The following is a 230,686-nucleotide window of genomic DNA, read 5'->3' on the forward strand; positions in this document are numbered from 1 at the left end:
ACCGCCAGGCCGGCGGCGACCAGGAAGGCCACGTGGTACGCGTGCAGGTTCGGGCTCGGGGCGCCGCCGGAGTGGGTCGTCATCGTGCCGATTCCCGCGAGCACGCTGGCCAGGAGCGCGACGCCCAGGGCCGAGCCGAGTTGGCGCTGCACGTTGAAGATGGTCGAGGCACGGCCGTTGTCGGCCGGCGCGGTCCGCGCGAACGCGGCCGCCTGCATCGGGATCATCACGTGTGCCATCGAGGCGCCGGTGCAGAACATCAGCACCACGATCAGCACGGGCGCGGTGTTGCCGTCGACCAGGGCCAGCAGCGCCGCGCATGCGCCGATGCCGAGCAGGCCACCCGCCATCAGCCGGCGCGGTCCGACCACCGGGTACAGGCGCGAGACCCACTGGGTGGCGATCACCACGCCGAACGCCTCCGGGAAGGTGAGCAGACCGGTCTCCAGGGCCGACTTGCCGAACGCCTGCTGCTGCATCAGCGGGAAGACGTACAGCACGCCCAGGAACGCGGCGGAGTTGACCATCGACACCACGTTGGTGCTGACGAACAACCGGTCGCGAAGCAGCCGCAGGTGCAGCATCGGCTCCTTGACCCGCAGCTCGACGAAGATCATCGCGATGCACAGGATCAGGCCGGCGATCCCGGTGGACAGGATGATCGGCGAGCCCCAACCCTTGGTCGCGCCCTCGCTCAGTGCGTACATCAGCAGCGCGAAGCCGGCCCCGGACAGGACGAACCCGGGCAGGTCGAAGCGACCCGCCTTGGGGTTCTTGTACTCCTCCAGGAAGACCAGGCCGAACACGAACGCGGCCACACCCACCGGCAGGTTGATGTAGAAGACCCAGTGCCAGGACGCCTTGTCCACGAGCAGGCCGCCGAGCACCGGGCCCAGCGCGGGGGCCAGTGCGGTGGGGACCATCAGGATGCGGGACGCGCGCACCCGCTCCTCGGGCGGGAAGACCCGGAACATCATCGCCATGCCGACCGGCGTCAGCATGCCGCCGCCCGCGCCCTGGAGGATCCGGAAGAGCACCAGTTGATCGATGCTCTGCGCCAGTCCGCACAGTGCGGACGCGCCGGTGAACAGGGCCAGTGCGATCAGGAAGATCCGCTTGGTGCCGAAGCGGTCGCCGAGCCAGCCGGACGCGGGGATGAACACCGCGAGGCTGACCAGATAGCCGACCGCGACCGTGGCCAGGCTCGCCTGGGACGCGCCCAGGTCCTTGCCGATCGCGGGGAGCGCGACGTTGATGATGGTGACGTCGAGGATGTTGACGAACATCGCGGCGACGAAGACGGCGCCGACCACGACCTTCTGACTGAGGCGGGACGCGGATATGGGCGGCATACGGCAGACGGCCTTCGTGTTGTCGGGGGAGCGGGGCGGAGCCTGGGCCGAACCGAGTCGGGGACCGACCCGAGTGGGGGATCGAGCGGAGTCCGGCACACGGGGTGGAGCCTGATACTGAGCGAAGCTCACTATATCTTTTTGTACACGTGCAGCCGACAGGTTATTTTTCCCGGCGCCCGCATGGCCGCACACACATCGGATGAACAACGCCGACGGCCCGGAAGGAAGTCCTCCCGGGCCGTCGGCGTGATGCTTGTTACAGATGGTCGGGTCCGTCGAACGGTCGGCCCGTCAGGTGGTCGGCCAGGCCCGCCCGTCGGTTCCCCGCGCGTCGCCCCGGCTCAGTGCTCGCCCTCGCCGCGGGCCGGCAGGCCCAGTGCCTTGCAGGCCTCGTTGTACTGCGTGACGACCTCGATCCGCACGTCCCGACGTTCCGTGATCGAGCGGCTCCACGGCACCCGCACCGCGATCGGCTCCCCGGCCACGATCGCCGAGTAGTACGCCGCGTCGCCGTCCAGGCCGGTCATGGTGGCCGAGGTGGCGTCCGGCTGCCCGCCCAGACCACGCGAGATCAGCAGGCAGTCCTCGGGGTGGTCGTCGTTCATGTGCTTGCAGACGGCGGTGATCGCGTCCGCTCCGAACGGGTTGACGGTCGCCTCGCTCATGCGGGTCGCCTCCGGCGGTAGGGGGTGGAGGTGGTCAGGCGCGCGCGGAGTCGCGGCGCCGCCGGGACGCGGCGACCGCGCCCACGCCGACCACCAGCATGCCCGCACCCACGTAGGCGAGCTGCGTGCTCGACGAGCCGGTCCTGGGCAGCTTCGGCTCGCCGGCCTCGGTGGTGGCGCCGGTCTGCGGCGTGGTGGCGGCCGGCGCGGCGGCGCCGAAGCTCACCGGGACCCACACGTCCTGGTCGCGGTTGGCGAGGTCGGTGTGATCGTTGAAGGTCGCCACGAAGCACGCGGTGGTGGCGCAGTCGACCTTCTTCTTGTCCTTGCCCTCGAAGCTCTGCGCGGGCTTGATCTTGACCGAGAAGGTGCCGTCCGGGCCGACCTGCGGGACGTACCCGGCGTTGCCGTACTGGGTCGGCACGCCGCCGGCGGGCTTGGCCACGGTCTGCGCGATGTACACGCCCTTGCCCGGCTTGAAGTTCTTGCCGGTGACGGTGATCTCCTCGCCGCCGGCGGCGAGGCCGCTCGCCTTGGACAGGCTGATCGTCGGTGCGTCGGCCGCCGAGGCGGGGGCGCTCGCGAGGGCGGTGAGGCCGAGACCGGCGATCGCGGTGGCGGCGACGGCGGCGGCGGTACGGGATGTGCGCATGTGCGGACTCCGAGGACTGGGGACGAGCCTGCCGACTCGGCGGCTCGTCGGATGGGGGAGTGACGGATGGAGGGCCGCGGTCAGGCGGTCGGGCGACGGCGCTTGACCAGTACGCCGACGACCACCAGGGCCACCACCACGACGGCGGCGATCAGTCCGAGGATCAGGCCGCCGTTGCCGTCGTCGTCGTCCTTGTCTTGGGTCGCGACGATCGTGCCGTCGGTGTTCGGGGCCGTGGTGGCCTGCGCGCCGGTGGCCGGTGCCGCCGACGTCTTCGGCGCGCCCGCACCCGGCGCCCCGGCCTGCGGCGCGGCGGTGGCCGGCGGCGGGCTCGCGGGCAGGCCCGGGTCCTCGCCCTGGAAGCCGATCGGCAGGTAGACCTCCTGCGTGCGGTCCTTGCCGTTGGCCGAGTTCGAGGTGGCGATCGCGCAGCGGGTCTTGAGGCAGTCGACCGCGCCGAACTTGGCCATGACCTTGACGTCGGTGCTGAACGAGCCGGTCGAGTCCGCCTCGGTGGGGCCGGAGAACGAGCCCATGTCGCACGCGCGGCCCGCGCCTTGGGCGGGGTCGCACGGCAGGATGAACAGCCGCACGCCCGGCGTGAAGCCCTTGCCGACCAGCTTGACCACGTCGCCCGCCGGGTCGAGCCCGGTGGTCTTCGCTGCGGTCAGGGTGGCTTTGCCCGCCGTCGGGGTACCGGCCGCGTGTGCGGGACTCGCCGGGCCGCCGAGCGACCAGGCGAGAAGGAGCGTCGCGACGGCGGCGACGGCGCCGAGGCGTCCGGTGCGGGCTGGGCTCACGTTGTTTCCTCTGGGCCGACCGTACGATCGCGTACGGAATGATTGGAGGTGAGGCTATCCTAAGACCGGCTCGATCCGACGGGACTGCCGGGGTGGCCCCGGAGACGGCCGCGATCGAGCGTTCGGCCGGCTCCGTGAGGCCGGCCCGCGCCGCCCCTCGGGTGGGCCTCGTACCGGTCGGCCGCGCCGATTCCGGCGGATGGAGACCCTGCCGACAACGTGCCGACAAGTTGTCGGTAACTTATTGACGGCACCGCATCGCGCCACACAGACTGCGAGGGCCGGCGGAAACGGGCGGCGACCCGAATCGCTGCCGGCACTGCGCCCTGGGCGAAGTGTCGAATCCGCACGGGCGAAGCCGCCCGACCCATCACAGTTCGCACCGTCCGCACCATCTTGTGCGTGTTCGGTAGATCTTGTCGCACCTAGGGGAAACCTCATGACCACGACCGAGACCGCCGAAACCGCCGGTGCAACCCCGACCTTCGCCGAGTCGCTGCGCAAGCGCTCGTGGGCCTTCCACCAGGAGGCCGAGGGTTCGGGCTTCCTCGAAGCGCTGATGAAGGGCGAACTGACCCGGGACGCGTACACCGCGATGGTGGCCCAGCACTACTGGGCCTACGTCGTGCTCGACGACGCCGCGGACACCATGCGCAACGACCCGATCGGCGCCCCGTTCGCCGATGCGCGCCTGGACCGCCGGGCCGTGCTCGAAGCCGACATGCTCTTCCTGGCCGGCGAGAACTGGAAGCGGGAGTGGCCCGCGAACGAGGCCACCCGGCGCTACGCGGACCGGATGCGGGAGAAGTGCTACGACTGGGCCGGCGGCTTCGTGGCCCACCACTACACCCGCTACCTCGGCGACATGTCCGGCGGCCAGTTCATCGCCAAGCAGATGCGCAAGCACTACGACCTGCCGGGCACCCGAGGCAGCGACTTCTACGTGTTCGACGGGCTCGGCGACCTGACCGTGTGGAAGGACGCCTACCGCGCGGCGATGAACAACGCGCCGTGGGACGCCGAGGAGCAGGAACTGGTGATCCAGGAGGTGCTGTTCGCGTACGACATCAACAGTGCCGTGCTGCGCGAGCTGGGCAAGGACCTGGAGCGGTTCCGCAAGACCGCCTGATCGATCGCGGCGACACCCGATCGACCGCGGAACCGTGCGTTCCGCCACCACCGCACGCCCCGGGGGCCCACCGTCCGATGCGCCGTCCGACAATGGATGGCGCATCGGATCGGCGGGAGAGTGATGACGAACTACCTGGTGCGGCGCGTCCTGGGCGTCGTCGTGGTGATGTTTGCCGTCGTGACCGGCCTGTTCCTGCTGCTGCACGCATCGCCGGTGAGCCCGGTCAACCAGCTCGCGCCGCAGGTCGCGGCCGATCCGGTGGCCCGCGCCGCGGTCGAGCACCGGATGGGTCTGGACCGGCCGCTGGTGACCCAATACCTCGACTACGTCGGCGACGCGCTGCGCGGCGACTTCGGCACCTCGCTCTACGACGGCTCCTCGGTCGCCGACCAGATCGGCCGCGCGCTGCCGATCTCGCTCGAACTCGGGCTGCTCGCAGCCGTGTTCGCAGTGATCCCGGCCACTTTGCTCGGCGCGTGGTCGGTGCTGCGCCGCGGCGGCGTGGTCGACCACGGCACGCGGGTGCTGAGCGTGCTGGCGATGTCCCTGCCGGGCTACTGGCTGGCCGTGCTCGCGCTCGTGCTGGTCGGCGACAGCCATCCGGACCTGCTGCCGAACGCGGGCGGCTTCGTCACCTTCACCGAGGACCCCGCGACCAACCTCAAGGTCCTCGTGTTGCCCGCGATCGTGCTCGCTCTGGCCACGTTCGCGATGCTCACCCGCTCGCTGCGCGGCGGGCTCGCCGACGCGATGGCCTCCGACCATGTGCTGTTCGCGCGGGCGATGGGCGGTTCACGGCTGCTCACGCTGCGCCGGGTGGCGCTGCGCGGGGCGCTCGTGCCGACGCTGACCGTGGCCGGTGTACTGATCGGTGGGCTGTTGTCGGGCACCGTGCTGATCGAGAACGTGTTCCAGATCCCGGGGATCGGCCAACTGATGGTCACCGCCTTCCAGCGGCAGGACTACCCGCTCGCGCTCGGCGCCTGCGTGGCCACCTCGGCGATCTTCCTGCTGTTGAACCTGGTGGTCGACCTGCTCTACCCGCTCGTGGATCCGCGCACCGCGGCCGGCGTCACCCGGGACAAGCTCGGACGGGCCGGGTGAGGCCCCGCCCGCGCCTGGGCGTGGCCGGTTGGATCGGCCTGGCCTGCGTCGTGCTCTACCTCCTGGTCGCCACCGTCGGCCGGCTGCACGGCGATCCCGTCGCGCTGGTCACCCCCGGCCCGGAGGCCCCCTCGCTCGCGCACCCCTTCGGCACCGACCACCTGGGCCGCGACCTGCTGGCCAGAACCGCCGAGGGCGCGTGGACCTCGTTGTGGATCTGCCTGACCTCGATCGGCTTCGCGGTGGCGGTCGGCATGCCGCTGGGCGTACTCGCCGGATACCGGCACGGCGGTCGCCTCGACGGTGTGCTGATGCGCTCGGTGGAGACCCTCCAGGCGCTGCCGCAGTTCGTCTTCGTGATGTTCCTGATCGGCCTGATGGGCACCGCGGACATGCACTTCGGTCCGGTCACCGTCGGCAACGGGCCGCGGGTCGCATTCGCCATCGGGCTGGGCTTCGTGCCCTACTTCGCCCGGGTCGCCCGCGGCGCCACGGTGGTGGAGATGCGCGAGGACTACGTCACCAACCTGCGCGGCCTGGGTGTGCCCACCCGGGAGATCCTCTTCCGCGAGGTGCTGGTCAACGTCTGGCCGCCGGTGCTCGGCCAGGCCCTCCTGGCGATGGCCATCGCGGTCTTCGCCGAAGGCGGCCTGAGCTTCCTCGGCCTGGGCGTGGCGCCGCCGCAGGCCACCCTGGGCAACCTGATCGCCGACGCCGGCGGACAGATCATCGGCGGCGACTGGTGGTACGCGACGCTGCCCGGCACGGTCCTGGTGCTCGGCATCCTGGGCTTCAACCTGCTCGGCGAGACGGCCGGCGGCGGCCGACCGCGCGTCGTCGGCACCGGTTCGGTCCGCCGGCGCGCGCCCGAGCAGACCCCCAAGCTCCGGCGCGCGCCCGAGCGGACCCCCAAGCAGACCCCGACCCACAAGGAGACCCAGTGACCCCGGTGCGCACAGTCGGCCTGAACCGCCGAGGCTTCCTCGGCCTCGCGGCGCTCGCGGCCGCCGCCGGCACGGGCGTGCTCACCGCGTGTTCGAGCTCCTCCGGGAGCAAGCGGGTGGCCGATCGACACCGGGACGGCATCCTGCGGATCGGCGTGGCGTCCGCGCCCAGCAGCCTGAACCCGCTCGACTCCGGCTCGGAGATCACCCGATGGATCGCCGAGCCGATCATGGAGAGCCTGTACGGCTACGACGCCAAGCTCGCCTCGGTGCCGCTGCTCGCCGACGGCGAACCGCGGATCGCCGACGACGGCCTGGCCTGGACGATCCGCCTGCGTCGGGGCGTGCTGTGGCACGACGGCAGCCCGTTCACCGCGGACGACGTGGTGGCCACGCTGGCGCACATGCTCGACCTCGCGGCCGGCAGCGAGTGGATCACGTACATGCTCGGCTACCTCTCCCGCTTCGAGAAGGTCGACGAACACACCGTGCGGATCGTGCTGAGCAAGCCGTACGGCCTGCTGCGCTCGCACCTGACCAACCTGCCGATCACCCACCGCGACTTCGTGGCCCGCAAGGACACGATGATGGGCACCGGGCCGTACCGGTTGGACAAATTCGTGGCCGGCCAGAGCTTCACCCTCTCCCGCTTCGACCGCTACCACGGCGGCCAGTACCCCGGCGGCGCCAAGCCCGCGTTCGCCGGCATGGAGTACACCGTCTTCGCGGACGCGAACACGCGGGTGCTGAGCCTGCGGCAGGGCAAGGTCGACCTGATCACCGCGCCGTCCTTCGCCACCTTCGACACGATCCGCCGGGACACGTCGCTCGCGCTCGTGCTCACCGAGGCGCCACTGGACGTGCTCAGCTACGTGATGATGAAGAAGGAGCCGTTCTCCGACCCCGACTTCCGCAAGGCGGTCGCGCTGTCGATGGACCGCCAGGGTGTGCTGCAACGGGTGTACGGCGGCGAGGGCACCATCGGCCAGGGTCCGATCGGGCCCGCCGAACTCGGTTGGGACGCAACGCTGAAGACGTTCCCGCCCGCACCCGACGTGGCCCAGGCCCGCGCGTTGTTGGCCCGGGCGAAGACGACCAAGCGCTCGTTCACCGTGACCATCGGCACCAACCAGGGCATCCGCGACATCGCCCAGGTGCTGGTGGCGGGCTGGAAGCAGGTCGGCCTCGACGTCACCATCGAGCAACTCGCGGGCGGGCCGTGGTCCAACAAGTGGCTGTCGCGCGACTACGACATGCTGATGAACACGTTCTCGTCCGGCTTCACCTCGGGCCCGGCGAACTACCTGACGCTCGCCCCGGCCGGCTCCGCCAACGTGCTCTCCTGCGGCTACGCCAACCCCGAGGTGGACCGGCTGATCGACACCGTCTGGCAGACCTCGGACCCCGCCGCACGGGAGGCCGCGCTCGGCCGGGTGAACCGGCTGCTCGCCGAGGACGCGGTGATCACCCCGCCGGTGTACCCGAAGCTCGCACTGGCCCAGCGCGCCGAACTGTCCCCGCTCGATCCGACGATGTTGCGGATCAGCCGGCTCGACCCACAACACCTGCGGTTCGTGTGATGGCGCAGGCGCATGCGACCGAGGCGCCACTGCTGCGGGTGCGCGACCTCGACGTCGGCTATCGCGGGCCGTTCGGGCCGGTGCCCGCGGTGCGCGGGGTCTCCTTCGACGTGGCGCCCGGCGAGATCCTGGGCCTGGTCGGCGAATCCGGCAGCGGCAAGAGCAGCGTGTGCACCGCACTGATGGGTCTGCTGCCGGACGGCGCGACGCGTGCGGGCGGCATCGAGTTCCAGGGCGAGGACCTGGCCGCGATGCGCGAACGGGACCTGCGCCGAGTGCGCGGGCGCAGGCTGGCGCTGGTGCCGCAACAGCCGATGACCTCGCTGGCGCCGACCACGCCCGTGCTTCGGCAACTGCGCTGGTACCTGGGCGATCGCCTCGACGACGTCGAGGTGCGCGAGACGCTGACCGGAATCGGCCTGGGCCCCATCCTGGACCGGCCGCGCGACCTGCCCGGCACCTTCTCCGGCGGTCAGCTCCAGCGGGTGGTGATCGCGATCGCCGCGCTTGCCCACGAGCCCGCGCTGCTGCTCGCCGACGAGCCGACCACGACCCTGGACGCGACCGTGCAGGCGCAGGTGTTGCGCCTGTTGTTGACCCTGCGGGACAAGCTCGGGCTCGCCATGGTCTACGTCTCGCACGACCTCGCGGTGATATCGACGATCTGCGACCGGGTCGGGGTGATGTACGGCGGGCGGCTGGTGGAGACCGCGCCGGTGCGCGAACTCTTCGCCGCGCCGCGGCATCCGTACACCCGGGCGCTGATCGCCGCGATGCCCGCGACGACGCCGGCGGACCGGCCGCTGCGGGCGGTCGAGGGCAGCGCGGAGGGTGCGAACCTGCTCTCCGGCTGCCCGTTCGCGCCGCGTTGCCCGCACGTCCTGGACGTGTGCCGCGAACGAATGCCCGCCGCGGCCCGGCACGGCGCGAGCGACGTGCGCTGCCACTGGGTGGATCGAGAGGCCGGCCGGTGAGCGAGTTGTTGACGGTGGACGCGCTGACCCGCCGGTTCACCCTGCCCGGCTCGTTCGGCCGGCGCCGGACCGAGCCGCGGGTCGTGCCCGCCGCCGAGGACGTCTCGTTCACGGTCGCGGCCGGCGAGGTGCTCGCGGTCGTCGGCGAGTCGGGCTCCGGCAAGACCACGATCGCGCGGGTGCTCGCGGGTCTGGACACCGCGACGTCGGGCACCGTCGCGGTGGCCGGCCGGGTGTTGTCCGGCGACCGTACCCCCGCCGATCAGCGGCTGATCCAGCTCGTCACGCAGAATCCGCGTGCCGCCTTCAACCGGCGTCGCACCTTGCGGCACGCGCTGCACCAGCCGCTGCGCGTGCACGGATTGGGTGCGGATCGGGCGGAGCGGGACGAACTGGTGCTCGCGATGGTCGAGCGGGTCGGGTTGAGCGCGGATCACCTGGACCGGCTGCCCGCCGAGGTCAGCGGTGGCGAACTGGCCCGATTGGTGCTCGCGCGCGCCCTGTTGGTGCGTCCGCGGGTGCTGGTCCTGGACGAGCCGACCGCGAGTCTGGACGCGAGCGTCAAGGCGACGGTGGTCAACCTGCTGTTGCGGCTGCGCACCGAGCTGGATCTGGCGATCGTGGTGATCACCCACGAGATCGACATCGCCCGGCGGCTCGCCGATCGTGCGGCGGTGATGTACCTGGGCCGGATCGTCGAGCTGGGCCCGGCCGAGCGGGTGTTGTCCCAACCGCGGCATCCCTATCCGCGGATGTTGCTCGCGAGCGTGCCGGTGCCCGACCCGCGGCGGACCGGCCGGGCGAGCGCGGCGGCGCTCGGCGCGGGCATCGTCGGCGAGGTGCCCTCGGCCGCGGCGCCGCCGCCCGGTTGTGCGTACCACCCGCGCTGCCCGTTCGCGACCGAGGTGTGCGCCGGGCACCGGCCGCCGATCGTGTCGCTCGGCGAGATCGACGTGGCCTGCCACCACCCCCGGTGAACCTCGCGCACACCCGGTCCTCGCGCGGACGTGCGGCTGCGCGCGGCCGGCGCGAGCGGGGGTCGAAGTCGCGGATCGTGGACCGTCGGGGGACCGGGGTCGACCCGGTCTGCGCATTCGGGTATCGATTCGGTGTACGGCGGCGTGTCGGCGCGCACCACTATCCTCCGGGTATTCCGCAAATCCGGAAAGTTGATCAACATTTCGCCGGCCACTCGCTTTATCGACCCCACTTGGTCCATTGCGCACGGATAATCGCCGTACTCCTCATGCGGAAGGCGGAACTCCGCACTACTCCGCAAGGAGGGGATCGGGAGACGAAACCTCCTCAGGTGCCCGGAAACCACCCGGGCACGCCGGACGTCCTGAGTGGTACGGGGATCGGCAACGGCGTGCGAGAGGTTCGCGGTGATAACAAAAGTGTTTCGCGAAGGAAAAGTCCGGGTGAGCTATGACACGCGTGTTCTCGGTGCTTGATCGATCCGACTTCGATCGGGCAAGCTGAACCGTCAGACCGACCGGGACGGCACGAATTCCTGGCCAACTGTAATGTTGGGAATGTTTTCGGGGGCCCAGGGAGAGTTATGGGGAGTGATTCCCGCGGTCTCGAGCGCGCGCCCGGCGCGAGCGGCGACGACACGGCGGGCATCGACGCCGCGGTCATCGACCCGGACGTGGTCATGCGTCAGGCCGGCCACGAGAACTTTCCCGTGGCGATGGGGATCCTGCGCCCCGACCACCGGCGCCACCTGCTCGCCGTCTACGGCTTCGCCCGCCTGGTGGACGACATCGGCGACGAGGCCGAGGGGGACCGGGTCGCCCAGCTCGACGCCTTCGAAGGCGACCTGCGTCGCGTGTTCACCGGCACCCCCGAGCTGGAGGTGCTGCGCCGGCTGCAACCGAGCGTGCGCGAACTCGACCTGCCGATCGAACCGTTCCTGGGCCTGATCGAGGCCAACCGACAGGACCAGGTGGTGCGCCGCTACGCGACGTACGCGGACCTCGCCGCCTACTGCGCGCTGTCCGCGAACCCGGTCGGCCGGCTGGTGCTGCACGTGTTCGGGCGCGCCGACGAGGAGCGCATCGCGCGCTCCGACGAGATCTGCACCGCACTCCAGATCGTCGAACACCTCCAGGACGTGGCCGAAGACCTCGAACGCGACCGGATCTACCTCCCCAAGGAGGACCTGAACCGGTTCGGCGTCACCGAGGCGGACCTGGCCGCGCCCGCCGCCGCACCCGCGGTGCGGCGACTGATCGCCTACGAGACACACCGCGCGACGCAGTTGCTGCGCCTCGGCGCACCGCTCACGCGGACACTGCGAGGGCGCGAGCGCCTCGCGATCGCCGGGTTCGTGGCCGGTGGACGAGCGGCCGTGGCCGCGATCAAGGACGCCGGTTTCGACGTCCTGGCCCATCGGGCGAAGCCCGGCAAGGCCACCCTGCTGCGCGAGCTGTCCGGCGTACTGGTACGAAAGAGGTAAAAGGGGAACCATGGACGTCGACGCTTCGTATGCGTATTGCGAGCGCCTGACCCGCAATCAGGCACGCAACTTCTACTACGGCATCAGGCTGCTGCCCGAGCCCAAGCGCCTCGCGCTCAGCGCCGTGTACGCCTTCGCGCGAGAGATCGACGACATCGGCGACGGCGACCTGCCGGCGGATCGCAAGATCGCGGAGCTGGCCCGGATGCGCAAGCAGCTCAAGGACCTCAGCGCGGATCGCGATCCCGTCGCGGTCGCGCTCGCCGATGCCGCGACCCGGTTCCCGATCCCGCTGGCCGCGCTCGACGAGCTGATCGACGGCGTCGAGATGGACGTGCGCGAGACCGAGTACGAGACCTTCGACGAACTGCGGGTCTACTGCCGCTGCGTCGCGGGCACCGTCGGCCGGCTCTCGCTGGGCATCTTCGGCTCGCGCGACTCGCTGCACGCGCCCGACCTGGCGGACACTCTCGGCATCGCGCTGCAGATCACCAACATCCTCCGCGACATCAAGGAGGACAAGGACAACGGCCGGGTCTACCTGCCGCGTGAGGACCTGGCCAAGTTCGGCCTGGAGGACGCGTGGCACAAGGACGGGCGGTTCACCCGGAGCGCCGCGTTCGAGGACCTGGTCCGGTTCGAGGGCGCGCGCGCCGAGCAACTCTTCGAACGGGGACTGACCCTGCTCCCGCTGCTCGACCGGCGCAGCGCGGCCAGCACCGGCGCGATGGCCGGCATCTACCGCCGACTGCTGACCAGGATCGTGGAGGAGCCCGGCCAGGTGCTGATAGGTCGGCTCTCCCTCCCGAACTGGGAGAAGGCCGAGATCGCCACGCGGGCACTCGCCGGGCTGCCGGTCGGTGCGCACTCGCTGCTCGCGCGCAGGCGGTGAACGTCGTTCGATGACCGGCCCGAGGCCGGAGCGGCAGGCCGGCCGCAGGGGTCGGTACAGGGATTGATCACGTGGGTACGGAGCAAGGCATGAGCGCACGCATGGTGGTGATCGGGGGCGGCCTGGCGGGCATCACCGCCGCGCTGGCCGCCGCCGACACCGGCGTCGAGGTCACCCTCCTGGAGGGCCGGCCCAGGCTGGGTGGTGCGACGTTCTCGCTGCGCCGCGACGACATGTGGCTCGACAACGGGCAACACGTCTTCCTGCGCTGCTGCACCGAGTACATCTCCTTCCTGGAGCGGATCGGCAGCGCCGACAAGGTCTACCTCCAACCCCGGATGGACGTCCCGGTGCGCACCCCCTGGGGCACCCGCACCCGACTGCGCCGATCCGCCCTGCCCGCCCCGCTGCACCTGTCCTCCGCGCTGGCCCGGTACCCGCTGTTGACCATGGCCGGCCGGGCCCGGGTCGGCCTGGCCGCGCTCGCGCTGCGCCGGCTGGACCCGGCCGACCCGGCCCTGGACGACCTCACCTTCGCCGCCTGGCTGGACCGCTTCGGCGTCACCGCCCGCGAGCGCGAGGCGATGTGGGACCTGATCGGGATCGCCACGCTCAACCTGCCCGCGACCGAGGCCTCGCTCGGGATGGCGGTCAAGGTCTTCCGCACCGGCGTGCTCGACCGCAACGACGGCGCCGACATCGGCTGGAGCCTGGTTCCGCTCCAGGAACTGCACGGCGACGCCGCGACCCGCGCGCTGGAGCGGGCGGGTGTGCGGGTGCACCTGCGCACCCGGGTGGACACGCTCGACCTCGGCGCGGGCGTCTTCTCGATACTCGCCGGGGGCGAGCGGATCGAGGCGGATGCGGTGGTGCTGGCCGTGCCGCACTACGACGCGGCCAGGTTGTTGCCCGCGGGCGCCCTGCTCCTGGGCGACATGCCGGCCGATCCGAACCTGTTGGCCGGGCTCGGCACCTCGCCGATCGTGAACCTGCACGTGGTCTACGACCGCCCTGTGCTGGACGTCCCGCTCGCCGCAGGCATCGGCGGCCCGGTCCAGTGGATGTTCGACCGCAGCGCCGGTCACGGTCTGGCCGCCGGTCGCTACGTGGCCGTGTCGTTGTCCGCGGCGGGTCGGGAAATCGACCTGACGAGTGCGCAGCTGCGGGATAGGTTCGTCCCGGAGCTGGCCCGCGTACTGCCCTCGGCCCGGGATGCCCGGGTCGAGCGGTTCGTGGTGACCAAGGAACGCGCCGCGACCTTTCGTCCCGCCCCCGGTTCGGGCCGGCTTCGTCCCGGCCCTCGGACCGCGCTCCCCGGTCTCGCCCTGGCCGGGGCGTGGACCGCCACCGGATGGCCCGCGACGATGGAGGGTGCCGTTCGCAGCGGTCTCTCCGCCGCCCGTGAGGCCCTCCCGCATCTCGGCCGCACCCGTGCCATTCCGGAGAGGACGACGCCGCTATGACGCTCGCCGACGCATCGATCGCCCCCGCCGTGCTCGATCGCGCGCGCGAGGCGAGCCGCCCCGCGCTGCGGGTCGCGACGGCCCGACTCGAACCGCCGCTGGCCCGCGTGGCCGCGTACCACATGGGGTGGGCCGACGAGGCCGGTCGCGAGCTGCCCGGCAACGGCGGCAAGGCACTGCGCCCCGCGCTCGCGCTGCTGTCCGCCGAGGCGGTCGGCGCGCCCACCCACGTGGGCGTGCCCGGCGCCGTCGCGGTCGAACTCGTGCACAACTTCTCGCTGATCCACGACGACCTCATGGACGGCGACGAGGAACGCCGGCATCGGCCCACCGCGTGGAAGGTCTTCGGTCCGGGACTTGCCGTCCTGGCCGGCGACGGTCTGCTCGTGCTGGCCGAACAGGTCCTGATGGACGCCGACGACGCGGACGGCGATCGCGCCGCCCGCCTGCTCACCGAGGCCACCGCCCGGTTGATCGACGGACAGTCCCAGGACCTGTCCTTCGAGGCCCGGCTCGACGTCACCGTCGACGAGTGCCTGACCATGGCCGGCAACAAGACCGGGGCCCTGCTGGCCTGCGCGTCGGCGATCGGGGCGGCCCTCGCGGGCGCCGACGAGCGCACCGTGCAGGCGCTGTACGGCTTCGGGCATCACCTCGGCGTCGCCTTCCAGGCGGTGGACGACCTGCTGGGCATCTGGGGGCGACCCGAGGTGACCGGCAAACCCGCCTGGAACGACCTGCGCCGGCGCAAGAAGTCCGTCCCGGTCGTCGCCGCCCTCTCGAGCGACACGACCGCCGGACGCGAGCTGGCGCGCATCTACACGGACGAAGGACCGCGCAACGAGGAGGGACTCGCCCTGGCCGCCCGCCTGGTCGAGGAGGCGGGCGGACGTGCCCGTACCGAGACCGAGGCGGCACGGCGCCTGGAGCAGGCCATGGCCTGCCTGGATTCCCTGGACGTCCCGCAAGGTACCTATACGGACCTGACCTCACTCGCGGCCTTCACCACCACTCGGGAGTTGTGAAGAGATGACAGTGACCGTCCAGCCGGGAATCGGCGACGTCGACGACGACAGAGTCAAGGGAGCGCTCGACAGGGCCGTCGCCCACCTGATGGAGCTTCAGGACGATGCGGGCTGGTGGAAGGGGGAGCTGGAGACCAACGTCACGATGGACGCGGAGGATCTGCTCTTCCGCGAGTTCCTGGGCATCCGCACCGAGGAGCAGACCCTGGCGAGCGCCCGCTGGATCCGCGCGAACCAGCGCTCGGACGGCACCTGGGCGACCTTCTACGGCGGTCCCGCCGACCTGTCGGTGACCGTCGAGGCCTACGTCGCGCTCAAGCTGGCCGGTGACGACCTCGACGCCAAGCACATGGCCGCCGCGGCGGCCTTCATCCGAGAGGGCGGCGGCATCGCCAACACCCGGGTGTTCACCCGGTTCTGGCTGGCCTTCTTCGGCTGGTGGTCCTGGGACGACCTGCCGGTGCTCCCGCCGGAGATCATCCACCTGCCCAAGTGGTTCCCGCTCAACGTCTACGACTTCGCCTGTTGGGCCCGCCAGACCATCGTTCCGCTGACCATCGTCAGCTCGATGCGCCCGGTGCGGCCCGCGCCGTTCGACCTCGCCGAACTGCGTCCGACCGGCGTGGTCAAGGGCCGGCCGACGGCCGACGACCCGTGGTCCAAGGTGTTCCGCGCGCTCGACGCGGTGCTGCACCAGTACCACAAGGCGCCGTTCAAGCCGTTTCGGCAGGCCGCCCGGCGCAAGGCCGCGCAGTGGATCGTGCAGCGTCAGGAGGCGGACGGCGGCTGGGGCGGGATCCAACCGCCGTGGGTCTACTCGCTGATCGCGCTGCGGCTGATGGGCTATCCGCTCAACCACCCGGTGATGGCCCAGGGCATCAAGGGCCTGGACGGCTTCACCATCGTGGACACCGACGAGGACGGCGAGCTGCGCCGCCGGTTCGAGGCGTGCCAGTCGCCGGTGTGGGACACCGGGTTGACGCTGGTCGCCTTGCGGGACGCGGGAGTTCCGGCGTCCGACCCGCGCGTGGTCAAGGCCGCCGGGTGGCTGATGGACGAGGAGATCCGCGAGGTCGGCGACTGGGCGGTGCAGCGGCCGGACCTGGAACCGGGCGGCTGGGCCTTCGAGTTCGCCAACGACTACTACCCGGACACCGACGACACCGCCGAGATCGTGATGGCCCTGCGCTACACCGACCACCCGGACGGGGCGCGCAAGGCCGCGGTGCTGGACCGGGCCGAGCGGTGGACGGCCGGAATGCGCAGCAAGGACGGCGGTTGGGGGGCGTTCGACGCGGACAACGTCAGCATCCTGCCGCTCAAGCTGCCGTTCTGCGACTTCGGCGCGGTCACCGACCCGCCCTCGGCCGACGTCACCGCGCACATCGTGGAGATGCTCGCCGACGGCGGCGCCCGCTACAGCTCGTATGTCGTGGACGGCGTCAAGTGGCTGATGGATCACCAGGAGAGCGACGGCTCCTGGTTCGGCCGCTGGGGCGCGAACTATATCTACGGCACCGGTGCGGTGGTGCCGGCGCTGGTCACCGCCGGTGTCGATCCGCGGCATGCCGCGATCCGGCGCGCGGTGCGCTGGCTGGAGACCCGACAGAACCCGGACGGCGGCTGGGGCGAGGATCTGCGCAGCTACGACCAGCCCCGGACCTGGTCCGGGCGCGGCGAATCCACCGCGTCGCAGACCGCGTGGGCGCTGCTGGCCCTGCACGCGGCCGGTGAGTTCGGCGCGGTCGCGCAGCGCGGGATCGACTGGCTGACCGACCATCAGAACGCGCTGGGCGGGTGGGACGAGCCGCAGTTCACCGGCACCGGCTTTCCCGGCGACTTCTACATCAAGTACCACATGTACCGGCTCGTCTTCCCCGTGATGGCGCTGGGTCGGTATGCCAAGACGACGGTTGCCGAAACGACGGCCGCCAGGACGACAGGCTGAACGATGCCCCTGATGGTGGTCACCCCGCTGCGGATCGAGATGCGCGCGGTCGAGGCGGGGCTGATGGGCGCGTTCGACGTGCGCGTGGTGCGCGCGGGGATGGGACCGGACAAGGCTCGCGCTCGGGCGCGGGCCTTGTCCGCGCTCCCGGAAGAGGAGTACGGCGCGCTCGTGGTCGCGGGTTTCGCCGCGGGCGTGGGCGCGGGGGTCGGGGTGGGCGACGTGGTGGTCGCCTCCGAGGTGCGCGGTGGAGACGGCACGGTGGTCGAACTACCCACCTCCGAGCTGCTGTTGGAGTGGATGCACCGGGTCTCGCCCAAGCTGAGGCTGCACCACGGTCCGATCGAGACCGTGGACAGGCTCGTCAAGGGCCGGGGGCGGCAGGCGCTGCGCGAGCGCGGTGTGCTGGCGGCCGACATGGAGTCGGCGTACCTGCTCGCGGCGGCGGGTGGTCGGCCGGCCGGGGTGGTCCGGGTGATCACCGACACCCCGGAGCGGGAACTGCTGCGCCCCCGCCTGCTGGTGGACGGCTTCAAGGCGTTCCGTACATTGCGCCACGCGACCCCGGCCCTGCTTGACTGGGCCAACGACGAGCGAACCAAGTCAGGAGGTAGGGCGGGCGATGACGTTCGACCTGGGTGAGACGTACGAGGCGTACGCGGACCGCGGCTTCGAGCTGCACGCGAAGCACCTCAACCCGCAACTCCCGCGCGTGCTGCGGACCATCGGCATGGACCGCAACTACGTCCGGGCCGAGGGGCCGTACCTGTACGACGACAAGGGCGATCGGTACCTGGACTTCCTGTCCGGGTTCGGCACCTACGGTGTGGGCCGGCACCACCCGGTGGTGCGCAAGGCGATGCAGGACGTGATCGCGCTCGATCTGCCGGACATCGTGCACTTCCACACGCCGCCGTTGGCCGCCGCGCTGGCGGACCGGCTGCTCGCCCGGGCGCCCGGGATGGACCGGGTGTACTTCTGCAACAGCGGCACCGAGGCGGTCGAGGCCGCGCTGAAGTTCGCCCGCTTCGCCACCGGGCGGCGCCGGATCGTCTACATCGACCACGCCTTCCACGGGCTGACCACCGGTGCGCTCTCGGTCAACGGCGCGGCCGAGTTCCGCAAGGGCTTCGAGCCGCTGCTGCCGGACGTGGGCATCGCGCTGGGCGATCTGGACGCGCTGGCCCGGGAGTTGAAGCGCGGCGACGTCGCGGCGCTGATCATCGAGCCGATTCTGGGCAAGGGCGTGCTCGCGCCACCGCCGGGCTGGCTGGCCGCCGCGCAGAAGTTGCTGCGCGAGCACGGCGCGTTGTTGATCGCCGACGAGGTGCAGACCGGGATGGGCCGCACCGGGAAGTTCTTCGCGTACCAGTGGGAGGACGGCGTCGAGCCGGACATCGTCACGGTCGCCAAGGCGCTGTCCGGCGGATACGTGCCGATCGGCGCGACGCTGACCCGGGACTGGGTGTTCAAGAAGGTCTATTCGACGATGGACCGCGTGCTCGTGCACGACTGCACGTTCGGCGGCAACAACCAGGCGATGGCGGCGGGTCTGGCCACGCTGGCGGTGCTCGACGACGAGGACCTGATCGGCAACAGCGCGCGGATGGGCGACGCGTTCGTGGCCGGGCTGGCCCCGCTGATCGACAAGTACGAGCTGTTCGCCGAGGTGCGCGGGCGGGGCCTGATGATCGGCCTGGAGTTCGGCAAGCCGCGCTCGCTCAAGCTGCGCGCCGGGTGGACGGCGTTGCAGGCGGCCCGACACGGGCTGTTCGCGCAGATGGTCGTGGTGCCGATGTTCCAGCGGCACCGGGTGCTGACCCAGGTCGCGGGCGACCACATGGACGTGATCAAGCTGCTGCCGCCGTATGTGGTCGGGCCGCAGGACGTGGAGCACTTCGTGGCGGGCTTCGTGGACGTGATGCAGGACGCGCACAAGGGCACCGGGCTGATGTGGGACTTCGGGCGGACGCTGATCAAGCAGGCGATGACCAACCGCTGACGCGCCGATCCGCCGCGCGGGCTGCCGTTCGGCGGCCTCGGTGCCGGCGTGCCGCCTTGGCTATGGCTCGTTCCCCCTGCGGCTGTTAAGTTGATGGAGTCAATCAACTTGATGGTGCAGGGGGTTTGCCATGTCCGCTGTCGGGTCCACGGCCGGGCCGGGGGCGATCGATTTGATGATCGGCTTCCCGAGTGCACAGGCCAAGAGTCACTACGACTTCCTGAAGCCGCAACTGCGCGACGCGGAGAGCGGCGAGATGGAGTTCCCCGCCGAGTACATGTTCAAGGGCGTGCCGAATCGGTTGGACGAGGGTGTCGATCCGGTCCAAGTGACCCTGGGCCGGATGGACGCGTGCGGCGTCGAGATCGGCCTGGTCGGCCTGAGCGAGACCGCGCTGCGGGCGATCGCCGAGCATCCGAAGCGCTTTCGGCCGACGCTGGAGGTGGACCCGAACGACATCACCAGGACGGTCCGGCGCATCCGGCAGGCGTACGAGGAACACCACATCGTCGCGGTGACCACCTTCCCGGCCGGCTGCAATCCGCAGGTGCCGGTGGACGATCGGCGCTACTACCCGATCTACCAGACCTGCATCGACCTGGACCTGCCGATCGTCTCCAACGCCGGCATCGCCGGACCGCGCGTGCCGTCCGCGTGTCAGGACGTCATGCACTTCGACCAAGTCTGTTACGACTTCCCGGAGTTGCGGATCGTGATGCGGCACGGCGCGGAGCCGTGGGAGGACCTCGCGGTCAAGCTGATGCTCAAGTGGCCCGGGCTGTACTACATGACCTCGGCGTTCGCGCCGAAGTACTACCCGAAGGCGATCGTCGACTACGCGAACACGCGTGGTGCGGACAAGGTGATGTACGCGGGCTACTACCCGATGGGTCTGTCCCTGGAGCGGATCTTCCGCGAGCTGCCGGACGTGCCGTTCAAGCCCGAGGTGCGGGCGAAGTTCCTGCGCGAGAACGCGATGCGGGTGTTCAAGCTGGGTGGGGAGGGGTGAAGGCCGTGTCGGATCGCCACACGATCATCTCGGCGGACGGGCACGCCGGTGCCGGGATGGACACCTATCGCGAGTTCCTGGACCCGTCCTGGCGGGCGGAGTTCGACGACTGGCGGGAGCGCTACCGCAATCCGTTCCGGGACCTCCAGGGCGACGGGCGCACCCGCAACTGGGACGACGACCGGCGGGTCGCCGAGTTGGCCGCGGACGGGATCGTCGCGGAGGTGGTGTTCCCCAACACCGTGCCGCCGTTCTTCCCGACCGGGCAACTGCTCGCCCGGCCGCCGTCGGCGCACTCCTATGCCCGTCGGCTGGCCGGGATCCGGGCGCACAACCGCTGGCTGGCCCAGTGGTGCGGCGGGCCGAACGCGGTGCGGCGGGCCGGGCTGGCCCAGGTGTTCCTGAACAACGTCGAGGACGCGGTCGCGGAGGCGGTGTGGGCCAGGGAGCACGGCCTCGCGGGCATCCTCATCCCCACCACACCGCCGGATGTGAGCGGCATCCTGCCGCTGTACGCGCCGGAGTGGGACCGGCTCTGGGAGGTGTGCCAGGACCTGGAGTTGGCGGTGGTCAACCACGGCGGATCGGGCAGCCCGGACTACGGTGCCTACCCGGCGTCGACCTTCCTGTGGATCGCCGAGGCGACGCTGTTCTCCCGCCGACCGCTGACCCACATGTTGTTGTCCGGGGCGTTCGCGCGTTTCCCCCGGCTCAAGTTCGCGATCACCGAGCAGGGCGCGGCCTGGATTCCGCCGGTGCTCCGGCAGTTGGACGGTTACCACGCGCAGATGGCGACCGGCCGGATCGGTGAACTCAAGTACACCGAGGCCGATCGGCTGCCGGAGCCGCCGAGCGCGTACTTCGCCCGGAACTGCTGGGTGGGCGCGAGCTTCCCGTCGCCCACCGAGGCCGCCGCGCGACACGAACTGGGGGTGGACCGGTACATGTGGGGCGCGGACTACCCGCACGACGAGGGGACCTACCCGTACACGCGCGAGGCGCTGCGCCGCTCGTTCCACGACGCGTCGCCGGCCGAACTGCGGGCGATCCTGGCCGGGAACGCGGCGACGTTGTACGGCTTCGACCTGGCCGCACTGGACGCGCTGGCGGCGGAGGTCGGACCGACGCATGCGGAAATCGCGGAGCCACTGGCGGCCGTGCCGACGGACAGCAACAGCCCGGCGTTCACTCGGCCCTGAGGGGTTGTGGCCGCTCACCCGTTCCCGACGGGTGTGCGGCTCGGGCCGGCCGGGGCGCATCCGGATGGGGACGGGTGACGGCTGCGGCGTGGCCCGGCTTCGACGCCGTTCGTCGGCCACGGCCATGGCCACCGGCTCGGTCAGCGGCCCAGGACGTGGCCGCCGCTGACGTTGACGAACTCGCCGGTCATGTAGCCCGCTTCGGGGGAGGCCACGAAGGCGACGGCGGCGGCGATGTCCTCGGGGCGGCCGACCCGCTTGACCAGGGTGGAGTCCGCGCGACGGGCGTGTTCGGCGGCGTCCTGCACCATGTCGAAGGTGAATTCGGTGTCGGCGATGTAGCCCGGGATGACGATGTTGGCGGTGATGCCCTCCGGGCCGACCCGGGCCGCGAGGGTGTGGTTCCAGGCGTGTACGGCGGCCTTCGCGGCGCCGTAGGCGTTGTTGCCGCGCAGGCCGGCCGTCGAGCCGATGGACACGATCCGGCCGCCGGGGCGGGCCAGGCGGGGGAGCAGGGCCTCGGTGAGCAGCACGGTGGGCAACACGATGTGGTCGTACATCCGCCGCCAGTGGTCGGCGACGCCGGCCAGATCGGGTTCGGTGGGTGTGGGCAGCCGCTGACCGGCGTTGTTGACCAGGACGTCGACCCGCTCGGGCAGCAATGCGCGGGCCCGCTCGACCGCATGAGGGTCCGTCAGGTCGACGGCGAGTGCGCTGCCGCCGATCTCCTCGGCGACGGCGGCGATCGGTTCGGGCCGCCGGCCGAGCACGGTCACATGGTCGCCCTGCGCGGCGAACCGACGCGCGACGGCCCGGCCGATCCCGCTGCCGGCTCCACTGACCACCACGAAACGCCGTGCACTCATGGCTGGTTGTCGCCTCCCCGGGTATCTGTCGTCGCCGACCTGGCGTGATCCTACGAGGGGGATCGGCGCGGGCTCGGCCCGCAACGATGTGATCACGGGCACGTGTGCGACCGTCACCGACTGACACGGTGTGTCCCGAAGTCCCTCCGGTCCGGGCTCGGTTCGGAGTCGCTCCCGGCTCGGTCCGGGCTCGGTGCGGAGTCGGTCCATGGGGGAGACATGCGGTTCCTGGCATACCTGTTGAAGACGCTTGCGCTCGCACTGGCCGTGATCGTGGCGGTGACCGCACCGATGGTGTGGGAGGACACCGAGCCCGATGAGCGCACGTTCACCATCGGGTTCTTCGCCGTGCTCGGCCTGGTTGCGGTCGTCCTGGCGGTGTGCGGCTACGCACTGGGGAATCGGGCCGCGCGGAAGGCGCGGGAGGTTCCGGTCCCGCCGGCGATGTCGTTCACGCCCGTCCCGGGAGAGACCTGGCACGACCAGGCGGGGTGGGAGTACCTGCCCGATCCGACGCCGGACGTGCCTCATCCGCGGATCTGGCCCGCGCCCCGGCTGCCGCTTGTCCCGGTGCCGCCGGACGAGATCCTGCGCCGCCTGTGGCTGGCCCGGGCGCACTCGTGGACCTATCGGGCCAACGCCGCCGCGACCGGGGTGACCTTCGCTTCGACGATGATCGGTCTGCTGCTCGCGCCGGTCGGTCTGGGGTTGTGGTTCGGCGTGGACACCTACCTCGGCGATGGGGACGACGCGGACCGGGCGACGGGTCTCGGGGTGATCCTCGGCAGCGCCGTGCTCCTGATCCCGGTGGTGTGCTTCGGCCGGGCCGTGTTCCGCGACCACCGCGGCTCGTTTCGGCGGCACCGTCGGCTCGTCCGCGAGATCGAGGCACTCGAGGCGGCCGATGCGGGACGACCCGGCGGCGGGCTGGACCCGTGGCGAGGCCCACGAGGTTTCGTGCACCCGGGGGCGGTGCTGGAGGAGATGCTGAGTCCGGATTTGGAGCGGGCCGTGGCCGCCTATCCGTGGGTTGCCGCGCCGTGACGCGGCCCACGTTCGGATCGGCGGACGGCCATTGATGGTTGAAGGGGGCCGGACTAGAGTCGCGCAACCGACCTGCCGCACGTGCTCCCTGGAGATCGAACATGGTGGAACAGAAGAACGACGAGTTCATCGAGCCCTCGCCCGAGGAGATCGTTCTCTTCACCAAAGAGCACGTTTCGCAGATGGAGCAGTCGGACGGCGACGACGTCTGGCTCCTGGCGGGCATGAACCACGTGCTGGTCCACACCGTCGGCCGCAAGAGCGGCAAGCTGCACAAGGTCGCGCTTCCGTTCTGGGCGGACGAGAACGGCCACCGCGTCGTGGTCGGCTCCTTCGCGGGCGCGGCGAAGCACCCGTCCTGGTTCGTGAACCTGTCCGACCGCACGGCCAACCCGCAGTTGCTGGTGCGGGTCCAGCACGCCACGTACTGGAGCACCGCCGAGATCCTCGACGGCGACGAGTACACCAAGACCTGGGCCGCACTCACCGCCGATCGCGAGTACTACAACAACTACCAGACCCGCACCGACCGCCGGATCCCCCTGGTCCGCCTCCCGGAAACCAGCCTGATCGCGCGCCGCGACTGACCGTCCCGAACACCGGCGGCCGGTGGACCGGCCCGAACCCCGGCCGCCGCGGCCCCCGTTCGCGTCGGTCGACCGGCGCGCCGCCGGTGTCGTGCGTCGACTCAGTCCGTCAGTAGCTTCTTCTGGACCTTGCCCATTGCGTTGCGGGGCAGGTCGGCGACGAAGAGCACGCGCCTGGGTCGTTTGTGCGCGGACAGGCCGGTCGCGACGTGGTCGATGAGTTGATGCTCCGTCACGTCGCCGGCCGGCACCACGAAGGCGACGATCTCCTGGCCCAGGTCGGGGTGCGCCACGCCGATCACCGCCGCCTCGCGCACCGCCGGGTGCGCCAGCAGGGCACTCTCGACCTCGCCCGCGCCGACCCGGTAGCCGCCGGTCTTGATCAGATCGGTGCTCGCCCGGCCGACGATCCGGTGCCGGCCGTCGGCGTCGATCACCGCGACGTCGCCGGTGCGGAACCAGCCGTCCGGGGTCAGCGTCTCGGCGGTGGCGTCGGGACGGTTCAGGTAGCCCTGGAACAGGGTCGGCGAATCGATCTGCAACTCGCCCACGGTTTCGCCGTCGTGCGCACACGCCGACCCGTCCTCGCCGACCAGTCGGGTGCGCACGCCCGCGATCGGCAGCCCGACGAAGCCGGGTCGGCGCTCGCCGTCCGCGCGGGTGCTGACCGTGATCAGCGTCTCCGTCATGCCGTACCGCTCGATCGGCCGGTGTCCGGTGAGTTCGGCCAACCGCTCGAACACCGGGACGGGCAGCGGCGCGCTCCCGGACACCAGCAACCGCGCGCCGGACAGCGCCTGCGCCGACTCCGGGTCGTGGGCGATCCGCGACCACACCGTGGGCACGCCGAAGTACAGGCTGCCGCCGGCCTGCGCGTACGCCGCCGGCTTGGGCCGGCCGGTGTGCACCACGCGCGAGCCGACCCGCAGCGCGCCGAGTACGCCCAGCACGAGGCCGTGCACGTGGAACAGCGGGAGGCCGTGCACCAGCACGTCGTCCGGCGTCCACGCCCAGGCCTCGGCGACGCCGTCCAGCCCCGCCGCGATCGCCGCGTGCGGCATCAGCACGCCCTTCGGCGCACCCGTGGTGCCGCTCGTGTACAGGATCAGCGCGGTCGTGTCCGGGGCCGGCTCGGGGTGGGTGCTCGTCGAGCGCGCGGTGAGGTCGATCGGCATGGTGGGCAGCCCGGCGTCCGTCCACGGCCCCGGCGCGAGCAGCAGCGCGGCGCCCGAGTCGGACAGGATGTGCGCCCGCTCCAGCGGACCCGAATCCGGCGGGACCGGGACCACCGGGACGCCCGCCACCAGGCCGGCCAGCACGGCCACCACGGTGCCCAGGCTCGCGTCCGCCCGCAGCGCGACGGCCGGAGCACCCGCGATGCGATCCGCCAACGCGGTCGCCGCCCCGAACAACGCCTCGCGCGACATCGCCCCCCCGGCCACCGTGACCGCATCTGGCCGATCCGACACCGGACCGTCAAGCGAGACGAGAGCAGACACGAACCGACCTCCAGCCACGACAACCGACCCACCGATGCTATTGCGCCCCACACCCCACCCGGGCACCATGCCGCGTCTTCGCCACCCCGCCACTTCACTCGGGCCGGTGATGACAGCGGGGGATCGGAACGAGGTGGCCGATGGTGGTCGTATCCGGTACCTCGTGGACACCACTCGGGCCACCTGCCGGATCACGTTCGCAGGTACGGGACACCCCCGTGCCACGGATCGGCGGTGATGGCCGGGGGGCTTCGCTTCGGGTCGGGATTGTGTGTGGGACGGCGGGCCCCTGGCGCCATAGCGTTGGGTGGGGGAACCGGGCGGTGGGGTGGGCCGTCACAGGGGCAGGACAGTCGGGCGAGCGAGGAGTGGTTGTGCGTCGAAATCCCGTGATGGGGAGCAGGGTCGCGGCCGTGGTGGCGGTGTGCGTTTCGCTCGGTGTGCTGACCGCGTGTGGCGACGAGCAGAGTCCGCTGTCCACCATCGAGAAGTCGTCGCCCACCGTGTCGGCGACCTCGAGCGCGGGGTCCGGGCTGGACGAGAACGTCCGCAACGAGGATCTCGACGTCGGTGAACTGGCCCGCCGGGCCAAGCAGTCCGCCGCCCGGATCAAGACCGTGCACGTGGTGGCGGACATCGTCTCCGCCGGCAAGGCGGTCAAGCTCGACCTGCGGGTGGACCGGGGCAGCGAGGACTTCCAGGGCACCATCGAGCAGAACGGCGTCAAGCTGGAGGTGCGCCGGGTGCAGTCCGCGATGTACATCCGGGGCGACGAGCAGGCGTACCGCTCGCTGGTCGGCACCGTGGACGGCGACATGGCCGCCAAGCTGCTCGCCGGGAAGTGGCTCAAGGGCGACGCGAACAGCGAGAAGTTGCGCGGCGTACGCAACATCACCACCGTCGCCGACCCGGGCGCGGCGCTGAAGAACTTCCCCGAGGACGGCGTCAAGCTGCCCACCGAGACGATCAACGGCCGCAAGATGATCCCGCTCACCGGCCCGCCCGGGAGCGACGGCGGCAAGATCTACATCGAGGCCCAGGGCGGCAAGCCCTACCCGGTCCTGATCGTGTCCAAGTCCACCGCCAACAGCGGCTCGGTCAGCTACGGCGACTTCGACGTCCCGGTCGAGGTGAACGCGCCACCGGCCGCCGAGGTGATCGACATCCCCGACCGCTCGACGGCATCGGGCACGCCCCGCCCCGGCAGCACCGCCTGACACCTCCGATCACGCGGTGAAGTGGCTGATGTGCGTCGTGTGATGACGAAGTGGTCGATCTCCCGCAGTGATCCGCTCGCCCTAGGATGCTCTCCATCCACGCGCCGCGTCCGTCGACGGGGCGCGCAATCGGGGAACCACCGCGGAGGGGAGTTGCGATGACGGTCGTTCTCGCACAGGGGGAGCGCGTCACCATCGGCAAGGGCACGGCCGATTCGGCCGCCCGGGTACGGATGGGACTGGGCTGGGACCCGATCAAGCACGAGGGGCTGCGCCCGGGTCTGCAGGCGCTCACCGGCGTCGACCTGGACGCGTCGTGTCTGCTGTTCGACGCCGATCACCGCCTCGTGGACACCGTGTGGCCCAGGCAGTTGGTGTCCAAGGACGGCGCGGTCACGCACACCGGCGACAACACCACCGGTGCCGGCGAGGGTGACGACGAGTCGATCATCGTGGACCTCGCCGCGCTGCCGCTGCGCATCACGGCCCTGGTCTTCACGGTCAGCGCGTTCACCAGCGACGACTTCTCCCGGGTCGCCAACGCGTTCTGCCGGCTGGTGGACGAGAGCGACGGAAGCGAAATCGTGCGCTACGAACTCTCCACCGCCGACTCGCAGGACAACGCGCAGATCATGGTCAAGCTGGCCCGCGGCGCCGACGGCTGGGTGCTCACCGCGATCGGCCAACCGGCCAAGGGCAACACGGTCAACGACCTGCTGCCCGCGGTCCAGAAGTACCTGTAGCAGGTAGCCGGCTACCGGCGGCAGCCACCCGCAGCCGACCCGGCCACAACGCCGCCGCGCCCCGGCCGACACCCACCGGCGCCGGGCGCGGCGGCCCCACCGAGATCCACCGCCGGGCTAGGCCGCGGCCACGAACCCGCGCTCGTGCGCGTACTCCGCCAGTGCCTCGCGCAGCCGCCGCCGGCCCCGGTGCAGCCGCGACATCACCGTGCCGAGCGGCACGTCCATGAACGCGGCGATGTCCTTGTACGGATAGCCCTCCACGTCCGCCAGATACACCGCGATCCGGAACTCCTCGGGCAGCGCGCGCAACGCGGCCACCACCTGCGAGTCCGGCAGGTGCTCCAGCGCCTCGGTCTCCGCCGACCGCAGCCCGGTCGACTCGTGCGACCCGGCCCGGTACAGCTGCCAGTCCTCGATCTCCTGCACACCCGACGCCACCGGCTGCCGCTGTTTCCTGCGGTAGGAGGTGATGAAGGTGTTGGTGAGGATCCGGTACAGCCAGGCCTTCAGATTCGTGCCGTCCCGGAACTGGTGGAAGGACGCGTACGCCTTCGTGAACGTCTCCTGGACCAGATCCTCCGCGTCCGAGGCGTTGCGGGTCATCCGCAGCGCGGCGGGGTAGAGCGGGTCCAGAAACGGCACGGCGTCGCGCTCGAAACGGTCTTGCCGCAGCCCCGGGGTGGTCAGGAGATCACTCAAGTCGTCGCTCCCGTTGCGCAAGGTACGGACCCGCCGGCGCCTGTCCGTCCCCACCGCGCCGGGGGTGTGTAACTCCCCTGCCCATCATGTGCCCGCCGACGCGGGAAACAGCCGGGCCATTGGTCCTTCGTTGTCGGGAATGCCGATTGCGTGCCCACCCCGCACCGCCGGCGCCCGATTCGGGCAGCCGGCAGTTACCGTGCGTCAAGTTCCGTTCACCCTACGGCGATCGTCGGTGTTCCCGGCGTCGACCCGGCGCCCTATCCTCGGGCCATGTCCGGGTCACAGCTTCGCCACCGCCAGCTTGGCCAACGCGACGAGCTGATCCTTGCTCGGCGGCGGATCGCCGCCGCCCGCGTTGAGCGAGAACACCGCCGTCTCCTCGCCTCGACGGGCCGCCACCACCAGGACGCCCCCGATCGTGTCGGGCTGGACGTACACCGCGGCGTCGCCCACACCCGGGACCTTCTCGGTACGGGTGTCGCCCAGGGTGCCCAGATAGGCCTCCAGCGCCTTGTCCACACCGCCCGACGTCTTCGACCGGGTCGCGATCGTGCTGATCACCGGGGCTCCGTCGGCCGCCGCGTAATCGCAGCCCAGCGGGTTCTGCGCGGCCCGCAGCCCGGGCATCGCCAGCGCCTGCGAAACCTGCTCGGCGGTGAGCACCGCGCACGCGTCCACCGCGCGCAGATCGCCGCCCGCCCCGCCGCCGGCGCCGCTCGCGGTCGGGCTCGGGCCCTTGTCGCCGTCCGCCTTCGTACTCCCGCCGTCGCCGTCGTCGCATCCGGCCAGCGGCAGCACGACGGCCGCGACCGCGACCACCACGCCCATCCGAACCCTCACGGTCGCCCCCAATTCCCGGTTCCGCTCCGGGACGTTCCCCGGCTCCCGGCATGATCCGACATTTCCCGGCCCGCGGTGCGGCCCTGCCCAGATCGTCGCGGCTCGCGACCCGCTCGACAATGCCGCCGCGTCTCGCGATGCGGGCTGCGATCAAGCTCACACCACCCCCGGTGAACCCGGAATTCGCAGGTGAGGTCCACATTCGCAGTCGCCCCGACGTGCCCGGCATGTGGACCGGGCCTGCGGGGCACCTGCACACGTGTCCTAAAGTCACGCAGGTTCGACCCCGATGCCGCCGCCCCACCACAGGCACGGCACTCTGTCGTCCCGAGGCACCCGTCCGATTTCCCCCGCACCCGGACACCCCGGGCAAGGAGGTACGTAGCTCGTGATCCGTAAGCTGTTGGTGGCCAACCGAGGCGAAATCGCCGTGCGCGCCCTGCGCGCCGCCACCGAGCTCGACATCACCACGGTCGCCGTCTACGCGTACGAGGACCGGCACTCCCTGCATCGCCAAAAAGCGGACGAGAGCTACGAGATCGGCGAGCGGGGCCATCCGCTGCGTGCCTACCTGGACGTGGACACGATCGTCGGCGCGGCGATCGCGTGTGGTGCCGACGCGATCTACCCCGGCTACGGCTTCCTGTCCGAGAACCCGCTGCTCGCCGAGGCGTGCGAGGCGAACGGGATCACCTTCGTCGGCCCCTCGGCCGACGTGCTCTCGCTCGCGGGCAACAAGGTGCGCGCGCTGGAGGCCGCGAAGGGTGCCGGGTTGCCCACCCTGCAGACCGCGCCGCCGCAGGACGACGTGGACGCACTGGTGGCCGCCGCGGACGCGATCGGCTTCCCGATCTTCGTCAAGGCCGCCGCCGGCGGCGGCGGTCGCGGGTTGCGCAAGGTGGACCGGCGCGAGGACCTGCGCTCCTCGATCGAGACCGCGATGCGCGAGGCGCAGACCGCCTTCGGCGACCCGACGGTCTTCCTGGAGGAGGCGGTGATCCGCCCGCGCCACATCGAGGTGCAGATCCTCGCCGGCGCCGACGGCGGCGTGGTGCACCTGTACGAGCGGGACTGCTCGATGCAGCGGCGGCACCAGAAGGTCGTCGAGATCGCCCCCGCGCCCAACCTGGACCCCGAGCTGCGGGACCGGATCTGCGCGGACGCGGTGCGCTTCGCCGAGGCGGTTGGCTACCGCAACGCGGGCACCGTGGAGTTCCTGCTCGACGAGCGCGGCCGGTACGTGTTCATCGAGATGAACCCGCGCATCCAGGTCGAGCACACGGTCACCGAGGAGATCACCGGCGTCGACCTGGTCCAGGCCCAGCTGCGGGTCGCCGCCGGCGCGAACCTGGCCGACCTGGGCCTGGTGCAGAGCGAGATCCGGATCCAGGGCGCGGCCCTGCAGTGCCGGATCACCACCGAGGACCCCGCGGCCGACTTCCGCCCGGACACCGGCACGGTGTCCGCCTACCGCTCACCGGGCGGCGCGGGCGTGCGCCTGGACGGCGGCACCTACACCGGCGCGGAGGTGCTGCCCTACTTCGACTCGATGCTGGTCAAGCTGACCTGCCGGGGCCGGACCTTCGCCGACGCGGTCAGCCGGGCCCGGCGCGCGGTGGCCGAGTTCCGCATCCGCGGCGTCGCGACCAACATCCCCTTCCTCCAGGCCGTGCTCGACGACCCGGCCTTCCGCGAGGGCCGGATCACCACGTCGTTCATCGACGAGCACCCCGAACTGGTGCGCTCGCGCCCCGGCGCCGACCGCGGCACGCGCCTGCTCGCCTACCTGGCCGACGTCACGGTCAACCGTCCGTACGGCCCGACCCCGAGCATCGCCGTCCCGCGCACCAAGCTGCCCGAACTGCCCACCGGCGACCTGCCCGCGGGCAGCCGGGACCGGCTGCTCGAACTGGGCGCGACCGGCTTCGCCCGGGCGCTGCGCGAGCAGAGCGCGCTGGCGATCACCGACACCACGTTCCGCGACGCGCACCAGTCGCTGCTGGCGACCCGGGTACGCACGTACGACCTCGCCGCGGCGGCGCCCTACGTGGCGCGGATGACGCCCGAACTGCTCAGTGTCGAGGCATGGGGCGGCGCGACCTACGACGTCGCGCTGCGCTTCCTCAAGGAGGACCCGTGGCACCGCCTGGCGGCGCTGCGCGAGGGCATGCCCAACCTCAACATCCAGATGTTGCTGCGCGGTCGCAACACGGTCGGATACACGCCGTACCCGGACAAGGTGTGCGTGAAGTTCGTCGAGGAGGCCGCCCGCACCGGCATCGACGTGTTCCGGATCTTCGACGCGCTCAACGACATCGAGGCGATGCGTCCGGCGATCGAGGCCACCCTGGGCACGCACGCGATCGCCGAGGGCACGCTGTGCTACACCGGCGACCTGTCCAACCCGGCCGAGAAGTTGTACACGCTGGACTACTACCTGCGGCTCGCCGAGCAGCTGGTCGAGGCCGGCGTGCACGTGTTGTGCGTCAAGGACATGGCCGGGCTGCTCCGGGCGCCCGCCGCCCGCACGCTGGTCGGCGCGCTGCGCGAGCGCTTCGACCTCCCGGTGCACCTGCACACCCACGACACCGCGGGTGGCCAGCTGGCCACCTACCTCGCCGCCGTCGAGGCGGGCGTGGACGCGATCGACGGCGCCTCGGCCGCGCTGGCGGGCACCACGAGCCAGCCTCCGTTGTCCGCGATCGTGGCCGCGACCGACTACACCGAGCGTGCCACCGGCCTGTCCCTGGACGCGCTGTGCGCCCTGGAGCCCTACTGGGCGGCGGTGCGCGAGGCGTACGCGCCGTTCGAGTCCGGCCTGCCCGCGCCCACCGGCCGGGTCTACCGGCACGAGATCCCCGGCGGCCAGCTGTCCAACCTGCGCCAGCAGGCGATCGCGCTGGGCCTGGGCCACAAGTTCGAGGACATCGAGGACGCCTACGCGGCCTCGAACCGGATCCTGGGCAACATCGTCAAGGTCACCCCGTCCAGCAAGGTGGTCGGCGACCTGGCCCTGCACCTGAGCGCGGTGGGCGCCGACCCGGCCAAGTTCGAGGCCGACCCGGGCGCGTTCGACGTGCCGGACTCGGTGATCGGCTTCCTCCAGGGCGAGTTGGGCACCCCGCCCGGCGGCTGGCCCGAGCCGTTCCGCACCCGGGCGCTCGCGGGTCGCACCGCGAGCTCGACCCGCACCGTGGAACTGACCGCGGAGCAGGATGCCGCGCTGGACGGCGACGAACTGCGCGACACGCTCAACCGGCTGCTGTTCCCCGGCCCGGCCAAGGACTACGACGAGGCCGAGCGGCTGTACGGCGACGTCTCCGCGGTGCCGACCGTGCCGTTCCTGTACGGCCTGGTCCAGGGCGAGGAACTGGCCATCAAGTTGTCCACGGGGGTCTCGCTCTACCTCGCGGTCGAGGCGGTCGGCGACGCGGACGAGCGCGGCTTCCGCACCGTGTACTGCCGGATGAACGGCCAGCCGCGGGTGCTCTCGGTGCGCGACCGCTCGGTCAAGCCGGCCCGTCCGGAGAGCGAGCGGGCCAACCCGGACAACCCGAAGCACGTGGCCGCGCCGTTCAGCGGGGTGGTCACCCTCCAGGTGGCCGTGGGCGACGAGGTCGAGGCCGGCGGCACGGTGGCGACCATCGAGGCGATGAAGATGGAGGCGTCGATCACGGCGCAGAGCGCGGGCACCGTGGCCCGGCTGGCGATCGGCCCGGTGTCCTCGGTCGAGGCCGGCGACCTGCTGCTCGAACTGGGCTGACCGGTCCGATCCGGGCGCCCGGGATCGAAGTCGATCGATTCCGACGCCAACTCGATCGTTTTCTCGATCGGCCTGCGCCACACGAACCACCACCCGAGCATTCGGGTGGTGGTTCGTGGCGTTTTCCGGACACGTTTGGCAGACGTTTGATTACCCGATGCCTGGTTTCGTTGCGCCGTATGGGCTGCTTTCGTTCGTTTTTTCCGTTTCGTCGGTCCGTCGTTTCCCGAGGTGGGACCGCATGTCGCGATCCTGACGTCAGGACGTACCCCCGGAGGGCTCTTGATCTTCCTGTGCTCCAGGTCACAGACTCGATGTCGCTCGGGGTTATCGGTGTCCATCCATCCGGATTGGGAGACCCTGCATGGCCGTGCGCCTGAGCACCCTCGACACGACCGCGGAACCCCGCGCCGCCGCCCCCCCGCCGCCGCCGACCGTCGATCTCGACGACCTGCTGGCGCACCCGCATCTGGTCACCCGGCTGCCCACGCCGATGGCCCGGGCGGCGGGCGATCTGATGCTCGCCCGGCTCGCCACGCTGGAACCGGGCACCGTGGACCACTCGTACCTGCGCGGGCTGCTGGTCGAGTTGAACCTGCCGATGGTCCGGCACGCCGCCGGGCGCTACCGGCGCCGCGGTGAACCGGTCGAGGACATCGTCCAGGTCGGCACGATCGGCCTGATCAAGGCGATCGACCGCTACGAGGCCGATCGCGGCAGCAGCTTCATGGCGTACGCCATGCCGACCATCATCGGCGAGATCAAGCGCTTCTTCCGGGACACCTCGTGGTCCGTGCGGGTGCCCCGCCGGCTGCGCGAACTGCGCACCGAACTGCTGCGCGCCACCGACGAACTGACCGCGCTGCACGGACGCACACCCACGCCGCGCGAGTTGGCCGAGCGCCTGTGCATCACCGAGGAGGAGGTGCTCGAGGGTCTGGACGCCTGCACGGTGTACACCGCGACCTCGCTGGACGAGACCGCCTACGGCGACGCGGACGGCCAGGAGACGGTCGGCGACCGGCTCGGCTCCGAGGACCACGCGCTCGATCTGGTCGAGTACCGCGAGGCGCTGCGCCCGCTGCTGGCCGAACTGCCGCAGCGCGAGCGCGCCATTTTGGTCATGCGGTTCTACGGAAATCTGACTCAGGCGCAGATCGGTGAGCGGATCGGCATCTCACAGATGCACGTGTCCCGCCTTCTCGCCCGCACTCTGGCGTCGCTGCGCGAGCGGCTGATGATCCCGGGCTGACCACCCGCGCACGCCGTCGATGCGACCGCGCGCGTTCCCCGACTCCCGAGCGGCGCGACGGTCGCCGAGCATTGATCGCCGGCCGGTCGAAGCCGCCGGGCTCACGCCCGCACGGGAAGGGGAACGCGCATCCGCGTTCGGCGCGAGGCCCCGTCGGGTCAGCGGAAGAGCACCTCGAAGGGGCGCCGGAAGTACGCGAGCTTTTCCGGCGGGAGCGGCACCCGGTCGTCCCGGCCCGGCACCAGCGGCGCGATCTGGGAGGCCAGGCACGACAGCGCCCGCTCCTTGCGGGCCTGTTGCACCTCGGTCAGGTCGACCCGCAGCGCCCGGCTCCACGGCACCCGACCGTCGTCCGGGCGGGCCCACTGCCACATGCGCAACGGGAACTCCAGCAGGCCCACACCGGTCTCCCGGCACGCCACGTCGGCCGCGCGACCGGTGCTCTCGTGATCGGCGAAGCCGTCCTCGCGCCAATTGCTCACACACAGCGTGAAGCCCGAGACGAGCGGGATCAGCCGGTCCACCACATCCCGTTCGTGAGTGCTGACCGTGCGGTCCGGGATGCGCAGCCGGATCACCTCGACCGGGGCCACTCCGCCGGGATTGCCGACGATCGTGGCGAACGCCCGGTCGGACTCGCGGACCCGCCGTGCGGCCAGCACCGAACCCGGTAACCGGCTGCCCGGGTGCGACGCGTCGCCGTCGGTGACGCTGACCACCCGCACCGGCGAGCCGGCGGCGACCGCGCGGGAGATGAGTCCGCCCACGCCCAGCAGCGCGTCCTCCGGGTGTGCCGCGACCACCACCAGTCCGCCGGCCAGGCCCGGCCAGTCCTCCGGCAGCGCGACCGGCAACGCCTGGCGCTGCCACTCGGCCTCGGTGGTCCAGGTCGGCCCGGGAGCCGGGTCGGGTGCGGGTGAACGCGATCCACGGAAGGTGGGAAGGCTCATGGTGTCTCCCTGTCGAAGGGTGGGATGGGGGTGGCGATCTCCCAATCGTGAGGTCGGCGCCGGGGTAAGACTTACGAGCATCGGCTACCCGGGTTGGTTTTGGCCATGTGCGACGCGGGAATTGATGCGCCGTCAGGTGGCCGTTCGGACCGCCGGGGAGCCCTCCTTACGGTTTTGCGTCGGGATCTGCGCGGCTTCGACCGGTTTGCGCCCGGGGATGAACAGCGCGACCAGCAGGCCCAGGACGGCCGCTCCGCAGCCCAACCACAGCGCGGTCACGAAGGCGTCGTGGGAGGGGAACTCCCGGCCGCCCGCGCGCATCGTCATGTTCGCGAGCACGACGCCGATCACCGCGCTGGAGGTCGAGGTGCCGATCGAGCGCATCAGCGTGTTCAGACCGGTCGCCGAACCGGTCTCGCCGATCGGCACGGCCTGCATGATCAGCGACGGCATCGCGGCGTACGCCAACGCGACGCCGACCGCCGAAAGGACCGCCATCGCGACGATCTTCCAGACCGCGTCGAGCATGAACACCGAGAGCGCGTAGCCGATCGCGATCACCAGGGTGCCCACCAGCAGCGAGACCTTCGGGCCGCGGGCCGCGGACAGGCGCGCGGACAGCGGCGAGACCAGCATCATCACGATGCCGGACGGCGCCATGCACAGGCCCGCGACGACCATGCTCTTGCCCAGCCCGTAGCCGGTGTTCTCCGGGTTCATCAGCACCTGCGGGAACACCAGCGACTGGGCGAACATCGCGAAGCCGACCACCACCGAGGCGAGGTTGGTGAACAACACCTGCGGCTTCACCGAGATGCGCAGGTCCACGAGTGGTTGTGCGGTGCGCAGTTCGAGCCATCCCCAGCCGGCCAGGACGACCGCCGCGACGGCGAGCAGGACCAGGGTGACCGTGCTGCCCCAGCCCCAGTCCGCGCCCTTGGTGATCACGAGCAGGAGGGCGACCAATCCGACGGACAGCCCGCCCGCACCGGCGAAGTCGAAGCGGCCGGGCAGGCGGACCGGCGACTCGGGCACCAGGAGCAGGACGAGCACGACGTCGAGCGCGCCGATCGCGCCCGCGGCCCAGAACATCATGTGCCAGTCGGCGTTCTGCGCGATCAGCGCGGCCACCGGCAGCCCGATCGCGCCGCCGATGCCCAGCGTCGCGCTCATCAGCGCGATCGAGGAACCCAGCTTCGCGGGCGGGAGTTCGTCCCGCATGATGCTGATGCCCAGCGGGATCACGCCGAACGACGCGCCCTGGAGGAAACGGCCGAGCACCATCGGGAGCAGTGTGTCGGAGAGCGCGCACAACACCGAGCCCGCGACCATCAGGCCGAGGCTGACGATCAGGATCCGGCGTTTGCCGAACATGTCGCCGAGTCGGCCCATCACGGGAGTGCAGACCGCGCCGGAGAGCAGGGTGGCGGTGACCACCCAGGAGGCGTTGGCGGGCGAGGTGTCGAGCAGTTTGGGCAGGTTGGGCAGCAGCGGGACGACCAGGGTCTGCATGAGCGCCACGACCACGCCGCAGAACGCCAGTACCGCCACCACCGACCCGGCCCGGTCCACGGGCTCGGGCGGACGAGCGGGAGCGCCCGCCGGGCTCGGCTCGGGTATGCCGCTCGGACCGGTCACGGACTGCCTCCAGAGGATCGCCGGGTGGTTGCTGCGGTCAACCAATGTGCACGATACACATGGTGTGTATCGTGCACATTGCCTGGGCATGGCGCCAGGTTTCCGGGCAGGCGCATTGGTGTGAAGGCGGGAGCGGACGTGTTGGAAGGCATCGAGCGAGAGTTGATGTTGATCGCTCGGCACCACGTCATGGGCAAGCGGCACGGTGACGGCATGGAGCGGTCGGCCTACCTGCTGCTGACCCGGCTCGAGGTCGAGGGGCCGATGTCGATCGGGCAACTCGCGGAGGCGTTTCGGCTCGACACCTCGACCGTGAACCGCCAGGTGGCCGCGCTGCTGCGGGCCGGCGACGCGGAACGGATCGCGGACCCGGACGGCGGCCTCGCCCGCAAGCTACGGATCACCGCGGGCGGCGCGGAACGGCTCGCGGGGGAGCGCGCCACCCACTGCCACGGCCTGGAACGCGTCCTGGCCTCCTGGGACGAGGGCGAACGACGCGAACTGTTCGAGGTACTGACGCGGTTCAACCGATCGGTCGAGAGCGTCGAGGGCCGCGAATGGCCCCGGAACGAACTGGGCGTCGAGCACTCGGGCGGCGTTGCGCACACGGGCGGCGTTGCGCGCGGGTGAACGTGGGTCGGGTGGGGCGCTCGGGCGGCGTTGCGCGGGTGGGCGCGGGCCGGGTGGTGTGTTCGGCGGTGTTGCGCGCGGGTGGCGCGGGCCGAGTGGTGCGCAGGAGCGGCGTGGTGGGCGCGGGTGGCTCACCCGGGGCGTTGTGCGCGGGGTGACCAAGGCTGTCGGAGGGCGTTGGTGCCGGGTGCCGGGTGCCGGGTGCCGGGTGCCGGGTGCCGGGTGCCGGCACCGGGGCGGTGGGCGGGGCGTTGTCGGGCCGGGTGGGTTGTCCGGGTGGTGAGGTGACGAAGAGTCAGGCGCCGGTGGTCGGGCCGGGTTCCGGCTCGGGATCGGCCGCCGGATCGGGTTCGGCCTTCGTTGCGGAAGCGGGCGCCGACGCCGGAGTGGCGCCGGGGGTGGTCCCGGGCTCGGCCGCCTGCTGCGTCGCGGACTTCGGTTCGGCGCCGGACTCGGCTGTCGGTTCGGGAGCGGACTTCGGCTCCGGGTCGGCGTCATCCCTGGGCTTTGGTGCGGGGTCGGGCACCGGCTCCGATACCGGCTCGGTCACGGGCGCGGGGTCGGGCTCCGGCTTTCGGGCGGCCTTCGAGCGGGGCTCGGGCGCGGAATCCACTTCCGGCTCCGGCTCCGGCTTCGAAGTGGCCGCCCCCGGTGGGTGGTTCGCACCGGGCGCACCGGGCGCACCGGCGGGTTCGGGCGGCGTGGCCGCCGTGTTCGCGACGGTCGTCGGCTCCGCGGCCGGCTCGGTCGGCTTCGATGCGGCCGGTTCCGTTCCGGTGGGGCGCGCCGCGGTCGGTGTCGCGGCGGTGTCCGCGGGGCGTCGTGCCGTCGGTGTGTTCGACGATTCCGTTGCCGGCGCGGGCAGTTGGGCGGAGTTGGCGCCCGGAACGGGCGTCGGCGCCGCGGCCGGTGTGCCGGTGGCGTCGGCGACGTCCTCGTCGTACTCCCCGTCCGGGTCGTCCGCGAAGCGCCGCCGGCCCGCGAGTGCGAGCAGGGCGCCGGCGGCGACCAGGATCAGGCCCGCGACGAAGATCGTGGGTTCGTTCCCGCTCGCGCCTGCGATGTCCGCCACGGTCGGCGCCGTACCTTCGAGCGTGCTCAACGGTGTGATCCGATCCATCGGCGAACAAGTGCGATCGTCTTACTAGCAGACTCGTCGAACTCAGGGAAACCGGCCTCGACCTGAGAGTTTTCCTGGTCGAAACACGAAGGCGCAAGGATCGCCCCGCGAACAAGGGGGCCGCGATGACCGTCATGGCGACACGTACGGGGCTGGGCTGGGAGCACGGGATCGACGATGTACCGTCCGCCGTCGCGTTGTCGGGCGGATCGTGCGTGGTCGCGGGGGTCGCCGGCGGGGTTCGGCTGCTGGACGCGGCGACCGGGCGACTGCAGGCCCGGATCGTGTTGCCGGGCGGGGTGGACCGGGTCGGCTTCTCGCCCGACGGCACGGTGGTCGCCCTCGCGGGCCCCACAGGGTACGCGCTGTGGCGGATCACCGACGGCGCACTGCTGATGCGAACGCCGGGCCTGCCCGCGCGATTTGCCTGGTCCGCGGGCAGTCGGTGCGCGGTGTTCTTCGGCGGCGCCGTGCGGGTCTACGCCGGCGACACCGGCACCGAGTCGTGGCGGGCCGTGGACGGACCGGTCCGGGTGGACGACGTGGTCTGGGTCGACTCGGTCGGCGGGCTCGCCGTCGCGCTCGGCGGCGAGGTGCACATGTACGGGCCGCGTGGGCGGACGAACGTGTGGACGTACCCGATCCCGGTGCGGGTGCTCGCCGGCGCGCCGGACGGCGCGTGGTTGTGCGCGGCGGGCGACGTGCCGAGTGTGCACATACGCGGCGTCGGCGGTACGCACGAGGACCTCGGCGCGGCCGGGACCGAGCCGGTGACCGGGCTCGCGCTCGACGCGGGCGGACGCCGACTGGCCGCCGAGGACCGGGCCGGACTGACCGTGTGGGACCTCGCCGCGCGCGGCGGCCGGGTTCGCCCGCGCCCGCGCCGACTGCCTGCCCAACCGCAGGCGTGCGCGCCGCGTTGGCGGCCGGGCGGTGGCGCACTGATGGCCACGTCGGGCGGCGACGGCATGCTCGTGGTGTGGGACGTGCGCGCCGGCTCGGCCCGTCGGGTGCCGACCCCGTTGGCCCGACGGCACGTCGCGGCGCCGGTGACCGCGCTCGCCTGGCACGGGCGGGACGCGCTGCTGTTCGCGGACCGCACCGGTCGGGTCGGGACGCAGTGGTTCCGCGAGATCGGCACCCGCTGACCGGGTCGACGCCCTGCGGTCGACGCCCTCCGATCGAGGCCGGCGGTGCCGGCGACCCGATCGCTTAGGTTAGCCTCGCCTTACATATGCTGTGTACGGCCGGGAGGGTCCGCCCATGGAACTGCTCGTGGAAGATCTGCACGCCGGATATCCGGGGCATCGTGCCGTGTCGGGCGTGGACCTGTCCGTGGCCGCCGGCAGCGTGGTCGCGATCGTCGGCCCCAACGGTTGCGGCAAGTCCACGCTGCTCCGCTCGATCGCGCGCCTGCACAAACCGGATTCGGGTCGGGTCAGGGTCGGCGGCGACGACATCTGGCGACTGAAGCCCCGTCAGGCCGCGCATCGGGTGGGGCTGTTGCCGCAGAACCCGACCGCACCGGAGGCGGTCACCGTGGCCGGACTGGTCCGCTATGGCCGGCATCCGCACCAGGGGTTGTTCCGCCAGTGGTCGCGCGCGGACGAGCGGGTCTGCCGGGACGCGCTGACCGCGACCGGCGTGCTGGACCTGGCCGATCGACGGCTGGACCGGCTCTCCGGCGGGCAGCGGCAGCGCTGCTGGGTCGCGATGGTGATCGCGCAGGAGGCGCCGGTGATGTTGCTCGACGAGCCGACCTCGGCGCTGGATCTCGGCCACGCGGTCGAGGTGCTGGGCCTGGTCCGGCAGGTCGCCGCGGGCGGGCGCACCGTGGTGATGGTGCTGCACGACCTGGCGTCGGCGGCTCGGTACGCGGATGTGCTGGTCGCGATGCGGGCGGGCGAGGTGATCGCGTCCGGTCCGCCGAAGGAGGTCGTCGACGCGGCCCTGGTGCGGGCGCTGTACGACGTGGATGCGGACATCCTCCGGGCGCCGGGGGACGACACCCCCGTCGTGGTGCCCCGAATGGTCGAGGCGGACGCGGCGGCGGAGGCCGGGGCCGATGTCGCCGCACGGGTGGGCGCCGACCGCGTCGACCACGCCGGGATCGGCCCGTCCGGAGTGTGAGGGCATCGTCGGCCGGCCGCCCGGTCCCCGCCGGCGTCGCTTGTTCGGGTAGGTTGCCCACAGAAATGTGACGATGCGTCAGTTGATGAGGTGGGCAATGTTCGGCAAGAAGAAGGCCGCGGTGGCGGCCGAAGGCCGCGATGTGGCGGCGCTCGTGCTGCGCGCGACGCTCGGTCCGATGCTCTTCGCGCACGGTTACAACAAGGTCGCCGGCCCCGGCGGCCTCGCCGGCACCACCGGCTGGTTCGAGTCGCTCGGCCTCAAGCCCGCCGAGGTGCACGCGCGCCTGGCGGCCGGCACCGAGATGGCGGCCGGTGTCGGCATCGCGCTCGGCGTGGCCAACCCGCTGCCCGCGGCGGCGACGGTGGGCCTGATGAGCGTCGCGGCGGCGACCGACCACAAGGGCAAGGGCTTTTTCGTTTTCAAGGGCGGCTGGGAGTACACCGCCGTGGTCGGCGGTGCCGCGGTCGCGCTCGCCGCGCTCGGCAACGGCAGGTATTCGGTGGACGCGCTGATCGGGCGCAAGAAGTCGGGCCTGCGCCCGGCGCTGTTCGCGGCCGGCGTCGGCGTCGCGAACGCCGCGCTGCTGATGAAGCTCTGCTACAAGCCCGACCCGAAGCCGGACGAGACGCTCGAGGCGTAGCTCCGGCGGGACGTTCGAGGCGGAGCCGGCCGAGGTCCTCGTGGCGCAAGCCGGACGAGACGGTCGAGCCGGAATACTTCGGCCGCCTCGGTCCGCACCGATGCACGCGGTGCGGACCGAGGTGTCCGGGCGAGCCACTACGTTGGATCCCACGTTGATCCATGGGCGTTGCGCCCTCGTGTGGAGGTTCTTGCTGTGCAGACGTTGCCCGAGTCCTGGCAGCCCGTGCTCGCGGAGGAGTTGGCGAAGCCGTACTACGCCGAGCTGACCGCGTACGTGGACGCGGAACGCAAGGAACACCAGATCTTCCCGCCGGAGGACGAGGTGTTCGCGGCCCTGGAGGCGACGCCGTACGACGACGTGCGGGTGTTCGTCGTCGGGCAGGACCCGTACCACGACGACAACCAGGCGCACGGCATGTGCTTCTCGGTGCGGCCCGGCGTCAAGATCCCGCCGTCGCTGCGCAACATCTACAAGGAGATGCACGCGGACATCGGTCTGCCCATCCCCGACAACGGCTACCTGATGCCGTGGGCGCGGCAGGGCGTGCTGCTGATGAACACGGTGCTCACGGTGCGTGCGCACGAGGCCGCGTCGCACAAGGGCCGCGGCTGGGAGAAGTTCACCGACGCGGTGATCAAGGCGGTGAGCGACCGGGACAAGCCGGTGGTGTTCGTGTTGTGGGGCGGCCACGCGAAGAAGAAGGCGGCGTTGATCGACACCGCCAAGCACACCATCGTGCAGGGCGCGCACCCCTCGCCGCTGTCCGCGAAGCTCTTCCACGGCAGCAAGCCGTTCTCGCAGATAGATGCCGCGCTGGCGGCCATGGGGCACGAGCCGATCGACTGGACGATCCCCAACCTCAAGGACTAGCTCGTCGAGGACCGGCGCCGCGAGGACGACGTCTCGAAGACCGGCACGTCGAGAACCGGCGCCGAACCCGCTCCGGCGCGGGCGCAAGAAAAACGACAACCGGCGTTCCGGTTCGGTATCGGCTCGGCCGGTATCGGACCGGAAACGGGCGCCGATCGGGAATGGCCGAAAATCTCCTTGCATTGGTACGGAGCACCTACGGCAAGCCCTTACGGTGTGAGGCTCCCTCTTTCCATGCCTCCGAGGCGGCCCCCGTGTCGACGACCACCGTTTCACCCGTATCCCCCACTCGCACCCCCACTCTCGATCTCACTCCCGGTTATGTCGCGCACCGAGGTCTGCGCGAGGAACTGGCCCGACTGACCGAGGTGACCCGACACCTCGACCCGGTCGACATCCTGCGCGTGCGCGCGGTCGAGGAGCATCTCGCGCTGGTGTTGCGCTTCCTGCGCGCGCATCACCGCGAGGAACACACCGTGCTGTATCCGTGGGTGCGCGCCGGTTCGCCGCGTGCCGCCCGCACCGTGACCGCGTTCCAGGTGGACCACTCGGCCCTGGAGGACGCGATGCGTCGCGCGGCCGACACGAGCGTGCCGCTGCGTGATCGCTCCCCCGCGATCGGGCGGCTGTACGACCAGGTGGCCCGGCACAGTCTGGCCGAGGAGCACCAGTTGTTCCCGCTGATGCGCCGGCACGTGCGCGGCACTCCCGACGGGCGGATGCCGACCCGCACCGTGCGAGTCTGGGGCCGTGACCTGCCCGCGCTCGTCGCCTTCCACCTGCACCACGCCACCGACGCCGAACGACGGCGGGTGTTGCGCTGGATCCCGCCCGGCACGGCCCTGTTGTGGCGGGCCGGGTGGCGGCGGGCCTACGAGCGGCGTCGGCGGGCCGCATACGGGAGTTGACCCGGGTTCGGCACGCGGCCCGGCTCAGGACGTGTGGTCGACCGCGTCGGTCGGGCTGGTCAGTGCGGCCAGCAGGGCACGGACGTGTTCGATCTCCGGCCCGGTGGGTTGCACGTCGCCCAGCGCACGCACCAGCGCGTCCAGGGCGCGCGCCGGCTCCGGCTCGGCGAGTGTGGACAGGTCGTGGATCAGCCGCAGCAACATGATCCGCGGCGCGGCGATCTGCTCGCGGGGCAGCGGCCGTTCGAAGTAGTCCTCGGCCAGATCCAGCCACAGGTTCCACAGGTCGGTCCGGGCGATCCGGGGCACCGCCAGGATCGCGTCGGTCAACTCGCGGGTCTGCCCGGCGGTGATGGTGCGGCGCAGCACCGGCGCGGCCGGCAGCGCGGGCGCGGGCGGGGACACGGGCGCCGGCGGCGGCGAGCCGGCGGCCCCGTCCGTGCGCGGGCCCGGGAACGCCGGTGGATCGGCGGGCCGGGACGGCCCGTGGATCGCCGCCATCAGTTCGGCGTGCGCGTCCTCCTCGGACTTGCCGTACAGCGTCTTGCGCAGCAACGGCCGCAACACGGACGGGATCTCCTCGCGATCCAACTCGTGCACCACGAGCGGGATCAGGCGGCGACCGCTGCCGCGCAGCGCGTCCGACATCGCGGTCCACTCGACCGTGGTCCAGCGCTCCGGTACGAAGTACGCGGGCGAGAACAGCGCGATCATGTGCCCCGCGCCGTCCAGCGCGCGGCTGACCTTGGTGGTCAGGTTCTCGCCCGTCGCCCAGTCCCACGCGTCGAGTTCGACCTCCAGGCCGGCCAGGAGGAGTTGGCCGGCGACCCACTCCGCCCAGGCGGTGTCCGAACCGGCGTGGCTGATGAAGTAGCGCACCGCGTTGCCCCCGTGCTCCCCGTCGTTCGCCATGCGTACCAGCATCGCGCACCGGCCGGCCGGATTCGGCTCCTTCGCCCGATACGGAAGCGGAGCCACCCGTTCAGCCGGGCAGGTTGTCGATCGCCCGGCAGACCTCCTCGACGCCCTGGGTGTTGGGCAGCACGTCGTGCAGCGCGCGGCACAGACACTGCAGCGAGTGGATCGGTTCCGGGCCGTTGACCAGGGTCCGGATCATGTGCAGCAGCATCGACCGCGCGTCGGTCATGTGCCGGTGCAACAACTGGTGTTCGAGGTAGTCCTCGGACAGATCCAGCCAGATCGACCAGGTGTCCGGCGCCCGCAGCCCGCGCACGGCCAGGAACAGGTCGGCGAGATAGACGACCTGGTTCTGCGGGATGGTTCGGGACAGCTTGGCCATGTTCCCGAAGCGCAGCAGTTCGAGCGTCACGTCCGGGGTCACCAGGCCGGACGCGAAGAGTTCGGCGATCCGGGCGATCGCCGCGGGCCGGTCGCCGACGAACGCGGCGATCGCCTCGGCCGTGACCATCTCCAGCTCGAATTCGCGATGCGCGTCGAAGAGCATCAGCACCGACGAACCGCGGTCCAGCGGCGGCAGATCGACCGTGCTGCCCAGGTGGCGGGCGAGCGGATCGGTGCTGGTGATCAGCACGTGGCCGGGGCCGGCCGGGATCATCTCGCCGATCAGACCCGGCCGGTCGACCTCGTCGAAGACCAGCAACCAGCCCTCCCGCGACTGTAGTTCGTGCTTCGGGCCGACCTGTTGGTCGACCCGGTGGCCGAGGTCGGTCAGCTGTTCGAGGATGCGATGCAGGAAGGCCACGCCGCTCTCGGTGGGGCGGGCGGCACAGTCGAACCACCACACCACGTCGTACAGGTGCCGGTGCCGGTAGGCGTACTCCCGGGCCAGGTGGGTGGTGCCCAGGCCGGGCAGGTCGTCCTGCGGGCGCAGCACGACGCGGTGTTCGGCCTGGAGCAGCGTGCGCAGGTCGGCGAGCGTGCCGTCGCGCCCGTAGAAGCGCCCCCTGGTGCCCGGGACGTGCCACACCGGCGGATTGTCCGTGGGCGAGCGCGGCGGGGGCGGAGGCGCCATTCTGGGTGGTTCGGCCGGTCTGGGCGGTTCGGCAGGTCTCGGTGGGCGCGGCGGCGGGGGTATCGGGTCCGACACGGTCAGGCGAACCCCGGATTCCGCGCGGGCAGTGGCGCGAACCGGTGCACCGCGTCGACGAGCAGATCGCGCTGACCGACCGCGTCCGCCTCGGTCAGGTCGACCGGTCGCACGCCGCGGAACATCGACGGCACCTGGGTGCGACCGACCACTATCGGCAACAACCGGCCCCCGGAGTCCGCATCGCCCAGGGCCTCCTCCCATTCGTCCATGGCCAGCCGTCTGGCCTCGAAGTAGTGCTCGGAGAACAGCGCGATCACATGTTCGCCCAACCCGCGCGCCTGGGCCATCGCCTTGCCGAAGCTCACGCCCGCGCTCCAGTCCCAACGACTCAGCGAGACCCGGTAGTCCTCGAAGGTGAGTACCTCGCTGACCCAGTCGGCCCAGGCGAGGTCGTTGCCCACGTAGCTGATCACCAGGTCGGTGCGGGCCGGTGGGACCGGTTCCAGGATGGGCAACCGGCGTGGTGCCTCGGGCAGCGTGCGGGAGCCGGCCTCGTGGCTGCCGAACAGCGGCTCGATCTCGGCCGCCTCGCCGGGGGTCAGCGGCGCGAGCCGATGGCGCAGCGCCGCGGCCACCCGATCGGCGACCGCGCGTACCGCCCGCACGTACCCCAGGTCGCGGATGCCGCCCAGCCGCAGCATGTCGAACACGCTCGGGCCCCCGCTCGGCCCGGCGATCCCGGCGGGCCACTCGATCGCGCCGAGGGCGGCCGGGAGCGGTTGCTCCATCGTGGTCCAGGGCACCGCGATCAGATTCGGCGGCGAGATGCCCACGATCGACTCGTGTCGACGCAATCGGTCGGTGAACACCGCCCAGTCGCGCCCGCAGTCCAGGTCCTCGAAGTAGTCGTCCGAGCACAGCGCGACCATCGCCCGCGCCTGTGCGGGCGGGTCGCCGTCCGGCACCTGGATCGGCCCGAAGGTGGGCTGCAACCGGATCGCCGCGCGCACCCCGTCGCCCCCGCGCCGCAGTTCGGCCTCGATGTCGTCGTGAAAGCGGGCCGCCCACTTGGGGTCGCGGTCGGCGACGTGACTCGTGAAGAAGTCGTAGTCCACCAAGCGACCCCCGGGATCGAGCACCGTACAAGGACGGCCGAGCGTCCCACGCGCCGGCGCCGGCGGCGGGTCCGGCAACTGCCGCCCCCGTGCCGACCGTTCGTGTGTACGACTCTGCCCACACAGAGCATCGCGCAGGCCGACCCGGCCCGGCTAGTATAGGAAGGCTTGTGTAATCGTGGCGATACGTTCCGCACTCGAATGTACGGGTTTCACTCGGACGGCACGCGCGAGCGGCACACGCCGGTCGTCCGACGCGGACTCGAACATCCGGGCGACGCGGGAGAACGGGGGACCTGCGGATGCAAGGGGAGTGCGGTGACGTGGAGTCGGCTCTGCCGGACCTCGACGGGCTCTGTCTCGACGACCTGGACGACCTGCCGGCGTCCGTGCTCGGCTCCGCGCTGCGCCGGTTGATCCGCGAGTCCGAGGAGCCCTCGGAGGCGGTGGTGGCCACCTTCGACAGTGCCGTCGAGCCCGCCTTCGCCGAGATCTGGGTGCCGGCCGACTCCGAAGACGGTGCCGACGAACCCCGGTCGGACGGGAGTTCCGGCATCCGGAACTGACCGTGGGAGGGCCGATGAACGAGGCGATACCGTTTCGGCAATTCATCGTCAAGATCGCCGCGCGCTGCAACCTGGCGTGCGATTACTGCTATGTGTACGAACTCCGGGACCAGGGCTGGCGGAACCGGCCCCGCCTGATCGCCGAGGAGACGGTGGTCGCGGTGGGGCGATGGTTGCGCGCGCACGCCGAGCGGGCCGGCCTGCGGACGCTGGACATCGTGCTGCACGGCGGCGAGCCGCTGCTGGTGGGACCCGATCGCCTCGACGCCATCGCGCGCGAACTGCGGGCCGCGTTGGCGGGCGTGGCCGAACCGCGCTTCACCCTGCAGACCAACGGGGTGCTCCTGGACGAGCGTTGCGCCGAGGTGTTGCTCGCGCATCGGATCCGGGTCGGCATCTCGCTCGACGGCGACGAACTCGCCCACGACCGGCACCGGCGCGGGCCGGACGGGCGGGGCAGCCACGCCGGGACGGTGCGCGGCATCGCACTGCTGCGCCGGCCCCGCTACCGGCCGCTGTACGGCGGGCTGCTCGCCACGATCGACCTGGCCAATGATCCGGTGGCCACCTACGAGGAACTGCTCGCGCAGGCACCGCCGATGATCGACCTGCTGCTGCCGCACGCCACGTGGGAGTATCCGCCGCCCGGGGCCCGCCCCGACGAAACCGCCCATGCCGACTGGCTGATCGCCGTCTTCGACCGCTGGTACGGCGCGCCCGTGCGGGAGACCCGGGTGCGCATCCTGGAGGATCTGGTCGACCTGACGCTGGGCCGGTCCGTGCACAGCGAAACGCTCGGGTTGAGCCCGGCGGGCTCGGTGGTGATCGAGACGGACGGCACCTTCGAGCGGCAGGACGCGCTCAAGGCCGCCTACGACGGGGCGGCGGCCACCGGGCTCGACGTCTTCCGGCACGACCCGGCGACCGTGCTCGCCGCGACCGCCCGCACCGGTCCCGGCGCCGGGACCGCCGAGCCGAGCCCGACCTGCCGGCGCTGTCCGGTACTGCGCACCTGCGGGGGCGGCCTGCGGGCGCATCGCTACCACCCGGCCAACGGATTCGACAATCCCTCGGTGTACTGCGCCGACCTGCGGGCACTGATCGAACACGTGGGGCATCGGGTACGCGCGGACGTGCGGGCGCTGGTGGGCCAGGGGCGGCGGCGATGATCCGCACACACCGCCTCGACGCCGCGGTGTTCGCCGAACTCGCGGCGGGCTACGGCGGATCCGAGGCCGTGGCCGCGCTCGTCCGGGCCCAGGAGAGCCGCCGACTGCTCCAGGTGTACGCGGTGGTCGCCACCGCCCGTGAGCGCCTGCCGAACGCCCGCACGGCGCACCTGGTCGACGCGTTGGACCTGCTCGCCCGGATCCAGCGCACCGCGCCGCAGGCGGCCCGGACGGTGCTGATGCATCCGTACACCGGCGCCTGGGCGATGCGCTGCCTGCTGTGGCTGCGTCGACCCGAGGCGCTCTCGCCCGCGCCGGACGCGGATCGCCTGCTCGACCACCTCGGCTCGATCGCCACCGCCGCCGCGCTGCGCGCCGGTCCCGAGCACGACCCGGGCGAGGAGATCCGGGTTCGCGCCGTGGAGGGATGGGTGTACCTGCCCACGCTCGGCCGGGTGCGCGCGGCCGAGGGCCCGGGCCGGACGGCGCGGATCGGGCGGCAGTGGCGCCCGGACGATCGGATCGCGCGACACGAGGCCAATCGGGTATGTTCCGCGACGGCCGCAGGGCTGTCCGCCACCGTGGCCATCGAGGACGTGGACCCCTATCGCGACGTACACCGCTGGGAGCCGACGCCCCGGTTGTCCGCGCACCAAGTATCGTTGCTGCAAAGGAACTTCGTGAATGCGTGGGGTCGGCTGGCGGTTGCCCACCGGGCCTACGCGACCGGCCTGGGCCAGGCGTTGTCCACGTTGGTTCCGGTGGTCGCGGAACCGGGGGCCAGCCTCAGTTCGTCGTCTCGATACGCGTTCGGAAGCATCGCGTTGACGCCGGCGATGGGGCCGATCACGCTGGCCGTGACGCTGATCCACGAGTTCCAGCACAACAAGCTCGGCGCGGTACAGGACATCACGAATCTCTCGGAACGCTCGACGCTCCGGTATCGGGCGCCCTGGCGGTTGGACCCCCGACCGGTGGGTGCGCTCCTGCAGGGCGCCTACGCGCACCTGGGGATCGCGGACTTCTGGCGGATTCGGCGGCACAGCGCCGCGGGGGAGGAGCAGGATCGGGCGCAGGCCGAGTTCGCCGTGCACCGTGCGCACGTCGCGGAGGCGATCGGGACGCTGCGCGCGTGCGGCGAACTGACGTCGGACGGTGCGCGGGTCGTGGCGGGCATGGCGGAGACCGTCGAGCCGTGGTGGCGGGAGGACGTGCCCGCCGACGCGGCGCGCCGCGCGGCCGAACGGGTGCGATCGGGCCGGCGGACCTGGGCGGAGCGAAACGGTGCCGGAGCCGGTTCCGGCCCGGGTGGGCCGGTGGTGGGCATGGGTAAAACGATACGAAACGAGAGAGAACATGAGATTACCTGATGTCACGAGGAGTCACTTCGCGTGATGGACTCGGGTAGCCTGGGAACAACGAGTGACGGACGGGGAGGGCAATCCCACGCGCGTCGAAACGAAGCACCGACAGCAGGGGTCGAGATGACACCAGTCTTCTTCACGAGTCGGTCGTGCGGCGACGAGCGTGTCTACGTCGAGCGCTTCCACGCCGACCTCGAACAAGCCGTCTCCGCCCGCGTGCCGGGCCGGGACGGCGCACGGGGCCTGCTGTCGACGTGCGCGGAGCGCGATCCGGGCGACCCACCCGAAACGCTCGCCGCCTGCTCGGTTCCCGCCGCGGTGGTGCTGGCCTCGCCCGACTACCTCGCCGACCCCGCCGCCATGCGCGAATGGGCGGTGATGGCCGAACGGGTACGCGGACACCGCGTCCGCACCGGCGAACGACTCGACGCGATGGCCACCGTGCGCTGGCGCGCCGCCGACGCCCGTCCCGGCGAGCAGCCCACCCCGGACGTGGGCGCCGACGGCGACTACGGTCCGATCTACGCCCGCCAGGGCCTGTTCGACCTGATGCGCCTGGAGGGCCACTCCGCCGACTACCGGCGGCTGATCGCCGACTTGGCGCGCGTGGTGGTCGAGGTCAACCGCGTTCCGCTGCGCCCGCTGCCGCCCGCCGAGGCGCGCGAACTCCTCGGCGCGCGCACCGTCGCCGGCCCCGCCCCCGCTCGACTGCCGTACGCGGGCTCCGCGCCGGTCGCGACCGCTGCCCGGCTCCTGCCCCTGCACGCGCGCACCGGGCCGGAGCTGCCCACCCGACCCCGCTGGATCACGGCCCGACACAATCCCCGCCGCCCGTTGCTGTGGGGACCCGGTGGCGATGTTGAGGAGCACTGAAACGATGAGCGACAACCCGCCGGGAACCGTCGTCACGTTCTACTCGTACAAGGGTGGCACCGGGCGCACGATGGCCTTGGCCAACGTCGCCTGGATCCTGGCCTCCCGAGGCAAGCGCGTGCTCGTCGTGGACTGGGACCTCGAATCACCGGGCCTGCACCGCTACTTCCACCCGTACCTGATCGACAAGCGGCTGGAGGACACCCGCGGAGTGCTCGACATGATCCGCGCGTTCGCCAAGGTGGTCGGCTCCCCGACCAGCACGGACGCGATGATCGAGTCGAGCCGCGTCGCGGAGAGCCGGGTGGACGGCTGCGCGGTCAAGGTCGACCGGGACTTCGCCGACGGCGGCCTGATCCGCTTCCTCGGCCCGGGCCGGCAGAACCACGAGTACGCGGCCACGCTGGCCGGCTTCAACTGGGCCGACTTCTGCGAGAGCCCGCACGGCATCGGCTTCCTGGACGCGCTGCGCGAGGACATGCGCGCGTCCTACGACTACGCGCTGATCGACAGCCGCACCGGGCTCAACGACATCGCCGGCATCTGCACCACCCTGTTGCCGGACATCGTGGTGGACGGCTTCACGCTCAACGAACAGGCCATCGACGGCGGCGTCAACGTGGCCCGCTCGATCGCCCGCCAGGCCGATCGGCCGCTGCGCATCCTGCCCGTGCCGATGCGCGTGGAGGACGACGAGAAGGACAAGCTCGAAGCCGGCCGCGACCACGCCCGCGAGCGCTTCGCCGAGTTCCTCGCGGATCGCTCCGAAGCCGAGCGGAGCCGGTACTGGGGCGAGGTGGAGATCCCGTACAAGGCGTTCTACGCCTACGAGGAGACGCTCGCCACGGTCGGCGACCGGCCGCTCCAGGAGGGCAGCCTGCTCAGCGCGTACGAGCGGCTGACCGGCGTGCTCACCGACGGCGCGATCAGCCGGCTCGACCCGATCGACGAGGTGGACCGCCGGCGTGAACTGCGCCGCTTCGAGCGCATCCGGTACACCGCCCCGACCACCGTGCGCATCCTCTACAGCGCGCGCGACCGGATGTGGGTGGACTGGGTACGTGCCCAACTGACCGCCTCGGGCGCCCAGGTGGTCGGCACCGGCGGCTGCGACACCCCCGTCGAGGACCTGCAGAACGTCGAAAGCGTCGTGGTCGTCTCCTCCTCGCACTCGCTGCCCAGCCGATCCTGGACCGCGATGCGCACGGCGCTGCGCCGACTCGCCGCGGTCGACCAGGCGAGCGTGGTGACCCTGCGGGTGGACGACCCGATCGACAACGACCCGGGTGTGGGCGAAACGGTCACCTTGACCGGGCTGTCCGAGGAACAGTGCCGCACCGTGCTCCTGACCGCCTTCGGTCGCACGCCCACCGAACCCGCGCCCGCGGACGGCCCCAGGTTCCCCGGGACCAAGCCCAGGGTCTCCCAACTGCTGCCGCGCCACCCGGCGTTCACCGGCCGCGACGACATCCTGGAGCGGCTGCGCGACCAGCTCGCCAAGGGCGCCACCGCCGTACTGCCGCAGGCGTTGCACGGACTCGGCGGCGTCGGCAAGACCCAGGTCGCGCTCGAATACGCGCACCGCTTCGCCGCCGACTACGACGTCATCTGGTGGGTGTCGGCGGAGCAGGCACAGGGCGTCGCCGCCCAGCTCGCCCGGCTCGGCGACCGGCTCGACCTCCCCGCCGGGGAGAACGTCACGGACGCGGCGGCCACCGTGTTGCAGACCCTGCAACAGGGCGAGCCCTACGACCGCTGGCTGGTGATCTACGACAACGCGGACGAACCGGCCTCGGTGGCCCACCTGATGCCCCAGGGCAGCGTCAACGGCCACGTCCTGGTCACCTCCCGCAACGACCTCTGGGCACGCAGCGCCCGCCCGCTGGAGGTCCCGGTGTTCCGCCGGGACGAGAGCGTCGCACTGCTCCAGCGCCGGGTGCCGTCGCTGACCGAGGCGGACGCCCAGAAGGTGGCCACCGCGCTGGGCGACCTGCCGTTGGCGGTGGAACAGGCCGGTGCCTGGCTCGCCGAGTCCGCGATGCAGGTCGAGGAATACCTGGAACGGGTCAACACGCGCGTCAGCGCGATCCTGGACGAGGGCCAGCCGCCGGACTACCCCACCACCGCCGCCGCGACGTGGACCGTCTCGCTCGACGAGCTCAAGGAGCGGCAGCCGGCCGCGGTGCGGCTGCTGGAACTGTGTGCGTACCTGTCGCCGGATTCGATCTCGATGCGGCTGCTGCGCTCGCGCGAGGTGCTCCAGGAACTGGTGCGGGTGGACAGCTCGCTCGGCGACACGCTCCTGCTGTCCCGGATCTTCCAGCAGCTCGGCCGGTACGCGCTGGCCCGGGTGGACCGCGGCGAGGACACCATCCAGGTGCACCGACTCGTCCAGGCCGTGTTGCGCGACCAGATGCCGCCCGAGGAGAACGCCGCCCGGCGCGCCCGGGTGCTGGAGATCCTGGCCGCCAACGCGCCCGGCGACGTGGACGACCCGGCCAACCAGGAGACGTACGAGGAGCTCTACAAGCACCTGGTGCCCTCGCGCGCGCTGGAGAGCGACTCGGAGTCGGTGCGCCGCTGGATCGTCGAACAGGTGCGCTTCGCCTGGCGCTTCAACGACTGGGAGTTCGGCCAGTACATCGCCGAGATCGCACTGGAGCGCTGGCGCGCGCGGTTCCACCGGCACGACGCGCTGACCCTGCGGATGTGCACCCAGCTGGCGAACGTCTACCGCTCCCAGGGCAGGTACCGCAAGGCCTACGACCTGGACCGGGCGACGTTGGAGGCGCAGCGCGAATCGCTGGGCCCGGACCACCCGCACACCCTGATCACCGGCCGCGGCTACGGCGGCGACCTGCGCTCGCTCGGCCGCTTCCACACCGCGCTCGAATCCGACCGGGACAACTACACGCGCTTCAGCGAGGTCTTCGGCGAGGACGCGAACGACACCCTGCTCGCGGCGAACAACCTCGGTGTCTCGCTGCGCCTGATGGGCCTGCTGGAGGAGGCGCGCGAGGTGCACCAGGAGGCATTCGACCGACGCCGGCGGATTCAGGGCGACGACCACTCCAGGACCTGCTTCCTGGCCAACGAGGTCGGCCACGACCTGCGCGAGCTGGGTGACTACGCGGGCTCGCGCGCGGTGCTCCAGCAGACCCTGGCGCGCGAGGAGGCGATGGGCCGCACCCGGGACGCGCTGCGCACCGCCAAGAACCTCGCGGTGACGATCCGGCAGACGGGGGACGCCCGCTACGCCCGCTCGCTGGACAGCGACACGCTGGAGAAGTACCGGGCCTATCTCGGCCCCACCCATCCGGTGCTGCTCTCCTGCACGGTCAACCTCGCCGCCGACAACCACGCGATGGGCAACGACGAGGCGGCGCTCGAACTCGCCCAGGAGGCCTACCAGGGCTACCGCGAGCAGTTCGGCGCGCAGCACCCGTTCACCTTCGGGTGCGCCAGCAACCTGTCGATCTACCTGCGGGCGGTCGGACGCGACGAGGAGGCGATGGCCCTGGGGCTGCGCAGCCTGGAGGGGCTGCGCGAACTGCTGGGTGAGGACCACCCGTACACCCTGGCCGCGGCGCTCAACCACGCGAACAACCTCTACCAGGCGGGCCAGGCGAACGAGTGCGCCGAGCTGGACCGGGCGACCTACGACCGGTACGAGGCGCAGCTGGGCGCGGATCACCCGCACACCCTGGTCGCGGCCTGCAACCGGGTGCAGAGCCTGGGCGAGATCGGTCGCCGGGACGAGTCCCGCGAATGGTTCACCCGCACCGAGCGGGCGTGTCGGCGCAAGCTGGGCGACGAGCACCCGATCACCCAGGGGCTGCGCTCGCGCCGCCGGCTGGAGACCGACATCGAGGTGCCGGCCGCCTGACGGCCGTTGTCCCGATGTGCCGTGGCCGGCCCGACGATCCGTCGGGTCGGCCACGGCCGGTTCAGGCCCGGTGCATCCGCACCGGCATGTCCTTGATGCCGTTCAGGAAGTTGGACCGCATCCGCCGTGCCGGCCCGAGCAGTTCCACCCGCTCGACCCGCTCCGCCAGGGTGCGGAACATGATCTCCAGTTCGAGCTTGGCCAGGTGCCGGCCGAGGCAGAAGTGCGGGCCGCCGCCGCCGAAGCCGAGCATCGGGTTCGGATCGCGTGCGATGTCGAGGCGGTAGGGGTCCACGAACACGTCCTCGTCGTGGTTGGCGGACGCGTAGTAGACGACCACCTTGTCGCCGGCGGCGATCGGCTGCCCGCTCAACTCGGTGTCGCGGACCGCGGTGCGCTTGAACGCGTTGACCGGGCTGACCCAGCGCACGATCTCGTCGGCCGCGGTGCCGGCCAGTCCGCCGGGGTCGGCGCGCAGCCGTTCCCACTGTTCGGGGTGCTCGATCAGCGCGAGCATGCCGCCGGAGATCGCGTTGCGGGTGGTCTCGTTGCCGGCCACCGCCAGCAGCATGAAGAACAGGTCGAATTCGAGCGCGGTCAGCTCCTGACCGTCGCGGTCGGGGCAGACCAGCTTGGACACGATGTCGTCCACGGGACACTCGCGCCGGGCCGCGCCCAGCGCGTCCGCGTAGCCGAACATCTCCATCTGCACCTGCTCGGCCTCGCCCGCGTCCTGGCGCAGGTCCGGATCCGCCTCGCCGACCAGCTTGTTCGACCAGTCGAACAGCCGGTGCCGGTCGACCTGGGGTACGCCCATCAGGTCGGCGATCACCACCAGCGGCAACTCGGCCGCGCACATCGCCACGAAGTCGCCCTCGCCCCGGTCGACGGCGCTCGCCACGATCCGCTCGCACGCCTCGCGGACCTTGTCCTCCAGGGTCAGCGTGGTGCGCGGGGTGAAGCCCTTGTTCACGATGTTGCGCAGCCGTGAGTGCTCCGGCGGGTCCATGTTGAGCATCATCAGCCGCTGGGTGGCGAGCGCGTCCTCCTCGGGCTCGATGAGCAGGGACAGCCGTTCGTGCGAGGAGAAGATCTCCGGGTTCCGGGACACCCGGATCACGTCGGCATGCCGGGTGACGGCCCAGAAGCCGTCCGGCCGCTCCGGGTCGGCGTGGCGGTAGACGGGGGCGGTGCGGCGCATTCGGGCGAACGTCGCGTGCGGGATGCCCGCCGCGTAGCTGTCGGGGCTGTAGACGTCGAACACGGCGGCGTTCGGGGCGGCGCTGTCGATCGTTTCGGGCACGGCGGACCTTCCGGCAGTGGTGCTGGCGGGGCGCGGGCGCGGCCAGAATTCCACGGCTCGGGTGGGTCGGGAAGAGCGATCGGGGTGTGACGGCGGGCGATGTCGCGCCCGCCCGCGACCCGACACGCCGGGCGCGGGGTGGGACACGCCGGGACACGCCGGGACACAACATCACGAAGAGCAACCCAACGAGCGAAGTCGTGACTTTTTGCTACTTTATAGACACTTTCTGTTAGTTTTTGTGACGGTGACAAAAGCAGACAAAGTCCGCCGTCCCACCGGCACTCTTCGCGCTGTCCCGAAATCGGCGCGGCCGTTCCGTCCCCTGCGCTCCCGAGCGCGCCTCCCGAGGAGTCACCCCATGGCCTTGTCCATCTCCACCGTCGTCCTGCTGGGCGTCATCGTGTTCATCTTCATCCGCAAGGGCGGCATGCGAATCCCGCACGCGATCGTGTGCGCGCTGCTCGGGTTCTATCTCGCCAGTACCTCGATCGCGCCGAGCATCCACAGCAGTGGCAAGAGCGTCGCGAACCTGCTGAGCAGCCTGAACTTCTGATCGCGGCGGTCACCCGAACCGGCTCGGCGGCAGGTGCGCCGGGCCGGTCTTCGCCGTTTCGACACCGGTAGGGGAGAGCAGGCATGGCGAACACAGGCGAGGTCGACACACCCCTGGTGGTCGTGGGCACGGACGGCTCGGAGCACGGCGACCGGGCGGTGGCCCATGCCGCCGCGGAGGCGGCCCGGCGCGGCGCACTGCTGCGCGTCGTGCACGCGATCCGGGTGCCGATGGCCACCCCCGGCTTCGAGCCGGTGGAGCCGAACGAGGACACCCGCCGGGCGGCCGAGGCGCTGGTCCGCGATGCCGCCGCGGCGGCACTGCGGCGCCATCCGGAGCTGAGCGTGCAGGCCCGGGTCGGCTACGGCCTGCCCGGCGACGCACTGCTCGCGGCGGCCGAGGGAGCGGTGCTGCTGGTCGCCGGATCGCGCGGGCGCGGCGGGTTCGTCGGCCTGCTCCTGGGCTCGGTCTCGCGATTTCTGGCCGCGCGGACGACGTGCCCGCTGCTGATCGTGCGCGGCGAGCACGGGGCGCCGGCGCCGACCGGGGTGAACGTGCTGCTCGGCGTCCAGGGCGACGGCGACGACCGGGCGGTGCGGGCCGCGTTCGAGGCGGCCCGCGGGTGGGGCGTGCCGGTACACGCGGTGCACGCGTGGAGTTGGCCCGGCTACGCGGGCCTCGCCGGGCCCAGCGAGGCGGACATGCGCGCGGTCGCCGAGGTGCATGCCGCCGCGCTGGCGGGTGCGCTGAGCGGGGAGCGGACCCGGTTCCCCGATGTCGAGGTGCGCGCGGACTCGGTCATGGCGGACGCGGCCGGAACGCTCGTGGAGGCCTCGGCGGGCAGCGCGCTGGCGGTGGTCGGCGTACGGCACCACCGCGGCCCGCTGCGGCACTGGGTCGGCCACGTCGCGACCGCCGCGATCGAACACGCGCACTGCCCGGTGCTGCTGGTCCCCCTGGACTGAGCCCCGGGCCGCAGCCCGCTCCCGGCCCGCCCGTCGACGCGCTCGCCGGGCCGGCCATTATTCGATCAGTGCTTCAATCAGTGATTGAAAATGCCGGCACTTCGTGGTTTGGTGCCTGCCGTGACAGCACAATCACGGGCCCGGCTGCTCGACGAGGCCGAACGGCTCTTCCTCGCGCAGGGCTACGACCGGGTCTCCGTCCGGGCGGTGAACGCCGCCGCCGGGATGAATCCGGCCGCCGTGCACTACCACTTCGGGTCCAAGCGGGACCTGGTCGTGGCGCTGCTGCAACAGCGCCTGGGGCCGCTGTGGGCCGGGCCACTGGCCGACCTGGACCGGGCCCGCGCGGCCGGGTGGACGCCCACGGTCGGCGAGGTGGTCACGATCATCGTCGAGCCGTTCGACCGACTGGCCCGCGAGCCGAACGGGCCGATGCTGCTCCAGTTGCTCGCCCGTACCGTGCTCTCCGGGCACGAACTGCCGTGGGACGACCCGTGGTTCCGGCACGCACCGTGGCGCGCACTGCTGGCCGCGGCGCGCCCGGACCTGAGTGCCCGGGAGATCGCGGACCGCTGGCGGCTCGCCTTCGACCTGCTGCTCCAGCTCTACGGCCAACCCGTGGCGGACGCGTTCGTACCGCCGCCCGCCCCCACGGCCGTCGTCGGCTTCGTCACCGCCGGCCTCGACGCCCCACGCCCCGCCGACGCGTCGCCCGCCGACCCGGCGCCGACCGACCCGCTCCCACCCGGTCCGTCCCGGACGGCACGCACAGAACGAGGTGACTCGTGATACCCGACGTCTTCGCCCCTGCCACGCTCGGCCCGCTCACGCTGCGCAACCGGATCATCAAGGCCGCGACCTTCGAGGGGGCCACCCCGGACGCGCTGGTCACCGACGACCTGATCGAGTACCACCGGCGTCCGGCCGCGGGCGGCATCGGGATGACCACCGTGGCCTACTGCGCGGTCGCCCCCGAGGGCCGCACCGACCGACACCAGATCTGGATGCGCCCCGAGGCGGTGCCGGGCCTGCGCCGGCTCACCGACGCGGTGCACGCCGAGGGCGCGGCGGTCTCGGCGCAACTCGGCCACGCCGGCCCGGTGGCCAACGCCAAGTCCAACGGCCGGACCGCGCTGTCCGCCGGTCGCATGTTCAATCCGCTGAGCATGCGCACCACGCACGCCGCGACCGAGGCCGACATCGCCCGGATCACCCGCGCGCACGCCGACGCCGCGCTGCTCGCGATCGAGTCCGGTTTCGACGCGGTGGAGATCCACCTCGGCCACAACTACTTTGCCAGCGCCTTCCTCAGCCCCAAGCTCAACCACCGCAAGGACGGCTACGGTGGTTCGCTCGCCAACCGGGCCAAGGTCGCACGCGGCGTGTGTCGCGCGGTGCGGGACGCGGTGGGCGACAAGATCGCGGTGACCGCCAAACTCAACATGGAGGACGGCGTCCCCGGTGGCATCCGGCTGGAGGAGAGCATCCGCACGGCGCGCTGGCTGGAGGAGGACGGCTCGCTGGACGCGCTGGAGCTGACCGCCGGCAGCTCGCTGCTCAACCCGATGTACCTCTTCCGCGGCGACGCCCCGGTGCCCGAGTTCGCCGCGACCTTCCCGCAGCCGCAGCGGCTGGGCGTCAAACTGATCGGCAACCGCATCCTGCGCTCGTACCCGTACGAGGAGGCCTACCTGCTCGCCTCCGCCCGGCAGTTCCGGGCCGAGCTGAAGCTGCCGTTGATCCTGCTCGGCGGGATCACCAACCGGGACACGATGGACCTCGCGATGACCGAGGGCTTCGAATTCGTCGCGATGGGCCGCGCGGTGCTGCGCGAGCCGGACCTGATCAACCGGATCGCGGCCGAACGCGAGACCAAGTCCCTGTGCATCCACTGCAACAGGTGCATGCCGACCATCTACAGTCGCACCCGCTGCGTCGTGATCGAGCCCGACGCTTAGGCCGGCCCCCGCGCGCCGAGCCGCGGCACCGGAGACGACGCGACCCGACCCGCGGGACCCGGCCCGGGCCGTGCCCGCCGGACGGCCCCGGCACGCGAAACGCCGGACGGGCCGAGTGCGGCCCGTCCGGCGTCGGGGCGGAGCACGACCGGTCGCCGGCCGGTCGTGCCCGCTCAGGCCAGGTAGCGGCTGATCGCGTCGATCACGCAGGCCGGCTTGGCCGAGCCGGCGATCTCGACGGTGATCCGGATGGTCACCTGGACGCCGCCCGCGATGTCGGCGACCGCCACGATCTCCGCACCGCCGCGCACCCGGGAGCCCACCGGGACCGGCGCCGGGAAGCGCACCTTGTCCACGCCGTAGTTCACCCCCATCGAGATGTTCTGCACCTCGACGATCTGCGGCAGGAACAGGTTGGACAGCGCCATCGTCAGGTAGCCGTGGGCGATCGGCGCGCCGAACGGGCCCTCCTTCGCCTTCTCCACGTCCACGTGGATCCACTGGTGGTCGCCGGTGGCGTCGGCGAACAGGTTGATCCGGTCCTGGGTGATCTCCAGCCACTCGCTGTGGCCGAGGTGCTTGCCCACCGAGTCCTTGATCTGCTGGAGGTCGGTGAAGACGGTGGCCGCCATGTGCGCTCCCGATCGTTTCTGATGGTCTGTCAGATCAGCTCTCCCGGGTATACCAGACCGACCCGCCGCGATGCCGCCCGGGACGGTCAGGCGGTCGGGATCCAGGCCACCTGACGCACGTCGGCGAGCCGGTCCACCGAGATCCCGGCCGTCGAGACGGTCCACAGATCGTCACCGATCACCAGGGAGCGCTGGATGGTCCCGCCCGGGTGCGTCACCCGACCCACCTCGACGATCCGACTGCCCTCGATCCGCAACACCAGTGCGTACGAGCCGCCGCCCGGGGACTTCTCGCCCGGGGCGATCTGCGGCTGTGTCGGGATGCGGTAGGACTCGTTCACCGGCACCACCACGGTGCCGTCCTTGGCCCAGTACAAGAACGCGTGCGCGTTCTGCTCGGCCTGCGAGTTCGCGCCCGGGAGCGCGTACTGGGCGACCCGGGTCGGGTTCGCCAGGGTGCTCACGTCGAACAAGGACACCTGGGTGCCCAGCCGCCGGCCGCCGTCGGTGGCGTCCTGGCCGACGCCGATCAGCCGGCCGTCGGCGATCGGGTGCAGATAGGCCGAGTAGCCGTTGATCTTGAGCTCGCCGACCGCCTTGGGGTTGCGCGGGTCGCTCAGGTCCAGCGTGTACAGCGGGTCGGTCTGTCGGAAGGTCACCACGTAGGCGAGCGGGCCCGCGAAGCGCACGCCCATGATGCGTTCGGTCCGGCCCAGGCCGCCCACCCGGCCGATCGGGGTCAGCGTGTTGCCGCTGCGGGCCAGCACGGTGACCACCGACTCGGAACTGGAGCGCGGCGCGATCGGCGGCGGCATGTCCCGCGGCGTGCCCGGGATGCCCGGGGTGGCGTCGGTGGGATCGCTCGGGGCGATGCCGCCGCGCGGCGCGCTGCCCGGGACGGATCCGCCCGGTGCCGCGCTGCCCGGGGCGGTGTCGCTGCGGGTGGTGGTGTTCTGCGGAAGGATGCTCGGCACGGTCCGGGGGATGCTCGGGTCGCCGGGCGAGAGCGTGGTGGCCACCCGCAGGTTGCCCGCGTGTTCGGACATCGCGTACTCGTTGACCATCGCGCCCGAGACCACGCCGGTGCCGACCAGCTTCGGCGTGCCCTTGCCGGAGATGTCGAGCTGGTTGATCGTGGTCGTCGTGCTCGGCGGTCCGCCGCCGATCACCTTCGCGTCACCGGACACGGCGCGGTGCGTGGACGTGGTCGCCAGGTAGAGGTTGGACTCCGACGCGTACACGTTGTCCACGTCGGCGGCCACCGTCACCGGATCGCCCTTGTCCAGGTCGCGGGTCAGGTCGAAGGACAACACGCTCAACGTCGCGGTGCCGGTGTGCCCGGGGTCGCCGGGCTTGGCCTGCGGCCGGCTGACCCGGTCGCAGCCGACCAGATCGCCGGAATCGGTCCGGCCGTTCGCGGCGAGGGTGAACTGCGGCAGCCAGTCCGAGGCGGTCGAGCGCCGGATCAGATCCTTGGCCTGGTCCGACGATTTGGGTGTGGACATGGACAGCCGGGGCCGCGAGCGCACCACGATCCGTGCGGTGCTGCCGATCTGCCGCCCGTCCGTGTAGCTCCCGTCCACCGACAGATCGCCGATGATGCGCGGCGCGGCGGCCAGATCCACCAGCACGAAGCGGGCGTTGGGGTTCGCGGCCACCGGCGACGAGCTGCCCGGGCCACCGGGGATCGGTGCCATCTTGCCCGAACCCCCCTTGCTCTTCGGCAGGTTCGTCGAGCCGTTCAGGATCAGCAGGGCCCGATCGCCGGACAGCAGCAGATCGCGCGCCCGCGCGCCCGGCACGTCCAGCGAGCCGGTGACCCGATGCGTCGCGGCATCCACCACGCTGAGCCGGCCGTCGGCCACGGTCAGCACCCGACGCCCGTCGGTCTTGACCAGATCGGGCTCGTCGACGCCCTGCTCCTGGGTGTTGGTGGTCGAGTGCTCGGCCGCCCCGGGCGCCGCCTGGTCCGCGGCCACGCCCTGCGGGGCCGCCGCCCTGGGCGCGGCGGCCGGCGCCTCGCCGTCCGCCAACTGCCCGGACTTGGAGTTGTCGGCGGATTTCTTCTCGGTCATCGTGCGCAGCGCCGCCGCCCGGAAGTCGTCGACCAGCGCGCCGCACGAGTCGAACGCGGTCAGCCGCATCGTCTCGCCGGACCCGGCGGCCGTGCGGACCGGATCCGGCTTCGAGCCGCCGGAGGAGGTGCAACCGGTGACGACGAGTCCCGCCGTCAGCACGAATATCGGCAGGGCAGTGGCCCCGCGCGTGGAACGGTCGTGGATTCGCATGGCCATCCGACGCATCGGGTACCGGAACGGTTCCCGGGCCCGGAGCCGGGCAGATGTGCGATCAGGCCGGTCCCGGCTGCGAAGGGGGAATCTTGATGACGCTGTGGCCCGGGCACCCGTTTCCGCTGGGTGCCTCCTACGACGGAACGGGCGTCAACTTCGCCCTGTACAGCGACGTTGCCGAGGCCGTCGACCTGTGCCTGATCGACGACGCCCACAACGAGGAACGGGTGCCGCTGCGCGAGGTGGACGGCGGCATCTGGCACGGATACCTGCCCGGCCTGCAACCCGGTCGGCGCTACGGCTACCGCGTGCACGGGCCGTGGGAGCCCCGCCGGGGGATCCGCTGCAACCCGGCCAAGCTGCTCCTGGACCCGTACGGCAAGGCCTTCGACGGTGACGTCCGCTGGGGCCAACCGCTGTTCGGCTACCGGTTCGGCGAGCCCGAGCGGATCGACGAGAGCGACTCGGCGCCGCACATGATGACCTCGGTCGTGGTCAACCCGTACTTCGACTGGGGCGACGACCACCGGCCCGGGCACGAGTACCACGACACGGTGATCTACGAAGCGCACGTGCGCGGGTTGACGATGCGTCATCCGGACATCCCGCCGGAGATCCGCGGCACCTACGCGGGCATGGCACACCCGACGATGATCGAATACTTCCGGTCGTTGGGGGTCACCGCGGTCGAGTTGATGCCGGTGCACCAGTTCGTCGACGACGGGCACCTGGTCGGCCGAGGGCTGGCCAACTACTGGGGCTACAACACGATCGGCTTCTTCGCGCCGCACGCCGCCTACTCCTCGACCGGCTCGCTGGGACAGCAGGTGCAGGAGTTCCGCTACCTGGTGAAATGCCTGCATCAGGCCGGTATCGAGGTGATCCTCGACGTGGTCTACAACCACACCGCGGAGGGCAACCACCTGGGCCCGACACTGTCCCTGCGCGGGATCGACAACAGCGCCTACTACCGGCTGTCCGAACAGGACCCGCGCTACTACTGGGACACCACCGGCACCGGCAACTCGCTGCGCATGTCGCATCCGCACGTGCTCCAGATGATCATGGACTCGCTGCGCTACTGGGTCACCGAGATGCACGTCGACGGCTTCCGCTTCGACCTCGCGGCGGCGCTGGCCCGGCAGTTCTACGAGGTGGACAAGCTCTCCGCGTTCTTCGACCTGGTCCAGCAGGACCCGGTCGTCAGCCGGGTCAAGCTGATCGCCGAGCCGTGGGACGTCGGCGACGAGGGCTACCAGGTGGGCAACTTCCCGCCGTTGTGGACCGAGTGGAACGGCCGGTACCGGGACACGGTGCGCGACCTGTGGCGCGGCGAGCCGGGCACGCTCCCGGACTTCGCCGCCCGGCTCACCGGATCCGGCGACATGTATCGCCACGACGGCCGGCGGCCGACCGCGTCGGTCAACTTCGTCACCGCCCACGACGGCTTCACGTTGCACGACCTGGTCTCCTACGAGCACAAGCACAACGAGGCCAACGGCGAGGACGGTCGGGACGGCGAGAACCACAACCGGTCCTGGAACTGCGGAGTGGAGGGCGAGAGCACCGACATCGAGATCCTCGCGCTGCGGGAGAAGACCAAACGCAACCTGGCCGCGACGCTGCTGCTGTCCCAGGGCGTGCCGATGCTGCTGCACGGGGACGAGATCGGCCGCACCCAGGGCGGCAACAACAACGCGTACTGCCAGGACAACGAGGTCTCCTGGGTCGACTGGGAACGCGGCCGGGAACACTGGGTGTTCCTCGAATGGGTGCAGATGTTGATCCGACTGCGCCGCGAACATCCGGTGTTCCGCCGCCGGCGCTTCCTGCGCGGTGTACCGGCGGACGATGCGAGCCTGGCCGACATCGTGTGGTTCGCGCCCGGCGGGCGGCCGATGACCGAGGCGGACTGGCAAGCCGGATTCAACAAGGCGATCTCGGTATTCCTCAACGGCGACGCGATCGGCGAACCCGGTCCGCGCGGCGAACCGATCCGGGACGACTCGTTCTTCCTGTTGATCAACGCGCACGAAGGGGACCTGCACTTCACCCTGCCACCCGCCGAGTACGGCGCGGCGTGGGGGACGGTGCTGGACAGCGCGACGGTGCTGCTCGATCGGGACCGGCCCGCGGCCAAGGCGGGCACCTCCGTACACCTGGAGGCGCATTCGTTGCGGCTGCTGCGCCGGCTGTTCTGACCGGGCCTCGCCCGGCGCCGGCCCGGAGACGGACCGGGTGCGCCGTCGCGCCGGGGCGGATCGCCGTCATCCCTGCGGTGGTTGCCTAAGGGTCCGGCCAAGGGTTATCCCTGATGGACCACGGTTCGTCGACGGCGCATGCTGTACGAAGCCGTGTGCACAGCGAGAGGAGCCGCGCATGCATCCCAACTCCGGTCCTCATCCACCCCATTGGTACGGCATGCCCGCGCACATGCGGGTCGGCGACGCGGATCGCGAACGCACGATCGAACACTTGAAGCATGCCTACGGCGAGGGCAGACTGAACGCGGACGAGTTCGAGGAGCGGGTGGCCTCGGCGCTGGCCGGGCGCACCCGGGCGGACCTGGAGGCGCTGCTCGACGACCTGCTGATGCCGATGCCGGGGCCACCGGCGATGCCGATGCACGGGATGACACCCGGGCCGCCGATGCCGCCGCCGTGGTGGCTCAACCGCGCCGTCGGGCCGTACGAGCGCATCCGTCCGGGCCGGGAGCGGGGCTGGAGCGCGGCCGCGCACTGGAGCGGCTTCTGCGCGCCCGTGGTCGGCCCGTACCTGATCCGCAGGACGGTCGGCGCCCGCTCGGAGTTCGTTCGGGACAACGCCAAGGCGGCGCTGAACTTCCAGCTGACCTGCCTGCTCTCGTTCGTGCTTGCGCCGATCCTGGCGCTGCTCGGCGACTTCGGCGGCCTGGTGATCGCCGTCATGTACTCGACCATCGCGGTCTTCGCCATCCTCGGCGGCGCCCGGGCGGCGGGCGGGGAGGTGATGCGTTACCCGATCAGCCTGCGCCTGGTCAGATGAGCCGGCCCCCGGGATGGGCCGAGAGCCCGGCGGGCGCCCTCACGCTCCGGCGGGGTTGGCGCGGCGGGTGGGGCGACTGCTGCGGCTGAGTCGGCTCGGGCGGGTCCAGAGCAGGAGTTCGCCGCCGGGCGGGGACACCACACCGCCGTGCGCCGGGTCGCCCGCGAACCACACGTCGCCGCCGTCGCACTTGTGCAGGTGCCACCAGCGGTGCGACATGGACACCACGGTCAGCGCGTACTGCGTGCCGTCGCCGGCGCGATCGCCGATCACCAGCGGCGGACCCCACGCACCGTCGCCGTCGGCCGGATCGCGGAAGCGGCACGAGCAGGTCACCCACGGATGGCGGGCCAGCGTGCGCCGCATGCGCCGGCCCAGCACCAGCGCGCCGATCCCGATCACCAGGGCCACGACGCCGACCACGAGCGGAACCGTGCCCCAGCCGCCCCAGGCCTCGCCGGCCGAATCCTCGGCCGTGGACAAAACCGCGAACCAGGCCCCGGTGCAGGCCGAACCGATCACCGTGGTCACGACGGCCCGCAGCCGGTACACCCGCAATGCCCGAGCCGTCGCGTGCAAGGAGAGAGCCACGCCCTCCCGCTGCTCGCTACCCATGGCAGCACCCTAAGCAGGCGCGGGCGGCAATGGTGAACCGGTGCGTGTCGGGCGCGCCCGTCGCGTTCGTGCACCGCGATGCCGGCGAACCGAAGCCGATACCCCACCGTGGTACCGGCTTCGCGTTGCTCGGCGGTGCCGGGAAGGGTGTCGGCTTCGATTCGCTCGGTGGATGTCGGGTGGGGTGGCGGTCTGGATTCGCCCAGGCGGTCTCCGGCGGGGTGCCGGCTTCGATTCGCTCGGGCGTGTGGGGTGGGGGAGTGCTCGGTACGTCAGTGCTCAGTACGTCAGGCCGTGACCGAACGGGAAGACCGGGTCCTTGCCGTCCCGTGGTACGTCCGAGCGCTGGGCGCGCACGTCGGCCATCGAGCGCGGCAACTCGAACGGCAGCCTGCCCTCGGGTTGTACCCGACCGAACAGCGCGTCCAGCAACGGCGCGTCGGCGCAGCCGTAGTTCGCCACCAGCGCGGCCGACCGGTCGGCGATCTCCGGGATCACCGCCGGGCGCTCCAGGTAGATGTCCACGACGGTGGGCACCGTCGCACACAGGTCCAGGATCGGAGTCAGTTCGGCCTCGGTGAACTCCAGCGAGCCCGCGTGGAAGAACTGCTCGAAGCCGCCCTCACGCGGCTCGAACGGGGTCTTGATCCGCATGATCGCCACGTCCGCCTCCTCGGGAGTGGCCACGACCGTGCCGTAACCGGCCGCCACGTCGGCGTCGACGCCCTGGACGTACACGCGGATGCCCGCGGCCAGCGGCAGCACCGGCTCGTCGTGCGGCGACGCGTCCGGTACCGACGCGTCGCGTGCCGACCCCTTTCGCGCCGTCGTGTTCTTGAGCACCGTGACCGACCTGCTCTGCGCGCGCAGCCCGGCCGCGATGCCGGCGTCGGTGCCCACCAGGGCAGCGGTCGCGGTCGGGTCCACGAACGGGTGGTCGAACAGGCCGAGGACGAACTTCTCCCGCAGCAACCGCCGCACCGACCGGTCCAGCCGCTCCTCGGTGAGCCGGCCCGCCGCCACCAGGTCGACGATCCGCTCGGGGATGTGCTCGCCGCCGAACTGGTCGCAGCCCGCCTCGAGCACCCGCAACACCCGGTCCGGGACGGACGACTCCTCGACGCCCCACGCCCGCGCGGGCATGGTCTGGCCCATGATGTTCGCGTCCGAGATCAGCCCCCAGTCGGTGCACACGATGCCGTCGAAGCCCAGTTGTTCGCGCAGCAGGCCGGTGATGATGCCCTTGTTGAAGCCGAACGCGACGGCCTCGTGCTCGGTCTCGATCGGCATGCCGTAGTACGGCATCATCTGCGACGTTCCCGCCGCGAGCGCCTTGCGGAACGGCTCCAGGTGGTAGTCGAAGTTGCCGCCCGGGTAGACCTGCTCGCGGCCGTACGGGAAGTGCGGGTCCTCGCCGTCGAGCTGCGGGCCGCCGCCGGGGAAGTGCTTGGTCATGCACGCCACCGACTCGGTGTTCAGCGTCTCGCCCTGCGCACCGCGGATGTAGGCGGCGACCAGCTTGCCGGTCAGCTCGGCGTCCTCGCCGAACGTGCCGTTGATCCGCGACCAGCGCGGTTCGGTGGCGAGGTCGATCTGCGGGTGGAGGGCGAGTCGGATGCCGACCGCGAGGTATTCGCGGCGCATCAGGTCGGCGAACTCGCGGACCAGCTCCTCGTCGCCGATCGCGGCCAGGCCGAGCGTCTCGGGGTACTGCGAGAAGCCCTCGGCGTAGGCGGCGGTGCCCGGGTTGTCGGTGAAGTGGTGCCGGGGATCGGTGGAGAGCGTGACCGGGATGCCCAGCCGGGTCTCCAGCGCCAGTTCCTGGATCCGGTTGTGCCACTGCGCGATGTGCTCGGGCCGACCTCCGCCGAGCAGATTGAAGTGGTTCATCCCCTTCTCGGCGATCATCTCCCGCACCGTGAACTCGAACGGCAGCGAACCCTTGTCGTCCAGGAGCGTGCCCTCGGGGCCCATGACGGCGATCGTCTGAAACATCAGACCGGCCTTCTCCTCGACCGTCATCCGGCCGAGCAGGTCCGCAACCCGTTCCTCGATCGGCAGCGACGCGTCCTCGTAGGGGCAGGTCGCGGCGCGGAACCGGGTGCGTGCGGTGGTGTCGGTCATGGATCCTCCGTAAAAACCTAGTGGTCAGTAGGTTTTCTAACACGTAACGACCCGCCTTCGCCGGCGAAATCGACGGCGACTTCGGACCCGGGTCCGCACCCCGCGACCGTTCCGGCAGCCGACCCGTGATCGTTTCGGCAGGTGACGGGCTCGCACGGGGAGCGCGAACGCTCCGTACAATGAGCCGAATGCGCGCCGGGGACCCGGGTGTGTTCGGGGGCGTGCCGCCGTGACGATGTAGCCGACGATTCGAAGCGGATCGCCCGGCGCATCGGGATCCGGCTCATCAGGCGCATCGGGCGCATGGGGCGCATCGGGCGCACACACACCACGGGTACGAGGGGCGGACGCAGGTTGGACACCGTGCGGGGCTTGCTCGACTCCTTGCGGGATTTCCTCGACCACGGCGCGTGGACCCACTGGCCGCTTCCGGTCTCGGTGACGATCTTCGTCGTGGTCTGCGCACTGGGCGTCGCCGCATTCGTCCCCAAGTCGCTGTTCGCGCCGATCGCAGGCGCGCTGTTCGGCGCGATCGGCGGCACGGTGGTCACCCTGGTCGGGGCCACCCTGGGCGCGCTGATCAGCCTGTACCTCGGTCGTCGGCTGGGCCGGGAGCGGATCAGCGGCTGGCTGCACAAGCGCGAGGCGCTGGCCGTGCTCGATCGCCGGCTCTCCCGGAACGGCCTGGTGCCGATCACGATCCTGCGGATGATCCCGGTGATCCCGTCCTCGGTGGTCAGTTACGGCGCGGCGGCGACCGGGATCCGCACCGGCCAATTCCTGCTCGGCACCGCGCTGGGCATGCTGCCGATGACGCTGGTCCAATGCGCGGCGGGTGCCTCGGTACGCAGCGGCCTGTCCACGCCGGTGGTGGTCAGCGTGTTCGTCGGCTGCGTGTCGCTGGCGCTGGTCATGGTCGCGGTGCGGCGGCGCGGCGGGGAGCCCGAGCCGACCGGTTCGCCGGCGTCGGCGGCCGGACGGGGGTCGGCGGCCGGGGAGGCGTCGGTGGCCGGGGAGGGATCGGCGGTCGGGGAGGGATCGGTGTCGCCGCAGTCTTCGGTTGGTTCGCGGTCGTCGGTCGGCCCGCAGTCCTCGGGTGTGTCGCGGCCGTCGGCTGCTTCGTCGTCTTCGGTTTCGTCGTCTTCGGTTGCTTCGCCGTCTTCGGCCGCTGCTTCGCAGTCGCCGGTCGCTCGGCGATCCTCGGGCGCTCCGCCTTCGCCGGTCGTGCCGAAGGCACCGGACGCGGCCGAATAGGCCGACCGGCGCTCGGCCGATCCGGGCCGCGGATGCCTTCCGGCCGAGCCCGACGGGAGTTCGAGGACCCGCCTAATCTGGACGCATGCGGGTCGAAGCGGGGGAGCACGGGGAGCGGGTGGAGCGGCCGGCGACCACGACGGCGCGCATCGTCGGCGTGGACGTCGCGCGTGCCCTCGCCGTTTTGGGCATGTTCGCCTCGCATGTCGGCCCGGACCCCTACGACGGCGGCGTGGACACCCTCGTCCAAGGCGTCTCCGGCCGCGCCTCCGCGCTGTTCGCGTTCCTGGCGGGCGTCTCGCTGGTCCTGATGTCCGGCCGGACACCGCTGCGCGGCCGGAACCGACACACCGCGGCCGCGGTCACCCGGGTGCTGATCAGGGCCGTCCTGCTGATCCCGCTCGGCATGTGGTTGGCCGACCTGGACACCGGCGTGCTGGTCATCCTCGCCTTCTACGGCCTCTACTTCCTGCTCGCCTGGCCCGCGCTGTGGCTGGACACGCGCGCGCTCGTGCTGCTCGCGGCGAGCTGGGCCCTCCTCGGGCCGATCGCCTCGTACCTGCTGCGTACGAGCGGCGACACCGGCGACATCCGCTATGCCGCACCCGGGTTCGACGACTGGCACGGTCCGGGCGACCTGTTCGAGACGTTGTTCCTGACCGGCAGCTACCCGGCGATCACCTGGCTGCCGTTCGTCTTCGCGGGGATGGCGGTCGGCCGGCTGCGCCTCACCGATCTGCGGGTGCAGCGTGCGTTCGTCGGGATCGGCACCGGGCTGGCGGTGCTCGGGTACGGCGGATCCTGGCTCGTGGTCGAGTTGTTCACCGGCGATCGGCTCGCCCGGGAAGCGGCCCCGTACGGCGTGTTCGAGCTGATCCACAGCCGGGTCGGCTCGGTCCCGGTGTCCGACCCGGCATGGTTGACCGTCGCCGAGGGCCACACCGGCACGCCGTTCGAGATCGTCGGCGCGATCGGCGTCGCCCTGGGCGTGCTCGGTCTGACCCTGCTGGCCTGCCGCGCCTGGATCGGCCGGATCGTCCTCGACCCGCCGATCTGCGTCGGCGCGATGGCGCTCACCGTGTACACCGCCCATCTGATCGCGATCGACCGCTGGTTCCCGCTCGCGGCCGGACAGACCTGGGAACGACTGCTCGCCTTCGTCGTCGTCACGCTGTTGCTGTGCTGGGCCTGGCGACACACGCTGCGCAAGGGCCCGATGGAGGCAGCCCTGCACGTGCTCTCCGCGCTCCCCGCACGCTGGGTACGAGGAGCGGCCCGGCCGGCCGGGCCGAGCCGGCCGCAGGGGGGTGGGCCGGGTGGACCGGCCGCGACCGGCTCGATGGCCCAGGGGTCGGATCGGTAGCGCACGGGGGTCGGGGCGGTGCTTCCGGAACGGAGCGGTGCTTTTGGGTCGGAGCGGTGCTTCTGGAACGGAGCGGTGCTTTTGGGTCGGGGCGGTGCTTTTCGGTCGGCATGGTGCTTCTGGGTCGGGGGCGGTGCTTCTGGGTCGGAGCGGTGCTTCCGGAACGGAACGGTGCTTCCGGGTCGGGGCGGCGTTCCGGGGCCGGAGCGGTGCTCCCGGAACGGAACAGTGCTCCGGGTCAGAGCGCTGCTCTCGGATCGGAGCGGCGCTCCTGGTCGGAGCGCCTATCCCTGGGCGCAGCAGCGCTCCCGGAACGGAACGGTGCTTCCGGGGCGGAGCAGTGCTCTCGGATCGGAGCGGTGCTACCGGGACGGGACGGTGTTCCTGGGGCGCAGCGGTGCTTCCGGAGCGGAGCGCCGCTCCCGGGTCGGAGTGATGTTCCTGGGGCGCAGCAGTGCTCCCGGAACGGAGCGGTGCTCTCGGATCGGAGCGGTGCTCCCGGGGCGCAGCGGTGCTCCCGGAACGAAGCGGTGCTCCCGGGTAAGAGCGGCGCTCCCGGTACGGATCGATGGCCTCGGGGTCAGATCAGCAGCCCCTGGGACCTGGCGCGGGCGAGCCAGCCCGGGTATTCGTTGGTCATCATGTCGTAGAGCTGTCCGTCCGGGACGTTCGCCGGATCCTGGACCGAGAAGAAGTCGGCGTTGTCGACGTACCGGCCGGTCAGGTCGTCCAGCTCCTCCAGGAACGAGAAGCCGCCCGGTCGGCCGAGCCCCATGAACTGCCAGAAGATCGGCTCGAAGCTGGAGTAGGTCATCTGCTCGCGCGTCGCGTCGCGCGACGTGGTCTGGCCGTCGGTGATGAACATGACGTAGACGGGCAGGTCGTTCGCGAGCGGCTGGTGCCGTGGCCCGCTGCTGCCGAAGTAGTGCTCGCGGACCAGCCGCATGGCGCCGGCGTAGTCGGTCGAGCCCTCCAGGCCGGGGTTCTTGCGGATCCGCTCGGCCCAGCCGTGGTACTCGCCCAGCCCGAGTTGGCCGACCGCGTGGCCGCGGGAGCCGAACAGGAACACGTCCACGGCCGCGTTGTCGTCGAAGCGCAGGCCGAGCGAGAGCACCCGCTCCGCGAGCGCCTGCACCTTGCCCCGCTTGAACAGCGACTGCATCGAGTAGGAGATGTCCAGGCACAGCGCGACCCGCGCGGTGTGCTCGCCGAGGCCATGCTTCTCCAGGCTCACGGCGGCCTGCTTGGTCAGATTGAGCAGTTGCGGGTGGCCCTCTTGGGCGAGCCGCTTCTCCATGTCGACCAAGTTCTGCTTCTTCAGGCTGACCGCGGGGGCCGAGGGCGGCGGCGTGCTCGGACGGGCGGGAGCCGACGGGGGTGCGCTCGGTGCGGTGGGGGCGTTCGGCGCGGTTGGCGTGCCGGGGGCGTCGTCGGCGGCGACCTCGATGCCGAAGTCCGTGGCCAGGCCGGTGAGCCCGGAGGCGTACCCCTGGCCGACCGCGCGGAACTTCCAGGCCCCGCCCCGCAGGTAGAACTCACCGAACAGGAACGCCGTCTCGGTGGAGGCCTCGTCGATGTCGAACTCGGCGATCGGACCGCCCTGCGCGGACACCACGTGCAGCGCCAGACCCGGCACCTGCCCGAACGTGCCACCGTCGGCGGACGCCCCGATCACGACCCGCTCGACATCCGGCGGCATCGCGGCCAGGTTCACCCGGATCGTGTCGGTGACGAGGCCGTCGGCGGCGGGCCGCTTGCCGTCGTGTCGCACCGCGCCGGCGGCGTCCGAGGGCTGGTTGTAGAAGACGAAATCCGCCTCCGTCCGCACCTTCCCGGCGGCATTCAGCAGCAGCGCCGAGGCGTCCACGTCGGGAGCCCCCGCCGCGCGCCAGGTCAGGACCGCCCGCAACTCGGCAGTCGGTACCGGAGTGTTCCCACCTTTGCTTATCTTCGCCATGCCGCCCATCTTGCCCCCCAGGCGCAACGAAGGTGGGCGCACAGCCGACCGAACCCCAAGCCCCACCCCGACCCCGGGTGCCGGTGGCACGCCCGGCGCCCGTCGGCTCGCGCCCGGGGTCGCCTCGGGTCCGGCCGGCCTCGGGCCTACGGGCGTACTCGCGACCGCACCTTCGGGTGCGCCTGCGACCGCTCGTGGCTGCGCCGGCGACCGCGCAGGCGACTGGCCCCGGGTGGTCGGGAGGGTGGTTGGTCCGCGGGAAGTGCCACCCGGGTTCGTTGCCGGGCGGAGCGTTGCGTCGGAATCGATATCCGCTCGACCGGCGCGCTCGCATGTGTGCTCGCGGCAGTGTCCCTGGCCACAGCCGAGGCCGTGTGGGCGGCGTGGGCGAGGGGGAGAGCACAGAGGGCGGCGGTGATGGCGATCAGCGTGCCGGTGGTGGGCGCGCCGAACGCGCCGAGTGCGGACAGGCCGACGACCGGGCCGCAGGCGGCGCCGAAGGTGTTGGCCGACATGGCCAGTGCGCTCCACCGGCCGCGCTCGTCCAGCGCCGCGGCCACGCCCAGGACGTAGGTGGTGACCGCCTGGCAGGAGGCGTTCCAGCCGAGCAGGCCCACCGCGTAGAGGACCAGGCCGCCGCGGGGTGCGAAGGTCGACATCAGCGCGGCCGCCCCACCGGCGCCCACCGCCGCCACCAGCGGGACGGTCCGGCTCCGACCCCGTCCGCCCGACGTCGCCACCACGACTCCGACGACCCCCGCCAACAGACACCCGGCGCACAGCGCGCTCACCGTCTCGGTGGACAGCCCCACCCGATCGGTACCCACCCCCGAGGCGATCGCCCACAGCGCGTTCATCGCCACCGAGCGCACCCCGACGGCCGCGGTCAGCAGCAGTCCGGTGCGCCGATGGGGCGCCGGCCCGAGTGCGACCGCGGCATCGGCCGGGGCCACCGCCACCGGCAGATGCCGCACCATCGGCAGCGCCCCCAGGCCGACCGCCGCCATCACCCCGACCGTGGCGAGCCGACCGCCGCCGAGCAGCGGCACCAGGGTGTACAGGACCGTCCCGGACAACGCCACCGCGAGCAGCGCGATGCCGGACGTCCGGGCGGGGTCGCGGGTACCCGCCATCGCGGCGGTGGCCACCGTCAGCGCCATCCCGCTGCCCGCCCCGCCGACGATCGCGGCCGCGACGGCGAGCCGGGTACTGCCGGTGATCGCCGCGACGGTGAAGCCGCCGACCATCAGGAGCAACCCGATCCGGGCCTGCCGCTCGCGCCCCGCGCCGCCCGCCGCCCGGGTGACGGCCGCACCCGCGACCGCGGAGCCGAGCAGTACGGCGGTCCCGATCGCGCCGGCGGCGGTGCCGGACAGGCCCAGACCGGTGCGGACGGCATCGAGGAAGGCAGGCAGCAGGTTGGCCATCAGATAGCCCGCCGAGGCCAGGATCGAGATGGCCGCGACGGCGGCGCCGGACCGTCCCGCGCGGGCGCGCGCGGGCAGGGTGAATACGGACACGGGTGGAGCTCTTTTCCCGAACGGGCCGCCGGCGGCAGGCCGAGGTGCCGCCACAGGGCGGGTCGGCGAGTGCGGCGAGGCAGGGGAGCGCGGCCGGCCGAGGGCCCGTCGTGGAGACGAACGGGCGATCCGGGGCGGCGCGACGCTCTATGTGCGCGCGGACGTGCGTGATGGATGACGTACGGGCCGCGCGAGGGGCGACCGGCGGCACGGGGCACGGTCGCGGGGGCCGCATGAGGCGGCCGAGGAAGTGGCGGGGCGTTACACGGGCGTCCTGGCAGGAAGGCGGGGCGAGGGAGGGTCTGCGAGGCCCCGGTGAGGTCCGTGTCCGGCGACCCGCCCCGGGTGCGACGAGCCCGTACGCGCTGACGCGCCCGGCTCGGCGGGATCAGGGTGGCACCCCGCGCGGCGCGGTGTCCAGGATTGTTGGTTTGGAATTCGTTACAGGCGGGTAACGCGGCCCGGTCGGCCGTACCGGACATCTCGTCGGCGCACCGATCACGCTCCGGGTCTCGGGTGCTCAGGGTGGGGTACGAAGCGGTCGGATCCGGCCGTTTTGCAGCAGTACTCGATCTCGCTCCCATCCTGTGTTAGTCTTGAGCCTGTTGCAGTTGTGGTTCGCATCATCTTCTGAGTGCGCCTGTAGAGCTGTTCACTACAGGTGCATTTTGCATTTCGGTAGCTTCCGAAATGAGGGCGAAAAACGCGGCGACGCCCGGATTCACGAAGTGTGGATTCGTTCATCGGCCCACATGTAGGGAGAAAAATATGGCTACCGGAACCGTGAAGTGGTTCAACTCGGAAAAGGGCTTCGGCTTCATCGCGCAGGACGGTGGCGGCGACGACGTCTTCGCCCACTTCTCCGCGATTCAGGGCAACGGCTACCGTGAGCTCGTCGAGGGCGAAGCCGTCGAATTCGACGTCGTGCAGGGCCAGAAGGGCCTCCAGGCGGAGAACATCAACCGCCTCTGATCTTCACTGATCAGCACGACCGAGGGCCGGTACCGCACTTCGTGTGCGGCGCCGGCCCTCGGCGTTTTCGGTACGACTCTCGGTGCTTTCGGTACGACATGCGGCGTTCTCCGTACGGCCTTCGGGTTCCGTACCACGCGTGGCGTTCCCCGTACGGCCTTCGAGGTTTCCCGCCGGGCCCTCGGGGTTTCCGCAGGAATCGCGCCCGCGGGCACGGTGTCGCCGCCGACGGCGGCCTCGGTCCCGCCGCGTAGGGGCATGCCGCTGCCGGGTCAGGCGGGTTGGCCGGCCTCCGGCGCCTTCTCGGCCGCGCCGAGGGCCGCAAGTTCCTCCTCGACCCGACGTGCGTGCGCCTCCTCGTCCTCCCGCGCCTTGCGCGGACTCCAGCGGCCGGCCATCACGAACACGCATGGGACGAACAGCGCCTGACACGCCAGGGTCAGCCACCACCAGCGCATCCACTCGTCGCTCGCGCGGTCCTTCGCCTTCTGCACTTCCTCGCCGTGGTCGATCAGGATTCCCAGCGACTTCTGCTTCTGCTCGACCAGATTCAGCTTGGTGATGTCACCGCCGGCCAGCTGCAACGCCTTGATCTGCAAATCGATCGGGATCGACGCGCGGTCGGGGAACTTGGACATCCGGATGAACAGCGCCGGATCCTTCTGCACCAACTCCAGCGCCGGACCGGCGTCCGCCTGCGCCGCGACCACCTCCTCGCCGTGGTTCACCAACGGCGTCGCCGACGTGACGATCACCGGCGTGAACACCGCCGAGACCGACACCACGATCCGGATGATCCAGCCCCACACCGCCAGCCCCGTCGCGGTGGCCGCAGGGTTGTGCTTCTCGACGGTCTCGGTGTACCCGGCCATCCACGGCGCATAGGTCAATCCGCTGCACACGCCGATGCCGACCAGGAGCCACGCGAACGTGTAGTAGTCCGTGTCCGGCTTGTCCGTGGTCAGCGCGAACAGGAACGTGAACACGACCGTGCCCACGCCGCCCACGATCATGAACGGCTTGCGCACCCGGGTCAGGTCGGACGCGATGCCGACCACGACGAGTGCGATCGCGTTGGCACCCCAGTACCAGTTGGCGAGCGCGTTGGTCCGCTGCTCGGAGTACCCGTAGACGGTCGAGTAGTAGACGACCAGGTTGCCGACGACCGTGTAGTAGAACATCAGGTGCAGGCTGATCCCGAGCGCGGGTGCGAGGATGTCCAGCCGCATCATCTGCCGCCAGTGGTTCTTCTGCGCGGCCTCCACATCCAGGCCGCGAGCCCTCGCCTCGATCAGCGCCTTGTCCCGCAGCGAGACCATGAGCTGGTCGCGCAGCGCCGGGGACAACTCGCGCAGCCCGAACAGCGCGATCACGAAGACGACCAGGCCGACGATGCCCGCGTATCGGAACTCGTCCTGCCAACTGCTGGTGTCCAACGTGTTGCTGCTGACCGTGGTGACCACCAGGCTGCCGATGATCGGCCCCAGCGTCCAGAAGCCCATCGCGCCCGCGCGACCCACCTGCGGCGAGAAGTCGCGGATCAGCGCCGGCGTGGCGACCAGGGCCATGCCCTCGACGATGTTCACCAGGGCCATGAAGAACATGAACCAGCCCTTGCTCTGCGCGTTCGGCAACGCGAACAGCACGAGCACACCGGTGAGCAGCAGGCCGTACACGACCAGGTTGGCCCGACCCCACCGGTCGGCAAGGCCGGCCAACAGCGAGGCGAACGCGCCGACCGCGTTGCCGACGACGGAGATCATCGTCGCGTACATGAAGGTCATGCCGTACTCGTGCATCAGCAGCGTGGAGACCGCGTACTGGATGTACAGCTCGTAGTAGAGGATCACCGAGCCGATGACCACGATGGACAGGTAGAAGATCCGCGGCCCGTTGGCCGGGTAGCGGTCCAACTGGCGGTGCCACAGGCCGCGGAACAGGGCGGGCAGCGGGCCGCGAGGTGCCGACGGCGGGGCTTCGGGATCGCTCGCGTCCGGCGGGCCCGATGGGGACGTGGTGGAAGACATGCGGCCTCCTCGACGAGCGTGGGTCTATCGAGGTACAGGAATGCGGGGAACGCGGCCGTGCGAATACGTCGGACCGGGGGGAAGGGACGACCCTCCGGGCCAACGCGTGGAGTGACCTTAGTACCGGCCGGTAGCGCGCTACCAGAGCGAACGCCAAGAAATGAAACGGGTTGCGATTTTGGCCGGGGGCAAGGGCCTTACCTGGGCGGATGTGGGGGGTTGAACGCGGGGAGAGGCGGGGGCTGTCGGGGAGGGGCGGCTTTGCGCGGGTCGCGGTGGCAGGCGGGCCGGGGCGGGCGTGGGTGGGCCTCGAGGGGGGCGCGGCGAACGCGGCGGGCTTGGCGGGCTTGGCGGACGTGGTTGGTCGAACGCGTGGGTCGGCGAGGGTTTTCGAAGGGGGCGGTTTTGGGCGGGTTGCGGTGGAAAACGTGGGCCGGGGGCGGGCGTGGGCGGACCTGGGGCGCGGCGCGCTGGGTTCGGGGGCCTGTGGACGGGATGTGGCGGGGCCGGGGCGTTGGGATGGGGCTGCCGGACGTGGGGCGGCCGGGTGGCCGAGCAGCCTTACCGGTCGCGCCCACCACTGTCGCGACCGGGCTCGCCGAGGTCGTCGAGGTCGCCGGAGTCTTCAAGGCCACCGAGATCGCGTACGTCACCGGCGTCACCGGCGTCACCGTCGAGACGACCGGGGCTGCCCGGGCCGGCCGGATTGCCCGGCCCGCCCGGGTCACCTGGGCCGCTTGTGCCGCTTGCGCCGCTTGGGCAGCCAGGGTCACCCGGGCTGCCCACATCGTCCTGCGCATCCCGCTCCGATTCACCTACCGCAGGAAGCGGACGATGCCCCCACGATCCGACCTGGAACGGCCCGCCCAGGGCCTCCCAGCCGTCTCCGCCCTCCCCGTGCACGATCACGCCACGCCCACCGCAGCAACTGCCCCCACCCGGCACGCCATCGCCCGCCTCCTCCCCGGCCATCCCGATCCGCCGCGCGTCCGCGTACCACCGGTCGATCGACCGGGCGAAGTCCGGATCACGGTCTGCCCGCAACGACAGTGCGCCGGCGAGCGCGTAGGCCCGGGTGTACGCCCGCAGTCCGCCCGGGGTTTCGTGTCCGAGCAGGGTGAGCTCCAACTCGCCCGTGGGCAACGGCGCCGGGCGATGCGGTACGGACGACCCGGTCGCGCGCGACGACCTCGATGTCGGCGGTATCGCGTCCGACTCGCCCTCGGGTCGCTCCGGCTCGCGCGGCAACGGCGTCCGCACCAGTTCCACGAGGCGCGTCCAGGCCAGGCGACCGGCGTCGCCGCCGGCTCCGGCGGCAAGCCCGCTCAGCAGGTCCACCGAGATCGATTCCACGCGATACCCCTTGCATCGGGCGATAACGGTGGGTCCACGGTAGAACGCAGCTGCCCGCACTCGGGCCGGAACCGCATGCGCAAGTGTTTCCCAATCGTGCTCCGGATTTCGGCAACAACATCCGGTAACGGCACCCGGCAACAACATCCGGCAACGGCACCAGGTCCGGCACCCACCCGACGGTCACACCCGCAGGCCCACCCCTCGATCGTGCGTGGGCCGCTTCGGTTGGGTGCGCGGAAGGCGCGCTCGGCTCCGGGGCGGGCCGGCGGCCTGGGCCGGCGCGTCTCGAAGGCGCGTCTCGAAGGCGCGTGTCGACCGTGCGTACGGGCGGCCCGGTTGCGTGCTGCGTGCACGCCGGGCGGCGGCTCAGGTCTTCGCGTGTCGGCGGCGGACGGGGGCGCCGCGGACCTGGGTCGGCCGGCGGGCGGGATCCGGGTCGGGGTGGGCCTGGCCGAGTGGGTCGGACTGGGCCTCGGGCCGGTGTTCGGGCCGTGGGCGGGGGTCCGCCGCGGCCGGGTCGAGGATGAACCGCATCCGGGTCAGGTGCGCCCGGGCGGTTTCCAGGCCCCGATTCGCCGAGCCAGGGACACGTTCGCGCATCGCCACGACGGCGGGCCCGAGCCGTACCGATTCCTGAGCGTCCGGGATTCGCAGCCACACCTTGAGCGCGTTGTCCGCGGCGGCGATCGTACTCGGGTGTTGCGGGCCGACCGCCTCCGCGCCGCGCTCGGCGACCTGGCAGTAGATCAACACCGCGTCCGCGACCCGACCCAGTCCGGCGCTCACGAACGCGAGCATGGCCTGGGCGTCCAGCGTGCCGGGATGCGCCGGACCGACCAACCTCTCCATGTGCATGCTGAGTTCGGCGGCCTTCTGCCACGCCTCCATGCCGCGCCCGGTGTCCGACGCGTGCCGGATGGCCGCCAACTCGTGCCAGTACGTGGGCAGTACGTCCGCCGGCCGGATCAACGCGCCCGCCGCCGACGCGCCCTGGGACAGCGCCCGCCGGGCGGGTGTAGGCGCGACGGCCCGGCCGCGCACCGGCATCGACATCGGCCGGCCCGGCCCGATTCCTCGGTTCGGCGCGAGTGCCGGGGGCAGTTGGGTGGGACTCGTGCTCGGCGGACGACGTGCGGCAGTCGGTGTCAGCGCACTCGCGTCGGTCGCCTGGATTCGCACGGTTATCCGAGGCGGCAGCGGCGGGGGCGGCGGCTCGGGATGCGGCCGCGGCGCGGAACCGGCCGCACGGCGGTTCGGGTCGGCGCCCATCGTCGGGCGGGTCGCGGGCCGAGACGCGGCGCTCGCGGGGCTGTTCACAGGGCTGTCGGCGGAGCGGTCCGCGGAGCTGCGTGCGGATCCGGCCGCGGGGGCGGTCGCCGAGCCGCGTGCGGGGCCGTTCGTGCGGCGGTCGGTCGGGCCGGGGAACTCCGGTTCGCGCTCGAGCAGCGCGGACTTGGTGGGTGGGCTCGGCTTGCCACGAGCGGCCGGACCGCCGGCGCCGCGACCGGTCGCCGACGGCGCGCCGTCCTTGCGGGCGGATGGGCCGAGTGGGCGGCTGCCCGGCTTGGCGGCGCCGGCTCGGAGGGCCTCGCGCAGGCTGGTACCGGGTACCTCGGGCTCGTCCTCCGGCCCGGAGGTGAGTACGGAACGGACCAGGCCCAGCGCCCGCCGCCCGACACCGGGTTCGTCGCGCGGCCGGGTGGCCGGGGCCGGGTGGGCGTCGGGTTCGGCCCGCGGGTCGGCGACCGGCGGCCGCCGGCGGGCAGCCTCGGGGTCGGCTCCGCCGCCGATCCCGCCACCGACCACGCCGGAGCCGCGCAGGCCGGAACGCTGCGCCGGGGTCATGCCGTTGGGCGGCACGGCGGACAGCGCGGAGATCCCGGTCCCGGTGGCGCCGTTGCCGCGCGGCGTGACCGCCTTGAGCCGGCGAACGGCCGTACGCAGGGTCGGCGGACGTGCCTCGGGCGAGCAGTTGGCCAGCGCGAGCGAACCGGCGGATGGCGCGAACTCGACGGTGTCCGGGGCCAATCGGGCCCGCTCGGCGAGCAGCGGATGGATCTCCTCGGCCGGTACCGGATCCGGCAGTTCGGGAAAGCCCTGAGCGAGCGCGGCCACCAGCGCCCGGGTGAACGGATGCGGCGGACCCTTGACGTCCGGCGGATTCAACACGCCCCACAGCGGAAGGCCCTGGCACAACTCGTGCGCCCGTTCACGGGCCGCCTCCCAGGTTTCCCGCCCCGCCGTCAGATCGCAGATCACCAGGGTGTTCTCGGCCGGCCGAGGACCGAGCAGTTCGACCACCCAGGACCACGGAAGCCCGTCGTAACGCACCGAGCCGGACGTCGAATCACGCAGGCCCAGGTGCAGTTCGCGACGCCGACGGTCGAACAGGAGGCGCCCGGTCAAATAGACGATCACCGGCCCGTCCACCGCACCCGCGGCCTGAAGATAGGCCCGAACCGCGTGCGGCTGCACCGCGTCCGGCAACTGCACCACGTCGGCGGCGGCGTCCGGAAAGAGTTGATGGGGCGTCAGAGCCGACATCGCGACCAGGTTGCTCCCAGTCTCCGACCGCCGTCTCCGCCCGGATCCACCACCCTCCACAAGCAGCAACTGCCCCCGCTCCGACGGGATTCGGATGACCCGCCCACCACCACGTTCGGTCATGTGTGCCTCCCCGGCCGAGCCCATCTGGGTGGACCACCACGCAACTGAAGGTTAGGGGTATCGACCGGCCATGGTCGACATATCGGACCGGTTGGCCGGTGGGCCCGATCGGCACACGAGCTCACAACGGGGCGCGCGGGGGGCGCGGGGCGCGCGGGTGTGTGGGGGTGTGGGCGGAGGTGCGGGGTGCGGGGCGGGGCGGGGCGGGGGGTGCGAGGCGGGGGTGGGGTACGCACGGTGGGGGCGGGCCAAGGTCGAGGCGGATGATGGGGGTGGGGCGGGGGTTGGGCGGGGCCGGTGGGAGGTGGGCGTGGTTCGGCTTGGGCGGGGGAGGGGGGTCGACGTGGGCGGTGGATGGGGCGAGGTTGGCGCGGGGTGCCTCGGGCGGGCCGGCAGGGGGTGAGATCGGAGGCGTTGGCTCGGGAGTCGGGAGCCCCGGGGCTGGGAGCCGGGGTCGGGGCCGGGCCGGGGCGGAGTCGGAGCCGGAGCCGGAGACGGGGCGGGGCGGGACCGGACGGTGACGTTGTGGGGTCCGGGCTGGGCGTCGGGCTTCGAGGCGAGTGTGGCGTGGGCTAGCCGGGAGAGGATCGACCCTCGAACGGCGTGAGAGCGGTGCTCTCGTTTGTGTTCGGCGTCCGCGTCTTGGAGCGACGTGGGATGACGCGCTGTTGCAGACGGTGATTCGGAGCGGTGCTCTCGTCTGCGCCCCCTGTCTGCAGTTCGAAGCAGCGATGCCAGGGAGCGGCCGTCCGGTACCCGCATCGGAACTCGGGAGCAGTGCTCTCGTTTGTGGCTGGTGTGCGCGGTTCGGAGCAGTGATGCGCGAGCGGCGTGCGCCTTGGAGATGGTGGCTTGAGAGCGGTGCTCTCGTTTGTGGCTGGTGTGCGCGGTTCGGAGCAGTGATGCGCGAGCGGCGCGCGCCTTGGAGATGGTGGCTTGAGAGCGATGCTCTCGTTTGTGGCTGGTGTCCGCGGTTCGCAGCAGTGATGCGCGAGCGGCGCGCGCCTTCGAGAGCCAGTTGGCTTGAGAGCGATGCTCTCGGTCGTGTCAGGTGCGCACCACAGAGCGGCCATGCGCGAGGGGGCGGTGCGTCCCCTCGACGCAGGGGCTGGGAGCAGCGCTCTTGGTTGTGATTCGCCGCGTCGGTGGCGCGTGACATGAGCGGCGCCAGCGCGCGTTCCCGGGGATACAAGAGCGGTGCTCTCGTTTGTGTCCCGTGTCCGCGATCCGCGATCCGCAGTCCCGAGCCCGCGGTCCCGAGCAGAATTGCGCGAATGGCGGGCCGCCTTCGCCGCGGCGGATTGAGAGCGGTGCTCTTGGTTGTGGGTGGTGCACGCGACTGGGGGCGGTGGTGCGGGACGGAGCGGTGGCGTGCGTTTCAGAGGTGGCGTTGCAAGAGCGGTGTTCTCGTTTGTGTCCGGTGCCCGCAGTTTGGAGCGGTGATGCGCAGGTGGGTCTGTCACTGCCCTTTCCAGCGCGGCCGGTTGAGAGCGGTGCTCTTGGTCGTGCCTGGTGTTCGCGCCTCGGAGCGGTGATCTGATCCAGGACATGAGCGGTGCGGGCATGTTGAGGGTGCTGATCCGAGAGCGGTGTTCTCGTTGTGGTGCGGTGAGGTGATACGAGGAGAGAGGTGTACTGCTTCGAGAGTGGTGCTCTCGAATGTGTCCCCCGCTCACGCCTTGGGGCTTGGGGATGTGAGCGTGGTGGTGTGGGAGCGGTGTTCTCGTTTGGGTGGAGTGATGCGAGATCAGTGCTCTCGTTTGGGTGCAGTGCTCTGGGGTCTGGCACACTGGCCGGATGACCGGAGCCACGCGCACGGCGCGCGATCGTGCCAGAGCCGAACTCGCCCACGAGATCAAGGCGGCCGCGCGTCGTCACCTCGCCGCCGAGGGCGCCCAGCAGCTGTCGTTGCGCGCCGTCGCCCGCGAGCTCGGCATGGCCTCGTCCGCGCTGTATCGGTACTTCCCGAGCCGCGACGACCTCCTGACCGCGCTGATCGTCGACGCGTACAACGCGGTGGGCGAACGGGCCGAGCGCGCCGTCGAGGCCGCGGCCCCCGCCGAGCACCCCCGCGCGGCCTGGCGCGGGCTGTGCGACGCCGTTCGCGACTGGGCGCGAGCGCATCCGCACGAGTACGCGCTCATCTACGGCTCCCCGGTCCCCGGCTATCAGGCGCCGGAACACACCCTGGCCCCCTTCGCACGCGTCCCGTTCGCGCTCCTGCGCATCCTGCGTGACTCGGGCCAGGACTTTGCCCGCCCCTCCGGCGCATCCGCCCTCCCCGGCCCACTCGCCGCGCAACTACAAACGGTGGTGGAGGCGAGCGGGTTGGACGTGCCGCCGCAGGTCCTGGCCCGAGCCCTGTTCGCCTGGACCGGCGTGTTCGGCATCGTCAGCTTCGAACTGTTCGGCCAACTCGCAGGCAGCGTCGACCCCGCCGACCCGTTCTTCGCGTACGCCGTCGAGCGGCACGCCGACCTGCTCGGACTGGCTTGATCCCGATGGGCCGTCTCTCCCGTGCGCAGGTCCTGGACGCCGCGCTCGCGCTTGCCGATCGGGACGGTATCGGCAAGTTGTCGATGCGTCGGATCGGGGCCGAGCTCGGCGTCGAGGCGATGACCCTGTACCACTACGTTCCGAACAAGGACGCCGTCCTGGACGGCCTGGTCGAGCGGATCGTCGCGAGTGTGTCGCCGGAGCCGGCCGGGCCGCGTTCGGTGTGGCTCGCCGAATTCGCCCAGGCGTTCCGTGCCGAACTGCTGCGCCACCCGGCGGTCGTCCCGCTCGTGGCCACACGTCCGGTCGCCACACCGAACGCCTTGGCCGCCGTCGAACGCGCCGCCGCGGCACTGGTGGATGAGGGCTTCGCGCCGCTGCGAGCCTGCCAACTGCTCAACGCGATAACCACGTTCGTGATCGGGCACACGTTGGCGGAGCTGGATCCGGCCGACTCGCCACCGCGGACCACCCCCGGGGACGTTGCCGAACTTCCCTGTATCGCGGCGGCGTTGGCGGAAGGTCTTGGCACGCAGGCCGACCACGACGAACGGTTCGGGTTGGCGATCACGGCGCTGCTGGCAGGTATCGCGTAGGTGCCCCGGTCGGCCGGACACACGAATCGGCCGCCCCCGGATCGGATCCGCCCGCCGCGGGGCCGCCGCCCTGTCCCCGCCCCCGCCGCCGTGCCGTGCCGAGTAGGGCCCCGCCGAACCGCGCCGAACTACGCCTGCGTCAGTACCACGGCCGTGCCGTACGCGCAGATCTCCGTTCCGTTGCCCGCGTCGGTGACGTCGTACCGCATCGCCAGGATCGCGTTGGCTCCCCGGCCGCGGGCCTGTTCCACGAGTCGTTCGGCGGCCTCCGTACGGCTTTGCACGAGGGTCTTGGTGAGGCCGCGGAGTTCGCCGCCGACCATCGACTTGAGGCCCGCGCCGAGTTGGCTGCCGATGTTGCGGGAGCGCACGGTCAGGCCGAAGACTTCGCCGATCACCCGCTGCACCCGGTAGCCCGGTACGTCGTTGGTGGTGATCACGAGTACGTCGGGGTTGTCGGGCGCGCCGCCGTACGCATCGAGATCGCTCATCTCGGCCTCCGGAATCTGGAAAACGCGGATATCGGGAATCGGGTGTCGCGGAACGGGAATCCGTTGTGTCCTGTGCAGCCTCGCCCCGTACAGGTGGCCGCCGGGGAGCCGTTCCACACGTATGTCACCGGTTCGGCGGATGCGTAGGATCCTCGGCCCACGGCTCGCGCGGCGCGTGTCGATCCGCCGTTCGGGTCCCGACTCGGAGGTATGTACGCGAGTTCGCACATTCTGCATGTCACCGTCGACTGCGCCGATCCGTACGCGCCGGCCTCGTTCTGGAGCCGGGTCCTGGACAGCCCGCTCGGTCCGGACGACCGCGCGGGCGATCCCGAGGCGGTGGTGCTCCTGCCCAAGGATCCGACGCTGCTCTTCCTCCAGGTTCCGGAGGAGAAGGCCGGCAAGAACCGACCGCACCTGGATCTGCGTCCGGCCCGTCCGCGCGACGAGGAGGTGGAACGGGTCCTGGGCCTGGGCGCCCGGATGGTCGCCGATCTGCGCAACCCGGACGGGGCGGGGTGGGTCGTTCCGGCCGATCCGGAGGGCAACGAGTTCTGCGTCGTGCGCAGTGCGGCGGAGCGCGGGGAGTAGCGCGGGGAGGTCGGGTGGATGGCGGTTGCGTGGAGAGCCTGGTGGGTGGCGGGCCTGGTGGGCTGTGGGGTGACGCCTTGACCATTCTTACGCTGTAAGGCAAGCTGTTCTCGCGTCGCACTTACACCGTAAGTGCGACGCCCTTACGATGTACGGCAATGGCCGAAGGGGACGGGAAACATGCTGATCGGGGCGATGGTACGGCGGCTCAACGACGGCGTGGACTACGCGACGTTCCGCGAAGCGTGGCTCCCGGACGAGCAATTCACGGGCGATCCGCGGCGGGTGCTCAGCGCGATCGATCTGGCCGACCCGCAACAGCTCATGACGGTCGCCTTGATCGACGCGACCCCCGAGCAGATCCCCGAGTGGGTCGACCGGATCGGGGCGAGCGAGCAGCGGCGCGCCGAGCGGATCAAGGGCCTGGTGGGCCCATGGCAGCTCAACAGCACGTACCGGATCGTCGCCGACGACGACTTCGCCCTGCCGATCAGGCGCTGAGGCCGAGGACACGGCCCGGCCCGGGACCGTCCCCGACCCTGCCGGGGCCGCGACCCGGGGCGGCTCCATCCGGATGCCGAGCGGTCGGGGCGCCGGCCTTGGCCTCGACCTTGGTGCCGGTCTCGGTATGGCCTCTGCTCCGCTCGCGGCCCGGCCTCGGCCGGCCACCGCTGCGCTGCGCCGGCCGCCTCGGGCGCCGCCCTCGTTCCGCAGCCACCCGGCGGATACCTCGCACCCGACCGAAAACCGTTGTCCCGTACTGATGTTCCACTGCTAGCGTCGCGGCGTGGCGAAATTGAACCAGATCATCGCGGTGGAGAAGGGCGTCAAGACCAAGTCCTTCCAGGAGTTGACGGACGCTCATCAGCGGGTCCAGAAGGGCGCGTTGTTGTCCGGCATCTCGCGTACCTACCAGCCCAAGGACGAAGAGGGCGAGCAACTTCCGCCCGAGTCGACCCGGGTGCAGGTCAAGGGCGAGGAGGTGCTGCGCTCCGTCACCGGTACGCTCACCCGCCTTTTCGACGTGACCGCGACGAAGGACTGGGCCAACTGCGAGGCGCGCGCCGACGTGGTCGTCGACGGGGCGCCGCTGCTGCGCGACGTGCCGGTGTCGTACCTGCTCTTCCTGGAGAAGCAGTTGGTCGACGTGCACACCTTCGTGCGCAAGCTGCCGGTCCTGGACGCCGCCGAGACGTGGACGCTCGACCCCTCCACGGACTCCTGGCGGACCGAGCCGGTGCGTACCGTGCGGACCAAGAAGGTGCCGCGCAACCACGTCAAGGCCGAGGCGACTGAACACCACCCGGCCCAGGTGGAGATGTACTTCGAGGACATCGCCGCGGGCTACTGGACCACGGTCAAGTTCTCCGGCGCGCTGCCCGCTCGTCGGGTGAACGAACTCGTCGACCGGGTCGAGAAGTTGCAGCGCGCGGTGAAGTTCGCCCGCGAGGAGGCCAACGGCGCGGACGTGACGGACCGTCTCGTCGGTGACGCGGTGTTCGGCTACCTGCTCGGCAACGGCCACGGCGGGTAGCATTCGAGAATCCCCCGGCCGGAGGGCCGGGGGTGCGCGAGGAGCGCAAGCTGAAACTGAAGCTTGTCGTGACGAACGCGGGTAACGGTGGAGGTTCGAACCCTCCTCCCGGCACCACGAGCCGGGATGGCCCAATACGGCAGAGGCAGCCCGCGATGAATCTCAGACTCTTGCTCCAGACTCAGCATCGCCGCCCATCGCCGGATCGACCGGACGGGGCTCCAGTCGTCGGTTGCTGGTTCGACTCCAGCCCGGGCCGCTCGTGGCCTGGTAGTTCAAAGGTAGAACGCGACGACTTTCAAGACGACCCTGGTCCTTAAACGTGCCGGCGTGCCCGATGGGGTGGCACAGCGGGCCTCCGCGGGCAGGCTAGACCCGCGGAGGCCCACCAATTCCGGGCACCGGGCGGAATCAATCCCGGGCGGAATCAATCCACAGTGGCCAACTCGCGCCAACGGGCCAGGACTTCTCGGTCTCCGTCGAGTCGGCAGCCGGTGGTGTCGGCCCGGTTCCAGACCAGTAGGTAGAGCTTCTCGGCGGGGCCCGAGACGGTGAGGTCGGCGGCGCCGGCGCCCGACTCCACCCGCCGTGCGTCGGTGCCGATCCGCATCGTCCAGGCGGCGTCGTTGTCGTCGGGGGCGATTGCGATGTTCAGCGGCGGGTCGGCGACGAGGTTGCGCCCGGGCCGGGACAGGAAGCCGGCCAGCAGCTCGTCGATGCCGTCCGCGGCGAAATCCGCGGGCACGGTGGACGGCACACCGGCCGCGAGTTCGGCGTCGACGCGGTGTACGGCGGTCTCGTGCGCTTGGCGCCGGGCCCAGAAGGCGAGCGCGGACGGCGCCTCGAAGAAGGTCCACGCCGGGGTGTCCGGAGTGGCCGTGGTGAGGGTCTTCAGCAGATCCGTGTGCGTGGTCCGGTACCAGTCGAGCAGTTCGTCGTCGCCCGGCGCCTGGAAGAGCGTCGCCGTGTCGTCTCGGCTCGGGCGCGTGGTGTTCCCCGATCGCATGACGAAGGCGGCCCAGCGATGCACGCCGCCCAAGTGTCCGAGCAGGTCCCGGATTCGCCAATCGGGGCAACTCGGTACGGGCGCGTCCAGGCCGGTGCGCTCGGCCGTACGGGCGAGCAACTCGCCGTCGGCGCGCAGGATGTCGAGGTGAGTGGCAATGTCCATCCGGTCACGCTCTCACGCGGGCTCGGAGGGGTACAGGTCGTCTGCGGGTCGGAGCAAAGGGATACGACGTTCGCCCGACGGGTCCTATGCTGGGGTGCGATGGGTAGCTTCGGTGTATATGTCGTCGCCCGATCGGCGTGGCCCCTGTTGGAACTGCCGGCCGTACAGCAGGCCGGAGGCGAACCGCGCTGGTCGGCTCGCGACGGAGACTGGCAGGTTCTGCTGCTTTCGTCGGGGCTGGACCCGGGTCCGTCGTTGATGGCGGACACGGAGGCGCCGGTGTTGACGGCCGACGTGGTGTCCGGCCATTTCGCGATGATCGACGCGCAGAGTCCGCGCGGTGGCGACGTCTGGCATTGTGCGCTGGCGCCGCGCGCGGCCAGGTCGTACGCGCTCGACCCGGAACTCGGCCCGCCACCGGAACGGGTGGTCCCGCACGCCGTCGGCTGGGCCCGCGAGGCGGGGCTCACGCCGGACGAGGCCGCCCTGGACACCACGCTGCGCGCGGAGGGCACACCGGACGAGCTGCTGCGGGCCTTTCTGGACGCGTTGGGCTTTCGCTTCGTGGTGGAGGGAGGGTAGCCGGGGCGGAGCGGGGGATCGAGGCGATGAGTGGGCGGCTCGGAGGTGGGCCGGGGGCGGCGGGCTGCGGTATGGCGGGTGGTGTCGGGGGCGGCGTGTGTAATGGAGGGATGGCTATTCGACCCGCCCGCGCCGGTATCGGTCCCGTTTCGCCCGAGCCGCCGATTGCCGATGCGGAGCCGGTGATCCGGAACGAGGACTGGTACGGGAGATCGCTGACGGAGGCCACGAAGTACACGCGCTACTCGTTCCTGGACACGGACTGGACCGAGGTGGTCGACGAGGGCGCGGTCTTCGACGAATGCACCTTCGCCGGAGTCGGGTTCAACGCCTCGCGGCACACCGGGGCGGCGTTCACGAACTGCACGTTCAAGCGCTGCACGTTCTTCGACACCCGGTTCACCGACTGCAAGCTGGTCGGCAGCCTGTTCCGGCAGTGCACCTACACCCTGTTCGAAGTCTCGGGCGGCGACTGGTCGTTCGTCGGCCTGCCCGGTGCCGACCTGCGCCAAGCCGGTTTCGACGGCGTCCGCATGCGCGAGGCGGATCTGACCGCCGCGCGTCTGGAGAAGGCGACCGTGACCGGTTGCGACCTGTCGGGCACGATCTTGCACGGCGCGAAGCTGACCGGCGCCGACCTGCGCGGCAGCGATCTGTCCTCGCTCGACCCGCTGACGGTCGAGTTCAAGGGCGCGACGATCACGCTGGAGCAGGCCGCCACGCTCGCGACGACGATGGGGTGGCACGTCCGCTGACGGGCGCGCGGGGGCGACCTGCGCTCTGCATGGTCGGCCGCGGCTTGTCCTTTGGGCCGACACCGAGTTCGCGCGCTAGCGCCGAGTCGGATCAGGGTTTCTCGCGCGATCTCGGGGCCAGGCTGTCGGCGGTCGCGGGCGATGCGAAATGGGAAGGTGCGCCGGACTGGGGCGTGGCGGGGCGAACCGACTTGGGTTGGCTGGGCGTTGGGTGGCTGGTGGCCGGCGGGCGGGGGGTATGTCGGCCCGGGGGTGAGGCGGGGCCGCACCGCGCCGCGCCGGACTGGGCGGGATCGGCGGGTGAAGGACGCCCTCGCCGGCGCCCAGGCCACTGCGACCTCGACCACCGAGACGCCGAGTTCGGCGGCGACCGGCGAGGCCCCCGCAGCGTCCCTCGCTGCGGGGGCCTCTTGAGTGCATAGGCGAGGGCGATGTTGGCGGTCAGGCCCGTGGCTCGCCGGGTCTATCGCCCGGTGCTCTGGCGGCCGAGTTCTCCGGGTCCCACAGGCCGACTGTGGTGAATGGGTACAGCCGTTCGGCAAGATCGGCGACGGACTTGCCGACGCCGTGCTCGCAATGGCCGTCGCGTCAACGGCGGCATGTCGATCCAGCCGATCTCTGCGCATCAACGCCGGCCGCCCGCGACCTTCGCCAAGCCGATCACCGAACTCTTCGAGTCCGGCCCGACTCCGCCGGCTGTGGGCTACCCGCGAGCCTCGCAACAAGACGTACGCGGCTACCACGTCCGGCACCAAGCTATCGGCGAGGTTGCTTTGTCCAACGAGCGCTTCCGCTGTGGCAACCGCCCTCGACACGCGAACATTGCGGCAGTTGGCCATGCCGACGCCGATTCGACTGCGTTTCGCCGACCCTCAGCAAGTCAACCGAGCCTGTTGCTGCCTTATTGGGGCGGGCTAATTGACGACTTGGAGCTCACCCACGCGAGCAGTGGTACTGGTTTCGCCCGCCATGTTCGGGAGAATGTGGGTTTCGCCGTCAGCGCCTACGTAGCTGGCTTCCCAGTGGACGGTGGCAGTGACAGTGAAGCGGCCCGAGGTTTGACTCCCGGAAGTGCTGATATAAACGTAGCCGCAATCGGGGGACGAGGTGCGGGAGGAAGAGGGATCGTATTTAGTGCCGGGATTATAGCAATTGACAGTGGAGCCGTCTCCCATTGACCATGAGACGTAGGTCGAATGGGCCGTTGCGGTAACGGTTACACCGCGCTCGGTCACTGTCTTGGAAATTCCCTCTCGAGACCATCGATGTGGGTCGGTCGAATCAATCCACAACCACACCGGTAGGCCGACGAGTCCGATTTTTCCGGCTTCGGGAGTCATATGCACGAGCGGCTTTCGAAGCTCGAGTTGAGCCATGGCCAGAGTCGCCACTTCAGCATCGGTAGGGGCTTTTGGCTGCGGAGGATTGCCTCCTGTGTTGCCGTTGGTGGTCGTTGCCCCCACGGCAGTGTGCTCCCCATTTCCCTGGGTAAATCCGGGTTCGCCACCGCTCCCTCCGGTTGAACCACTACCCCCACCACCATTACTACTGCTCCCCGTTCCCCCTCCTCCCGTTCCGCCGGGGCCCGGTACTTCGATGCAAATGATGAGGTCGCCACAGTTCGTTACCCCTGCAGATGCCCGCGGAAGAAATAGCAGGGCACTGGCGGCGCTGGCAGTGCATGCCAAGGCGACGCTTCGTAGAACTTTCGATCTGTTCATGAATCCTCCCTGACGAGCATCTTCGAGGCGATAGCAAATTATTCAAGGTCAGGCCGGAGTGCCGTCGGTTGAAAGTGAGCGCACAGAGTCGGCAACGATGTCAATGGGGGAATCTGAGGTTGCCGGGATCTTGAAAACGGTCATTCCGACGTTGACGACATTCAAGGTCTTCCATTTGGTGGTTCGGCCGTTCAAGTTTTGGAAACTTTGGCTATTTGTGACCGTGATTGGTGTAGGTCCGGCCGTGAGATTGGAAGAGGATCGTGTTGTACACATGACCAACTTCCCGCCGTCGGAAGTCTTCCACGCGGGCACCCTATCGCCATCTCGGATTTCGGTCTTGAAGGTGGCTGAACCGCCCTTCGCCAGTGCCTCCGTGTCGTGCTTGTTGTTGCGATCCTCCTGAATTACTGCCTTCGCCTTAGGGCCCCAGTTCGTTGTGGTTGAACCACCATCAAGATAGCTTGCAAAATCTCGACAAATCTCTTCCCCGTAGTAGATGTTGGATGGTTCCCCGGAACCATTGACCTCCGCTGTGGCGATTTGGGAGGCGGCTGGAAAATCCTTGCCGACATCTGTGAATGCAAGAAAAGACATTTTCCAGGGCCCGACACCCTGCTCCTGGCGAAGTATTCCAAGAGAGCCTCTGGATTGCTTTCCAATCGCCTGGCGACCCATCGAGAGAAGCCATCTGGTGTCCCCCGGGGGTGCACTTTGTGGCGGGGCTACATGAACGTTGCTGTTCGTGGCCAAGTCTTCGTCGTTACCGATGTTGTCGCCATATTTAACAATCCGCTCAAGGCGGGCGGTGGATATCTCAAGCAGGGTTCCCGTTTCGACTTCCGAAAGTGCACGGATATCGCGTGCTGATCGCGCCTTCTTGCTTGCATCGAAGTAACTCTGCGCAGTGCTCGTGCCTTCGACTTCGCTTATAGGCGGTGCCGTGGGGATTGCACTCTTGGAAGTCGGAGGAGGCTGCAGGGGCGGGGCTGCCGTTTTTGGTGATGCTTGACTAATTTTTGGGTCTTTGGGTTTTTTGTCGGAAGAGCAGGCTGTGGTGCCGGTCAGGAGGGTGAGGGTGGTTAGGGCTGCCAGGAGGGTTGCCGGGAGTTGGGTCTTGTGTGGTCCGGGCAAAACTGCCACCCCCGCAATTGCGATCTTCGGAGTTCGGTGCTCAACGGTGATCCGAAGCATCATTGCACTTGATCGGGTGAGTCGTAAGCGTCTTCGGGAGATCACTGCACGTAGTGGGATTCGGCCACTCGTCGGGGGCAAAACGGTGGCTATCGCGTGATCGCGGGTGGTGGTGGGGAGGTGCGGGTTCGGGCCGGTGGGGGTGGGACTTGTGGGGCCGGAGGGTGGGGTGGGCCGGTGGCTGGGTGGCGGGAATGGGGTGGCGTCAGTGGGTGCCGACGAGGGTGGTCAGACCGTGGCCCTGTTGCCATTGGCCCAGGCGTGGTTGGTCGAGTAGGACGATGCCGTGGTACTGGGCGAACTCGCGGGCTTCTGTGGTGAATCCGTGGAGGGTGACGAATACCGGGATGTCGGCCTGGTGGTCGTGGTGGGCCGTGCCGATGAAGTCGTGGAGGTCCAAGGGGTGGGCCTCGTGGTCGGTGGGGCCGCAGCGGATGAGGACGAGGCTGCCGTTGGGGAGGTAGGCCTTGACGTTGGCGTCCGGGGCGACCTGGACGGCGAGGAGGCCGTCGCGGCGGCAGAGGTCGGCGATCTGGAGTTCGAAGTCGCGGTCGTCCGGGTGATCGGCTCGGTCTGCGAGGGTCGAGCCGGCGAGGTGGCCGAGTGCGCACAGGAGGGCCAGGGAGGCTGCGGTGGCCAGCCAGGCGTCGGTGCCGGTGATGTCGAGGAATTCGAAGAGGTCGCGCAAGGCGATGGCCGGGAAGACGACCAGCAGGACCATGGCCCGGCCGCGGAGTTTGGCATGGGCGGGGGTTCGGAGCATGCGGGATCCCTCCGGTGGCTACCGACGGCGGAGCGGGCGGCAGCTTAGGCGGGGGGATGGCCGATCAACCACCCGACTGGATGGTGGAGGGGGGTGATCGGTTGCTCGGGTGGGTTCCGGCGGACGGGGATCTCCCTGCTCCTTGGGGGTGTTGGGGCAGGGTGGAGAGATTGTCGGGTCGTTGGTCGGCACGGGGCCGTGTGGGTGATGGTGATGGTGCGGGTTCGGCTGGGGTGGGGTCGGGAGGGGTGGCGGGAGGAGATGGCTGAGGGGAGGTCGGCCGCTGCTGGACTGCGTAGGTGCGCGGGGTAGTGCGTGGGTAGGTGGGCGCGCGTAGGGGGCGGTAAGGCGGACGGGGCTTGGCCGAGCACGATGAAGACTTCTGGTTCACAGGAGGACGACCTCTGGTCCGTGGGGCGGGACCGTCGGTTCTTCGATCCGGGCGCTTGTGGGCCTGTGGGTCGGGAGGGTGTTGGCGAGGTGGCCGGGGCGTTGCTCGGAGTGCGCTTCGCAAGGGGTGCATGGTTGATGCGTTGGCGCGTGCGTACATCCGCCCATCCGCCCATCCGCCCATCCGTGCTTGGGCGCTTGGGCGCATGGGCGTTTGATCGGCAGTTGCTGTGTAGTCGGCGGGGTCGCGGTGCTGGGCCGGTGAGTTTTGGGTGGTGTGGGTCGTAGGTCGGCCGTTTCGACACCACACGCAGCCGTTCGGTTCGGTGAGGGCCGCGATGTCACCAGCCTCAGGTGCATGGGCCGCCTTGGCCCGGCCTCAGGTACGCGGGCCGTCCCGTCACGGCCTCGGGTGCGCGGGCCGCATCGCCCCGGCCTCAAGTGAGCGGGCCGTGCCGTCACGACCTCGAGTGCGCGGGCCACGCCCACACGACCTCGGGTGCGCGGGCTGCTGCGCCACGACCTCGGGTCGGCGACCCGCGATGCCACTGCCTTGGGTGCGCGGGCTACAGCACCACCGCCTAGGGTGCGCGACCCGCGGCATCACGACTGCGGGTGCGCGACCCGCGGTTCCACGCCGTCGGGTGCACGATCCGCGAGGTCACGGACTCGGGGGTGTGTTGCGGTATCAGGACTTCGGGTCGTGGGCCGCGGTGCCGCTGCCTCGGGTGCGCCACCCGAGGCATCACGACCGCGGGTGCGCGACCTGCGGTGCCACGGCCCTCGACGCGGGAGCCGCAGCGCCACGCCCCCGGTGTGCGGAGCACGTGTCCTCTCACCCGCCCTCCTCGGGCGCCGCTCCCGCGAGCCGGCCTCCCGGGGGTGGGTTGTGTGGTGGTGGCGGGGTGAGGGTTGGAGGGGTGGGTCGCGGTGTCGCAGTGCGTGTCGGGTTGGTGGGTGGGAGGTGGAGGCGGCGCTGTGGCTGGTCGAGGGGGTTGGTGGCGTTGGTTTGCGGAGGCGGTTAGTGCGCCGGCTTCGGCTCCGCTATCTTCTGCCGAATGAGCAGGATCCGTAAGACAGCGATCATGGTTGTGGCATGTTGTGGTCTCGCGTTCGCGGGAGTGGCTTCCGCCTATGCGATTCCCGGTCAGCACCCGCAGGTCCGCAAGGTCTGTCGGGTACTCGACCCGGAGGCCAAGCACGCCAAGCGCGCGAACCATGAGGGCCGTACCGGTGCACCGTCGGTGCGTCGCCAGCGGCACGAAGGCGTGATGGGGGAAGTGGCCGACCACTACTGCGTGCCGGCCGGCGGGAAGCACCGGGTCAACCCAAGTGCACGACCTGCAGCACGGTAACGGTTGTCGTCCCCTCGTTGAGAAGCACCACCACGATCAAGGGCCCCGCTGCTGCGGTGCGGACGATGCGGTCGTCCTCGCCGTAGCGGACGGTGGCCGTGTACGGGTCACAGACCAGCTTGTACAGCAGAAGTCCCCAGTGGTTCAGCGTGGTCTCGGGGAAGCGGTCGATGACCTCTTGGTGCTCGATGCCGATCCTCGGGCGCCACGTCACGCGGCGCTGCTTTGCGCTCGGCCGCGTGCGATCCACTTGCGGACGATTTCCTCGTCCACCTCGTCGAGGTCGGGGTCCTTGCCGGTGGCGCGTACCTGTGCCGCGAGGGCGCGCGCGTGCGGCAGACCGGCGATCAGTTCCTCCGCGGCCAGGGTGTAACGGGCCAGCAGGACGGGCAGATCGCCGATCGGCGTCAGGTGTACCAGTCGCAGGAATTCGTGGCGGGCTTCGGGGTGCGGGAGCGCATGCGCGATGCGATCCACGGTCCACGGGTCCGTGCTGTTCACGCCGGGCCTCTCTTCCCTCCGGGCGAAACGATCCGGGATCAGATCCGGGATCAGATTAGGGGCCGGGCGGGCGGTTGCGGCGTGAACGGCGGGTGACGATCGGTTCGATTCGCGTGCGACAATCCGTCAATTTCGGGCTGTTGATGGGCATTTGCCTGTCCTGGTGGCCAGGCACCCGACCGTCCGGGAGTCCTCGGTCGATGTCTGCGGCGGGTTCTCGGGTTCGGTCGACGCCGGTGTCTCCTCGGGCAGGCCGGGTGCATCGGCGGGCGTACCGTCCGGATCCTGCGCGGGCTCGGGCCTGGGGTCGGCTTCGGCGGACGATGTCGCGTCGACGCTGGGCCCGGCCGGGTCCGGCATCGGTCGGCTCGGCACCGCGGTCGCGGCCGGCGGGACAGGTGCCGCGGGTCCCACTCGCTGCGGATTCGAGGGGACCAGGAGCAGGCCCGCGCCGGTGATCGCCAGCACGGCCGCGCCGGCGCCGAGCATCGTCATGAGGCGGCGCCGACGGGCCCGGCGGCCGCCTTCGACGGCCGCGTCGACCACGCTCGGGAAGTCGGGCTCGGGTTGATCCAGGATCAGTTGGAACAGGTCGTGATCGTTCATGGCCGGCCTCACCGTTCGGACAGCTCCCACATGTGTTCGCCGACGAGTTCGCGCAGCCGGTTCAGGCCGCGCGCGCTCTGGCTCTTGACCGTTCCCGTGCTGATCCGCAGGGCCTCCGCCGTCTGTTCGACGCTCCAGTCCTCCCAGAATCGCAGGACGAGCACGGCCCGGTAGCGCGGCGGCAGTCGGAGCAGCGCCGCTCGCAGGGTCAGTCGCAGGTCCGGCGACGAGGTCTCGTCGGCCTGCCGCTGCGGGAGTTCGTCGACCGGCTCCTCCCGCCAACGGCCCTTGCGGTGCTGGTCGATGTACGTGCGCGTCATCACCACTCGGGCGTAGGCGTCCACGTTGCCGTCCCGGCGCAGCCGGCCCCAGGCCGTGTACATCTTCATCAGGGTGGTCTGGGTGAGGTCCTGCGCCTCGTACCAGTCGCCGCACAGCAGATAGGCCGAACGGCGCAGCTGGGCCTGCCGGGCCTCGGCGTACTCGCGGAACTCCCGTTCACGGGCGGCCTCCCTCACTCGGTCGGCAGTCGGGTTGCCAGGGGGCGGTCGCGGGGGTCGCGCACCGTGATCTCCTCCTCACCGGACCCGCAGCACGGATGCAGGGACGTCCGGCCGGTGCCGTCGCCTGTTCGTCTGCATGTCGAGGGGCCTGTCACCCGGGAGATACGCGGGTCGGCGGCTCCGGGTTGCATCGAGCCGCAGAGATGTTCCGCACGTGGCCGAGGTGGCCGCGGAATGCAACGCGGGCCGGTGGGCGGGCGTATGTCTCTTCAGTGAGGTCCGGGTCCGCTCGCGACCGACATTCGCCGAGCGGGTGAGAGCGAAGGGGTACATACGTGATGAACCGTCAAGACCGCGCTCCCGGGCGGACCATGCGCCGGGCGGGGCCGATCGGGGCCGCACTTGCGACCGTCGGCATCGCGCTGGGTGCCTGGGTGGGTATCGCGCCCGCCTCGGATGCGGACGAGCCGAAGCAGGAGCCCGCTTCGGTGACTTCGGTCGAGACCGGCCAACGTAGGGACCCGATGCCGACCGCCGTTTCGGACCGGCCGCCCACCGCGAACGATCTCGCGCCGGTCCCGCCGCGGAAGGTCCGACCGCCCGGACCCGGCAGGGCGGGAGTGATCACGCCGGGTAAGCCGTACGTGGACAGGGGCAACAGGGGCATCGGCCCGGGCGCACCGAACGGCGACCGGCGGAACCGGCAACCGGGCCCGGGGGGCCAGGCGGGTCCGGCGGGTCCGGCGGGTCCGAAGGCGGACGACGGAGGCGTGTCGGGCGCCCCGCGCGCGACGACCGGTGGCGTGCGGCAGGAATCGGGTGGCCTGGCCACGCGGAACCGCGGTCCGGCGGGGCCGGCGAAGTACCGACCCTCGCCCGGCACATGGGTCGACAAGCCGGGGGCGGGGGAGGGGCCGGGTCCCGCTCGGAGCCGAGTCCAAGCCCGAGCCTGATCCCGGGCGCGGCAGCGGCCGCGAGGCCGGACCTTGAGCCCGAAGCGAGCCAGGCCCGAGCCCAGGCCCGAATCTGAGGCCGACACCGAACCGCCGACACCGAACCCGAGTCCGGATCCTGGCCCGAGTCGGGACCCCGAGTCCGGATCCCTGAGCCCGGGTTCGGACCCCGAGCCCGGTCCTGCCCGAACTTGAGTCCAAGCGCGAATCGGAGCCAACACCGAGCCCGCACCCGAGCCCGAGCCCGGCTCCCGACTCCGAGCCAGGTCCCGACTCCGAGCCCGGCTCCCGAGCCCAAGCCCGGATTTGAGTCCGGCCCCGAGCGGGAGCCCGAGTCCGCGCCCACCCTCGAGCCCAAGCCCGGTCCGGCCTCGGCCCCGGCCACGACCCCCACCCCCACCCCACCCCGAGTCCCGCCCGGGCCACACACCACCCGCCCCCGACCCGATACACGCCAGGCGCGCGAGACCCCAATCCCGGTACCGCCCCGCCTCCCACCGACCCTCTGCCTCCGAAGGTGCGTCCAATACGCTCGGCAAGCCGTCCGAACCCAAGGAGTCGTAACGTGGTCCCGATCGCCCCGGGCGCAGTTCCGCTGCTCGGCCATACTCCGGCGTTGCTGCGCGGCCGCTGGGACTTCGTGTCGTCGCTGCGTGCCCACGGGCCGATCGTGCGGATCCGGGTCGGGCCGAAGGAGTTGTACGTCCTCAACGACCCCGCCCTCGTGCGCTGCGTCCTGGTCGAACACGCGGACACGATCGAGCGGGACGGTTTCTTCAAGCAGGCCCGGCTGCACATCGGGGACGGCCTTGCCGCATCCGACGGGCCCCTGCACCGCAGCCAACGGCGGACCCTGCAGCCTGCGTTCCAGCGGTCGCGGATCGGCGGGTACGTCGAGCTGATCCGCCGCCAGGCCGAGGAGGCGAGTGCGCAGTGGTTGCCGGGGGCCACGCTCGCGCTCGATCGGGAGATGAGCGAACTCGGGCTCGGCACGCTCGGCCGGTTGATCTTCGGGGAGAATCCGGCCGCCGACGCGGCGGTGGCCGAGGTACGGCGTTCGCTGCCGGTGTTCATCCAGGAGGTGTTCACCCGCACCGTGTTGCCGGAGTGGGCACGGCAGTTGCCGACACCCGGCAATCGGCGCTTCGCCGAGACGGGTCGCCGGTTGCGGGCGGCGATCGCCTCGGCCGTGGACGCCGGTGCGGGTACGGGTCTGCTCGGCGAGTTCGCGCGCATGGACATGTCGCCCGAACTGGTGCGCGACGAGGTGGTGTCGATGCTGATCGCCGGCAACGACAACACGAATGCCACCCTTTCGTGGGTATTTCACGAGATCGGGCGGCATGAGGACGTGCGCAAACGCCTGCATGCCGAGCTCGACGAGGTGTTGGCCGGCGGACCGGTGACCACCGAGAACATCGGAGCTCTCGTATATACAAGGTGTGTTGTCGACGAGACGCTTCGGTTGTACGCGCCCTGGCTGGTGGTTCGCCGGGCCAATCGCGACGTGGACGTGATGGGCCATCACATCCCGTGCGGCAGCGACGTCTTGTACAGCCACCATGCCCTGCATCGGGATCCCGCACTGTTTCCGGATCCCGAGCGCTTCGATCCGGACCGATGGGCCGAGCCGGGCTATCGCGGGCATGTGCGGGGCGTGTACATGCCGTTCGGCGCGGGCGTGCACCGCTGCATCGGTGAACACCTGTTCCTGGCCCAGATCGTGACCACCGTCGCGACCGTGGCGGCCCGATGGCAGCTCCGACCCGCACCCGGCAGGCCGTCCCGGCCGAGGACGAGCGCGCTGCCTCGCCCCGGACACCTCCCGGTCACGGCCGTCCGCCGAAGGACCTGAGGCCGCCGCGACGAGGCAACCCGCCCTGGGCTCACCCCAGACGGGACCGCCCGTGCAGGGACCGCACACTCCCGGGACCGCCCTCCTCGGGGCCGCCGGCTCGGGATGGCCCGCACCCGGAACCGCCCGAGGTGAGACCTTCCATCCGTCGACCCACGCCGCCCCCGACCACCGACCCACGCCCGAACTCCCGACCCCCACAGCCACCTAAGCGATTTGACGACACTTCAACCCCTTCGCCGGATTCGCCGACGAGACCCCGTGCTCGCCCACGCAGCGTGTCGAGTACGGTTCGCAGCGTCGGGTCGGCAGTGCGTTATCACGTCCGGGCGATCACGGTGCGCGTAGAACTCGGCCGGCCAACAATTGCCCGAAAGTGCTTGCGGAGGGCCTCGTTTCGGGACCATCGTGGGGCCCGTTCGGTGTCCGGAACGAGATGCTTGCCCGTGATCTTTGGTGGGGTCGGGTTCGTCATATGGCGTCCGCGATCGTGCTGGTTGACGTGGTCGGAAATTGTTTCGGAAAGCTTCGAATGATCGACTTCGGCGGCTGTTTTCGGGCCGTTCACCATTCACCTGACAGTGTGTGTGGTGGAAGATACGAGCGGTAGCTCCGAAGTGGATCACGGTCCGCACGGAACCTGGGTGGACCCGGCAGAGCAAGGGGGCGGAGCCGGTGGTGAAGGCAGCTACGGAACGGCCATCGGGTAACGGCGTCGTGTCGCAGGGCGCCGCCGCCGGTGGCGCGATGCCGGTCACGCCTACGCGCAGCCTCGGCGCCAGACGCCGGCGGCCGGCGCTCATCGCGCTCTCGGTCGCGCTGATCGCGGCCGGCGGACTCGGGTCGGCGGCGTTCTATCAAATGGGCGACAAACGTGTGCCCGTGCTCGCCGTCGCGCGCACGGTGCCGTACGGCCAGACCATCGCCGCCGACGACCTGCGGGTCGTGGAGATCAACGACGCGCCCGGACTGCGCCCGATCGGATCCGGCTCCAAGGCCGTCATCGTGGGCAAACGCGCCGCCGTCGAGCTGCGCGCGGGCACACTGTTGACCTCGGATCAGGTCACCGAGCGGATTGCGATCCAGCCGGGCGAGACGCTCGTCCCGATCGCCGTGGACGGGACCAAGATGCCGGTGCAGCGGGTCACTCCCGGCACCCGGATCCTGGTCGTGACCGCGGTACCCGTGGCCGGCGGCAATACCAACCCCACGGCGGCGCAACCGATCACCACCGCGGCCACGGTGATCCGCTCCGGCGCCACGGACTCCGCTTCGAGCTCCGACAAGTCCGTCCTGGACGTGGCGGTCCCCGCCAAGGACGGTCCGGTGCTGGCTCTCCAGGTGGCCGAGGGCAGGTTCTCCATCGTGGTGCTGAACACGGGCAACGCGGACGCGGCACCGGCCAGGACCGGAGGGGCCCCATGACCGTCGTCGCGGTCACCGGTGGCGCCGGCGCGCCCGGCGCCACCTCGACCGCGCTTGCGCTCCTGCTCACCTGGCCGCTGCCGGCCGGCCGTCGGGTGATCCTGATCGAGGCCGACCCGGACGGGGGTTCGATCCTGGCCGGCGCGCTCCAGGGTCGGGTTTCGGCCGAATACGGCCTGCACCAACTGGGTGTGGCGCATCGTCAGGGAAACCTGGTGGACGCGTTCTTCCGCCAATTGGTCGACCTGTCCGACGGTCGGCGCGAACGGCTGCTGCTGCCCGGCCTGGTGGACCCCACCCAGGCCTCCGGACTGGCCTACACGTGGGATCCGATCTCGCAACTCGCGGCCGGCCTGGGCAGTCAACAGATCCCGCACGACGTGATCATCGACCTCGGCCGGCGCGGCACCACGGGCGCGTCGGCGATCGCCGCGCGCCGGGCCGATCTGGTACTGCCGGTCGTACGGGGGACGTTGCCCTCGCTGGCCCAGGCGCAGCCCCGACTGGTCTCGTTGCGCAACGACCTCGACACGCACGGGACGGGCTCGGACTCGATCGCGCTCGTGGTGATCGAGGAGGGTCGGTACGCGCGACAGGAGATCGGCAAGCACCTGGAGGCGCCCGTGTTGGGCCTGCTGCCGTTCGATCCGGAACGTGCCCGGGTGTTGTCCGCCGGCGAAGGGGACACCGGAAAACGCTTCCTGCGTTCGAAGTTCATGCGGGCCGCGCGCACCACCGCGGAAGCCGCCCTGGCCCTGGCCAACCAGCGCCGGATGCGGCTGGCGCCGCGCCCGGCGCCCGGCGGCGAGTTGCCGTCCGGGCCCGACGCGCCCATGGCGGGGGACGGTTGGGCCCAGGCCGCCGCCTACATCCGCCGGCCGGCGGAGCCGGAGTCGCGACCCGAGGCCGAACCGGCGCACCGGCCGGCCGGCGAGGAGGCGGGTCATGTTCGATAACGCGCGACCCCTGCACCCGGATCCGCACAACAAACCGGAACCCGAGCCACCCGTCGAGACCGGCCACCGTCCGCACATGCATGTCGTTCCGGGCCTGCCGGAGGCGGAGGACGTGCTGTACGCGCCGCCGGCGCCGCCGCTGCGTACCTGGCCGGAGGGGTTCCAGCGAGGCACCCCGGCCGGACCCGACGCGGCTCCCGGGCAGACCTGGTCGGCGGGCGCGGGCTCGCTCACCCCCGCCGTGGGCCACACCCCGCCGCCGACACCCGCCAACGGCACACCGGTTCCGCCGGCCGCGTCGGCGCCCCCGAACGGGCTGCTGAACGGCGCGTCCCGGCACGCCGGCGGTCGGGACGGCATGTTCACCGTGCCGCCGACCGCGAGCGTGAGCGCGAACGGCGTCGGTACGGTCAGCCGCCGACCTCCGCCCGCCGGACAGGCGCCCGCCACGACCACCGCCAAGCCACCCCGAAACCCCTCCGGCGAACCGGTGGTGGACCCGGCCCTGGTGCGGATACTGAAGGACCGCGCGGCCGAACAGCTGCACGAATTCGACAAGTTGTCACCCGGCCTGACCAACGAGGACCGCGAGCAGCGCGGCCGGGCGATCGTTGCCCAGGTCGTCGCCGAATGGGCCGACATCACCGCGCGCGAGCGCGGCATCTCCACCACTCCCGCCGAGGACCGGGCAATGGCCCGCGCGGTGTGGGACTGGCTGTTCCGGGCCGGGCCGTTGGAGCCGTACCTGACCGACCCCGCGGTGGAGAACATCCTGGTCAACGGCTACGACACGGTCTGGGTGGACTACGCCGACCGGCCCCGCGTCCAGGTACCGCCACTGACCTCCTCCGACGAGGAGCTACGCGAGCTGCTCCGCGACCTGGCCCGACGGCACGGCAGCGGCGAACGCACCCTTTCCACCGCGCAGCCCACACTGGCCCTGCGGCTGCCGGACGGCTCGCGCCTCCAGGCGATCACCGAGGTCACCCCGCACACCTACGTGACGATCCGTCGGCACCGGGTGCGCGACGTGCGGCTCGCCGAACTGATCGGCCTGGGCACGCTGGACCGCACCCTGGCTGCCTTTCTGGGCTCGCTGGTCCGGGCCAAGAAGAACCTGATCATCTGCGGCACCCAGGGTGTGGGCAAGACCTCGCTGCTGCGGGCGCTGTCCCACGAGATCCCCCGGGACGAGCGGATCGGCACCTTCGAGACCGAACTCGAACTCTTCCTGCACGAGTTGGGGCACCTGCGCCAGGTGGTCGCGATCGAGGCCCGGGAGGGCAACGGCGAGCGGGGCATCGACGGCAAGTCGGCGGGGGAGTTGACCATCGGCGAACTGATCCCCTCCGCGCTGCGCATGTCGTTGTCCCGGATGATCGTCGGCGAGGTGCGCTCCAGTGAGATCGTGCCGATGTTGCGGGTGATGACGAACGGCGAGGGCGGCTCGATGTGCACGCTGCACGTGCGCGAGCCGGACATGATCTTCGACCGGATAGCCGAACTCTGCCTGGAGTACGGCGCGCACATGAGCCCCGAACTGGCTTACCGGCTGGCCTCCAACGCGGTCGACTACGTCGTCTTCGTACGGATGATCGACGAGACGGCGATCGGCGGGAAGCGGCATCGTTTCGTGTCGCACGTGCTGGAGGTGACCGGGATGGGCGAGCACCGCCGCCCGGCCGTGAACACGATCTTCGCGCCGACCGGCGACGATCCGCGAGGCATGGCCCGGATGTACCCCTCGGACATGCCGGACCTGATCCGGGCCGGGTTCAGTCCGCATCTGCTCGACGAGCCGCACGGCTGGCGGCCGTTGCAGCTGAAACTGCATCAGGGCGGGTGACGGACATGGGTGACGCGCTGTTGGTCGCGGTGTGCGGCTGCCTGCTTGTGGGCGGCCTGATCGGCTTGGTCGTCGGACTCGTCGGCACCTACGACGACCCCACGCCCAAGCCGCCCGGACGTCTGGAGTTGGCCGTGCGGCGAATGCGGTCGGGTCCGGTGAGCGCCCGGCAACGCACCGCCCGGCGGGTACGACTGGGCATCGGGATCGTGGTGGCCGCGCTGGTCTGGCTGTTCACCGGTTTCCTGATGGCCGGCCTCCTGGTGATCGTGGCCTTCACGGGACTGCCGTGGCTGCTCGCACCGACCAAGAGCGACCGCACCGTCATCAACCGGCTGGACGCGCTCGCCGAATGGACCCGGCGGATCGCCGACCTGATCGAGCTGGGTGCCGGCCTGGAGAACGCGATCCTCACTTCACGCGCGACCTGTCCGGAGCCGATCGTCGAGGAAGTCGGCGACCTGGTCAGCCGGTTGCAATCGCGATGGCGTCCGGACGAGGCACTGCGGGCGTTCGCCGCCGACCTGGGCGACGCCACCGCGGACAAGATCGCGGCGGCGCTGATCCTGCGCTCCGCGGACCGCGGCCCCGGCCTGGCGATGGCGCTCAAGGACCTGGCCGGCACGGTGCGCGAAGAGGTGCGCCAGCGCCGCGCGATCGAGGCGGACCGGGCCGGCGCCCGGATCGCCGTGCGCTGGATCACCTACATCACGCTCGGCGTGACCGCCCTGGTCGTGGTGATCAACCGCAGCTACGCGGAGCCGTACGGGAGCGTGGCGGGACAACTGGTCCTGCTGTTGCTGGCGATGGCCTATATCGGCACGCTGATGTGGATGCGGTCGCTGGCCACCGATCGGGCCAAGCCCCGGTTCCTGGTCGCCGATCCGCGCAGCGTGGTCAAGGCCGCCAAAGCGGTGGATGCGCAACAGGCGGAAGGTGTGCACAGCGCACCCGTGTTGCGGGGTGAGTGGTCGTGATTCCACCCGCGGTGATCGTCAGCGGTTGTGTCCTGGGCGCGGGCGTCGCGCTGCTCGTGCGCGAGTTGTGGCCCGCGCCGCCGGACCTGGGCAACGCGCTGAATCGGCTCTCCGGCACGCCCAAGCGGCGTACCGAGCAGACCGGCAGCAAGTACGACGATCAACTCGTCACGCTGGCCCGACGCATCCCCGGTTTCCGGGTGCCGCACCGTGAACTCGACCTGGTCGGCGAGACGGTCGCGCAGTTCGTCCGCACGAAGGCGCTGATGGCCCTGCTCGGCCTGCTGCTTCCGGCGATGCTCTCCGCGGTGCTGGTGGCCACCGGCATCGGAGTGGCGTTCTACGTACCGCTGTTCCTGTCCTTGGGGGTGGCGGCGGGGATGTGGTTCATTCCGGACTTCGCGCTGCGCGACCAGGCCAAGGCCGCCCGGACCGAATTCCAACACGCGGCGGCCGCCTATCTGGACCTGGTCGCGCTCGGCCGTGCCGGTGACGCCGGCCCGGCCGAGGCGCTGGAGCGGGCCGCGGCCGTGGGGGACGGCTGGGCGTTCGCCCGGATCCAGGACGCGTTGGCGCGGGCCAGGGTGAGCGGTGCGGACCCCTGGGACGGCCTGCGCGACCTGGCCAAGGATCTGGACCTTCCGGAACTCGCCGACGTGGCGGACATCATCGAGATGGCGGGCACCGAAGGTGCCGCGGTGTACGGCACGTTGCGGGCCCGGTCTCAGTCGCTGCGCATCGAACTGCTCGCGAACGAACACGAACAGGCGAACGCGGACTCGGAGCGGCTCACCGTTCCGGGGACGATGCTCGTGGTGATCATGGGAATCCTGCTCGGATTCCCGGCAATATCCCGGATTTTCTCGGTATGAACGACCTTCGGACTCCGAGCCGTTCTCCGGAAGGAGTGCAGGCAATGCAAACCGGTTCCTCGTCCCCCGCGGTACTCGATCGCGTGGAAACCGCCGTACACAGACTGGCCCCGGCCCCGATCGCCTTCGTGTTGATGGTCACGGGTGGTGTGGTGGACCGCTATCGGCGGTTGCGCAAGGAGCGCGACCACGGCGCGGTCAGCATCGAGACGGCGATCATCGTCGCGGTGCTCATCGTTGCCGCGGTCAGCATTGCGGCGGTCATCTACGCCATGTACCAGAAGTACCAGAAGGGCCTGAAGGACTCCGACAAGGACTACAAGGAGCCGAAGCCGAACGCCTAGAGATCCGACCCCCGAAGACCCGATGCCCAAGGATCCGGACCCCGTTCTCGTGAACAAGGTGCCACGCGGCTTTCCCGCCGACGCGATCCGACGCCGCCTGCGCAAGGCAGGCGGCCCGGATCGCGGCGGCATGTCCATCACCATGGCGATCATCTTCCCGGTGTTCATCCTGGTGCTGCTCGCGGTGATCCAGGGATGCCTGTGGTGGTACGCGCGCGAAGTCGCGATGCAGGCGGCAAAGGAGGGCGTCGAGGAGGGTCGGCACAAGGGCGGCAACATCGGGGACGCGGAGAAGCGCAGCCGGGATGTGGCGAAAGACCTCAGCGGGGGAATGCTCAAAGACCTGAAGGTGACTCCGGAGCGAGTCGACGGCAGCCGGCTCAAGGTGACCGTCGAGGGCACGTCGTTGTCGATCGTGCCCGGCATCGGGAGTCTGACGATCACGCAACACGCGGACGGCGTTGTCGAGCGGTGGACGACAGCGGGCCGATGAAGACCTGGGGGGCGAGGGTGCACAGGGGGAGCCTGCGGGCGGACGAGGGGTCGTTCGCCTTGGAGGCAGCGGTACTTGCGCCCGTGTTGATCGGATTCCTGTGTCTGGTCATCGCATTCGGGCGCACCACGCTGGCCGGCAACGGGGTCGATGCGGCGGCGAAGGCCGGGGCGCGAGAGGCCTCGATCGCGCGCGACGAAGCGACCGCCCGTACGCGGGCGATGGCGGCTGTGGAGCGGTCCTTGGCCCAGGACGGGATCGATTGCTCGGCCGAAACCGTCGTCGACACCTCCGGGTTCAGCGTCAAGGTCGGTACCGCGGCCACCGTCACCGTGACGGTCGCCTGCAAGGTCTCGCTGTCCGATGTGGCCTTCCCGGGCATCCCGGGGTCGAAGACCATGCATGGCACCTTCACTTCCGTGATCGACACCTACCGGGAGAGGTCGCCGAAGTGACGGCCGTGTGGCGAATCCGCGCGCGCGACAGGGGCGTCACCGCCGACCCCGGGGATCGGGGTTCGCTGGCCATCATGCTCGCGATCATGATGGCGGTGATCATTCTGCTTGTCGGGCTGGTGGTCGACGGCGGCGGCAAGTTGCGCGCGGATTCCAAAGCCGATGCGTTTGCCCAGGAAGCGGCACGTGCCGCCGGGCAGGCGATCGACCCCACCAAGGCCATTCCGGGCACGGCGATCGTGGTGCCCGAAGAAAGTGCCAAGAGGGCAGCGCTCGACTATCTCGCCGGAACGGCGGTGGAACCCCATCCCGAAGTCGACGTTGCTCTCGACGGCCGCAGCATCGAAGTCTCCGTGAGGCTCAAGTACAACACCAAGGTGGCCGCCTTCTTCGGCGTCTCCACCGTCACCGTCAAAGGCCATGCCCGTGCCGGGCTCGTCCATGGGATCCAAACCCCGGAGGACGCACCGTGACCGTTACCCAAGGCCCTCGTCCCGGCGCCGGTTCCGGTCCCGGGGCGCACGCTCGCAGCCGTGACGACCGCGGCAGGCGCCGTGGTCTCGGCCGCTTCCTGTTCGACCTCGTGCGTGGCCTGCTCAGCCTCGCCGTTCTGCTCGCGCTGCTGGTCGGCCTGCCCGCGCTGCTCGTCGTGGCCACCACGACACTCTTGCCGCGCCGACTACCCGGACTGAACGAGGTCACCAAGATCCTGACCGCTCCCGACGACGGGAGCGGGTTCATCGCGGCCCTCGCGATCATCGCGTGGATCGCGTGGTTGTGCTTCGCGATCTCCGTCGTGGTGGAAATCCCGGCCCAGGTCCGGGGGTTGTCCGCACCGCGGATCCGCGGCCTGGGCTGGAGCCAGAAGGCGGCCGGGGCACTGATCGGCGGCATCATGCTGCTGCTGCCCACCGGCACCGCGCTTGCCGCGGGGCAGGCGCAGGCCGCTCCGCATCTGCCGGACAGCGTCGCGAGTGCGCCCAGCACGGTGGTGGAGCAGGAAATCCCGGTCCGGGTACAGGAACCCGGGCCGAGCGCCGGGCCCACGCATACCGTTCAGCGCGGTGATTCGTTGTGGACGATCGCCGAGGAACGGCTCGGCGACGGCAAGCGGTGGACGGAGATCGCCAAGCTCAACGACGGCAAGGTGATGGCGAACGGCCAGCGGTTCGATGCGGCGGACTATGTCGAGGTGGGCTGGGTGCTCGCGCTGCCCGCGAATGCGGCACCGCCCGCCGAGGTCAAGGCCGCGCACGCGCCCGAGACCGGGCCCGGGGACCGGCGTGACGACAAGAAGGCTCTGCCGCAGACGGTCACGGTCAAGCCCGGCGACACCCTTTCGGACATCGCCGAGGAGCTGCTCGGCGACGGCGACCGCTATCCGGAGATCTTTGCCGCCAACAAGGACAAGCCGCAAGCGAGCGGCTCGGTGCTGACCGACCCGAATGCGATCGAACCCGGGTGGACATTGTCCATCCCCGGCGCCGGCGGCAACGAGGCCCAACAGCCGCCGCAGCAGCAACCACAGCAGCAGCCGCCCCAGCAACAACAACCTCAGCAACAACCGCCTCCGCAACAGCAACAGGCGCCGCAACCACCACCGCAGCAGCAACAACGGCAACTGCCCCCCGCCGCCGAGCAGAAGCCGTTCGTCGAGACTCCGCCGCAGATCGCCAAGCAGGACCCGATCACGGCGCCGAGCGCCCCCGCCAAGCCGAGCGAGGCGCCGAAGCAGAAGTCCGAGAACAGCAATCCGACCGGTAGCCGGGCCGAGGTTCCGAGCACGAGCGGCGATGCGGTGCCGATCGGCGCCATTGCGCTGGGGGCGGTCGGTGCCGCGGCGGTGCTGGGCGCACTGCTGGTGCGCCGCCGGCTCCAGCAGTCGGTACGCCGGGACGGCCGCCGGATCGCGATGCCCGCGCCGGGAGCCGCAGACCTCGAACAACAGCTGCGGGCGACCGAAACCCCGGACGCGCTGGACCTGTTCGATCGAACCCTCAGGACCCTGTGTGCCCGGATGTCGGACACCGGGCGAACCCTGCCGCTGATCGACTCGGTGCAGCTGACCGATCGTCAACTCGAATTGCATCTGGCCGCGCCGTCCCCGCCGCTGTATCCCTTCGAGGCGGTGCACGGCGACCACATGCATTGGACCTGCCCGGCGGACGCCGAGTTGTTGCACACCAGTGCGGCGGCCAACGTGCCCGCGCCTTATCCCGCGCTCGCCGTATTGGGCGAAACCGACGACGGCCGGCAGCTGTTGATCGATCTCGAATCGCTCGGCGTGGTCGGGCTCACCGATGGCTCCGGCGCGGACAATCTCGCGGTGTTGCGCGCGCTGGCGGTCGAGCTGCTGTCCAACGTGTGGAGCGACGATCTGTGCGTGACGGTGGTCGGCTTCGGTCGCGAACTGCGCGACGTCGAACGCGAGGGCCGGCAACAACTGCGCTACGCCTACTCGTTGGACGAGGCTCTCGGCCGACTGGCCACCTGGTCGGACGAGGTGGTCGGGCTCCTCGACGACGCCAAGCTCACCTCGCCGCGCCAGGCTCGCACCAAGGGCATCCTGCCGGACACCTGGCCGCCGGAGATCGTGTTGTCCCTGGAGCCGCTGACCGAGGCACACGTGCCGCACATCCAGCGACTGACCAACACCTACCCGCGTGCGGCCGCCGCGATCATCGCGCCGATCCACGCCGAGCCCTGGCTCAGCGGACTCGGCGTGACCCGACTGCCCACGGTGCCGGGCCTGGTGACGCCGAGCCGGATCAACACCGACGTACACGTGCAGCGCCTCGAAGACCCCCAGTACCAGGCGCTGGTGAGCATGTTCACCGTCTCCAAGGATCTGGACGGGGTGCCCGCCGACGAGGTGCTGATCCCGGGTCAGCGAGCCGACCACGAGCCGGAACCCGTCCAGGTGGGTGCCGGAGCTGCCGGTGGCAGCATCTCCTCGGCCGCGTGGTCCGCGGTCGGCGGGATGGAGCGGCCGGCCCGGATGGGCGGCGGCACCGCGACCGAACCGGACGCGAGCGCCGAGGCGTCTCCCGACTACTACCAGCCCGATCCCACCGATCCCGAGCCGGACGAGCGGGCGTTCGCGGCGCCGGCACCGAATGCGGGCGGCCGGGTCGGCTCGGGCTCCTGGGGCGCTGCGGTGTATCCGGTTACCGGACGGCCGTTGGCGCCGCCGGAGCGGATCGAGCGGCGTGTGGGATCGCCGGAGGACACCGGCTCGTTGCCCCTTCCCTGGCTGCCCGACGACCCGCACGAGTACGACCCGGAGCAGTCCGCGCAGTCCGCGCAGTCCGCGCAGTCCGCGCAGTCCGCGCAGTCCGAGCAGTCCGGGCAGTCCGGGCAGGCGGAACGCGGCGACGAGCCGCAGCTGTTCCGGCCTTCGCCTGCCGGTTCGGACGGTGCGGGTGCGGTGGGGCCGCAGACGTACCCCGGGTCGACCGGAGCGGCCGAGCCGGCGGTCGACGAGCGGCCCGCCGCCGAGGTCGGTTCGGAGCCCGGGTATCCGGAACAGTCATATGCCGAACCGCCGTATGCGAAACCGCCGTACCCGCATCCGCCATATGGCGGTGAAGCGTCGGTGCCGTCATCCTTCGAGGAGCCGACCGCCGACGGGTCGGTCCGTGCCGGGTCGGTGTATGCCGAGCCGCACGCCCAGGACGCTCTCGTCGCCGCGCCGGATCTCGGGGAACCGGGCTCACAGGACGAGGCGTTCGGGGCGGCGGCGCCCGGGACAGCGGCGTCCGATGCGGCGGACCCGGCGGATTCGACCCTCGGCGAACCGGTCTTCGGAGCGCCCGTCGTTCCCGAACCGGCGGCCGAGCGCGACCTGGTGGTCGACGAGCGGTCGGTGTCGGACGCCGGGCACGAAGAAATAGGACTCGAAGGGGTGGACGATCCCGAGGACCACCCCTACGCATCCGCCGAGGAAGCCGGACGTCCGGCGGATCCGGCGGCGGCCGCAGAGGCCCCGGACGAGGGAACAGCAGTGCCGATCGACGCCCGGACCAGCACCGGAGAACAAGCCCCGTCGTGGGATGTCGAGGACGCCCGGGACGGCGGCTACGCGGCCTACCCGGCACACGCCGCCAACGGACACGGGGGTGTCCGTGCCGACGTACTGACCGGCCCGGGGGTCCAGGTACTGGGTCCGGACGACGAAGTCGACCTGATGCAGGGCGGCGAGCGCGAGCGCACCGCTGCGGTGCCGACCGCTCCGGGGGACGCGCTGCCGAAGCCGGCGGAGAGCGCCGCGGGCGGCGTCGAGATGCCGTCCGCCGAGTACTGGGGTGCGCCGGGGCAGGTGCAGGAGGGCTTGACCGCCGAGGACTCCGGCATGTTCCTGGTCGTCGCGCCGGACCCCGAGGCGGCCGTGTCGGAGGCTCCGGAGGTGGGGTCCACCTGGGACGTCGCGCCGCCGGTCGCCGCACTGCCCGCCGAGGCCCCGGCCGCGCCCGGACAACTCTCGGAGGGCTTCGCACCGACCTACCCGGAGATTCGCATACTGGGTCAGGTCGACCTGATCGGCGTCGGTGAGGAGGTCGAGCACGGCCGCCGGGCCCGGCTGACCGAACTCGCCGCGTGGATCGCGCTGCACCCGGGTCGCCCGCTGACCGAACTCGACGCCGCGGTCTGGCCGCTGGGCGTCACCGCCACCGCACGCAACTCGGCGATCAGCCAGCTGCGCCGCTGGGTGGGCACCGGCCAGGACGGAACGAGTCACCTGCCGGCCGCGGTCGGCGGCGGAGGCTACGCGTTCGGGCCGGGCTTCGCCTGCGACTGGTTCCGCTTCCGCCAATTGGTGGCGCCCGGCCTGTACGGGAGTCACGAGGTGGCGATGGACTACGCGAGGGCGTTGGACATAGTGCGCGACGCGCCGTTCGACGGGGTGGGCCCGCGCCGCTACGTCTGGGCCGAGCCGTTCCGGCAGCAGATGATCGCCGAGATCGTCGATGTCGCCGCCCGACTGGCCGACTACCACCTGGACAACCACGACCCGCAGGCCGCCAAGCGGGCCTGCTCGGTCGGTCTGGTGGTGTGCCCGGAGTCGCAGATGCTGTATCGCACCATGTTCCGGGCCACGCACATAACAGGCGACCGTGCGGAGTTGGACTACTACGTCGATCGGCTGGACGGTCTGCTCGCCGGACTCGGCGCGGAACCCGAGCCGCTCACCGTCGAGTTGCTGCGCGACCTGCTGGACGACTGAACGGGCGGTGGGCGGATCGGCGCGGGTCGCCGGTTCGCCCACCGGCTCGGCCCCCGTCACGCGGCCTCGTCCGGGCCGTCCCGATCAGGTGCCGCGAACCAGGAGCACGAGCACCGCGGCGCCGAGCAGGAAGGGTCCGAACGGAACCACGCTGCCGCGGCCGGCGCGCCTGCTCACGGCGAGCCCGATCGCGTACAGGCCCACGCACACGTACGCCGACACCAGCGCCTGTCCGAGCGCCGCCCAGGACAACCAGCCGACCACCAGGCCGACCAGACCCGCCGCCTTGGCGTCGCCCAGGCCGATGCCGACACCACACAGCGCGAGGACCAGGTGCACGGTGTACGCCGCGGCCATCGCGAACAGCGCGCGGAGGTAGGCGTCCCGGTCGAACGGGATCAGCAACAGCGCGGCGAGCAACGGATATCCCGGCAGGGTCAGCGGATCCGGCAGCCGCATCAACCGCGCGTCGCACACCACGAGCGCCGACGCGAGCAACGCGAAGGCGAGGAAGGCGGGCAGGACCGCCTGCGCGCCGATCCGCCAGACCAGCGCGCCGCCGGTCGGCACGAACGCGCTCGCGATGATCGGCAGGTCGCGCCGCAGCACGCCGGCGGTGTCCGCGTCGAGATGAATCGGAGATATCCGCACGGCATCGGATCCTGTCAGACGGATGGCCGGATTCGGGCTCGGTGGTGAGCGCTTCGGGCCCAGCGGCGAGCGAGCCGGGCTCGGATCGGGTGCGTTTGCCGCGGAATCCGTACCGAGGCACCGGGTCGGACGGCACACTGGAGCCGTGCCCAAAGCCATGGCGTTCGACCCGTTCCAGCCGCTCCCCGCCTCCTCCGCACCGGATTTCGAGGACGGCGACGCGACGACGCGCGACGGCGTATACGTGTTCGACGACGAACGGATCGTGCTCGCGGTCAACGTCGCCCTGGCGACCCGCCGACCGCTGCTGGTGTTCGGGCCGCCCGGATCCGGCAAGTCCACACTCGCACCGAACGTGGCGCGGTATCTGGGACGGGTCTGCCACACCGAGGTGATCACCGCGCGGACCGAACCCGAGGACCTGCTCTGGCGCTTCGACGCGCTCCGCCGGCTCAACGACGCGCAGATTCGCAAGGTCGCGCCGACGATCGGCGCCTACTGCGCGCAGGGCGTGCTGTGGAAGGCGTTCGACCCGTATCGGACCGTGCCCGGGCCCGCGGACAAGCAACCCGCCGCGGTCGCCTACGGTCGGCACACCGGGCCTGCGCCGCAGTCGGTGGTGCTGATCGACGAGATCGACAAGGCCGACCCGGACCTGCCGAACAGCCTGCTGGTGCCACTCGACACGCTGCGGTTCACCGGTCCGGACGGCGAGGAGGTCCGGGCCCGCCCGGGCGCGGAACCGCTCGTCGTGATCACCAGCAACAACGAGCGCGAACTGCCCGCGCCGTTCGTTCGTCGCTGCATCCTGCTGTCCCTCGAAGCCCCGGACCGGACACACCTGTTGAAGGTCGCGCGCAGCCATCTCGGGGCCCACTACGACGAATCCATGGCCGAGCAGGTGGCGGACCACCTGCTGAGGATCGCGAACGAGGCCGCGTCGACCGCCGGGCCGAGCACGGCCGAGTTCCTCGACACCCTGCGGGCATGCCACGAACTGGGCGTCACCGCCGGCAGCCACACCTGGGACCTGGTCGTGGAGGTCGCGTTGAGCAAGGGTCGAGGGAGCGCGAGGACGCACGAGTGAGGGCCGAACGGGGGCAGGTGCACCTCGGCGACCTGATCCGGGCGATCGTCGCGCTGGAGGTCACCGACGCGGCGACGGCGGCGGAGATCGCCCGGATGCTCGGTATGGCCGATGCGGGGGACCCGGAGGCGCAGGCAGGTATCGCGGCGGAACCGGCGGCGCAGGCGGGCGAGGTCGACCCGGACCCCGCCCGGTGGGACGAACCGCTCCCGGCGGGCCCGGGATCCGCGCCGGCACCACCCCATGAGGCGGACGGCGGCTGCTCGGTGCTCACCCTGCGCGGGCCGACGCCGGGCCCGGACGGCACCGGCGGCACGGACGGCGTGGTCGAGTGGGACCCGGTCGGTGTACGGCGGTTGCTCGACCCCGGCGCGAACGACGGTGCGCCGAAGCCGCCGTGGTCGGCGCGTTGGGCACCGGGAGTGATGTTCGCGGTGGCTTCGACGGACGTATTCGGTCGCGTCCTCGACGAACGCGCGCTGACTCGTGCCATGGCCGCTTGCTCGCCGGTGCGCGGGTTGCCGTTCCGCATCCGGCCGAGCACTCGACTGGGCATGCAACTGGTCCTGGACGGCGGCGAGTCCATGCTGCCCTTCCGGGCCGACCAGCAGTGGTTGCGCGAACTCGCGGACGCGGTGGTCGGGCGCGGCCGGGTCGAGGTGCTGCGGTTTCGGGGCACCCCGGGCCGCGGTGTACGCGTGGTGGGGCGGCGGCGCGGGCGGGTGGCCTACCGGCCGCCGGCGGCGGGTACGCCCGTGGTGGTGGTGTCGGATCTGGGCCTGCGCCGACTGCCGTTCAGCGGATCCTCCGCGGCCGGTGTCGGCGAATGGCGCGACTGGCTCGACGCGGTACGCCGGGCCGGGTGCCCGGTGGTGTGCCTGACGCCGTACGAGGCGTGGGCACACCCGTGGACTCTGCGGCGACGGGTGGCGCTGGTACCGCTGGATCGCCGGACCTCGATTCGTGCGGCCCGGCGGGAGAGTCGACGGGTGCGGAAGGGGGTGCGGCGGTGACGGATCAGGGCCGGACGATCCTGGGGGCCGCGGCTGCCGGTGTGTCCGCCGGGCATGTCGAGTCCGTTCACCCGACGGTGCACGCCTACCTCCACCGGTTGGCCAGGACCGATCCGCCCCTGCACACGCTCGCTCGATCCCTGTGTCTGGCCCCGCACGCCACACCGGCGTTCGTCCGGCGGGCCCGGCTGGAGTTCGTCCCGGCCAGTGCCGCGGGCCTGGAGGCGGACCTCTGGTTCTCGCCACTGGTCGAGTCGGCCGACGCGCGGGCCGTGGTGCTCGATCCGGTGCTCGCGGCCGGGTTGCGGTACTCCCTTGCCCAGGACCCGGCCCAATGGCGAGCGGTTCACGCGCTGACCGAGGAAATGCAGCGCGAGGCACCGGAGTTGGTACGTCGCTACACCCGATTGGCGATGACCGATGTCGGCGGGCCGGATGCGGACGCGGATGCGAACGCGGAACTGGCCGGATTCGCCGCGGCGATCGCGGCCGACGCACCCGATGACGCTTCGGCCGAGGATGTGTCCCGCTGGCTGGTGCACTTCCTGCCCAGGCTTCCCCGAGTGCTCGCGGCCGGTGCCCTCGCCCGCACGCTGCTGATCTCGGCGGCGACCCGACTGGCCGTCGACCCGCCGGAGTGGGTGCTCGACCGACACGGGCCGGCGGGCGTGGCCGCGGCTCGTGCGGCAGTACGCGGCCATGCGGAACTGGGCGTACGGCTCGACGACGACGGCCTGATCCTCAGCCGCCCGCCGGAGCCGGGCTCGCGCGTGCTCGAAGTTCCGGGTGCGGAACGGGTGCGGATCGAGCTGGCGGGGCCCGGTGCGGGCCCGACGCAGGGATACCCGGTGGAGGTGGGGGCGGCCGAGACGATTCGGGTTTCGGTCGCGGTGTTCGCCGACCTGGCCGAGTTCTCCACCGACGAGGCCCCGCGGACGAGTGGCCGGCCCACGGACGCCGACGTGGCGATCGGAACCCCAAAGGTCCTGCTCATGGACGCAGAGGTGGTGTTCGGGGCGTCGGAGGTGCTGGCCGACGGGAAGCTCAGGGCGGTGCTGCGCCGGACGGGCGACGGGTCGGAACTGGCCCTGCGACACGGCACGACGCGCCGCACGATGCGGCTGCGCGGAACCCCTCGCCTGCTGCGCGCGGACGACCGCACCGGGACGGTCCTGCTGGCCACCGAGGACGAGTTGGTGGTCGTCCGCACCGACGGGAGCGAGACCGCATACTTCGGCGGTCTGGGAGAGCTCCGGGACACGATCGTCGCCGCGCCCCATCCCTCGTTGCCCACCCCGTGGGTGATCGTGGCGAACGAACACGGCGTGTGTGTCGTGCGTCCGGATGCGCCGGCCGATCCGCCGAGATATCTGTCCCGTTCGGCCGAACCGGGCCTGCGGATCTGGGTCGGCGTCGAGTCGTCGGAACTGGTGATCGTATCCGGCAGCACGGCGCCGCAGTTCATCGATCTGGCGAGCGGCGCTCGGATGCCGACCGAGGCGCAGGCCGACGTGTTGCCGGCGACGGCGATCACCAGTGGGCACGGCGGCCGGCCCCTGCTGTACGCGCAAACCGGTCCGCGACTGGTGCTGATGCCGACGCGGGACTCGACCCAGGTCGTCCGAGGCGGCGGGTTGAGCTCGGACATCGTGTCCGTGGCGATCAGCCGCAGCGGATCCAGGGGTGCGAGTGTGGACCGGCAGGGCCGGCTGGTGCGTTGGGACGGCCCCATGACGTCGCGCCCGATGTATGCGGTGCCGCTGCCGTTCCGGGCGATCGATGTCTCGGGCGCGGACCCGCGGCCGTTCACCGTGGTCGGCCGAGGTGGTCCGGTCGAACTGCGCGATCAAGCCGGCCGGAGCGTGCTGCTGGCCCCCGCCCGTCGATCCGAACCGGATACGGGCTGGCTGCGGGACACCCTCGTCGCCACGATGTCCGACGGGCCCGCCGGCGACGCCGCTCTGGAATCACTGCGGCGGACCGGGATCGACTGTGCGCGGGTGGCCTTCCCGATGGTGGGGACGCAGCCCGTGCACCTCGGCTCGGATCCGGCGTCAAAGTTCCTGCGTGCGGCCCGCGCAGCCGGGATCAAGGTGCTGGCCGAACTGCCCGTCGGGCCCGCGATGGACGAGATACGGCCCGAGCGGGCGCCGGTTTTGCTGCGCCGCTGCGCCGAGTTGCTCGCAGCCGGGGCGGACGGAGTGTGTGTGTCGCTGTCGCCCGAGGGCTGGGGCGGACAGACCTCGACGGGCCGGGACGACGGGTCGGTGGATTTCCTGCGATCGCTCCGGCGGTCGGTCGACGAGCATCCGGGCCGGGTGCTCGTGCTCGACCGCGGCGCGAGCGGCGACTCGATGTCGGGTGCCCGGGACGAATGTTGCCACCTCGTGCTTGCCCAGAAGAGTCGTTCGTGGCGAGAGGCGGCGGGTCTCGCGACGGGCGATGAGCACGTGGCACCGAACTGGGCCGTGTCGCTCGTGGCCCGTCCCGACGAGGATCCGGCGCGCGTACGAGCACTGGCCTCGATCGCACTCGCGCTACCCGGCCTGCGTGCCGTCGCCGAACCGCCGAGCGGGCCCGCGAGCGAGGCCGTCGCCGCTCTGCTGCGCACGCGGGGTCGAGAGCGGGCGCTGACCCGAGGCATCGTGTCCCGGTTGGGCTCCCCAGGTCCGGACGTGATCGCGCTGTTGCGGCGATACGAGGGCGAGTTCGTGGTGTGCGTGGCCAATCTGGGGCCGCGCCGAAGTGCTGTCGCACTGACCACGCCCAGCCTGCCGCGCGGCACCCTGGTGGATCTCCTGGATCCCGGGACGCCGCATCCGGTGCCGCCGCTCGGGGGGAAATCGCCGACGATGCTCACCCTCGCCCCCGACGAATATCGCTGGTTCCGCCTGCTGACGACCGACGAGCTCTATGCGGGTCGCTCGTGACCATCCATGACTTCCCCGAACCGCGTGGTGCCGTGCCGGTGCCGCGGCCGCGGATCTTCATCAGCCACAGCACGCGGGCCAAGCCCGGACAGGTCTGCTGCCGGTGCCTGGACGCACGCGACGCGCTGGTGCAGCAGCTGGCGGCCGAGGGCTTCGAGCCCGTGTACGACAAGGACTTCCTGCGCAGCGGTGACGGGTGGCAGCAGGAGATCGCGGTCCAACTGCACGGCAGCCAGGCCACCGTGCTGCTGCTGTCCCGGCACGCGCTGGATTCGGCGAACGTCGGCTACGAGGCGAGCATCGCCGACGGCAGACGGCGCGCGGACGCGCGATACCGCCTCATCGCACTGAAGTTGCCGGACGTACGGCGGGCCGATCTGGACGCGAGCGCGCTCAGGGCGATCCACCTCGGCGAAGTGGACATGTGCGACTGGGCGGAGGACGAGATCGCCGACAACCGGCTGCCCGACAAGCTGCGTACCGATCTGGCCCAGATCCGGCTGTGGCACCTGGACCGCTCGTCGCCCACCCGCAACGCCGTGACATATGCGCTGGCCGAGGCGTACGAGGACCGACTGCGGGCCGCCGCGGATCTGCTCGGGGTACGCGAGCGGCTCGACCGCAGGGTGTTGCGCGAACGGCTCAGCGAGGCACTGCTGACCGAACGGGCCCCGGCGCCCCGGCCGGAACCGGACCCGCTGGTAAGGGCGTTGAACGAGGTGCTGCCGGTTCTGAGGACGGAGCCGGCGAGTACGGTGGCCGACCTCAGTGTCGTGTACGCGCGGGTGCCCACGGTCGCCGCCGTGCAGTTGGGTGAGTTGCGCAGGCGCGCGCAGGGGCGGGTCGCGGTGCTTGCGGCGACTCGGGGCGGGACCCTGCGTGCCTACCTGCTCCGGGCGAGCGGGAACCCGCGTCCGTGGCCGCACTTGGAGGTCACGGTGCCGGCCGGGGCCGGGATGGTGGCGGGCCTGATCGCCGCGATCCGGGACCGGGTGGCCGGCTACCTCGACTACGACGGCTATCACGACCCCGAGTTGGAGGGCGAGGCCGGGTTCCGGGACGTGATCCAGGCGCATGCCCAAGAGACCGGGCCGATCGTGGTGGTGATCAGACACCAGCCGGACGCGGCGTTGCTGCGCGAACTGCGGACGGCGTTCCCGCACCTGCTGCTGCTGTTCGTCACCGATCGGGCCGGCGCCTGCGGTTCGATCGAGGTGACCGAGCTGATGCCGTTGACGCCTTCCGGTGAAGGCGAGTTGAAGCGTACGCACGGCCGGGCGATGGAACTGGCCGGGCATCCCGAACGAGCGAACATGCCCTGGAGGCCGGCGTGACCGTCACGGATCCGGTGTTGGCCCAGACCTGGCGTGCGCAGCGCCGGTGGTCGCTCGCGGCGTCCGCGGCCAAGGCCTCGGTGCAGCGGTGGCGGCTGGTTCGGCTCGTCCTCGGGGTGAGCGGCGCGATCCTGGCCACGGCGGGCACCCGGGTGGACGGCGATCCGGGCAAGGTGTCGTCCCTGGTCGGCGCGCTGTGTGTCGGGTTGGTTCCGCTGGTGACGTCACTGCGGCTGCAACCGGCCCGGGTCGAGGCGTGGACGCGGTTGCGTTCGGTCAGCGAGGGCCTCAAGAGCGAGGTCTACCTCTACTTGACGTCGAGTGATCGGTACTCGGGCAGCGAGGCCGAGCGCCGGGCGGCTCTGTCCGCACGGCGCGCCTCCTTCGAGGACGATGCCGGCGAACTGCTGGCCGAGTTGCCGCAGTTGGACCCGACGGCCGACCCGACGCCGCCGGCCGTGTCGGATGTGGACGGCTACGTGCGGGAGCGGGTCGACGTCCAGGCGGACGGCTACTACCGCGACCGGGTGGTGCTGATGCGGCGGGGCCTGACCCGGATCCAATTCGCGGAGTTCGTCTTGGCGCTCACCGGCATGACCCTCGCGGTGGTGGCGGGCACGGCGGACGACGCCGGGCTCGGCGCCTGGGTGCCGGTGGTGACCACGGTCTCGGCGTCGGTGATGCTCTACGGATACGGCGTGCGGTACCAGGAGAATCTGATCTCGTTCGCCCGTACGGCGGAGCAGTTGCGCCGGTTGCGCGACGACCGGACGGCGCGGATGCCGCTGGACCCGGCCGAGGAGGCCCGGTTCGTGGAGCGCTGCGAGAACGTCATCTCGATCGAGACCCAGGGGTGGATGGCCCGAGCCGCGCACGCGGATCCGGGACCACCGCAGTGAGTCGGGCGCGGCGGCGACGGCGGCACGGCAGCCGGCCCGCGACCCGACCGAGGCGGAAGCGGTCGTGCGAGCAGGGTCGGTGACGGCGGGTCAGGCCGAACGGGTGCGCAGGTGTGCGGTCGCGGGGTGTTGTGCGTCCTCGGCGTAGCCGTGTGCGGGTTCGTCCGGGATCACGTCCGGCGCGGTGTAGGGGCCGGAGCGCAGGCCCCAGTCGTAGTAGCCGCGGATCCAGTTGCGCATTCCCTCGACACTCATCTCCACGGCCGTGCGTTCGGTTGTGCCCAGGCCGAGTTCGCCGCAGATCTGCGGCATGTAGGCCTGGAGGGTCATGAACGTGTCGAGTTGCTCGTACGTCATCCTGGTCGCCTCGCGCAGCGCGGTGTCGTACGAGCAGTCGAGGCGGTCGCGCAGGACCATGACCAGGTTGTGCGAGGCGACCCGGCGGCCCCGACGCCCCGGCGACTGGATGTCGTTGATGTACGCGATGGTGTCGGTGGCGGCCTCGCGCAGTCGGCGCATCAGCGGGTGTGCCTGGATCTGGGCGGGCACCTCGAACCTGCGGCTGCGTTCGATCGCATCGAGGGAGTGCGGGATGCCGGCGGTGTTGCGGCGCATCACGCGGTAGCTGTCCAGATCGGGGACGGCGCGCGAGGTGCTCATCCGCAATTCCGAGGCGTGCGAGGCAAGGAACCGGGCCCAGTTGGCCGCGAAGCGGTTCTGCCAGGTGACCGAGGTGCCGTCGGACATCGAGGCCCAGACCTCGGACCAGGCCAGGGTGATCGGGGAGACCAGATCGGGCGGGGTGCCGGGCTCGCGGAACGGGATGGTGATCAGTTCGCGGGCGATCTCGGCGACCCGGTCCGGGCGTTCGGGGATGCGGGGGCGGGCGCCGGCGGTGCTGCCGGGAGTGGCGTCGGTGCCGGCGTCGGCTCGGGTGCGGGCGTCGGCGTCCGGGTCGGCGTCGCAGTCGTCGTCGAAGAGGAAGGCCAGCGAGAACCAGTTCATCAACATGTACTGGTCGTCGGCCGAGGCGTGCGGGTAGGTGCGGCCGACCGCCTCCGGCAGGTCCCAGGAGGTGTATTCGCGCAGACCCGCGTCGGTGCGGATCAGGCCGCGGTCGCGGACCCAGTCGAGATGGCGGCTCCGGGCGTCGTCCAGGTACGGACTGATCGGAGCCTCGAACGGTATCGAGAACAGCACATCCTGCGGCACCTGGTCTCCCACCCGTTGCGTGATCATTGTTATGCCGCATCGGCGTCGCCGGCGCAAGATCCTTTGCATGTGCGGAGAGTGACGTCGACGGGCGCTTCGACACGTACGGTGATGCGTGTTTTACGGGGACGTGCGGTGAATCGTGGTGCGGTCCGCGTGCACGGGAACGTGCGTTGCATCGTGCGCGGACACGTGCGGTGGTGCGTATGCGGTGATGTGTGTGTGGTGATGCCTTGATGCGGTGGTGCGTGCGTGTGCGTGTGTGAGCCGTGTGCTGCGGGCACGGGGCTTGCGGACGGGCCCGGGTCAGGCCGCGAGGTGAGCGGTGCTCTTGGTGGAGAGCAGTGCTTTCAGATCGTGCACGGCGGCGCGACCGGCCCGATTGGCACCGATCGTGCTCGCCGAAGGACCGTACCCCACAAGGTGGATGCGCGGGTCACGCGCGGTGTGTGTACCCTCCATCCGGATTCCGCCGCCGGGCTCGCGCAGGTCCAGCGGCGCCAAGTGCCGCAGTGCCGCGCGGAATCCGGTCGCCCACAGGATGGCGTCGGCGCGTACCGAGGAACCGTCGGCCCACGCGACACCGAGAGCGGTGATCCGATCGAAGATCGGCAGTCGCGTCAGCACCCCGTGCTCTCGCGCGGCGCGCACCGCGGCCGTGGGCGGCAGACCGGTCACCGCCACCACGCTCTCCGGCGGCAGCCCCGCCCGGACCCGCTCCTCCACCCGGGCGACCACGGACCGCCCGACCTCGGCACTGAACTCGCCGTCCCGGAACACCGGCGGCCGGCGGGTGACCCAGGTCGTGGTGCCGACCTCGGCGATCTCGGCGAGCGCGTGAATGGCGGACGTACCACCGCCCACCACGACCACGTGCTGCCCCGCGAACTCGGCCGGCCCGCGATAGTCCGCCGTGTGCAACTGCCGGCCGCGGAACTCGGCGGCCCCCGGGTAGTAGGGCACGAACGGGTGACGCCACGTCCCGGTGGCGTTGATCAGCGCGCGGGCGATCCACGTGCCGCGGTCGGTCTCGACGACCAGCAGGTCGGCGGGGTCACCCTCGGCCATGCTCGGATCGTGCGCCCGGCCGGCGGGGGAGTCGGCGCTGTTCGGACGGGGCGCACGAGCCGACGGCGTCGAAGCGGTCGACGCCGAAGACGTCGGCATCGATGAGCCCCGCATCGAGCGCACGGCCTGCACCGCGACCGGACGCACGACGTCCAGGTCGAAAGCGCGCTCGTAGGTCGCGAAGTACTCCGGCAGCGCCTCGAACGCGGGTCGCGCCGGGTCGATGTGCGGAACCGGCAGGCCCGGCAGCTCGTGGATCCCGTGCACGGCCTCCATCAGCAGCGTGGGCCACCGGTGCCGCCAGGCCCCGCCCGGCCCCTCGTCGGCGTCCAACACGACGAAGGACAGGCCGGAACGGCGCAGGTGATAGGCCGCGGACAGGCCGGCCTGGCCGGCACCGATCACCACGACGTCCAGGACGCCCTCGTGCACCGGCGAGTCGACGGCCGGCCCCGAGACGGCCCGCGTTTCACGCCCCGCCCCGTCCCCGGTGCGCGGCGCGCCCGCCGCGGCCCCGCCCGCGTCCGCCCCGCCCGCACCCACGGCGACCGGGGCCGTGCCCGTCCCCGCCGCTCCGACCGCCGCGCCCGCACCCGCAGTTCCGGTCGGAGTGGCCCGCGCAGTCGATGTAGCCCGCGTACTCACCATCTCGCTCACACGAGCGAGAACAGGCGGCCCCCTGAGATGCTTCCCGTTCAGCCCGTGGCGTCGACCACGATGGTGATCCCGATCCACTCGTGCTCGATGCCCACCCGCGGCCGCGCCCTCAGGAATCCGACCCGAGCAGCCGGCCGAGCTGCTCCTGACAGCGATCGAGCCGGGCCTGAAGCAGGGTGACCTCGGCGACCAGCTGCGGTACGAGTTCGTACTCGCCGCGCACGTACGGGTTGGCGTCCGCGGCGACCGGCACCCCGGCCAGGCGCGCGTACGACCCGAACGACAAGCCCACGCGCCCGGCCGCACAGCCGGTACAGCTGCCGACCAGGCCGCGCCGGCCCACGACCCCCATACCCGCGTCGACCAGCAACTCCGCCGGGTTGCCGCACCCGCAGGCGCCGACCCACACCGAGGTGACGCGCTGTCTGCTGTACCGGAAGCCGCGTTCGAAGCGGATATAGCTGCCGAGCACGTCCACCCGCAGCAGTGCCGCGTGCCGATACTCGGTGACGCACATCAGCCCGCGCGCGTCCGCCTCGGCGGTCAGACAGTAGAACCCGCAGTCGCAGCGGGCCGCGGGCGGCCGATGTCGCCGCCCGTACGCACAGCGCGCCTCGGCCTCGACGTCGTACGCCTGACCACGCCCGATCGACACCCCGGCGAAGCCCGCCCGATCACCGTCCACCGACAACAACAGCGACGCGACCTTGAACCCCACGGGCGCGACACCCGGCCGCTCCTCGGGCAGCCGCCGCCGGCCGATCATCGCCCGGCGACCCCCGACGGCACCTCCACCGCAGGCGCCCCCGAGGCCCGCGCGTCGCCCCCTCGACCCTGCTTCGCCTCGGTCGCGGGCACGTCCCGCTCCCGCTCCTCCTCGATCCGCGTCGCCTGCTCCACGACCACACCCGTCGCCACCGGCCTGCCGAGCTGCATGGGATGCCCCTCCCGAATCGACTCCTCCCAGGATGTTCACCCGCCACAGCCGCACCCACACCCCCCGCCCGATCCCGACGAGACGCCCACGAGATCCCGCCAAACCAACCAACAGGTAACCGTGTCGCAAAGCTCTCCGGAACCTTGCTATCCTTGCGATGCACGCAGGGCTTCACCCCTGCGCCCACTCGTCCGGGTGGCGGAATTGGCAGACGCGCTAGCTTGAGGTGCTAGTGCCCGAAAGGGCTTGGGGGTTCAAGTCCCCCCTCGGACACACATGGTCGTTCTCGAGACGGCCTGGGATGAATCGACGAGATCCCGTTTCGACCGTTGAGGTCGGGGCGGGATTTCGGCATTTCGGGGCGTATTCGCGCAGGCCCGATGCCGATCGACGGGTGACCGCCCTCGGTGGCGCTCCAAGCGGGTTCGAGAGGAGTTCGAGGCGGGTCTGTGAGCTTGGGGCGATCCGGCGGATGGTTGCGGCGAGAAAGCATGGCGACGACTGGCCGTGTTTGCCGGCGGTGACCAACGGAAGCGGGCCGCCGTCGGCGGCCGTGGGCCGGTCGACACGAGGAAGGACATCCCATGAAGCCGGACGGGCAGCTGTCCGAGGGAGAGCTCTATCTCGACCTCTTGGAGAAGGTGGTCACCAATCTCGTCTACGGTGATGCCCCCATCCCGAACGAGTGGGTACCCGAGACGAGCTTCAACCCCGAGCATCGCGAGAACGGCCAGGACTGGCCGAGCATCGCCCACACGATGGTCGGGCTCAAACGCATCCGCAATGTGCGCCATGTGCTGGACCGGGTCGTCGAGGACGGCGTGCCCGGCGATTTCATCGAAACCGGTGTGTGGCGCGGTGGCGTCTGCATCTTCGCTCGCGGATTCCTGAAGGCGCACGGCATCACGGACCGGCGGGTCTGGGTCGCCGATTCCTTCGAGGGCATCCCCGACACCGGCGCGGACGGCCATCCCCTGGATCGGGAGATGGCGCTGCACCAGGCCAACGAAGTGCTCGGTGTCTCGCTGGAAACGGTACGGAGGAATTTCGAGCGCTACGGTCTTCTCGATGATCAAGTCCGGTTCCTGCCGGGCTGGTTCAAGGACACACTGCCGGACGCGCCGGTGCGGGCACTGGCCGTGATGCGGCTCGACGGCGACCTGTACGAGTCCACCATGGACGCGCTGGAGCACCTGTACCCCAAGCTGTCCCCCGGCGGGTTCGTGATCATCGACGACTACGTCGTGCCGGCCTGTCGAAAGGCCGTCGACGACTTCCGGGAGCGGAACGGTATCGAGGACGCGGTCCGAACGATCGACGAGCACAGCGTGTTCTGGCGCCGCGACGCCTGACAGCATGTGCGCCCACAGGGGCCGGCGGCCGATCCCGGCTGCCGGCCCCTGCTTGCGTGTTCCCCGCCGGCGCCCGGCCGGCGCGTGCTCACGGCGTCCGGAGAGAGATAACCCATTGCGTTGGAAACCGCGCAGACTGTGAACTTGTCCTGCCTGTGGACGTCTTCCCGCTGGTGACGGGGCCGATTACCGTCATGGGCATGACCAACGGGGTGTCTCGAATCGGGTCCAGCGTCGTCGACCACTTTGCCCATTGCGCTCTCGACAGTCCGAGACCGTGCCCCGGCCGCAGGCCGGATGTGCACGGTCGGTCGAGTCGGGCGTAGTCCGCAGGCTCCGCCATCGGTGTGCGTGACCGCCGAGGCACGAGCCGATGCGCGCTGCGGACTGGTCACAGGACGTCCATGGACGGACGGTCGCCGATGTTCCGATAAGCCGGTTCACGGGCACCTCGTCGGGCGAGGCAGCTCACGATCCCCTGTCGGCAGCGGCACGGTCCGATGATGCTCGACGAATTGTCGCGGCAGGTCGAAGGGGAAGAAATTGCCTAGAGTGCTGATCGCAGAAGAAAAGCACATGATCCGAGGTGCCCTGGCTGCACTTCTCCGGTTGGAACCGGACATGCAATTGGTCGCCGAGGTGGATCGCCAGGATTCGATTGTCCGGACCGCCATGGCCAGCCGTCCGGATGTGGCGATCCTGACTTCCGACGGGATGTCTGTCGCCGCCGAATTACATCGCAAATTACCAGAATGTCACACCCTGGTGCTGGCGTCGGAGGCCCGACCCTGGCTCCTTCGACAGGCGCTCTCGGCGCATGTTTCGGGGTTCATTCTCAATGATGAACCACCTGCCCAATTGGCGGAGACGATCCGAAAGGTGGTGGCCGGTGAACGGATATTCAACCCGGATCTCATGTTGAGGGCACTGGACACGGACGGGACACCGCTGACGGCCAGGGAGTTGGAGGTGCTGCGACTGCTCGCCAGCGGAGCGGAGTCGATCGACATCGCCAGATCCCTGTCCCTTTCGGTGGGCACCATCCGCAACTATCTGACCAGCGTCGTCACCAAACTCGATGCGCGGAACCGGGTGGATGCCATCAGAATCGCCTCCCAGGCCGGGTGGTTACCGTGACGAGTGCCGGCCGCAACCCACGGTGGAACGGTTTTCCGGGCGGGTGTGCGACGCCGGGCACCCGTCCCCGGTGCCCGGCCGCCTGCGTGCCGTTCCACCGGGGCCGGACCTCCTCGACAGGGTTACAAGCAGGATTGCACCGGCACCGAGCAGGCGATCGCGTGCCGCTCGAAGTCGAGCCCGTCCGCCACCTCGGACGAATCCAGCAGGGGGTCGCCCACCAGCACCGCCCGGTGCAGGCGGCGCAACCGAGGCGAGGGTTCCAGACCCAACTCCTCGATCATCGTGTCCCGCAGTTTGCGGTAGCTCTCCAGGGCGTTCCAGGATCGGCCCGAACGATGCAGGGCGATCATGAATTGGGCGCACAGGTTCTCGTGCATCGGATATTGCGCGGTCAGTGCGGTCAGCTCGCTGAGCAGCTCGGCGTGCCGCCCCATCCTGAGCCGGGCCGTCAGGCGTCCCTCCATCGCACCGATCCGGGCCTCGGTCAGTCGCATGACCTCCGGTTCGAGGATCCGCCCGACCTGCACGTCGACCAGCGGTGGCCCGTTCCACAGGCTCAGTGCCTGGGTGAACAGGTCCGAAGCGAGGCTGTCGTGACCGGAATCGACAGCCGCGCGGGCTTCGTTCGAGAGACGTTCGAACCGGTGGACGTCGACATCACCGGGCTCGGCGAGGAGAAGGTAGCCGCCGTGCCGCGTGACGATGACGTCCTTGGCCGTCCGCCGACGCTCCCGAGCCAGCGCCGCGTCGAGCTTCCTGCGCAGTTGGAATATGTAGGTCTGGAGAGTCGTCGCGGAGCTACGGGGTGGATTGTCACCCCATATCTCCTCGATGAGGGTCGCGACGCTGATCACGCGGTTTGCATTCAAGGCGAGCAGGGAAAGAACCTGCCTTGGCTTGCTTGCACTGGGGGTCAGGGAAACAGAGTTTTCCTGTGCGACGAGTGGTCCCAGGATCTTGATCCGCACGACAGGTAATTCCTTTTCGGTAGTCCCCTGTCCGCTCACGGGGTTGCCCCGGCAGGGTAAGGCGTGCAATCTCCGGTCACCCAACCCTGGCACGAGAGCGAGCGCCGCCGACAGTGACGCCTTCATCTCTCGATGTGAAATTCGAACCTGATGATTCGTGAGATCGTCATGCTCTCCAAATGATGAGTATCACGTCCCTTCGCCGCATTGCGGGGTGCTCGCGGGGTGGGTCGCGCCGGCGGGTGAATGCGCGGAATCCGCGTGCGTCGTGCTCCTGCGCGTGGCCGAAACCTGGGCCGTCGTGGTGCCCGTCTGGGTCCCGTCGGCGGCGAAGAGCTGCGAGACACCCGAACCCGTGAACGTGTCCGCCTGCTGGAGGGCCTGCTGGTTCACACCGACCCAACCGACGACGGTGCCCGACGGGTCGTGCACGTCGTGCAGGATCCTGAACGAGAAGCGGTTCGTCCCGGTCCGCCACCACGTGCCCAGGCCGCTGCCGCCGAATTCGCCGGGCCCGCCGAAGCTCATGCAGGCCACACCGCCGGCGGCGAAGGCAAACGTGGCCTGATGCCCACTGTCCGGCAACGTCACGGTGGCGTCCCAGGTCCCGATCGGCGTCGAACCGGTGGACGAGGGCGGAGCCTCCGCCCGGTGGGCAGCCGCGGGAGTGGGAAGCGATACGCCCAGGGCGAGGGCCAGGACGGCCGCCGGAACGGCGGTCGCGATCCTGCTTCGAACCGTGTGGGACATGGCGATCATCCTTTGTTGTCGTTCGGGTGGAGAGTCGTGCGTAGTGCGTAGTGCGCAGGCGCTTGCGTCCTGCGTCGGGTTCGGGTGCGCGTCACATCGGGGAGCCCCGGTGGCGCCGGGGCGAGACTCGGGCGGCCCGCTGTCAGTCCTCCATGATCGCGACCGCCCTGGCCCAACCGGCGCCCGCGCCGGTGATCTTCACCGGAAAGCAGGACACCAGAAAGCCGTACGGCTCGGGCAACGCGCCGAGATTGGCCAGGCGTTCGATCTGGCAGTACTCGCGGTCACGGCCGGCGACGTGGGCCGGCCACAACACCGACCGGTCACCGGTCTTGCGATACCGCTCGATGATGTTCCCGAACGGAGCGTCCAGGCTGAACGCGTCCGTGCCGATCACCCGTACCCCCAGATCGAGCAGCAGGTGTACGGCCGGACCGTCGAGGCCGGTGAAATCCGTGAAATATGCGGGGGTGCCCGCCCGCTGGTCGGCTCCGGTGTGCAGCAGCACGATGTCGTTCGGGGCAGGCGTGTAGTCGATTCGGGCGAACTCCTTTTCCAGGTGCGCGACTCCGACCGCTCCGACCTCGGCGTCGGTCAGGTCGAGCACGACGCCGCGACCGTAGAACCACTCCACCGGCATCTCGTGGATGTGCCGCGGAACCCCGGTGCCGTAGCCGGCCACGGACCCGTAGTGCGAAGGGGCGTCGACATGGGTGCCGGTGTGGGTGGTGAGGGTGATCCGGTCCAGGGAGAGAAATTCGCCGTCGGGCAATTCGTCCGGGTCGAACTCGATCCCGAAATGTTCGCGCATCTCCGCGCTCATGTGCAGGGCACCCTCCCGAGGCGTGAGTACCTCGTGCACCACGGGGTCCGCCTCATAACCCCCGGCATCCACGGGCGAGGAAAGATCGATGATTCGCACGGCCACCTCCGGGTGTCTCGACAGGACGCACCGTCGCCCGAAATGTTGCCGCCGGTCGCTAGAGGTGCGTTGGAGCATCGCTGTAACGCCGACTCGAGTGAGGTTCGAACCGCCTGTGGCAGCGTGCGGACACGCAGGCCGTTCCCGTACCGCGACGGAAGGCAGGAGAACCGTGTCCGTAGGGATCGATCATCCGAATTTCGAAAAGATCTACGCCGAAGTGCAGCAGTTCTACGCCCGGCATATCCAGCTGATGGACGAGGGCCGGGCGGAAGAGGCGGCACTGACCTTTGCCGAGGACGCCTTCATGCTGTCCCCGCCGAAGATCGCCGAGCCGATTCGCGGCCGGGCGGAACTCGGTGCCCGTTTGCGGGAAGCCGCGGACACGTTGAGCGCGGAAGGGGTGCGCTATCGGCGTTGTCACACGATGATGACGGTGGAACCGCAGCCGGACGGTCGATTGTTCGTCCGGGCCTATGTACAGGTGGTCCGGACCCGGGGCGGTGAGTCCGTCCTGCACGCCATGTGCGTATGCGAGGACGTGCTGGTGCGTGAGGACGGCGAACTCAAGGTGCGCGAGCGCGTGGTGACCCGCGACGACTGCAGCTGAAATCGACTCCGGCTCTAGCGGCGGTATCTACCTTTCGTGACGTGATCGATTCCAAGAAGAGCACCTCTCCGCGCGGCGTGATCGTCACCGGCGGTGGCACCGGTATCGGTCGGGCCACCGCACGGGCATTCGCCGAACACCACGACCGGGTTCTCGTGGTGGGCCGCAGCGAGGACACGCTCGCAGAGACCGCCCAGGGATACCCGAATATCCATACCCTGTCCGTCGACATCACCGAGCCGGATGCCGCCGAGTCGATCGTGAGTACGGCGCTGAAAACGTTCGAGCGGATCGACGTGTTGGTGAACAACGCCTCGATCGCCGTTCCGGCGCCGTTGGAGAAGATCGATGCGGCGACGGCCCGGGAACAGTTCGAAGTGAACCTGTGCGCGCCGATCCTCCTCACCCAGCGGGCACTCGACGCGCTTGCGGAGACCCGCGGCACGGTGGTGAATCTCAGCAGCGCCGGCTCGCTCGGGCGCCGCGCGTGGCCGTATTTCTCGCTCTACGGCGCCGGCAAGGTCGCCATCGACTTCCTGACCAGAACCTGGGCCGTCGAACTCGCGCCGCGCGGTATTCGCGTCGTGGCCGTCGCTCCCGGGGTGATCGACACGGGCATGGGTCTGCGCATGGGTTCCACGCCGGCGGAGTACGCGGAATTTCTGGAAGGGATGAAACCTCGCACCCCGCTCGGCCGAGTCGGGCGACCCGAGGAGATCGCCTGGTGGGTACGTCAACTCGCCGAGCCGCAAGCCGGCTTCGCGACCGGCACGATATTCGCCGTCGACGGCGGCGCGAGCATCGTCTGAAAAAGTCGCGAGCATCGTCCGAAAAGTGTCGGGCCACGTGTGGATCGGTTCGTCCGCACGCCGGCTTCGAGCAGTCGAGTCAACGTCGACCCGCTTGCGAGAGATGCGGGGCAACGTTGGTGCCACCGGTACGAATGTCGATTCCATCCGAATGTCGAGGAGTGCTGCACATGTCGAGCGACAACTACGATGCCACCGGCAGCGGTGTGATCACTTTCGTCAACACTTTCACGGTGCACTGCCCGCCGGAGGAGTTCGAGAAGGTGTTCGTCGAGATATCCGAGTTCATGGCCGCCCAGCCGGGCTTCATCTCGTACTCCCTCTCTCGGCACGTCGACGAGGATAAACAGGATCGGTACGTCAACATCGCCCTGTGGACGGATGTCGAGTCCTGGCGGAACGCCGTCGCACATCCGGGTTTCCAGTCGCATGCCAAGGAGATCCGGGCCCGATCGACGAACGAGGGCAACCTGTACGCCCCGCGGCAAGCCTTCTCGGTGAAGTGAATTCCCCGCCGCGGGTCCGCCGGGCCGCCGGATCCGCGGCGGGGACGGTCCCGAAAGCCGAGGCCATACGCCGAGCGTGTTGTGAGGGCGATCAGAAATGAAGCGTCGTGTCGTAATGACCGGAATCGGAGTCGTCGCACCGGGCGGCACCGGTACCAAAAGATTCCTGGATGTGATTTCTTCGGGGCGCACCATGACCCGGCGGATCACGTTCTTCGATCCCGCCCCTTTCCGGTCGCAGGTCGCCGCCGAGTGCGCCTTCGATCCGGCGGCCGAGGGGCTTTCTCCGCAACAGATCCGGCGGATGGACCGGGCCGCGCAACTGGCGGTCGTCAGCGCCCGGGAGTCGTTGGCCGACAGCGGCTTGGATCTGGGACTGCTCGATCCCGCGCGGATCGGCGTGACCGTCGGCAGCGCGGTGGGCTGCACGATGGGCCTGGAGGAGGAGTACGTGGTCGTCAGCGACGGCGGTCGCACGTGGGAGGTCGACCAGAAGTACGCCGTGCCGCACCTGTTCAACTACTTCGTGCCGAGCTCCATCGCGGCCGAGGTCGCCTGGGAGGTCGCGGCGGAGGGTCCGGTGGCGACGATCTCCACCGGATGCACGTCGGGTCTGGACTCGGTGGGGCAGGCCGTGGAATTGATCGCGGACGGGGCCGCGGACGTGATGATCGCGGGCGCGACCGACGCGCCGATCTCCCCGATCACCATGGCGTGCTTCGACGCGATCAAGGCGACCACGCCGAGAAACGACGATCCGGCCACCGCGTCGCGACCGTTCGACCGGACCAGGAACGGGTTCGTGCTCGGCGAAGGGACGGCGATGTTCGTACTGGAGGACATCGACCACGCACGCCGGCGAGGCGCCCACCTGTATGCCGAGATCGCCGGGTTCGCTTCGCGCAGCAACGCCTTCCACATGACCGGTCTGCGGCCGGACGGCAAGGAAATGGCCGAGGCCATTCGGATCGCCATGGCCCAGGCCGAGACGACGCCGGAGGACATCGACTACATCAACGCCCACGGCTCGGGCACCATCCAGAACGACCGCCACGAGACGGCCGCCTTCAAGCGCAGTCTCGGCGAACACGCGTACTCGACGCCGATCAGCTCCATCAAGTCGATGATCGGCCATTCGCTGGGCGCCATCGGCTCGCTCGAAATCGCCGCGTGCGCACTCGCGATGGAGCACTCGATGGTGCCACCCACCGCCAACCTGCACGAGCCGGATCCGCAATGCGACCTGGACTACGTGCCCCTCGAAGCACGGGACCAGCGGGTGGACACCGTGCTCACCGTGGGCAGTGGATTCGGTGGGTTCCAGAGCGCGATGGTGCTGCGCAACCCGGAACGGAACCCGTCATGACGGTGGCCGTGGTGACCGGGATGGGCGTGGTGGCGCCGACGGGTCTGGGGACCCGACAACACTGGGCCCGCACGATGCGCGGGGAGGCCGCGATCGGCCGGATCACCGCCTTCGACCCGCAACGCTATTCCAGCACGCTGGCGGGTGAGATCAGCGGGTTCGTGCCCACCGAGCACCTGACCAAGCGACTGCTTCCGCAGACCGATCGCATGACCCAACTTTCCCTGGTGGCCGCCGATTGGGCCCTGCGGGACGCGGCGGTGGAGGTCGCGTCCCTCCCGGAGTTCGGCATGGGTGTCGTGACGGCCGGTTCGGCCGGCGGTTTCGAGTTCGGCCACCGCGAACTGGACAAGCTGTGGCGCAAGGGACCGGAGCACGTCAGCGCCTACCAGTCGTTCGCGTGGTTCTACGCGGTGAACACCGGCCAGATCTCGATCCGCGAGGGACTGCGCGGCCCGAGTGGTGTCCTGGTGACCGAACAGGCCGGTGGTCTCGACGCGATCGCGCAGGCCCGGCGACGGGTCCGCGACGGGACGGCGGCGATGGTCTGCGGCGCGGTCGACGGCTCGCCCTGTCCGTGGGGCTGGGTGGCGCACCTTGCCGGCGGCCGGATCAGCACCTCCGAGGATCCGCTGCGCGCGTACCTGCCCTTCGATGTCGACGCCGCGGGGTACGTGCCGGGCGACGGCGGCGCATTGTTCGTGCTGGAGGCCGAGGAAGCCGCACGGGACCGGGGCGTGACCTCGTGGCACGGCGAAATCGCCGGGTACGCCGCCACGTTCGACCCACCGCCGGATTCCGACCGGCCGTCGACGCTGCGCCGGGCGATCGAACTCGCCCTCGCCGACGCGAACATCGAGGCGGACGAGATCGACGTGGTGTTCGCGGACGGCTCGGGCCTGCCCGAACTCGACCGCGTGGAGGCGGATGCGCTGCGCGCGGTGTTCGGGCCGTACGGCGTGCCGGTCACCGTGCCCAAGACGATGACCGGGAGGCTCGGTGCCGGCGGAGCCGCCCTCGACCTGGCCACCGCCCTGCTGACGATGCGCCACGGGGAGATCCCGCCCACGGTGAACGTGTCCCGTCCGGTCCCGGAGTACGAACTCGACCTGGTGACCGAGCCGCGGCCCACGGCCGCCTCGGCCGTGCTCGTGGTGGCGCGTGGTTACGGCGGATTCAACGCCGCCATGGTGGTGACGAGGCGAAAGAGTGCCGGCTGAAGACGATGGGAGACGGACGAAATGAGTGAGTTGAGGCTGACCGACCTGGTCACGATCCTTCGGGAATGCGCGGGCGAGGACGAGATCTCGAACCTGGACGGGGACATCCTGGACGCGGAGTTCGGCGAGCTGGGATACGACTCGATCGCGATGCTGGAGACCGCGTCCCGGATCCAGATCCGGTACGGCGTGGTGTTGTCCGACGAGGAAGTGGCCGAGGCCACCAGCCCGCGTGTGCTGCTGCACCTGGTGAACCGATCGCTCGCGGAGACCGCGTAGCGAGGGTGCGGGCCGTCCTGCGGTGGGCTCGCACGACTCCCGAGTGTGAACAGCCCGAGAGTGAGCGGCCCGAGGCCGCACAGCGCGGGCCGAACAGCCCCGAGACCGAACCGCCCGAGGCCGATTCACCAAGGCGCCGCCACCCTCGACGAGGGTGGCGGCGCCTTGGTGCGCATGCGGTCCGGGCATGGATGCCGGCCGGTCGCGCCGGGTGTCGTCCGGGTCAGGACTCGCCCGCGTACCACAGCCGAGGGTCTTCGGTGCGCGGAATCCACGACGGCGGGCCCTGCTCGGTGTTGACGCCCTTGTCGAGCACGACGACGTTGTGGTGCACGTGGACGCCGGTCACCGTCAGCTCGGTCGTCGAAGGCGCACGATCCGCCGGGCGGATCTGCTCCTGATGGTTGAGCCCGTCGAGCAGCTTCTTGACGAATCCCATCGAGGTGGTGGTCGAGTCCAAGTCGGTGCTTCCGCCCCAACCCGGCCAGTAGGACGACTGGGTGTCCTCGATGATGTACCGCCCGCCCGGCCGCACATGCGGGAAGAGCTGTGCGAACGAGGTGAGCACGTGCTCACTGAAGTGGCTGCCGTCGTCGATCACCACGTCGAACGGGCCGTGTTCGCGGGCGAACCCGGCCAGGAACTCGGCGTCGCCCTGGTCGCCCTGCACGGTCTGCAGCCGGGGCTCGGTGATGCCGGTCTTGGGGTAGATGTCGAGTCCGTAGATCCGGCCCCGCCAGAAGTAGTGCTTCCACATGCGCAGCGACGCGCCGCCGAGATTCGGATCGTTGTACCCCCCGACCCCGATTTCCAGCACCTTCACCCGCCGGTCCCGCAACGGTTCGAGGTAGTGCTGGTAGTGCGGGGTGTACCAGTGCCCGCCCCACTTGTCCGCGTCGAAGCGCACCGCGAGTTCGGTGAGGTCGGTGAACCGCCGAGAGATCGCCTCCACGAGCTGATGGGCGGCCAGTACGGCGGACCGCCGTTGCCGCAGCCACGGGTCGTCGGCGGCAAGGCCGTGCGGCTCGGTCGAATCCGCGATCACCAGCTCGCGGGTGCCGTCGTGACGGCCCGGAGAGAACACCGCACGGAGCAGCTCCGACAGATCCTGCCGGTAGGTCGCCGGCGGTCGTGGTGCCCGGCCCGCCTCGACCTCGCACGTGCCCGCGCCGAGGGTGAACAGGTAGTGCAACCGCTCGTTGTCGAAGCCGAGATCCAATTGCACCGTCGTCTTCTCGATGGGCTCGGGAAGCAGCCGGGTCCGAGCCGATATCTCGCTCAAGAGAGCCTCGGCGACTGCCGCGGCGCCCAGTTCCGCGATCGCGGCGTCCGTGTCGGCCGGTGGTAGGTCGGCCGCGGTGATCAGCTCGCTCAGTTGATGGTCGTCCATGATCGGCTTCATGGCTCACTCCCCTGGAGATAGTCGTCCGGGCATAACGGCGCGCTTAGGGTCACTCGGGACGCTAGGCCCGATTCCTCGGACGCCGCTCAAGGGGTGCTTGATCACCTCGGACTGTTCGAGGGCGTCCCGAGGACGATTCGAGGGCCGCGGTCCACGGTGGGGGAGTGGCGATACGGACGGACAGTGAACTCGGCCGGTCCCTTCTGACGGAGCGGGGTATGCAATGGCTGTACGCACACGGCGGGGACCCCTACGCCGTGCTGATCCGCGCGGAGGACGACGACCGCGCGACGACGACCGCGCGGATCCGCGAGCTCGGGCCGCTCTACCGCAGTCACTCCGGTGCGTGGGTGAGCGGGAACTACGCGCTCGGCAGAAAGATCCTCGGTGATCCGCGGCTGGTTTCCCGCGTCTTGCACGGCCCCTGGGCGGGCGGGCCGGGGCCGGGCGAGGTGTTTTCCGCTCTTCCCGCGGTCGGGTTCGTTCCGGCGTGGGAGTCGGCCGACCCCGACCGGTGGGCGAGTATCGCCGAGCGGCGGTGCGCGGCGGTGCTCGGCCGGCTCGGCGATTCCTTCGACCTGGTAGCCGATCTGGTGCGCCCGGTCCTGGTCGGCGTGGTCGGCGAGGTCTTCGCCGTGCCCTCGGCGGAGCGCGCGGCGTTCGGCCGGTGGTGCGATTCGGCGGCGACGGCGCTGGACGCGGTGTTGTGCCCGCCGACACTCCCGCGGGCTCGGGCGCTGATCGACGCGGTCGAGGGCCTTCGCTCCCTGCCGGCCCGGTCGACCGCTCCGGACGAGGAACTGCGCGCCTTCGCGATGACGGCCTCCGTGGTGGGCCTGGAGACGACGGCGAACCTGCTCGCGAACACGATGCTCGCGCTGCTCGACCGACCGGACCGGTGGCGGCTTGTGTGCGCCGACCCGACGTGGGCGCGAAGCGCGGTGGAGGAGTCGTTGCGGCTCGATCCGCCGGTGCGGCTGGACAGTCGGATCGCGAACGAGGATCTGGAACTCGCCGGGCGGGCGATCACCGCGGGCAGCGAGGTCGTGGTGTGCCTCGAAGCGGCGCACACCGACCCCGAACTGCACCGTGACCCCGGGCACTTCGATCTGCGACGGGAAACCGTCGCCGACCATCTCTCCCTGTCCGGCGGGCCGCCCTTCGCGGTCGTCGCACCGCTGGTGCGGGCCTCGGCGGCGGCGGTGTTGCGGGTGCTGGCCGCTCGGCTGCCGGCCGTGCGCCGGGCCGGACCCGTGGTGCGACGCCTCCGGGCCCCGGTCACCCAGGGCATCGTGCGATTTCCGGTCGCCTGCTGAGATGCGCACCCCCGCAGCGAGCCACCCCCCTCTGGAAGGTCCTGCACCATGCGTGTTCTGATCACATCGCTCGCCGTCGAAGCACACTTCAACGGCGCGGTCCCGTTGGCGTGGGCACTGCGCGCGGCCGGGCACGAGGTCCGGGTGGCGAGCCATCCGGCGCTGACCGAGAGCATCACCCGGGCCGGGCTGACCGCCGTGCCGGTGGGCGCCGACCACGTCCACCACGAACTCGTCCGCGACCTCGGTGCCGAACTCGACACCTTCTACCGCGACATCGACTTCACCGGGGAACGCGGCGACGACTACGTCGCACTCAAGGGTGCCAACACGCTGCTCACCGCGACGTTCTACGCGCAGGCCAACAACGACTCGATGGTGGACGAACTGGTCGACTTCGCTCGGTACTGGCAGCCGGATCTGGTGATCTGGGAGCCGTTCACCTTCGCGGGCGCGGTGGCCGCGCGAGCCTGCGGGGCCGCGCACGCGCGGCTGCTCTGGGGACCGGATCTGTTCCTGCGGATGCGGACGGCGTTTCGGCAGCGGATGGAGCTCCTGCCTGCGGAGTCGCACGACGACTCGCTGGAGGAGTGGTTGACCTGGACTCTCGACCGCTTCGGCTGCGCCTTCGACGAGGAGGTGGTGGTCGGCCAGTGGAACATCGACCAGATGCCGCCCGGCGTCCGGCTGCCGTCGGGTCGGCCGACCGTCCCGATGCGCTATGTCCCGTACAACGGCCGGGCGGTGGTGCCGGCGTGGCTGCGCGAGCCGCCGCGACGACCGCGGGTCTGTCTGACCCTGGGGATCACCTCGCGAGACACCGACCATCCGAATCCGGTGTCGCTCGACGAGGTGTTCGAAGCGGTTTCCGACCTCGACATCGAGGTCGTCGCGACGCTCGACGCGGGGCAGCGCGCCGAGGTGACGCGGGTGCCGGACAACACTCGCGTCGTGGACTTCGTGCCGCTGCACGCGCTGCTGCCCGGTTGCTCGGCGGCCATACACCACGGCGGTGCCGGCACCTGGTCGACCGCCGCGGCGTCCGGGGTGCCGCAACTGGTGATCGCCGGGATGTGGGACAACGTGTATCGGGCCCGGCGGCTGGCGGATCTGGGCGCGGGCCTGTTCCTGCCGCCGGACGAACTCACGGCGGCCGGGCTGCGCGACGGCCTGGAACAACTGCTGACCAAACCGTCCTTCCGGGAGGACGCCCGACGCCTGCAGGCCGTGATCGCGGCCGAGCCGAGCCCCGCCGACGTGGTGCCCACCCTCGCGGAACTGGCCGGCCGGCACCGCGGAGCGCGCGGGTGACCGGCGTACGTCCGGGATTCTTCGAGTCCTGTTCGATCCGTCCTGTATTTCGCTCCCATAGCTTGCTGGCCGGAGCGGCGAACGCCTCGCACAGCACGGGGACGTGTCCTGCCGCCCGTGACATCGGCACCCATGAACGAGGAGGAGCGATGGCGTTGTTCGCCGTACTGGCGACGCAAGCACCTGCCGCGGGCGAAGGCGAGGAGTTTCGACGGCGGTTGCCGGAAGGGTTCGCCTACACGAAGAACCTGGTGGACAAGGGAGTGATCCGGCACAGCTGGGTCCGGGTCGGTGCGGGCGGCGGCCTGAACATCTACGACGTCGACTCGCACGAGGAGTTGCTGGCCGCGCTGTACGGCAACCCGGTCAGCCCGCACCTGAGCTTCGAAGTGATCCCGCTTGCCGAGCCCGGGAGCTTCGACCCGGCGGCCTACCTCCTCAAGTGGGCCGAGCCGTTCGGGGACGACTCCACGGGAGGCCGCGCATGACCGCCGACACCGACCTGCTCGATCGCGTCGTCCAGGCGGGGACCGCGCCCGACGCGGAGATCTTCGCCGTGGTCAAGGACGCCGGCCTCGGGGCCGTCGTCGGCGTCCTCGTCGAGGAAATCCTGTTCCGCTGCGACGCGCCGATCAACGTGATGCCCGTCGACATCGCCCTGGACGTCACGCACGAGAGCGAGCGGCATCGGACCGTTTTCCGGATCGTCCGGGACCGGCCGATCGCGATCCTGGACGGCGAGGAACCGGTGATCCGGCGAGAACTGCGGATGAACGTGGTGGACCTGGTGCGCCGGCTGTACGGGCGGGCGGACCACCCGCGCACCGGCGACTTCCACGACGCGTTTCTGCCGACCCGCCCCGCCGACCTGACCGAGCTGCCGGCGATCTTCGCCTCGACCAACCAGGCCTCCGGCGCCCTGCTGTCCGGCTGCACCGTTCCGCGGATCGACCTGGGCGCGCTCTCCGTCGCGTACGGCTCGGACAAGTGGGCGAGCTTCCACTGGTACACGGCGCACTACGAGAAGGAGTTCGCCCCCTACCGCGACCGGCCGGTGCGGATCCTGGAGATCGGCATCGGCGGATTCTCCGGTGAATTGGGTGGGTCGTCGCTGAAGATGTGGAAGAAGTACTTCCACCGCGGCACGGTCTTCGGACTCGACCTGTTCGACAAGTCCGAGCTGAACCAGCCCCGGCTGACCGCGTTGACCGGGGACCAGGGCGACACCGACGGACTGGTCGCCCTCGCCCGCGAGCACGGCCCCTTCGACATCGTCATCGACGACGGAAGCCACGAGAACGAGCACGTCCGCGTCTCGTTCGAGGCCCTGTTCCCCTATGTGCGCAGCGGCGGCCTGTACGTCATCGAGGACCTCCAGACGTCCTACTTCCCGAGGTTCGGCGGCACCGCCGACAAGGTCGCCGGCCCGGACACCTCGGTCGGGCTGGTCAAGAGCCTGCTGGACGACCTCCACCACCGGGAGCACGCGACGTATCCCGGGCACCCGACGAGCGTGACCGAGGAGTCGGTGGTCGGAGTGCGCGTGTATCGCAACGTCGCGTTCATCGAGAAGGGCGTCAACGGCGAGGACGGCATTCCTCGGTGGATGGACGACGAGGCGTGGATCGCCCTGGGCGCGATACCTCCGTCGGCGGACTGACGGCGGACCGAGACAGAGGGAGAAGCAGCATGGGTCAGAGCCGGCCTTTGCACAAGAGCACGCCGAGCGACGTCGAGTCGGATCCGTCGACCGCGGAACTCCTGGCGGAATTACGCGAGTACCTCCGGCCGGACCCGCCCGCGATCGGGCTGCCGCCGCAGGTGTTCACCTCGCCCCGACTGTACGAAGCCGAACGGGCCCGGATCTTCGCGAGTTCGTGGATCATGGTGGCGCACCGGGACCAGTTGGCGAACCCCGGCGACTACCTCGCGCTGGACATCGCCGGTGAACCCGTCATGGTCACGCGCGGCGAGGACGGGCGGCTGCACGGCATGTCGCCGATCTGCCGGCACCGGATGATGCCGCTGGTGGAATCCGGCGCCGGGAGTGCCAAGGACTTCACCTGTCCCTACCATCTGTGGCGCTACCACCTCGACGGCACCCTCGCGGGTGCGACCCACATGCGCGGCAACCCCGATTTCGACCCCGCCGCCTGCCGGCTGCCCGGCTTCGCCGTCGAGGAATGGCACGGCCTGGTGTTCGTCAACCTCGACGCCGGCGCCGCTCCCCTGGACGGCTGGATGGCCGATGTGGAAGGGGACCTGGCCAACTACCGCCTCGACGAGATGGTCCAGGTCGTCTCGTGGACCGAGGAATGGAAGTGCAACTGGAAGATCGCGGTGGAGAACGGCCACGAGAACTACCACGCGATCGGCTTCCATCCGAATACCGTCAAACCGCTGATGACGGGTGGCATCGACATGGAGGTGCGCGCCGACTCGACGTTGATGACGCGTCTGCTCACCCGGACGGAGGTGCCGATGGAGACGTCCGTCCTGCCGTTGACCGACGAGGAGAAGAAGATCCTCTTCAGCTTCCGGTTGTTCCCGTGCAGCAGCGTCGCGACCTTCGGCGAGAGCGTCGCGTGGATCAGCCTCATCCCGCTCTCCCTCGATCGGACGGAGGTGCGCGGCGGCACGCTGATGCCGGCGGCGGCGCTCGAAGGCGCCGACGTGGAGGCGATCCGCAAGCAGACCGAGGCATTCACCGGCGTGATCAACGCCGAGGACCGGCGCGGTCTCGAAGCCGTCCAGCGCACGGTCGGCTCGCGTTTCATCCAGCGCGGGCACCTCAGCCCCAAGGAGCCCGGGCTCCTCGCCTTCTACCGGAATCTGGCCTTCGCGCTGACCGAGGCAAACCCGGCCTAGCCTGGCGGACCGGGTCAGATGTCGGGTTCCGGTTCCCGCCGCGTGCGCGGCGGGAACCGGAACCGCTGTTCTCGGGCCGATGCGGTCGCCGGGGACGGGCCCACTCGTGCTCGTCCCCGGCGACCGTGCCCGCCCGCGGCCGCGCCGCATCGAGGCGGCCGTCCCGGCGCGGGCTCCGGGGCCGCATCCGGGGATCGGATCAGTCCGGCGGCCGGATCGACAGGCCGTGCCGGAAGACGTTCCGCGGATCCCAACGCGCCTTCGCCCGTTGCAGCCGCGGGTAGTTGTCCTTGTAGTACAGGGTGTGCCAGGGCGTGCCCGAGGTGTTCCAGCGCGGATCCGCCAGGTCTGTATCCGGGTAGTTGATGTAGGAGCCGTCGTTGATCTCGCCGGGGACGGGGACGCCACCCGTGTCGGCGTAGACGTCCCGATAGAACCCGCGGATCCAGGCGATGTGCCGGTCGTCCGCCGCGGCATCGGTCCAGGTGTCGAGATAGAACGCCTTGAGGACCGCGCTCCGCTGCGCCGTGGCCGTGGCATCGGGTGGCACCGCCGAGACCTTCCCGCCGTAGGCGGCGAACAGGACACCGGCGGCGGGGTTGTCGTAGCTCTCGTCCACCAGCCGGCGATAGACGGCGTCGATCTGGGAGTCGGCGAACGCCTTCCGCAGATACGCCGCCTTGCACTTGGCACGCAACCCGAAGACGTTGCCGCCCCCGCGGGGGTACAACATCGACCGCAGCCACGGTGTGGTGCGCACGTCGTGCGTGTACGGCACCCCGACCCCGTCGTCGAGCGCCGCCAGGTAGTCGCGCAACAGCCCCTCGGCGCCCGGGAGTCCGGCGTCGATCTGGGTGCTCAGGGTGAACACACCCGACTGCTTGCGCAAGGCGGTCATGATGCTGAACAGGGCCGCGTGCGGTGCGTCCGGTTCGTTGTGCCGTTCGTGCCAGCGTCCGTGGTTGCGCAGCAGTCGCCGGAAGGACTGTGGCGTCATCTGTGGCCACGACCATTGCACGTAACTGTCCAGCACCTCGGCGGGCGGGGCGGGCAGCAGTCGGGCGGGGTCGCGGCTGTCGATCCCGGGGGTGCGGAACCAGTACCGGGTGACGATGCCGAAGTTCCCGCCGCCGCACCCGGTGTGCGCCCACCACAGTTCCCGGTTCGGGTCGGTGGGCTCACGCGTGGCCACCACGCTTTTGGCGGTGCCCGAGCGGTCCACCACGACGACCTCGACGCCGTACAGGTGGTCCACGACGCAACCGTGCAGCCGGGTCAGCGGACCGTACCCGCCGCCGAGCACGTGTCCGCCGATGCCGACGGTCGAGGTCTGCCCGGCGGGGATGGTCACGCCCCAGCCCTTGAGGAGGGTGCGGTACACGTTGCCGAGCAGCGCACCGGGTTCGATGGCGAAGGCGGCGCGTTGTTCGTCGTAGCCCACGGCGGTCATCTCGGACAGGTCGACGAGCACCTGGGTCGCGGGGGAGTCGACGAAGTCCTCCAGACAGTGGCCGCCGCTGCGGGCCACCACCCTGGCGCCGGTACGCACCGCGTCCTGGACCGCCCGCACCACCTGAGCGGTCGAGCCGACCACCCGGACCTCCCGGGGACGGCAGTGGAACCGGGCGTTCCCCGCGGTGGTCAATTCGGCGTAGCGGGGGTCGCCCGGGGCCACCGCCACCGGGCCGAACACCGGTGCGCACGCCCGGGTCGAGAAGTCGGCCGGCGACGCGGCGGCGGCCTCGGCCGGCGAGAGGCCGGTCGCGAGACCGTACAGCCCCGCCCCTCCGGCCAGCAGTCCTCTGCGGGATACGTCAGTCATGGCAGGCTCCGGGCCGGTTCACGCGCGAAACAGGTCGAGCGGGAGCACCTTGGCGCCCTGGAAGCCCCGCGGATCGTGGTAGACGAGGCGCTCGCCGGCGGGCACCTCGAAATCGCGGTAGCGAGACAGCAGGGCGCGCAGCGCGATCTTGACCTCCAGCCTGGCCAGCGGCGCGCCGAGACAGAAGTGCACGCCCATGCCGAAGGACAGATGCCGGATCGGGTCGCGGTGGATGTCGAACGTGTCCGGGTTCTTGAATTCGCTCTCGTCCCGGGTGACCGACGGGAGCGCCACGCTGACCTGCGAGCCCGCGGGTATGTCCCGACCTCCGAGGTGCACCGTGCGAAGTGCCTTGCGGTCCAGCCACACCAGCGGTGAGCGGTAGCGCAGCACTTCCTCGATCATGGCCGGGATCAGTGCCGGGTCCTCGCGCAACTGCCGAGCGGCCTCGGGGTTTTCGTCCAGGCACAGGATCGCGTTGCCCAACAGCGTGCTCGTGGTCAGGTGGCCGGCGATCAGCAGCAGGGCGAGAAAGCCCACGATCTCCTGGTCGTCCAGCGTCACGCCGTCGGTTTCGGCGGCGATCAGGTCGGCGATCAGGCCCTCTCGCTGCGAAGTGCGGTATTCGCGCACGTGGTTGAGCAGGTACGCGTTCATCTCGCGAATCGACGGGGCCATCGCGGCCACGCCCTCCTCGCTGAAGATGGCGTCGATGCCGTTGTCCACGAGCAGCGCGTCCGCCCACTTCCGGAAGAGCCCGCGGTCGGACACCGGCAGCCCCATCACCTCGGCGATGACGGTGACCGGCAGGGGATGTGCCAGATCGGCGACCAGATCGATGCGCTCGCGGTCGCCGATCGCGTCGAGCAGTTCGGCCGCCACCGCTTCGATCCGCGGTGCCAGCCCGGTGACGAAGCGGGGCGTGAAGCCCTGGCTGACCAGGCCGCGCAGCTCCCGGTGGCGCGGTTGGTCCATGTTCTGGAAGTTGCCCTTCGAGAACGTGGCCAGGTCCTCGTGGTACGGGATGAACTCGCTGAGGTCGTTGGAGAAGGAGTTCGCGTCGGTTGCGACGGTCATCGCGTCGGCGAAGCGGAAGACCCGCCACCGCCCGGTTTCCTCGTCCAGGCCGACCGGCTCGGTGCGCCGTTTGTGCCGGAACAGCGTGAACAGTTCCTGCATCTCTTCGGAGATGTGCGGTCCACCCATCGAGCTTCACTCCTCGCGTTGCGGAAGGAGACGGAGGTTCCGATGCATCCCATCGGATCCCTCTCGAAGTTCGGTGGAAGATCGCTTTACGCGCTCAGCCGTCGGGATGCGCGGATCGCAGCCGGTCGACCTCCGCGGCCGCGCTGTCGCGAGCCACCTCGACGAAACGCAGCAGGGTACGGAGCTGGTCGTCGTCGAAGGGCGTCAGGTCGTCGCGGGTGCGCGCGGTCAGGCCCGCGTAGTAGGCCGTGATCCGGTCGAGTCCTTCCATAGTCGGTTCGATGACGACCCGTCGCCGGTCGTTGGGGTCCGGAACCCGCTTGACGCAGCCGGCCTCGGTGAGCCGGTCGATCATCCGCGACGCCGCGCCGGGGGTGAGGCCCACCCGTCTGGCCAGGACGCTGGAGGTGGCCGGCCCGTCCTGGTGCAACGCGTGCAGACAGTGGAAGTCGGTCGCCACGACCCCCATGCGGTCGGCGATCAAGCCGTTGATCTGGATCAGCTGGGTGATCCATTCCGGCAGCGCGGTAATGACCCGAGATGCGAGGTCCTCTCTGGATGCATCGGTTTCGGCGTTTTCCTGCTGGTTCTTCGTCATGTTGACACGACCCGATCGTCTCACTAGATTGCGTCGCACAATAAGTGCGCCGCACAACAAGTGTGCTGCGCAATATAATTGCGTTCGATTCGAGGAGCAAGTGTTGTCCATCGAGCCCACCGCACCGATGGCGACCCGAGGCCGCACCCTGGCCCTACTCGTCATCCTGCTCGCGACGTTCATCGACCTCATCGGTGTCACCGTCCTCAACGTCATCCTCCCGTCCATTCAAACCGATCTGGACGCGAGCCCGGCCCAGCTGCAGTGGATGCAGGCGGGTTACACCCTGGTGCTGGCAGTGGGCATCGTCAGCGGCGCCCGGCTGGGCGACATGCTCGGCCACAAGCGCGTCTTCATCGCCGGCATGGCGGGCTTCGCGGCCTCGTCGGCCCTGTGCGCCCTGTCGGTGGGACCGGAAATGCTGGTCGGCGGGCGAGTGGTGCAGGGCTTGTTCGCCGCGCTGGTGATTCCCCAGGTCCTGTCCCAGATCCAGATCATGTACGCCTCGAACGAACGTGGCGGCCCGATGGCGGCCTACTCGTCGCTGTCCGGTCTCGCCGCGACGCTGGGGCCCGTCCTGGGTCCGCTGCTGCTCAAGTCGGACCTGGCCGGGTCCGGCTGGCGGATGGCCTTCTGGGTGAACGTCCCGCTCGGCCTGTTCGTCGTGGTGGCCTCGTGGAAACTGCTCCCGGAAAGTCGGGCGACCCACGCCGCCCGGATCGACGTGCCGGGCGTGATCCTCGCGTCGGTGGGCCTGGTCCTGGTGTTGTATCCGCTGATCGACTCGGCGGGCAAGACCCCGTGGCCGGCGTGGACGTACGGGTCCATCCTGGCGGGTGTGGCCGTGCTCGTCGGATTCGTCTTCTACGAACGGCGGGTCGGCAGTCGCGGTGGGTCCCCCCTGGTGGAGATGTCGCTGTTCCGGTTCCGCTCGGTACAGGGCGGCCTGCTCCTGCAACTGCTGTTCTTCGTCCCCGCGATGGGCTTCTTCCTGGTCTTCATGTTGTTCCTCCAGAACGGCATCGGCATGAGCCCGATGCGCGCGGGTCTGACGATGCTGCCCTGGTCGGTGGCGGTTCCGGTGTTCGCCACCCTCTCCGCGGCGGTGCTCCTGCCCAGGATCGGCCGGATGACCGCGCAGATCGGACTGGTCGTGATGGCGATCGGCTTCGCCATGGTCGCGCTCGCCGCCGGCGGCGCCACCCCCGACACCGACTGGACGGACATGTTCTGGGGCGTGCTGGTCGGCGGCGCGGGCATGGGCATGCTCGTGGCCCCGCTGATGCAACTGACCCTGACCGATGTGCCGATCGAGTTCGCCGGATCGGGATCGGCCCTGTACAACACCGTCACCCAGTTGGCCGCCTCGATCGGTGTGGCCGTGATCGGTACCGTCTTCTTCACCGAACTCAAGGGCGTCGGGCAGACCTCCGCCGAGCTCGCCGACGGGTACGGCAGTGCGATGGCGACCTCGTTGTGGCTGGGAGTGGGCCTGCTCGCGGTTGCGTTCGCCAGTAGCTTCCTGTTGCCGCGTGGACCGGTTGCGGCCCCGGCACCCGACGTCGAGGTGGTCAATGCCTGAGTTGCCCGGACGACTGCAAGCCGTCTTCGTCCCCGCCGAGAGCGCGATGGCCTGGTGGGGTGTCACCGACCTCGAACCGGCCGTGCGCGAACACGGGCTGCCCGAAGGCCGTCCGAGCACCTGTCGCCTCGCCCTCCCCGACGGGGACCGGGTGGTGCCGGCCACCGTCGCGGTTCGACTCGCGGAGCTCGACGACGCGCTGCCGGCCCTGTCCGCCCTCGACCCCGACCGCCCGACGATCGGTGCCTCCATGCGGGCCTGGCGGGTCGCCGCCACCCTGCCGCACGACGCCGACGACGCCTTCGCGGACCTGGGCGCGCGCATGCCCACGGCCGCGCACGCGCTCCTCGGCTTCCAGGAGACCACCATCTTCTCGGCCTCCGCTCTGCTCGGCCGCTTTCGACAGACGGTGGCCACCCACACCGCGTTGCGCTCCACGAGCATCCGGGCGGAGCTGCGCCCCTACCAGATCCACGGCGTGGCCTGGCTCCGCAGCGTGCCCGGTCTCGGCGGCGGGGCGATCCTGGCCGACGAGATGGGACTGGGCAAGACCCTGCAGGCGATCTGCCTGCTGGCCACCCGCCCGCCCACCGGCCCGCACCTGGTGGTCTGCCCCACCTCCCTGATCGGCAACTGGCAACGCGAACTGGCCCGCTTCGCACCGGACACACCCGTGATCGGCTATCACGGATCGCGCCGTACCCTTCCGGACTCCCTCCCGCCCGGATCCGTGGTCGTCACGAGCTATCCCATGCTCCGCACGGACGGCATCCTGACGGAGACCAAATGGGACGTGGCGATCTTCGACGAGGCGCAGCAGATCAAGAATCCGGACGCGCTCGTCAGCAAGGCCGCCAATCGCCTGTCCGCCGAGGTCCGGATCGCCATGACCGGCACCCCGGTGGAGAACCACCTCGAGGAACTCTGGTCGATCCTCAACATCACCAGCCCCGGCCTGCTGGGCAGCCGCGCCCGGTTTCGACAACGCTTCGCGGCCCCCATCGAACAACGCCGCTCGGCGACCGCGGCGGCGGCCCTGAACGCGCTGGTCGCACCGCGGCTGCTCCGCCGCACCAAATCCGAGGTGGCGACCGAACTGCCAGCCAAGCAGTACTCGACGATCGTCTGCACCGTGACCGAGGAGCAGTCCCGCCTGTACCGGGAAGCCGTCGACCGGGCCTTCACCGACGGGTTCGGCAGCGGCATCGGGCGGCGGGGCCGGATCCTGGCGCTGCTCACCTCGCTCAAGCAGATCTGCAATCACCCCGCCCAGTTTCTGCGTGAGGAATCCGCGACACCCGGCCGTTCCGGCAAGTTCGACCGGGCCACGGAGATGCTGGCCGAAATCGTCGAAGAGCGCGACCGTGCCCTCGTCTTCACCCAGTACCGGGCGATGGGCGAACTGCTCTCCGGTGCCCTGTCCGCCACCCTGGGCACCGGGCGCATCCCGTTCCTGCACGGTGGCCTCTCCCTCGAACGGCGAGACCGGCTCGTCCGGGCCTTCCAGGAGGACGACGACGCGCCACCCGTCCTGCTCCTGAGCCTGCGTGCCGCCGGATTCGGGCTCAACCTCACCCGCGCCACCCACGTCATGCACTACGACCGCTGGTGGAACCCCGCGGTGGAGGAGCAGGCCACCGACCGGGCCCACCGCATCGGCCAGGACCGCACCCTCAACGTCCACACCCTCGTCACCGGAGGCACGATCGAAGACCACATCGCACAGATGCACGACAGCAAACGCGGATTGGCCGACATCGTCTCCGGCAACACCGAAGCCGCGCTGGCCGACCTGTCCGACGAGCAACTGCACGCCGTACTCAACCTCGACCTCGGAGCCCTCACCTGATGCCTGCCGAATTCGGAGCCACCCCCTGGGGCCGAGTCTGGATGCGTACGGTGGAATCCACCGTGGTGGCTGCACCCAACCCCCTCCTTCCGAAGGCGCGCAGTCTCGCGCGCAACCACGCCGTCACGCTGACCGTCGAGGGTGGTCGGATCGACGCCGCCGTGGTCACGTCCGGCCGACCCCACCGGGTCCGGATCGATGTGCCGCGCTGGTCCGCCAGGGAACAGGCGGACGCCGAGCGGCTGATCGCCGAAGCCCTTGCCGACCACCGCGGACTGGCGCCCGGAGACCTGCCCGACACACTGGAGGCGGATCTCAGACACCACGACGTCGGCATCGCGCCGGCCCTCGCCGACCTGGACGCCGGCTGCGAATGCCGAACCCGGCAACGCCCCTGCGTCCACGTGCTGACCACGCTCTACGCGCTGTCCCAACAGCTGGACGAACGCCCGGTACTGGCCGTCGAGTTGCGCTCTTCGGGCGCGAAACCCGCCACACCGCCCGATCCCGACCGGATCGAGATCACCGCCATCGACGTGGCGGGCTTCTACGGAGACTGACCGCCGCGCGCAGCGCACGCGGCCGGCCGGCTACACCCGGGCCTCGAACAGTGCCACCGAGCCCCGCACGGTCAGCCGGTAATCGGTGAACCTGGCGGCGAGTTCGGCCTCCAGGTCGGCCAGCGCATCGCCCCGGTTGTCGAACGTGCCCTTCTCGTTGAGCTCGTCCAACAGCTTCCGCGCGCGCTTGCCGTGCGCGACACCCGTCGCCAACACGGTGCTGCCGAAGATCCGGCCGCCGGGCACCACATGGGCACGTGCGTGGTCGAACACCTTCGCCTTGTGCGCCATCCCACCCGGGAGACAGTGCAACAGGAAGTTCAACCCCGCCGAGTCGAACCGCTTCCCGTCGAGCTCGAACGGGGAGAGCACGTCACGTTCGAACGTGTCCGGCCCGAACCGACGCAACCGGGTGGATGCCTTGGTGAGCACCGTCGGATTCAGATCCACCAACGCGATCTGCGGACTGGGCGAACGGTGCCGGCAACGATCGAGGAAGAACCCGGTGCCCGGCCCCAGATCCAGGTGCCGCGCACCGATGTTGCGGTCGTACCCGGCCAACATCTCGGCGCGATCGCAGCGCCAGACCCATCGGCAGATGACCCCGAGCACCACGAGGTCGTACAGCGACAACCAGCGCCGCGTGTACGTCGCCGTCCCGGCGAGGATGCGATCCCGAGTGGGGCCGGCCTCCGCATGCTCAGACACCGGCACGCTCCTCGGCAAATGCCTTCGCCAGCCGCAGATTCGACATGCTGTTCGCGCTGAGCACCCGACGCAGGTACTTGCGGGCGTCGAGCACCGACGTGCCCGGGCCCAGGATCGACAGCGCGGACGGATCGATCGTCGCGGTGTGCCTGGCGGCGAGCACGAAACCCTCACGCGTGGGGGTGAACCGCCAGTGACCGGTGTGGCCGGTCAACAACTTGGGCAGGTGGATCTGCTTGTACACGATCAATTCGCCCGGCAGGCAGACCCGTACCGACCGAGTGGTATGCGCGGAACCGTCCGGGGTCTCGGTGTCCATGTCGAAGAACTGGATGTTCGGGACGCGCTCCTCCAGCACCAACCGGGAAACGTGCGGAATCCGCTCCGGCCACTTGTCCGCCTCGTACAGATAGGCGTAGGCGTCGTCGATCGAGCCCGCCACGAACAACGGGTCCTCGAAATCGACCGCCAGATCCCGCTGCTCCGGCGTCTGCTCGGCGGCCTCGACCAGGCCCGCGAAGAACTCGCCCGACTCGCGGTCGACCCGCTCCGCGTCGAATCCGCCCTCGCCGAGCGCCGCCTGATCCACCGTCACCTCGGTGGACGAAGCGGACAGCGGACGAAACGTCCACACCCCGCGCGATCCGGCCGCCGGCGGCTCGGCCGGCTCCCACTCGTACTCGATCCGCAGCGCTTCCCGGTCGAACCGCCAACTCGCCTGCCACGTCCGTACCGTGTGCTCGTCGAGCACCCACCAGTGCCGGAACGACTCCGCTCCGTCCCGGACGCCCAACGACTGCGCATGCACCGAAGGACGATGGAATTGCGACCACTCGCGCAGCTCCGCGAGCAGATCGAACACCTCGTTCGCCGGCGCGGCGACCACCGCGGTATGCCGGACGACACCCTCACCCACAATCGGCATATCTGATATCCCTCCACAATTCGGCGGCAGCACAGCATTCCCAGCACCGAGCCTCACGGCCCCCGCTCGAATCCGCGTGGAACATCACTGGAAAACCGCCGCGCCCACCGACGACCGTCAGCCGGGCGCGATCGCCTCGATGACGTCGTCCGTGACGTCGTTGCGGGTGGCGGGGTCGCCCGGCAGGTAGATGCGCCACTCGCCGTCGGGAGCGGACGGGTCGGCCGGGGCCGGGATCAGGCGTACGTCCAGGTGGTCCCCGACGGTGTCCTGCCAGCGCTGGATGGCCCAGCGGGCCTGCACTTCGTTCATGGCTGCCTCCACGGCTGCGTCGATCGACACCGGGATCGAGTCTGCCGGCGGCGATGCGCGACCGCCCGGGTCGCCGGCGGGATCGGGTTGCCGTGCTGCAGGTGCGGCCCGGAGATCGGACCCGGCGGGCGGCGGGAAGCGCCGGAAGTACGGCAGCCGATGGCCGAGTTGGCACTGTCGGGGTGTTTCGAGACATGGCACGGGATGTCCTGGAGGGCCGCGAAGGCGTTCGATTTCGCGTCGACCGGGGTCGATTGGGGTGGCGGGTAAGGGAAATCGGGGTCGGGGGAGGGGGAATGTAGGGGTTGTTCGGCTTCGGGTGAGGGTTCGGATGCTCCGGATGGGTATCGAAGGAGCAGACGGTGCGCGTCGTGCGCACCACGGCGACTGCGCCGGAGACCGGGACGACCAGGAGGACGTGGCCATGACGCGGATCAGGATCGTCAAACGCCCCGTTTCCCCGCGGCCGCAGCCGCCGGCGGATTTGCGAACACCGTCCGGGCGTCCGCTGCCGTATTGACGGCGATGGGGACTCGGCGTGGACCGCCGGACCCCGGGATCACGGTCGCGGGGCGCGGTCGTTGATCGGACGGGCATCGGACGTTGATCGACGCGCGGGACACCGGCGCGTCCACGCGGCCTCGGCCGCGCCCGGTGTGCCGGCCGGATGCCTGTGCCGGCGCGCCGTCCGAAAAAGGAACCGCCCGATGTCCGCCGTGCCCGCCCGTCGCCCATGGCCCGACCCGGGCGTTCCGTGATGGGCCGCATCGACGCCCGACGCCCGATCCGGGCACCACGCGCGGTGGTCCCCTGTCCGCCCGCCCGCGGTGCGCTCCGCGCTGCCCGTACGGCCCGCCCCGAGCTTGGCCGAGGGCCCGATCGCTTCGCCCGGCGCCGCCCGGTGCCACCCCGGCCTGCCCGGCGCCTCCCCGGCCCGCCCGGGCCGGTGCATGCCTTGACCTGCTCTATGCCAGGCGCCCGAGCGGAGCACCCGATTCCTCTCTACTCTTGACCTGATGACGAATCGCCCCCCAAATGGCCCATGATGGTGGTCAACCGTGGAGTTTGGTGGGGTGTGTGCCGGTCGTCCACGGCGCGCGTGGCATGCTGTGCCGTCAATGTTCTGCCGGAGGGGGAACGGCGGCCGTCCCGGGGGGATATCGGATGAAAATGGCCTTGGCGTTCCTCGTTGAGGAGCAATACCGCCTCGATGGCATGCCGCTCGATGTAGTCCGGCAGCTCGACGCTTGGGGGCATCACGTCGACATCGTGCGTCCCGGCAGCTCGTTGATCGAACTGTCCGACCTGATCCGGGCAGGCTCGCACGACGCCTGGGTGCTCAAGACGGTCTCCGGCGGGCCGGGGTTGAGCATGCTGGAGGCCGCGGCGGCGCTCGGGCTCACCACGATCAACGACGCGCGGGCGATTCGATCCGTCCGGGACAAGGCGGTGGCCGCGGTGATCGCGCGCGCCCACGGGCTGCCGATGCCGGTCACCTACTTCGCCGCGGTGCCGGAGTTGCTCTCCGCTGTTCCCGCGGCCTCCTATCCGCTTGTGGTCAAGCCGGCCGGCGGCAGCTCCGGACGGGCCGTGCACCTGGTGTCCACGCCCGAGGAACTGGCCCGATTGGGCGCGGAACTCACGGGCGAGGGACCGCTGTTGGCCCAGGTTTATGTCCCGAATATGGGCAATGACCTGAAAGTTTATGCTGTTTCGGGCGAACTGTACGCGACGGTTCGGCGCTCGCCACTGCATCCCGAGCATTCGGTCCGGGAGAGCCGGGTGCCGCTGCCGAGCGGAACGGCCGCGCTGATGCACCGGATCGGCGAGGCATTCGGGCTCGATCTGTTCGGCGTCGACATCATCGAGGGACCGGACGGGCCGATGGTCGTGGACATCAACGACTTCCCGAGTTTCCGCTGCGTGCCGGACGGGGTGGCCCGGGTGGCCCGCGCGGTGCTCGACCTCGCCGCCGCCGACAGGGGAGTCGGTACGGCGCCGGCCGCCGACGTGGCCGTGATCGCGAATGCTCCGGCCCGGACGCCGCTGCGCCCCAGGGCCGTGGCCACGCCGGCCCACGCCGGTGCGGGTGCGATCGTCGACGCCGCGCCGCCCGCGTACGTCGGCTGACGGGGCGCGTGCGCACGTGCTGAGGATCTGCCTCGTCACCGATCGTCCCGACCACCCGCTCCTGGCGGACGCGCGTGCCTTGTTGACGCCCCGTCATGAGGTGAGCGCGCTCGACCCCGACACCGTCACCGACCGACACCCGATCAGCGCCGACGTCTACCTGCTCAAGGCGCGCACCGCCAAGGCGCTCGCGTTCGCCGAGCGGGCCGAGCGACACGGTGCTCGGCTGATCAACTCTGCGGCGGCCACCCGTGCTTGTCAGGATCGGGTGCGCATGGCCGAGCTCGCCTGGGCGGCCGGGCTGCCGTTCCCGGCCACCACGGCTTTCGCCTCGCCCGCCCGGCTGCTCGCGACCGATCCGGTGTTTCCGCTGATGGTCAAGAGCCGACACAGCCGCCGCCACGACCTGGTCGCCCGGGTCGACGACCTCGACGCGCTGCGCACGATGGCCCGGGAGTGGCCGGACGAACCGATCGTGGCCCAGGAGTTCGTCGACAACGGCGGTTGGGACCACAAACTGTGGGTGGTCGACGGTCACGTCTTCGCGGGCCTGCGCCGCACCGCACTCGACGGCCCTGCGGAAACCAAGCCGATCGCGCCGGAGGATCTCCCCACCGGATGGTTGTCCCTGGCTCGCCGGGTGGGCATCGCCTTCGGCCTGGACGTCTACGGGGTGGACATCCTGGAGGTGGACGGCGTCCCGTCCATCATCGACGTCAACGCGTTCCCGGGCATGCGAGGGATGCGCGGAGCGCCGGAGGCACTCGCGGCGTTGGCCGCACGGGACGGAAATTCGGACAGGACGGAAAAGAGGATCGAAGCGCGCTATTCCGCCTTCCGGGTCTCGGGCGCAAAGTGAGCCAATAGGGCGAAACCAGTTTGCTGACGAACCCTCAGATATATATGTTGCCGCTGAGGTGGCAAAACGTCGCGTGAACCGCGGTCGCACTGTTAACGTTCGCGATGCGGAACTCGGAGACTGCTCCCCGTTTCCGCGAAGGCGAAGCATTTCCGAAAGGCTTTGGTTTATGGCTGATCTGTTTTACCTGCCCGCGACGTTCATGATGGACGTCGGTCAGTTTTGGGCGGCCCTTGGTCCCTGGTTCTTCCCCGGTCTCGTGTAACTCGGCATCAGGGGCCGTCGGGGTCGGCGAGCGCGTTGCGCGCCTCCTCGGCCTCGGCGGCGCCCAGTCGTTCGTAGAGGGCCAGTGCCGACGACCAGAACGGGCGGGCGGCCAGTGCGCCGTCGAGGGTCTCGGTGGTCCGGGCCAGGCCGGCGAGCGCGTGGGCTTCCTCCAACTCGGTGCCCATTTCGTGGGCCAGTTCGGCGCTCGTGCGGTACGCGGCCCGGGCGCCCGCCGGATCGCCCAGGTCGAGGTGGGCCCGGGCGAAGCCGGCGGCGGCGCGTTGCCGGTGCAGCACGTCGCCGATGCGCTCGGCGATCGCCCGGCCCTGGCCGAAGTGCGCGAGCGCCTCGCGGGGAGCGCCCATCGCCAGACGGGCCAGGCCGCTGTTGATCTGCGTGTCGGCCTCGCAGCGCAGATCGCTGATCTCTCGGTAGATGTCCAGCGCCTGCGCGTAGCGCTCCAGTGCGCCGACGGGATCCCCGCGTGCCAGCAGAACCTGGCCGAGATTATTCGTGAGTATCGCGAATTCGGCGCGGCTGTTGCTGCGGCGGGCCACCTCTAGGGATTCCAGGTAGTACCGCTCCGCGTTGTCGAAGTCGTTCTGCAGGAAATACAATTCGCCGATATTGTTGAGGATTTTGGCCAGTTCGCGGCGCTCGCCCAGAGATTCGTAGATATCCCGTGCGGTGAACAACCGGCTGGTCGCCTGTTCGTATTTCCGCAGGTGCCCGAGGGCGACCGCGAGATGCAACAGAATACCGGCCCGACCGTGTGGATTGTCGATCTCGCGGTGCACCGCGAGCGCACGATCCAGGTGATGCAACGCGGCCGTGAAACGACCCGCGCGCACGTGCGTGGCGCCGAGTTCGGCGAGCGCCTCGGCCTGGCCGCGCAGATCCTTCGCGTCCTCGGCCAGTGCCAGGGCCTCGGCCCCGTCCGCGAAGGCCGCTTCGTGCGCGCCCAGGCGCCACTGGATCGACGCGCGCTCGATCAGCAGATGTGTCTCCGCCCCGGGCTCGCGGATGCCGGCACGGCGCCACGCCGCCAGCGAGGTGGTGTACAGGTCACGGGCGATCTCCCACGATCCCCATTGCAGCAGCGACCGGGTCAATACCTCCGGCAGGAAACGGATGTGCTCGGGCGACTCGGTGCCGGCCAGTCGCGTGGCGGCCACCAGGTTCGAGCGTTCGCGGCCGAGCCACTCCTCGGCCTCCTCGGCAGTGGTGAACGGGGCCTGCGCCCGATGCGCGGGCACCGGTACCAGCCCCGAGCGTCGGCCGTGCGGATAGGCGAGCCGGTCGGCCTGATCGGCCAGGTCCAGATACAGGTCGAGTACCCGCCCTACCGCGTCGGCGCGTTCGCGATCCGGCTCCTCGCGGTGTGCCGTGTGGAGCGCGAAGTCGTGCACCAGGTCGTGGAAGCGGTAGCGGTCGTGGGCGGGTTCGTCCAGGAGATGCGCCTCCACCAACTCGTCGATGCCGCGTCGGGTTTCGTCCGCCCCGAGGCCACACACCGCCACCGCCGCGGGCCAGGACGGGTCGGGACCGGGATGCAGGGCGAGTCGGCGGAAGACCGATCGGGCGGCCGGTCCCAACTCCGCGTAGGACAGGTCGAACGCCATCGAGATGCCCGGCGGCGCGTCGATCACGTCCAGCCGCCGGGGCGCCTCGGCCAGGCGCGCGGCCAGATCGCGCACTCGCCAGGCACGATGGCGGAAACGATTTGCCGTGAGTTGCACCGCCAACGGATGATTTCCGCACCGGTTCACGATCTCGTCGACCAGCGCGCGGTCCGCGTCGTCCAGCCTGCGCGACTCCTCGGCGATCCGGGTGAACAGCGCCGCGGCGTCCGCGGTGTCGGGCACGTCCAGGGACAAGGAGCCGGCGCCTTCGAGGTCGGTGAGTCGGCGCCGGCTGGTCACCAGGACCCGGCAACTGGGGCTGCCCGGAAGCAGCAGGCGCACCTGCGCGGCGTCGCGGACGTCGTCGAGCACGATCAACGCCCGCCGGTCGGCCATCTCCCGCCGCCACTGCGCCGCCCGCAGGTCCCGGGTGAGCGCCAGGTGTTGCGCCGGCATGCCCATCGAGATCAGCAGCGACCCGAGCGCCTCGGTCGGTTCGATCGGCGACTCGTGCGGGTCGTGTGCATGCAGGTTCAGATACAACCGGCCGTCGGGATAGCTCGCCCGCATCCGGTGCGCGGCGTGGATCGCCAGACAGGTCTTGCCCACCCCGGCCAGGCCGGAAATGACCGTGATCGGCAGCGCGGTACCGATGTCGTCCTCGCGGAGCAGCCGGGCCAGTTCGGCGGTACGGCCGATGAAGTGGCGGGTGTCGCGCAACAGTGTGTCGGGCGCCGTGGCGGGCGCCGGGCCGGCCGGCAGCGCCCGGACCCGTGATTCCCGACGAGCCTGCGCGGGCACCGACAACGCCGGGTCGCGGTGCAGCAATCGGGTGTGCAGTCGCTGCAGGTCCGGGCCCGGATCCGCGCCCAACTCGGTGCTCAGGCGGGCCCGGGTTCGCCGGTAGGTCTCCAGCGCCTCGCTGTAGCGCCCGCACCGATACAGCGCGAGCATCAAATCGGCCACCACCGGCTCGGCGACGGGGTGCCGCGCGGCCAGGTCCCGTAACTCGCCCACGACTTCGGCATGGCGGCCCAGGCCGAGTTCGAGGTGGATGCGCCGCTCGCGGATCTGTCTGCGCTGCTCCTTGAGTTTGCCTCGCATGGACTCCAGCCACAGGCCCGGCAACCCCGCGAACGGCTGGCCGCGCCACAGTTGCTCGGCCGCGCGCAACAGGTCGGCCGCCACTGCCGGATCCTCGGTGGCGCCGGCCTGTTCGGACAATCGGCGAACGCGGCGGAAGTCCACCGCATCGGCATCGACCAGCAGCCGATAGGTCCGCGAATCCGAGGACAATCGCACGCCGTCGCCCGCGGCGCGCAGTCGGTTGCGTAATCGGGAAACGTAGCTGCGCAGGGTCTCGACCGAGGTGATCGGCGGCTCGTCGTCCCACACCCGACTGATCATCGTGTCCGTGGAGACCGCGGCGCCTTCCGCGCTCAACAGAACGGCCAGTACGCACCGTTCCTTGACCGATCCCAAGGAGTGCTGTGTGCCGTCCACCCAGAATTCCATCGGGCCCAGCACATGGATCGACAGCACCGCGTCATCCCCCCACCCCAGTTCTCCTGGCCGACGCGCCCCCGGTGCCGAGGTGTCGTCCAACCACTGTGGCACGTTCTGCCACAGCGCCACCAGAAGCGACACCCGCAATTCGACCGGAAATCGCCTATGCGTGACGGCTCATTCCGCTTGGCCGTGTGTGCACCGAGCCATTGCAGAGTCATTGCAGTAGGCCTGCAAGGAATTCATCCGGTGAGTCGGGGATGTCCATGTTGTCGACGGTGATTCACCGTATCGACGGTATCGGCTCGATCCACGGTGTCGACCGAACCGACCGAACCGACCGAACCGGAAGAACCAGCCGAACCAGCCGCCCGGCCACGGGGGAACGGGGCCCGTCCGGTGGTGACGACGCTCATGGAGGCATGGATGACGATCATGGCAGGCGACAGGAGACCCGTACCCGTCCGACCGGACGCGGCGCGGTGGACGACCCGATCGGCGGTGCGGGGGGTGCTCGTCGTGGTGCACAACGTCACGTCGGGCCAACGCTTGATCGAGGCCGTTCGGCTCCTCGAAGGGGATTTGCGCGTAGAGGTGTTCTTCACCATGGCGCCCACCGTGTTCTCCGCGGGCGTCGAGGAATTCCTGGACCGGCTCGGGGCCACCACGTTGCCGTGGCAGCGCGCGGTGGACATGCGGTTCGACCTCGCGTTGGCCGCCGGGCACGGTGGATTGCACGAACTGAACGCGCCGGTGGTGGTGATGGCGCACGGCGCGGGGCACAACAAACTGGTCTCCGCCCCGCGCCGTGGGCGGGCGGTCGCCGCCCGAGGCACCTATGGGCTTTCCGCGCAATGGCTGATCCGGGACGGCCGGTTGGTGCCGGCCACCATCCTGCTCGCGCACACCGAGGAGCTGACCCGGCTCGGCACGACCTGCCCGGAGGCGGTGGCCGCGGCCGTGGTCGCCGGCGATCCCAACTACGACTGCCTGGTGGCGAGTCGCCCGGATCGGGCGCGCTATCGTGACGCGCTGCGGATCGGCGCCCGACAGCGACACATCGTGGTCACCTCGACCTGGGGCGGCAACTCGCTGCTCGGCCGCACTCCCGAGCTGTTGCATCGCATGACCACGGAACTGCCTCGCGACGCCTATCGGGTGACGGCGCTGATGCATCCGAACGTGTGGAGCGGGCACGGCGGCTGGCAGGTGCGCTCCTGGCTCGCCGACTCGTTGCGCGAGGGCCTGACGCTGATCCCGCCGGAGGACGACTGGCGGGGTGTGCTGGTCTCGGCGGACTGCGTGGTCGGCGACCACGGCTCGCTGAGTCTGTACGGAACGGCCACCGGGGCACCGGTGGCGCTGGCGACCTACCCGGAGGCGGACATCGATCCGGCCTCGCCCCTGGGCGAGCTGGCCGAGTTCGCGCCGCGGATCCGGCATCGCCGATCGATGCTCGCGCAACTGGCGCGGATCCCCGAGGAGTTCCGCCGGGAGGACTACGCTCGGGTGGCCACCCGGATCACCTCCCAGCCGGGTGCCTTCGCGCGGAACACGCGCGGCCTGATGTACCGCCACCTCAAGCTGAAGGCGCCTGCGAGCCGGCCCTTCGCCCGGGTCGCCGATCTGCCCGGACCGCTCCGATGACGCGGCCCGCCGGATGCCCGGGGGAGGCGGGATCGGTCGATCGTGACGTGCTCACGGTCACCGTGCTGATCCGTTCCGGCGACGGCCGAGTCACCCTGGACGAACACACCCGGACCGAACTGCCCGGTAGCGACGCGGCGTTGGCCGATGTCGTGGTGGTCGCCGAGGACGGCCCGCCGTCCTGGACCCGATTGCTCGACCGGGACCGCGAGTTGGCCTCGGCGCATCCCGGCGCCCTGGTCACGGTGATCGCCTGCGGACCGGATCTGGCCCTGGTGCGGCTCGGCTCCTCGGCACCGGGCGCGGCCCGGCGCACGAACACCGCCGCGGTGTGGCCGGTCTGCGCATCGATCCTGCACGCATTGACCGTATGGGAGGTGGCCCCGCGCTGAATCGCGGATCACCCCGGCGGCCCGAGATCGCGCAGCCGCGCGCGAACGACCTCGGCCGCCGGGGTCCGCACCGTGCCGTACGACTCCAGAGCCTCGGCGTACAACTCCCGTGCCCGATCGAGACGCTCGCGCCGCTCGGCCGATTCGGCCAGTGCGGACAACACATGGGCCGCCTCCACCCGGGCCCGGTGCCGGCGAAGCACCTCCAGGGCGGCGCTCAGCCGCACGTCCGCCTCGTCGTACCGGGCCGAAGCCGACAACGCGCGGCCGATCAGCGCCTGCGCCCGAGCGGCGTTGTACTCGTCGCCCACCCCAACCAGTTCGGACCGGGCCGCCTCGGCATATTCGACGGCCCGGCCCGGCAGTCCCGAGCGCAGCGCGACGTCCGCCCGATTGAACCGGGCCAGTGCGGCCGGGCGATCGTCGCCCAGCGCCCGACACCGCTCCTCGGCCTCGCGGAACGCCTCCGCCGCCTCGTCCAGTCGACCCAGGCGAAGCAGCGCCAGACCCGTGTAGTTGCGGGTGCGAGCGGCTCCGACCGCGTCCCCGGAATCCACGCACACCCGGCTCGCCTCGGTGAACATCCGCAGCGCCGCTTCGTGGCCGCCGGCGCTCAGTTCGCACAGTCCCCCCGAGGTCGACATCCGTGACTCGGCCGCCGGATCGGCACACTCGCGCGCCGCGCGCAGACCGATCTCGTGCGCCGTACGAGCCTCGTCGAAGTACTTGCCGCGCAGGAACAGCGGCCACAGCGCATCGGTCAACTGCCACGCGACGTCCGGAAGGTGCGCCCCCGCGGCGCTGCGAATCGCGGCCAGCAGGGTGACCCGATGCCGCTCCAGCCAGAGCAATGCGGCGCTTTGGTCGGCGAATTCCACCCTCGGCACGTCGACGCGGGCATAGGTGCGCGTCAGCGAGGCGTGCTGGGGTTCGAGCAGCACCTCCGCGCCGGTGGCCGTGGCGAGGTAGTGATCGAGTATCGCGCGCAGCGCTTCGGCGCGCTCGGGGGCCGGGCGTTCGCACATCTTGCCGACCGCGTGCAGTCGGATCAGATCGTGAAACCGGTAGCGTCCGTCGGCGGCCTCGGTGAGCAGGTTGCGATCGACGAGGGCCTCCAACACGAGTTCAGCGGCATCGGGGTCGCAGTGCTCGCCGGCGCCGAGCACGGCGGTGGCGACGATCGGCTCGAAGTCCGGCCCGGGATGCACCCCGAGCCCCCGGTAGAGCAGGGCCGCGGCCTCGGGCAGATCCCGATAGGACACATCCAGCGCGGCCCGGACGGTGTGGTCCCCGTCCAACGCGAGCGCGTCCAACCGACCCCGCTCGTCGGCCAGCGCCCGCACCATCGTGGTGATCGGCCGGTTGGGCCGCGCCGCCAGCCGCGCCGCGGCCACCTGGACGGCGAGCGGGAGTCGCGCGCACAGGTCGACCAGCTCACCGGCCTGGACCGGCTCCTCGCCGACCCGGTGGTCGTTCATCGTCGCCGCGAGGAGGTCCACCGCGGCCTGCCGATCGAGCGGTTCGAGGTGCACCGGCACGCCGCCGTTCACCAGCAGCCCGGACAGCCTGCTGCGGCTGGTCACCACCGTCACACTGGAGCCGGCCGGCAACAGCGGTCTTACCTGGGCCGCGGTGGCCGCGTCGTCCAGCAGTACGCCCAACCGGCGCTGCGCGGTCAACGACCGGTACAGGCCCAACTGTTCGGCGGGATCCCGCGGCACCTCGCCCGCCGGCACACCGAGTCCGCGCAAGAAGCCGCCGACGATCTCGGTCCACTGCGCCGGCGGGCCGCCGCCGTGCCCGCGCAGGTCGGCGTACAAGCGTCCGTCGGGGAACTCCTCGCCCAGGTCGCGCAGTCCGGCGACGGCCAGCGTCGTCTTGCCCACTCCGGGCATGCCGCTGAGCAACACGATCGGGCCGCCGTCGACGCGGAGCAGGCGGCGCAACTCGCCCAGTTCGCGGAGCCGGGCGATCATCGGCGGCCCGGGCGGCAGTTGCCAGGGCACGACCGCGACGTCCGGACGCTGTACCGAGAAGTGAATGCCGCCGTGCACGGTCCGGGCCTGCACACTCGGGCCGTACACGGTGCCGCCGAGTTCGTTGTGACCCGTATCCGAGGGACGAACCGGCCCGCCGGCGCGCCCGTCGTCGATCTCCGACACGTGCGCCCCCGTCCGTCGCGGTCGGAACCGCCCTCGCGCGTGGCCGAACCCGACCCGGTGGCCGCAAGGGCATTCTGGATGTTTGTCGCGTAGGGGGCCCGCGAAACCTCCCGAGGGTGTGGAGCGGCGCCGGCCCGGCCGAACCGACGCCTACCCGGCCTTGCGGGGTTCCCCCGGAACGACCATCGGCGCACCGGTGACCGGACACGGGATGACCACACACGCGAGCCCGAAGACGTCGTGCACCAGGTCGGCCGTGACGATCTCGGCGGGGGCGCCCTGCGCGACGATCGAGCCGTCGCGCATCGCGATCAGGTGGTCCGCGTAGCGGCACGCCTGGTTCAGGTCGTGCAACACGGCGACCACGGTGCGTTCGCGGGTGACGTTCAGCTCGCGGACCAGGTCCAGCACCTCGACCTGGTGTGCGATGTCCAGGAACGTGGTCGGCTCGTCCAGGAGCAGGATGCCGGTGCCCTGCGCGAGCGCCATGGCGATCCACACCCGTTGCCGCTGGCCGCCGGAGAGCTCGTCCACGTAGCGGTCGGCGAGTTCGACCACGTCGGTGCGCCGCATCGCGTCGGCGACCACCTCCTCGTCCTCGTCGGACCACTGCTGCCACCAGCGCTGGTACGGCTGCCGGCCACGCGCCACCAGGTCGGCGACGGTGATGCCCTCCGGCGGTACCGGGCTCTGCGGCAGCACGCCGATCCGCCGGGCGATCTCGCGCGTGGGCAGGTCGCGCAGTGCCGCGCCGTCGAGCAGCACGCTGCCGGAGACCGGCTTGAGCAACCGGCCCAGCGAGCGCAACAGGGTGGACTTGCCGCACGCGTTCGGGCCGACCACGACGGTGACCCGGCCGGCGGGCACCTCCAGGTCCAGATCGCGCACCACGATCCGGTCCTCGTAGCCGAGGGTCAGGTCGCGAGCGGCGAGCCGATGGGTGGTCACGAGGCGCCTCCGGCACGGGAACGGGTCAACATCCACAGCAGGTACGGGCCGCCGACGGCGGCGGTGAGCACGCCCACCGGCAGCTCGGCGTTCGAGATCAGCATGCGTGCGCCGATGTCCGCCGAGACCACGATCAGCGCGCCCAGCAGGGCCGAGCACACCAGCGGCACCTGCGGGGTCCGGGCCAGCCGGCGGGCCACCTGCGGCGCCACCAGGGCGACGAAGTCCACCGGCCCGGCCGCGCCCGTGGCCACCGACGCGAGCAGCACGCCGACCACGACCAGGCCCAGCCGGATCCGGCCGAGCCGCAGCCCGAGGGCGATCGCGGTGTCGTCGTCGAAGCCGGCCGAACGGGCCGCCCGCGCCGCCCACACGATCGCCGGGACGAGCGCGAGCAGCACCCAGAACAGCGGCTCGCCCTGGGACCAGCCGCGCCCGTTCAGGCTGCCCGACATCCACACCTTGGCCTGCTGGGCGAGGGTGATGTCGGCCTTGGTCAGGAGCAGGTTGGTGACCGCGGTCAGGGCCACCGAGATGCCGACGCCGATCAGGACGAACCGCTGCGCGTTCAGGCCGCGGCGCCAGGCCAGCACGTAGACCAGGAAGGCCGCGATGCTGCCGCCGGCGACCGCGGTGAGCGGCGTCGCGGTGGGTCCGCCGAGGCCGAAGACCAGGCCGAACACCACGGCCGCCGCGGCGCCGTGCGAGACGCCGATCACGTCCGGGCTGGCCAGCGGGTTGCGGGCGACGGTCTGGATCAGCGCGCCGGCGATGCCGAAGGCCACCCCGACCATCAGCCCGACCGTCGTACGCGGCAGGCGCAGCGTCTCGACCACGATGCTCTCGTCGGCACCCGACAGCACGTCGAGCACCTCGCCGGGCGGGATGAACCGCACCCCCACGCACAGGCTGAGCAGGAAGACGGCCGCGAGCAGGACTGCCAGGACGCCCGCGAGCACCGCGGAGCGGCGATGCACGAGGAACGAGAAGCGCGGGCGGCGAACCAGGAGATGGCCGTACGGGCGGTTGCTCATCCGGACACCACCGGCTTGCGGCGCACCAGCACCACCAGGATCGGCACCCCGATCAGCGCGGTCATCGCGCCCACCTCGACCTCGGCGGGCGGGAAGACGATCCGACCCAGGACGTCGGCGACCAACAACAGGATCGGCGCGAGCAGCGCCGACATGGCCAGCACCCAGCGGTGATCGGTGCCCACCAGAGCGCGCGCGGCATGCGGGACGGCCAGGCCGACGAAGGAGATCGGGCCGGTCGCGGCCACCGCGACGCCGGTCAGTACGGTCGCCCCCAGGCCGCCGATCACCCGGATCCGGTTCACCTTGTGCCCCAGCCCCTTGGCCACGTCGTCGCCCAGCGCGAGCGCGTCCAGGCCGCGTGCGGTGGAGGCCACCAGGAGCAGGCCCACGCCGACGAACGGCAACATCTGCCAGGCCACTTCGTCGGTGCGTCCGGACAACGAGCCGACCAGCCAGAACCGGTACTGGTCCAGCGTGCCCTGATCGGTGGTGAGCACCAGCGTGATCACCGCGCCGAGCGTGGCCGCCAGGGCCTGCCCGGACAGGGCGAGCTTGACCGGGGTGGCGCCGCCGCGCCCGCGCGCCGCGACCGCGTACACCAGCACTCCCGTGCACAGCGCGCCGGCGAAGCCGAACCACACGTATCCGGTCAGGCTGCTCACGCCGAAGACCGAGATCGCGGTCACCACGCCGGTGGCGGCGCCGTTGCTGATGCCCAGGATGCCGGGCTCGGCGATCGGATTGCGGGTCAGCCCCTGCATGCAGGCGCCGGCGATGCCCAGCGACGCGCCGACCAGGAGTGCGACGGCGGTACGCGGCAGGCGCATGGAGTTGACCACGATCGCGTCGTTGGAGTCGCCGCCGTGCACGAGGGCGTCCAGGACGACGCTCGGTGCGATGGCTCGGCTGCCCACGGCGAGGCTGAGCAGACACACGGCGGCGAGCACGAACAGGGCCGAGACCAGGTAGAGGACTCGGCGCTCGATCGGGCGACCCCGCGTCGGGAGGACATTCACTGGAGAAGGCTAGGCTGGCCTAATATGTCCGGCTCAGCCGGGGGCCCGACGTCACCCAGGGTCGCCGGGCGACTGCGCCCGCCGCGCCCGGGGGGCCGCTGCCGACGCGTCCCCGTCGACCGTGCACGCGGCCTCGACCCGAGTGGCTCGGGCCGTGCTCTTCGGCGGGGTTCGGCGCCTTCGGCGGTCCTCGGGTGCATATCAATCGGTGGGCAACTCCGCTCAAGATGTGCGTATTTGACGGTAGCTCTACCCTTTCGAGTGAATCCGGTAGAGATTCGGGCCAAAGCCGTCAATGCTGCCGGATGATCGCTCTCATGAGCGCATGGGGTCGGGCGCGCCGGTGGGGGTGCGTGGTCGGGGCGGGGGCTTTGTTGGCTGCTCCGGCCGGTGTGGCGTGGGCGGGGTCGAGTGCCGGCGGCGGCCACACGCCGGGCACGAGTGTGGATGTGTGCGTCTCGATCGGCAGTTCGCCCGGGGCGAGCGTGCGGGTCGACGTGATTCCGGCCACCGGGCCGCCGACCGGCGGGATCGGGCTGAAGGTCGATTTCAGGCTGGTGCGGGACGGCTCGTGCCGGCCCACGTCCAAGCCGTCGCCGTCGCCGACCAAACCCAAACCCAAGCCCACGCCGTCCACGCGACCGCCGACCACGGCACCGCCGAAGCCCACGCCGGTGCGTACGCCGCCGCCCGCGGTCCGGTCCACGCCGGTCGCGGTCGTGCTGCCCGAGTCGACCCCGCCGGTGCGGCCGACCCCGCCGGCCCCGAAGCCGCCGAGTACACCGCCGCCGACGAGTCCGCCGGTCGTGACTCCGCCACCGTTGCAACCGATCGCGGTCCGGCGTCCGGTGGCCCGCCCGCCCGCGGCGGCACCTCCGGTGCGCGGGAGGTCGATCGTCACCACGACGCTGCTGATCACCGCGCCCGCGGTCCTGGCGGGCGCCGCGCTCAAGCCGCGTGGGCGCGCCGGTGCCCGCGGTTCCGGCGGCGGTTCGCGCTGAGGCCCGGCATACCGAACTCCTGCGGTTCCCGCAGCGGTTCCGCCCGTCCGATTCGTTGCCGGCGGGCGGCTGCTCGGTTCTCGTCCGGGCGCTGTGGACCGCACTCCTTCCGTCCATGCGCTCGGCTCCATCGGAATCCTCGATCCGGAGGTCACCCATGACCCATTGGGTTGTACTGGCGCTCGCGATGGCCGCGGTGTGCGCGGTCGTCTTGGCGGTCGTCGTGCTCAAGTCGCGCCGGTTGCCGGACGACGACGATCCGTCGGCAACCCCGGACGTACTCGAATACATGACGATGATGATCGGCGTGGTCTACGCGATCGTGCTCGGCCTCGCGATCGCCGGTGTGTGGGAGGGGCGGGGCGCGGCCGAGGACGAGGTGCGGCACGAGGCGCAGGCGCTGCACGAGGTCAGCGAGCGGGTCCGGGTCTATCCGCCGCCGGTGCGCGACCAGATCCGGGCGGACATCGACGCCTATGTGAAGTACGTGGTCCGGAAGGAGTGGTCCTACATGGCCGATCACGGCGAACTCTCCGACCGAGGCTCGCAGTTGTTCGAAACGGTGCGGCACCGGGCCACCGACTTCGTGCCGCAGGGCGATCAGGAAACGCAGATGTACCAGCCGATCCTGGACCAGATCGCGATCGCGGACGACGCCCGTCAGGCGCGGGGCGGGCAAGCCGGTTCGTCGATGCCGGGGCTGGTGTGGTTCGGCCTGATCGTCGGTGCCGTGGTCACCGTCGGCATGATCTTCACGCTGCAGATCCGCAGATCCGCACCGGAGTTGATCGTGGCCGGGCTGTTCAGTGCGCTGATCGCGTTCCTGCTGTTCCTGATCTGGGACCTGGATGCGCCGTTCGGCCAGGGCATGACGGCGGCTTCGGACGCCTTCGTGTCGCTGTTCCCCGGAGCCGGATAGCCGGCCGCCGGCGGACGCGTGGCGCCGGCCGGGCGCCGACGAGAAGGCGACGCCCGCCCGGCGCTCGGAACATGGAGGGCTCTGATAACGGGCCTGGGAAGGTGGCCTCCAGCCGGCAGGCCGGGCCGGGCCGAGTCGGGCCCTTGCCGCAACCGGCGCCGCGGTCGTCCCGTGCGCCGCCGGATCAGGTGTCGGAGGCGTCGTGCACGAGGAGGGCGATCTGCACGCGGTTGTTCAGGTCGAGCTTGGTCAGCAGGCGGGATACGTATGCCTTGACGGTTGCGATGCTGATCGAGAGTTCCTTGCCGATCTCGGCATTGGTGTGGCCCTTGCCGACGAGCGCGGCCACGGCGCGTTCGCCCTCGCTGAGGCGGTCGAGTGCCGCCCGGGCGCGGGCTCGGCGCGGGTCGAGGCCGGCCGCGGCCACGTAGGTCATCATGCGGCGCATCACGTCGGGGGAGAGCATCGGTTCGCCGCCGGCGACGCGGCGGATCGCCTCGATGATGTCCGGCGGCGGGGTGTGCTTGAGCAGGAAGCCGCTCGCGCCCGCGCGCATCGCCTTGAGGATGTGGTCGTCGGTGTCGAAGGTGGTCATCACGATCACCTCCGGCGCCTCGGGCCTGGCCCGCACCGCGGCGGTCGCGGCCAGGCCGTCCACCCGGGGCATACGGATGTCCATCAGCACCACGTCGGGGCGATGCGCGTCGACCGCGCCGAGCACGTCGGCACCGTCGGCCACCTCCGCCACCACGCGCACGTCGGGCAGCCCGGAGAGCATCATCGAGAGTCCGGCCCGCACGAGCGCGTCGTCGTCGACGACGAGGACCCGTACACAGCCGTCGGCGGTAGTCATTTGGCCAACGGTAGCCAGACTCGGAGTCGGAAGTCACCGTCACCGGTGCGCCCGTGCTCGAGTCGGCCGCCGATCAGCGCCACCCGCTCGCGCAGCCCGATCAGTCCGGCGCCGGCACCGGGAATGCCGCTGCTCGTGGGGCCGAGCGGCAACCGGTTGACCACTTCGATGGCGAGGCCGTCCTCGGGGGCCGGTGCGACCAGCACGTGCACGTGTGCGCCGGGAGCATGCTTGCGGGCGTTGGTCAGACCCTCCTGGACGATCCGGTAGGCATGCCGGCCGGTGCGCCCGGACACCGAGGGGAGGTCGGCGAGGTCGAGTTGCACGGTCGTACCGGCCTGTCGGGACTCCTCGATCAGTGCGGGCAGGTCGCTGAGCACCGGTTGCGGGCGCTCGGGCTCATTGCCCTCGGTTTCGTCGGGGTGGGCGCGCAGTACGCCGATCACCTCGCGCAGGTCTTCCAGCGCCTCGAACGCGCACTGTCGGATGACCTCGGCGGCGCGTGCCTCCTCGGGTGTCGCACCGGCCCGGTATTCGAGTGCGCCCGCGTGAATCGCGAGCAGTGAGATCCGGTGCGCGAGCACGTCGTGCATCTCCCGGGCGAGCCGCTCGCGTTCGAGGTGGCGGGCCTCCTCCACGCGCAGCCGCTGGCCCTCCTCGGCCTGCCGGGCGCGCTCGCGCCAGGACGCGGTGAGCTGCCGCTGGGACCGGATGAGCATGCCGGTGACCACCGCGATGGTGATCAGCAGGAGCATCGCCAGGACGCCTGTCCAGTAGGAGCGTACGGATTCCGCGCCGACCCAGAACGTGCCTGAGATCAGCGCGACCTGGAACGCGGCGACGGACACGCTGATTCGCCATGGTCGATGGATCGCCAGGTTGAGCAGGACGACCGGGCCCGAGCCGGTGACGGCCGCCGAGAAGAATCCGACCACCACCCAGACCACGGCGAGCCGGGTCGGTCGACTGCGGCGATACAGCAGCAGGGCCGCGAACATGATGCCGCCGAGGACCGCCTCGACCCAGACGTTCGGCGCCCGGTCCTCCTCCTCGAGCGCGGTCGCGAGGATCATCGAGCCGAACACGAGCGCGCCGAGGGCGTAGCCGAGGTCGGCGGCCCATTCGCGGCGGGTCCGCGCCGGGCGATCTGCCGGGCGCGTGGGGGCGACCGGCTCGGCTGCCGGATCGGCGGGGCGGGTGCGGATCTTGAACACGTTCGCAGCCTAGGCAGCGCCACCCCGGCTTCGGCAGTGACCGGGGGTCGACGCCGTCATCGACTTTGGTCTGTGTTCGCGAGCCGGACGGCGCGTGCTCTCGTGCGCGGAGCGGGGCCGATCCGGGCCACCCGGCGGTCGCACCGGCCCACCACCGGACCGGGCCGACGTAGCGCCCACGCGACGGCCCCGCCCGCCGCGTCGTACCGCGCGTCGCTCAGCCGATCTCGGAGAGGCAGTACGTGCTTCCGTAGGTCGGGACCCCGTTGCGCGTCCAGTAGCTGGAGTACGTGTAGTCCGCGCCGCTGACGTTCTCGCACGGCCTGCCGGCCGTCGTGTAGGGGAACACGCGCAGGACCTTGAAGTTGGCCTTGGGGTCGGAGCACCCGACCGATTGCAGTTGCTCCTGGCTCCCGCTCGTGTTGATCCTGCCGCTGAGGCATTCGCCCTTGTCGTACGCGGTCTTGGTGCTCTCCGGGGTCGCCGAGGACTGGGCGGTCCTGGTGGCCCGGCTCGTGGCCGACGGGTACTCGCCTGCCCGGGTCGTGGTCGAGACGGGCGTCGTCGGCGCGTAGCGCGGGACGAACAGCGCGGACGCGGAAGCGGAAGCGGAAGCCGTACTCGTGGCCGAGGTGGAGACGTGCGCGGTGTTCTTGCCATCCCCGTCGCAGGCCCCGACCAGAAGGAGGACGGCCGACACGGCCACGATCACCCCGAACGGTGTGCGCCCGCCGATCGACCCGATCCGATGGTTCATGACGATGCCCTTTCCGTGCCGTGCCATCCACTCGGCGACACCGCAGAACCATGGCCGCCCCCGATTCGCCTCGGCAACCGAATCGCGCGCAATCAAGGGGACTCCCTCAACCGCCACACCCGACGACCACCACCCGGGCGAGGCGTCGGAGCAGGCGCGGGTCAGTCCGCCGCGACGGTCCTGACGTCGCGCTGCCGCGGCTCCTTGCACACGTCCGCCACCGTCGCGAAGTAGTTGTCGACGTGCAGCACGACGAGGTCATGGTGGACGGCGGTTGCACAGATCAGGAGATCCAACGGTCCCGCCGCACGATGCCGGCCATGCTGGGTGAGTTTGTATTGCGCGGTCTCCACCCAGCGCCAAGCGTTCTTCGGGACTTGTACCGGGCTGCACAGATCGTCGATCAGGTCGGCCAACTCGTCACGATGGGCAGGGCCGATCGCGGAGTACAAGAACTCGACGCGGGTCGGTTCGCAGATGTGCAGCGCTCCCGCTGCGGCGTGGCCCTCCCATGCGCGACCGGCTCCGGGAGTGCGGAACAGGTGCCAGAGTGCGGAAGTGTCGAGGAGATATCGGATCACTCGAAGGCCGCCCGCCGGGCCTTCTCGGCCGCGGCGTGCGCCTCCGCTGCCTGATCGAACTCACCACGCATGCCCCGCTCGACCAGATTCTCCAGCGCTTCGAGGCGCTTGACGCGGGCCACATAGTCGCGAAGCGCAGCGTTGACCGTTTCCTTTTTGGTCGTCGTGCCCATGAGCCGCATTGCCTCGGCAAGAGCTTCGTCATCGAGATCTATTTGGGTGACCGACATCCGTCCCTCCCGATGTTGGTTATGTGGGTAATCAGTGTACATGACCCACATCGACCGAGTCGGGGCGGAGTTCCGTGTTGCAGGCGTTGCAGGTCCAGCGGGGGATCAGTGGGTTGTCGCAGGTGACGTGGGTGATGCGGACGCCGGCGAGGCCGTCGGCGGTGAAGCGTTGTTCGGACCAGGCGATCAGGAAGGCGAAGGTCGGGAAGAAGTCGTGGCCCTTGGGGGTCAGTCGGTAACCGGTGCGCCGGGCGCCTTCCCGGAGCGGGACGCGGGTCAGGATGCCCTCGTCGGTGAGCAGGCCCAGGCGGGTGGTCAGGGTGTGCGGGGCGGTGTCGTGCAGCAGGCGTTGGAAGTCGCCGAAGCGGTGCACGCCCAGGAACGCGGCGGCCAGGATCGCCGTGGAGGTGCGATCGGCCAGGACGGCCGCCGCGGCGATCGGGGAGTGCTCGCCGGTCGCGGCGGCCGAGCGGTGGTAGCGCCGCCTCGGGTTGGTGGCCGCGGCCGGTACCGCCGGGTCGCGCACCGCGGCGGTGTCCCGTGCGCTCACCCCGATCGCCCCGCACGCGCCGCAGCCGAAGATCGGATCGAAGGCGTGTCCGCAGGTCAGGTGGCGTGGGCGGGCCCGGACCCGAAGCGGCGAGGTGGGCGCCCAGCGGCGGTCCCAGGCGTTGATCGCCATGAACGCCGGCCACAGGTCCTCGCCCGCGTCGGTCAGCCGGTACTCCTGGCGTGGCCCGGCGACGGCCAGTACACCGTCGGCCAGCAGATCGCGCAGCCGTCGGGTGAGCACCGGGTCGGAGATGGCCAGCGCCGACTTGAGGTCGCCGAACCGCACCGGGCCGGCCAGTGCGGCCCGCACGATCAGCAGATTCCACAGGTCGCCCATCACCAGCAGGCCGTGACCCAGCGAGGTGGGGGCCGGGGGCGGGGCGGGGGCAGTCTCCATGGGCGAAGTATTCCTTCGGTCGCATGCACGGGCGCGACGAGGCTCCGGAACCGGCCGCGGCCGGCGATCCCGGGAGCCTCGAATGCTTCGAGAGCCTCGATCCGGCTACTTCCACTCTGGAAGTATTCGAACCCTCGGGTTAGCCTCCCGGCATACGCGCGTCCCCGTCCGGCGAGTTCGAACCGATCTCGGAGTGGCCATGAACGACGAACCCAGCGTGGTGATCAAGCCGGTCGAAGACGGTGAGGAGAATCCCTACCTGCTCGGGGTGTATGCGCCCGTCGTGGACGAGATCTCCGCCGACGATCTGGAAGTGATCGGCTCGATCCCGACCGACCTCAACGGTGTGTACCTGCGCAACGGCCCGAACCGCCGATTCCCGGTGACCGGCCGGTACCACTGGTTCGACGGCGACGGCATGATTCACGGGCTGCACTTCGAGAACGGTCGGGCGCGGTACGTGAACCGCTGGGTGCGCACCGAGGCGTTCGAGGCGGAGAGCCGGGCCGGCCGCGGGTTGTGGACCGGCGTGATGGAGGACCCCGCGGGCAACCCGTTCGGCAACGGACACGGCCTGGGGCTGAAGGACTCCGCGAACACCGACGTCACCTTCTTCAACGGCCGGCTGCTGGCGAGTTGGTACCTGTGCGGCAGCCCGCGCGCCTTGGACCCGCTGTCGCTGGCCACGCTCGGCCCGGAAACCTTCCTGGGCACGCTCACCGGGGATTTCATGGCCCACCCCAAGGCCGACGAGGCGACCGGGGAACTCTTCTGGTTCGACTACGGCCCCGAACCGCCGTACCTGCGCTATGGCGTCGTCGGCGCGGACGGCAAGGTCGCACACACCACGACCGTCGACCTGCCCGGCCCGCGTCTGCCGCACGACATGGCGATCACCGAGAACCACGCGATCCTGATGGACCTGCCGCTGATCCAGGACCAGGAGGCGCGCCGACAGGGCCGGTACAAGCTGCACTTCGATCGCATGCTGCCGTCCCGGTTCGCCGTCCTGCCCCGGTACGGGGACGGCTCGCGGGTGCGCTGGTTCGAGGCGGCGCCCGGGTACATCTACCACGTCGTCAACTCCTGGGAGGAGCCCGGCGAGATCGTGCTGGACGTGTGCCGGGTCAAGGACCCACAGCACCAGCCGCGGATCGACCACCCGCTCGCCCGGATGCTCGCCTATCTGCGGCTGGACGCCCAACTGTGGCGCTACCGCTTCGACTTGGTCACCGGACGGACCACCGAGGGCCCGCGCGACGACGACAACACCGAGTTCCCCACCATCGACTCGCGCCTGGTGGGCCGGCGCAACCGCTACGCCTACAACGTGCACATCGCGCGCGAGGACACCCTGCTCTTCGACGGCATCGTGCGCTACGACCTGCATACCGGCGAACGCCTGGACCACCGCTTCGGCACCGGGCGGTGGGGTTCCGAGGCGCCGTTCGCCGCGCGCGACGGCAGTACCGGCGAGGACGACGGATACCTGGTGTCGTTCGTGACCGACGAGCGCGAAGGCCGATCCGAGGTCGTCGTGCTGGACGCCGCCGACCTGACGGCGGGACCGGTGTGCCGGATCCTGCTCCCGGTCCGGGTGCCGGTCGGCTTCCACGCCACCTGGGTGCGGGCCGACCAGCTCGGAGGCCGAGGATGAGACTGCACACCGCCGAACAGGCCGCGCGCTACGCGCCGTGGTGGGGCGGTCCGACCTGGGACCGGATCTTCCGCGACCGGGTGGCCGAACACCCGAACCGCACCGCGATCGTCGACCCACCCAACCGCGACACCCTGATGGACGGCGCGCCCAAACGTCTGACCTGGGCCGAACTCGACGCCTACGTCGACGCGTTGTCCGCCGTCCTGCTCGATCGCGGCGTGGTGCGCGACACCGTGGTCGGCGTGCAACTGCCCAACTCGGTCGAACTCGCCGCCGCCTACCTGGCGATCACCCGGCTCGGCGCGATCGCGACCCCGTTCCCGGTGCAGTACCGCGAGTTCGAGCTGGAGGAGTTGGCCCGACTCGCCGACGTCCGGGTGTTCGTCACCGCCACCCGGGCGGGCTCGTGGCGTGCGGCGGAGGCGATCGTGGGGCTGCCGCTGTCCGGGCTGCGGGCGGTGCTGGCCTTCGGTGACGACGTGCCCGAGGGCGTCACCGCGCTCGACGTCGCGTGCGCCACGGCCTCCACCCGGCTGCTCGACCGGTATCCGGACGGCCTGGACACCGACTCCGGCGACTGCGTGACGATCTGTTGGACCTCGGGGACCGAGGCCGTGCCCAAGGGAGTTCCGCGCTGCCCCGACGATTGGGCGCCGATGGCTCTGGGCAGCATCGACGCCGCCGAGCTGACCGACCGGGACGTGCTGCTCAATCCCTTCCCGATGGTCAACATGGCGGGCATCGCCGGGATGTTCCTGCCCTGGCTGATGACCGGCGCGGTCCTCGTGCAGCACCACCCGTTCGATCCGGGCGTGTTCCTGGGCCAACTCGTTGCCGAGCAGGTCACATACACGGTGGTACCGCCCGCGCTGCTGACGACGATGTTGCGCCGCGACGACCTGCCGATCGGGGCGCTCGCGTCGCTGCGTGTGGTCGGTTCGGGATCGGCGCCGCTGACCGAGGAGATGACCGCCGGCTGGGCCGAACGGTTCGGCATCGAGGTGATCAACTACTTCGGCTCCAACGAGGGCGCGAGCCTGGCGGCGGACCCGGGCACGGTGCCCGATCACCGCGACCGTGCGCACTACTTCCCGCGCTTCGGCTCACCCGGGCACACCTGGTCCAACCGCGCCTCGCACGGCATGCGCAGCCGGTTGGTGGACCTCGCCACCGAGCTGGAGATCACCGAGGTCGGGGTGCCGGGGGAGTTGCGCCTGAAGGGGCCCGGGGTGTTCTCCGGGTATGTCACGCGTGATCCCCGGGCCCGCATGGCCGCCTTCGACGAGGACGGCTGGTTCCGTACCGGGGACATGTTCGCGTATGCGGCCGACGCTTCGGGGGACCCGTGCTGGTTGCGCTACGTCGATCGGGCCAAGGACATCGTGGTGCGCGGCGGGATGAACATCTCCGCGGCCGAGGTGGAGGGCCACCTGGTGGCCCATCCGGCGATCGCCGAGGCCGCGATCGTCGCGCTGCCGGACGCCGTGCTGGGCGAACGGGCGTGCGCGGTCGTGGTGGTCGCACCCGGCGAGCGTACGCCGACCCTGGCCGAACTGACCGCGTTCCTGAGGGGGCGTCACATCGCGGTGTACAAACTGCCGGAGCGGCTCGAAGCGGTCGAGGCGCTGCCCCGCAACCCGGTCGGCAAGGTCCGCAAGGCGCAATTGCGCGCCCACTTCGCGGAATCCGCGGCGGGCCCGGCCTCGGCGCCTGCCGGCTCGGCGGCGGGTCCGGGTGCGTCCACCGGGCCCGCCGTCGAGGACCGCCCGGAAGGAGGCGACTCATGAGCCCCACGCCCCTCTACATCCTCGGCGGCGCGCAGACCGACTTCGCCCGAAACTGGACCAAGGAGGGCCTGGGCCTGATCGACATGCTGCGCGAGGTCGCACTCGCCGCGGCGGTGGACGCGCGGGTGGATCCCGGTGCGATCGAGGTCGTGCACGTGGGCAATCTGGCGGCCGAACTGTTCGCGGGGCAGGCGCACCTGGGCGGCCTGATGGCCACCGCCGTACCCGAGTTGGCGGGCCGGCCGAGCATGCGGCACGAGGCGGCCTGCGCGTCGGGAAGTTGTGCGGTGCTCGCGGCCGGCGCCGATCTCCAGGCCGGACGATACGATCTCGCGCTCGTGGTCGGCGTCGAGCTGATGCGCAATGTGCCCGCGAACGTGGGCGCGAGCCATCTGGGTACCGCCGCGTGGGCCGGACACGAGGCGTCGGGCGCGGAGTTCCCGTGGCCGACGTTGTTCGCCGAGATCGCCGACGCCTACGCCGCCCGGTACCGCCTGGACCCGGCCCATCCGGGCGCCTTCGCGGCAGGCGCGTTCGCGAACGCCGCACGCAATCCGCTTGCCCAGGCCCGGGACTGGGACTTCGCGCCGGCGGCCTTCACCGCCGACGACACGGCCAATCCGCCGGTCGCGGGCCGGCTGCGGCGCACCGACTGCGGTCGGATCACCGACGGCGCCGCCGCCGTGGTCCTGGCCTCGCCCGCATGGATGGCCGAACACGGCCCGGACCCGGCCGGGGCGGCGTGTGTGCGCGGCTTCGGGCACCGCACCGACACGTTGTCCCTGGCCGCCAAGCTGGCCCGGACCGACGAGGCGGCGATGTTCCCGCAGTTGGCCGGCGCGGTCGCGGACGCCTACCGGCGCGCCGGGCTGCGCGGCGCCGGCGAGGTGGACGTGGCCGAGCTGCACGACTGCTTCAGCATCACCGGCCTGGTGGCCCTGGAACACCTGGGCGTGTGCGGCCCGGGGGAAGCCGGACGCCTGGTCGCCGACGGGGTGTTCGGGCCGGGCGGCCGGTTGCCGGTCAACCCGGGTGGCGGACTGCTGGCGCTGGGCCATCCGGTCGGCGCCACCGGAGTGCGGATGGTGCTCGACGCGGCGCGGCAGGTGACCGGTCGGGCCGGGCCGATCCAGGTCGAGGGCGCGCGCACCGCGCTGACCGTCAATGTCGGCGGCTCCTTCACGACGGTCGTCACCACGATCGTGGGCCGGGGCGCGGACGCGTGACCGGGGACGTGTACATCCTCGACGCGGTGCGGACGCCGCGCGGGAAGGCTTCGCCGCGTGGCGGGTTGGCCGGGGTGTCGGCGCCGGCTCTGGTCGAGCACGTGCTGACCGCGTTGGTGGCGCGGACCGGGGTCGATCCGGCGGAGGTGGACGACGTACTGCTGGGCTGCGCGGGGCAGGTGGACGAGCAGGGCGCCAATCCGGCGCGCACCGCGGTGTTGACGCTGGGCTGGCCGGACGTGGTGCCCGGGCAGATGATCAACCGGTTCTGCGCGTCGGGGATCGACGCGGTTTCCTCGGCCGCGGCCCTGGTCAGGTCCGGGCAGGCCGATCTGCTGATCGCGGGCGGGGTCGAATCCTCTTCCCGGGTGCCGATGTTCGCGGACCGCGGACCGCTGTGGACGAACGCGGCCGTGATCGAGCGGGTCGGCGGCGTGCATATGGGGATCGCGGCCGACGTGGTGGCGACGGAGGAGGGCTACGACCGCGCCGAATTGGACGCCTACGGGGCGCACACCCAGGAACGCGCGGCGCGGGCCTGGGCGCTGGGCCGGTTCGCCGACGCGGTGGTGCCGCTGCCGGGTGGGTTGGCCCACGACGAGCATGTGCGGCCCGGTACGAGTGCGGACGAACTCGGCAAGTTGGAACCGGCGTTCGCCGAACTCGGAGCCGCCGGTCAGGATGCGCTCGCGCTTCGGCACCTGCCGCATCTGGGCCGGATCCGGCATCTGCACACTCGGGGCACCTCGCCGTCGGTGGCCGACGGGGCGTGCGTGTTGTTGCTCGGGACCCTTGCGCAGGCGGAACGGCTGGGGTTGCGGCCGATGGCGCGGGTGGTGTCCTCGGCCGCGGCGGGCAGCGACCCGGTCCGGATGTTGACGGCGGGTCAGCGGGCGATCGGCAAGGCGCTGGTCCGGGCCGGACTGGGGCCCGGGGATCTGGACGTGGTGGAGTTCGCCGAGGCGTTCGCCGCGCTGTGCCTGAAGATCCGTCGCGAACTCGGTTTCGGGGACGACCGGTTCAACGTGAACGGCGGCACGATCGCGATGGGGCACGCGTTCGGCGCCACCGGCGCGATCCTGGTCGGCGCGTGTGCGAGTGAACTCATGCGCTCGGGTGGGCGGTTCGGAGTGGCGGCGGTCAGCGGGGCGGCAGGGTCGGGGTCGGCCGTGGTGTTGGAGCGGGTGACGTGAACAAGGACGAGGTGTCGACCGGGGCGGGCCTGTCGGTCTCGCTCGGCCTGTGGCAGGACCGTCCGGCGGCGGAGGCCATCGCGACGGCGCGGCTGGCCGACGAACTCGGCTACGACGAACTGTGGCTCGGCGAGATGGCCACCTACGACGTGTTCGCGCTGGCCACCGCGGTCGCCGGGGTCACCGAGCGGATCCCGTTGACCGTGGGGCCGTTGGCGGTGACCGTACGCGATCCGGCGACCATCGCGATGGGCGTGGCCTCGGTCCGGGCGCTGACCGGGCGGCGGGTGACGGTGGCGTTGGGGACGTCCTCGACGGTGGTGGTCGAGGAGTGGCACGGGCGCTCACGGGCCCGGGCGGGTGTCGCGTTGGCGGAATCGGCCCGGCAGACGCGGGAGTTGTTGGACGGCGCCAGGTCGGATGGGCAGGGGTCGGTGCTGCGTTCGCGCGGGTACCGGCTGCGGTTGCCGGCGCCGGGCGGATCGGGGTTGACGGTCGCCGCGTTCGGGCCCGCGGCGATCCGGACGGCGGCGCGGTATGCGGATCGGCTGGTGCTGAACCTGGTGTCGGTGGAGACGGCGGGGGAGCTGATCGGTTCGCTGGAGCGCGCCGCACAGGAGGCCGGGCGGCCGCGCCCCCGGGTCGCCGCGTGGGTGTGTGCGGCGGTGGAGGCGAAGCCGGGGGCCGTTGTGGCGGAGGGGACGGAGCAGTTGCGGCGCGGGCTGGTGGGGTATCTGGCGGCGCCCGGGTATGCGGAGATGTTCGCCCGCGCGGGCTTCGCGGAGCTGGTCGCGTATGCGCGCACGCGGCCGCATCCGCGGGAGTTGTGGGCCGCGATTCCGCCTTCGGCGGTTTCGGCGGTGGGCGTCGTGGGGTCGGTGGCGCATGCGCGGGAGCGGATCGCGGAGTATCGGGGGGTGGGGGTGGACGAGGTGGTGCTTGTGCCTGCGGCTACGGCGGGGGATCCGGCTGGGGCGGCGACGTTGTCGGCGCTTTCCGGTGGGTGACGCATTGTCCTCATGGCCGGACGGGCTTGGGGTGGCCCGGTCCGTTTGTCCTCAAACGCCGGACGGGCTGGGGTTGCCTGGTTCGTTTGTCCTCAAGCGCCGGACGGGCTGGGGGTTGCCTGGTTCGTTTGTCCTCAAGCGCCCGACGGGCTGGGGTGGCCCGGTCCGTTTGTCCTCAAACGCCGGACGGGCTGGGGTGGCCCGGTCCGTTTGTCCTCAAACGCCGGACGGGCTGGAGGGGTTGCTCGGACGGGCTGAAGGGTTGCTCGGACGGGCTGGGGCGCTCGGACCGGCTGTGGGGACTGTCCGGGCGGGCCGGAGGGTGGGCCGGGTCGGCCCGGGTGGGTTGGGTTTGCGGGCGTGCGGATTGTGGGCCGGGGCTTGGGGTGTCCTCAAGCGCCGGGCGGGCTGAGGGGGCTGTCCGGGTGTGGGGGTTGCGGGGCTCGGGTGTTTTCGAGCGCCGGGCGGGCTGGGGGGCCGGGTGGGCTGGTGGGATTCGGGTGGGCGGGCCGGGGGCTCGGGCGGGGGCGGCTTGGGATGCTATGCGTGTGTTGCGTCCAGGTCGGTTGCGTAGAGTTCGATGGCTTTGCGGTAGGGGGCTACCTGGGGGTCGGTGCTGGTTGTGGCGATGACGCGGAGGAGGGATTCGACCGCGGTTTTGGCGTCGCCGGCGTTGTACAGGGCCATGGCCAGGAACGTGGTCAGGCCCGCGTCGTCGGGGAATTCGGCGAGGCCGCGGCGCAGGATCGCCACCGCTTTGTCGTGTGCGCCGAACGCACGGTACGTGCTGCCCAGGCCCAGGAACGCGCCCAGTCGGTCCTCGGCCGCCAGGCCGTCCCCGATCAGGGCCCATTCGTAGAACGGCACGGCCTCGCGCTCCAGGCCGAGCACGTCGTGCGCCCACGCCGCCTGGTAGGCGATCTGCGCGTCGCCGGGGTGTTGTTCGACCAGCGGCACCAGCCGCGCCCGTGCCTCCTCGGCCCGACCCGCCTCGCGGAGCGCGATCGCCTCGGCCAGGGCGGTGTCTCGTTCGTTCCCGATCATCCGGGCAGTCTTCCCTATCGGGTCGCCTGCACACGGTCGGGTTCGGCCGCCACCCGCACCGGTTGCGCCGTTCGGTGCGCGCTCGGGATCGACCATGCGAGCAGCGCCGCGACCAGGCAGCCGATGCCCAGCATGCCGAAGCAGATCAGGTAGCCGGTCAGTTCCGGCGCCTGGGCCACACCCGCGGCGCGCGCGGTGCCCCCGTCGACCAGGGATGCGCTCAGGATCGCGCCGAGCACGGCCGTACCGGTCGCCCCGCCCACCGTGCGCAGCACCGCGTTCATTCCGTTGGCCACGCCGGTCATGTCCGCGGGCACGTGGTCGTTGATCAGCGCGGGCATCGCGGAGAACGCGAGCCCGAGACCGAAGCCGAACAACACGCCGACCATCGAGAATGCCCACCAGTGCCCGTGCAGCGGCATCAGCAGCGCGAACGCCGCGCCGCTGAGCAGCGGTCCGAGCACCAGGGCGGGCTTGGGTCCGTAGCGGTTGGTCATCCGGGCCGCGACCGGTGCCGCCGCCAGGTTGCCGATCGTGCCCGGCAGCATGATCAGCCCGGCGATCAGCACCGACTTGCCGAAGCCGTAGCCGAGTACCGAAGGGGCCTGGATGAACGGCGCGAACAGCAGCGAGGAGCCGTACATCGCCATGCCGGTGAACACCCCGGACAGGTTGGCCAGCAGCACCGGCCGGCGGGCCATCACCCGCAGGTCGACCAGGGGTTCGGGGTGGTGCAGGGCCCAGCCGATCCAGGCGGCGAACATCACCACGGCGGTGATCAGTCCGCCGATCACCAGCGGCGCGCCCCACCCGGAGCGGCTGCCCATGCTCACCGCGGCAAGCAGCGCAGCCAGCCAGCCGGACAGGGTCAGCGCGCCGACCAGGTCCACGTGGCCCGAGCGCCGTTCGGCGGTGTCCGGCACCACGCGCCACACCATCAGCATGGACAGCAGCGCAACGAGTGCGGAGAGCCAGAACAGCAGGTGGTAGTCCCAACGGTCGGCGATCAGCCCGGTCATCACCGAGCCGAAGGTGGCGCCGACGCTGATCGTGGCGCCGATGGTGGCGATGCTGCCCGCCGAGCGCTCCTTGGGGAATTCGTCCCGGACCACGCTGAGCGCGAGCGGGACCACGCCGCCGCCCATGCCCTGGAGCACCCGGCCGGCGATCAGCATCACGTAGGAGGTGGTGCACGCGGCCAGTACCGAGCCGAGCGCGACCGCGGCCAGCGCGTACAGCAGGAATCGTTTGCGTCCGCGCAGGTCGCCGAGCCGGCCGAGCAGCGGGGTGGCCACCGCCGAGGCGAGCAGGTTGCCGGTGAGCACCCAGGCGATGGCCGAGCTGGACACGCCGAGACGGTTCTGCAGTTGCGGCAGGATCGGCGAGACCACGGTCTGCATGACCGCCATCGTGGTCGCGGCGAAGGACAGGGCGACCAGGATCATCGTCGGGCCGTGGCGCCTGGTCGGCGTGCGCGCGGCCCCCTTCGTGCCGGTGCTCATGCCGTCAGCGGCCGGTCCTCGACCCAGTCACAGTGCAGGGTGCGGGTCTCGATGCGCCAGCCCTCGTCCGTGCGCACGAACGTGTCGAGGTAGCGGATCGACATCACCCGGTCGCGGCGCACTCCGCACGATTCGTAGATGTGGTGCGCCGTGCAGTACGTCTCGGCGTTCGCCCGGTCGCCGCCCGGCTCGAAGGCGACGAGCTGATTGGCGATCAGATGTGTGGTGGCCAGGTAGCGGTCCAGGCTCGTCAGCGCCTTGGCGATCTCGGCCCGTCCCGCCCGTACCGCCGGCGGTTCGGTGGAGCCGGGGTCGCGGTGGATCACCAGGCGGCCCTCTGGGGTGAACATCGAGGCGACGAGGTCGGGCTTGCGGCGGTCCGCGCCGTGGGCGTAGATCTGCACCACGTCCCGGAGTTCGCTGCGGTCGCGCAGTTCGCCCGAATTGTACAGAGCGGGCGAGTCCGCCTCGTCGTCGTGCATGTCCACCCTTTCACCAGCCGTCGATCGCATGCTGACAGCAGTTGGATGACACACGCAAGTTTCTCTGACGTCGCGTCAGTTACATTCCCCGCACGACGCACACCACCACGTCGCCGCAGGCCGGCCCGGCCCTCCCGCGCGACCCGGGCCGCCTTGCCTCGCCGCCGCCGACCGCCCGCTACAACTCGCGTGCGACGAACACCACGTCCGGTTCGCCGCGTGGGACCGGCACCCGACGCACGCTCACCCGGGCGAAGTGTTGCCGCAGCCGCTCGGTGAAGGCCGGGCTCGCGGCCGCGCTCCACACGGTCAGCACGCCGCCCGGCAACAATCGGGCCCGCAGCGCGGCAAGTCCCGCGTCGTCGTAGAGCGAGGCGTTGCCGTCGGTCACCGTCCAGTCCGGCCCGTTGTCGATGTCCAGGCACAGCGCGTGGAAGCGCTCCGGCGACTCCTCCTCGGCGGCGGCCTCGGCACCCGGCCCGCCACCCGCTTCACCGCCGGGCCCGCCCGCCGCCCCCGCGACCGGCCCGCCGACACCCGAGTGCACCCAGGCCACCAGGTCTGATGTGACCACCCTCACTCGCGGGTCGGCCAGGGCGTGTCCGGAGAACGGCGCGAGCGGGCCGGTGCCCCAGCGCACGACGGCGGGTTCGCGTTCGATCACCGTCACCTGTGCGACCCGGGCATCGGTCAGCGCCTCGCGCAGGGTGAAGCCGACGCCCAGGCCGCCGACCAGGATCCGCAGATCCGTGCCGTCACCGAGCGCGTCGAGCGCGGTGCGCACCAGGAGCCGCTCCGAGGTGCCCGCGCGCGTGTCCATCAGAAAGCAGCCGTTGCTGATGATCTCGTAGTGCTCGCCCGCACGTCGCAGGACGAGTTCGCCGTCCGCCGCCGGGACGCGTTCGATCTCTTGTGCGTCGGTGGTCGGATCGATCGTGTGCATCGGTTCACTGACTCCTTGTCGCTTTGTGGAGAACGCTTGTCACTGTGTCGTCTTTTTGCTGCGCACGTGCTTCGCGGACCTCGCGAGAGCGATCGCCGACACCTCATAACAGTGCCATCACGAAGCCGATGAATTCCGATCCCGAGGGCCCAAACGGTGACACGTGTGTAGTCGCGCACCTCGCCCTGCAAGGGACTGTTCTCGGCCTGCCGGCCAGCGGTTTTCGCCGGTTCGGTGACTCTTGCACCCTGTGGAACACCCCGTTAAGGTCCCGGCCATTGCTTCATGGCCCATTGACTGATGGCATGTCAGATCCAGTCGCAGGGACGCCTCGCAGGCGGAGCCCGGGGCAGGGCGAGAACAAGACGAGAACGACGCGAGCACAGCGCAGGAGAAGTACGTGAGAGCGCACCGGGCATCTCGGCCCGGCCCGCGGAAACGAAGTGTCGGGAGGGCTGATGGCATCAACTTCCGCCGGGCGGCGTGGGACGCGCCGCCGAGCGGCGGCCGGCTTGCTGGTCGTGCCGCTCCTGTTGGCGGTCGGCTGTGGCCGCTCGGGTGACGACGCGGTGGCCAAGGGTCCGCAGGGCGGGAATCCGGCGGGAACCGCTCCGACCAAGCCCAAGGGCACCGGCGCGGCCGGTGACTTCGGCACGCTCAAGGACGTCTGCGGCAAGGGCGACGGCAAGCCGCTCACCAAGAAGGCCGATCGAGGCGTCACGGACAAGGAAATCTCCGTCAGCGTGACCGGCGACCCCGGCGCTCCCGCCCAACCGGGTCTGGGCAAAGAGTTCTTCGAGATGGCCGACGGCTTCACCAAGTGGTGCAACGAACTCGGTGGCATCAACGGCCGCACGATCAAGCTGACCAAGCGCGATGCCGCACTCAGCAACGTCGGCACGGTCATGACGGCGGCCTGCCAGAGCGACTTCATGGTGGTCGGCGGCGGCAACCCGTTCGACAACGACGGGGTCAAGGCCCGTACCGGGTGCAAGCTCGGCGCCTTCCCGGCCTACGTGGTCGGCGAGGAATCGGCCAAGGCCGACCTCCAGGACCTCGCGGTCGGCCTGCCGGTCTCCACCACGGTCGTGGGCGCGTACAAGGCGGTCTTCGCCGCGCACCCCGAGGTCAAGGCCAAGGTCGGCCTGCTGGGCCAGAACATGGCCTCGCTGCGGCCCTCCATGGTCCGCTACAAGGCCGGTGTCGAGGCGGCCGGCGGCACGGTCGTCTACAAGGAAGACGTCCCGGTCATGCCGCCGCCCGGACGCACGACGCTGGAGAAGATGAAGAGCGCCGGCGTCGAGATGCTGATCACCACGTGGCTCGCGGTGGACTCGGCGTCGATGTTCCGCGAGATGGACGCGATGAACTGGCACCCCAAGGTCATCGTCAGCGACGCGTCGGCGTACAACCGCTACACGCTCGCCGCCGCCAAGAACTCGAAGATCCCCGACACCTACATCTACCCGACGTTCGTGCCGCAGTCGCTCGGCGACAAGAACCCCGCCGTGCAGAAGGCGCTGGAGATCCTGCACCTCGCCGAACCCGGCAAGGACCTGGAGTTCTTCCACATGTCCGGGATCAACTCCTGGCTGCTGTGGGCGAGCGCGGTCAAGGAGTGCGGTACGGAACTCACCACGGAGTGCGTGCTGGCCAAGGGCAAGCGCGCCAACTGGGACGCGGGCGGCCTGTTCGCCCCCGGACCGATCGTGGAGACCAAGGACGTGCGCGCCTCGGACTGCTTCACCATGGTCAAGGCGACCGCCAAGGGCTTCGAGTACGACGCGGCGCTGACCAAGCCGAACAAGGCCGAGTTCTTCAACTGCGACCCGGGCAACGTGGTCGCCGTCGCACCCGGTGCGCCCGCCGCGCCGACGTCGGCACCGCCGTCCGCTCCGCCCGCCGACACACCGCCACCGGCCGGCGCGCCCGAGTCGAACACCCCGCCGCCCGCCGACGGAGGCGAGCCGCCGCCGGCGCTGCCGCCGGAGGAGAGCTCCTGAGCCGCTCGCCCGCCCGAGCGACACCGCACCACCGTGTGACATCGAAGCAGTGAACGCAGCGCCCAGCTGCACCGCATCACCGCCGACCCGTCGGCCGCCGACTCCGCTCGGTCCGACCAGGCGACACCCGTCGTCCTCCCGCCCCGCACCGGGCGGGAGGGCGGCCCAGCGGCCCTGACGACCTGTCAGGAGCCGTGCCGCACCAGTCTCCGAGACCGATCGCCCCGCGACACGGCCCGGCCCGAACGGAGGGCGCGTGCACGAGTTCATCATCCTCACCATCAGCGGCCTGGTCACCGGCGGCATCTATGCCATCACCGCCGGCGGCCTGACCCTGACCTACACCACCACGGGCATCTTCAACTTCGCCCACGGCGTCACCGGCGCGCTCGCCGCGTTCACCTACTGGCAACTGCACTTCGACTGGGGCTGGCCGGTCTGGCTGTCCATCGTGCTGGTGCTCGGCATCCTCGCCCCGGCATTCGGGGTGTTCCTGCACTTCGCCATCATGCGCCGCCTGGAGGGCACGTCGGAGACGACGCGCCTGATGGTCACCGTCGCGGTGCTGCTGAGCCTGCTCGCCACGGTGATGTGGGTCTGGGATCCGCAGACCCCGCGCAACGTGGTCAACTTCTTCCCCGGCGAGTCCGTGGACATGGCCGGCACGCGCGTGTCCTACCACGACCTGATCACCCTGGCCGTGGCGCTGATCGTGGCGATCGGCCTGTGGGTGCTGCTGCGCTCCACCCGCGCGGGCGTGGCCATGCGCGCCACCGTCGACGACCGCAACCTCGCGGTGCTCAACGGCTCGCGTCCCGAGGTGCCCGGCATGCTGGCCTGGGCGACCGGCACCATGCTGGCCGCCGTCGCAGGCATCCTGATCGCGCCCAAGCTCTCCTTCGCCGCGCTGCCGCTGACCCTGCTGATCGTCAACGCCTACGCAGCGGCGGTGATCGGCCGGCTCAAGAGCCTGCCGTGGACCTTCGTCGGCGCGCTGATCATCGGCCTGGTCACCGAGTACGGCAAGGGCTACCTCACCGAGACCAGGTTCCCCACCGCGGGCCCCTACCTGTCCGGCCTCACCGACTCGATGCCGGTGCTGGTGCTGTTCGTGGCGATCATGCTGCTGCCCACGTCCCGGCTGCGCGGCCACGCCTCCTCCCGCACCCGGGAGATCGCCCACCGCCCGACCTGGACCGGCTCGCTCGTCTTCGCCGCCCTGGTGATCGCGGGCGCGGTGGTCGCGGCCAACACGCTGGGCGCCGCCGACCTGTTCGCCAGCACCAAGATGTGGGGCTTCGCGATCATCGCCCTGTCGGTGATCCCGCTGGTGGGCTACGCCGGGAAGATGTCGCTGGCCCAGTTGGGCTTCGCGGGCATCGGCGCGATCTGCGTGTCGCACCTGGGCTCCGGCGGCAACCCGCTGGGCCTGCTGTGGGCCGCGCTGATCTGCGCGGGCATCGGCGTGCTGGTCGCGCTGCCGGCGCTGCGCCTGTCCGGGATCTACCTGGCCCTGGCCACCGCCGCGTTCGCGGTCATGCTGGACCGCTGGATCTTCCAACTGCCCGCGTTCACCTGGGGCGACACCAAAATCGACCTGTTCAACAGCGGCACGCTCAACTTCGAGCGGTTCGACTGGCCGGGCGTGGACATCTCCTCCGACCGGGCCTACTTCATCTTCGGCGCGGTCTTCTTCGCGCTGTCCTCGCTCGTGGTGGTGTGGATCCGGCGCGGCGAGTTCGGCCGCAGGCTGCTGGCGATGAAGGACAGCCCGGCGGCGTGCGCGACGATCGGGATGAACCACAAGCTGACCACGCTCACCGTCTTCGGGCTGTCCGCCGCGATGGCGGGCGTCGGCGGCGGCATCCTGGGCGGCGCGCTGGGCACCCTGTCGCCGGTCAACTTCGACTTCACCGCCGGGCTTTCGGTGCTGATGCTGATGGTGATCGCCGGTCTGACCTCGCCGGGCGCCGCACTGTTCGCGGGCATCTTCCTGGGCACGCCGCTGATCACCAACCTCTTCCCCGACTACGCCCAGCTCACCACGATCCTGATCGGCCTCAACGGCATCGCACTGGGCAAGAACCCGAACGGGTTCATCGCCGCCAAGATCCGCCCGGAATGGGAGCCCGCGCTGCGCCGGCCGTTCATCCTGGCCGGCAGCGCGGCGGCCCAACTGGTGCTGGTCGTCCTGCGGTTCACCGACGTGATCGGGAACTGGGTCTTCGTCGTCGGCATCCTGCTCGCGGTGATCGGCATCCCGGCCGCGGTCAAGGCCGAGCTGATGCTCAAGGCGCCGCGGACCGAACAGGAGCTGCCGCCGGGACTGTCCGAGCAGCCCGAGGGACTGGGCCTGAACGGCAACCGGTTCAAGCCCGCCGACATCGAGGCCCTGGACAAGCTGATCGCGATGCCTTCGCTGCCGGCGGTCGCGATGGCCGAAACACCGTCACCCACCCTGCCTGGAGCGCGTCATGGGGCTTGAGGTCGAGGGCGTCACGGTCCGCTTCGGCGGCCACACCGCCCTGAACAACGTCAACATCTGGGCCCACGAGGGCAAGGTCACCGGTCTGATCGGGCCCAACGGCGCGGGCAAGACCACGATCTTCAACGTGATCACCGGCCTCCAGCCGCCGTCCTCGGGTCGGGTCAGGATGGACGGGCGCGACGTCAGCAAACTCGCGCCCTACCGCCGGGCCCGCCTGGGCATGGCGCGCACCTTCCAACGCCTGGAGCTGTTCGGGTCGTTGACGGTCCGGGAGAACATCCAGATCGCCGCCGCCCAGTACCGGCGGCTGCACCGCGGCACCAAGGAAACCCCGCAGGACACCTCCGCGCGCCTGCTGCTCCGGCTCAACCTGACCGAGATCGCGCACGTGCGCGCCGACCAACTGCCCACCGGGCAGGGCCGCGTGGTCGAACTGGCGCGCTCGCTGGCGTCCCGGCCCAAGATCCTGCTCCTGGACGAGCCCGCGTCCGGCCAGGACGACGAGGAAACGCGCGGCTTCGGCCAGTTGTTGCGCGAGATCGCCGCCGACGGGGTCGCGGTGCTGCTGGTCGAGCACGACATGGACCTGGTGATGAACACCTGCGACGAACTGCACGTGCTTGACTTCGGCAAAAAAATCGCCAACGGTACGTGCGACGAGATCCGCACCAACGCCGCCGTACAGGCGGCATACCTCGGTACCGCCGACGCCGCGGAGGCCGACGAAGTCCTGCAGGAGACCGTATGACGCCGAACATGGCCGACGCGAGGCCGACCGGCCCGGCCGGCGCCCCGCCGCTGCTCGAACTGCGCGGCATCAGCGCCGGGTACGAGCAGGTCGAGGTGCTGCACAAGGTGAACCTCGCGGTGCCCACCGGCAAGGTCATGGCGGTCCTGGGCCCCAACGGCGCCGGCAAGACCACGATGCTCAAGGTGATCACCGGGCTGCATCAGCCCACCGGCGGGGACATCTTCCTCGCCGGGCGGTGCGTCACCGGGGCCGCGCCCGTGGACCTGGCCCGGATCGGCCTGTGCAGCATCCCGGAAGGCCGAGGGGTCTTCCCCAATCTCACCGTGTCCGAAAACCTGTGGATGGCGACCTACCGAGGAGTCTCCCGCAAGGAGATCGAGGAGAAGGTCTTCCCGATCTTCCCCCGCCTCAAGGAACGCCGGACCCAGGCCGCGGGCACGATGTCGGGCGGCGAACAGCAGATGCTGGCCGTCGCCCGGGCGATCGCCACCAACCCGGCCCTCATCCTGCTCGACGAGTTGTCGATGGGTCTCGCGCCCCTCGTCGTCGACCAGCTGTACGACGTGGTCGGCAAGATCGCCGAGACCGGTGTCACCGTGCTCCTGGTCGAGCAGTTCGCGCGCACGGCCCTGGCCGTCGCCGACCTCGCCGCGGTCATGAGCGGTGGCCGGATCCTTCAGGTCGGCACTCCGGACGAGATCGCCGGCGACCTGCACAGCGCGTACCTGGGCGGCTGATCGCACATGGCCGTCCTCGGGTACGTACCAACCTCACGGCGACCCACGAGGTGACCACTTAATGAGTATGAACAGCGTGAACGCCGACGGGCAGCCCGCACCCGCGAGGCCCGCCGGCGAGCCGCCGACGGTTCCGCAGGGGGTGCCGACGGCCGGGCCACCACCGGCGTTCGCCCCGCGCCATGCGGCGATCCCGGCGGCCACTCAGGATCGGACCCGACAGTTCACCGCCGACGTCGGCGCCCTGAAACTGCGTGCGCCCAAGAGCATGCTCGACACCCAGCTGATGTGGCTGGGCGTGGGGCTGATGCTGGTCGGGATCGGCATGGGCATCGGCGCCTACTTCATGTCGCACGGCACGACGCTGATCCTGACCCAGAACGACGCGATCACCCTGGGCCTGTCGGCGATCCCGGTCTCCCTGCTCGGGTTCGCCCTCTTCATCCGCTACTCGCTGTCCACGTTCATGCGGTTCTGGCTGGCCCGGCTGATCGCCGCGCAGCAGGTACCGCAGGCCGCCCCGGCGGTCGCGGGGCCGAGCGCGGACGCCACGGCGGTGCTGCCCACCACCCCGGCGGGGCACTGAGACACATTCCGGGGCGAGGGCTCCTCAACGGGCCGCGCGCGGTGTCATCCTGAACGGGACGGACGCCGCGCGCAGCACCCGTGGAGGGCAGCGAGGACATGAGCGACAACCCGCAACCGGCGGACCCCGATCCGACCGACACCCCCGCCGGCCGGGACCCGAAGCGCCTTCGTCTCGTCACGGCGGTGTGGGCCGTGCTCATGGCGATCGCGATGGTGATGATCATTGTGATGCTGCGCAGCTAGGCCGTGTCCGGTGCCCGGTTCGGTTGCGCAGGTGAGGGACATGAGTGTGGCCGGCCTCCGTGCGGAGGCCGGCCACACCCGTGTCGGGGCGCTCAGATCGCCGGCGGCAGGTCCACCAGTGTGCCCAGCGTGGCCCGATGCCGATCCGCGGTGCCCAGGAGCAGCGCCGAGGCCATCGCCCGCTTGAGGTACAGGTGCGCCGGGTGCTCCCAGGTGAAGCCGATCCCGCCGTGCATCTGGACGCACTCCTCCGCCGCGCGCACCGCCACGTCGCCGCAGTACGCCTTCGCCAACGCGGTGGCCACCGGCGCGTCCGCCGCGTCCTCGGCCAGGCACGCCGCCGCGTAGCGCGCCGCCGCCCGGGCCGCGGCGATGTCCGACCACAGGTCGGCCGCGCGATGCCGCAGCGCCTGGAAGGACCCGATCGGCCGGCCGAACTGGTGCCGGACCTTCAGGTACGCCACCGCCTCGGCCAACGCCTGCTCGGCCACCCCCAACTGCTCCGAGGCCAACAGCGCCGCACCCTGGCGCAGCGCGTGCCCGAGCGCCGCCTCGGCGTGCTCCGGCCCGGCCAGCACCCGCCCGCGGACCTGATCCAGCGTCAACTCGCCCACCGGGCGGGTCGCGTCCAGCGAGGTCACCGCGCGCCGGGACAGATTCGCCGCGTCGCCCGCCACCAGAGCCAGCTGCGACTCGCCGGCCACGACCACCGGAACCACCAGCAACTCGGCCCGATCCACGGCCAACACCCCGGTCACCGCGCCGGTCAGCACCAACCCGTCCGCATCCTGCGCACCGGTCACCGACAGCGGAAAGCCCGCCCCCGGCCACGTGCTCGCGGTTACCGCGAGAGTCGCGGTCCGGGTGCCGTCCGCGAGCGCGCGCAGGGCCGCGTCGCGCGCCTGGCCGGCCGGGCAGGCCAGCAGCGCCGAGGTGGCCAGCACCGCACTGGCCAGGAACGGTACCGGCGCCACCGCGCGGCCCAACTCCTCCAGCGCCACCGCGGCCTCCCGCGGCCCGGCCCCGGCCCCGCCGAACTCCTCCGGGATCAGCAGCCCGGCCAGGCCCAGCTCGGCCGCGACCGCCTTCCACAGGCCGTCGTCGTACGCCTCGTCGGTGTCGATCCGCGCCAACACCTCGTGCCACGCGCAGCGATCCCGCAACAGCTCGCGCAGCGTCGCGCGCAGGTCCTCCTCGACCTCGTCGTACAGCAGCGAGGGAATTCCGGGTTCGCTCACCGGGGCATCTCCTTCCACGGCACCTTGGTGTCGCCGCGCGGCTCGCGCGGCAGGTCCAGCACCCGGTCCGCGATCACGTTGCGCAGCACCTCCGACGTGCCACCCTCGATCGAATTTCCCTTGGCCCGCAGGTAGTAGTAGCCCGGCACCCGCGCCCCGAGCGTGGCCTGGCCCAACTCGCTGCGCCGCATCGCCCAGTCGTCGTAGCCCAACCCCTCCTCGCCGGCCAGTTCCAGCCACAACCGGGTGACGTCCTGGTTCAGCCGGGCGTAGGCGATCTTGGCCGCCGACCCCTCCGGACCCGGTGTACCGGCGGCGAGCTGCTGGCGGATGCGCTCGTTGCCCAACCGGGCCACCTCGCACTCCACCCAGGCCCGCAGCAGCCGGTCGTGCAGGCCGGGCGTGCGCAGCTCCGGTCGGTCGCGCCACATCCGTGCCACCGCGCCGATCGCGTCCGCCTCGCGTGCGGACGCCGCGCCGCCGATGGCGACCCGCTCGTTCATCAGCGTCGTGTTCGACACCGCCCAGCCCTGACCCACCTCGCCCGCCCGGTGCGTGTCCGGGATCCGCACGTCGGTCAGGAACACCTCGTTGAACTCGGCCTGTCCGGTGGCCTGCCGCAGCGGCCGCACCTCGACTCCGGGCGAGGTCATGTCCAGGAAGAAGTAGGTCAGCCCCTGGTGCTTGGGCAGGTCCGGATCGGTCCGGGCGAGCAGCATCGCCCAGCGCGCCTTGTGGGCGAGCGAGGTCCACACCTTCTGGCCGTTGACGATCCAGTCCCCGTCACCCTCGCGGACCGCGCGGGTGGCCAGACCCGCCAGGTCCGATCCCGCGCCGGGCTCGCTGAAGAGCTGGCACCAGATCTCCTCACCGGTCCACAGCGGGCGCAACAACTCGGTTCGCAGCCGGGCACTCGCGTGTGCGACGACGGTGGGCGCACCCATCCCGAGGCCGATCGGATTGCGGTACCCACTGGCCGCCTTCGCCCCCGCCGCGATCAACGCGCTCTCGACCACCTGCTGCAACGCGCGCGAGGCGCCCAGGCCGCCACACCCGACCGGGAAGTGCACCCAGGCCAGGCCCGCGTCGAAGCGGTGGCCCAGGAACTCGACCGAGGACATCGTGGTCGGATCGTGCGCCGCGACCAGATCGGCCACCCGGCGCCGGATCTCCGCCGCGTCGATCGCGGGCGCACCCGATCCCCGGGCAGGGTCGGGGTCCGGCTCGCCGGCGGGCTCGTGGGCGGGTTCGCCGGTGGCCTCGTGGGTGGGCTCGTTGTCCGTATCGCTCACGTCGCCCCGCTCTCGCACAAGAGGTGCCTCCGTCCTGCGTCATGACGCCCTGTTCATCGACCCCGACACACTGTCGACGGTCGGGCCACCTGGATGCTAGGCGCTGAACTCACCGGTAGGAAGCCTGCTCCCGGGCCCCCAACCGATGCGCTCAGGCGATATGTTCGTCTCCCCGTGTGAGCGAGTACACGCACGGACTCCAGCCGGGACCTTCCGGGATTCCGCGCGTCGCAGGGGGTGCTGTACAGCCATGACCGCCGAAGGACTCGAGGCGGGTCTCGCCGCCGAACTCGCCGCGGACGGGGAGTCGGTCACCGAAGCACTGGACAAATGGTCGGTGCGAACCCCGATGCGGGTCTTCATCCACTACGGCGAGCACGGTCTGGACCTGAGCTACGCCGAGGCCAAGCGGGCCACCGACACGATCGCCGGAAACCTGGCCCGGGCGGGCATCCGGCGCGGCGATCGCATCGCGGTGCACTGCCGCAGCGCATACGCCGCCGCGCTGTGGATGTTCGGCATCTGGAAGGCCGGCGCGGTGTACTGCCCGGTGGACCCGGACGCCATCGGCGACCTGCTGGTCGAGCAACTCGACGCCGGCCAGCCGGTGCTCGTGGTCACCGAACGCGCCCTGGTGCACGCGTTGGAGGCGGTCCGGCCGCACCTGAACCGGTTGCCGCGGCTGACCGTGCACGACGCGGTCGGGCCCCGGCCGCCGCACGGCTACCCGGAGATCGCCTACGCCAACTTCCTGGCCCGCGCGGTGCCGCCGGGCGTGACGATCGATCCGGGCGACGTCGGGATGATCGTGCACACCGCCGGGGTGACCGGCCGGCCCAAGGCGGCGGTGTTGCCGCACCGTTGGCTCGCCTCGTACACGCTGTTGCTGCGCCGGCTCACCACGCCCGAGGACGTGGTGCACGTGGACCTGCCGCTGCACTCGATCCAGGGCGCGTTCGCGGGCCTGGCCCGGGCCGCCTGGGCGGGCGCCGGCGTGGCGTTGTGGGACCGCTTCCACCCGGTCGACTTCTGGCGCCGCGTGGTGTCGGCGGGGGCCACCGGCGCGGTGCTCACCGAGACGATGGTGGGCTGGCTGGCCGGCGCGCCCGAACTGCGCGGCGAGCGCAACAACCCGCTGAGCACGGTGCTCATGCAGCCGCTGCCGCCGACCCATCGCGCGTTCGCCCGCCGGTACGGGATCGACACCGTGGTCGCCGGTTACGGGCAGGTCGAGACCGGGCTGCCGATCGCGGCCGTCCTGGTCGGTCTGGACCCGAGCGAGGCCACGCCGCCGTCGCTGCGGCGCGGGCTGGCGCCGGCGGCGGTCGCGAAGGCGTGTGCCCGACTGGGCGTGCCGGTGCTCGACGGGGCCCGGATCGTGCGCAAGGGCTGCCTGGGCGCCCCACTGCCGTTCGCCCGGGTGGCGATCCTGGACGAGCACGACCGGCCGGTGCCGCGCGGCGTGGTCGGGCACCTGGCGATCCGACCGCATCTGCCGGGGCTGTTGGTGCAGGAATATGTGGACGATCCGCTGAGCATCGCGGAGGCCACCCGCAACCTGTGGTTCCACACCGGTGACGCGGCGGTGTTCGACGAGGAGGACGGGCTGCTGCACTTCGTCGACCGGGTCGTGGACCGGATCCGGATCCGCGGCGAGAACGTGTCGGCGTACCACATCGAGGACCTGGTCAACCAGCATCCCGACATCGCGGTCGGCGCGGTGTTCGGGGTGCCCGCCGACCGGGAGGACGAGGACGAGGTGGTCCTGTACGCCGAGCCCGAGCCGGGCCGGCCGCTGGATCCCGACGAACTACGCGCGTGGTGCGCGCAGTCGTTGCCCGCGTACATGCGGCCGGCACACGTGCGGATCGTCGCGCGGATGCCTCGGACGCCGAACGGGCGGGTGGAGAAGTATCGGCTGCGCCGGCACTTCCTGGGCCTGACGGATCGTCCGGGCCCGGCGGTGCGGGGTGTGCCGGTGCCGACCCCGATGCCTTCGACCCGGCCGGCACTGGCGCCGGCGCTGTCCCCGGTACGGTCCGCGTTGCCGCCGTCGTTGCCGCCGGGGACAGGGCGCTGATCGGTACGAGTGGCCGGCGCGGCTGTTGCGGGGCCGGCCGTCGAGGGTGGACCGGCCGATCGTACGCACGCCGGATCGGGCGGATAGCTGATCATGCGGATATGTCGCTTTCCAAGGGGAAGGCGTACCACGCACGCGATTCTGCGGGCGTGGGCAGATCCGAGGAGCGGCACCCATGGACAGCACGAAGGGCGTCACGGGACCGACCGCCGAATCCGGCGCGGGGCGGCATCGGCGCAGCGGCAAGGGATTCGGTTTCGGTTTGCTGGTCGTGCTCGGCACCGTGCTGATGCTCGGCGGGATCGTCGGCCTGGTCTACACGGGCGTTGCCACGCTGACCACGATGGTGCTGTTCGGCTGGCTGCTGCTGATCGGCGGCGTGGTCGGTTTCGTCCAGGCCATCCAGGCGCGCAAGGAGAACGCGTTCTGGCTCGTGGTCGCGGTCTCCGCGCTGAACATCGCGGCGGGTGTGGTGCTGCTGCGCCGGCCCGAGGTGGCGGCCGAGGCACTGACCCTGTTCGTGGCGCTCCTGCTGCTCGGCGCGGGCATGTTCCGCATCGTGGGCGGCGTCGCGAGCATGTCCGCCAAGATGATCTGGACCATCGTGGTCGGCGTGATCGACCTGGTCCTGGGCCTGTTGGTACTGGCCGAATGGCCCAGCAGCAGCCGCTATGCGATCGGCACGTTCATCTCGCTGGCCCTGCTCTTCGACGGACTCAGCCTGGTCAGCCTGGGCCTGACGGGCCGTCGGATCGTCGGCATGGTCCGCGAGGCGGAGGTCCCGGAAACCACCTCGGCCGGACCGGACGAGGTGTCCCCCGACGCGCCCACCACGGAGTGGAAGGCCCAACAGGGGACGTCCAGGGAAGGCACTTTCAAGGGCCCGGACACCATGACGAAGCGCACGGACGACGAGCGGTAGGGCCGGCGGCTTCGACGGCGGGCGGCTCGGGGCCTGCAACGGCTTCGACGTCTGCAACGCTCTCGAGGTCCACAACGCCGAGGTCTGCAACGTTTTCAAGGTCTGTATGTATGCCCGCAACGCCGAACGCCGGGCGGGCTGTGCACAGCCCGCCCGGCGTTCGCGGACGTTCAGTCCGTCCGGCGCTTCATCAACAGCGCCGGCAGGAACGCCAGTGCCATGAAGCCGACCGCCCACCAGTACGTCCCCTGGAACGCGTCCGCCAACCGAGGCCCGATCTCGTGCACCGCGGCCGGCGACAACGCGTGCAGCTCACCGAGCCCACCCGCCCCCTGCCCGGCCGGCAGGCCGTCCCGCATCGCACCGGCCAACAGCACCGACATCAGCGCCCCGCCGATCGCGGCGGCCACCTGCTGGATGATGGTCAAGGTGGTGCCGGCGACCGCGACCTGCTCGTGCGACATGGTGCGCAGCGCCGAGGCGGTGGTCGGCATCAGCGTCATGCCGACCCCGACACCCGTCACCGACATGCAGGACATCAGCACCCAGTAGGGCGTGTCCGCGGCGACCTGCGTGGTGAAGGCGAGGAAGCCGGAGGCGGCGACCACGATCCCGACCGACACGATCCGGCCCGGCGCGATCCGGTCGCTGAGCCGGCTGGCGATCTGCATGGACACCGCGGTGAACAGGGCCTGCGGCGCACCCAGCATGCCGGAGGCGGTGGCGCTCTCGCCGCGGACCAGTTGGTAGTACAGCGGGGCCAACATCATCGACCCGAAGTACGCGCAGACGAACAGCACCATGGTGCCCGCGGCGGCCACGAACGGGCGGCTGCGGAACAGTCGCAGGTCGATCAGCGCGTGCTCGATCCGCAACGCCCGGACCACGAAGCCGATCACCAGGAGCGCGCCGAGCACGGCCGGGACCACCGCCCCGGTGGAGCCGAAGTCGCCCTTCTCGCCGCCGGTGGCCAGACCGTAGATCAGCAGCGCCAGACCGGGGGAGAGCATCAGCAGTCCGGGCACGTCCAGCGGCTTGGTCGGCTGCGGCGTATCGCGGGGGAAGACCTTGGCGGCCAGGGTCAGTGCGACGGCGCCGATCGGCACGTTGATGAAGAAGATCCAGCGCCACGAGACGTCGTCCACCAGCCACCCGCCCAGGATCGGGCCGGCAAGTGGGCCGATCAGGATCGGGATGCCCAGGATGGCCATCGTGCGGCCCATCCGGCTCGGGTCCGAGGCGCGGGCCAGGATGGTCATCCCGACCGGCATGATCAGGCCGCCGCCGAGCCCCTGCAGGACCCGGAAGGCGATCAGCGACTCGGCCGACCAGGCCAGCCCGGCCAGCACGGAGCCGGCGGCGAACGTGCCGATCGAGAACATGTACAGCCGCTTGGTGCCGAACCGGCCCATCGCCCAGGCGGCCACCGGGATGACGGTGGCCAGGGCGAGCGTGTACCCCGTCGCGACCCACTGGATGGTGGCCAGCGGGGCGTCGAAGTCCTGCGCGAGGTGGTTGAGCGCGACGTTGACGACGGTGACGTCGAGCACGGACATCACCGAACCGAGGACGACCACGAGGGCGATCATCGCGACGCTGCGGGAAGGGGTGGGGACGGCGGTCGCGGGCGTGCTCGCGGCCGGGGCGGTGGTCGATGCCATCACGGCTCCTGGCGTTCGGCGGGGGAATGGCTGCGGCTGCTTCGGGAGCCGGCGCTCAGACGCCGTACGGGCGGCGCACGCGCGTCGACCGGGTGGCCTCGGTCCACCAGGCGAGCTGATCGAGCATCACCTTGGCGGCGGCCTCGGTGCCCGCGACGTCGACCGGCCGACCCTCGGCGTCGAACTTCTCCCACGCCATCGGGAAGGCGAGCCCGTCCCGGGTGGTGACCATGTGCTGCTCGGCGAAGACCAGACGCAGCTGTTCGACGGCACGCAGGCCACCGGAGATGCCGCCGTAGGAGACGAACCCGACCGGCTTGCCCTGCCATTCGCTGCGGAACAGGTCGATCATGTTCTTCAGCCCGGCCGGGAAGCTGTGGTTGTACTCGGGCGTGACCACCACGAACGCGTCCGCGGCGGCCAGCCGATCGCCCACCGCGGCGACCACGGCGGCGGGTTCGCTGCCCATCGGCGCCCACACGTCGGGCAGCCGGTCGTGGGCGAGGTCGATGATGTCCACCTCGAAGTCCCCGTGCCGCTCGGCCGTGGCGGCGAACCAGTTGGACACCACGGGGGCGAAACGCCCTTCGCGGGTGCTGCCGACGATGACGGCCAGCCGGAAGGGGTCGGTGTTCGGGTGGGCGCTCGTGCCGGCGGTCGTGTGCGTGGCGATGCTCATGGAAGCCCCCAAGGAGAGAAGTGCGAACTGTCGTGCGCGGCTCCGGAAGTGCTTCCTCCGAGCGCCTGGTGAAGACGCTAGAAGTTGAAGTCGACTTGAAGTCAAGCCCGGTCGCGCGCTTCGCTCCTCGCGGCGGGATCCGGGCCCGATCGCGGCGGTGGCGGCGGTGAGCCCGTGCGCTGCGCCTCCCGCGCGCCGCGTCGGACGGCCGAGGGCACGCGCCGGCGGGGTGGACGCACTCGGAGGCGACGGGTGCGGTCGGTGATCAGGGGGTGTGCCGAGCCGCTTCGGCGGGGCCGCCGACCGTGGAGATCGTGGCGACCGTCGCGAGGGCGACGGCGCCGGCGCACAGCATGACCGTCGACGGGGAGGTGGCGTCCACGACGGCTCCGCCGAGGAGCGCACCCACGGCGAAGGTGAGTTGGAAGGACGACGTGAATACGACCATGGCGGCTTCCCGAGCCTGCGGGGCGGAGCGGGCGAACCAGGTCTGGGAGCAGGCGGGCACGGCGCCGTAGGCCAGACCCCACACCACGAGCAGGCCGATCGCGCCGGCATCCCACCGACCCAGGAGCGGGAACAGCAGCGTGGCCGCGGCGATCAGGACCGCACACGTGAGGAACGTCGCGCGCAGGCCGCGCGCCATGGTCACGCCCGCGACGAAGTTGCCGACGATGCCGGCCACGCCGAAGATCAGCAGGTAGGCGCCGATCAGCCCGCGATCCACGTGGGTGACCTGCTCCAGGAACGGAGTCACGTACGTGTAGGCGCCGAAGTGCGTGATCACGATCAGGGCGGTCAGCGCGAGTGCGATCCGGATGTCGGTGCCGCGCAACAGCCCACGCAACACCGCGGCGCGGGTCACCTGAAGCGCGGGCAGCGGCGGCAGCAGTACGAGCAGCGCGATCGACACGCCCAGCGCGATGACGCCCATGACCGCGAACGAGGCGCGCCAGCCGATGTGTTCGCCCAGTTGGGTACCGGCCGGCAGGCCCAACACCGAACCGGCCGGCACAGCCGCGAAGATCACGGCGGTCGCCGTACCCACCACCTTCGCGCGCACCAACCGAGGCGCCAACCCCGCCCCGATCGACCAGAACCCGCCGATGGTGACCCCGACCAGCGACCGAGCCACCAGCATCACCCAGAACGCGGGCGCAGCCGCCGCGAGGAAGTTCGCCACCGCCAGGAGCACGATCAGCGCGACCAACATCGTCCGCCGATCCAGCCGCCCGGTGCACACGGTCACCAGCGGCGCGCAGATCGCCGCCAGTAGGCCCGGCACGGTCATCAGCCATCCCGCCGTCCCGTCCGAGACGCCGAAGTCACCCCCGATCGGCGTCAACAACCCGATCGGCAGGATCTCGCTGGTCACGATCGCGAAGATCCCGAGCGACAGACACACGACGGCCGGCCAGTACTGCCGGGATTCCTGTTCGGGTGCCTGCTCCTGTCCCTGTTCCCGTTCCCGTTTCGGTGTCTGCTCCTGAGAAGACGGGTCGGTCCGACCGGTCGTGTGCTCGGCGGATCCGGTGGTGACGGACATGACGTTCCCTTCGGCGATGCGGGTGGGTGGGACCCCGACGCGGGGTGTGTCCCAGTACAACCACCCGCACCACACCGGGTCTGGCGGTATCCCGCCGTCAACCCTTCCGCCATGCCCTTGGCCTTCGGCCCGCTTCGGGCGTACGGCCGCTCTTACGGCAATTCGCGCCCACCACCGTCGAGTTGCGCACCACCGCCACAACCGTCGATCAGCCCCACCGCAGAGGCGGGATCGAAGCCGATCGGCGGCCCGGGGTGGCGGCCCTTCCTACAGGTCGGCCGGGATCAGCGAGTACAGCACGACGTCGACCCGGCCGGCGTGCAGGCGGCCGGCCTTGCGCAGGATGCCCTCTCGATGGAGGCCGGCCTTGATCGCCGTCTTGCGCGAGGGGATGTTCCCCACGGCGGCCTTGAGTTCGAGGCGCTCGAAGCCCTGCTCGGTCAGCAGCCAGTGCCCGAGTGCGCGGGTGGCCTGGGCGGCGATCCCGCGTCCGCGCGCCCACGGGGCGATCCAATAGCCCACCTCGCTGACCAGTTCGTGCCAGTCGGTCCGCTTGAGCCCGACGGCGCCGAGGAGCCGCCCGTCGGCGGGGTCGGAGATCGCGAAGTGGATGCCGTCGCCCGACTCGCGCAGGGTGTGGGCCGTTTTCGTACACCAGTCGACGGATGCCTCGACGGTGTAGGGCCGCGGCAGCGGTATCCATCGTTGGACCACCTCGTCCGCGCAGGCGGTTCGGTTGTCCTCGACATCATCGGCGCTGAACGGCCGGAGTGTGATCGAGCCTGCATGCAGGACACGTTCGGGAAAGACGTCGCTCACTGACAGGATTCGCCCCCTCGTATCAAGTCGCCCGATTCTTCCGCCTCACCGGCCGTGACGTAAGAGCCACGGGCCGAATTCACCCACTGCGCCCAACGCCCGGCCCACGCCGGCGGTCGAGCACCTGGTCCGAGCGCCGGCGCGCTGCGGCCGCGTGCGTCCTCCGGCCGCTGCACGCGGCCGGCCGCTCCGGGATGACGAAGCGGCGGAGCCCGCGGAACGGTTCGCGTTCGGTAACGCGGGTCCACCCTGACCCATGCGCCGCCCGATGCACGCGTCACCCGACCCATGCGGCCTTCACGGCCACCCGAACAACTTCGCTCACGGCGAACAGGGACTCGGGAGGACGGGGGAACAAAGAGGGGCTCTTGTTTCTTGAGTCAGTGCAGCGCAACTTTTTCGACTGTGGCTACTTGAGGGGCATGACATGAGCGAGACCATCGGGACCCTGACCCTGCCGGTTCTTCCGCTGGACGACGTGGTCGTCCTCCCCGGCATGGTGGTCCCGCTCGAACTCGATGACGCGGAGACCCGTGCCGCCGTGGATGCCGCGCGGGCCGCCGCGGGGCGGTCCGGTGGACCCGGCATCCGTAGTGAGAGCAAGGCGCGGGTGCTGCTTGTTCCGCGCGACGACGGTCAGTACCCGGCGGTGGGCACGCTCGGCGTGATCGAGCAGGTCGGGCGGCTGCCCGGGGGTGAGTCGGTCGTGGTGGTGCGCGGCGAGGGCCGGGTGCGGATCGGCAGCGGTACCACCGGGCCCGGCGCGGCGCTGTGGGTCGAGGCGACCCGGGTGGCGGACGCCGAGACGGACGAGCACACCGACGAGCTGGCCCGCGAGTACAAGGCCCTGGTCACCACCGTGCTGGGCAAGCGCGGTGCGTGGCAGGTGGTCGACCACGTACAGGCCCTGGAGGACCCCAGTGACCTGGCGGACAACTCCGGCTACGCCCCCTACCTGACGCTCCAGCAGAAGATCGAGGTGCTCCAGACCGTCGACGTCCGGGAGCGGCTGACCAAGGTCGTCGGCTGGACCCGGGACCACCTCGCCGAGCTGGACGTGGCCGAGACGATCCGCAAGGACGTCCAGGAGGGGATGGACAAGCAGCAGCGCGAGTTCCTGCTCAAGCAGCAGCTGGCCGCGGTGCGCAAGGAGCTCAACGAGCTCAACGGCACCCCGGACAGCGAGGAGGAGGACTACCGGGCCCGGGTCGAGGCGGCGAATCTGCCGGAGAAGGTGCTGGCCGCCGCGCTCAAGGAGGTCGACAAGCTGGAGCACGCCTCCGACGCGTCGCCCGAAGGCGGGTGGATCCGCACCTGGCTGGACACCGTCCTGGAGATGCCCTGGAACGACCGCAGCGAGGACGCGTACGACATCGCCGAGGCGCGCGCGATCCTGGACGCGGACCACTCCGGCCTGGTCGACGTCAAGGAGCGCATCGTCGAGTACCTGGCGGTTCGCAAGCGCCGCGAGGAGCGCGGGCTCGGTGTGGTCGGCGGTCGCCGTTCCGGCGCGGTGCTGGCCCTGGTCGGCCCGCCCGGGGTCGGCAAGACCTCGCTCGGCGAGTCGGTGGCCCGCGCGATGGGTCGCTCGTTCGTCCGGGTCGCGCTCGGCGGTGTGCGGGACGAGGCCGAGATCCGCGGCCACCGGCGCACCTACGTCGGCGCGCTGCCCGGCCGGATCGTCCGGGCGATCAAGGAGGCGGGCAGCATGAACCCCGTCGTCCTGCTCGACGAGATCGACAAGGTCGGCTCGGACTACCGGGGCGACCCGACCGCCGCCCTGCTCGAAGTGCTCGACCCGGCGCAGAACCACACCTTCCGCGACCACTACCTGGAGGTCGAACTCGACCTGTCCGACGTGGTGTTCCTGGCCACGGCCAACGTCCTGGAGACGATTCCCGAGCCGCTGCTGGACCGGATGGAACTGGTTCGCCTCGACGGCTACACCGAGGACGAGAAGGTCGTCATCGCCCGGGACCACCTGATCAAGCGTCAGTTGGACAAGGCGGGCCTGGACGACACCGAGGTGTCCTTCACCGAGGAGGCGCTGCGACTGCTGGCGGGCGAGTACACCCGCGAGGCGGGCGTGCGCACCCTGGAGCGGTCGATCGCCCGCGTGCTGCGCAAGGTCGCGGCCCGGCAGGCGCTGGACGCCGAGGCGCACCCGCTGCCGATCACGGTGGACGCCGGCGACCTGCGCGACTACCTCGGCCGACCCCGGCACACCCCGGAGTCGCTGCTGAGCAAGGCCGAACAGCGCACGGCGGTACCGGGGGTGGCCACCGGGCTCGCGGTGACCGGCGCGGGTGGCGACGTGCTCTACATCGAGGCGTCGCTCGCGGACGCGGAGACGGGCGGTACGGGACTGACCCTGACCGGCCAACTCGGCGACGTGATGAAGGAGTCCGCGCAGATCGCGCTGTCCTACCTGCGCTCGCGCGGGGCGGAGCTGGAGGTGCCGGTGGGCGACCTCAAGGACCGTGGCGTGCACATCCACGTCCCGGCCGGAGCGGTGCCCAAGGACGGCCCGAGCGCCGGCGTCACGATGACCACGGCGTTGGTGTCGCTGCTGACCGGGCGACCGGTCCGCTCGGACGTGGCGATGACCGGTGAGGTCTCGCTCACCGGCCGGGTACTGCCGATCGGCGGCGTCAAGCAGAAGCTGCTCGCCGCGGAGCGGGCCGGCGTCACCACGGTGCTGATCCCCAAGCGCAACGAGGCCGACCTGGACGACGTGCCCGAGGAGGTCCTGAGCCGACTCACCGTGCACGCGGTGGCCGACGTACGCGAGGTACTGGAACTGGCCCTGGAGCCCGCCACCGCCAAGCACACCGTGGCCGCCTGATCCTGCGCCACCCGACCCGCGGACACCTGCCGTGTGAGCCGCCCACCCGGCGGCTCACGCGGCACCGCGCTCGGCCGGCCACGAGCGGCGGACCACCCGGCCGGCGGCCGATCGCCGGGCGGCAACGACCCGGACGCCCGACGTGATCCATCCGACCCCGACCCCCGGCCCTCCGCCGGGGGTCGGGCCACTTGAGTACACGTACTCATGTGCGCAACGCCCGTCCGGCCCAACACTGTTGCCATGACATCGCCGCTGCGCACCAACAACACCCATGGCTTCTTCGTCCAGGCCGCGCTGTCCTTCGGCGTGTCCGTGAGTGCGGTTCTGATCGGGATCGTCTATCTGCCGGTGGACCGCTGGATTCGGGCCTTTCTCGGTCTCGGCGTGCTTTACGTCGTGACGTCGAGCATCACCATCGCCAAGGTCGTGCGTGACCGGCAGGAGAGTGAGGCCGTGGTCAGCCGGGTCGACCAGGCGCGCCTGGAGAAGCTGCTGACCGACCACGACCTGTTCAAGAACGACCTGGTCTGACGCGGCGCCGGCGCCGGAGCGTGAGACCGGCTACGACCCCAATTCCTCGATCGTCTTCAGGATCCGCTTGTCCGACACGGGTTGCGGCGTGCCCAGGGACTGGGCGAAGTAGCTCACCCGCAGCTCCTCGATCTGCCACCGAACCGCCGCGACGTCGGCCGGGATCGGCGCACCCTTGGCCTGGCGGTCCATCAAATCCCGGTAGGCGGCCTGGATCTGATGGACCTTCAGCATGCGCTCGCGGTCCCGCACCGGATCCGCCTCCAGGCGCTGCAGGCGCCGCTCCATCGCCTGGAGATAACGATGCACGTCCGGCAGCCGCCGCCAACCCGCCGCGGCCACGAAGCCCTTGTGTACCAGCGCCGTGTACTGCGCCTTCAGGTCGGCCAGTGCCGGGGCCAGGGCCGGGCTCCGGGTCGCCTTCAGTCGCCCGGCGACGTTGTGCGACGCGCCCAGGATGCGCTCGACCTTGACCACGGTGTCCTCGGTCAGCCGAGGCAACCCCGCCTTGACCCGGTCGCGCAGCCGGACGAAGCCCGCCTCGTCCCACACCGGGCCGCCCGCGTCCTGGATCAGCATGTCCGCCGCGCACGCGAGGATGTCCTCGAAGAGCGCATCGATGCCACCGTGCGGGTTGTGACTCAGCGTCAGCTTGGCCATGTTGGGCAGCCGACCCTGGATCTGCTTGACCGGCGACTGCACGTTCAGCAGCACCAGGCGCCGCGTCCCGAGCCGCATCGCGCGCAACTGCTCCGGCTCGCTGTCGAACAGCCGGACCGCCACCGAGGTGCCCTCGTCGACCAGCGCCGGATACGCCTTGACCACCAGCGGCCCGCGTCGCTGCTCGACCACGCGCGGCAGTTCGCCGATGGTCCACGAGGTCACGCCCGTGCGCTCGATGTCCAGCGTGCTCGCCGCCTCGGACACCGCCGCCCGCATCCGGTCGCGCAGCTTGAGCTTGAGCGCCTCCAGGTCCTTGCCCTCGGCCAGCGTGCGCCGGTCGTCGTCGAGCACGCGGAACGTCATTCGCAGGTGGTCGGGCACCTTGGCCAGGTCCCACGTCTCGCGCTTGACCGGCATGCCGGCCATCCGGCTCAGCTCGCGCTCCAGCACGTCCACCAACGAGCCCCGGCGGGCCGGGATCCGGGCCAGGATCGCGCGCGCGTAGTCCGGTGCCGGCACGAAGCCGCGGCGGATGCCCTTGGGCAGCGCGCGGATGTACGAGGTCACCAACTCCTCGCGCAGGCCCGGGATCTGCCAGTCGAAGCCGTCACCGGTGAGCTGGTTGAGCACCGCGACCGGGATGTGCGCGGTGACCCCGTCGGCGTTCGAGCCGGGCTCGAACTGGTAGGTCAGCTTGAGCTCCAGGCCCTGCTCGACCCACGTGTTCGGGTAGTCCTCCTCGGTGATCCCGCCCGCCTTGGCGTTGATCAGCATGGACTTCTCGAAGCTCAGCAGGTCCGGTTCGGTCCGGTGGGCCTTCTTCCACCACGCGTCGAAGTGCCGTCCGGAGACCACGTCGGCGGGGATGCGCTCGTCGTAGAAGTCGAACAGGGTCTCGTCGTCGACCATGATGTCCCGGCGCCGGGCCCGGTGTTCGAGCTCCTCGACGTCGGCGAGCAGTCGCCGGTTGGCCGCGAAGAACCTGTGGTGCGTACGCCAGTCGCCCTCCACCAGGGCATGCCGGATGAACAACTCGCGGGACAACTCCGGATCGACCTTGCCGTAGCCGACCTTGCGCGCGGCCACGATCGGCACGCCGTACAGCGTGACCTTCTCGTAGGCCATCACCGCGGCCATCTTCTGTTCCCAGTGCGGTTCGCTGTAGGTGCGCTTGATCAGGTGCCCGGCCAGCGGCTCGATCCACTCGGGTTCGATCCGGCCGGCGATCCGCGCCCACAGCCTGGACGTCTCGACGAGTTCGGCCGCCATCACCCACCGCGGCGGCTTCTTGAACAGCGCCGAGCCGGGGAAGACCGAGAAGCGGGTGCCGCGCGCGCCGCCGTACTCGCGCTTGGCCGGGTCCATCAGGCCGATGTGCGAGAGCAGACCGGACAGGATCGCGGTGTGGATGTGCTGCGTGTTCGGCTCCTGCGGCTCGCCGGTCGCCTCGATCCCGAGCGACTTGGCGGCCGAGCGCAACTGGCTGTGCAGATCCTGCCATTCGCGTATGCGCAGGTAGTGCAGGAACTCGCTCTTGCACAACTTGCGGAACCGGCTGGAGGACAGCTCGTCGCGCTGTTCCTTGATGTAGTTCCACAGGTTGAGGTACGCGAGGAAGTCGGATTCCTTGTCCGCGAACCGTGCGTGCAACTGGTCGGCGTGCTGCTGGTGTTCGACGGGTCGCTCGCGCGGGTCCTGGATGGACAGCGCGGACGCGATGATCAGCACCTCGCGGACCACCCCGTTGCGGTCCGCCTCCAGGATCATCCGGGCCAGCCGCGGGTCCACCGGAAGCTGGGACAGCTTGCGCCCGACCGGGGTCAGCCGCTTGCGTACGTCCGGCTCGTCCGGATCCAGCGCGCCCAGTTCCTCCAGGAGCTGTACGCCGTCCTTGATGTTGCGCCGATCCGGCGGCTCCACGAACGGGAACGCGGCGATGTCACCCAGTCCCAGCGCGGTCATCTGCAGGATGACCGAGGCCAGGTTGGTGCGCAGGATCTCCGGGTCGGTGAACTCGGGCCGCGACTCGAAGTCCTCCTCGGAGTACAACCGGATGCAGATGCCGTCCGAGGTACGCCCGCTGCGGCCCTTGCGCTGATTGGCCGAGGCCTGCGAGATGGCCTCGATCGGCAGCCGCTGCACCTTGGTGCGCAGGCTGTACCGGGAGATGCGCGCGGTGCCCGGGTCGATCACGTACTTGATGCCCGGCACGGTCAGCGAGGTCTCCGCGACGTTGGTCGCGAGCACGATCCGGCGACCGGTGTGCTGCTGGAAGACCCGGTGTTGCTCGGCGGCGGACAGGCGCGCGTACAGCGGCAGCACCTCGGTGTTGCGCAACTGTCGTTTGTTCAGCGCCTCCGCGGTGTCCCGGATCTCCCGCTCGCCGCTGAGGAAGACCAGGATGTCGCCGGACGCCTCGCCGAGCAGTTCGTCCACGGCGTCGCTGATCGCCTGGACCTGGTCACGATCGTCGGGTCGGCGCTTGGTCCCCGCCTCGTCGTCGTCCTCGTCCTCGTCGAGCTCCGCGACAAGCGGGCGATACCGCACCTCGACCGGATACGTCCGGCCGGACACCTCGATGATCGGCGCGTCGTCGAAGTGTTGCGAGAAGCGCTCCGGGTCGATCGTGGCCGAGGTGATGATCACCTTGAGATCGGGGCGGCGCGGCAACAGCTGTTTGAGATAGCCGAGCAGGAAGTCGATGTTGAGGCTGCGCTCGTGTGCCTCGTCGATGATCAGCGTGTCGTACTGCCGCAACAGCCGATCGTTTTGCACCTCGGCGAGCAGGATGCCGTCGGTCATCAGCTTGACCAGCGTGTTGTCGCTGGACTGGTCGTTGAAGCGGACCTTGTACCCGACCACGTCGCCGAGTTGGCCGCCCAGCTCCTCGGCGATGCGGTCACCGACCGTGCGCGCGGCGATCCGGCGCGGCTGGGTGTGTCCGATCAGGCCCTGTACGCCGCGACCGAGTTCGAGGCAGATCTTCGGGATCTGGGTGGTCTTCCCGGATCCGGTCTCGCCCGCGACGATGACGACCTGGTGGTCGCGGATCGCGGCCAGGATGTCGTCCTTCTTCCGGCTGACCGGCAGCGCCTGGGGGTAGGCGATCGCGGGCACGGCGGCGCGCCGGTTCGCGACCCGCATCTCGGCGGCGTCGAACGCGGTGATCAGGCTCTCGGTCTCGGCGACCTGCTGCGGGCCCTTGCGGTTCTTGCGGGTCCGGTCGAGGCGACGGCGCAGACGGTCCTGATCCCGAAGCATCAGGTGGGGCAGGCGCGCCTGGAGGTCGGCGAGCTGAGATGTGGCTACTGGCGTTCCCATTACGGGGTCAAGGATAAGTGGCACCCCCGGGGCGCAGGCCAGTGGATTACTCCCGACGGCGATCCGCGCCGAATCCGCGCGTGATCCCGTGCCGAATGCGGCCTTGGTCCCGCGCCGAATCCGGCCTGGATCCCGCGCCGAAACCGTGCGCGAGCCCCAGGCGAATCCGGCCGTGCTTCCACACCGACACCGTGCGTGATCGCGCGCCGGTCCCGCCGGTGACGGCGCGTCGGGTTCTCCGACGGCCCCTTGGTCGAATCCTCCTGCCGTGTCAATTGTTGAACGTAGAACTACTTGCTATCCTGGACCCATGGACACCACCTCGCCCCGGCCCAGTGCGCAGCGCATGCCCGTCGTCTACCTCGGCCACGGCGCGCCGCCGCTCGCGGACGACCCGTTGTGGACCGGCCAGCTCGCCGCCTGGTCCGCCGACCTGCCCCGGCCCACGGCGATCCTGATGGTGTCCGCACACTGGGAGGACGCCCCGATCGCACTCGGCGCGACCCGCACGATCCCGCTGGTGTACGACTTCGGCGGCTTTCCCGAGCACTACTACCGGGTCACCTACCCGGCACCCGGGGCTCCCGAGTTGGCGGCGCGGGTGCGGGCGCTGCTCGGGCCGGACGTGCGGGACGCGCCGGAGCGCGGCCTGGACCACGGCGCGTACGTACCGCTGGTCGAGATGTATCCGGACGCCGACGTGCCGGTCCTGCAGATGTCGCTGCCCACGCTCGACCCGGTCCGGCTGTATCAGGTCGGCCGACGGCTCGCGCCGCTGCGCGACGAGGGGGTGCTGATCGTGGGCAGCGGGTTCTTCACCCACAACCTGCGCGGCCTCGATCCCCGGGCGGATGCGCCGGCGCCGGGGTGGTCCCGCGAATTCGATCACTGGGGCGACGAGGCGTTCCGGGGCGGCGACGTGGACGCGCTGCTCGACTTCACCCACAAGGCGCCCGCCGCGCGCCTGGCGCACCCCCGGACCGAGCACCTCGCGCCGCTGTTCGTCTCGCTCGGCGCGGGTCACGAGGACCTGGACCGACTGAACCAGGTCATCGACGGCTTCTGGTTCGGACTCTCGAAGCGGTCCATTCAGCTGGGGTGAGGGCCGCGGTGACGGCCGCGCCGGCGCGCGTGGTGGCGCGTGTGGTGACCTGTCCGGTGGCGTGCGGGTGCGGGCGGTGCCGTGCCGCCGGCCCCCGATGCGCCGCGCCGAGGTCCCCCGGGGCGGCGCGTGTCGACTTCGATACGTGATGCTCCGAAGTAGGCCAAAGTCGTAAATAAAAGGAACTGCGCCACCGTGCGCCACCGGAGCCGTAACGTAGCCGCATGGCTGCCAGAACCCTGCCGCAGAGCTGCGTGGGAGTCGGCTGCATGCTCGTGCGCGAGCACCTGAACACCGAACAGCGCTTCTGGGATGCGAGGTTCTTCCCGTCCGGCGGTGTGCGGGAGGACAGCGGGTTGCTCGTCGCGCTGCTGATGGCGTCGGCCCTGCATCGGGTCGCGCGCAGCATGGGCATGGCCGATACCGACCCGGACGCGGTCATGCGGGTGCCCGTGGTGCCGACGCACGCGCTCCTGCGCACCGACCACGACGCGCTCGAAGCGGCCCGGACCTTCACGAATCCGGCCGAACTCGACGAGTTCCACACCCGCCTCACCCGGCTGTGCCCGGGCCGGGACGCCGTCTGGCCCTCGGTCCGCTGGACCGCCGAGGACCTCCTGCTGGTCTACGCCCACGCAGCCGCGACCCACCGCGTCCTCCCGACCCTGGACCCCACCCGAGCCCTGGCCGACATCGACCCGGCCCTGACGGTGGCGGGCCTGTGGGAGAAGTGAGAACGACGTCGCGGCGGCGGGGCGTGTCGGGCGAGTCGAGCGGAGCCGCCGGAGTCGGGTGACGTCGGTCGCGTGGCGCATCTGCGCGTGACTCGTGCCGCTCGGCAGCCGCAACCACGCCGAGACCCCGGCTCCGCGTGGGAACCGGGGCCTCGGCGGTGGCGGCTTCCAGGGTCAGGTCTCGTCGGTCGGGGTGAGGTCGCTTTCGTAGTGGACGATGGTCGGGGGCACCGCGAAGAACTCGCCGACGATGGCTCGCCACTGGGGGAACAGGTCGGATTCGCGGAAGCCGACCGTGTGGGCCTCCAGGGTCTCCCAGCCGATCAGCAGCAGGTACGACGTGGGCGACTCGACCTGACGGATCAGGCGCGCCCAGCGGAAGCCGACGGACTTGGCGACGACCTCGCGGCCGCGCAGGAACGCGGCCTCGAATTCGGCCTCGCGGCCTTCCGCGACGGTGATGTCCGCGTGTTCGATGATCATGGCAGGCTCCGTGCTCGGTCGGATCGGGTCAAGGCGACACGAGGATCATGGCGAACCGCCCCGGCGCGGATCGCGCCGGGGCGGTTCGCCACGCCGACGCCGAGCGTCGGCCGATCACCGTCAGCTGAACCAGTTCCGCTTCTTGCGGGTGAGCTGGTAGCCCAGGATGCCGAAGACCACCGCGACGAAGGTCGCCATCGCGGTCCAGAACCACCGCGCGTTCGGGCCGTCCATCCAGTCCCACTGGTACCAGTGGTCCTCGTCCTGGTCCCAGGCCACCGACCGGGTGTCCGCGGTCTGCCCGCTCTTGAGCACTGAGCCGGCCTTGGTGATCGGCACCAGCGGGTCGGCCAGCCGCCGGTCCGAGGTCGGCACCTGGTCGTCGCCGTCCTTGGTGTCCACCCGTACGGTCACCTTGGTCGCGGCGCCCGCGTCCAGGTCGGGCACGGCCATCGCGGCGACCCGGACGAAGTACATCCCGGGCAGCGGGTCGGTGGACCACGGCTCGGCCCAGTCGCGGACGGTGCGCGGCGTGCAGGTCAGGGCGATTTTGGTGTCGGTCTTCTGCGCCGTGGCGACCTGCCTGCCCTCGACGCACGGCTGGCGCCGGCGCAGGCCGTCGTAGATCTCGATCCGGTAGGTCACCGGGCCGCTGCGCGCGTTGCCGGGGGCCAGCTCCAGATCGACCTTGGCGTGGATCTCCTTGCCCGCCCTGGCCGGGAACTGCCAGTACAGATACTCGCCTTGGGACGCCGACCAGCGCGCCTCCTCGCCCGGTTTCAGCGTGCCCGCGCCCAGGAACGAGGTGCCCGGCGGCACGTCCTGATCGGCCATCGCCGGCGCGGCGAACAGCGTCACGCCCACGAACGCCGCGGCGACGGCCGCCAACGCCCGCTTGATTCCACGGATTGCGTTCGTCATGACATCGCCTTCCCGAGAGCCTTGAACGCCCGGCGCAGCCAACCGGCCAACAACCCGGCGATCAGGCCGAATCCGGCGAGCACCCCCAGGAACACCCAGCCCCGGCCCAGGCCGTGCACGTTCGCGGCCTTGCTGTCCGTGGCCTTGACCAGGTCCACCGTCAACTCCAGCGGCAGACCGGGCTTGGTGGCCACGTTCGGCTGCGCGGCGAACGCGTTGGTGACGACCAGGCAGATCGTCCTGGTCTTCGCGTTGTCGCTGTCGGTCTTGTACGGGTAGCGCAGACCGGCGGACTGCACGTCCGTCCGGCCGTTGCCCGCGCCCGCGTTGCCGACCAGTTCGCGGCCGTCCTCGCTGAACGCGGTGATGGTCACGTCGTAGTCGCGCGCCACCTTGCGGTCCGAACCGACCGTCGCGGTGGCCCGCAGCTCCTGGTTCGGCTCGAGCGGGACCTTGTACCAGAGGTGCTGGCCGAACTCCTCGCGGTCGCTGTACACGCCGGGCGCCAGCAACGGCGCGTCCTGGCAGCCGTTCGGGCTGCCCTTGACCGATGCGGGTGTCTCGTCCGCCTCGCGGACCGCGCGCTTGACGATCTGCTGGACCTTCTGCGACAGCTCGTCCGCGTTCAGCACCGAGGTGTAGGTGCCGCCGGTGGCCTCCGCGATGCAGGAGAGCTGACGACGGGTGTTCTCGTCCGGGACCAGGCCCAGCGTGTCCACGATCAGATTGAGGCCGGACGCGGCCAACTCGCGTGCCACGTCGCACGGGTCGGGCGGCGCGCAGGTCTCCTCACCGTCGGTGATCAGCACGATACGGCGGCTGCCGGCCCCGGTGCCGAGGTCCTTGGCGGCCTCGCGCAGCGACAGCGCGATCGGAGTCCAGCCGGTCGGCGCCAACTTGGCGATCTCGTTCTTGATCACGACCTTGTTCGGCCTGCCGACCGGGGCCAGTTGCTGGGTGTCCACGCAACCCTTGGCCTTGTCGTTGCCCGGGTACGTGGCACCCAGCACCCGGACGCCGAAATCGGCGGGCTCCGGAACGCTGTCCACGACCTCGTTGAAGGCCTTCTTCGCGGCGTCCATGCGGGTCATCCCGCCGGCGTCGTTGGCCTTCATCGAACCGCTCACGTCGAGGACCAGCTCGACTTTCGGCGGTGGCCCGGTCGAATTCGTCTCGTCGGCCATCGCGGACGGTGCGGAACCGCCCACGACAGCCAAGGTCGTCAGCAGGCCGATCAAGCCGGCCCCGACCTTTCGCATCTTGATCGTCACGGGGGAGGATCCTACGGATCAAATCGGCCCGCCGTTTGCCGCACACCGTAGGTGGATTGACAGCCCGTCAGGCGGTTGGTGATGATTCGTCGGAAACCTTCCCCGGCGACGCGGTCAGGTCGTACAGGGTCACCCCGCCCACGGTGCTCGCGGTGAACGTCTGCTCGACCCAGGTCGCGATGGCCTGCGACGCGTTGCTGCCGCCCATGCTGCGCATGCCGCCGCCGCCCATGCCGCCGCCGGCTCCGCCGCCGATGAAGTAGTGGATCCGACCGTCCCTGACCAACTTTTGGAATTCGGCCAGGGTCGGCGAGGGGTCGCTGCCGTTGAAGCCGCCGATCGGCATGACCGGCTTCCCGGTGGCGAGTTGGTAGCCGGAGGCACTGTTGGAGCCGACCGAGGCGGCCACCCATGTATAGGAGTCGCCGTCCCGCTTCAGCGCGGCGACCACCTCCTTGCCGGGCGTACTGCCGTTGAGCAGCCCGCCCATGCCGCCCGCCCCGCCGCCCCGGCGCGGCGTCGTGCCCGGCGGAACGGTGCCGTCGCCGGGGGCGGTCCACTGACCGCGAGGGCCACCGGTGCCGTCCGGCGTCTGCCCGTTCCGTCCCGGAAAGCCCGGGAATGCCGGTGCCCCCTGGCCCGGTTGGCCACCGGGTACCTGTCCGGGCGGAGCGCCCTGGAACCCGCGCTGCACGCCCCCGAAGCCGCCGGGTCCACCCGGTCCGCCCGGCCCGCCTCGCCCGAAGCCCATCCCGGCCGGCCCCGCGCTGGGGATCGACCCGCCCTTCGCGGTGGCGACGGTGTCCCACGTATACGCGGCCGGCCCGGCCAGCAGCGCCGCCGCCGAGACCGTGGCGGCCACCGGTGCGAGCCCGCGCAGCGCGACGAACGCGGCGCCGAACACGGCCAGGGCACCGAGGATTCCGCCGACGAGTACGACGTGGCGCAACCACGGATGCCAGTCCGGTGTCCGGGCGAGCAGGTGGAACGACCACCACGCGCCCAGCGCGATCGTCAGCGCCGCGACCGCCGCCGCACGCGGTACCCGGCGCCGCTCCCACAGCAGCGCGGCACCCATCGCCACCACCGCGGCGATCGCCGGTGCCAACGCGATGTTGTAGTAGGCGTGGAAGATGCCGGCCATGTAACTGAAGACCAGGCCCGTGATCAGCAGCCATCCGCCCCACAACACGATCGCCGCCCGGGCGGGGTCGGTTCGCGGAGCACGTCGGGTCAGCCACAGGCCCACCGCGAGCAGGATCAGCGCGGCGGGCAACAACCAGGAGATCTGGCCGCCCATCTCGGCATTGAACAGCCGATCCCACCCGGTGGAACCCCAGTTGCCCCCGCCTCCACGCGGTCCGCCGGCTCCGCCGCCGACGCTGCCGGTCTCGTTGCCGTTGAGCCGACCCAGTCCGTTGTAGCCCAAGGTCAGTTCGAGGATCGAGTTGTGCTGCGAGCCGCCGATGTAGGGACGGGACGATTTTGGCCACAATTCGACGATTGCGATCCACCAGCCGCCGGCGATCGTCAACGCCAGGCCCGACCACAGCAGTTGCCGCACCCGACGCCAGAAGCCCACCGGCGCGCACACCAGATACATCAGCGCGAAGACGGGCACGATCAGGAACGCCTGGAGCATCTTGGCCAGGAACCCGAAGCCCACGCACGCGCCGGCCAGTACCAACCACCGGGTGCTCGCGGTCTCCTGGGCGCGCAGCACCGCGTACGCGGCGACGGTGAGCAGCAGAACCAGCAGCGCGTCCGGATTGTTGAACCGGAACATCAGCGCCGCGACCGGCGTCAGGGCCAGCAGCGCACCCGCCAACAGGCCGGCCCAGGCGGGGAATCGGCGTCGCACCGCCAGGTAGAGCACACCGACCGTGGCGACGCCCTCCAGCGCCTGCGGGATCAGGATGCTCCACGCGTTGACGCCGAAGACGCGGGCCGACAGGCCCATCACCCACAACGACGCCGGGGTCTTGTCGACCGTGATCGAGTTGCCCGCGTCCGAGGACCCGAAGAAGAACGCCTTCCAACTCTCCGTCCCGGCCTGGACGGCGGCCGAATAGAACGAGTTGGCCCAACCCGAGGCACCCAGGCCCCAGATGTACAACAAACCGGTCCCGACCAGCAGGGCGAGCAACGCGGGCCGCACCCAGGGCGCATCCGCGGTCCGCCCACGAACCAGCCGGACGAACCAGGGCTTTACGGTCGCGGTGCCGGTCTCGGGAACCGGCATCGGCAGTGGAGCCACTACGGCGGTCATGCGTCCTCACCCGCCGAACCGAAAGAACCGAAAGAATCGAAAGAACCGAAAGAATCGGAGGAACCGGAGGAACCGGAGGAATCGACGGAGTCGATCGAATCGATCGCGTCGATCGAGGTGGTCGAACCGATGGAGTCGGTCGAGTCGGTCCGGCCGATCGCGCCCGTCGTGCCGCTCGGCTTCGCCGAAGCGGCCGATCCCCTCGCCGTGTTGCACGTGATCGAAGTCACCGAGGCGATCCGGTCGCCCGGGCCTGTCGCGGTCGCCGCATCCGCCCGGCCGCCCGGATCCGTGGGCCTCGCCGGGGCGGCCGGATCGCCACGATCGACCGGATACCCCGAGCGCCCGACGCCCGCCGCGCGAAACACCCACACCCGCAGCAGCAGGAATCGCACGATCGTGGCCACGGCCCCCGCACCGACCAGCGCGCCCAGTTCGACCGTGCGCGCCGGATGCGCGACCACGGCGTGCAGACCGGCCAGCGTCGCGCTGCTCAACGCGAGGCCGACGACGAAGGCCAAGCCGCCCTGGGCCTGATGGCGCCACACCCCGGCACGCCCGCGGACCCCGAAGGTGAACCGACGGTTGGCCGCGGTGTTCGCGATCGTGGTCATCGTCAGGGCCAGCGCGTTCGCGGCCAGCGCCCCCATGTCGCCGCGCAGCAGGATGTACAGCACCAGGTGCGCCAGCGTGCTGACCAGCCCGATCAGCGCGAAGCGCGGGAGTTGGGCGCGCATCGCCGGTGGCAGCCGCGCCTCGCGCACCCGCGGCGGGACCGAGACCCGGAACGTGCCGGCCGCGATCCGCCGGGCCACCCGCGCCATGCCGCGCAGATCGTCCAGCGCGGTGTGCAGCACGTCGACCCGGCTGTCCGGATCGTCGATCCAGTCCACCGGGACCTCGTGGATGCGCAGCCCGTTGCGCTCGGCGAGCAACAGCAGTTCGGTGTCGAAGAACCACTCCTCGTCGTGTACGTGCGGCAGCAACGCCTGGGCGACCACCGTGCGGGCGGCCTTGAATCCGCACTGCGCGTCCGAGAAGTGTGTCGCGAACACCCCGCGCAGCAGCAGGTTGTACGACCGCGACACGACCTCGCGGCGCGGCCCGCGGACCACCGCCGCCGAACGGGCCAGCCGGGTGCCGATGGCGAGATCGCTGTGGCCGCTGACCAGCGGCGCGACCAACGGCAGGAAGGCGTCCAGATCGGTGGACAGGTCGACGTCCATGTAGGCGACCACGTCCGCGTCGGACTCGGCCCACACCTTGCGCAGCGCCCGGCCGCGGCCCTTGCGGTCCAGGTGCACCGCGCGTACGTGCGGCAGTTCGCGGGCGAGGTCGCCGGCCACCTGCCAGGTCGCGTCGGTGCTGGCGTTGTCGGCGACGACGACGCGGAAGGCGTACGGGAATCCGTCGAGCAGATAGGCGTGCAGGCGGCGCACGCTCGCGGCCAGGACGTGTGCCTCGTTGTACACGGGCACCACCACGTCCACGATCCGGGTGCGAATGGGTGTCGTCAGGCTCATGCCGTGACGGTGTCGAGGCGGCCTGGGAGCCGTCTGAGGCGTTTCTTAAGGTGGGATGAGAATCGCCGCGGCGGCCGGAAACCGGGGTGCCGTGGACATGTGGCCGGACGGGGGCTGGCGCGGGACGGTCGTGGGATGCGAATCTCGCGTTCCGAGACGCCTATGCTGCCGGTCGGAAGACCGGCACAGCGCGACACAGCGATCCGGAGGTCGAATGAACACCTCGGCGGGTAGGTCAGTGGGCGCGGAATCCGCGCAACCGTTCGTGGAGGCCGCCGAGATCCCGGCCGGGGGATGGGTCTTCAACGCCCGAGTGGCCGGTCCGGCCGACGGCCGACCGGTGTTGTTCCTGCACGGGTTCCCGCAGATGTCCGCCTCCTGGACGGCGCAACTCCTGGGCCTGGCCCGGGCGGGCTACCGGGCGATCGCGTTCGATCAGCGCGGCTACTCGCCGGGCGCCCGACCGCCCCAGGAATCGGCCTACGGGCGCGACGAGTTGGTCGGCGACGTCATCGCCGTGCTGGATGCGCTCGGCGTGCCCCGGGTGGATCTGGTCGGGCACGACTGGGGCGGCGCACTCGCGTGGCAGGTCGCGGGCCTCCGACCGGAGCGATTGCGCACGCTGACCGTGGTGTCCACGCCGCACCCGGTCGCGCTCACCGCGGCGGTCCGCGACGATGCCACCGGCCAGCGGGAACAGTCCTCGTACATGCGGCTGTTCCGCACCCGCGGGGTGGCCGAGGAGAAGCTGCTGGCGGACGACGCGGCCTACCTGCGCGCGGTTCTCGCCTCGCTGCCGGCCGAGATCACCGAACGCTACCTCGCGGTCCTGCGCGAACCGGGCGCACTGACCGGGGCGTTGAACTGGTACCGGGCGATCGACCCGAAGGTGCTGCGCGACATCGGCGACATCGGTGTCCCGACCCTCTACGTCTGGAGCGACCGGGACGTGGCCTTCGGTCGCGCCGCCGCCGAGGCCACCGCTGCCTCGGTGACCGGCCCGTACCGCTTCGAGGTGCTCGCCGGCGTGGACCACTGGGTTCCGGAAAACGGCGCGGAGGCCCTGACCGGCCTGCTGCTGGAGCACCTGGCGGCCTTCGCGCAGGAGTGACGCGGATCGCGCCCGGGTGCGGTGGGCGCCGGGATGCGCTCCGCCCGGGCCCACCGGCGGGCCCGGGCGGGCCGCGTCACGGTCGGGAACGGGCGTCGAGGCGGGCCGTCCCGGTGCCGGCGGGACGGCTCGGCCCGACCCGCAGCAGCCGGGCGAACGCAGGCGGGAACCACCAGTTGGCTCGGCGCAGCAGGGTCACCAGGGCGGGCGCGAGCACGCCGCGCACGATCGTCGCATCCACGAGGATGCCGACCGCGAGCGCGGTGGCCAGGATCCGGACGTCGGTGACCGGCACGGTGGACAGCGCCACGAAGGCAAGGAACAGGATCAGCGCCGCCGAGGTGACCAGGCGCCCGGTGCGGCCGACGCCGATCACGACCGAGTCCTCGGTGGTGTCCCGCATGCCTTCGGCGGCCAGGTCCAGATGGGCCTCGCGGATGCGGCTCAGGATGAACACCTCGTAATCCATGGACAGTCCGAACAGGAACGCGAACACGGCCATCGGGACCCACACGGTGATCGCACCCGTGGCCGGCGTGTCGAAGAGCAGTTCGCTGCCGTAGCCCTCCTGCCAGACGAGCACGATCGCGCCGTAGGAGGCCGCCACGGACACCGTGTTCAACACGAGCGCCTTGATCGGCAGCCAGACCGAGCGCAACGACCTGGCCAGCACCAGGAACGTCAACAGCGCGATCACCGCGAGCACGGCCGGCAGCGAACCGTAGACGGCTTCGACGAAGTCGCGGTCCTGGGCCGGACCGCCGCCGGCCCCGGTCCCGGGAGTCGCGCGCGCCGCCGCCAGCACCCGGCCGACCGCGTCGCGACCCGCGTCGGTGGCCGGGTCCCGCCTCGTCCACACGTCCACGATCCGCAGGCCGCCGTCCGCCCACGCGGCGGGGGCGAGCGTGCCCGAGACGCCCGGCTCGGCCGCGAGTCGCGCGGCGAGCGCGACCGGATCGCCGGTCGTGGCCACCTCGATCGGCTGCGCGATGCCCGCGCCGAAGCCCGCCGCCTCGATCGTGGCGAAGACCCGGGCCGGTTCGCCGCCCCGGCCCAGCGACGCCGCCTGTGGTTGTCCCAGGCGCAGGGTCAGTGCGGGTGCGGCGAGCGCGAGCAGCAACGCGCCGCTGAGCGCCGCGGCCAGGGCCGGCCGGCGTGTGGTGGCCCGGGCGATCCGCGACCACAGCCGACTGTCCGGGCGGTGCGGGGCACGGCGCGGGACGTCCAGGCGCGCGCCCCACGCGTACAGGACGACCGGCAGCAGGGTGAGCGTCACCGCGACGCTCACCAGTGGCATCAGCAGACCGGCGTAGCCGACGCTGCGCAGGAACGGCACGGGCAGGACCACGAGCGCGGCCAGGGACAGCGCCACGGTGGCCCCGCTGAGCAGGACGGCGCGGCCGGCGGTGGCCGCGGCCCGCACGATCGCCTCGACGCGGTGGGCCGGATCGTGGTCGTCGCCCCGGGCGCGCTCCTCCCGCCACCGGGTCACCACGAGCAACGCGTAGTCGATCGCGATGCCCAGGCCGATCAGCGCGACCAGGAACTGCACGATGAAGGACACCTCGGTGACCCGGGTCAGGCCGCCCACGAGCAGGAACGTGGTGGGGATGGCGACTCCGGCGATCAGCAGCGGGACCAGGGCCAGGCCGCTCGCGAAGGTCAGGCCGAGGACGACGATCGCACCCACCGCGCCCAGCAGCGTTTCGGCGACGGGACTGCGGGCTGCGCCGTTGTCCCGGCCGGTCAGCAGCGGCCGGCCGGTCAGCCGTACGGGCGCATCGGCGATCCGAGTGTCGGCCACGGCGGCGCGGATCCGGCCCACGGTCGCGCCGTACGCGTTCGGGCCCTCGCCGCCGGGCGGGTGGATCAGGGCCACGGTGGTGCGTTTGTCGGCCGAGATCAGTGCCGGGTCGCCGGCGTCGGCGTACGAGGCATGCCGACCGCCGGGCGGCGTGACCCGGCGGACGACCGCGTCGAACTGCGCGATCACGTCGGGCGCGTCGACGCGGCGGTCGTGCGGCACGGTCAGTTCGAGCAGCAGCGGGGCATTGCGGCCGCCGGTGCCGCCGAATCGTTCGACGATCAGGTCGTTGGCCTGCTGCCCGGGCCGGCCGGGCAACTCCGAGCCCTGGCCGAGCCGATCGACGGTGCCGCCGACGGTGGCCACGCCCGCTGCGGCGAGCACCAACCACACCAGGGTCACCAGGCGCCGGTGTCCGAGAACCCAGCGCGTCATCGCTTCCACGACGGTTCGTCCCACCTTCCGAATAGGTAGTCACGCTATGTATGGAGGCGCATTCTATGCATAGCGTGACTACCTATGGGTGGCCCCGGCCGCCGGACCGGTGCGGGTGGCGCTCGGCGAGTGGCCGGTGATGACGCGGGCGGCGGCCGGGCGTCGGCGGGCGGCATCGCCGAAGGGCCCCGGTGTAGCCTGACTACTCATGAAGGCCGACGTGCTCAAGGGGCATCTCGAAGGCATGCTGCTGGCGGTGTTGGAACCCGGCGAGCAGCACGGCTACGCGATCGTCGAGGAGCTCAAATCCCGAAGCGGCGGACACATTGCGCTGCCCACCGGCACCGTGTACCCGGCACTGCACCGCCTGGAGACGGCGGGTCTGATCGCCGGCCGCTGGTCCGTCCACGGCGGTCGTCGCCGGCGCAGCTACGAACTCACCCGAGAGGGTCGCCGGTCGTTGAGCGAACAACGGGCGTCCTGGCGGGAGTTCACCTCGGTCGTGTCCGGGGTGCTGGGGGTGGAGCCGGGATGGGCGGGCACGCCGTGAGCGGGGCCGGGAGGGAACCGGACGCCGTGATCGTGGAGTACCTCGACGCCCTGGCCGCCGCATTGATCGGCCCGCGTCGCCGCCGGCGCGCGATCCTCGACGAGGCGCTCGACGGGCTCCTGGAATGCTCCGACGCCCACGCGGCCGACGGCGCCGACCCGGGCGAAGCCGCGCGCCGAGCCGTCGCCGAATGGGGTGCCGCGGCCGTCGTGGCCCGGGCCTACAACGAGGCCGTGCATCGACGTGGCATCCGACGCCTGGGTGCGACGGCCCTCGGCGCACTGCCCGTCTTGGCGGCCGTATGGTGCCTCGCCATGCTCGCGGGCCCCGCCGGTCCATGGGAACAACGACCGCCGGCAGTGAACATCGGGCTGATTCTGCTCGGCTTCGGCTGCGTCTTCGCCACGGCCGCCGCCCTGTCCGGTCTGCGTGCGAGCAGCGGCATCCGAGCGGTGGCGCCCGGCGCGGTGCCACCCACCCGCGAGACGGCCGCCGCCGTGTCCGGCGTGCTCCTGGTTCTGGCCACCCTGCCCGCCATGGTCGTCAACCGCGGCCTCGTCGCCCCGCACTCGCTCGCCTGGCCGCTGATCGCCCCGGCCGTCACCGTGAACGTGGGCCTGGCCCTGTACTTGGGCACGGCGTGGCGCCGCTTGCGCACAACGGCGCCGACCGTGACCACCGGGCGTTGTCATGGCGACCCGACCCGGGCCGACGAGAGCTGAGGCACGGCAGCGGGGACGGTTCGGGCCGAACGAGGCGCGGCGGTATCCGGCCGACCTGTCGGTGACGTGGCGTTCACTGGGGGTATGGATACCGACGGGCAGCGCAGACGGGGACCGTTCTGGGACGTGGTGGAGGGGCGGGTCGCGCCGCCGCCTGCCGCGGTGTTGCTCGGGTGGGAACTGGTCGAGGTCGATCCGGAGGCCGGGACCATCGAGGTGGCGTTCGCCGCCGACGAGCGGTTCGTGAACCCCGTCGGGGTGATCCAGGGCGGGTTTCTGGCCGCGATGCTCGACGACACCCTGGGGCCGGCGCTGGTCGCCACGTTGCCGGCGGATCGGTTCGCACCGACGCTGGATCTGCACGTGCAGTTCCTGCGGCCCGCCCGCCCCGGACGGCTTCTGGGGCGCGGGCGGGTCGTGCAACGGGGCCGGGAGGTGTGCTTCCTGGCCGGTGAACTCGTCGGCGCGGACGGCAGACCCGTGGCCGTGGCGACCGCGACCGCACGCATCCAGGTGATTCGCTAGTGCCGCGCCCGGCAACGTTTGCCCCGTCGCGGTGTTCGGTGCGGTGCATCGGCGTGCCGCCGGAACGTTCTCGTACTGGAGTACTCGGACGTTTCGGCGGGGCGGCGAGGTGCCGTGCCGGGCGCCGCGACGGGGTGAACGTTGCCGGGCGCGGCACTAGCGGCGACCCGTGATCGTTCGTCGGCGGCGACCCGTGATCGGCGGGAGCGGCGGGCCGGCCGGGGTCGGCCATACCCGACGCGCGTCTACCCCGCCGTTCCCGGCAGTCGGATCCTGGCGATCGTGCCGGGCCCGTCGTCCGCCGGTTCCAGGGCCACCGTGCCGCCCGCGTCGGCGACCGTACGGGCCACGATGGCCAGGCCGAGGCCGGAGCCGGGCAGGCCGCGGGCGGCGGGCGCGCGCCAGAAGCGTTCGAAGACGTACGGGACGTCGTCGGCGGCGATGCCGGGTCCGTGGTCGCGCACGGTGAGTTCGCCGTCCACCAGCCGCACCCGCACGGATGCCTCGCTGCCGGAACCGCCGAACTTGAGCGCGTTGTCGAGCAGGTTGACCACCGCCCGCTCCAGCGCCGCGGGTTCGCCGCGTACGTACCAGGGCTCGATCTCCACCTCGATCCGCGCGTCCGGTGCGCGCAATCCGGCCCGCTCCACCGCCCGTTCGATCGCGGTGTGCAGCCCGGCGCTCGTGGTCGGCGGCGTGCCGGCCACGTGCTCCGGGCGGGCCAGCGACAGCAGGTCGCCGACCAGGTCGGAGAGTTCGACCAGTTGCCCCTTGACGTTGCGCAGCAGACGCTCCTTGTCGGCGGGCGGAATCGGCCGCCCGGTCTGCTCGCTGCGCAGCAGCAGGTCGGTGTTGGTGCGCAACGACGTGAGCGGTGTGCGCAGTTCGTGTCCCGCGTCGGCGATCAATCGCTGCTGGCGCAGCCGGGAGGCCTTGAGCGAGGCGGTCATCGCGTTGAACGAGCGGCCCAGGCGCGCGATTTCGTCCTTGCCGGCGACCGGGATCACGGTGTCCAGATCCTCGGTGCGGGCCACGTGTTCGGCCGCCTCGGTGAGCCGGTCGACCGGCCTGAGCGCGGCCCGGGCCACCAACAGGCCCAGCGTCGCGGCGCCCAGGATGCCGATCGCGCTCACCATCGCCAGCCACACGGCCAGGCTGTCCAGCGAACTCTCGATCTCGCCCAGCGGCCGGGACACCGACACCGCCGTGTCCCGGCTCACGTGTTGCGTCATCACCCGGACGTGCTTGCCGTCCCTGGTCGTCGCGTCGTGGAAGACGACCTTCCGGTCCTCCGCCGTGTTCGCCGCCGCGACCTCCTTGTCCGCCGCGCTCACCGGCACCGGGCCGACCGGGTCGGTCGCGGTGCCCAACTGGGTGCACGACCACCCGTCGGCCCGGATCACCTGGTAGGTCAACAGGCCGCGCTGGAACTGCGGTGCCGGGTGGGCGCAGATGTCGGAGATGGTGGAGCCGGGCCCGCCGCGCGGATTCAGGAACGGCGTCCCGGTGGTGGCCAGGGTGCGGTCCATCTGCTCGTGCAGCTGATTGCGCGTCAGCACCCAGCAGGTCACCGCGGCCGCCGCGACGGCCAGGGCGACGGCGAGCGCGGTGAGCAGCGCCAGGCGGGCGCGCAGCGGCAGGTGACGATGCATCAGGCCGGTGTCTCCGCCGCACGCAGTACGTAGCCGACGCCGCGCACGGTGTGCACCAGTCGGGGGAGCCCGCCCGCCTCGGTCTTGCGGCGCAGGTACATCACGTAGACGTCGAGCGAGTTGGACGCGGGTTCGAAGTCGAACCCCCAGACGTTGCGCAGGATCTGCTCCCGGGTCAGCACCTGGCGCGGGTGGGTGAGCAACAGCTCCAACAGGGAGTACTCCGTTCGGGTCAGATCGATCGGCCGACCGGCCCGGGTGACCTCGCGCGCGGCGGTGTCCATCCGCAGGTCGGCGAACACCAGCGCGTCGTCCACCGCCTCGCTCGGTCCGGACATCGCGCTGCGCCGCAGCAGCGCCCGTACCCGGGCCAGCAGTTCGTCCAGTTCGAACGGCTTCACCAGGTAGTCGTCCGCGCCCGCGTCGAGCCCGGTGACCCGGTCGCCGACCGCGTCGCGGGCGGTGAGCATCAGCACCGGGAGCGTGTCGCCCCGGGCGCGTAGTCGCCGGCACGCGGTCAGGCCGTCCATCCGCGGCATCAGGACGTCCAACAGCACCAGGTCCGGCTCGTCGCCGGCGATCGCGGTGAGCGCGGCCACGCCCTCGTCGGCGAGGGTGACCCGGTAGCCCTCGAAGCGCAGGCTGGATTCGAGCGCCTCGCGGACGGCGGGTTCGTCGTCGACGACGAGGATGTGCGGCGGCGTTCCGGTGTCGGCGGCGGGCGTCATGGCGGCGACTCCTTGATTCGGCGGATCCGGGGGAACGATTACTGCGGGTGGCCCCACGGTCGCACGCGGACACCCTCCGTGTGGATTCGGCACAAAGCGTGTCGTCCCAATGTGCGCGCTCGACATGAAAGGAACATGAAAGCGACGCGGTTCGATCGAAGGTGAGCCGCTCGTGTGAGGATCTAGGACGTGTCTTCGATCGCCGGTCGGGCGTCGTGGTGCTCGGCGGGGGTCGAAGACACGCCCCCACGGCACCAGTATCGCGACGGGCAAGCATCGCCGGTCGCGGCGCTGGGCCCGCGCGGCCCGGGCCACCCCCGGCCGTCGCGCCGACCGCCCCGAACCCGGAGGAGAACCGTGGACGCCGAGCCGGTACGCAGCACCCCGAACGCCGAGCCGGGACACCCGACCCCGACCGACGACCCGGTGCGCATGAGCCTGGACGACGGTATCGCGACCATCACGCTGGATTCGCCCGCCAACCGCAACGCGCTCTCCGCGCGTCTGGTCGCCCGGCTGCGTCACCACCTGGCCGAGGCCGGCGTGGACGAGCGGGTGCGCGCGGTGGTGCTCACCCACACCGGACCGACCTTCTGCTCGGGCATGGACCTGCGCGAGGCCGCCGCGGGCGGCATGGCCCAGGGCGCGGAGCAACTGCTCGCGCTGCTGCGCCTGGTGGTGGAGGTACCGGTGCCGGTGGTGGCGCACCTGCGCGGCAACGCGCGGGCGGGCGGCATCGGTCTGGTCGGTGCCGCCGACCTGGCGATCGCGCCCGCGCAGGCCACCTTCGCCTTCACCGAGGCGCGTCTCGGGCTCAGCCCGGCGGTGATCTCGCTGACCACGGCGCCGCGGATGGACCCGCGCTCGGTGTCGCGGTACTTCCTCACCGGCGACGTGTTCGACGGTGTGGAGGCCGAGCGGATCGGGCTGCTCACCCGCGCGGTCGACGGCGTCGGCGGTGCGGACGACGCGGTCGAGGCGCTCGTCGCCTCGTTCCGACTGTGCTCGCGCCAGGGGCTGATCGAATCGAAGAAGCTCACCACCGGCGCGGTCCGGGCCGGCTTCGACCGGGACGGCCGAGCCCTCGCGCAGCGCTCCGCCGAGTTGTTCGCCTCCGCGGACGCGACCGAGGGCATGGCGGCCTTCCGGGAGAAGCGCGCGCCGAAGTGGGTGACCGGCGGGTGAGCGGTATGCGACCGGCCGAGTGCGGCGGACGGCGCGTCGGCCGGCCATCGGCGGGCGGCGCGCCGTGACTTGGCGTAGCCCGTCTCGGGTGATGGGGTACCCGGGGTGAGCGACGGACTGTTCCCGCTGCCCCGGGAGCGAGCCGAGATCGCCCCCGGGGCCTGGCACGTACCGGACTGGCTCTCGCTCGACGAGCAGCGCGACCTGGTGGTGGCGGCCCGGGAGTGGGCCGCGCCGCCGGCCGGCATGGGCCGCGTGGTGATGCCCTCGGGTGGCGTGATGAGCGTGCGCAGCGTGTGTCTGGGGCTGTACTGGGAGCCGTATCGCTACAGCGAGCAACTGCCAACCGGGGAGCGGGTGAAGCCGTTTCCGCCGCTGCTCGGCGGGTTGGCCCGGCGGGCGGTGGCCGACGTGTACGGGTCGATCCCGACCGACCCGTACGACATCGGCCTGGTCAACTTCTACGACGCGGACGCGAAGATGGGGCTGCACCGGGACGCCGACGAGGACTCCCCGGCGCCGGTGGTGTCGTTGAGCATCGGCGACGCGTGCGTGTTCCGCTTCGGCAACACCGAGACGCGCACCCGTCCGTGGACGGACGTGGAACTGCTCGGCGGCGACCTGGTGGTGTTCGGCGGCCCGTCCCGGCTCGCCTACCACGGGGTGCCCAAAATCCGCCCGGGCACCGGGGATCCGGCCACCGGCCTGACCTCCGGCCGGCTCAACATCACCATCCGGGCATCGGGTCGACGCGGCTGAGGACCCACACGCGACCGGATTCGGCTTCGGATCCGGTCGCGGCCGTCCCGGGCCGACCGCCTCGGCACCGACGCCGGGCATCCGTCCCGAGGCCCGGCTCCCGTGCCGACCCGAGGTGGTCGCGCCCGAACCCCGCGATCTCTTCCCGTGGGACGGGGTTGACGGATCACGCCCGGGAACGGAACTCTCGTACGAGTCACCGAACGGAGTCGGTCGATCACCCATCGGATTCCTCGGGGGTCCCGGGTCCACCACGAGGCAGCGTCGCGGCCCGAACGGGACCGGCCGGGCGGGCCGTTGGGAGCGTCATGTCATCGCAGCGCCGCCGGGCCGCTCCGCTCATCGCCTTGAGTGTCTCGCTCCTGGTGGCGTGCGGCGGGCCGTCCCGGTACCGGGCGGTGGTCTCCGCGTCGCCGGCGAGCGGCGCCGGAGCGTGCGCGTCCGCGGTCGCCCGCGGGGAGTTACCCGAGTGGGCGCGCGCGGGCCTCGCCCCGGGAGCGTCCGCCCCGCACGTGTTCGGCGCGCGCGGGGAGATCGTCGCGATACTGCTCGGCTATCCGTACTCGGCCCCGGCCCGGCCCGGTCGACCGAGCCGGATCCTGTGGGCGGCCCGCCCCGGCCCCGCCGATGGCGACCGGCCGGGTCGAGCGCTGCGGATCGAGGCGACCTTGGTCGGCCGCGGCGACGTGGTCACCCGCGAGGTCGCAGACGGCCCGGGCCCGTCGAATATCGACCTGCCCGCGCCCGGCTGCTGGCACCTGGACCTGTCCTGGTCCGGCCGCACCGACGCGGTGGACATCCCGTACGAAGCCGGCTGGTGCCGCGCCGGGGCGAACGTTGCCGCGCCCGGCACTGGATGAATTCACCCGTGAGGTTGGTGACACGGGCCGGGCCCGCGGCTACGGCGTGGCCGCAGCCGACAACGCGCCCAGGGCCATGCGGCGCAACATCGGCGCCAGGATGCGCTGCGGGGTGCGCAGGGTGTGCGGGGTCGAGTTGATCAGGCCGAAGGCCGCATGCACCGCCGCCCGCGCCTCGCGGTCGTCGAACCGGCCCGGGTGGGCCTTGAGGGCGACCTCGACCCAGATCTCCACGTAGGCGCGCTGCACCCGGCGGATCCGGTGCCGTTCGGCCGTGGGCACCTGGTTGAGCGCGTGGTCGTGCAGCGTGATCAGGTCCGGGTGGCGCAGCGCGAAGTCGACCTGACCCTCGATCAGCGCCGCCAGCGCGTCCGCCGGATCCTCGATCGCGGCCCGCTCCAGGCCCCGGGCCAGGAGTTTTTCGCTGATGTCGACCAGCAGCTCGGTCAGCATCGCCTCCTTGCCCCGGAAATGCTTGTACAGCGCGGGGCCGCTGATACCCACCGCAGCGCCGATGTCGTCCATGCCCACGCCCTGGTAGCCGCGCTCGGCGAACAGGCGGGCTGCCACCTGCAGGATCTGCTCTCGACGGCTCACGGTCATGTGTCCATGCTAGACACTCGGATTAACCGTGGTTAACCTCGGGGGCAGGTGAACGAAGGTTAACTTGAGGCGGTGTCATGGAGAGCGTGCTCGGCACAGCCGCCGACCCGGGGGCGAAGACGTACCGGGCCAACGCGGAAGCACACGAACGCGCGGTCGGCGAGCTGCGGGACCGGCTGGCGGCGACCGCCCTGGGCGGCGGCGAACGGGCCCGGGAGCGGCACACCGCGCGCGGCAAACTGCTGCCGCGCGACCGGGTGGAGGCGCTGCTCGATCCGGGGACGCCGTTCCTGGAGGTCGCGCCGCTGGCCGCCGACGGGATGTACGGCGGCGACGCGCCGGCGGCGGGCATCATCGCGGGCGTCGGCCGGGTGGCCGGGCGCGAATGCGTGATCGCGGCCAACGACGCGACCGTGAAGGGTGGCACGTACTACCCGATGACGGTCAAGAAGCACCTGCGGGCGCAGGAGATCGCGCTGGAGAACCGGCTTCCGTGCCTGTACCTGGTCGACTCCGGCGGCGCGTTCCTGCCGATGCAGGACGAGGTCTTCCCGGACCGGGAGCACTTCGGCCGGATCTTCTACAACCAGGCGCAGATGAGCGCCAAGGGCATTCCGCAGATCTCCGCGGTGCTCGGCTCGTGCACCGCCGGCGGCGCGTACGTGCCGGCGATGAGTGACGAGACGGTGATCGTGCGCAACCAGGGCACGATCTTCCTCGGCGGCCCGCCGCTGGTGAAGGCCGCGACCGGCGAGGTGGTCAGCGCCGAGGAGCTGGGCGGCGGTGACGTGCACGCCCGGATCTCCGGCGTGGTCGACCACCTCGCGGCCGACGACAAGGACGCGCTGCGGATCGTCCGCGACATCGTCGGCACGCTCGGCGCCCGGCCGCAACTGCCGTGGGACGTACGCGAGGTCGAACCGCCGGCGGTCGATCCGGCCGGGCTCTACGGCGTGGTGCCGCCGGATGCGCGCACGCCCTACGACGTGCGCGAGGTGATCGCCCGGATCGTGGACGGCTCGCGCTTCCACGAGTTCAAGGGCGAGTACGGCACCACCCTGGTCACCGGGTTCGCCCGGATCCACGGCCACCCGGTGGGCATCGTCGCCAACAACGGCATCCTGTTCGCCGAATCCGCGGTCAAGGGCGCGCACTTCATCGAACTGTGCGACCAGCGCGGGGTGCCGCTGGTGTTCCTGCAGAACATCACCGGCTTCATGGTGGGCAAGGACTACGAGCACGGCGGCATCGCCAAGCACGGCGCCAAGATGGTCACCGCCGTGGCCACCACGCGCGTGCCCAAGCTGACCGTGGTGATCGGCGGCTCGCACGGCGCGGGCAACTACTCGATGTGCGGCCGCGCGTACAGTCCGCGTTTCCTGTGGATGTGGCCCACCGCCAAGATCTCGGTGATGGGCGGCGAGCAGGCGGCGACCGTGCTCGCCACCGTCAAGCGCGACCAGATCGAGGCGAGCGGCGGAAGCTGGACCGGCGAGGAAGAGTTCAAGCAGCCGATCCGCGACCAGTACGAGCGGCAGGGCAACGCCTACTACGCGACCGCGCGGCTGTGGGACGACGGGATCATCGACCCGCTCGACACCCGCACCGTGCTGGGGCTCGCGCTGACGGCGTGCGGAAACGCGCCGCTGGCGCAGCCGCAATTCGGTCTGTTCCGGATGTGAGGGGTCACGACGTGTTCGAGGCTGTACTGGTCGCCAACCGAGGCGAGATCGCGGTCCGGGTGCTGCGCACGCTGCGCCGACTGGGCGTGCGTGCGATCACCGTGTACGGGCCGGGCGACGCCGACGCGCGGCACGTGCGCGAGGCGGACGTGGCCGTTGCGGTGCCCGGCTATCTGGACGGCGACGCGGTGGTCGCCGCGGCGCTGCGATCCGGTGCCCGGGCGATCCATCCGGGATACGGATTCCTCTCCGAGAACGCCGCGTTCGCCGCCGCCGTGGAGCGGGCCGGGCTGGTCTTCGTCGGACCCCCGGCGGGCGTGATCGAGCTGATGGGCGACAAGATCCGGGCCAAGGAGACGGTCGCGGCCTTCGGCGTGCCGGTGGTTCCGGGCGGCGGAGCGGCCGGCATGAGCGACGGCGAACTCGTCGACATCGCCCGCGAGATCGGCTTTCCGGTGCTGATCAAGCCGTCGGCGGGCGGCGGCGGCAAGGGCATGCGCCTGGTGCACGACGGCGCGCTGCTCGCGGACGAGATCGCGGCGGCCCGCCGGCAGGCCAAGGGCGCGTTCGGCGACGACACGTTGCTGATCGAGCGCTGGATCGACCGGCCCCGGCACATCGAGATCCAGGTGCTCGCGGACACCCACGGCACGGTCGTGCACCTGGGCGAACGCGAGTGCAGCCTGCAGCGCAGGCACCAGAAGATCATCGAGGAGGCCCCGTCCGCCCTGCTGGACGCGGACACCCGGGCCGAGATGGGCGCCGCCGCCGTGCGCGCCGCGCGGGCCTGCGGCTATGTCAGCGCGGGCACCATCGAGTTCATCGTGCCGGCCGACGATCCCGGCTCGTTCTACTTCATGGAGATGAACACCCGTCTCCAGGTGGAGCACCCGGTGACCGAACTGGTCACCCGGGTCGACCTGGTGGAGAGCCAGCTGCGGATCGCCGCCGGCGCCGCGATCGGCAAGTCCGACGTGTCCATGCACGGCCACGCGGTCGAGGCGCGGATCTACGCCGAGGACCCCGACCGGGGCTTCCTGCCCACCGGCGGACGGGTGCTGACGGTGTGTGAGCCGGACCTGGAGGGCGTCCGGGTGGACTCCGGGCTGCGCGAGGGCGGCGAGGTCGGCAGCTCCTACGACCCGATGCTGGCCAAGGTGATCGCGTACGGCGAGGACCGTGCGACGGCGATCACCCGGTTGCGTGCGGCCCTCGCGCAGACCCGGGTGCTGGGCGTGACCACCAACCTCGGCTTCCTGTACCGCCTGTTGGGCGACCCGGCGGTGCTCGCGGGCGACCTGGACACCGGGCTGGTCGAGGCCCGGACGGACGACCTGACCGGGCATCCGGCTCCGCCGGAGGTGGCGGTCGCCGCGGCGCTCGCGGCGCGCGCCGAACGCAACACCGGTACCGGGTGGGTGGATCCGTTCTCGGCGCAGACCGGGTGGCGGGTCGGCGGGCCGGCCTGGGACACGCACGTGTTGCGGATCGGGCCGGGCGAGCCGATCGAGGTTCGAGTGCGCGGCGGTGAGGTCTCCGTGGACGGCGGCCCGCCGGTGCCGGCGTCGGTGCAGGTCGTGCCCGGTGGGCTCGCGGTCGCACACGACGGCCTGACCAAGCGCTTCGACTACGTCGCCGAGACGTCCGGGGTGCGCTGGCTCGCCTACGGGCCGGACACCTGGCGGGTCAGCGAGGTCGAGACCGTACGGGCCGAGGCGGCCGGCGGGGCGTCGGCCGGCGGCGCGCTGACCTCGCCCATGCCGGGCACGGTGACCGTGGTCAAGGCCGCGGTCGGCGACCGGGTCACCCGCGGCCAGACGGTGGTCGTGGTGGAGGCGATGAAGATGGAACACGCGCTGACCGCGCCCTTCGACGGCGTGGTCACCGAGATCGGCGCGCCGGCCGGTGCGTCGGTGGCGATGGATCAGACGCTGGCGGTGGTGACGCCGCAGGAGCCGTCGGCCGCGGACGGGAACGATTCTGTGGACGGGTCGGTCGCCGCGGCGCCGGGCGGGCCGGCTGGCGGGTCCTCGGATGCTGCCCTCGGCGGATCGCTCGACCTGGAGGCGAAGGCCCGATGACGCGACAGTTGCCGGACACCCACCGCGAACCCGGGCTGCCGGAGCGGGTGTTCATCCACGAGGTGGGCGCCCGCGACGGATTGCAGAACGAATCCGGTGTGGTGCCCACCGAGGCCAAGGTCGAGTTCGTCCGCCGGCTGGCCCGCGCGGGCCTGGGCACGATCGAGGTGACCAGCTTCGTACCGCCCAAGTGGGTGCCGCAACTCGCGGACGCCGCCGAGGTGTTCGCGGCGGTACAAGCGGACGCCGAGATCGCGACGGCGAATCGCCGGCTGCCCGTCCTGGTGCCCAACGAGCGCGGCTTCGATCGTGCGCTGGAACTGGGCGCGCGTCGGATCGCGGTGTTCGGCAGCGCCACCGAGACGTTCGCCCGGCGCAACCTCAACCGCACGGTGGCCGAATCGCTGGACATGTTCCGTCCGGTGGTCGAGCGGGCCGGCGCCGCCGGCATCGACACGCGCGGCTACCTGTCCATGTGCTGGGGCGACCCGTGGGAGGGCCCGGTACCGCTCGACCAGGTGGTCCGGGTGGGCAAGGCCCTGGTCGAGATGGGCTGTTCGCAGCTCAGCCTGGGCGACACGATCGGCGTCGCCACGCCCGGACACGTCACCGCGCTGCTGACCGCCTTCGCCGAGGCCGGCGTCCCGGCCCGGAAGATCGCGGTGCACTTCCACGACAGCTACGGCCAGGCCCTGGCCAACACGCTCGCGGCGCTGCGCTTCGGGGTGACCACCGTGGATGCCTCGGCCGGCGGCCTGGGCGGCTGCCCGTACGCGGACAGCGCGACCGGCAACCTGGCCACCGAGGACCTGGTCTGGATGCTGCACGGCCTGGGCATCGAGACCGGCGTCGACCTGGGCGCCCTGGTCGCCACCAGCGTGTGGATCGCCGAACTGCTCGGCCGCCCCAGCCCCTCGCGCGCGGTCCAGGCGCTGGCGGGCAAGCGGGTGGACGCACACGGCCTGACGCTGACCGACCCGAACTCCTAGTACCACCCGGCTGCCCACCGGCGGCCGACCGACCCACCCCCATGGACCGGTGCCGCCACGAGCGCGCCGAGCCGCCCCGCCACCGAATCCGGGAGCCTGCCCCATGTTGGACCACCGCCTCGACGACGAGTACGAGCAACTACGGCGCACCGTCGCCGAGTTCGCCAAGGACGTGATCGCCCCCGCGATCGGCGAGCTGTACGAGAAGCACGAATTCCCGTATGCGATCGTGCGCGAGATGGGGCGGATGGGTCTGTTCGGGCTGCCGTTCCCGGAGGAGTACGGCGGCATGGGCGGCGACTACCTCGCACTCGGCCTGGTGCTGGAGGAACTGGCCCGGGTCGACTCCTCGGTCGCCATCACGCTGGAGGCGGCCGTCTCGCTGGGCGCGATGCCGATCCACCGGTTCGGCACCAAGGAGCAGAAGGAGACCTGGCTGCCCAAGCTGACCAGCGGCGAAATGCTCGGCGCCTTCGGCCTGACCGAGCCCGGCGGCGGCTCGGACGCCGGCGCCACCCGCACCACCGCGCGCCTGGACGAGGCGACCGGGGAGTGGGTGATCAACGGCGGCAAGTGCTTCATCACCAACTCCGGCACCGACATCACCGGCTTCGTCACCGTCACCGCGGTCACCGGCACCAAGGGCGACGGCGGCAAGGAGATCAGCACGATCATCGTGCCCGCCGGCACCAAGGGCTTCACCGTCGCCCCGCCGTACTCCAAGGTCGGCTGGAACTGCTCGGACACCCGCGAACTGTCCTTCACCGACGTACGCGTGCCCGCCGAGAACCTGCTCGGCGAACGCGGCCGGGGCTACGCCCAGTTCCTGTCCATCCTGGACGAGGGCCGGGTGGCCATCGCGGCGCTGGCCACCGGGCTGGCCCAGGGCTGTGTGGACGAATCGGTGCGCTACTCCGGCGAACGCGAGGCGTTCGGCCGGCCGATCGGCGCCAACCAGGCGATCGCCTTCAAGCTCGCCGACATGGAGATGCGCGCGCACAACTCCCGGTTGGCCTGGCGGCACGCGGCCTCGCTGCTGGTGCACGGCGAGCGATTCAAGAAGGAAGCCGCGTTGGCCAAGCTGTACAGCTCGGAAAGCGCGGTGGACAACGCGCGCGACGCCACCCAGATCCACGGCGGCTACGGCTTCATGAACGAATACCCGGTGGCCCGCTTCTGGCGCGACGCCAAGATCCTGGAAATCGGCGAGGGCACCAGCGAGGTGCAACGCATGCTGATCGCCCGGGAACTGGGCCTGCCGCGCTAGGCCCACTCCGCAGGCGCCGGACGAGCGGATCGGGTTCGTCCGGCGGCTGCGGCGAGCCGCATTGCCGGGGTCGTCGTGGTTGATCGGCCGGCGTCAACTGATCTGGACGATGGTGACGGTCACACACCGGTCCTCGATGACGAAGGTCGCGGTGCCCTCCACACAGAAGGCGTACTCTCGCATGTTCGAGGACCTGGTCGGGGAGCCGACGCGCCATGGATCGGACGCGAGCTTGCCCACCATGTCGTAGTAGGCCTGCGCGGCGTGAGCCGGTGCGCCCTTGACCCACCTCTGCACGGTGTATGTGGACTCCACGCGATAGCTCATCAGGGCCCTCCCCGCTCCACCTGATCTGCGGGCACGGTGTCGACGGGCAGGCCGGCCCTGAGCTTGCGCAGGGTTTCCTCGGTCTCCGGCCAGTCCGGGCTGCGGCGCATGCGTACCTCCGCCTGCCAGGGCCCCAGCATCTTGGCGAGGGGCTGCAGGTCACCATCGTCGCGAGCGGCGTCGAGAGCTGCTGCGTACTCGGCCTCGAACTCCTTGCGGAGTCCCGCGGGAAGTTCGGCCCGAATCTCGGCGGGGGTGGCGTGGTGTGTCCCGCCGAAGCCGATCACGTGCTCGGGTTCGCGCGGGTCTCGGGTCTGCTCGTCCATACCCTCAGCGTGACAGCGCACCGACCACGAACGACAGCCGGCGCACACGAACGGAGCACGCGCCGTGGTGTGCGCCCGGTTGCTCCGGGGGCATGCGTTCGGGGGCGGGGTGTGCGTCGTGGATTCCGGGTCGTGGGATTTCGGGTTCTGATGGTTGACCTAGTCCACTGTTGTGAGGATGGTGTCGGCAGGCAGTTGTCCGGAACCAGGGAGGGACGCCGTGGTCAAGCGGTTCGAGGGACGTAGGGCATTGATCACCGGGGCCAGCAGGGGTATCGGGGCGGCGTTGGCGGTGCGGCTCGCGGCCGAGGGGGCCGATGTGGCGGTGACCGCACGGACGTTGCGGCAGGGGAACCTGGCCGGGTCGTTGGAGCGGACCGAGACGCTGATAGCCCGGCACGGTCGGCGCAGCGCCGTGGTGGTGGCCGACCTGT

Annotated in this window: 196 protein-coding genes and 2 tRNA genes (2 of these 198 only partly in view); 116 read left to right on the plus strand and 82 right to left on the minus strand. The window is 70.9% G+C overall.

Translation table 11 applies throughout. The features are described from left to right. The 4 genes from ACFZBU_RS19470 to ACFZBU_RS19485 all read right to left on the minus strand — a co-directional run. Positions 1-1,352, minus strand: the 5' portion of a protein-coding gene (locus ACFZBU_RS19470; protein WP_391584848.1) for an MDR family MFS transporter. Its footprint begins 115 nt before the window's first position; the window shows 1,352 of its 1,467 coding nt (coding positions 1-1,352); it begins with the start codon at positions 1,350-1,352; its stop codon lies beyond the left edge, outside the window. 344 nt (positions 1,353-1,696) lie between these two features. Next, on the minus strand, positions 1,697-2,020 hold the full coding sequence (locus tag ACFZBU_RS19475; protein ID WP_391584849.1) for a DUF2470 domain-containing protein: 324 nt from the start codon (positions 2,018-2,020) through the stop codon (positions 1,697-1,699). 34 nt (positions 2,021-2,054) lie between these two features. Continuing rightward, positions 2,055-2,672 (minus strand): neocarzinostatin apoprotein domain-containing protein, encoded by a 618-nt coding sequence (locus ACFZBU_RS19480; protein ID WP_391584850.1) that lies wholly within the window; start codon positions 2,670-2,672, stop codon positions 2,055-2,057. 80 nt (positions 2,673-2,752) lie between these two features. Continuing rightward, entirely contained in the window at positions 2,753-3,472 is a 720-nt protein-coding gene (locus ACFZBU_RS19485; RefSeq protein WP_391584851.1) for a neocarzinostatin apoprotein domain-containing protein, read from the minus strand. Positions 3,473-3,911: 439 nt separating this feature from the next. Here ACFZBU_RS19485 and ACFZBU_RS19490 point away from each other — a divergent pair, with 439 nt between their 5' ends. The 15 genes from ACFZBU_RS19490 (at position 3,912) to ACFZBU_RS19560 (ending at position 21,205) form a co-directional block, all read left to right on the plus strand. After that, positions 3,912-4,601, plus strand: a complete 690-nt coding sequence (locus tag ACFZBU_RS19490) for a heme oxygenase (biliverdin-producing) (protein ID WP_391584852.1) — start codon at positions 3,912-3,914, stop codon at positions 4,599-4,601. A gap of 123 nt (positions 4,602-4,724) precedes the next feature. Continuing rightward, positions 4,725-5,708: an ABC transporter permease gene (locus ACFZBU_RS19495; protein WP_391584853.1), complete on the plus strand. Its 984-nt coding sequence runs from the start codon at positions 4,725-4,727 to the stop codon at positions 5,706-5,708. Continuing rightward, entirely contained in the window at positions 5,705-6,652 is a 948-nt protein-coding gene (locus ACFZBU_RS19500) for an ABC transporter permease (RefSeq protein ID WP_391584854.1), read from the plus strand. Before ACFZBU_RS19495 ends, ACFZBU_RS19500 begins: the two co-directional genes overlap by 4 nt. Further along, the gene (locus ACFZBU_RS19505; protein ID WP_391584855.1) at positions 6,649-8,232 is read left to right on the plus strand and encodes an ABC transporter substrate-binding protein; all 1,584 of its coding nucleotides are present in this window, start codon (positions 6,649-6,651) and stop codon (positions 8,230-8,232) included. The genes ACFZBU_RS19500 and ACFZBU_RS19505 overlap by 4 nt, the downstream gene beginning before the upstream one ends. After that, the gene (locus tag ACFZBU_RS19510; protein ID WP_391584856.1) at positions 8,232-9,206 is read left to right on the plus strand and encodes an ABC transporter ATP-binding protein; all 975 of its coding nucleotides are present in this window, start codon (positions 8,232-8,234) and stop codon (positions 9,204-9,206) included. The genes ACFZBU_RS19505 and ACFZBU_RS19510 overlap by 1 nt, the downstream gene beginning before the upstream one ends. Then, positions 9,203-10,183 carry an oligopeptide/dipeptide ABC transporter ATP-binding protein gene (locus ACFZBU_RS19515; RefSeq protein ID WP_391584857.1) on the plus strand — a complete coding sequence of 327 codons (981 nt, stop codon included), beginning with the start codon at positions 9,203-9,205 and terminating at the stop codon, positions 10,181-10,183. Before ACFZBU_RS19510 ends, ACFZBU_RS19515 begins: the two co-directional genes overlap by 4 nt. 584 nt (positions 10,184-10,767) lie before the next feature. Beyond that, positions 10,768-11,667, plus strand: coding sequence for a squalene synthase HpnC (gene hpnC, locus ACFZBU_RS19520; RefSeq protein ID WP_391584858.1), 900 nt, complete (start codon positions 10,768-10,770; stop codon positions 11,665-11,667). Between the two features lie 10 nt (positions 11,668-11,677). Further along, positions 11,678-12,559 (plus strand): presqualene diphosphate synthase HpnD, encoded by an 882-nt coding sequence (gene hpnD / locus ACFZBU_RS19525; protein ID WP_391584859.1) that lies wholly within the window; start codon positions 11,678-11,680, stop codon positions 12,557-12,559. An 89-nt stretch (positions 12,560-12,648) separates the two neighbouring features. Then, on the plus strand, positions 12,649-14,022 hold the full coding sequence (hpnE, locus tag ACFZBU_RS19530; protein WP_391584860.1) for a hydroxysqualene dehydroxylase HpnE: 1,374 nt from the start codon (positions 12,649-12,651) through the stop codon (positions 14,020-14,022). Then, on the plus strand, positions 14,019-15,047 hold the full coding sequence (locus ACFZBU_RS19535; RefSeq protein WP_391584861.1) for a polyprenyl synthetase family protein: 1,029 nt from the start codon (positions 14,019-14,021) through the stop codon (positions 15,045-15,047). The genes hpnE and ACFZBU_RS19535 overlap by 4 nt, the downstream gene beginning before the upstream one ends. Before the next feature lie 4 nt (positions 15,048-15,051). Further along, on the plus strand, positions 15,052-16,995 hold the full coding sequence (shc, locus tag ACFZBU_RS19540; protein ID WP_391584862.1) for a squalene--hopene cyclase: 1,944 nt from the start codon (positions 15,052-15,054) through the stop codon (positions 16,993-16,995). A 12-nt stretch (positions 16,996-17,007) separates the two neighbouring features. Next, positions 17,008-17,637, plus strand: coding sequence for a 1-hydroxy-2-methyl-2-butenyl 4-diphosphate reductase (locus tag ACFZBU_RS19545; protein ID WP_391584863.1), 630 nt, complete (start codon positions 17,008-17,010; stop codon positions 17,635-17,637). Continuing rightward, complete coding sequence (locus tag ACFZBU_RS19550) at positions 17,618-18,997, plus strand: aspartate aminotransferase family protein (protein ID WP_391584864.1); 1,380 nt, start codon at positions 17,618-17,620, stop codon at positions 18,995-18,997. The genes ACFZBU_RS19545 and ACFZBU_RS19550 overlap by 20 nt, the downstream gene beginning before the upstream one ends. A 130-nt stretch (positions 18,998-19,127) precedes the next feature. Further along, positions 19,128-20,006, plus strand: a complete 879-nt coding sequence (locus ACFZBU_RS19555; protein WP_391584865.1) for an amidohydrolase family protein — start codon at positions 19,128-19,130, stop codon at positions 20,004-20,006. 5 nt (positions 20,007-20,011) lie between these two features. Beyond that, positions 20,012-21,205, plus strand: a complete 1,194-nt coding sequence (locus ACFZBU_RS19560; RefSeq protein ID WP_391584866.1) for an amidohydrolase family protein — start codon at positions 20,012-20,014, stop codon at positions 21,203-21,205. Positions 21,206-21,345: 140 nt separating this feature from the next. On the opposite strand, the gene ACFZBU_RS19565 is transcribed toward ACFZBU_RS19560, so the two are convergent. Continuing rightward, on the minus strand, positions 21,346-22,071 hold the full coding sequence (locus ACFZBU_RS19565) for an SDR family NAD(P)-dependent oxidoreductase (RefSeq protein ID WP_391584867.1): 726 nt from the start codon (positions 22,069-22,071) through the stop codon (positions 21,346-21,348). 219 nt (positions 22,072-22,290) lie between these two features. On the opposite strand from ACFZBU_RS19565, the gene ACFZBU_RS19570 reads away from it, so the two are divergent. Further along, complete coding sequence (locus tag ACFZBU_RS19570) at positions 22,291-23,115, plus strand: hypothetical protein (protein WP_391584868.1); 825 nt, start codon at positions 22,291-22,293, stop codon at positions 23,113-23,115. A 101-nt stretch (positions 23,116-23,216) separates the two neighbouring features. Continuing rightward, complete coding sequence (locus ACFZBU_RS19575; RefSeq protein WP_391584869.1) at positions 23,217-23,702, plus strand: nitroreductase/quinone reductase family protein; 486 nt, start codon at positions 23,217-23,219, stop codon at positions 23,700-23,702. A 101-nt stretch (positions 23,703-23,803) separates the two neighbouring features. Here the strand turns inward: ACFZBU_RS19575 and ACFZBU_RS19580 are convergent, their stop codons facing one another. Beyond that, entirely contained in the window at positions 23,804-25,171 is a 1,368-nt protein-coding gene (locus ACFZBU_RS19580; protein WP_391585142.1) for an acyl-CoA synthetase, read from the minus strand. A gap of 404 nt (positions 25,172-25,575) precedes the next feature. Here ACFZBU_RS19580 and ACFZBU_RS19585 point away from each other — a divergent pair, with 404 nt between their 5' ends. Both ACFZBU_RS19585 and ACFZBU_RS19590 read left to right on the plus strand, forming a co-directional pair. Beyond that, entirely contained in the window at positions 25,576-26,418 is an 843-nt protein-coding gene (locus tag ACFZBU_RS19585) for a hypothetical protein (protein WP_391584870.1), read from the plus strand. A gap of 158 nt (positions 26,419-26,576) precedes the next feature. After that, positions 26,577-27,161, plus strand: a complete 585-nt coding sequence (locus tag ACFZBU_RS19590; RefSeq protein ID WP_391584871.1) for a TerD family protein — start codon at positions 26,577-26,579, stop codon at positions 27,159-27,161. Positions 27,162-27,278: 117 nt separating this feature from the next. On the opposite strand, the gene ACFZBU_RS19595 is transcribed toward ACFZBU_RS19590, so the two are convergent. Both ACFZBU_RS19595 and ACFZBU_RS19600 read right to left on the minus strand, forming a co-directional pair. Further along, on the minus strand, positions 27,279-27,863 hold the full coding sequence (locus ACFZBU_RS19595) for a sigma-70 family RNA polymerase sigma factor (RefSeq protein ID WP_391584872.1): 585 nt from the start codon (positions 27,861-27,863) through the stop codon (positions 27,279-27,281). A gap of 282 nt (positions 27,864-28,145) precedes the next feature. Further along, positions 28,146-28,706, minus strand: coding sequence for a DUF3558 family protein (locus ACFZBU_RS19600; protein ID WP_391584873.1), 561 nt, complete (start codon positions 28,704-28,706; stop codon positions 28,146-28,148). Positions 28,707-29,094: 388 nt separating this feature from the next. Here ACFZBU_RS19600 and ACFZBU_RS19605 point away from each other — a divergent pair, with 388 nt between their 5' ends. Continuing rightward, the gene (locus tag ACFZBU_RS19605; protein ID WP_391584874.1) at positions 29,095-32,469 is read left to right on the plus strand and encodes a pyruvate carboxylase; all 3,375 of its coding nucleotides are present in this window, start codon (positions 29,095-29,097) and stop codon (positions 32,467-32,469) included. A gap of 364 nt (positions 32,470-32,833) precedes the next feature. After that, entirely contained in the window at positions 32,834-33,721 is an 888-nt protein-coding gene (locus ACFZBU_RS19610) for an RNA polymerase sigma factor SigF (RefSeq protein WP_355542514.1), read from the plus strand. Between the two features lie 158 nt (positions 33,722-33,879). Here ACFZBU_RS19610 and ACFZBU_RS19615 read toward each other — a convergent pair whose 3' ends face one another. Both ACFZBU_RS19615 and ACFZBU_RS19620 read right to left on the minus strand, forming a co-directional pair. Then, complete coding sequence (locus ACFZBU_RS19615) at positions 33,880-34,671, minus strand: PIG-L deacetylase family protein (RefSeq protein ID WP_391584875.1); 792 nt, start codon at positions 34,669-34,671, stop codon at positions 33,880-33,882. 132 nt (positions 34,672-34,803) lie between these two features. Next, a complete protein-coding gene (locus tag ACFZBU_RS19620) occupies positions 34,804-36,243 on the minus strand; it encodes an MFS transporter (protein WP_391585143.1) in 1,440 nt (479 codons plus the stop codon). 231 nt (positions 36,244-36,474) lie between these two features. Between ACFZBU_RS19620 and ACFZBU_RS19625 the strand changes: the two genes are divergently transcribed. Beyond that, on the plus strand, positions 36,475-36,939 hold the full coding sequence (locus tag ACFZBU_RS19625; RefSeq protein ID WP_391585144.1) for a MarR family winged helix-turn-helix transcriptional regulator: 465 nt from the start codon (positions 36,475-36,477) through the stop codon (positions 36,937-36,939). Between the two features lie 295 nt (positions 36,940-37,234). On the opposite strand, the gene ACFZBU_RS19630 is transcribed toward ACFZBU_RS19625, so the two are convergent. Continuing rightward, on the minus strand, positions 37,235-38,041 hold the full coding sequence (locus ACFZBU_RS19630) for a hypothetical protein (protein ID WP_391584876.1): 807 nt from the start codon (positions 38,039-38,041) through the stop codon (positions 37,235-37,237). Positions 38,042-38,193: 152 nt separating this feature from the next. Here ACFZBU_RS19630 and ACFZBU_RS19635 point away from each other — a divergent pair, with 152 nt between their 5' ends. The 5 genes from ACFZBU_RS19635 to ACFZBU_RS19655 all read left to right on the plus strand — a co-directional run bounded on the left by ACFZBU_RS19635 (position 38,194) and on the right by ACFZBU_RS19655 (position 42,613). Further along, a complete protein-coding gene (locus ACFZBU_RS19635; RefSeq protein ID WP_391584877.1) occupies positions 38,194-39,207 on the plus strand; it encodes a WD40 repeat domain-containing protein in 1,014 nt (337 codons plus the stop codon). 115 nt (positions 39,208-39,322) lie between these two features. After that, positions 39,323-40,189, plus strand: coding sequence for an ABC transporter ATP-binding protein (locus tag ACFZBU_RS19640; protein ID WP_391584878.1), 867 nt, complete (start codon positions 39,323-39,325; stop codon positions 40,187-40,189). An 85-nt stretch (positions 40,190-40,274) separates the two neighbouring features. Further along, a complete protein-coding gene (locus ACFZBU_RS19645; protein ID WP_391584879.1) occupies positions 40,275-40,832 on the plus strand; it encodes a DoxX family protein in 558 nt (185 codons plus the stop codon). Positions 40,833-41,027: 195 nt separating this feature from the next. After that, positions 41,028-41,705 carry a uracil-DNA glycosylase gene (locus ACFZBU_RS19650; RefSeq protein ID WP_391584880.1) on the plus strand — a complete coding sequence of 226 codons (678 nt, stop codon included), beginning with the start codon at positions 41,028-41,030 and terminating at the stop codon, positions 41,703-41,705. A gap of 254 nt (positions 41,706-41,959) precedes the next feature. Continuing rightward, the gene (locus ACFZBU_RS19655; protein ID WP_391584881.1) at positions 41,960-42,613 is read left to right on the plus strand and encodes a hemerythrin domain-containing protein; all 654 of its coding nucleotides are present in this window, start codon (positions 41,960-41,962) and stop codon (positions 42,611-42,613) included. Positions 42,614-42,637: 24 nt separating this feature from the next. On the opposite strand, the gene ACFZBU_RS19660 is transcribed toward ACFZBU_RS19655, so the two are convergent. The 3 genes from ACFZBU_RS19660 to ACFZBU_RS19670 all read right to left on the minus strand — a co-directional run bounded on the left by ACFZBU_RS19660 (position 42,638) and on the right by ACFZBU_RS19670 (position 45,739). After that, positions 42,638-43,525 (minus strand): TIR domain-containing protein, encoded by an 888-nt coding sequence (locus ACFZBU_RS19660; protein WP_391584882.1) that lies wholly within the window; start codon positions 43,523-43,525, stop codon positions 42,638-42,640. Positions 43,526-43,595: 70 nt separating this feature from the next. Beyond that, on the minus strand, positions 43,596-44,561 hold the full coding sequence (locus ACFZBU_RS19665) for a hypothetical protein (protein ID WP_391584883.1): 966 nt from the start codon (positions 44,559-44,561) through the stop codon (positions 43,596-43,598). A gap of 122 nt (positions 44,562-44,683) precedes the next feature. Beyond that, a complete protein-coding gene (locus ACFZBU_RS19670) occupies positions 44,684-45,739 on the minus strand; it encodes a TIR domain-containing protein (protein ID WP_391584884.1) in 1,056 nt (351 codons plus the stop codon). A gap of 323 nt (positions 45,740-46,062) precedes the next feature. On the opposite strand from ACFZBU_RS19670, the gene fxsA reads away from it, so the two are divergent. The 5 genes from fxsA to fxsT all read left to right on the plus strand — a co-directional run bounded on the left by fxsA (position 46,063) and on the right by fxsT (position 53,597). Continuing rightward, positions 46,063-46,305 (plus strand): FxSxx-COOH cyclophane-containing RiPP peptide, encoded by a 243-nt coding sequence (gene fxsA, locus ACFZBU_RS19675; RefSeq protein WP_391584885.1) that lies wholly within the window; start codon positions 46,063-46,065, stop codon positions 46,303-46,305. 14 nt (positions 46,306-46,319) lie between these two features. Beyond that, positions 46,320-47,474 (plus strand): FxsB family cyclophane-forming radical SAM/SPASM peptide maturase, encoded by a 1,155-nt coding sequence (locus tag ACFZBU_RS19680; RefSeq protein ID WP_391584886.1) that lies wholly within the window; start codon positions 46,320-46,322, stop codon positions 47,472-47,474. Continuing rightward, complete coding sequence (locus tag ACFZBU_RS19685; RefSeq protein WP_391584887.1) at positions 47,471-48,844, plus strand: HEXXH motif domain-containing protein; 1,374 nt, start codon at positions 47,471-47,473, stop codon at positions 48,842-48,844. The genes ACFZBU_RS19680 and ACFZBU_RS19685 overlap by 4 nt, the downstream gene beginning before the upstream one ends. A 114-nt stretch (positions 48,845-48,958) precedes the next feature. Continuing rightward, positions 48,959-49,711, plus strand: a complete 753-nt coding sequence (locus tag ACFZBU_RS19690; RefSeq protein WP_391584888.1) for a hypothetical protein — start codon at positions 48,959-48,961, stop codon at positions 49,709-49,711. A gap of 4 nt (positions 49,712-49,715) precedes the next feature. Continuing rightward, positions 49,716-53,597, plus strand: coding sequence for an FxSxx-COOH system tetratricopeptide repeat protein (gene fxsT / locus ACFZBU_RS19695; RefSeq protein WP_391584889.1), 3,882 nt, complete (start codon positions 49,716-49,718; stop codon positions 53,595-53,597). Positions 53,598-53,658: 61 nt separating this feature from the next. Here fxsT and ACFZBU_RS19700 read toward each other — a convergent pair whose 3' ends face one another. Next, positions 53,659-54,900, minus strand: a complete 1,242-nt coding sequence (locus ACFZBU_RS19700; RefSeq protein WP_391584890.1) for a cytochrome P450 — start codon at positions 54,898-54,900, stop codon at positions 53,659-53,661. Positions 54,901-55,261: 361 nt separating this feature from the next. On the opposite strand from ACFZBU_RS19700, the gene ACFZBU_RS19705 reads away from it, so the two are divergent. The 4 genes from ACFZBU_RS19705 (at position 55,262) to ACFZBU_RS19720 (ending at position 58,379) form a co-directional block, all read left to right on the plus strand. Continuing rightward, positions 55,262-55,456, plus strand: a complete 195-nt coding sequence (locus ACFZBU_RS19705; RefSeq protein ID WP_391584891.1) for a DUF2304 domain-containing protein — start codon at positions 55,262-55,264, stop codon at positions 55,454-55,456. Between the two features lie 83 nt (positions 55,457-55,539). Next, positions 55,540-56,421, plus strand: coding sequence for a universal stress protein (locus ACFZBU_RS19710; protein WP_391584892.1), 882 nt, complete (start codon positions 55,540-55,542; stop codon positions 56,419-56,421). A gap of 120 nt (positions 56,422-56,541) precedes the next feature. Beyond that, complete coding sequence (locus tag ACFZBU_RS19715; RefSeq protein WP_391584893.1) at positions 56,542-57,210, plus strand: TetR family transcriptional regulator; 669 nt, start codon at positions 56,542-56,544, stop codon at positions 57,208-57,210. Further along, positions 57,207-58,379 (plus strand): NADH:flavin oxidoreductase, encoded by a 1,173-nt coding sequence (locus tag ACFZBU_RS19720; RefSeq protein ID WP_391584894.1) that lies wholly within the window; start codon positions 57,207-57,209, stop codon positions 58,377-58,379. The genes ACFZBU_RS19715 and ACFZBU_RS19720 overlap by 4 nt, the downstream gene beginning before the upstream one ends. Positions 58,380-58,552: 173 nt before the next feature. Here ACFZBU_RS19720 and ACFZBU_RS19725 read toward each other — a convergent pair whose 3' ends face one another. After that, positions 58,553-59,011 carry a MaoC family dehydratase gene (locus tag ACFZBU_RS19725; RefSeq protein WP_391584895.1) on the minus strand — a complete coding sequence of 153 codons (459 nt, stop codon included), beginning with the start codon at positions 59,009-59,011 and terminating at the stop codon, positions 58,553-58,555. An 86-nt stretch (positions 59,012-59,097) separates the two neighbouring features. Beyond that, on the minus strand, positions 59,098-61,305 hold the full coding sequence (locus ACFZBU_RS19730) for a beta-propeller domain-containing protein (protein WP_391584896.1): 2,208 nt from the start codon (positions 61,303-61,305) through the stop codon (positions 59,098-59,100). 89 nt (positions 61,306-61,394) lie between these two features. On the opposite strand from ACFZBU_RS19730, the gene glgX reads away from it, so the two are divergent. After that, on the plus strand, positions 61,395-63,503 hold the full coding sequence (gene glgX, locus ACFZBU_RS19735; protein ID WP_391584897.1) for a glycogen debranching protein GlgX: 2,109 nt from the start codon (positions 61,395-61,397) through the stop codon (positions 63,501-63,503). A gap of 178 nt (positions 63,504-63,681) precedes the next feature. Next, complete coding sequence (locus ACFZBU_RS19740; RefSeq protein WP_391584898.1) at positions 63,682-64,326, plus strand: DUF1707 and DUF4870 domain-containing protein; 645 nt, start codon at positions 63,682-63,684, stop codon at positions 64,324-64,326. 39 nt (positions 64,327-64,365) lie between these two features. Here ACFZBU_RS19740 and ACFZBU_RS19745 read toward each other — a convergent pair whose 3' ends face one another. Then, positions 64,366-64,941 (minus strand): hypothetical protein, encoded by a 576-nt coding sequence (locus tag ACFZBU_RS19745; RefSeq protein ID WP_391584899.1) that lies wholly within the window; start codon positions 64,939-64,941, stop codon positions 64,366-64,368. Positions 64,942-65,220: 279 nt separating this feature from the next. Further along, entirely contained in the window at positions 65,221-67,065 is a 1,845-nt protein-coding gene (locus ACFZBU_RS19750; protein ID WP_391584900.1) for a glycoside hydrolase family 3 N-terminal domain-containing protein, read from the minus strand. A 372-nt stretch (positions 67,066-67,437) separates the two neighbouring features. On the opposite strand from ACFZBU_RS19750, the gene ACFZBU_RS19755 reads away from it, so the two are divergent. Continuing rightward, positions 67,438-68,319 carry a TVP38/TMEM64 family protein gene (locus ACFZBU_RS19755; protein ID WP_391584901.1) on the plus strand — a complete coding sequence of 294 codons (882 nt, stop codon included), beginning with the start codon at positions 67,438-67,440 and terminating at the stop codon, positions 68,317-68,319. Between the two features lie 85 nt (positions 68,320-68,404). Further along, positions 68,405-69,682 carry a heparan-alpha-glucosaminide N-acetyltransferase domain-containing protein gene (locus ACFZBU_RS19760; RefSeq protein WP_391584902.1) on the plus strand — a complete coding sequence of 426 codons (1,278 nt, stop codon included), beginning with the start codon at positions 68,405-68,407 and terminating at the stop codon, positions 69,680-69,682. Positions 69,683-70,262: 580 nt separating this feature from the next. Here the strand turns inward: ACFZBU_RS19760 and ACFZBU_RS19765 are convergent. After that, positions 70,263-71,639, minus strand: a complete 1,377-nt coding sequence (locus ACFZBU_RS19765) for a VWA domain-containing protein (protein ID WP_391584903.1) — start codon at positions 71,637-71,639, stop codon at positions 70,263-70,265. Positions 71,640-71,785: 146 nt separating this feature from the next. Continuing rightward, positions 71,786-73,159 carry an MFS transporter gene (locus ACFZBU_RS19770; RefSeq protein WP_391584904.1) on the minus strand — a complete coding sequence of 458 codons (1,374 nt, stop codon included), beginning with the start codon at positions 73,157-73,159 and terminating at the stop codon, positions 71,786-71,788. A gap of 768 nt (positions 73,160-73,927) precedes the next feature. Here ACFZBU_RS19770 and ACFZBU_RS19775 point away from each other — a divergent pair. Further along, a complete protein-coding gene (locus ACFZBU_RS19775) occupies positions 73,928-74,131 on the plus strand; it encodes a cold-shock protein (protein ID WP_020555278.1) in 204 nt (67 codons plus the stop codon). A gap of 272 nt (positions 74,132-74,403) precedes the next feature. Here ACFZBU_RS19775 and ACFZBU_RS19780 read toward each other — a convergent pair whose 3' ends face one another. The 3 genes from ACFZBU_RS19780 to ACFZBU_RS19790 all read right to left on the minus strand — a co-directional run bounded on the left by ACFZBU_RS19780 (position 74,404) and on the right by ACFZBU_RS19790 (position 80,058). After that, on the minus strand, positions 74,404-76,158 hold the full coding sequence (locus ACFZBU_RS19780; RefSeq protein WP_391584905.1) for an MFS transporter: 1,755 nt from the start codon (positions 76,156-76,158) through the stop codon (positions 74,404-74,406). A gap of 561 nt (positions 76,159-76,719) precedes the next feature. Then, positions 76,720-77,511, minus strand: coding sequence for a hypothetical protein (locus tag ACFZBU_RS19785; RefSeq protein ID WP_391584906.1), 792 nt, complete (start codon positions 77,509-77,511; stop codon positions 76,720-76,722). 369 nt (positions 77,512-77,880) lie between these two features. Further along, positions 77,881-80,058 (minus strand): hypothetical protein, encoded by a 2,178-nt coding sequence (locus tag ACFZBU_RS19790; protein WP_391584907.1) that lies wholly within the window; start codon positions 80,056-80,058, stop codon positions 77,881-77,883. 1,920 nt (positions 80,059-81,978) lie between these two features. On the opposite strand from ACFZBU_RS19790, the gene ACFZBU_RS19795 reads away from it, so the two are divergent. Beyond that, positions 81,979-82,677, plus strand: coding sequence for a TetR/AcrR family transcriptional regulator (locus tag ACFZBU_RS19795; RefSeq protein ID WP_391584908.1), 699 nt, complete (start codon positions 81,979-81,981; stop codon positions 82,675-82,677). 5 nt (positions 82,678-82,682) lie between these two features. Further along, positions 82,683-83,273 carry a TetR/AcrR family transcriptional regulator C-terminal domain-containing protein gene (locus ACFZBU_RS19800; protein WP_391584909.1) on the plus strand — a complete coding sequence of 197 codons (591 nt, stop codon included), beginning with the start codon at positions 82,683-82,685 and terminating at the stop codon, positions 83,271-83,273. Positions 83,274-83,401: 128 nt separating this feature from the next. On the opposite strand, the gene ACFZBU_RS19805 is transcribed toward ACFZBU_RS19800, so the two are convergent. Further along, entirely contained in the window at positions 83,402-83,764 is a 363-nt protein-coding gene (locus ACFZBU_RS19805; RefSeq protein ID WP_391584910.1) for a YbjQ family protein, read from the minus strand. Positions 83,765-83,974: 210 nt separating this feature from the next. Here ACFZBU_RS19805 and ACFZBU_RS19810 point away from each other — a divergent pair, with 210 nt between their 5' ends. The 4 genes from ACFZBU_RS19810 to ACFZBU_RS19825 all read left to right on the plus strand — a co-directional run bounded on the left by ACFZBU_RS19810 (position 83,975) and on the right by ACFZBU_RS19825 (position 86,006). After that, on the plus strand, positions 83,975-84,355 hold the full coding sequence (locus ACFZBU_RS19810; RefSeq protein WP_391584911.1) for a VOC family protein: 381 nt from the start codon (positions 83,975-83,977) through the stop codon (positions 84,353-84,355). 180 nt (positions 84,356-84,535) lie between these two features. Continuing rightward, the gene (locus ACFZBU_RS19815; RefSeq protein WP_391584912.1) at positions 84,536-84,856 is read left to right on the plus strand and encodes a hypothetical protein; all 321 of its coding nucleotides are present in this window, start codon (positions 84,536-84,538) and stop codon (positions 84,854-84,856) included. A 286-nt stretch (positions 84,857-85,142) separates the two neighbouring features. Further along, complete coding sequence (locus tag ACFZBU_RS19820) at positions 85,143-85,889, plus strand: hypothetical protein (RefSeq protein WP_391584913.1); 747 nt, start codon at positions 85,143-85,145, stop codon at positions 85,887-85,889. 25 nt (positions 85,890-85,914) lie between these two features. After that, positions 85,915-86,006, plus strand: a tRNA-OTHER gene (locus ACFZBU_RS19825). Positions 86,007-86,316: 310 nt separating this feature from the next. Here ACFZBU_RS19825 and ACFZBU_RS19830 read toward each other — a convergent pair. Next, positions 86,317-87,060, minus strand: coding sequence for a maleylpyruvate isomerase family mycothiol-dependent enzyme (locus ACFZBU_RS19830; protein ID WP_391584914.1), 744 nt, complete (start codon positions 87,058-87,060; stop codon positions 86,317-86,319). A 99-nt stretch (positions 87,061-87,159) separates the two neighbouring features. On the opposite strand from ACFZBU_RS19830, the gene ACFZBU_RS19835 reads away from it, so the two are divergent. Next, a complete protein-coding gene (locus tag ACFZBU_RS19835; protein ID WP_391584915.1) occupies positions 87,160-87,642 on the plus strand; it encodes a hypothetical protein in 483 nt (160 codons plus the stop codon). A 110-nt stretch (positions 87,643-87,752) separates the two neighbouring features. After that, entirely contained in the window at positions 87,753-88,397 is a 645-nt protein-coding gene (locus ACFZBU_RS19840) for a pentapeptide repeat-containing protein (protein WP_391584916.1), read from the plus strand. 914 nt (positions 88,398-89,311) lie between these two features. Here ACFZBU_RS19840 and ACFZBU_RS19845 read toward each other — a convergent pair. The 7 genes from ACFZBU_RS19845 to ACFZBU_RS19875 all read right to left on the minus strand — a co-directional run bounded on the left by ACFZBU_RS19845 (position 89,312) and on the right by ACFZBU_RS19875 (position 95,445). Next, the gene (locus tag ACFZBU_RS19845) at positions 89,312-89,860 is read right to left on the minus strand and encodes a hypothetical protein (RefSeq protein WP_391584917.1); all 549 of its coding nucleotides are present in this window, start codon (positions 89,858-89,860) and stop codon (positions 89,312-89,314) included. Positions 89,861-90,166: 306 nt separating this feature from the next. Next, positions 90,167-91,312, minus strand: a complete 1,146-nt coding sequence (locus ACFZBU_RS19850; RefSeq protein WP_391584918.1) for a hypothetical protein — start codon at positions 91,310-91,312, stop codon at positions 90,167-90,169. 205 nt (positions 91,313-91,517) lie between these two features. Next, positions 91,518-92,075, minus strand: a complete 558-nt coding sequence (locus ACFZBU_RS19855) for a restriction endonuclease (RefSeq protein WP_391584919.1) — start codon at positions 92,073-92,075, stop codon at positions 91,518-91,520. Positions 92,076-93,788: 1,713 nt separating this feature from the next. Beyond that, positions 93,789-94,034, minus strand: a complete 246-nt coding sequence (locus ACFZBU_RS19860; RefSeq protein ID WP_020555267.1) for a hypothetical protein — start codon at positions 94,032-94,034, stop codon at positions 93,789-93,791. Further along, the gene (locus ACFZBU_RS19865; RefSeq protein WP_391584920.1) at positions 94,031-94,321 is read right to left on the minus strand and encodes a hypothetical protein; all 291 of its coding nucleotides are present in this window, start codon (positions 94,319-94,321) and stop codon (positions 94,031-94,033) included. The genes ACFZBU_RS19860 and ACFZBU_RS19865 overlap by 4 nt, the downstream gene beginning before the upstream one ends. A gap of 126 nt (positions 94,322-94,447) precedes the next feature. Further along, positions 94,448-94,927: a hypothetical protein gene (locus tag ACFZBU_RS19870; protein WP_391584921.1), complete on the minus strand. Its 480-nt coding sequence runs from the start codon at positions 94,925-94,927 to the stop codon at positions 94,448-94,450. A gap of 8 nt (positions 94,928-94,935) precedes the next feature. Beyond that, the gene (locus tag ACFZBU_RS19875) at positions 94,936-95,445 is read right to left on the minus strand and encodes a SigE family RNA polymerase sigma factor (RefSeq protein WP_391584922.1); all 510 of its coding nucleotides are present in this window, start codon (positions 95,443-95,445) and stop codon (positions 94,936-94,938) included. 1,503 nt (positions 95,446-96,948) lie between these two features. On the opposite strand from ACFZBU_RS19875, the gene ACFZBU_RS19880 reads away from it, so the two are divergent. The 11 genes from ACFZBU_RS19880 (at position 96,949) to ACFZBU_RS19930 (ending at position 110,830) form a co-directional block, all read left to right on the plus strand. Next, the gene (locus ACFZBU_RS19880; protein WP_391584923.1) at positions 96,949-98,238 is read left to right on the plus strand and encodes a cytochrome P450; all 1,290 of its coding nucleotides are present in this window, start codon (positions 96,949-96,951) and stop codon (positions 98,236-98,238) included. Between the two features lie 678 nt (positions 98,239-98,916). Then, positions 98,917-99,663, plus strand: a complete 747-nt coding sequence (locus tag ACFZBU_RS19885; RefSeq protein WP_391584924.1) for an SAF domain-containing protein — start codon at positions 98,917-98,919, stop codon at positions 99,661-99,663. Continuing rightward, on the plus strand, positions 99,660-100,619 hold the full coding sequence (locus ACFZBU_RS19890; RefSeq protein WP_391584925.1) for a hypothetical protein: 960 nt from the start codon (positions 99,660-99,662) through the stop codon (positions 100,617-100,619). The genes ACFZBU_RS19885 and ACFZBU_RS19890 overlap by 4 nt, the downstream gene beginning before the upstream one ends. Further along, positions 100,609-102,465, plus strand: a complete 1,857-nt coding sequence (locus ACFZBU_RS19895; RefSeq protein WP_391584926.1) for an ATPase, T2SS/T4P/T4SS family — start codon at positions 100,609-100,611, stop codon at positions 102,463-102,465. The genes ACFZBU_RS19890 and ACFZBU_RS19895 overlap by 11 nt, the downstream gene beginning before the upstream one ends. A 5-nt stretch (positions 102,466-102,470) precedes the next feature. Continuing rightward, positions 102,471-103,442 carry a type II secretion system F family protein gene (locus tag ACFZBU_RS19900; protein WP_391584927.1) on the plus strand — a complete coding sequence of 324 codons (972 nt, stop codon included), beginning with the start codon at positions 102,471-102,473 and terminating at the stop codon, positions 103,440-103,442. Next, positions 103,439-104,314 (plus strand): hypothetical protein, encoded by an 876-nt coding sequence (locus tag ACFZBU_RS19905; RefSeq protein WP_391584928.1) that lies wholly within the window; start codon positions 103,439-103,441, stop codon positions 104,312-104,314. Before ACFZBU_RS19900 ends, ACFZBU_RS19905 begins: the two co-directional genes overlap by 4 nt. Positions 104,315-104,358: 44 nt before the next feature. Further along, positions 104,359-104,658, plus strand: coding sequence for a FeoB-associated Cys-rich membrane protein (locus tag ACFZBU_RS19910; RefSeq protein ID WP_391584929.1), 300 nt, complete (start codon positions 104,359-104,361; stop codon positions 104,656-104,658). A gap of 22 nt (positions 104,659-104,680) precedes the next feature. Further along, entirely contained in the window at positions 104,681-105,151 is a 471-nt protein-coding gene (locus ACFZBU_RS19915) for a TadE/TadG family type IV pilus assembly protein (protein WP_391584930.1), read from the plus strand. Further along, positions 105,148-105,606 (plus strand): TadE/TadG family type IV pilus assembly protein, encoded by a 459-nt coding sequence (locus ACFZBU_RS19920; RefSeq protein ID WP_391584931.1) that lies wholly within the window; start codon positions 105,148-105,150, stop codon positions 105,604-105,606. Before ACFZBU_RS19915 ends, ACFZBU_RS19920 begins: the two co-directional genes overlap by 4 nt. After that, positions 105,603-106,079 carry a pilus assembly protein TadG-related protein gene (locus ACFZBU_RS19925; RefSeq protein WP_391584932.1) on the plus strand — a complete coding sequence of 159 codons (477 nt, stop codon included), beginning with the start codon at positions 105,603-105,605 and terminating at the stop codon, positions 106,077-106,079. The genes ACFZBU_RS19920 and ACFZBU_RS19925 overlap by 4 nt, the downstream gene beginning before the upstream one ends. Next, entirely contained in the window at positions 106,076-110,830 is a 4,755-nt protein-coding gene (locus ACFZBU_RS19930; protein WP_391584933.1) for a LysM peptidoglycan-binding domain-containing protein, read from the plus strand. The genes ACFZBU_RS19925 and ACFZBU_RS19930 overlap by 4 nt, the downstream gene beginning before the upstream one ends. An 84-nt stretch (positions 110,831-110,914) precedes the next feature. On the opposite strand, the gene ACFZBU_RS19935 is transcribed toward ACFZBU_RS19930, so the two are convergent. Beyond that, positions 110,915-111,481, minus strand: coding sequence for a prepilin peptidase (locus tag ACFZBU_RS19935; RefSeq protein ID WP_391584934.1), 567 nt, complete (start codon positions 111,479-111,481; stop codon positions 110,915-110,917). A gap of 145 nt (positions 111,482-111,626) precedes the next feature. On the opposite strand from ACFZBU_RS19935, the gene ACFZBU_RS19940 reads away from it, so the two are divergent. From ACFZBU_RS19940 to ACFZBU_RS19960, 5 genes are read left to right on the plus strand one after another with little or no spacing between them, the layout of a single operon-like run. Beyond that, positions 111,627-112,568, plus strand: coding sequence for an AAA family ATPase (locus ACFZBU_RS19940; protein WP_391584935.1), 942 nt, complete (start codon positions 111,627-111,629; stop codon positions 112,566-112,568). Further along, a complete protein-coding gene (locus ACFZBU_RS19945) occupies positions 112,565-113,581 on the plus strand; it encodes a hypothetical protein (protein WP_391584936.1) in 1,017 nt (338 codons plus the stop codon). The genes ACFZBU_RS19940 and ACFZBU_RS19945 overlap by 4 nt, the downstream gene beginning before the upstream one ends. After that, positions 113,578-116,511 (plus strand): hypothetical protein, encoded by a 2,934-nt coding sequence (locus ACFZBU_RS19950; protein WP_391584937.1) that lies wholly within the window; start codon positions 113,578-113,580, stop codon positions 116,509-116,511. The genes ACFZBU_RS19945 and ACFZBU_RS19950 overlap by 4 nt, the downstream gene beginning before the upstream one ends. Beyond that, complete coding sequence (locus ACFZBU_RS19955; protein WP_391584938.1) at positions 116,508-117,845, plus strand: TIR domain-containing protein; 1,338 nt, start codon at positions 116,508-116,510, stop codon at positions 117,843-117,845. Before ACFZBU_RS19950 ends, ACFZBU_RS19955 begins: the two co-directional genes overlap by 4 nt. Continuing rightward, entirely contained in the window at positions 117,842-118,744 is a 903-nt protein-coding gene (locus ACFZBU_RS19960) for a DUF4231 domain-containing protein (protein WP_391584939.1), read from the plus strand. The genes ACFZBU_RS19955 and ACFZBU_RS19960 overlap by 4 nt, the downstream gene beginning before the upstream one ends. Before the next feature lie 90 nt (positions 118,745-118,834). Here ACFZBU_RS19960 and ACFZBU_RS19965 read toward each other — a convergent pair whose 3' ends face one another. From ACFZBU_RS19965 to ACFZBU_RS19980, 4 genes are all read right to left on the minus strand, one after another. Then, complete coding sequence (locus ACFZBU_RS19965) at positions 118,835-119,956, minus strand: terpene cyclase (protein WP_391584940.1); 1,122 nt, start codon at positions 119,954-119,956, stop codon at positions 118,835-118,837. 306 nt (positions 119,957-120,262) lie between these two features. After that, positions 120,263-121,456, minus strand: coding sequence for an FAD-dependent oxidoreductase (locus tag ACFZBU_RS19970; protein ID WP_391584941.1), 1,194 nt, complete (start codon positions 121,454-121,456; stop codon positions 120,263-120,265). Positions 121,457-121,790: 334 nt separating this feature from the next. Next, positions 121,791-122,447, minus strand: a complete 657-nt coding sequence (locus tag ACFZBU_RS19975) for a hypothetical protein (RefSeq protein ID WP_391584942.1) — start codon at positions 122,445-122,447, stop codon at positions 121,791-121,793. Then, on the minus strand, positions 122,444-122,617 hold the full coding sequence (locus tag ACFZBU_RS19980; RefSeq protein WP_391584943.1) for a hypothetical protein: 174 nt from the start codon (positions 122,615-122,617) through the stop codon (positions 122,444-122,446). Before ACFZBU_RS19980 ends, ACFZBU_RS19975 begins: the two co-directional genes overlap by 4 nt. 190 nt (positions 122,618-122,807) lie before the next feature. On the opposite strand from ACFZBU_RS19980, the gene ACFZBU_RS19985 reads away from it, so the two are divergent. The 3 genes from ACFZBU_RS19985 to ACFZBU_RS19995 all read left to right on the plus strand — a co-directional run bounded on the left by ACFZBU_RS19985 (position 122,808) and on the right by ACFZBU_RS19995 (position 125,107). Next, positions 122,808-122,891, plus strand: a tRNA-Leu gene (locus ACFZBU_RS19985). Positions 122,892-123,202: 311 nt separating this feature from the next. Continuing rightward, complete coding sequence (locus ACFZBU_RS19990) at positions 123,203-123,970, plus strand: TylF/MycF family methyltransferase (RefSeq protein ID WP_078975348.1); 768 nt, start codon at positions 123,203-123,205, stop codon at positions 123,968-123,970. 543 nt (positions 123,971-124,513) lie between these two features. Continuing rightward, entirely contained in the window at positions 124,514-125,107 is a 594-nt protein-coding gene (locus tag ACFZBU_RS19995; RefSeq protein ID WP_391584944.1) for a DNA-binding response regulator, read from the plus strand. A gap of 122 nt (positions 125,108-125,229) precedes the next feature. Here ACFZBU_RS19995 and ACFZBU_RS20000 read toward each other — a convergent pair whose 3' ends face one another. The 3 genes from ACFZBU_RS20000 to ACFZBU_RS20010 all read right to left on the minus strand — a co-directional run bounded on the left by ACFZBU_RS20000 (position 125,230) and on the right by ACFZBU_RS20010 (position 127,750). Then, positions 125,230-126,078: a BTAD domain-containing putative transcriptional regulator gene (locus tag ACFZBU_RS20000; protein WP_391584945.1), complete on the minus strand. Its 849-nt coding sequence runs from the start codon at positions 126,076-126,078 to the stop codon at positions 125,230-125,232. A gap of 189 nt (positions 126,079-126,267) precedes the next feature. Continuing rightward, positions 126,268-126,828: a hypothetical protein gene (locus ACFZBU_RS20005; RefSeq protein ID WP_391584946.1), complete on the minus strand. Its 561-nt coding sequence runs from the start codon at positions 126,826-126,828 to the stop codon at positions 126,268-126,270. 142 nt (positions 126,829-126,970) lie between these two features. Then, positions 126,971-127,750: a cyclase family protein gene (locus tag ACFZBU_RS20010; protein WP_380036949.1), complete on the minus strand. Its 780-nt coding sequence runs from the start codon at positions 127,748-127,750 to the stop codon at positions 126,971-126,973. A gap of 172 nt (positions 127,751-127,922) precedes the next feature. On the opposite strand from ACFZBU_RS20010, the gene ACFZBU_RS20015 reads away from it, so the two are divergent. From ACFZBU_RS20015 to ACFZBU_RS20040, 6 genes are all read left to right on the plus strand, one after another. Further along, positions 127,923-128,360 carry a nuclear transport factor 2 family protein gene (locus ACFZBU_RS20015; protein WP_391584947.1) on the plus strand — a complete coding sequence of 146 codons (438 nt, stop codon included), beginning with the start codon at positions 127,923-127,925 and terminating at the stop codon, positions 128,358-128,360. 41 nt (positions 128,361-128,401) lie between these two features. After that, positions 128,402-129,169, plus strand: coding sequence for an SDR family NAD(P)-dependent oxidoreductase (locus ACFZBU_RS20020; protein ID WP_391584948.1), 768 nt, complete (start codon positions 128,402-128,404; stop codon positions 129,167-129,169). Between the two features lie 170 nt (positions 129,170-129,339). Continuing rightward, the gene (locus ACFZBU_RS20025) at positions 129,340-129,675 is read left to right on the plus strand and encodes an antibiotic biosynthesis monooxygenase (protein WP_078979214.1); all 336 of its coding nucleotides are present in this window, start codon (positions 129,340-129,342) and stop codon (positions 129,673-129,675) included. 115 nt (positions 129,676-129,790) lie between these two features. Further along, positions 129,791-131,041 (plus strand): beta-ketoacyl-[acyl-carrier-protein] synthase family protein, encoded by a 1,251-nt coding sequence (locus ACFZBU_RS20030; RefSeq protein ID WP_391584949.1) that lies wholly within the window; start codon positions 129,791-129,793, stop codon positions 131,039-131,041. After that, positions 131,038-132,261 (plus strand): ketosynthase chain-length factor, encoded by a 1,224-nt coding sequence (locus ACFZBU_RS20035; protein ID WP_391584950.1) that lies wholly within the window; start codon positions 131,038-131,040, stop codon positions 132,259-132,261. The genes ACFZBU_RS20030 and ACFZBU_RS20035 overlap by 4 nt, the downstream gene beginning before the upstream one ends. A gap of 21 nt (positions 132,262-132,282) precedes the next feature. Further along, positions 132,283-132,540, plus strand: coding sequence for an acyl carrier protein (locus ACFZBU_RS20040; RefSeq protein WP_391584951.1), 258 nt, complete (start codon positions 132,283-132,285; stop codon positions 132,538-132,540). Between the two features lie 223 nt (positions 132,541-132,763). On the opposite strand, the gene ACFZBU_RS20045 is transcribed toward ACFZBU_RS20040, so the two are convergent. Beyond that, a complete protein-coding gene (locus ACFZBU_RS20045; protein WP_391584952.1) occupies positions 132,764-133,942 on the minus strand; it encodes a hypothetical protein in 1,179 nt (392 codons plus the stop codon). A 164-nt stretch (positions 133,943-134,106) separates the two neighbouring features. Here ACFZBU_RS20045 and ACFZBU_RS20050 point away from each other — a divergent pair, with 164 nt between their 5' ends. The 5 genes from ACFZBU_RS20050 to ACFZBU_RS20070 all read left to right on the plus strand — a co-directional run bounded on the left by ACFZBU_RS20050 (position 134,107) and on the right by ACFZBU_RS20070 (position 139,437). Continuing rightward, positions 134,107-135,258, plus strand: a complete 1,152-nt coding sequence (locus ACFZBU_RS20050; RefSeq protein ID WP_391584953.1) for a P450-derived glycosyltransferase activator — start codon at positions 134,107-134,109, stop codon at positions 135,256-135,258. Between the two features lie 48 nt (positions 135,259-135,306). Beyond that, entirely contained in the window at positions 135,307-136,569 is a 1,263-nt protein-coding gene (locus ACFZBU_RS20055) for an activator-dependent family glycosyltransferase (protein ID WP_391584954.1), read from the plus strand. 149 nt (positions 136,570-136,718) lie between these two features. After that, on the plus strand, positions 136,719-137,057 hold the full coding sequence (locus tag ACFZBU_RS20060) for a muconolactone Delta-isomerase family protein (RefSeq protein WP_391584955.1): 339 nt from the start codon (positions 136,719-136,721) through the stop codon (positions 137,055-137,057). After that, positions 137,054-138,229, plus strand: coding sequence for a hypothetical protein (locus ACFZBU_RS20065; protein WP_391584956.1), 1,176 nt, complete (start codon positions 137,054-137,056; stop codon positions 138,227-138,229). Before ACFZBU_RS20060 ends, ACFZBU_RS20065 begins: the two co-directional genes overlap by 4 nt. 29 nt (positions 138,230-138,258) lie before the next feature. Then, positions 138,259-139,437 (plus strand): aromatic ring-hydroxylating dioxygenase subunit alpha, encoded by a 1,179-nt coding sequence (locus ACFZBU_RS20070; RefSeq protein ID WP_391584957.1) that lies wholly within the window; start codon positions 138,259-138,261, stop codon positions 139,435-139,437. A gap of 199 nt (positions 139,438-139,636) precedes the next feature. Here ACFZBU_RS20070 and ACFZBU_RS20075 read toward each other — a convergent pair whose 3' ends face one another. The 3 genes from ACFZBU_RS20075 to ACFZBU_RS20085 form a co-directional block, all read right to left on the minus strand. Then, positions 139,637-141,259: an FAD-binding oxidoreductase gene (locus ACFZBU_RS20075; protein ID WP_391584958.1), complete on the minus strand. Its 1,623-nt coding sequence runs from the start codon at positions 141,257-141,259 to the stop codon at positions 139,637-139,639. An 18-nt stretch (positions 141,260-141,277) separates the two neighbouring features. After that, a complete protein-coding gene (locus ACFZBU_RS20080) occupies positions 141,278-142,465 on the minus strand; it encodes a cytochrome P450 (protein WP_391584959.1) in 1,188 nt (395 codons plus the stop codon). A 94-nt stretch (positions 142,466-142,559) separates the two neighbouring features. Continuing rightward, positions 142,560-143,063 carry a MarR family winged helix-turn-helix transcriptional regulator gene (locus tag ACFZBU_RS20085; protein ID WP_391584960.1) on the minus strand — a complete coding sequence of 168 codons (504 nt, stop codon included), beginning with the start codon at positions 143,061-143,063 and terminating at the stop codon, positions 142,560-142,562. Between the two features lie 103 nt (positions 143,064-143,166). Here ACFZBU_RS20085 and ACFZBU_RS20090 point away from each other — a divergent pair, with 103 nt between their 5' ends. From ACFZBU_RS20090 to ACFZBU_RS20100, 3 genes are all read left to right on the plus strand, one after another. After that, positions 143,167-144,645, plus strand: a complete 1,479-nt coding sequence (locus ACFZBU_RS20090; protein WP_391584961.1) for an MFS transporter — start codon at positions 143,167-143,169, stop codon at positions 144,643-144,645. Beyond that, positions 144,638-146,494, plus strand: a complete 1,857-nt coding sequence (locus ACFZBU_RS20095; protein ID WP_391584962.1) for a DEAD/DEAH box helicase — start codon at positions 144,638-144,640, stop codon at positions 146,492-146,494. The genes ACFZBU_RS20090 and ACFZBU_RS20095 overlap by 8 nt, the downstream gene beginning before the upstream one ends. A 62-nt stretch (positions 146,495-146,556) precedes the next feature. Continuing rightward, positions 146,557-147,054 (plus strand): hypothetical protein, encoded by a 498-nt coding sequence (locus ACFZBU_RS20100; protein ID WP_391584963.1) that lies wholly within the window; start codon positions 146,557-146,559, stop codon positions 147,052-147,054. A 30-nt stretch (positions 147,055-147,084) separates the two neighbouring features. On the opposite strand, the gene ACFZBU_RS20105 is transcribed toward ACFZBU_RS20100, so the two are convergent. From ACFZBU_RS20105 to ACFZBU_RS20115, 3 genes are all read right to left on the minus strand, one after another. Then, the gene (locus ACFZBU_RS20105) at positions 147,085-147,762 is read right to left on the minus strand and encodes a class I SAM-dependent methyltransferase (protein ID WP_391584964.1); all 678 of its coding nucleotides are present in this window, start codon (positions 147,760-147,762) and stop codon (positions 147,085-147,087) included. Continuing rightward, the gene (locus ACFZBU_RS20110) at positions 147,755-148,687 is read right to left on the minus strand and encodes an SRPBCC family protein (protein ID WP_391584965.1); all 933 of its coding nucleotides are present in this window, start codon (positions 148,685-148,687) and stop codon (positions 147,755-147,757) included. Before ACFZBU_RS20110 ends, ACFZBU_RS20105 begins: the two co-directional genes overlap by 8 nt. Before the next feature lie 117 nt (positions 148,688-148,804). Continuing rightward, the gene (locus ACFZBU_RS20115) at positions 148,805-148,999 is read right to left on the minus strand and encodes a hypothetical protein (RefSeq protein WP_391584966.1); all 195 of its coding nucleotides are present in this window, start codon (positions 148,997-148,999) and stop codon (positions 148,805-148,807) included. A 1,215-nt stretch (positions 149,000-150,214) separates the two neighbouring features. Here ACFZBU_RS20115 and ACFZBU_RS20120 point away from each other — a divergent pair. Beyond that, the gene (locus ACFZBU_RS20120; RefSeq protein ID WP_391584967.1) at positions 150,215-151,129 is read left to right on the plus strand and encodes a RimK family alpha-L-glutamate ligase; all 915 of its coding nucleotides are present in this window, start codon (positions 150,215-150,217) and stop codon (positions 151,127-151,129) included. A 16-nt stretch (positions 151,130-151,145) separates the two neighbouring features. After that, on the plus strand, positions 151,146-151,988 hold the full coding sequence (locus tag ACFZBU_RS20125) for a RimK family alpha-L-glutamate ligase (RefSeq protein WP_391584968.1): 843 nt from the start codon (positions 151,146-151,148) through the stop codon (positions 151,986-151,988). A 272-nt stretch (positions 151,989-152,260) separates the two neighbouring features. On the opposite strand, the gene ACFZBU_RS20130 is transcribed toward ACFZBU_RS20125, so the two are convergent. After that, entirely contained in the window at positions 152,261-155,524 is a 3,264-nt protein-coding gene (locus tag ACFZBU_RS20130; protein WP_391584969.1) for a BTAD domain-containing putative transcriptional regulator, read from the minus strand. Between the two features lie 285 nt (positions 155,525-155,809). On the opposite strand from ACFZBU_RS20130, the gene ACFZBU_RS20135 reads away from it, so the two are divergent. Together ACFZBU_RS20135 and ACFZBU_RS20140 are read left to right on the plus strand one after the other, a co-directional pair. Beyond that, the gene (locus tag ACFZBU_RS20135; protein WP_391584970.1) at positions 155,810-157,030 is read left to right on the plus strand and encodes a hypothetical protein; all 1,221 of its coding nucleotides are present in this window, start codon (positions 155,810-155,812) and stop codon (positions 157,028-157,030) included. A gap of 47 nt (positions 157,031-157,077) precedes the next feature. Further along, positions 157,078-157,422 (plus strand): hypothetical protein, encoded by a 345-nt coding sequence (locus ACFZBU_RS20140; protein ID WP_391584971.1) that lies wholly within the window; start codon positions 157,078-157,080, stop codon positions 157,420-157,422. Between the two features lie 8 nt (positions 157,423-157,430). Here the strand turns inward: ACFZBU_RS20140 and ACFZBU_RS20145 are convergent, their stop codons facing one another. The 5 genes from ACFZBU_RS20145 to ACFZBU_RS20165 all read right to left on the minus strand — a co-directional run bounded on the left by ACFZBU_RS20145 (position 157,431) and on the right by ACFZBU_RS20165 (position 163,504). Further along, entirely contained in the window at positions 157,431-159,584 is a 2,154-nt protein-coding gene (locus tag ACFZBU_RS20145) for an ATP-binding protein (protein ID WP_391584972.1), read from the minus strand. Between the two features lie 150 nt (positions 159,585-159,734). Next, positions 159,735-160,532: an ABC transporter ATP-binding protein gene (locus ACFZBU_RS20150; RefSeq protein WP_391584973.1), complete on the minus strand. Its 798-nt coding sequence runs from the start codon at positions 160,530-160,532 to the stop codon at positions 159,735-159,737. Next, entirely contained in the window at positions 160,529-161,566 is a 1,038-nt protein-coding gene (locus ACFZBU_RS20155) for a FecCD family ABC transporter permease (RefSeq protein WP_391584974.1), read from the minus strand. The genes ACFZBU_RS20150 and ACFZBU_RS20155 overlap by 4 nt, the downstream gene beginning before the upstream one ends. Next, the gene (locus ACFZBU_RS20160) at positions 161,563-162,585 is read right to left on the minus strand and encodes a FecCD family ABC transporter permease (RefSeq protein WP_391584975.1); all 1,023 of its coding nucleotides are present in this window, start codon (positions 162,583-162,585) and stop codon (positions 161,563-161,565) included. The genes ACFZBU_RS20155 and ACFZBU_RS20160 overlap by 4 nt, the downstream gene beginning before the upstream one ends. A 292-nt stretch (positions 162,586-162,877) precedes the next feature. Next, positions 162,878-163,504, minus strand: coding sequence for a hypothetical protein (locus ACFZBU_RS20165; protein ID WP_391584976.1), 627 nt, complete (start codon positions 163,502-163,504; stop codon positions 162,878-162,880). A 239-nt stretch (positions 163,505-163,743) separates the two neighbouring features. Here ACFZBU_RS20165 and ACFZBU_RS20170 point away from each other — a divergent pair, with 239 nt between their 5' ends. Beyond that, positions 163,744-164,505, plus strand: a complete 762-nt coding sequence (locus tag ACFZBU_RS20170; RefSeq protein ID WP_391584977.1) for a hypothetical protein — start codon at positions 163,744-163,746, stop codon at positions 164,503-164,505. Positions 164,506-164,689: 184 nt separating this feature from the next. Here ACFZBU_RS20170 and ACFZBU_RS20175 read toward each other — a convergent pair whose 3' ends face one another. The 6 genes from ACFZBU_RS20175 to ACFZBU_RS20200 all read right to left on the minus strand — a co-directional run bounded on the left by ACFZBU_RS20175 (position 164,690) and on the right by ACFZBU_RS20200 (position 169,089). Then, the gene (locus tag ACFZBU_RS20175; RefSeq protein ID WP_391584978.1) at positions 164,690-165,358 is read right to left on the minus strand and encodes a response regulator; all 669 of its coding nucleotides are present in this window, start codon (positions 165,356-165,358) and stop codon (positions 164,690-164,692) included. Beyond that, positions 165,355-166,572 carry a sensor histidine kinase gene (locus ACFZBU_RS20180; RefSeq protein WP_391584979.1) on the minus strand — a complete coding sequence of 406 codons (1,218 nt, stop codon included), beginning with the start codon at positions 166,570-166,572 and terminating at the stop codon, positions 165,355-165,357. Before ACFZBU_RS20180 ends, ACFZBU_RS20175 begins: the two co-directional genes overlap by 4 nt. Before the next feature lie 217 nt (positions 166,573-166,789). Further along, positions 166,790-167,329 carry a hypothetical protein gene (locus ACFZBU_RS20185; RefSeq protein WP_391584980.1) on the minus strand — a complete coding sequence of 180 codons (540 nt, stop codon included), beginning with the start codon at positions 167,327-167,329 and terminating at the stop codon, positions 166,790-166,792. Between the two features lie 161 nt (positions 167,330-167,490). Beyond that, complete coding sequence (locus tag ACFZBU_RS20190) at positions 167,491-167,910, minus strand: PIN domain-containing protein (RefSeq protein ID WP_391584981.1); 420 nt, start codon at positions 167,908-167,910, stop codon at positions 167,491-167,493. Continuing rightward, positions 167,907-168,140, minus strand: coding sequence for a type II toxin-antitoxin system VapB family antitoxin (locus ACFZBU_RS20195; RefSeq protein WP_391584982.1), 234 nt, complete (start codon positions 168,138-168,140; stop codon positions 167,907-167,909). The genes ACFZBU_RS20190 and ACFZBU_RS20195 overlap by 4 nt, the downstream gene beginning before the upstream one ends. A 31-nt stretch (positions 168,141-168,171) precedes the next feature. Continuing rightward, entirely contained in the window at positions 168,172-169,089 is a 918-nt protein-coding gene (locus ACFZBU_RS20200; protein ID WP_391584983.1) for a winged helix-turn-helix transcriptional regulator, read from the minus strand. Between the two features lie 199 nt (positions 169,090-169,288). Between ACFZBU_RS20200 and ACFZBU_RS20205 the strand changes: the two genes are divergently transcribed. The 5 genes from ACFZBU_RS20205 to ACFZBU_RS20225 are packed head-to-tail and all read left to right on the plus strand — an operon-like array spanning position 169,289 to position 175,962. Continuing rightward, positions 169,289-170,746, plus strand: coding sequence for a carotenoid oxygenase family protein (locus ACFZBU_RS20205; protein WP_391584984.1), 1,458 nt, complete (start codon positions 169,289-169,291; stop codon positions 170,744-170,746). Further along, entirely contained in the window at positions 170,743-172,536 is a 1,794-nt protein-coding gene (locus tag ACFZBU_RS20210; protein WP_391584985.1) for a class I adenylate-forming enzyme family protein, read from the plus strand. The genes ACFZBU_RS20205 and ACFZBU_RS20210 overlap by 4 nt, the downstream gene beginning before the upstream one ends. Further along, the gene (locus tag ACFZBU_RS20215; RefSeq protein WP_391584986.1) at positions 172,533-173,762 is read left to right on the plus strand and encodes an acetyl-CoA acetyltransferase; all 1,230 of its coding nucleotides are present in this window, start codon (positions 172,533-172,535) and stop codon (positions 173,760-173,762) included. The genes ACFZBU_RS20210 and ACFZBU_RS20215 overlap by 4 nt, the downstream gene beginning before the upstream one ends. Next, a complete protein-coding gene (locus ACFZBU_RS20220; RefSeq protein WP_391584987.1) occupies positions 173,759-174,955 on the plus strand; it encodes an acetyl-CoA C-acyltransferase in 1,197 nt (398 codons plus the stop codon). Before ACFZBU_RS20215 ends, ACFZBU_RS20220 begins: the two co-directional genes overlap by 4 nt. Continuing rightward, positions 174,952-175,962, plus strand: coding sequence for an LLM class F420-dependent oxidoreductase (locus ACFZBU_RS20225; protein WP_391584988.1), 1,011 nt, complete (start codon positions 174,952-174,954; stop codon positions 175,960-175,962). Before ACFZBU_RS20220 ends, ACFZBU_RS20225 begins: the two co-directional genes overlap by 4 nt. Before the next feature lie 540 nt (positions 175,963-176,502). Here the strand turns inward: ACFZBU_RS20225 and ACFZBU_RS20230 are convergent. From ACFZBU_RS20230 to ACFZBU_RS20245, 4 genes are all read right to left on the minus strand, one after another. Next, the gene (locus ACFZBU_RS20230; RefSeq protein WP_391584989.1) at positions 176,503-177,006 is read right to left on the minus strand and encodes a tetratricopeptide repeat protein; all 504 of its coding nucleotides are present in this window, start codon (positions 177,004-177,006) and stop codon (positions 176,503-176,505) included. Between the two features lie 14 nt (positions 177,007-177,020). Continuing rightward, positions 177,021-178,508 carry an MFS transporter gene (locus ACFZBU_RS20235; protein WP_391584990.1) on the minus strand — a complete coding sequence of 496 codons (1,488 nt, stop codon included), beginning with the start codon at positions 178,506-178,508 and terminating at the stop codon, positions 177,021-177,023. Further along, complete coding sequence (locus tag ACFZBU_RS20240; RefSeq protein ID WP_391584991.1) at positions 178,505-178,990, minus strand: nuclear transport factor 2 family protein; 486 nt, start codon at positions 178,988-178,990, stop codon at positions 178,505-178,507. Before ACFZBU_RS20240 ends, ACFZBU_RS20235 begins: the two co-directional genes overlap by 4 nt. A 178-nt stretch (positions 178,991-179,168) precedes the next feature. Then, on the minus strand, positions 179,169-179,933 hold the full coding sequence (locus tag ACFZBU_RS20245; protein ID WP_391584992.1) for a spermidine synthase: 765 nt from the start codon (positions 179,931-179,933) through the stop codon (positions 179,169-179,171). 458 nt (positions 179,934-180,391) lie between these two features. Here ACFZBU_RS20245 and ACFZBU_RS20250 point away from each other — a divergent pair, with 458 nt between their 5' ends. From ACFZBU_RS20250 to ACFZBU_RS20275, 6 genes are all read left to right on the plus strand, one after another. Next, entirely contained in the window at positions 180,392-181,936 is a 1,545-nt protein-coding gene (locus ACFZBU_RS20250) for an ABC transporter substrate-binding protein (RefSeq protein WP_391584993.1), read from the plus strand. A gap of 256 nt (positions 181,937-182,192) precedes the next feature. Then, on the plus strand, positions 182,193-184,421 hold the full coding sequence (locus ACFZBU_RS20255; RefSeq protein ID WP_391584994.1) for an ABC transporter permease: 2,229 nt from the start codon (positions 182,193-182,195) through the stop codon (positions 184,419-184,421). Beyond that, positions 184,411-185,172 (plus strand): ABC transporter ATP-binding protein, encoded by a 762-nt coding sequence (locus ACFZBU_RS20260; RefSeq protein WP_391584995.1) that lies wholly within the window; start codon positions 184,411-184,413, stop codon positions 185,170-185,172. The genes ACFZBU_RS20255 and ACFZBU_RS20260 overlap by 11 nt, the downstream gene beginning before the upstream one ends. Then, a complete protein-coding gene (locus ACFZBU_RS20265; protein ID WP_391584996.1) occupies positions 185,169-185,912 on the plus strand; it encodes an ABC transporter ATP-binding protein in 744 nt (247 codons plus the stop codon). The genes ACFZBU_RS20260 and ACFZBU_RS20265 overlap by 4 nt, the downstream gene beginning before the upstream one ends. Before the next feature lie 61 nt (positions 185,913-185,973). Beyond that, entirely contained in the window at positions 185,974-186,498 is a 525-nt protein-coding gene (locus ACFZBU_RS20270; protein ID WP_391584997.1) for a hypothetical protein, read from the plus strand. 98 nt (positions 186,499-186,596) lie between these two features. Beyond that, positions 186,597-186,743, plus strand: a complete 147-nt coding sequence (locus ACFZBU_RS20275; RefSeq protein WP_391584998.1) for a hypothetical protein — start codon at positions 186,597-186,599, stop codon at positions 186,741-186,743. 92 nt (positions 186,744-186,835) lie between these two features. Here the strand turns inward: ACFZBU_RS20275 and ACFZBU_RS20280 are convergent, their stop codons facing one another. Next, complete coding sequence (locus tag ACFZBU_RS20280) at positions 186,836-187,981, minus strand: acyl-CoA dehydrogenase family protein (protein WP_391584999.1); 1,146 nt, start codon at positions 187,979-187,981, stop codon at positions 186,836-186,838. Then, complete coding sequence (locus ACFZBU_RS20285) at positions 187,978-189,165, minus strand: acyl-CoA dehydrogenase family protein (RefSeq protein WP_391585145.1); 1,188 nt, start codon at positions 189,163-189,165, stop codon at positions 187,978-187,980. The genes ACFZBU_RS20280 and ACFZBU_RS20285 overlap by 4 nt, the downstream gene beginning before the upstream one ends. Before the next feature lie 358 nt (positions 189,166-189,523). Here ACFZBU_RS20285 and ACFZBU_RS20290 point away from each other — a divergent pair, with 358 nt between their 5' ends. Then, positions 189,524-191,353, plus strand: a complete 1,830-nt coding sequence (locus ACFZBU_RS20290; RefSeq protein WP_391585000.1) for an AMP-binding protein — start codon at positions 189,524-189,526, stop codon at positions 191,351-191,353. A gap of 175 nt (positions 191,354-191,528) precedes the next feature. Further along, complete coding sequence (locus ACFZBU_RS20295) at positions 191,529-192,275, plus strand: HdeD family acid-resistance protein (RefSeq protein WP_391585001.1); 747 nt, start codon at positions 191,529-191,531, stop codon at positions 192,273-192,275. 170 nt (positions 192,276-192,445) lie between these two features. Here ACFZBU_RS20295 and ACFZBU_RS20300 read toward each other — a convergent pair whose 3' ends face one another. From ACFZBU_RS20300 to ACFZBU_RS20315, 4 genes are all read right to left on the minus strand, one after another. Continuing rightward, the gene (locus tag ACFZBU_RS20300) at positions 192,446-193,936 is read right to left on the minus strand and encodes a DHA2 family efflux MFS transporter permease subunit (protein ID WP_391585002.1); all 1,491 of its coding nucleotides are present in this window, start codon (positions 193,934-193,936) and stop codon (positions 192,446-192,448) included. Between the two features lie 55 nt (positions 193,937-193,991). Continuing rightward, the gene (locus ACFZBU_RS20305) at positions 193,992-194,615 is read right to left on the minus strand and encodes an NADPH-dependent FMN reductase (RefSeq protein ID WP_391585003.1); all 624 of its coding nucleotides are present in this window, start codon (positions 194,613-194,615) and stop codon (positions 193,992-193,994) included. A gap of 265 nt (positions 194,616-194,880) precedes the next feature. Next, the gene (locus ACFZBU_RS20310) at positions 194,881-196,161 is read right to left on the minus strand and encodes an MFS transporter (RefSeq protein ID WP_391585004.1); all 1,281 of its coding nucleotides are present in this window, start codon (positions 196,159-196,161) and stop codon (positions 194,881-194,883) included. Between the two features lie 267 nt (positions 196,162-196,428). Then, positions 196,429-196,980 (minus strand): GNAT family N-acetyltransferase, encoded by a 552-nt coding sequence (locus tag ACFZBU_RS20315; RefSeq protein ID WP_391585005.1) that lies wholly within the window; start codon positions 196,978-196,980, stop codon positions 196,429-196,431. Positions 196,981-197,407: 427 nt separating this feature from the next. Between ACFZBU_RS20315 and lon the strand changes: the two genes are divergently transcribed. Next, complete coding sequence (gene lon, locus ACFZBU_RS20320) at positions 197,408-199,825, plus strand: endopeptidase La (RefSeq protein ID WP_391585006.1); 2,418 nt, start codon at positions 197,408-197,410, stop codon at positions 199,823-199,825. 207 nt (positions 199,826-200,032) lie between these two features. Beyond that, positions 200,033-200,359 (plus strand): YiaA/YiaB family inner membrane protein, encoded by a 327-nt coding sequence (locus tag ACFZBU_RS20325; RefSeq protein ID WP_391585007.1) that lies wholly within the window; start codon positions 200,033-200,035, stop codon positions 200,357-200,359. Between the two features lie 30 nt (positions 200,360-200,389). Here the strand turns inward: ACFZBU_RS20325 and hrpA are convergent, their stop codons facing one another. Then, positions 200,390-204,343, minus strand: coding sequence for an ATP-dependent RNA helicase HrpA (hrpA, locus tag ACFZBU_RS20330; protein WP_391585008.1), 3,954 nt, complete (start codon positions 204,341-204,343; stop codon positions 200,390-200,392). A gap of 310 nt (positions 204,344-204,653) precedes the next feature. On the opposite strand from hrpA, the gene ACFZBU_RS20335 reads away from it, so the two are divergent. Both ACFZBU_RS20335 and ACFZBU_RS20340 read left to right on the plus strand, forming a co-directional pair. Then, entirely contained in the window at positions 204,654-205,445 is a 792-nt protein-coding gene (locus tag ACFZBU_RS20335; RefSeq protein ID WP_391585009.1) for a dioxygenase, read from the plus strand. 224 nt (positions 205,446-205,669) lie between these two features. Continuing rightward, on the plus strand, positions 205,670-206,179 hold the full coding sequence (locus ACFZBU_RS20340; RefSeq protein WP_391585010.1) for a hypothetical protein: 510 nt from the start codon (positions 205,670-205,672) through the stop codon (positions 206,177-206,179). Between the two features lie 174 nt (positions 206,180-206,353). Here ACFZBU_RS20340 and ACFZBU_RS20345 read toward each other — a convergent pair whose 3' ends face one another. The 5 genes from ACFZBU_RS20345 to ACFZBU_RS20365 form a co-directional block, all read right to left on the minus strand. Beyond that, positions 206,354-206,662 (minus strand): antibiotic biosynthesis monooxygenase family protein, encoded by a 309-nt coding sequence (locus tag ACFZBU_RS20345; protein WP_391585011.1) that lies wholly within the window; start codon positions 206,660-206,662, stop codon positions 206,354-206,356. 120 nt (positions 206,663-206,782) lie between these two features. Further along, positions 206,783-207,583, minus strand: coding sequence for a peptidase (locus ACFZBU_RS20350; RefSeq protein WP_391585012.1), 801 nt, complete (start codon positions 207,581-207,583; stop codon positions 206,783-206,785). Continuing rightward, positions 207,580-208,854 (minus strand): VWA domain-containing protein, encoded by a 1,275-nt coding sequence (locus tag ACFZBU_RS20355; protein ID WP_391585013.1) that lies wholly within the window; start codon positions 208,852-208,854, stop codon positions 207,580-207,582. Before ACFZBU_RS20355 ends, ACFZBU_RS20350 begins: the two co-directional genes overlap by 4 nt. Positions 208,855-208,921: 67 nt before the next feature. Next, a complete protein-coding gene (locus ACFZBU_RS20360) occupies positions 208,922-211,123 on the minus strand; it encodes an ArnT family glycosyltransferase (protein WP_391585014.1) in 2,202 nt (733 codons plus the stop codon). Beyond that, positions 211,120-212,646: a glycosyltransferase gene (locus ACFZBU_RS20365; protein WP_391585015.1), complete on the minus strand. Its 1,527-nt coding sequence runs from the start codon at positions 212,644-212,646 to the stop codon at positions 211,120-211,122. The genes ACFZBU_RS20360 and ACFZBU_RS20365 overlap by 4 nt, the downstream gene beginning before the upstream one ends. Positions 212,647-212,884: 238 nt before the next feature. Here ACFZBU_RS20365 and ACFZBU_RS20370 point away from each other — a divergent pair, with 238 nt between their 5' ends. Continuing rightward, positions 212,885-213,757, plus strand: a complete 873-nt coding sequence (locus tag ACFZBU_RS20370) for an alpha/beta fold hydrolase (RefSeq protein WP_391585016.1) — start codon at positions 212,885-212,887, stop codon at positions 213,755-213,757. 76 nt (positions 213,758-213,833) lie between these two features. Here the strand turns inward: ACFZBU_RS20370 and ACFZBU_RS20375 are convergent, their stop codons facing one another. Further along, on the minus strand, positions 213,834-215,996 hold the full coding sequence (locus tag ACFZBU_RS20375; protein WP_391585017.1) for an MMPL family transporter: 2,163 nt from the start codon (positions 215,994-215,996) through the stop codon (positions 213,834-213,836). Positions 215,997-216,204: 208 nt separating this feature from the next. On the opposite strand from ACFZBU_RS20375, the gene ACFZBU_RS20380 reads away from it, so the two are divergent. From ACFZBU_RS20380 to ACFZBU_RS20390, 3 genes are all read left to right on the plus strand, one after another. Beyond that, positions 216,205-216,546: a PadR family transcriptional regulator gene (locus tag ACFZBU_RS20380; protein ID WP_391585018.1), complete on the plus strand. Its 342-nt coding sequence runs from the start codon at positions 216,205-216,207 to the stop codon at positions 216,544-216,546. Continuing rightward, complete coding sequence (locus tag ACFZBU_RS20385; RefSeq protein ID WP_391585019.1) at positions 216,528-217,268, plus strand: hypothetical protein; 741 nt, start codon at positions 216,528-216,530, stop codon at positions 217,266-217,268. The genes ACFZBU_RS20380 and ACFZBU_RS20385 overlap by 19 nt, the downstream gene beginning before the upstream one ends. 84 nt (positions 217,269-217,352) lie before the next feature. Beyond that, entirely contained in the window at positions 217,353-217,793 is a 441-nt protein-coding gene (locus ACFZBU_RS20390; RefSeq protein ID WP_391585020.1) for a PaaI family thioesterase, read from the plus strand. Between the two features lie 245 nt (positions 217,794-218,038). On the opposite strand, the gene ACFZBU_RS20395 is transcribed toward ACFZBU_RS20390, so the two are convergent. Both ACFZBU_RS20395 and ACFZBU_RS20400 read right to left on the minus strand, forming a co-directional pair. Next, complete coding sequence (locus tag ACFZBU_RS20395; RefSeq protein ID WP_391585021.1) at positions 218,039-219,445, minus strand: sensor histidine kinase; 1,407 nt, start codon at positions 219,443-219,445, stop codon at positions 218,039-218,041. Next, positions 219,445-220,173: a response regulator transcription factor gene (locus ACFZBU_RS20400; RefSeq protein ID WP_391585022.1), complete on the minus strand. Its 729-nt coding sequence runs from the start codon at positions 220,171-220,173 to the stop codon at positions 219,445-219,447. The genes ACFZBU_RS20395 and ACFZBU_RS20400 overlap by 1 nt, the downstream gene beginning before the upstream one ends. 357 nt (positions 220,174-220,530) lie before the next feature. On the opposite strand from ACFZBU_RS20400, the gene ACFZBU_RS20405 reads away from it, so the two are divergent. From ACFZBU_RS20405 to ACFZBU_RS20415, 3 genes are all read left to right on the plus strand, one after another. Continuing rightward, complete coding sequence (locus tag ACFZBU_RS20405) at positions 220,531-221,358, plus strand: enoyl-CoA hydratase family protein (RefSeq protein ID WP_391585023.1); 828 nt, start codon at positions 220,531-220,533, stop codon at positions 221,356-221,358. Positions 221,359-221,463: 105 nt separating this feature from the next. Next, on the plus strand, positions 221,464-222,117 hold the full coding sequence (locus ACFZBU_RS20410) for an alpha-ketoglutarate-dependent dioxygenase AlkB family protein (protein WP_391585024.1): 654 nt from the start codon (positions 221,464-221,466) through the stop codon (positions 222,115-222,117). A gap of 347 nt (positions 222,118-222,464) precedes the next feature. Further along, positions 222,465-222,977, plus strand: a complete 513-nt coding sequence (locus ACFZBU_RS20415) for a hypothetical protein (protein ID WP_391585025.1) — start codon at positions 222,465-222,467, stop codon at positions 222,975-222,977. 39 nt (positions 222,978-223,016) lie between these two features. Here the strand turns inward: ACFZBU_RS20415 and ACFZBU_RS20420 are convergent, their stop codons facing one another. Next, positions 223,017-223,580: a TetR/AcrR family transcriptional regulator gene (locus ACFZBU_RS20420; protein WP_391585026.1), complete on the minus strand. Its 564-nt coding sequence runs from the start codon at positions 223,578-223,580 to the stop codon at positions 223,017-223,019. A 77-nt stretch (positions 223,581-223,657) separates the two neighbouring features. On the opposite strand from ACFZBU_RS20420, the gene ACFZBU_RS20425 reads away from it, so the two are divergent. The 4 genes from ACFZBU_RS20425 (at position 223,658) to ACFZBU_RS20440 (ending at position 229,599) form a co-directional block, all read left to right on the plus strand. Then, positions 223,658-225,262 (plus strand): carboxyl transferase domain-containing protein, encoded by a 1,605-nt coding sequence (locus ACFZBU_RS20425; protein ID WP_391585027.1) that lies wholly within the window; start codon positions 223,658-223,660, stop codon positions 225,260-225,262. An 11-nt stretch (positions 225,263-225,273) separates the two neighbouring features. After that, the gene (locus ACFZBU_RS20430; RefSeq protein WP_391585028.1) at positions 225,274-227,343 is read left to right on the plus strand and encodes an acetyl/propionyl/methylcrotonyl-CoA carboxylase subunit alpha; all 2,070 of its coding nucleotides are present in this window, start codon (positions 225,274-225,276) and stop codon (positions 227,341-227,343) included. Next, positions 227,340-228,332 carry a hydroxymethylglutaryl-CoA lyase gene (locus ACFZBU_RS20435; protein ID WP_391585029.1) on the plus strand — a complete coding sequence of 331 codons (993 nt, stop codon included), beginning with the start codon at positions 227,340-227,342 and terminating at the stop codon, positions 228,330-228,332. Before ACFZBU_RS20430 ends, ACFZBU_RS20435 begins: the two co-directional genes overlap by 4 nt. Before the next feature lie 106 nt (positions 228,333-228,438). Next, entirely contained in the window at positions 228,439-229,599 is a 1,161-nt protein-coding gene (locus ACFZBU_RS20440) for an acyl-CoA dehydrogenase family protein (RefSeq protein ID WP_391585146.1), read from the plus strand. 93 nt (positions 229,600-229,692) lie between these two features. Here the strand turns inward: ACFZBU_RS20440 and ACFZBU_RS20445 are convergent, their stop codons facing one another. Beyond that, on the minus strand, positions 229,693-229,926 hold the full coding sequence (locus ACFZBU_RS20445) for a hypothetical protein (protein ID WP_391585030.1): 234 nt from the start codon (positions 229,924-229,926) through the stop codon (positions 229,693-229,695). After that, positions 229,926-230,252: a DUF6247 family protein gene (locus ACFZBU_RS20450; protein WP_391585031.1), complete on the minus strand. Its 327-nt coding sequence runs from the start codon at positions 230,250-230,252 to the stop codon at positions 229,926-229,928. Before ACFZBU_RS20450 ends, ACFZBU_RS20445 begins: the two co-directional genes overlap by 1 nt. Positions 230,253-230,472: 220 nt before the next feature. On the opposite strand from ACFZBU_RS20450, the gene ACFZBU_RS20455 reads away from it, so the two are divergent. Then, a protein-coding gene (locus tag ACFZBU_RS20455) for an SDR family NAD(P)-dependent oxidoreductase (RefSeq protein WP_391585032.1) crosses the window boundary here: on the plus strand, positions 230,473-230,686 show its 5' portion. 578 nt of this gene lie beyond the right edge of the window; only the first 214 of its 792 coding nucleotides appear in the window; its start codon is at positions 230,473-230,475; its stop codon lies off the right edge, out of view.

The organism is Embleya sp. NPDC008237 (assembly GCF_042956465.1).
GTDB lineage: Bacteria > Actinomycetota > Actinomycetes > Streptomycetales > Streptomycetaceae > Embleya.

What these genes read in the sequence shown, in the direction of transcription:
- ACFZBU_RS20340 (WP_391585010.1), top strand. Translation starts at nt 205,670, where the DNA reads ATGGCTGCCAGAACCCTGCCGCAGAGCTGCGTGGGAGTCGGCTGCATG.
- fxsT (WP_391584889.1), top strand. Translation starts at nt 49,716, where the DNA reads ATGAGCGACAACCCGCCGGGAACCGTCGTCACGTTCTACTCGTACAAG.
- ACFZBU_RS19480 (WP_391584850.1), bottom strand. Translation starts at nt 2,672, where the DNA reads ATGCGCACATCCCGTACCGCCGCCGCCGTCGCCGCCACCGCGATCGCC.
- ACFZBU_RS19710 (WP_391584892.1), top strand. Translation starts at nt 55,540, where the DNA reads ATGGCGAACACAGGCGAGGTCGACACACCCCTGGTGGTCGTGGGCACG.
- ACFZBU_RS19750 (WP_391584900.1), bottom strand. Translation starts at nt 67,065, where the DNA reads ATGACCGACACCACCGCACGCACCCGGTTCCGCGCCGCGACCTGCCCC.
- ACFZBU_RS19840 (WP_391584916.1), top strand. Translation starts at nt 87,753, where the DNA reads ATGGCTATTCGACCCGCCCGCGCCGGTATCGGTCCCGTTTCGCCCGAG.
- ACFZBU_RS19590 (WP_391584871.1), top strand. Translation starts at nt 26,577, where the DNA reads ATGACGGTCGTTCTCGCACAGGGGGAGCGCGTCACCATCGGCAAGGGC.
- ACFZBU_RS20400 (WP_391585022.1), bottom strand. Translation starts at nt 220,173, where the DNA reads ATGACGCCCGCCGCCGACACCGGAACGCCGCCGCACATCCTCGTCGTC.
- ACFZBU_RS20070 (WP_391584957.1), top strand. Translation starts at nt 138,259, where the DNA reads ATGGGTCAGAGCCGGCCTTTGCACAAGAGCACGCCGAGCGACGTCGAG.
- ACFZBU_RS19810 (WP_391584911.1), top strand. Translation starts at nt 83,975, where the DNA reads ATGTACGCGAGTTCGCACATTCTGCATGTCACCGTCGACTGCGCCGAT.
- ACFZBU_RS20325 (WP_391585007.1), top strand. Translation starts at nt 200,033, where the DNA reads ATGTGCGCAACGCCCGTCCGGCCCAACACTGTTGCCATGACATCGCCG.
- ACFZBU_RS20445 (WP_391585030.1), bottom strand. Translation starts at nt 229,926, where the DNA reads ATGAGCTATCGCGTGGAGTCCACATACACCGTGCAGAGGTGGGTCAAG.
- glgX (WP_391584897.1), top strand. Translation starts at nt 61,395, where the DNA reads ATGACGCTGTGGCCCGGGCACCCGTTTCCGCTGGGTGCCTCCTACGAC.
- ACFZBU_RS20335 (WP_391585009.1), top strand. Translation starts at nt 204,654, where the DNA reads ATGGACACCACCTCGCCCCGGCCCAGTGCGCAGCGCATGCCCGTCGTC.
- ACFZBU_RS20075 (WP_391584958.1), bottom strand. Translation starts at nt 141,259, where the DNA reads ATGACTGACGTATCCCGCAGAGGACTGCTGGCCGGAGGGGCGGGGCTG.
- ACFZBU_RS20425 (WP_391585027.1), top strand. Translation starts at nt 223,658, where the DNA reads ATGGAGAGCGTGCTCGGCACAGCCGCCGACCCGGGGGCGAAGACGTAC.
- ACFZBU_RS20175 (WP_391584978.1), bottom strand. Translation starts at nt 165,358, where the DNA reads ATGACTACCGCCGACGGCTGTGTACGGGTCCTCGTCGTCGACGACGAC.
- ACFZBU_RS19510 (WP_391584856.1), top strand. Translation starts at nt 8,232, where the DNA reads ATGGCGCAGGCGCATGCGACCGAGGCGCCACTGCTGCGGGTGCGCGAC.
- ACFZBU_RS20195 (WP_391584982.1), bottom strand. Translation starts at nt 168,140, where the DNA reads ATGTCGGTCACCCAAATAGATCTCGATGACGAAGCTCTTGCCGAGGCA.
- ACFZBU_RS20215 (WP_391584986.1), top strand. Translation starts at nt 172,533, where the DNA reads ATGAGCCCCACGCCCCTCTACATCCTCGGCGGCGCGCAGACCGACTTC.
- ACFZBU_RS20300 (WP_391585002.1), bottom strand. Translation starts at nt 193,936, where the DNA reads ATGGCATCGACCACCGCCCCGGCCGCGAGCACGCCCGCGACCGCCGTC.
- ACFZBU_RS20205 (WP_391584984.1), top strand. Translation starts at nt 169,289, where the DNA reads ATGAACGACGAACCCAGCGTGGTGATCAAGCCGGTCGAAGACGGTGAG.
- ACFZBU_RS20240 (WP_391584991.1), bottom strand. Translation starts at nt 178,990, where the DNA reads ATGCACGACGACGAGGCGGACTCGCCCGCTCTGTACAATTCGGGCGAA.
- ACFZBU_RS20250 (WP_391584993.1), top strand. Translation starts at nt 180,392, where the DNA reads ATGGCATCAACTTCCGCCGGGCGGCGTGGGACGCGCCGCCGAGCGGCG.
- ACFZBU_RS20235 (WP_391584990.1), bottom strand. Translation starts at nt 178,508, where the DNA reads ATGAGCACCGGCACGAAGGGGGCCGCGCGCACGCCGACCAGGCGCCAC.
- ACFZBU_RS19895 (WP_391584926.1), top strand. Translation starts at nt 100,609, where the DNA reads ATGTTCGATAACGCGCGACCCCTGCACCCGGATCCGCACAACAAACCG.
- ACFZBU_RS19545 (WP_391584863.1), top strand. Translation starts at nt 17,008, where the DNA reads ATGGTGGTCACCCCGCTGCGGATCGAGATGCGCGCGGTCGAGGCGGGG.
- ACFZBU_RS20200 (WP_391584983.1), bottom strand. Translation starts at nt 169,089, where the DNA reads ATGGAGACTGCCCCCGCCCCGCCCCCGGCCCCCACCTCGCTGGGTCAC.
- ACFZBU_RS19610 (WP_355542514.1), top strand. Translation starts at nt 32,834, where the DNA reads ATGGCCGTGCGCCTGAGCACCCTCGACACGACCGCGGAACCCCGCGCC.
- ACFZBU_RS20045 (WP_391584952.1), bottom strand. Translation starts at nt 133,942, where the DNA reads ATGAAGCCGATCATGGACGACCATCAACTGAGCGAGCTGATCACCGCG.
- ACFZBU_RS20310 (WP_391585004.1), bottom strand. Translation starts at nt 196,161, where the DNA reads ATGTCCGTCACCACCGGATCCGCCGAGCACACGACCGGTCGGACCGAC.
- ACFZBU_RS20305 (WP_391585003.1), bottom strand. Translation starts at nt 194,615, where the DNA reads ATGAGCATCGCCACGCACACGACCGCCGGCACGAGCGCCCACCCGAAC.
- ACFZBU_RS19475 (WP_391584849.1), bottom strand. Translation starts at nt 2,020, where the DNA reads ATGAGCGAGGCGACCGTCAACCCGTTCGGAGCGGACGCGATCACCGCC.
- ACFZBU_RS19830 (WP_391584914.1), bottom strand. Translation starts at nt 87,060, where the DNA reads ATGGACATTGCCACTCACCTCGACATCCTGCGCGCCGACGGCGAGTTG.
- ACFZBU_RS19550 (WP_391584864.1), top strand. Translation starts at nt 17,618, where the DNA reads ATGACGTTCGACCTGGGTGAGACGTACGAGGCGTACGCGGACCGCGGC.
- ACFZBU_RS19855 (WP_391584919.1), bottom strand. Translation starts at nt 92,075, where the DNA reads ATGCTCCGAACCCCCGCCCATGCCAAACTCCGCGGCCGGGCCATGGTC.
- ACFZBU_RS19815 (WP_391584912.1), top strand. Translation starts at nt 84,536, where the DNA reads ATGCTGATCGGGGCGATGGTACGGCGGCTCAACGACGGCGTGGACTAC.
- ACFZBU_RS19575 (WP_391584869.1), top strand. Translation starts at nt 23,217, where the DNA reads ATGGTGGAACAGAAGAACGACGAGTTCATCGAGCCCTCGCCCGAGGAG.
- ACFZBU_RS19900 (WP_391584927.1), top strand. Translation starts at nt 102,471, where the DNA reads ATGGGTGACGCGCTGTTGGTCGCGGTGTGCGGCTGCCTGCTTGTGGGC.
- ACFZBU_RS20360 (WP_391585014.1), bottom strand. Translation starts at nt 211,123, where the DNA reads ATGACCGCCGTAGTGGCTCCACTGCCGATGCCGGTTCCCGAGACCGGC.
- ACFZBU_RS20115 (WP_391584966.1), bottom strand. Translation starts at nt 148,999, where the DNA reads ATGAACGAAGTGCAGGCCCGCTGGGCCATCCAGCGCTGGCAGGACACC.
- ACFZBU_RS19920 (WP_391584931.1), top strand. Translation starts at nt 105,148, where the DNA reads ATGAAGACCTGGGGGGCGAGGGTGCACAGGGGGAGCCTGCGGGCGGAC.
- ACFZBU_RS19740 (WP_391584898.1), top strand. Translation starts at nt 63,682, where the DNA reads ATGCATCCCAACTCCGGTCCTCATCCACCCCATTGGTACGGCATGCCC.
- ACFZBU_RS20030 (WP_391584949.1), top strand. Translation starts at nt 129,791, where the DNA reads ATGACCGGAATCGGAGTCGTCGCACCGGGCGGCACCGGTACCAAAAGA.
- ACFZBU_RS20345 (WP_391585011.1), bottom strand. Translation starts at nt 206,662, where the DNA reads ATGATCATCGAACACGCGGACATCACCGTCGCGGAAGGCCGCGAGGCC.
- ACFZBU_RS20390 (WP_391585020.1), top strand. Translation starts at nt 217,353, where the DNA reads ATGGATACCGACGGGCAGCGCAGACGGGGACCGTTCTGGGACGTGGTG.
- ACFZBU_RS19730 (WP_391584896.1), bottom strand. Translation starts at nt 61,305, where the DNA reads ATGGCCATGCGAATCCACGACCGTTCCACGCGCGGGGCCACTGCCCTG.
- ACFZBU_RS19635 (WP_391584877.1), top strand. Translation starts at nt 38,194, where the DNA reads ATGGCGACACGTACGGGGCTGGGCTGGGAGCACGGGATCGACGATGTA.
- ACFZBU_RS20005 (WP_391584946.1), bottom strand. Translation starts at nt 126,828, where the DNA reads ATGTCCCACACGGTTCGAAGCAGGATCGCGACCGCCGTTCCGGCGGCC.
- ACFZBU_RS19745 (WP_391584899.1), bottom strand. Translation starts at nt 64,941, where the DNA reads ATGGGTAGCGAGCAGCGGGAGGGCGTGGCTCTCTCCTTGCACGCGACG.
- ACFZBU_RS19705 (WP_391584891.1), top strand. Translation starts at nt 55,262, where the DNA reads ATGGCCTTGTCCATCTCCACCGTCGTCCTGCTGGGCGTCATCGTGTTC.
- ACFZBU_RS20080 (WP_391584959.1), bottom strand. Translation starts at nt 142,465, where the DNA reads ATGGGTGGACCGCACATCTCCGAAGAGATGCAGGAACTGTTCACGCTG.
- ACFZBU_RS19990 (WP_078975348.1), top strand. Translation starts at nt 123,203, where the DNA reads ATGAAGCCGGACGGGCAGCTGTCCGAGGGAGAGCTCTATCTCGACCTC.
- ACFZBU_RS19870 (WP_391584921.1), bottom strand. Translation starts at nt 94,927, where the DNA reads ATGAACGATCACGACCTGTTCCAACTGATCCTGGATCAACCCGAGCCC.
- ACFZBU_RS19495 (WP_391584853.1), top strand. Translation starts at nt 4,725, where the DNA reads ATGACGAACTACCTGGTGCGGCGCGTCCTGGGCGTCGTCGTGGTGATG.
- ACFZBU_RS20265 (WP_391584996.1), top strand. Translation starts at nt 185,169, where the DNA reads ATGACGCCGAACATGGCCGACGCGAGGCCGACCGGCCCGGCCGGCGCC.
- ACFZBU_RS20170 (WP_391584977.1), top strand. Translation starts at nt 163,744, where the DNA reads ATGACCCATTGGGTTGTACTGGCGCTCGCGATGGCCGCGGTGTGCGCG.
- ACFZBU_RS19535 (WP_391584861.1), top strand. Translation starts at nt 14,019, where the DNA reads ATGACGCTCGCCGACGCATCGATCGCCCCCGCCGTGCTCGATCGCGCG.
- ACFZBU_RS20055 (WP_391584954.1), top strand. Translation starts at nt 135,307, where the DNA reads ATGCGTGTTCTGATCACATCGCTCGCCGTCGAAGCACACTTCAACGGC.
- ACFZBU_RS20120 (WP_391584967.1), top strand. Translation starts at nt 150,215, where the DNA reads ATGCCGCTCGATGTAGTCCGGCAGCTCGACGCTTGGGGGCATCACGTC.
- ACFZBU_RS20270 (WP_391584997.1), top strand. Translation starts at nt 185,974, where the DNA reads ATGAGTATGAACAGCGTGAACGCCGACGGGCAGCCCGCACCCGCGAGG.
- ACFZBU_RS20290 (WP_391585000.1), top strand. Translation starts at nt 189,524, where the DNA reads ATGACCGCCGAAGGACTCGAGGCGGGTCTCGCCGCCGAACTCGCCGCG.
- ACFZBU_RS20380 (WP_391585018.1), top strand. Translation starts at nt 216,205, where the DNA reads ATGAAGGCCGACGTGCTCAAGGGGCATCTCGAAGGCATGCTGCTGGCG.
- ACFZBU_RS20095 (WP_391584962.1), top strand. Translation starts at nt 144,638, where the DNA reads ATGCCTGAGTTGCCCGGACGACTGCAAGCCGTCTTCGTCCCCGCCGAG.
- ACFZBU_RS20230 (WP_391584989.1), bottom strand. Translation starts at nt 177,006, where the DNA reads ATGATCGGGAACGAACGAGACACCGCCCTGGCCGAGGCGATCGCGCTC.
- shc (WP_391584862.1), top strand. Translation starts at nt 15,052, where the DNA reads ATGACAGTGACCGTCCAGCCGGGAATCGGCGACGTCGACGACGACAGA.
- ACFZBU_RS19800 (WP_391584909.1), top strand. Translation starts at nt 82,683, where the DNA reads ATGGGCCGTCTCTCCCGTGCGCAGGTCCTGGACGCCGCGCTCGCGCTT.
- ACFZBU_RS20395 (WP_391585021.1), bottom strand. Translation starts at nt 219,445, where the DNA reads ATGCATCGTCACCTGCCGCTGCGCGCCCGCCTGGCGCTGCTCACCGCG.
- ACFZBU_RS20295 (WP_391585001.1), top strand. Translation starts at nt 191,529, where the DNA reads ATGGACAGCACGAAGGGCGTCACGGGACCGACCGCCGAATCCGGCGCG.
- ACFZBU_RS20385 (WP_391585019.1), top strand. Translation starts at nt 216,528, where the DNA reads ATGGGCGGGCACGCCGTGAGCGGGGCCGGGAGGGAACCGGACGCCGTG.
- ACFZBU_RS20025 (WP_078979214.1), top strand. Translation starts at nt 129,340, where the DNA reads ATGTCGAGCGACAACTACGATGCCACCGGCAGCGGTGTGATCACTTTC.
- ACFZBU_RS19555 (WP_391584865.1), top strand. Translation starts at nt 19,128, where the DNA reads ATGTCCGCTGTCGGGTCCACGGCCGGGCCGGGGGCGATCGATTTGATG.
- ACFZBU_RS19835 (WP_391584915.1), top strand. Translation starts at nt 87,160, where the DNA reads ATGGGTAGCTTCGGTGTATATGTCGTCGCCCGATCGGCGTGGCCCCTG.
- hpnD (WP_391584859.1), top strand. Translation starts at nt 11,678, where the DNA reads ATGGACGTCGACGCTTCGTATGCGTATTGCGAGCGCCTGACCCGCAAT.
- ACFZBU_RS19680 (WP_391584886.1), top strand. Translation starts at nt 46,320, where the DNA reads ATGAACGAGGCGATACCGTTTCGGCAATTCATCGTCAAGATCGCCGCG.
- ACFZBU_RS20155 (WP_391584974.1), bottom strand. Translation starts at nt 161,566, where the DNA reads ATGAGCAACCGCCCGTACGGCCATCTCCTGGTTCGCCGCCCGCGCTTC.
- ACFZBU_RS19725 (WP_391584895.1), bottom strand. Translation starts at nt 59,011, where the DNA reads ATGGCGGCCACCGTCTTCACCGACCTCCAGCAGATCAAGGACTCGGTG.
- hpnC (WP_391584858.1), top strand. Translation starts at nt 10,768, where the DNA reads ATGGGGAGTGATTCCCGCGGTCTCGAGCGCGCGCCCGGCGCGAGCGGC.
- ACFZBU_RS19690 (WP_391584888.1), top strand. Translation starts at nt 48,959, where the DNA reads ATGACACCAGTCTTCTTCACGAGTCGGTCGTGCGGCGACGAGCGTGTC.
- ACFZBU_RS20065 (WP_391584956.1), top strand. Translation starts at nt 137,054, where the DNA reads ATGACCGCCGACACCGACCTGCTCGATCGCGTCGTCCAGGCGGGGACC.
- ACFZBU_RS20185 (WP_391584980.1), bottom strand. Translation starts at nt 167,329, where the DNA reads ATGAACCATCGGATCGGGTCGATCGGCGGGCGCACACCGTTCGGGGTG.
- ACFZBU_RS19980 (WP_391584943.1), bottom strand. Translation starts at nt 122,617, where the DNA reads ATGCAGCTCGGCAGGCCGGTGGCGACGGGTGTGGTCGTGGAGCAGGCG.
- ACFZBU_RS20450 (WP_391585031.1), bottom strand. Translation starts at nt 230,252, where the DNA reads ATGGACGAGCAGACCCGAGACCCGCGCGAACCCGAGCACGTGATCGGC.
- hrpA (WP_391585008.1), bottom strand. Translation starts at nt 204,343, where the DNA reads ATGGGAACGCCAGTAGCCACATCTCAGCTCGCCGACCTCCAGGCGCGC.
- ACFZBU_RS19565 (WP_391584867.1), bottom strand. Translation starts at nt 22,071, where the DNA reads ATGAGTGCACGGCGTTTCGTGGTGGTCAGTGGAGCCGGCAGCGGGATC.
- ACFZBU_RS20060 (WP_391584955.1), top strand. Translation starts at nt 136,719, where the DNA reads ATGGCGTTGTTCGCCGTACTGGCGACGCAAGCACCTGCCGCGGGCGAA.
- ACFZBU_RS20210 (WP_391584985.1), top strand. Translation starts at nt 170,743, where the DNA reads ATGAGACTGCACACCGCCGAACAGGCCGCGCGCTACGCGCCGTGGTGG.
- ACFZBU_RS19765 (WP_391584903.1), bottom strand. Translation starts at nt 71,639, where the DNA reads ATGGCGAAGATAAGCAAAGGTGGGAACACTCCGGTACCGACTGCCGAG.
- ACFZBU_RS19660 (WP_391584882.1), bottom strand. Translation starts at nt 43,525, where the DNA reads ATGGCGAACGACGGGGAGCACGGGGGCAACGCGGTGCGCTACTTCATC.
- ACFZBU_RS19645 (WP_391584879.1), top strand. Translation starts at nt 40,275, where the DNA reads ATGAGGTGGGCAATGTTCGGCAAGAAGAAGGCCGCGGTGGCGGCCGAA.
- ACFZBU_RS19790 (WP_391584907.1), bottom strand. Translation starts at nt 80,058, where the DNA reads ATGTCGGCTCTGACGCCCCATCAACTCTTTCCGGACGCCGCCGCCGAC.
- lon (WP_391585006.1), top strand. Translation starts at nt 197,408, where the DNA reads ATGAGCGAGACCATCGGGACCCTGACCCTGCCGGTTCTTCCGCTGGAC.
- ACFZBU_RS19795 (WP_391584908.1), top strand. Translation starts at nt 81,979, where the DNA reads ATGACCGGAGCCACGCGCACGGCGCGCGATCGTGCCAGAGCCGAACTC.
- ACFZBU_RS19570 (WP_391584868.1), top strand. Translation starts at nt 22,291, where the DNA reads ATGCGGTTCCTGGCATACCTGTTGAAGACGCTTGCGCTCGCACTGGCC.
- hpnE (WP_391584860.1), top strand. Translation starts at nt 12,649, where the DNA reads ATGAGCGCACGCATGGTGGTGATCGGGGGCGGCCTGGCGGGCATCACC.
- ACFZBU_RS19850 (WP_391584918.1), bottom strand. Translation starts at nt 91,312, where the DNA reads ATGCTTCGGATCACCGTTGAGCACCGAACTCCGAAGATCGCAATTGCG.
- ACFZBU_RS19780 (WP_391584905.1), bottom strand. Translation starts at nt 76,158, where the DNA reads ATGTCTTCCACCACGTCCCCATCGGGCCCGCCGGACGCGAGCGATCCC.
- ACFZBU_RS19760 (WP_391584902.1), top strand. Translation starts at nt 68,405, where the DNA reads ATGCGGGTCGAAGCGGGGGAGCACGGGGAGCGGGTGGAGCGGCCGGCG.
- ACFZBU_RS20350 (WP_391585012.1), bottom strand. Translation starts at nt 207,583, where the DNA reads ATGACGAACGCAATCCGTGGAATCAAGCGGGCGTTGGCGGCCGTCGCC.
- ACFZBU_RS19640 (WP_391584878.1), top strand. Translation starts at nt 39,323, where the DNA reads ATGGAACTGCTCGTGGAAGATCTGCACGCCGGATATCCGGGGCATCGT.
- ACFZBU_RS20040 (WP_391584951.1), top strand. Translation starts at nt 132,283, where the DNA reads ATGAGTGAGTTGAGGCTGACCGACCTGGTCACGATCCTTCGGGAATGC.
- ACFZBU_RS19685 (WP_391584887.1), top strand. Translation starts at nt 47,471, where the DNA reads ATGATCCGCACACACCGCCTCGACGCCGCGGTGTTCGCCGAACTCGCG.
- ACFZBU_RS19890 (WP_391584925.1), top strand. Translation starts at nt 99,660, where the DNA reads ATGACCGTCGTCGCGGTCACCGGTGGCGCCGGCGCGCCCGGCGCCACC.
- ACFZBU_RS20365 (WP_391585015.1), bottom strand. Translation starts at nt 212,646, where the DNA reads ATGAGCCTGACGACACCCATTCGCACCCGGATCGTGGACGTGGTGGTG.
- ACFZBU_RS19625 (WP_391585144.1), top strand. Translation starts at nt 36,475, where the DNA reads ATGTTGATCGCTCGGCACCACGTCATGGGCAAGCGGCACGGTGACGGC.
- ACFZBU_RS19910 (WP_391584929.1), top strand. Translation starts at nt 104,359, where the DNA reads ATGCAAACCGGTTCCTCGTCCCCCGCGGTACTCGATCGCGTGGAAACC.
- ACFZBU_RS19975 (WP_391584942.1), bottom strand. Translation starts at nt 122,447, where the DNA reads ATGATCGGCCGGCGGCGGCTGCCCGAGGAGCGGCCGGGTGTCGCGCCC.
- ACFZBU_RS20275 (WP_391584998.1), top strand. Translation starts at nt 186,597, where the DNA reads ATGAGCGACAACCCGCAACCGGCGGACCCCGATCCGACCGACACCCCC.
- ACFZBU_RS19490 (WP_391584852.1), top strand. Translation starts at nt 3,912, where the DNA reads ATGACCACGACCGAGACCGCCGAAACCGCCGGTGCAACCCCGACCTTC.
- ACFZBU_RS20245 (WP_391584992.1), bottom strand. Translation starts at nt 179,933, where the DNA reads ATGCACACGATCGATCCGACCACCGACGCACAAGAGATCGAACGCGTC.
- ACFZBU_RS19915 (WP_391584930.1), top strand. Translation starts at nt 104,681, where the DNA reads ATGCCCAAGGATCCGGACCCCGTTCTCGTGAACAAGGTGCCACGCGGC.
- ACFZBU_RS19805 (WP_391584910.1), bottom strand. Translation starts at nt 83,764, where the DNA reads ATGAGCGATCTCGATGCGTACGGCGGCGCGCCCGACAACCCCGACGTA.
- ACFZBU_RS20035 (WP_391584950.1), top strand. Translation starts at nt 131,038, where the DNA reads ATGACGGTGGCCGTGGTGACCGGGATGGGCGTGGTGGCGCCGACGGGT.
- ACFZBU_RS19615 (WP_391584875.1), bottom strand. Translation starts at nt 34,671, where the DNA reads ATGAGCCTTCCCACCTTCCGTGGATCGCGTTCACCCGCACCCGACCCG.
- ACFZBU_RS19775 (WP_020555278.1), top strand. Translation starts at nt 73,928, where the DNA reads ATGGCTACCGGAACCGTGAAGTGGTTCAACTCGGAAAAGGGCTTCGGC.
- ACFZBU_RS20420 (WP_391585026.1), bottom strand. Translation starts at nt 223,580, where the DNA reads ATGACCGTGAGCCGTCGAGAGCAGATCCTGCAGGTGGCAGCCCGCCTG.
- ACFZBU_RS20135 (WP_391584970.1), top strand. Translation starts at nt 155,810, where the DNA reads ATGACGATCATGGCAGGCGACAGGAGACCCGTACCCGTCCGACCGGAC.
- ACFZBU_RS20435 (WP_391585029.1), top strand. Translation starts at nt 227,340, where the DNA reads ATGACGCGACAGTTGCCGGACACCCACCGCGAACCCGGGCTGCCGGAG.
- ACFZBU_RS20085 (WP_391584960.1), bottom strand. Translation starts at nt 143,063, where the DNA reads ATGACGAAGAACCAGCAGGAAAACGCCGAAACCGATGCATCCAGAGAG.
- ACFZBU_RS20375 (WP_391585017.1), bottom strand. Translation starts at nt 215,996, where the DNA reads ATGACGCGCTGGGTTCTCGGACACCGGCGCCTGGTGACCCTGGTGTGG.
- ACFZBU_RS20110 (WP_391584965.1), bottom strand. Translation starts at nt 148,687, where the DNA reads ATGCCGATTGTGGGTGAGGGTGTCGTCCGGCATACCGCGGTGGTCGCC.
- ACFZBU_RS20260 (WP_391584995.1), top strand. Translation starts at nt 184,411, where the DNA reads ATGGGGCTTGAGGTCGAGGGCGTCACGGTCCGCTTCGGCGGCCACACC.